This window comes from Burkholderia sp. AU39826 (genome assembly GCF_020419965.1).
Classification (GTDB): domain Bacteria; phylum Pseudomonadota; class Gammaproteobacteria; order Burkholderiales; family Burkholderiaceae; genus Burkholderia; species Burkholderia semiarida.
Window position 1 is genome coordinate 1 of sequence record NZ_JAIZQG010000010.1, and the last position, 198,760, is coordinate 198,760.

Annotated in this window: 176 protein-coding genes, 1 tRNA gene, 1 pseudogene and 1 riboswitch; of the genes and pseudogenes, 108 read left to right on the plus strand and 70 right to left on the minus strand. The window is 66.6% G+C overall.

What is annotated here, in order from left to right; all coding sequences use genetic code 11:
• Positions 1–741 precede the first annotated feature (741 nt).
• Together LGM42_RS18360 and LGM42_RS18365 are read left to right on the plus strand one after the other, a co-directional pair.
• Complete coding sequence (locus LGM42_RS18360; RefSeq protein ID WP_081066527.1) at positions 742–1,674, plus strand: hypothetical protein; 933 nt, start codon at positions 742–744, stop codon at positions 1,672–1,674.
• Between the two features lie 90 nt (positions 1,675–1,764).
• The gene (locus LGM42_RS18365) at positions 1,765–2,577 is read left to right on the plus strand and encodes a hypothetical protein (RefSeq protein WP_226232829.1); all 813 of its coding nucleotides are present in this window, start codon (positions 1,765–1,767) and stop codon (positions 2,575–2,577) included.
• 127 nt (positions 2,578–2,704) lie between these two features.
• Here the strand turns inward: LGM42_RS18365 and argG are convergent, their stop codons facing one another.
• From argG to LGM42_RS18380, 3 genes are all read right to left on the minus strand, one after another.
• Positions 2,705–4,042, minus strand: a complete 1,338-nt coding sequence (gene argG, locus LGM42_RS18370; RefSeq protein WP_006496064.1) for an argininosuccinate synthase — start codon at positions 4,040–4,042, stop codon at positions 2,705–2,707.
• A 328-nt stretch (positions 4,043–4,370) separates the two neighbouring features.
• Entirely contained in the window at positions 4,371–5,441 is a 1,071-nt protein-coding gene (locus LGM42_RS18375; RefSeq protein ID WP_104012966.1) for an FUSC family protein, read from the minus strand.
• A 171-nt stretch (positions 5,442–5,612) separates the two neighbouring features.
• On the minus strand, positions 5,613–7,145 hold the full coding sequence (locus LGM42_RS18380; protein ID WP_226232830.1) for a sensor domain-containing diguanylate cyclase: 1,533 nt from the start codon (positions 7,143–7,145) through the stop codon (positions 5,613–5,615).
• A gap of 585 nt (positions 7,146–7,730) precedes the next feature.
• On the opposite strand from LGM42_RS18380, the gene LGM42_RS18385 reads away from it, so the two are divergent.
• From LGM42_RS18385 to LGM42_RS18400, 4 genes are all read left to right on the plus strand, one after another.
• Entirely contained in the window at positions 7,731–9,266 is a 1,536-nt protein-coding gene (locus LGM42_RS18385) for an amino acid permease (protein ID WP_059575253.1), read from the plus strand.
• 262 nt (positions 9,267–9,528) lie between these two features.
• A complete protein-coding gene (locus tag LGM42_RS18390; RefSeq protein ID WP_059575255.1) occupies positions 9,529–9,774 on the plus strand; it encodes a DUF3717 domain-containing protein in 246 nt (81 codons plus the stop codon).
• 265 nt (positions 9,775–10,039) lie between these two features.
• Positions 10,040–10,957, plus strand: coding sequence for a LysR family transcriptional regulator (locus tag LGM42_RS18395; protein ID WP_059237452.1), 918 nt, complete (start codon positions 10,040–10,042; stop codon positions 10,955–10,957).
• A 115-nt stretch (positions 10,958–11,072) separates the two neighbouring features.
• Positions 11,073–11,900: an alpha/beta fold hydrolase gene (locus LGM42_RS18400; RefSeq protein WP_226232831.1), complete on the plus strand. Its 828-nt coding sequence runs from the start codon at positions 11,073–11,075 to the stop codon at positions 11,898–11,900.
• Between the two features lie 40 nt (positions 11,901–11,940).
• On the opposite strand, the gene LGM42_RS18405 is transcribed toward LGM42_RS18400, so the two are convergent.
• On the minus strand, positions 11,941–12,294 hold the full coding sequence (locus LGM42_RS18405) for a hypothetical protein (RefSeq protein ID WP_060311510.1): 354 nt from the start codon (positions 12,292–12,294) through the stop codon (positions 11,941–11,943).
• Between the two features lie 207 nt (positions 12,295–12,501).
• Positions 12,502–13,122 (minus strand): TetR/AcrR family transcriptional regulator, encoded by a 621-nt coding sequence (locus LGM42_RS18410; RefSeq protein WP_226232832.1) that lies wholly within the window; start codon positions 13,120–13,122, stop codon positions 12,502–12,504.
• 101 nt (positions 13,123–13,223) lie between these two features.
• On the opposite strand from LGM42_RS18410, the gene LGM42_RS18415 reads away from it, so the two are divergent.
• Positions 13,224–14,465: a glycosyltransferase gene (locus tag LGM42_RS18415; protein WP_226232833.1), complete on the plus strand. Its 1,242-nt coding sequence runs from the start codon at positions 13,224–13,226 to the stop codon at positions 14,463–14,465.
• Between the two features lie 15 nt (positions 14,466–14,480).
• Here the strand turns inward: LGM42_RS18415 and hutC are convergent, their stop codons facing one another.
• From hutC to LGM42_RS18430, 3 genes are all read right to left on the minus strand, one after another.
• Positions 14,481–15,176, minus strand: a complete 696-nt coding sequence (gene hutC / locus LGM42_RS18420; RefSeq protein WP_059575266.1) for a histidine utilization repressor — start codon at positions 15,174–15,176, stop codon at positions 14,481–14,483.
• A 182-nt stretch (positions 15,177–15,358) separates the two neighbouring features.
• Positions 15,359–16,486: a porin gene (locus LGM42_RS18425; protein ID WP_226232834.1), complete on the minus strand. Its 1,128-nt coding sequence runs from the start codon at positions 16,484–16,486 to the stop codon at positions 15,359–15,361.
• A 132-nt stretch (positions 16,487–16,618) separates the two neighbouring features.
• Complete coding sequence (locus LGM42_RS18430; RefSeq protein ID WP_226232835.1) at positions 16,619–16,849, minus strand: hypothetical protein; 231 nt, start codon at positions 16,847–16,849, stop codon at positions 16,619–16,621.
• 743 nt (positions 16,850–17,592) lie between these two features.
• Between LGM42_RS18430 and LGM42_RS18435 the strand changes: the two genes are divergently transcribed.
• The 7 genes from LGM42_RS18435 (at position 17,593) to LGM42_RS18465 (ending at position 21,504) form a co-directional block, all read left to right on the plus strand.
• Complete coding sequence (locus LGM42_RS18435; protein ID WP_226094222.1) at positions 17,593–17,739, plus strand: hypothetical protein; 147 nt, start codon at positions 17,593–17,595, stop codon at positions 17,737–17,739.
• Between the two features lie 90 nt (positions 17,740–17,829).
• Positions 17,830–18,519 carry an ABC transporter permease gene (locus tag LGM42_RS18440; protein ID WP_226232836.1) on the plus strand — a complete coding sequence of 230 codons (690 nt, stop codon included), beginning with the start codon at positions 17,830–17,832 and terminating at the stop codon, positions 18,517–18,519.
• On the plus strand, positions 18,516–19,229 hold the full coding sequence (locus LGM42_RS18445; protein ID WP_059575275.1) for an ABC transporter permease: 714 nt from the start codon (positions 18,516–18,518) through the stop codon (positions 19,227–19,229). Before LGM42_RS18440 ends, LGM42_RS18445 begins: the two co-directional genes overlap by 4 nt.
• Before the next feature lie 33 nt (positions 19,230–19,262).
• A complete protein-coding gene (locus LGM42_RS18450) occupies positions 19,263–20,030 on the plus strand; it encodes an ABC transporter ATP-binding protein (protein ID WP_060311811.1) in 768 nt (255 codons plus the stop codon).
• Between the two features lie 81 nt (positions 20,031–20,111).
• Positions 20,112–20,546 carry a cupin domain-containing protein gene (locus tag LGM42_RS18455; RefSeq protein WP_226232837.1) on the plus strand — a complete coding sequence of 145 codons (435 nt, stop codon included), beginning with the start codon at positions 20,112–20,114 and terminating at the stop codon, positions 20,544–20,546.
• A 290-nt stretch (positions 20,547–20,836) separates the two neighbouring features.
• Positions 20,837–20,974 carry an HHHH-motif protein gene (locus tag LGM42_RS18460; protein WP_164728222.1) on the plus strand — a complete coding sequence of 46 codons (138 nt, stop codon included), beginning with the start codon at positions 20,837–20,839 and terminating at the stop codon, positions 20,972–20,974.
• 62 nt (positions 20,975–21,036) lie between these two features.
• Positions 21,037–21,504 carry a DUF3761 domain-containing protein gene (locus LGM42_RS18465; RefSeq protein WP_060311496.1) on the plus strand — a complete coding sequence of 156 codons (468 nt, stop codon included), beginning with the start codon at positions 21,037–21,039 and terminating at the stop codon, positions 21,502–21,504.
• Positions 21,505–21,610: 106 nt separating this feature from the next.
• Here LGM42_RS18465 and LGM42_RS18470 read toward each other — a convergent pair whose 3' ends face one another.
• Positions 21,611–22,966, minus strand: a complete 1,356-nt coding sequence (locus tag LGM42_RS18470) for a polyhydroxyalkanoate depolymerase (RefSeq protein WP_226232838.1) — start codon at positions 22,964–22,966, stop codon at positions 21,611–21,613.
• 288 nt (positions 22,967–23,254) lie between these two features.
• Between LGM42_RS18470 and LGM42_RS18475 the strand changes: the two genes are divergently transcribed.
• Positions 23,255–23,917: a glutathione S-transferase family protein gene (locus LGM42_RS18475; protein WP_060311492.1), complete on the plus strand. Its 663-nt coding sequence runs from the start codon at positions 23,255–23,257 to the stop codon at positions 23,915–23,917.
• A 272-nt stretch (positions 23,918–24,189) separates the two neighbouring features.
• On the plus strand, positions 24,190–26,052 hold the full coding sequence (locus tag LGM42_RS18480; protein WP_060311491.1) for a methyl-accepting chemotaxis protein: 1,863 nt from the start codon (positions 24,190–24,192) through the stop codon (positions 26,050–26,052).
• 572 nt (positions 26,053–26,624) lie between these two features.
• Here LGM42_RS18480 and LGM42_RS18485 read toward each other — a convergent pair.
• Positions 26,625–28,220 carry a TIGR04141 family sporadically distributed protein gene (locus LGM42_RS18485; RefSeq protein ID WP_226232839.1) on the minus strand — a complete coding sequence of 532 codons (1,596 nt, stop codon included), beginning with the start codon at positions 28,218–28,220 and terminating at the stop codon, positions 26,625–26,627.
• A 465-nt stretch (positions 28,221–28,685) separates the two neighbouring features.
• On the opposite strand from LGM42_RS18485, the gene LGM42_RS18490 reads away from it, so the two are divergent.
• Positions 28,686–28,982 carry a hypothetical protein gene (locus tag LGM42_RS18490; RefSeq protein WP_059575284.1) on the plus strand — a complete coding sequence of 99 codons (297 nt, stop codon included), beginning with the start codon at positions 28,686–28,688 and terminating at the stop codon, positions 28,980–28,982.
• A 200-nt stretch (positions 28,983–29,182) separates the two neighbouring features.
• Here LGM42_RS18490 and LGM42_RS18495 read toward each other — a convergent pair whose 3' ends face one another.
• The 3 genes from LGM42_RS18495 to LGM42_RS18505 all read right to left on the minus strand — a co-directional run bounded on the left by LGM42_RS18495 (position 29,183) and on the right by LGM42_RS18505 (position 32,805).
• Positions 29,183–30,424 (minus strand): metal-dependent hydrolase family protein, encoded by a 1,242-nt coding sequence (locus LGM42_RS18495; RefSeq protein ID WP_226232840.1) that lies wholly within the window; start codon positions 30,422–30,424, stop codon positions 29,183–29,185.
• A gap of 12 nt (positions 30,425–30,436) precedes the next feature.
• Positions 30,437–31,753 (minus strand): MFS transporter, encoded by a 1,317-nt coding sequence (locus LGM42_RS18500; protein WP_059575287.1) that lies wholly within the window; start codon positions 31,751–31,753, stop codon positions 30,437–30,439.
• Between the two features lie 140 nt (positions 31,754–31,893).
• The gene (locus tag LGM42_RS18505; protein WP_226232841.1) at positions 31,894–32,805 is read right to left on the minus strand and encodes a LysR substrate-binding domain-containing protein; all 912 of its coding nucleotides are present in this window, start codon (positions 32,803–32,805) and stop codon (positions 31,894–31,896) included.
• A 189-nt stretch (positions 32,806–32,994) separates the two neighbouring features.
• On the opposite strand from LGM42_RS18505, the gene LGM42_RS18510 reads away from it, so the two are divergent.
• Entirely contained in the window at positions 32,995–33,426 is a 432-nt protein-coding gene (locus LGM42_RS18510) for a TIGR02594 family protein (protein WP_226232893.1), read from the plus strand.
• 46 nt (positions 33,427–33,472) lie between these two features.
• Here LGM42_RS18510 and LGM42_RS18515 read toward each other — a convergent pair whose 3' ends face one another.
• From LGM42_RS18515 to LGM42_RS18535, 5 genes are all read right to left on the minus strand, one after another.
• A complete protein-coding gene (locus LGM42_RS18515) occupies positions 33,473–34,909 on the minus strand; it encodes an efflux transporter outer membrane subunit (RefSeq protein WP_226232842.1) in 1,437 nt (478 codons plus the stop codon).
• A gap of 17 nt (positions 34,910–34,926) precedes the next feature.
• Entirely contained in the window at positions 34,927–36,501 is a 1,575-nt protein-coding gene (locus tag LGM42_RS18520; RefSeq protein ID WP_059575295.1) for a DHA2 family efflux MFS transporter permease subunit, read from the minus strand.
• A gap of 13 nt (positions 36,502–36,514) precedes the next feature.
• Entirely contained in the window at positions 36,515–37,609 is a 1,095-nt protein-coding gene (locus LGM42_RS18525) for an HlyD family secretion protein (RefSeq protein WP_059575297.1), read from the minus strand.
• 64 nt (positions 37,610–37,673) lie between these two features.
• Positions 37,674–38,105 (minus strand): MarR family winged helix-turn-helix transcriptional regulator, encoded by a 432-nt coding sequence (locus tag LGM42_RS18530; RefSeq protein WP_059639051.1) that lies wholly within the window; start codon positions 38,103–38,105, stop codon positions 37,674–37,676.
• A 107-nt stretch (positions 38,106–38,212) separates the two neighbouring features.
• Positions 38,213–39,133, minus strand: coding sequence for a LysR family transcriptional regulator (locus tag LGM42_RS18535; RefSeq protein WP_059575302.1), 921 nt, complete (start codon positions 39,131–39,133; stop codon positions 38,213–38,215).
• Between the two features lie 113 nt (positions 39,134–39,246).
• On the opposite strand from LGM42_RS18535, the gene LGM42_RS18540 reads away from it, so the two are divergent.
• The 3 genes from LGM42_RS18540 to LGM42_RS18550 all read left to right on the plus strand — a co-directional run bounded on the left by LGM42_RS18540 (position 39,247) and on the right by LGM42_RS18550 (position 41,542).
• A complete protein-coding gene (locus LGM42_RS18540; RefSeq protein ID WP_226232843.1) occupies positions 39,247–39,675 on the plus strand; it encodes a MarR family winged helix-turn-helix transcriptional regulator in 429 nt (142 codons plus the stop codon).
• A gap of 177 nt (positions 39,676–39,852) precedes the next feature.
• Positions 39,853–41,100: an aconitase X gene (locus LGM42_RS18545; protein ID WP_226232844.1), complete on the plus strand. Its 1,248-nt coding sequence runs from the start codon at positions 39,853–39,855 to the stop codon at positions 41,098–41,100.
• Complete coding sequence (locus tag LGM42_RS18550; protein ID WP_226232845.1) at positions 41,093–41,542, plus strand: aconitase X swivel domain-containing protein; 450 nt, start codon at positions 41,093–41,095, stop codon at positions 41,540–41,542. The genes LGM42_RS18545 and LGM42_RS18550 overlap by 8 nt, the downstream gene beginning before the upstream one ends.
• A gap of 112 nt (positions 41,543–41,654) precedes the next feature.
• Here the strand turns inward: LGM42_RS18550 and LGM42_RS18555 are convergent, their stop codons facing one another.
• On the minus strand, positions 41,655–42,731 hold the full coding sequence (locus LGM42_RS18555) for an AraC family transcriptional regulator (RefSeq protein ID WP_226232846.1): 1,077 nt from the start codon (positions 42,729–42,731) through the stop codon (positions 41,655–41,657).
• Between the two features lie 75 nt (positions 42,732–42,806).
• On the opposite strand from LGM42_RS18555, the gene LGM42_RS18560 reads away from it, so the two are divergent.
• Positions 42,807–44,840 carry an NADPH-dependent 2,4-dienoyl-CoA reductase gene (locus LGM42_RS18560; protein ID WP_226232847.1) on the plus strand — a complete coding sequence of 678 codons (2,034 nt, stop codon included), beginning with the start codon at positions 42,807–42,809 and terminating at the stop codon, positions 44,838–44,840.
• Between the two features lie 179 nt (positions 44,841–45,019).
• Here LGM42_RS18560 and LGM42_RS18565 read toward each other — a convergent pair whose 3' ends face one another.
• Positions 45,020–45,424 (minus strand): DUF2471 family protein, encoded by a 405-nt coding sequence (locus LGM42_RS18565; protein WP_059575323.1) that lies wholly within the window; start codon positions 45,422–45,424, stop codon positions 45,020–45,022.
• 137 nt (positions 45,425–45,561) lie between these two features.
• Positions 45,562–46,455, minus strand: coding sequence for a LysR family transcriptional regulator (locus LGM42_RS18570; protein WP_226232848.1), 894 nt, complete (start codon positions 46,453–46,455; stop codon positions 45,562–45,564).
• Between the two features lie 86 nt (positions 46,456–46,541).
• Between LGM42_RS18570 and LGM42_RS18575 the strand changes: the two genes are divergently transcribed.
• Positions 46,542–47,327, plus strand: coding sequence for an NAD(P)H-dependent oxidoreductase (locus tag LGM42_RS18575; RefSeq protein ID WP_226232849.1), 786 nt, complete (start codon positions 46,542–46,544; stop codon positions 47,325–47,327).
• A 10-nt stretch (positions 47,328–47,337) separates the two neighbouring features.
• On the opposite strand, the gene tssE is transcribed toward LGM42_RS18575, so the two are convergent.
• The 6 genes from tssE to tssK all read right to left on the minus strand — a co-directional run bounded on the left by tssE (position 47,338) and on the right by tssK (position 55,052).
• A complete protein-coding gene (gene tssE / locus LGM42_RS18580) occupies positions 47,338–47,760 on the minus strand; it encodes a type VI secretion system baseplate subunit TssE (protein WP_059575349.1) in 423 nt (140 codons plus the stop codon).
• Positions 47,757–50,483, minus strand: coding sequence for a type VI secretion system ATPase TssH (tssH, locus tag LGM42_RS18585; RefSeq protein ID WP_226232850.1), 2,727 nt, complete (start codon positions 50,481–50,483; stop codon positions 47,757–47,759). The genes tssE and tssH overlap by 4 nt, the downstream gene beginning before the upstream one ends.
• Positions 50,484–50,590: 107 nt before the next feature.
• Positions 50,591–51,076 carry an Hcp family type VI secretion system effector gene (locus LGM42_RS18590; RefSeq protein WP_059575329.1) on the minus strand — a complete coding sequence of 162 codons (486 nt, stop codon included), beginning with the start codon at positions 51,074–51,076 and terminating at the stop codon, positions 50,591–50,593.
• 96 nt (positions 51,077–51,172) lie between these two features.
• Positions 51,173–53,017 carry an OmpA family protein gene (locus LGM42_RS18595; protein WP_413227420.1) on the minus strand — a complete coding sequence of 615 codons (1,845 nt, stop codon included), beginning with the start codon at positions 53,015–53,017 and terminating at the stop codon, positions 51,173–51,175.
• Complete coding sequence (locus LGM42_RS18600) at positions 52,948–53,703, minus strand: DotU family type IV/VI secretion system protein (RefSeq protein ID WP_060311452.1); 756 nt, start codon at positions 53,701–53,703, stop codon at positions 52,948–52,950. The genes LGM42_RS18595 and LGM42_RS18600 overlap by 70 nt, the downstream gene beginning before the upstream one ends.
• Complete coding sequence (tssK, locus tag LGM42_RS18605; protein ID WP_060311450.1) at positions 53,703–55,052, minus strand: type VI secretion system baseplate subunit TssK; 1,350 nt, start codon at positions 55,050–55,052, stop codon at positions 53,703–53,705. The genes LGM42_RS18600 and tssK overlap by 1 nt, the downstream gene beginning before the upstream one ends.
• A gap of 562 nt (positions 55,053–55,614) precedes the next feature.
• Between tssK and tssB the strand changes: the two genes are divergently transcribed.
• From tssB to tssJ, 13 genes are all read left to right on the plus strand, one after another.
• Positions 55,615–56,127 (plus strand): type VI secretion system contractile sheath small subunit, encoded by a 513-nt coding sequence (gene tssB / locus LGM42_RS18610; protein WP_226232852.1) that lies wholly within the window; start codon positions 55,615–55,617, stop codon positions 56,125–56,127.
• A gap of 73 nt (positions 56,128–56,200) precedes the next feature.
• Positions 56,201–57,751: a type VI secretion system contractile sheath large subunit gene (gene tssC, locus LGM42_RS18615; RefSeq protein WP_226232853.1), complete on the plus strand. Its 1,551-nt coding sequence runs from the start codon at positions 56,201–56,203 to the stop codon at positions 57,749–57,751.
• Between the two features lie 79 nt (positions 57,752–57,830).
• A complete protein-coding gene (locus LGM42_RS18620) occupies positions 57,831–60,299 on the plus strand; it encodes a type VI secretion system Vgr family protein (protein WP_226232854.1) in 2,469 nt (822 codons plus the stop codon).
• Positions 60,300–60,332: 33 nt separating this feature from the next.
• Positions 60,333–62,123, plus strand: a complete 1,791-nt coding sequence (locus LGM42_RS18625; protein ID WP_226232855.1) for a GPI inositol-deacylase — start codon at positions 60,333–60,335, stop codon at positions 62,121–62,123.
• Positions 62,120–63,019, plus strand: a complete 900-nt coding sequence (locus tag LGM42_RS18630) for a T6SS immunity protein Tli4 family protein (RefSeq protein WP_226232856.1) — start codon at positions 62,120–62,122, stop codon at positions 63,017–63,019. Before LGM42_RS18625 ends, LGM42_RS18630 begins: the two co-directional genes overlap by 4 nt.
• Positions 63,020–63,218: 199 nt before the next feature.
• On the plus strand, positions 63,219–63,347 hold the full coding sequence (locus tag LGM42_RS33355; RefSeq protein ID WP_226232894.1) for a T6SS immunity protein Tli4 family protein: 129 nt from the start codon (positions 63,219–63,221) through the stop codon (positions 63,345–63,347).
• A 77-nt stretch (positions 63,348–63,424) separates the two neighbouring features.
• Positions 63,425–64,678 (plus strand): hypothetical protein, encoded by a 1,254-nt coding sequence (locus LGM42_RS18640; protein ID WP_060311435.1) that lies wholly within the window; start codon positions 63,425–63,427, stop codon positions 64,676–64,678.
• A gap of 76 nt (positions 64,679–64,754) precedes the next feature.
• Positions 64,755–65,045, plus strand: a complete 291-nt coding sequence (locus LGM42_RS18645) for a PAAR domain-containing protein (protein ID WP_264168289.1) — start codon at positions 64,755–64,757, stop codon at positions 65,043–65,045.
• A gap of 110 nt (positions 65,046–65,155) precedes the next feature.
• Positions 65,156–68,932, plus strand: a complete 3,777-nt coding sequence (locus tag LGM42_RS18650) for an ImcF-related family protein (protein WP_226232857.1) — start codon at positions 65,156–65,158, stop codon at positions 68,930–68,932.
• 8 nt (positions 68,933–68,940) lie between these two features.
• Positions 68,941–70,524, plus strand: a complete 1,584-nt coding sequence (gene tssA, locus LGM42_RS18655; protein ID WP_226232858.1) for a type VI secretion system protein TssA — start codon at positions 68,941–68,943, stop codon at positions 70,522–70,524.
• A 10-nt stretch (positions 70,525–70,534) separates the two neighbouring features.
• Positions 70,535–72,349, plus strand: a complete 1,815-nt coding sequence (gene tssF / locus LGM42_RS18660) for a type VI secretion system baseplate subunit TssF (RefSeq protein ID WP_226232859.1) — start codon at positions 70,535–70,537, stop codon at positions 72,347–72,349.
• The gene (tssG, locus tag LGM42_RS18665; RefSeq protein WP_413227421.1) at positions 72,346–73,470 is read left to right on the plus strand and encodes a type VI secretion system baseplate subunit TssG; all 1,125 of its coding nucleotides are present in this window, start codon (positions 72,346–72,348) and stop codon (positions 73,468–73,470) included. Before tssF ends, tssG begins: the two co-directional genes overlap by 4 nt.
• A 13-nt stretch (positions 73,471–73,483) precedes the next feature.
• Positions 73,484–74,002, plus strand: a complete 519-nt coding sequence (gene tssJ, locus LGM42_RS18670; protein ID WP_226232860.1) for a type VI secretion system lipoprotein TssJ — start codon at positions 73,484–73,486, stop codon at positions 74,000–74,002.
• Positions 74,003–74,108: 106 nt separating this feature from the next.
• On the opposite strand, the gene catC is transcribed toward tssJ, so the two are convergent.
• The 3 genes from catC to LGM42_RS18685 are packed head-to-tail and all read right to left on the minus strand — an operon-like array spanning position 74,109 to position 76,510.
• Positions 74,109–74,399: a muconolactone Delta-isomerase gene (catC, locus tag LGM42_RS18675; protein WP_226232861.1), complete on the minus strand. Its 291-nt coding sequence runs from the start codon at positions 74,397–74,399 to the stop codon at positions 74,109–74,111.
• Between the two features lie 43 nt (positions 74,400–74,442).
• Positions 74,443–75,345 (minus strand): catechol 1,2-dioxygenase, encoded by a 903-nt coding sequence (gene catA, locus LGM42_RS18680; protein ID WP_060311418.1) that lies wholly within the window; start codon positions 75,343–75,345, stop codon positions 74,443–74,445.
• 31 nt (positions 75,346–75,376) lie between these two features.
• A complete protein-coding gene (locus LGM42_RS18685; RefSeq protein WP_060311413.1) occupies positions 75,377–76,510 on the minus strand; it encodes a muconate/chloromuconate family cycloisomerase in 1,134 nt (377 codons plus the stop codon).
• Positions 76,511–76,601: 91 nt separating this feature from the next.
• On the opposite strand from LGM42_RS18685, the gene LGM42_RS18690 reads away from it, so the two are divergent.
• From LGM42_RS18690 to LGM42_RS18700, 3 genes are all read left to right on the plus strand, one after another.
• Entirely contained in the window at positions 76,602–77,492 is an 891-nt protein-coding gene (locus tag LGM42_RS18690) for a LysR family transcriptional regulator (RefSeq protein ID WP_059573741.1), read from the plus strand.
• Between the two features lie 347 nt (positions 77,493–77,839).
• Positions 77,840–79,513, plus strand: a complete 1,674-nt coding sequence (locus LGM42_RS18695) for a methyl-accepting chemotaxis protein (RefSeq protein ID WP_060311410.1) — start codon at positions 77,840–77,842, stop codon at positions 79,511–79,513.
• Positions 79,514–79,541: 28 nt separating this feature from the next.
• On the plus strand, positions 79,542–79,928 hold the full coding sequence (locus LGM42_RS18700) for a hypothetical protein (protein ID WP_226232862.1): 387 nt from the start codon (positions 79,542–79,544) through the stop codon (positions 79,926–79,928).
• 243 nt (positions 79,929–80,171) lie between these two features.
• On the opposite strand, the gene andR is transcribed toward LGM42_RS18700, so the two are convergent.
• On the minus strand, positions 80,172–81,134 hold the full coding sequence (gene andR / locus LGM42_RS18705) for an anthranilate 1,2-dioxygenase regulatory protein AndR (RefSeq protein WP_226232863.1): 963 nt from the start codon (positions 81,132–81,134) through the stop codon (positions 80,172–80,174).
• A 213-nt stretch (positions 81,135–81,347) separates the two neighbouring features.
• Between andR and andAc the strand changes: the two genes are divergently transcribed.
• The 5 genes from andAc (at position 81,348) to LGM42_RS18730 (ending at position 86,352) form a co-directional block, all read left to right on the plus strand.
• On the plus strand, positions 81,348–82,619 hold the full coding sequence (gene andAc / locus LGM42_RS18710; protein WP_034174903.1) for an anthranilate 1,2-dioxygenase large subunit AndAc: 1,272 nt from the start codon (positions 81,348–81,350) through the stop codon (positions 82,617–82,619).
• A gap of 14 nt (positions 82,620–82,633) precedes the next feature.
• Positions 82,634–83,110 carry an anthranilate 1,2-dioxygenase small subunit AndAd gene (andAd, locus tag LGM42_RS18715; protein WP_006479528.1) on the plus strand — a complete coding sequence of 159 codons (477 nt, stop codon included), beginning with the start codon at positions 82,634–82,636 and terminating at the stop codon, positions 83,108–83,110.
• Between the two features lie 26 nt (positions 83,111–83,136).
• Positions 83,137–83,463 (plus strand): anthranilate 1,2-dioxygenase ferredoxin subunit AndAb, encoded by a 327-nt coding sequence (gene andAb, locus LGM42_RS18720; protein ID WP_039344765.1) that lies wholly within the window; start codon positions 83,137–83,139, stop codon positions 83,461–83,463.
• Entirely contained in the window at positions 83,453–84,673 is a 1,221-nt protein-coding gene (gene andAa / locus LGM42_RS18725; RefSeq protein WP_226232864.1) for an anthranilate 1,2-dioxygenase system ferredoxin--NAD(+) reductase, read from the plus strand. Before andAb ends, andAa begins: the two co-directional genes overlap by 11 nt.
• A gap of 392 nt (positions 84,674–85,065) precedes the next feature.
• Positions 85,066–86,352, plus strand: coding sequence for a DUF445 domain-containing protein (locus LGM42_RS18730; protein ID WP_089465445.1), 1,287 nt, complete (start codon positions 85,066–85,068; stop codon positions 86,350–86,352).
• A 48-nt stretch (positions 86,353–86,400) separates the two neighbouring features.
• On the opposite strand, the gene LGM42_RS18735 is transcribed toward LGM42_RS18730, so the two are convergent.
• The gene (locus LGM42_RS18735; protein ID WP_226232865.1) at positions 86,401–86,700 is read right to left on the minus strand and encodes an addiction module antidote protein; all 300 of its coding nucleotides are present in this window, start codon (positions 86,698–86,700) and stop codon (positions 86,401–86,403) included.
• A 3-nt stretch (positions 86,701–86,703) separates the two neighbouring features.
• Positions 86,704–87,020: pseudogene (locus LGM42_RS18740) on the minus strand (type II toxin-antitoxin system RelE/ParE family toxin).
• 399 nt (positions 87,021–87,419) lie between these two features.
• Here LGM42_RS18740 and LGM42_RS18745 point away from each other — a divergent pair.
• From LGM42_RS18745 to LGM42_RS18795, 11 genes are all read left to right on the plus strand, one after another.
• Entirely contained in the window at positions 87,420–89,060 is a 1,641-nt protein-coding gene (locus tag LGM42_RS18745; RefSeq protein ID WP_226232866.1) for an acetolactate synthase large subunit, read from the plus strand.
• Between the two features lie 29 nt (positions 89,061–89,089).
• Positions 89,090–90,523 (plus strand): aldehyde dehydrogenase family protein, encoded by a 1,434-nt coding sequence (locus tag LGM42_RS18750; protein ID WP_226232867.1) that lies wholly within the window; start codon positions 89,090–89,092, stop codon positions 90,521–90,523.
• Positions 90,524–90,756: 233 nt separating this feature from the next.
• Positions 90,757–92,340 carry a Na+/H+ antiporter gene (locus LGM42_RS18755; protein WP_060311393.1) on the plus strand — a complete coding sequence of 528 codons (1,584 nt, stop codon included), beginning with the start codon at positions 90,757–90,759 and terminating at the stop codon, positions 92,338–92,340.
• Between the two features lie 490 nt (positions 92,341–92,830).
• The gene (locus LGM42_RS18760; RefSeq protein WP_059573751.1) at positions 92,831–93,964 is read left to right on the plus strand and encodes a hybrid sensor histidine kinase/response regulator; all 1,134 of its coding nucleotides are present in this window, start codon (positions 92,831–92,833) and stop codon (positions 93,962–93,964) included.
• 133 nt (positions 93,965–94,097) lie between these two features.
• Complete coding sequence (locus tag LGM42_RS18765) at positions 94,098–95,774, plus strand: methyl-accepting chemotaxis protein (protein ID WP_059573752.1); 1,677 nt, start codon at positions 94,098–94,100, stop codon at positions 95,772–95,774.
• The gene (locus tag LGM42_RS18770; RefSeq protein ID WP_226232868.1) at positions 95,771–96,283 is read left to right on the plus strand and encodes a chemotaxis protein CheW; all 513 of its coding nucleotides are present in this window, start codon (positions 95,771–95,773) and stop codon (positions 96,281–96,283) included. Before LGM42_RS18765 ends, LGM42_RS18770 begins: the two co-directional genes overlap by 4 nt.
• Entirely contained in the window at positions 96,280–97,695 is a 1,416-nt protein-coding gene (locus tag LGM42_RS18775) for a CheR family methyltransferase (RefSeq protein WP_099317197.1), read from the plus strand. Before LGM42_RS18770 ends, LGM42_RS18775 begins: the two co-directional genes overlap by 4 nt.
• 46 nt (positions 97,696–97,741) lie before the next feature.
• Positions 97,742–98,458, plus strand: coding sequence for a chemotaxis protein CheW (locus LGM42_RS18780; RefSeq protein WP_226232869.1), 717 nt, complete (start codon positions 97,742–97,744; stop codon positions 98,456–98,458).
• On the plus strand, positions 98,455–100,764 hold the full coding sequence (locus tag LGM42_RS18785; RefSeq protein ID WP_060311387.1) for a hybrid sensor histidine kinase/response regulator: 2,310 nt from the start codon (positions 98,455–98,457) through the stop codon (positions 100,762–100,764). Before LGM42_RS18780 ends, LGM42_RS18785 begins: the two co-directional genes overlap by 4 nt.
• A complete protein-coding gene (locus LGM42_RS18790) occupies positions 100,761–101,780 on the plus strand; it encodes a chemotaxis response regulator protein-glutamate methylesterase (RefSeq protein WP_060311385.1) in 1,020 nt (339 codons plus the stop codon). The genes LGM42_RS18785 and LGM42_RS18790 overlap by 4 nt, the downstream gene beginning before the upstream one ends.
• Positions 101,781–101,862: 82 nt before the next feature.
• Positions 101,863–101,968: riboswitch (Fluoride riboswitch) on the plus strand.
• An 80-nt stretch (positions 101,969–102,048) separates the two neighbouring features.
• Positions 102,049–103,290 carry a voltage-gated chloride channel family protein gene (locus LGM42_RS18795; RefSeq protein ID WP_226232870.1) on the plus strand — a complete coding sequence of 414 codons (1,242 nt, stop codon included), beginning with the start codon at positions 102,049–102,051 and terminating at the stop codon, positions 103,288–103,290.
• A gap of 96 nt (positions 103,291–103,386) precedes the next feature.
• On the opposite strand, the gene LGM42_RS18800 is transcribed toward LGM42_RS18795, so the two are convergent.
• On the minus strand, positions 103,387–104,100 hold the full coding sequence (locus tag LGM42_RS18800) for a riboflavin synthase subunit alpha (RefSeq protein WP_226232871.1): 714 nt from the start codon (positions 104,098–104,100) through the stop codon (positions 103,387–103,389).
• Positions 104,101–104,305: 205 nt separating this feature from the next.
• Positions 104,306–106,168 (minus strand): ABC transporter ATP-binding protein, encoded by a 1,863-nt coding sequence (locus LGM42_RS18805; protein WP_226232872.1) that lies wholly within the window; start codon positions 106,166–106,168, stop codon positions 104,306–104,308.
• Between the two features lie 485 nt (positions 106,169–106,653).
• Between LGM42_RS18805 and LGM42_RS18810 the strand changes: the two genes are divergently transcribed.
• Complete coding sequence (locus LGM42_RS18810) at positions 106,654–107,535, plus strand: Dyp-type peroxidase (protein ID WP_226232873.1); 882 nt, start codon at positions 106,654–106,656, stop codon at positions 107,533–107,535.
• A gap of 120 nt (positions 107,536–107,655) precedes the next feature.
• On the opposite strand, the gene LGM42_RS18815 is transcribed toward LGM42_RS18810, so the two are convergent.
• Positions 107,656–108,057 (minus strand): OsmC family protein, encoded by a 402-nt coding sequence (locus LGM42_RS18815; RefSeq protein WP_226232874.1) that lies wholly within the window; start codon positions 108,055–108,057, stop codon positions 107,656–107,658.
• Positions 108,058–108,065: 8 nt separating this feature from the next.
• Positions 108,066–108,602 carry a hypothetical protein gene (locus LGM42_RS33360; RefSeq protein WP_226232875.1) on the minus strand — a complete coding sequence of 179 codons (537 nt, stop codon included), beginning with the start codon at positions 108,600–108,602 and terminating at the stop codon, positions 108,066–108,068.
• Between the two features lie 217 nt (positions 108,603–108,819).
• Here LGM42_RS33360 and LGM42_RS18825 point away from each other — a divergent pair, with 217 nt between their 5' ends.
• The 6 genes from LGM42_RS18825 to LGM42_RS18850 all read left to right on the plus strand — a co-directional run bounded on the left by LGM42_RS18825 (position 108,820) and on the right by LGM42_RS18850 (position 114,844).
• The gene (locus LGM42_RS18825; protein WP_226232876.1) at positions 108,820–109,884 is read left to right on the plus strand and encodes a helix-turn-helix domain-containing protein; all 1,065 of its coding nucleotides are present in this window, start codon (positions 108,820–108,822) and stop codon (positions 109,882–109,884) included.
• Entirely contained in the window at positions 109,833–111,149 is a 1,317-nt protein-coding gene (locus LGM42_RS18830) for an Nramp family divalent metal transporter (protein ID WP_059573764.1), read from the plus strand. Before LGM42_RS18825 ends, LGM42_RS18830 begins: the two co-directional genes overlap by 52 nt.
• An 80-nt stretch (positions 111,150–111,229) precedes the next feature.
• The gene (locus LGM42_RS18835) at positions 111,230–111,820 is read left to right on the plus strand and encodes a phosphatase PAP2 family protein (protein ID WP_226232877.1); all 591 of its coding nucleotides are present in this window, start codon (positions 111,230–111,232) and stop codon (positions 111,818–111,820) included.
• Positions 111,821–112,292: 472 nt separating this feature from the next.
• Positions 112,293–113,081 carry an SDR family oxidoreductase gene (locus tag LGM42_RS18840; protein WP_124657237.1) on the plus strand — a complete coding sequence of 263 codons (789 nt, stop codon included), beginning with the start codon at positions 112,293–112,295 and terminating at the stop codon, positions 113,079–113,081.
• Positions 113,082–113,118: 37 nt separating this feature from the next.
• Positions 113,119–114,135 carry an NADP-dependent oxidoreductase gene (locus LGM42_RS18845; RefSeq protein WP_226232878.1) on the plus strand — a complete coding sequence of 339 codons (1,017 nt, stop codon included), beginning with the start codon at positions 113,119–113,121 and terminating at the stop codon, positions 114,133–114,135.
• 196 nt (positions 114,136–114,331) lie between these two features.
• Entirely contained in the window at positions 114,332–114,844 is a 513-nt protein-coding gene (locus LGM42_RS18850) for a thioesterase (RefSeq protein ID WP_226232879.1), read from the plus strand.
• 46 nt (positions 114,845–114,890) lie between these two features.
• On the opposite strand, the gene LGM42_RS18855 is transcribed toward LGM42_RS18850, so the two are convergent.
• The 4 genes from LGM42_RS18855 to LGM42_RS18870 form a co-directional block, all read right to left on the minus strand.
• On the minus strand, positions 114,891–115,943 hold the full coding sequence (locus LGM42_RS18855; RefSeq protein WP_050017367.1) for an AI-2E family transporter: 1,053 nt from the start codon (positions 115,941–115,943) through the stop codon (positions 114,891–114,893).
• Between the two features lie 244 nt (positions 115,944–116,187).
• A complete protein-coding gene (locus LGM42_RS18860) occupies positions 116,188–116,772 on the minus strand; it encodes a YSC84-related protein (RefSeq protein ID WP_059573769.1) in 585 nt (194 codons plus the stop codon).
• 64 nt (positions 116,773–116,836) lie between these two features.
• Positions 116,837–117,223: a DUF883 family protein gene (locus LGM42_RS18865; RefSeq protein ID WP_059573770.1), complete on the minus strand. Its 387-nt coding sequence runs from the start codon at positions 117,221–117,223 to the stop codon at positions 116,837–116,839.
• Between the two features lie 287 nt (positions 117,224–117,510).
• Entirely contained in the window at positions 117,511–119,382 is a 1,872-nt protein-coding gene (locus LGM42_RS18870; protein ID WP_226232880.1) for an ExeM/NucH family extracellular endonuclease, read from the minus strand.
• Positions 119,383–119,589: 207 nt separating this feature from the next.
• On the opposite strand from LGM42_RS18870, the gene LGM42_RS18875 reads away from it, so the two are divergent.
• The 8 genes from LGM42_RS18875 (at position 119,590) to LGM42_RS18910 (ending at position 126,593) form a co-directional block, all read left to right on the plus strand.
• Positions 119,590–119,943, plus strand: a complete 354-nt coding sequence (locus LGM42_RS18875) for a YciI family protein (protein ID WP_059573772.1) — start codon at positions 119,590–119,592, stop codon at positions 119,941–119,943.
• 125 nt (positions 119,944–120,068) lie between these two features.
• Complete coding sequence (locus LGM42_RS18880) at positions 120,069–120,488, plus strand: YciI family protein (protein WP_060311354.1); 420 nt, start codon at positions 120,069–120,071, stop codon at positions 120,486–120,488.
• Positions 120,489–120,514: 26 nt separating this feature from the next.
• On the plus strand, positions 120,515–120,931 hold the full coding sequence (locus tag LGM42_RS18885) for a VOC family protein (RefSeq protein ID WP_059573774.1): 417 nt from the start codon (positions 120,515–120,517) through the stop codon (positions 120,929–120,931).
• Entirely contained in the window at positions 120,928–122,196 is a 1,269-nt protein-coding gene (locus LGM42_RS18890; protein WP_060967792.1) for an RNA polymerase sigma factor, read from the plus strand. The genes LGM42_RS18885 and LGM42_RS18890 overlap by 4 nt, the downstream gene beginning before the upstream one ends.
• Before the next feature lie 223 nt (positions 122,197–122,419).
• Positions 122,420–122,842: a rubrerythrin family protein gene (locus LGM42_RS18895; RefSeq protein WP_059583052.1), complete on the plus strand. Its 423-nt coding sequence runs from the start codon at positions 122,420–122,422 to the stop codon at positions 122,840–122,842.
• 126 nt (positions 122,843–122,968) lie between these two features.
• On the plus strand, positions 122,969–124,306 hold the full coding sequence (locus tag LGM42_RS18900; protein ID WP_124860728.1) for a heterodisulfide reductase-related iron-sulfur binding cluster: 1,338 nt from the start codon (positions 122,969–122,971) through the stop codon (positions 124,304–124,306).
• 26 nt (positions 124,307–124,332) lie between these two features.
• Entirely contained in the window at positions 124,333–124,914 is a 582-nt protein-coding gene (locus LGM42_RS18905) for a DUF3501 family protein (protein ID WP_060311347.1), read from the plus strand.
• A gap of 734 nt (positions 124,915–125,648) precedes the next feature.
• Positions 125,649–126,593 carry a transposase gene (locus LGM42_RS18910; protein WP_059583044.1) on the plus strand — a complete coding sequence of 315 codons (945 nt, stop codon included), beginning with the start codon at positions 125,649–125,651 and terminating at the stop codon, positions 126,591–126,593.
• A gap of 123 nt (positions 126,594–126,716) precedes the next feature.
• Here the strand turns inward: LGM42_RS18910 and LGM42_RS18915 are convergent, their stop codons facing one another.
• Positions 126,717–128,273, minus strand: coding sequence for a mannose-1-phosphate guanylyltransferase/mannose-6-phosphate isomerase (locus tag LGM42_RS18915; RefSeq protein WP_226232881.1), 1,557 nt, complete (start codon positions 128,271–128,273; stop codon positions 126,717–126,719).
• A gap of 428 nt (positions 128,274–128,701) precedes the next feature.
• Here LGM42_RS18915 and LGM42_RS18920 point away from each other — a divergent pair, with 428 nt between their 5' ends.
• The 10 genes from LGM42_RS18920 (at position 128,702) to LGM42_RS18965 (ending at position 141,519) form a co-directional block, all read left to right on the plus strand.
• Positions 128,702–130,075 (plus strand): undecaprenyl-phosphate glucose phosphotransferase, encoded by a 1,374-nt coding sequence (locus LGM42_RS18920; RefSeq protein ID WP_060311804.1) that lies wholly within the window; start codon positions 128,702–128,704, stop codon positions 130,073–130,075.
• Positions 130,076–130,149: 74 nt separating this feature from the next.
• Positions 130,150–131,562, plus strand: coding sequence for a UDP-glucose dehydrogenase family protein (locus LGM42_RS18925; protein ID WP_059639103.1), 1,413 nt, complete (start codon positions 130,150–130,152; stop codon positions 131,560–131,562).
• Between the two features lie 30 nt (positions 131,563–131,592).
• Positions 131,593–132,036 (plus strand): low molecular weight protein-tyrosine-phosphatase, encoded by a 444-nt coding sequence (locus LGM42_RS18930; RefSeq protein ID WP_059583036.1) that lies wholly within the window; start codon positions 131,593–131,595, stop codon positions 132,034–132,036.
• Positions 132,030–133,208 carry a polysaccharide biosynthesis/export family protein gene (locus LGM42_RS18935; protein WP_059583033.1) on the plus strand — a complete coding sequence of 393 codons (1,179 nt, stop codon included), beginning with the start codon at positions 132,030–132,032 and terminating at the stop codon, positions 133,206–133,208. Before LGM42_RS18930 ends, LGM42_RS18935 begins: the two co-directional genes overlap by 7 nt.
• Before the next feature lie 50 nt (positions 133,209–133,258).
• Positions 133,259–135,484 carry a polysaccharide biosynthesis tyrosine autokinase gene (locus LGM42_RS18940; protein ID WP_059639105.1) on the plus strand — a complete coding sequence of 742 codons (2,226 nt, stop codon included), beginning with the start codon at positions 133,259–133,261 and terminating at the stop codon, positions 135,482–135,484.
• A gap of 62 nt (positions 135,485–135,546) precedes the next feature.
• Positions 135,547–136,506 (plus strand): glycosyltransferase family 2 protein, encoded by a 960-nt coding sequence (locus LGM42_RS18945; RefSeq protein ID WP_059583028.1) that lies wholly within the window; start codon positions 135,547–135,549, stop codon positions 136,504–136,506.
• 43 nt (positions 136,507–136,549) lie between these two features.
• A complete protein-coding gene (locus LGM42_RS18950) occupies positions 136,550–137,695 on the plus strand; it encodes a glycosyltransferase family 4 protein (protein WP_060311345.1) in 1,146 nt (381 codons plus the stop codon).
• Between the two features lie 10 nt (positions 137,696–137,705).
• Positions 137,706–139,172, plus strand: a complete 1,467-nt coding sequence (locus LGM42_RS18955) for an O-antigen ligase family protein (RefSeq protein WP_060311343.1) — start codon at positions 137,706–137,708, stop codon at positions 139,170–139,172.
• Entirely contained in the window at positions 139,169–140,353 is a 1,185-nt protein-coding gene (locus LGM42_RS18960) for a glycosyltransferase family 4 protein (RefSeq protein ID WP_099317215.1), read from the plus strand. Before LGM42_RS18955 ends, LGM42_RS18960 begins: the two co-directional genes overlap by 4 nt.
• Positions 140,353–141,519, plus strand: a complete 1,167-nt coding sequence (locus tag LGM42_RS18965) for a glycosyltransferase family 4 protein (RefSeq protein ID WP_059583017.1) — start codon at positions 140,353–140,355, stop codon at positions 141,517–141,519. The genes LGM42_RS18960 and LGM42_RS18965 overlap by 1 nt, the downstream gene beginning before the upstream one ends.
• Positions 141,520–141,669: 150 nt before the next feature.
• Here LGM42_RS18965 and LGM42_RS18970 read toward each other — a convergent pair whose 3' ends face one another.
• The gene (locus LGM42_RS18970; protein ID WP_060311341.1) at positions 141,670–142,905 is read right to left on the minus strand and encodes an MFS transporter; all 1,236 of its coding nucleotides are present in this window, start codon (positions 142,903–142,905) and stop codon (positions 141,670–141,672) included.
• 153 nt (positions 142,906–143,058) lie between these two features.
• Between LGM42_RS18970 and LGM42_RS18975 the strand changes: the two genes are divergently transcribed.
• Entirely contained in the window at positions 143,059–143,529 is a 471-nt protein-coding gene (locus LGM42_RS18975; protein ID WP_181035465.1) for a winged helix-turn-helix transcriptional regulator, read from the plus strand.
• A gap of 175 nt (positions 143,530–143,704) precedes the next feature.
• Positions 143,705–144,148: a GNAT family N-acetyltransferase gene (locus LGM42_RS18980; protein WP_089465452.1), complete on the plus strand. Its 444-nt coding sequence runs from the start codon at positions 143,705–143,707 to the stop codon at positions 144,146–144,148.
• A gap of 61 nt (positions 144,149–144,209) precedes the next feature.
• Here LGM42_RS18980 and LGM42_RS18985 read toward each other — a convergent pair whose 3' ends face one another.
• Both LGM42_RS18985 and LGM42_RS18990 read right to left on the minus strand, forming a co-directional pair.
• Positions 144,210–144,983, minus strand: a complete 774-nt coding sequence (locus tag LGM42_RS18985; protein WP_059583011.1) for an AraC family transcriptional regulator — start codon at positions 144,981–144,983, stop codon at positions 144,210–144,212.
• 35 nt (positions 144,984–145,018) lie between these two features.
• On the minus strand, positions 145,019–145,360 hold the full coding sequence (locus LGM42_RS18990) for an FKBP-type peptidyl-prolyl cis-trans isomerase (protein WP_006479474.1): 342 nt from the start codon (positions 145,358–145,360) through the stop codon (positions 145,019–145,021).
• Positions 145,361–145,939: 579 nt separating this feature from the next.
• Between LGM42_RS18990 and LGM42_RS18995 the strand changes: the two genes are divergently transcribed.
• Together LGM42_RS18995 and LGM42_RS19000 are read left to right on the plus strand one after the other, a co-directional pair.
• Positions 145,940–146,857, plus strand: a complete 918-nt coding sequence (locus LGM42_RS18995) for a metal-dependent hydrolase (RefSeq protein WP_060311802.1) — start codon at positions 145,940–145,942, stop codon at positions 146,855–146,857.
• A gap of 389 nt (positions 146,858–147,246) precedes the next feature.
• Complete coding sequence (locus LGM42_RS19000) at positions 147,247–148,728, plus strand: sigma-54 dependent transcriptional regulator (RefSeq protein ID WP_059583008.1); 1,482 nt, start codon at positions 147,247–147,249, stop codon at positions 148,726–148,728.
• A 37-nt stretch (positions 148,729–148,765) separates the two neighbouring features.
• Here the strand turns inward: LGM42_RS19000 and LGM42_RS19005 are convergent, their stop codons facing one another.
• On the minus strand, positions 148,766–149,152 hold the full coding sequence (locus LGM42_RS19005; RefSeq protein ID WP_060311335.1) for a GtrA family protein: 387 nt from the start codon (positions 149,150–149,152) through the stop codon (positions 148,766–148,768).
• Positions 149,153–149,770: 618 nt separating this feature from the next.
• Here LGM42_RS19005 and LGM42_RS19010 point away from each other — a divergent pair.
• Positions 149,771–150,019, plus strand: a complete 249-nt coding sequence (locus LGM42_RS19010) for a hypothetical protein (protein WP_226232882.1) — start codon at positions 149,771–149,773, stop codon at positions 150,017–150,019.
• A 220-nt stretch (positions 150,020–150,239) separates the two neighbouring features.
• Here the strand turns inward: LGM42_RS19010 and LGM42_RS19015 are convergent, their stop codons facing one another.
• Complete coding sequence (locus LGM42_RS19015; RefSeq protein WP_226232883.1) at positions 150,240–151,022, minus strand: ABC transporter substrate-binding protein; 783 nt, start codon at positions 151,020–151,022, stop codon at positions 150,240–150,242.
• 234 nt (positions 151,023–151,256) lie between these two features.
• Here LGM42_RS19015 and LGM42_RS19020 point away from each other — a divergent pair, with 234 nt between their 5' ends.
• Entirely contained in the window at positions 151,257–151,676 is a 420-nt protein-coding gene (locus LGM42_RS19020; RefSeq protein WP_059583003.1) for an MbcA/ParS/Xre antitoxin family protein, read from the plus strand.
• Positions 151,673–152,374, plus strand: coding sequence for an RES family NAD+ phosphorylase (locus tag LGM42_RS19025; protein ID WP_060311330.1), 702 nt, complete (start codon positions 151,673–151,675; stop codon positions 152,372–152,374). The genes LGM42_RS19020 and LGM42_RS19025 overlap by 4 nt, the downstream gene beginning before the upstream one ends.
• Before the next feature lie 55 nt (positions 152,375–152,429).
• Here the strand turns inward: LGM42_RS19025 and LGM42_RS19030 are convergent, their stop codons facing one another.
• Positions 152,430–153,161 carry a metallophosphoesterase gene (locus tag LGM42_RS19030; protein ID WP_099317217.1) on the minus strand — a complete coding sequence of 244 codons (732 nt, stop codon included), beginning with the start codon at positions 153,159–153,161 and terminating at the stop codon, positions 152,430–152,432.
• A gap of 133 nt (positions 153,162–153,294) precedes the next feature.
• Between LGM42_RS19030 and LGM42_RS19035 the strand changes: the two genes are divergently transcribed.
• Positions 153,295–153,948 carry a DUF1345 domain-containing protein gene (locus LGM42_RS19035; protein WP_060311326.1) on the plus strand — a complete coding sequence of 218 codons (654 nt, stop codon included), beginning with the start codon at positions 153,295–153,297 and terminating at the stop codon, positions 153,946–153,948.
• A 6-nt stretch (positions 153,949–153,954) separates the two neighbouring features.
• Here LGM42_RS19035 and LGM42_RS19040 read toward each other — a convergent pair whose 3' ends face one another.
• Together LGM42_RS19040 and LGM42_RS19045 are read right to left on the minus strand one after the other, a co-directional pair.
• Positions 153,955–154,623, minus strand: a complete 669-nt coding sequence (locus tag LGM42_RS19040; protein WP_226232896.1) for a glutathione S-transferase — start codon at positions 154,621–154,623, stop codon at positions 153,955–153,957.
• Positions 154,624–154,720: 97 nt separating this feature from the next.
• The gene (locus LGM42_RS19045) at positions 154,721–155,428 is read right to left on the minus strand and encodes a class I SAM-dependent methyltransferase (RefSeq protein ID WP_226232884.1); all 708 of its coding nucleotides are present in this window, start codon (positions 155,426–155,428) and stop codon (positions 154,721–154,723) included.
• 315 nt (positions 155,429–155,743) lie between these two features.
• Between LGM42_RS19045 and LGM42_RS19050 the strand changes: the two genes are divergently transcribed.
• Positions 155,744–157,396, plus strand: coding sequence for a DUF3459 domain-containing protein (locus LGM42_RS19050; RefSeq protein ID WP_226232897.1), 1,653 nt, complete (start codon positions 155,744–155,746; stop codon positions 157,394–157,396).
• Between the two features lie 62 nt (positions 157,397–157,458).
• Here LGM42_RS19050 and LGM42_RS19055 read toward each other — a convergent pair whose 3' ends face one another.
• The 5 genes from LGM42_RS19055 to LGM42_RS19075 form a co-directional block, all read right to left on the minus strand.
• Positions 157,459–158,043, minus strand: a complete 585-nt coding sequence (locus tag LGM42_RS19055) for a thiamine phosphate synthase (RefSeq protein WP_060311322.1) — start codon at positions 158,041–158,043, stop codon at positions 157,459–157,461.
• 22 nt (positions 158,044–158,065) lie between these two features.
• Entirely contained in the window at positions 158,066–159,409 is a 1,344-nt protein-coding gene (locus LGM42_RS19060; RefSeq protein ID WP_060311320.1) for a hemolysin family protein, read from the minus strand.
• A gap of 77 nt (positions 159,410–159,486) precedes the next feature.
• Entirely contained in the window at positions 159,487–160,266 is a 780-nt protein-coding gene (locus LGM42_RS19065; protein ID WP_059582985.1) for a sensor histidine kinase, read from the minus strand.
• Between the two features lie 67 nt (positions 160,267–160,333).
• Positions 160,334–161,257 (minus strand): DMT family transporter, encoded by a 924-nt coding sequence (locus LGM42_RS19070; RefSeq protein WP_226232885.1) that lies wholly within the window; start codon positions 161,255–161,257, stop codon positions 160,334–160,336.
• Between the two features lie 40 nt (positions 161,258–161,297).
• Positions 161,298–162,155: a LysR family transcriptional regulator gene (locus LGM42_RS19075; RefSeq protein WP_226232886.1), complete on the minus strand. Its 858-nt coding sequence runs from the start codon at positions 162,153–162,155 to the stop codon at positions 161,298–161,300.
• 113 nt (positions 162,156–162,268) lie between these two features.
• On the opposite strand from LGM42_RS19075, the gene LGM42_RS19080 reads away from it, so the two are divergent.
• The 3 genes from LGM42_RS19080 (at position 162,269) to LGM42_RS19090 (ending at position 165,307) form a co-directional block, all read left to right on the plus strand.
• Positions 162,269–162,652, plus strand: a complete 384-nt coding sequence (locus LGM42_RS19080; RefSeq protein ID WP_413227422.1) for a tautomerase family protein — start codon at positions 162,269–162,271, stop codon at positions 162,650–162,652.
• Between the two features lie 152 nt (positions 162,653–162,804).
• Complete coding sequence (locus LGM42_RS19085) at positions 162,805–164,424, plus strand: CHAD domain-containing protein (RefSeq protein ID WP_226232887.1); 1,620 nt, start codon at positions 162,805–162,807, stop codon at positions 164,422–164,424.
• 46 nt (positions 164,425–164,470) lie between these two features.
• Positions 164,471–165,307 carry a TOBE domain-containing protein gene (locus tag LGM42_RS19090; RefSeq protein WP_226232899.1) on the plus strand — a complete coding sequence of 279 codons (837 nt, stop codon included), beginning with the start codon at positions 164,471–164,473 and terminating at the stop codon, positions 165,305–165,307.
• Positions 165,308–165,495: 188 nt separating this feature from the next.
• On the opposite strand, the gene LGM42_RS19095 is transcribed toward LGM42_RS19090, so the two are convergent.
• From LGM42_RS19095 to LGM42_RS19110, 4 genes are all read right to left on the minus strand, one after another.
• A complete protein-coding gene (locus LGM42_RS19095) occupies positions 165,496–166,197 on the minus strand; it encodes a sulfate/molybdate ABC transporter ATP-binding protein (RefSeq protein WP_226232888.1) in 702 nt (233 codons plus the stop codon).
• Positions 166,198–166,261: 64 nt separating this feature from the next.
• Positions 166,262–166,939: a molybdate ABC transporter permease subunit gene (gene modB / locus LGM42_RS19100; protein WP_059582975.1), complete on the minus strand. Its 678-nt coding sequence runs from the start codon at positions 166,937–166,939 to the stop codon at positions 166,262–166,264.
• A 10-nt stretch (positions 166,940–166,949) separates the two neighbouring features.
• Positions 166,950–167,744, minus strand: a complete 795-nt coding sequence (modA, locus tag LGM42_RS19105) for a molybdate ABC transporter substrate-binding protein (RefSeq protein ID WP_060311310.1) — start codon at positions 167,742–167,744, stop codon at positions 166,950–166,952.
• Between the two features lie 128 nt (positions 167,745–167,872).
• Positions 167,873–168,571, minus strand: a complete 699-nt coding sequence (locus LGM42_RS19110; protein WP_060311308.1) for a phosphatase PAP2 family protein — start codon at positions 168,569–168,571, stop codon at positions 167,873–167,875.
• A gap of 259 nt (positions 168,572–168,830) precedes the next feature.
• On the opposite strand from LGM42_RS19110, the gene LGM42_RS19115 reads away from it, so the two are divergent.
• Together LGM42_RS19115 and LGM42_RS19120 are read left to right on the plus strand one after the other, a co-directional pair.
• Positions 168,831–169,937 (plus strand): PHB depolymerase family esterase, encoded by a 1,107-nt coding sequence (locus LGM42_RS19115; RefSeq protein ID WP_226232889.1) that lies wholly within the window; start codon positions 168,831–168,833, stop codon positions 169,935–169,937.
• 80 nt (positions 169,938–170,017) lie between these two features.
• Positions 170,018–170,194: a DUF3563 family protein gene (locus tag LGM42_RS19120; protein ID WP_069618521.1), complete on the plus strand. Its 177-nt coding sequence runs from the start codon at positions 170,018–170,020 to the stop codon at positions 170,192–170,194.
• A 110-nt stretch (positions 170,195–170,304) separates the two neighbouring features.
• Here LGM42_RS19120 and LGM42_RS19125 read toward each other — a convergent pair whose 3' ends face one another.
• The 5 genes from LGM42_RS19125 to LGM42_RS19145 all read right to left on the minus strand — a co-directional run bounded on the left by LGM42_RS19125 (position 170,305) and on the right by LGM42_RS19145 (position 173,824).
• A complete protein-coding gene (locus LGM42_RS19125; RefSeq protein WP_059582963.1) occupies positions 170,305–170,724 on the minus strand; it encodes an organic hydroperoxide resistance protein in 420 nt (139 codons plus the stop codon).
• 154 nt (positions 170,725–170,878) lie between these two features.
• Complete coding sequence (locus tag LGM42_RS19130) at positions 170,879–171,331, minus strand: MarR family winged helix-turn-helix transcriptional regulator (RefSeq protein WP_060311303.1); 453 nt, start codon at positions 171,329–171,331, stop codon at positions 170,879–170,881.
• Positions 171,332–171,515: 184 nt separating this feature from the next.
• Positions 171,516–172,325 (minus strand): BPSS1780 family membrane protein, encoded by an 810-nt coding sequence (locus tag LGM42_RS19135; RefSeq protein WP_060311300.1) that lies wholly within the window; start codon positions 172,323–172,325, stop codon positions 171,516–171,518.
• The gene (locus LGM42_RS19140; RefSeq protein ID WP_059582956.1) at positions 172,316–173,314 is read right to left on the minus strand and encodes a homoserine kinase; all 999 of its coding nucleotides are present in this window, start codon (positions 173,312–173,314) and stop codon (positions 172,316–172,318) included. Before LGM42_RS19140 ends, LGM42_RS19135 begins: the two co-directional genes overlap by 10 nt.
• A gap of 99 nt (positions 173,315–173,413) precedes the next feature.
• Entirely contained in the window at positions 173,414–173,824 is a 411-nt protein-coding gene (locus tag LGM42_RS19145) for a hypothetical protein (RefSeq protein WP_059582953.1), read from the minus strand.
• A gap of 129 nt (positions 173,825–173,953) precedes the next feature.
• Between LGM42_RS19145 and LGM42_RS19150 the strand changes: the two genes are divergently transcribed.
• Positions 173,954–175,480, plus strand: a complete 1,527-nt coding sequence (locus LGM42_RS19150) for an AMP nucleosidase (RefSeq protein ID WP_011548157.1) — start codon at positions 173,954–173,956, stop codon at positions 175,478–175,480.
• A 114-nt stretch (positions 175,481–175,594) separates the two neighbouring features.
• On the opposite strand, the gene LGM42_RS19155 is transcribed toward LGM42_RS19150, so the two are convergent.
• Positions 175,595–175,885: a hypothetical protein gene (locus LGM42_RS19155; protein ID WP_059582944.1), complete on the minus strand. Its 291-nt coding sequence runs from the start codon at positions 175,883–175,885 to the stop codon at positions 175,595–175,597.
• Between the two features lie 381 nt (positions 175,886–176,266).
• The gene (locus tag LGM42_RS19160; RefSeq protein ID WP_059582942.1) at positions 176,267–177,028 is read right to left on the minus strand and encodes a TIGR00730 family Rossman fold protein; all 762 of its coding nucleotides are present in this window, start codon (positions 177,026–177,028) and stop codon (positions 176,267–176,269) included.
• A gap of 1 nt (position 177,029) precedes the next feature.
• On the opposite strand from LGM42_RS19160, the gene polA reads away from it, so the two are divergent.
• From polA to LGM42_RS19175, 3 genes are all read left to right on the plus strand, one after another.
• Positions 177,030–179,783: a DNA polymerase I gene (polA, locus tag LGM42_RS19165; RefSeq protein ID WP_226232890.1), complete on the plus strand. Its 2,754-nt coding sequence runs from the start codon at positions 177,030–177,032 to the stop codon at positions 179,781–179,783.
• Positions 179,784–180,060: 277 nt separating this feature from the next.
• Entirely contained in the window at positions 180,061–181,395 is a 1,335-nt protein-coding gene (locus LGM42_RS19170) for an NAD(P)/FAD-dependent oxidoreductase (RefSeq protein ID WP_059639129.1), read from the plus strand.
• Between the two features lie 359 nt (positions 181,396–181,754).
• Positions 181,755–182,630 carry a dienelactone hydrolase family protein gene (locus LGM42_RS19175; protein WP_059582935.1) on the plus strand — a complete coding sequence of 292 codons (876 nt, stop codon included), beginning with the start codon at positions 181,755–181,757 and terminating at the stop codon, positions 182,628–182,630.
• Positions 182,631–182,714: 84 nt separating this feature from the next.
• On the opposite strand, the gene LGM42_RS19180 is transcribed toward LGM42_RS19175, so the two are convergent.
• A complete protein-coding gene (locus LGM42_RS19180) occupies positions 182,715–183,584 on the minus strand; it encodes a sulfurtransferase (protein WP_059582932.1) in 870 nt (289 codons plus the stop codon).
• Between the two features lie 116 nt (positions 183,585–183,700).
• Positions 183,701–184,807, minus strand: a complete 1,107-nt coding sequence (locus LGM42_RS19185; protein ID WP_059582927.1) for an aromatic ring-hydroxylating oxygenase subunit alpha — start codon at positions 184,805–184,807, stop codon at positions 183,701–183,703.
• A gap of 269 nt (positions 184,808–185,076) precedes the next feature.
• Here LGM42_RS19185 and LGM42_RS19190 point away from each other — a divergent pair, with 269 nt between their 5' ends.
• From LGM42_RS19190 to folE2, 4 genes are all read left to right on the plus strand, one after another.
• On the plus strand, positions 185,077–185,370 hold the full coding sequence (locus LGM42_RS19190; protein WP_006479428.1) for an exodeoxyribonuclease VII small subunit: 294 nt from the start codon (positions 185,077–185,079) through the stop codon (positions 185,368–185,370).
• Positions 185,367–186,251 (plus strand): polyprenyl synthetase family protein, encoded by an 885-nt coding sequence (locus tag LGM42_RS19195; RefSeq protein WP_050011336.1) that lies wholly within the window; start codon positions 185,367–185,369, stop codon positions 186,249–186,251. Before LGM42_RS19190 ends, LGM42_RS19195 begins: the two co-directional genes overlap by 4 nt.
• Before the next feature lie 81 nt (positions 186,252–186,332).
• Entirely contained in the window at positions 186,333–188,237 is a 1,905-nt protein-coding gene (gene dxs / locus LGM42_RS19200; protein WP_059582921.1) for a 1-deoxy-D-xylulose-5-phosphate synthase, read from the plus strand.
• A gap of 154 nt (positions 188,238–188,391) precedes the next feature.
• Positions 188,392–189,201 carry a GTP cyclohydrolase FolE2 gene (gene folE2 / locus LGM42_RS19205; protein ID WP_059583149.1) on the plus strand — a complete coding sequence of 270 codons (810 nt, stop codon included), beginning with the start codon at positions 188,392–188,394 and terminating at the stop codon, positions 189,199–189,201.
• Between the two features lie 87 nt (positions 189,202–189,288).
• On the opposite strand, the gene tsaD is transcribed toward folE2, so the two are convergent.
• Positions 189,289–190,329 carry a tRNA (adenosine(37)-N6)-threonylcarbamoyltransferase complex transferase subunit TsaD gene (tsaD, locus tag LGM42_RS19210; protein ID WP_059582919.1) on the minus strand — a complete coding sequence of 347 codons (1,041 nt, stop codon included), beginning with the start codon at positions 190,327–190,329 and terminating at the stop codon, positions 189,289–189,291.
• Between the two features lie 121 nt (positions 190,330–190,450).
• On the opposite strand from tsaD, the gene LGM42_RS19215 reads away from it, so the two are divergent.
• From LGM42_RS19215 to LGM42_RS19240, 6 genes are all read left to right on the plus strand, one after another.
• Positions 190,451–191,680, plus strand: a complete 1,230-nt coding sequence (locus tag LGM42_RS19215) for an NAD(P)/FAD-dependent oxidoreductase (RefSeq protein WP_269135827.1) — start codon at positions 190,451–190,453, stop codon at positions 191,678–191,680.
• Positions 191,681–191,785: 105 nt separating this feature from the next.
• Positions 191,786–191,998 (plus strand): 30S ribosomal protein S21, encoded by a 213-nt coding sequence (gene rpsU / locus LGM42_RS19220; protein WP_006479415.1) that lies wholly within the window; start codon positions 191,786–191,788, stop codon positions 191,996–191,998.
• 194 nt (positions 191,999–192,192) lie between these two features.
• A complete protein-coding gene (locus tag LGM42_RS19225) occupies positions 192,193–192,639 on the plus strand; it encodes a GatB/YqeY domain-containing protein (RefSeq protein ID WP_006479409.1) in 447 nt (148 codons plus the stop codon).
• 70 nt (positions 192,640–192,709) lie between these two features.
• Positions 192,710–194,587, plus strand: coding sequence for a DNA primase (gene dnaG / locus LGM42_RS19230; RefSeq protein WP_060311290.1), 1,878 nt, complete (start codon positions 192,710–192,712; stop codon positions 194,585–194,587).
• Positions 194,588–194,675: 88 nt separating this feature from the next.
• Entirely contained in the window at positions 194,676–197,093 is a 2,418-nt protein-coding gene (gene rpoD, locus LGM42_RS19235; RefSeq protein WP_226232891.1) for an RNA polymerase sigma factor RpoD, read from the plus strand.
• A 138-nt stretch (positions 197,094–197,231) separates the two neighbouring features.
• Positions 197,232–197,310: transfer RNA gene (locus LGM42_RS19240), tRNA-Ile, on the plus strand.
• Positions 197,311–197,718: 408 nt separating this feature from the next.
• On the opposite strand, the gene LGM42_RS19245 is transcribed toward LGM42_RS19240, so the two are convergent.
• Positions 197,719–198,297: a hypothetical protein gene (locus tag LGM42_RS19245; RefSeq protein WP_226232892.1), complete on the minus strand. Its 579-nt coding sequence runs from the start codon at positions 198,295–198,297 to the stop codon at positions 197,719–197,721.
• Positions 198,298–198,760: the final 463 nt, after the last annotated feature.

Consider the following 198,760-nt stretch of genomic DNA (forward strand, 5'->3'; position numbering starts at 1 on the left):
TCAGTTCCGGGTCCAGGTTCAAGCCCTTGCCCGGTTCTACGGTCGCTTCTTCCTTACGTTTGCGTGGCATAACGTGGCTCCTTGGCCATCAGTTTATGCCTCACACACAAAGGTTCGGATAGGCTCGTAGCCTGGGATGTTCTTGTGCCGCTGCGTCGCGACTGAAGCGTTTCCCCGATCGACAGATTGAATTCAAACGTGGGTTCGACTTCATCGCTCGATCCAACGGCCGGGCAAGGGGCCTTACGGAGCCCCGGAACAAATCCCTTAGAAAATTCCCTCGATAAAGCGCCCTAAAGAAATCCCCCCCACCGCCGTTACCTTCTTCGGTAGCTCAAAAAAAGTATTACCAAAGCCATACAACCAAACCACACGACCAGATAACCGAGGGGGCGCCCGGCCGTCGAAGCCGTGCGCAGTATCAGAAGATGGGATGCACCGATTCGATGGTGCGCGCAGGCACCGGGGGCTGGCGCGCGCTGTGCCTTTGCCTTGCCGCGACATGCCTGCTGCTGCATGCGGTTCTCACCGCTGCGTGCGCGTTCCCGCACGACCACACCTCCACGCTCGTATCCGTCGTGCCGAATATCCGGCAACCGACGCCCCCCGCATCGTCCTTCCCCATCACATCACACCACGCACCCAACATCGCTCGAGGAGGCCCACACACCACACCCGAAAAGTAACCCGATTCGAATCTGAACCATTAAAAAAAACGCATCAAAAAAATCGAGGATTGAATTGAACAAGCATTCCCTTTGTCTGCTGACCGCAGCCGCGATCTCGGTATTCGTCGTCGCTGGTTGCGGCGGCGGTGACGGCTCGTCGAACGCAAGCAGCGGCACGCCCGCCAACACCGGCGGCGCCAACAACGCAGCCAGCGCACCGTCCGTCGCGTCCACGCCGCTCGCGGCGCCCCCCGCAAGCGCGCCCGTCGCATCGTCGCAGCCGGTGACGGTTGGCGAGGCACTGCCCAGCCTGACGACCCCGCAAGACGGTTCGACGGCCGCAACGGCAACCGGCCCGGTCGGGATCTGGTCGGCATCCGGCAACCTCGGCTACTCGACCATCGCCCTGGTCGACCCGCACAACAACCTGAGCACGCTCAATCTGCTCGGATCGTTCGTGATGTCCGACGATTTCACGAATCTGACCGTCAACGGTTCGACGTGGTCGCTTGCACCGGGTATCAACTTCGCGGGAACGAGCGGCATCGTCACGAAGATCGATTCGGGCTCGGGCGCATACAGCCCGAAGCAGACGTTGTCCGGCACGATCACCCGCAACGGTACGGCCTCGAATTTCACGTGGACCTACAACGCCGCGAACGCACTTGCCGTCACGCAGGACAGCGTGGTGGGCACGTGGGCGACGACCAACGCATCGTTCGCGATTGCATCGGGCGGTACGCTGACCGGCACGCTGAGCGGTTGCAACCTGAGCGGCACGTTGCTGCTTTCCACGCCCGGCTCGAGCCAGAACATGTACGACATGACGGTGACGGCCTCCGCATCGACGGGCTGCAAGCTGCCGGCCGGCGTTCCGCTGTCGGGCAATGCCGCGATCATGTTCGTGCCGATCACGGGAACCAACGGTTTCAAGCGTTCGATCCTCTACGTGCTGCGCGCGGCTGATTACAGCTTCATCGCGTACGGTCAGGTGATCAAACAATAAACGCACGGTCGCACCGCACACGGCGCGTCGACGCGCCGCGTGCGGCGGCCCGATGAACACGTTCCGTCAACAACGAAAGCCACCCATCCAATGAAGAACTCTTCCAAAGCTACCCTGGTCGGTTGCGGCCTGCTCGTGACGCTGCTGTCCGGCTGCACCACGGTGCCGAACACGGACATGAAGCCCGAGGCGCGTCAGAAGCTGCATTCGATCGCGATGCTCGACGTCACCGAGCCGAAGCGTGTCTCGGTCGTCAATTTCGGCGGCGCGGCGGCCGGGTTCGGGTTGATCGGCGCGCTCGCACAAGGCGCCGTCAACGCAAGCCATACGAGCACCTACACGGACCACGTGGCCGCCGGCAAGATCCTCTTCGCACCGGACATCGCGGACGGCGTGGCGGGCCGCCTCACCGGCAACGGCTATCAGGTCGTGAAGCTGGACGGGCAGAAGGTGAAGCTTGCCGATGACGGCAAGTCGGACGACTACTCGGCGATCCAGACCGACGCGGATGCGATCATGAACGTGTGGTTCACGTCGTTCGGCTATATCTCGCCGCCTCAGCAGCTCGACTACATCCCGTGGGTCGTCATCCGCGCGCGCATTCTCGACGCGAAGACGAAGCAGGACCTCTATTACAAGACGTTCGCGTGCGGCTACGACATCAAGGCGAACAGCGTCCACATCGACAGCGATTTCGCGTACACGTACGGCAGCTTCAGCGATCTCGAGAAGAATTTCGACAAGTCGGTGGAAGGGATCAAGTCGTGCGAGAAGTCGGTCGCGGACATGATCGGTCAGGATCTGGCGCGCACGCCCGCGTCGGCGCCGGCCAATGCCACCGCTTCCACGACGATGACGAGGCCTGCAGCCACTGCGACGGCCACGGTGTCGAAAAAACTCTGACGCGCCTGCAGGATCGTCGCGATACGCGTTCCGAATCCGGCAGTGCTTGAAGAAAAAGCGGGAAGGGAAGTACTGCACGCAGCCGGGCGGTTGTCACGCCGCCCGGCCGCTGGCGAAAGCGACTGGCTTACTTGTCGCCGTCGCCCTTGATCTGCGGCAGCGCCGACGCTTCACCCGGCGTCAGCAGCCCGACTTGCGAATACACGCGCAGTTTGTCGCGCGTATCGGTGATGTCGAGGTTGCGCATCGTCAGTTGGCCGATCCGGTCGCGCGGCGAGAACGTCGACGCCACCTTCTCCATCGACAGGCGTTCCGGCTGATACGTGAGGTTCGGCGACTTCGTGCTCAGGATCGAGTAGTCGTTGCCGCGGCGCAGTTCGATCTTCACTTCGCCGGTGATCGCGCGCGCGACCCAGCGCTGGGCGGTTTCGCGCAGCATGATCGCCTGCGGGTCGAACCAGCGGCCCTGGTACAGCAGGCGGCCGAGGCGGCGGCCGTTCTCGCGGTACTGCTCGATCGTGTCTTCGTTGTGGATGCCGGTGACGAGACGCTCGTACGCGATGTACAGCAGCGCGAGGCCCGGGGCTTCGTAGATGCCGCGGCTCTTCGCCTCGATGATGCGGTTCTCGATCTGGTCGCTCATACCGAGGCCGTGGCGGCCGCCGATGCGGTTCGCTTCCAGCAGCAGCTCGACCTGATCCTTGAACTCGACGCCGTTCAGCGCGACCGGCTGGCCGGCTTCGAAGCGCACCGTCACTTCCTCGGCGGCGATCTTCACGTCGTCGCGCCAGAACGCGACGCCCATGATCGGGTTCACGATCTTGATGCCGCTTTCGAGGCTTTCCAGATCCTTCGCTTCGTGCGTCGCGCCGAGCAGGTTCGAGTCGGTCGAATACGCCTTCTCGGCCGACATCTTGTACGCGAAGCCGGCCTGGTTCATGAATTCGGACATTTCGGCGCGGCCGCCGAGCTCGTCGATGAACGTCTGGTCGAGCCACGGCTTGTAGATCTTCAGATCCGGGTTCACGAGCAGGCCGTAGCGGTAGAAGCGCTCGATGTCGTTGCCCTTGTACGTGCTGCCGTCGCCCCAGATGTTGACGCCGTCTTCCTTCATCGCGGCGACGAGCATCGTGCCCGTCACGGCGCGGCCGATCGGCGTCGTGTTGAAGTACGTGACGCCGGCGGTCGTGATGTGGAACGCGCCGCTTTGCAGCGCCGCGATGCCTTCGGCGACGAGCTGCGCGCGGCAGTCGATCAGGCGGGCGCCGGCTGCGCCGTATTCGATCGCGCGTTTCGGGATCGCGTCGTAATCGTCTTCGTCGGGCTGGCCGAGGTTTGCCGTGTATGCGTACGGGACGGCGCCCTTCAGTTTCATCCAGTGCAGCGCGGCGCTGGTGTCCAGGCCGCCGGAGAAGGCGATGCCGACCTTCTGGCCGGTCGGGAGGCTTTCGAGAATCGTGCTCATAGGAATTACCGTGGATTGAAGCCGGTGGGATCGTATTTCGCGGAATATGCGAGTATCGGCTGTCCGGGAAGTTGGGGCAAGGGCTGATTTTGGTGCGGAACCGGCGTCGGGCCTGTCGCGGCGGGCCTGACGGGCAGTTAACCGGGTGGAGAACGCCGTGCTGGATGGCGTTGCATCGCCGCCGAAACACGCACGCCCGCGCCGGGGCGGCAGCGGGATTTCCGGGGCCGGATCGGACGAAGGCCCCGATCGTCGCCGCCGGCGTGTCGTCGCGCCGCACAGAAAGGTATATGAAAGATTGACGCGTGAAGCCCGGATTCCCGGAACGTCAGATATTCCACGACCGCGCGGTATCGAGCAGCCGCTCGCGCAGCTGGTCCACTTCGCCGGCCAGCTTGGCGGTGATCGACACGTAGCCGGACAACTGCGGCGGCGGCGCGTCGTGCAGCGGGTCGACCGGCCGGCGGCGCGGGGCGAGCCGGCTCGGCGTGCCGAACTTGAGCGCGCGGCTCGCGCCGACCAGCGTGTCGCGGATGCGCCGGTTCAACGGCTTCATCTCGACGCGCATGTATTCGCGGGCCGCCGCGTCGTCGCGGGCCGGCAGCGCGCTCGACAGGATCTCCAGATAACCGATGCACAGGCGCAGGCTGCGCTGGATCGCCTCGAGCTGCGTCATCGACGTCTCGCATTCCTTCGACACCGACGGCATCAGCGAGCGCAACTGCACGAGCAGCGCGCTCAGCGCGGCCATTTCCTTCAGGTGCGCGTCGTCGCCGACCGGGCGGTCGCCCGCGAGCCGCGCATGCACGGCCGCGCACGCGCGCAGCGCGTCGGCGAGCTTGTAGCGCCACGAGTAGGTCGCATAGAGCGGCAGCGCGAACGAGAACGCCAGCGCGATCGCGATGCCGACCAGCACGTTCACCGCGCGCCACAGGCCGTCGACGATCTCGTTGTCGCCGTGCCCGGCGACGATCACCATCGTGATCGCCGACAGCAGCGCGATGTAGCCGGCCTTGCCGATCGCGTGATACGCGCAGACGCCGCATCCGACGGCCATCAGCAGGTAGATGACGAACGGCGCATGCAAAGCGGAATAGAGAAGGATCAGCGCGAGGCCCGCGAGCGCGCCGATCGACGTGCCGAGCGCGCGCTCGGCCGCCTTCTTGCGGATGTTGCCGTGGTGCTGCAGCCCGCCGACGACGATCAGCACGGTGATCGTCGACCATTCGCCGTGCGGTACGTTCAGCCCCGTGGATAGCGCGATCGACACCAGAATCGCGAGCGCGACGCGCGCCGCATGGATCAGCTTCGCGTGGCGGTAGCGGCGGTACGGATCGAGCAGCGGGCGAAGCGCGTGGCGCACGAGCGGCGGCAATCGGGTCGGGAGCGGGGCGGTCATGACGGAGCAGGAGTGGCCGGAACGAGCACGGCGGCCCGCGCGGGCCGGCGCCGCGCCGCATGCGCAGCAGACGTAACGCTAGCCGAACGCGCGCGGGCTGTCCACGGCGGGGCCGGGCGGCAGCCGGCCGCCGGCCGCATCAGATCACGCGCCACGTTCCATCATCGCGCGTCAAGCGTCGGCCGCGCTCGACTGCGCATCCAGCACGCGGTTGCGGCCGCCGGACTTCGCGCGGTACAGCGCTTCGTCGGCGCGCCGCAGCAGCGTCGCGGCGTTCATCCGGCCGTCGGCGGCGGTGGCCGTGCCGATGCTGGCCGTGACGCGCCCGTACGGGCTCTTCACGTGCTCGATCTCGAGCCCCGCGATCGTACGCCGGATGCTTTCGGCGACGGTCGCCGCGCCTTGCGCGTCGGTGTCGGGGAGCGTGACGACGAATTCCTCGCCGCCGTAGCGCGCGACGTGATCGCTGTCGCGGCGCAGGCAGCGCGACAGCGATTGCGCGACCTGGCGCAGCACGTCGTCGCCGGCCGGGTGGCCGTAGTAGTCGTTGAACGCCTTGAAGTGATCGACGTCGACGAACAGCACGGACAACGGGCGCCCGCTGCGCGACGCGCGCTGGGCCTCCTTCGCGAGCACCGCATCGAACGTGCCGCGGTTGTCGAGGCCCGTCAGCGAATCGGTGTGCGCGAGCCGGTACAGCTTGGATTCGGCGACCTGCCGGCGCTTCAGCTCGCGCGACAGCGCGAGCGAGCCCCACGCGATGAACGCCGTGAACAGGCTCATCAGCACGACGGTCCAGACCGCGCGGTGGCGCCATGACGCGTAGATGTCGATTTCGGCGGGCGCGACGTCGACGATCAGCGGCAGCCCGGCGAGATGCTTGTAAACATAGACGCGCCGCACGCCGTCGATGGCGCCGACGCCCGTCAGCTCGCCGGCGCGTCCGCGCTGCGCGTCGATGAACAGCGGCGAGTCGTGCAGGTCGAGGCCGACCACCCGCGTGTCGTACGGCAGGCGCGACACGAGCGTGCCGTTGTCCTCGACGATCGCCGCGCTGCCGTGCCGGCCGACCGCGATGCCGTCGAGCAGCGCGCGGAAGTAGTCGATGCTGAGCGTGCCGACGACGATCCCGCCGAACGTGCCGTCGGGCCGGTTGATCCGGCGGCTCAGCGCGATCGTCAGCGCGCCGCCGCGCAGCCGCGACGCGTACGGCCGGCTGATGTAGAGGCCGGGGGCAAGCCGGTCGCGGTGCACGGCGAAATAGTCGCGGTCGGCGAAATTGCCTTGCCGCGCCGGCGACGCGCTGGAGTCGATCGCGATATTGCCGTGCGCATCCATCACGAAAATCGAGCCGAGATAGGCGCCGGTCGCCGCGCGGTCGAACAGCAGCCGGTGGCGCTGGCGCGGCGGCAATGTCATCAGTTCCGGATCGGCCACGCCGTCGACGACGTTTTGCAGCGACAAATCGTAGAGTTCGATATTGCGCGCGATGTCACGTTCGATCAGCAGCATCAGGTTGCGCGCATTTTCGACCGCATGGTCATGCGCGTCGCGTCGCGCCTCGATTAATAGCGACGTGGAAAGTCCCCAACTGAACATCAGCAGGACGATGCCCGCCACGAGTACGCCGCGGGGCGACAGAATGCGTGCCACGATCGACGCGGTTTGGCGGCGCAGCGTGGCGGGCAGCGGGAATGACTTCATCCTCGGGGGCTGGGGCGGCGGCGGCTCGCATCGTTGGCGGTTCCGCGCGCGGATTATTTCGAATTAAACGTCATTATCCCGCGAATTCCCGAATTTCGCGCGTACATGCAAAACATGCATGTAGACAGCGTGACGCGCGACGGTTACGCATCATTACCGCATGGCGTACGGGCAACTTGATTTGAATCAATTAACAGTGTCGGTCTTTTTGTCTGATTAATCGCATAATCATCAGTCGATTTTGCCTATTGCCGCGGTATTTGGCGGATAGAGACAGGATTACCTGCCGACCGTGACAAACGAAAATCGAATGACCCGGTCGCAATCGTGGTTTTTGCAACGTATGAGGAAATCGCGGCGGCCGACGCGGCCAACCCGTTGATTCCGCGAAATCTCCGGCGCGGCAGCGGGCGCGCCGACCTCGGCTGTCCCCCTGTCGAATCAGGTAGAATCCGCGCTTCGCCGCAGGCGCCCGCCGCGCAACGCGTATCGGGGCCGCATCGAATGCATCGCAGGACGCGCGCCGCGCTCCGATTCCGCATGCGCCGGCTACGGATGCCGGCTCGCTCAACGTTCGTCTCGTTTATGTCCGCAATTCCGAATTCCGACCCACCCGGTTCGCCCGCGAACCCACCCAAGCTTCATCGCGCGCTGAAGGCGCGCCACCTGACGATGATCGCCATCGGCGGCTCGATCGGCACGGGCCTGTTCGTCGCGTCCGGCGCGTCGATCTCGCAGGCCGGCCCCGGCGGCGCGATGGTCGCGTACATGCTGATCGGCCTGATGGTCTACTTCCTGATGACGAGCCTCGGCGAGATGGCCGCGTTCATGCCGGTGTCGGGCTCGTTCGCGACCTACGGCGCGAAATACGTCGACGAAGGCTTCGGCTTCGCGCTCGGCTGGAACTACTGGTACAACTGGGCGGTGACGATCGCGGTGGAGCTCGTCGCCGCGCAGCTCGTGATGCACTACTGGTTTCCGGACGTGCCGGGCGTGTGGTGGAGCGCGGCGTTCCTCGCCGTGATGTTCCTGCTCAACGCGCTCACCGTGCGCGGTTTCGGCGAGGCCGAATACTGGTTCGCGCTGATCAAGGTCGTCACCGTGGTCGCGTTCATCGGCGTCGGCCTGTTGATGATCTTCGGCATTCTGAAGGGCGCACCGGCCAACGGCTGGGGCAACCTGACGATCGGCGACGCACCGTTCGCGGGCGGCCTGCCGGCGCTGATGGGCGTCGCGATGATCGCGGGCTTCTCGTTCCAGGGCACCGAGCTGATCGGCGTCGCGGCCGGCGAATCGGAGCACCCGCGCACGACGATTCCGCGTGCGGTGCGCCAGGTGTTCTGGCGCATCCTGCTGTTCTACGTGTTCGCGATCTTCGTGATCGGCGTGCTGATTCCATACACCGACCCGAACCTGCTGAAGACGGACGTGACCGACATCGGCGTGAGCCCGTTCACGCTCGTGTTCCGCCACGCGGGCCTGGCCTTCGCGGCCGGCGTGATGAACGCGGTGATCCTGACGGCCGTGCTGTCGGCCGGCAATTCGGGCATGTATGCATCCACGCGGATGCTGTACAACCTCGCCACCGAAGGCCGCGCGCCGAAGGTATTCGCGAAGCTGTCGCCGGGCGGCGTGCCGCGCAACGCGCTGTACGCGACCACCGCCGTCGGCGCGCTGTGCTTCTTCACGTCGCTGTACGGCGACAAGACCGTGTACCTGTGGCTGCTGAACACGTCGGGGATGACGGGCTTCATCGCGTGGCTCGGCATCGCCATCAGCCATTACCGGTTCCGCAAGGGTTACGTGAAGCAGGGTTACGCGCTCGATCAACTGCCGTACCAGTCGAAGTGGTTCCCGTTCGGCCCGCTGTTCGCGTTCGTGCTGTGCCTCGTGATCGCGCTCGGCCAGGACTATCAGGCGTTCCTCGCGAACCGGATCGACTGGGCCGGCGTGGCCGCCACCTATGTCGGCATTCCGCTGTTCATCGTCGTGTGGCTCGGCTTCCGGTTCCTGAAGAAGAGCCGGTTCGTGCGCTACGAGGACATGGAGATCGCGCCGTGGGTCGCCGCCAATCGCGGCGCGCAGCGGCCGCCGGTGGCGAACCGCGAAACCGCGGGCTGACGCCGGCACGGCAGGCGGCCGCGCGACGGGACGAAACGGGAAGCCGCGCGCTTCCCGTTTTTTTTGCCCGGCTTTTGCCTGCACGGGGTCAAAGCCGGTTATATTGCCCGACCCTACCGGGCCACGGCCCGGCCGGCGCGACAGGCGCGGCGCGGATCGGCATCCGGCGCGCGCCGCGTGCGGCGGCCGGCGAGTGGCCCGGCGTTTTCATCGTTCCATCCGGGCCGGCACGGCCCGCGGAGCGCGCAACTTAGAGGAATCCATGAGCGCATCACCCGCCGAGCGGAAGGCCGGACCCGTTTCCATCGTGCGAATCGAAGCCGCGATCAACGCGTGGCGCGAAGTCTACCCGCCGGCGCCGAACGGCGAGGACGGCTACGCGCTCGACGCGGGCAGCAACTGCCTCGCCGAGCTGTACGGCAAGATGATCTGCTACCAGTTGCCGGACGTGCCGCTCGACTCGTTGAGCCACGAGCAGCGCGACGCGCTGTACGCGACCGAGGTGTGATGCGCGGTCGCGCCGCCGCGGCCGCCGCGGCGATGAAACGACGGGAAGCTTGCGGGCTTCCCGTTTTGCTTGGGGCGGCCCCCGGACGTCGCCGCGGGCACGACGCTGCTTGCGCCGGGATCGGCGCCGGCTGAGGTATCGTGACGGGATCGGGAAGCAGGCGATCGAGGAAGCCGGTACGGATGGCCGGCGACGGTGACCGGTGCGGGCGCTGTCCGTGCGGTGCCGAAGGAGCGTCCGGCGCCTGTCCCGGGAGGATTCGAACATGGAGTTGAGACACCTCCGCTACTTCGTCGCGGTGGCCGAAGAGCGGAATTTCACGCGGGCGGCGGAACGGCTGCATATCGCGCAGCCGCCGCTGAGCCGGCAGATCCAGCAGCTCGAGGAAGCGCTCGGCGTGCCGCTGTTCGAGCGCAACGCGCGGCCGCTGAAGCTGACCGACGCGGGGCGCTTCTTCTATTCGCACGCGGTGCAGTTGCTCGCGCAGACGACCGAGCTCGAATCGATGACGAAGCGGGTCGGCAAGATCGAGCGCAGCATGTCGGTCGGTTTCGTCGGCTCGACGCTGTACGGGATGCTGCCGAAGATCATCCGGCGCTTTCGCAGCGAATATCCGGCCGTCGAGCTGAGCCTGCACGAGATGTCGACGATGGATCAGATCAAGGCGCTGAAGGAAGGGCGTATCGACGTCGGGTTCGGCCGCATCCGCCACGAGGACCCGAGCGTGCGGCGCGTCGTGCTGCGCGAGGAGCGGATGATCGTCGCGCTGCCGGTCGGTCACGTGCTCGACAGCGCGAAGCCCGTGCTGTCGCTGCACGATCTCGTGAACGACACGCTGATCATCTTTCCGAAGGCGCCGCGTCCGAGCTACGCGGACCAGGTGCTCGCGGCCTTCCACGATCGCGCGCTGCAACCGCGCCGGATCTACGAGACGCGCGAATTGCAGATCGCGCTCGGCCTCGTCGCGATGGGCGAGGGCGTGTCGGTCGTGCCGCATAGCGTGTACGGGCTGAAGCGCGACGACATCAGCTACAAGCCGCTCGACGATCCGAACCTCGTATCGCCGATCATCATGAGCATGCGCATGCTCGACGAATCGGAGGACATCCGCGCGATGCAGGCGCTGATCTACCGGCTGTACGACGAAGCCCAGATGGAGTATCTGCCGCCGCAGCCCGAATGAGCACGTAGGCAAAAGAGGCTTGGGCTTGCTTGACGCCGCGCGCGCCGGCAGGCCACCATGTTCCGATTCGATGCGGCCGCCGACGCGCGGCCGCTTTCATGCAGACGACCGACACATGACCGATATCGTGACCAAGGAGATGACCGTCGAGACGCCGCAAGGGCGTCTCTTTGCGAAACGCTGGCGTGCGGAGCCGGCGCACCACGCGGCCGCGCCTGGGCCGGCCGCGCCTAAGCCGGCCGCGCCGATCGTGCTGCTGCACGATTCACTCGGCTGCGTCGACCTGTGGCGCGACTTCCCCGCGCAGCTTGCACGCGCCACGCAACGCGACGTGATCGCATACGACCGCCTCGGTTTCGGCCGTTCGGATCGTCATCCGGGCCAGCTCGGCACGACATTCGTGCGCGACGAGGCCGATCATGCGTTCGTCGCGGTACTGGAACAGCTCGGCGTCGATGCGTTCGTCGCGTTCGGGCACAGCGTCGGCGGCGGGATGGCGGTCGGCTGTGCGGCCGCGCATCCGGCGCGTTGCCGCGCCCTCGTGACGGTCGCCGCGCAGGCGTTCGTCGAGGATCGCACGCTGGCCGGCATTCGCGACGCGGGGCGGCAGTTCGACGAGCCGGGGCAGCTCGACCGGCTCGCGCGCTATCACGGCGACAAGGCCGAATGGGTGCTGCGCGCGTGGGTCGACACGTGGCTGTCGCCGGCGTTCCGCGACTGGAATCTCGACGGCGACTTGCCGCACGTGCAGTGCGCGACGCTCGCGATTCACGGCGAGGACGACGAATACGGCTCCGACGCGCATCCGAAGCGGATCGCCGCGCGCGTCGCGGGGCCGTCGTCGTTTCTGTTGCTCGCCCGCTGCGGGCACATGCCGCACCGCGAGCGAACGGACGACGTGCTGACCGCCGTCGCGACGTTGCTGCGCGACGCGAGCGCCTGAGCGCGCTCGCCATCGTCGGCGGGCGTCCGCCCGCCGGCCGTCAGAACGAAAGCTGGATCGCGAGATCGATCGCGAGCAACGCGATCGACAGGCCGATGCCGAGAACCACGTTCGGCAACCGGTGCTCGAAATCGCGATGATCCTTGCGCATCGCGGCGCCGAGCAGGAAGATCGCCTCGACGACGATCTGCAGTCCGACGAACAGCAGCATCAGCAGATACTCGTAGCCCATCTGCTTGAACGCGACGAATTGCATCCCGTGATCGCGGATCCACTGGCCGACGCGCAGCAGTTCGTAGACGAACAGCAACGCGGGGAACAGGTAACTGATGAAGTAGGTCGGCGCGGTGGCGTGCCGTAGTTCGAGGTGGAAGTGCTGATGCGTGGTAGCCATCACAACCCTCCTTGCAACGCATGATTGCGGTCGCGACGGCGGCGCGATTGCGTGCGAACCAGGGGATTGCCCGATGCACAGTGCGCAGCCGTACGTCATCAGCATACTGCTGCGCGCGGAATTTGGCATGCAATGCGTGTGTTCGTTGTAACAGTGTGTATGCGCCGCGCGACGCGTTGGCTGCGTCCCGCTGCCGGTCGCGCTGCGTCACCGTTTCGCTTCCGCGCCTTCGATGAACAGCTTCGCGACCGCCTGAAACTCCCGTTTCAGCGATAGCCCCGGCACGGTCAGCCAGCGCAGCATCGCCGCGAGATACAGATGATGGAACCAGGTCGCGAGCTGATCGGCCCGCAGCGTGCGATTCAGTTCGCCGGCCTGCTGGCCGGCTGCGATCAGTTGCTGCCACACCAGCGCGATATCGCTGCCGTTCTCTCGCGTACGCTCCGGTTCGGCTGCGCCGATGCTCAGGAAACGGTGCCGCAGGTACGCGAGCAGGTACACCGGATGGTGTTCGCACCAGGCGGCCGACGCGTCGAGCACGCAGCCGATGCGCGACGCAAAGGTCTTGCGCCGCGCGACGTCGTGCTGCAGGTGCGCGAGATCGCGCGCGAGTTCGCCTTCGAGCCAGTGCGCGAGCACGGCTTCCTTCGTCGGAAAGTGGTTGTACAGCGTGCGCTTCGCGACGTCGGCCTCGGCGGCGATCTGCTCCATCGTGACGGCTTCGTAGCCGTGCGCGTCGAACAGGCGCGCGGCGGTGGCGGCAAGATGCGCGAGCATCTGAATGCGTTTGCGCGCGCGGCGGCCCGGATCGTCGGTCGGAATCGTCATGGCAGGGGTTGACTGAAAGTGTACGGATTGCATTAGTATACGACGTGCACTTTTTGTGAATCCAACCTTTTCGGCTTTTCCGCCGTGTACGAGGCGCCCCCATGAAACTCGTCATCGCCACCTACGGCACTGAAGGCGACACGCGTCCGCTCGCGGCGCTCGGCCGCGCGCTGATGGACGCCGGCCACGACGTCCGCCTGCTGGCCGATGCCGCGACGCTCGGGTCCGCCGCCGCGCTCGGCGTGCCGTCGGCGCCGCTGTCCGGCGACATCCGTCGCGCGATTGCGCCGGAAGGCGTGTTGGCCGATGCGGTGCGCGGGCGCGGCGGTTTCCACGATACGTCGAAGGCGCTTGCCGCGATCGCGAATGCGAACACGGCCGCGTGGATGCGCGAAGTCGCGGACGCGTCGGCCGGGTGCGACGCGCTTCTCGTGTCGGGGCTTGCATCGTTCGTCGGGTTGTCGGTCGCAGAATATCGCGGCATACCTGCGATCGGCACGGGCATGATCCCGATCACGCCGACCGCCGAATTCGCGTCTCCGTTCCTGCCGCCGGGGAAGTTGCCGCGCGGGCTGAATCGCGCGAGCCATCGGCTCGTGAACGCGTTGCTGTGGCAGGCGTTCAGGAAGTCGACGAATGCGGCGCGCGCCAGCGTGTGCGGATTGCCGCCGCGCAAGCACGTGTGGGCCGACCATCCGATGCTGTACGGCGTGTCGCCGGCGCTGTTGTCCGGCCCGGCCGACTGGCCGGCGAACGTGCACGCATGCGGCCAGTGGCGAATCGATGCGCATGCATGGGCGCCGCCGCCCGACCTGTCGGCGTTTCTCGACGCGGGCGAGCCGCCCGTGTACGTCGGTTTCGGCAGCATGGCCGGCTTCGATCGTGCGGCGCTGGCCGCCGCGCTGACGCATGCACTGGCCGGCCGGCGCGCGCTGTTTTATCCGGGCTGGAGCGGCATCGATGCGTCGCTGCTGCCCGCGCACATCCGCGTGATCGACGACACGCCGCACGACTGGCTGTTCCCGCGCGTCGCGATGGCGGTGCATCACGGCGGGTCGGGCACCACGCATTCGGCCGCGCGGGCCGGCATTCCGTCGGTGGTCGTGCCGTTCGCGGGCGATCAGTTCTTCTGGGCGAACCGGCTGCAGCGGCTCGGTGTCGCCGATGCGCCGATCGCCGGCAGGCACATGGACGCTGCCGCGCTGGCGCGGGCGATCGCGTTTGCCGAACGCAGCGACACGAAGGCGCGTGCGACGGAGCTCGGTGCGCGCCTCGCGCGGGAGGATGGCTTGAAGCTGGCCGTCAGCGCGATCGGACGATGCGCGCAACCGCGCGCGAGGTGAGCGCGCGCATCGGCATCAGAAATGCCCGGTGAACCGGTAACGGCTGCCCGGGTGCCACAGATTGGCGACCGACGCGACCATCCCTTGCGACCACGTGCGCCGGTGCAGCAGCAGGCACGGCTCGCGATCGTCCATCGTCAGGTGGTGGCGCGTTTCGGCGTCGGGCATCGCGGCCTCGATCCGGTATTCGACGCGCTGCAGCGGCGCGACGCGCGTCAGGTACTGGTTCGGCGTCGTCGTCGTGAAGTCCTGCAACGCGTATTCGGGTGCGCAGGCCGGATTGACCCAGCGTTCCTCGAGTTGTACGGGCGTGTCGTTCTCGAAATGCAGCACGCGCGAATGGAAGATCGGGCTGCCGGCGTCGAGCCGCAGTTCGTCGGCGAGCTTCGCGTCGGCGACGGCCGCGCCGACCTGCAGCACCTGCGCGCGATAGCCGTGGCCGCGCGCGGCGACTTCGTCGGAGATGCTGCGGATCGCGACGAGCGTGGATTCGTATTTCGGCGACGCCACGTAAGTGCCCGAGCCGCGCGTGCGCGTGAGCACCTGTTCGGCGGTCAGTTCGCGCAGCGCGCGGTTGACGGTCATCCGCGCGACGTTGAATTCGCGCGCGAGCTCGTTCTCCGACGGCACCTGGTCGCCTTCCGCCCATTCGCCGGCATGAATGCGCGCGAGGATGAAGTCCTTGATTTCCTGATAGATCGGTGTGGTCATGGGATCACGATTTCAGAGTCGGCGGCGGGCCGCCGCCGAATGCCGATCCGGCGCGCGCCCGGCGCCGAGTGTACCGGTTTCGCGGGCGCGCCGGCCCGGATTCCCCGAATGATCCCTGTTCGGCCGGCGCGCGTCCATGCGGGATTGCACAGAGCGGCAGGCCTGCGGCGGCTCGCGCGCGATCAGAACCGATGCCGGATGCCGACCGTTGCGACCACCTGCGTGCGCGTCGACGAAGCCGCGAGCCCCGTGACGTTCGCGAACCCGAGCGTCGCGCCCGACGGCACGCCGAACGCGTGCTGGTACACGGTTTCCGCGTACACGTCGGTGCGCTTGCTCAGCGCGTAGTCGGCCATCAGCGTCGCCTGGTGCCACTTCGGCCGGTGGCTGCCGGTTGCGTCGTCGTAGCGGCCGTCGGTGAACGTATAGGCGAGCGCGAACGAGACGGCCGGCGTCAGCGCGTAGCGCGCGTTGACCTCGTAGTTGTCGAAGCGCAGCGCGTTCAGCGCGCCGGGCAGCGACGACGCGGCCGTCTCGTCGAACATCGAGTGCGTCCACAACGCGCCGATCGTCAGCCGATCGAACGCATAGCTGCCGCCGGCGCCCATCACGCGCTGCCGGACGGCCGGGAAGTTCGGCGCGTCGTTCGTCGACAGTGCGCCGCCGGCCGTCAGGCCGCCGCGATTGAGCTGCAGGTACGCGGCGCCGAGGCTGACCGGCCCGTTCGCGTACGACACGCCTGCGCTGTATGCGCGGTTGTTCGCGAAGCCGCCGCCCGCGTTGCTGAATCCGTACAGGCCGCCGAACTGCCAGCCGGCGAGCGTCGGGCTCGTGTATTTCACGGCGTTGTCGATGTAGAACGAATCGTCGATGTTGTCGTTGTCGAACGGATGCGACGCGAGGTTGTTGCCGTCGCCGTTGTTCGCCATCGCGAGCGGGCCGAGATAGTCGACCACGGCGTCGTATTGACGGCCGAGCGTCAGCGCGCCGTACCGGTCGCTCTGCAGCCCGACGTACGCGCGGCGGCCGAACGTCGTATTTCGATAGGACTGCGTGCCGTTGTTCAGATTGAAGCCGCTTTCGAGACGGAACAGCGCGTGCAGGCCGCCGCCGAGATCCTCGTTGCCGCTCAGCCCGAAGACCGTATTGGACAGCAGCCCGCTGCCTTGCTGCCACGTGCTTTTGCCCGACTGGTTGTTCGTATAGGCGATACCGGCATCCAGCATCCCGTAGAGCGTGACGCTGCTTTGCGCGTGCGCGGCGGCGCTGAAGAGTGCAAGCGAGAGGGTTCCGACAACTGCTTTTTTCATTGCATGTATTTCCTGGAAAGGCCCGTTTCGACGGGAACGGCGATCCGTCACGCGTGCCCGCGCGGGCACACGTGTGCGAATCGATGAAAGCGGGAGCGCGTGACACGTGTCACGCGCGGCGGCGAATGCCGGCTAGTGCTGCAACAGGCGGATCGTGCCGAACTCGGCGGCCGGCAGCACGCGCAGGATCGACAGGATCGCGGGCGACGCCTGCGAGCGCGCGACTTCGAGCTCGATGCACGCGCGCCCGGTGCGGCTGTCGAGCGAGGCCGCGTAGCAGTTGAGCGCGGCGCCGACGGCCTGATGCAACTGGCGCCGCACGAGCGCAAGGTCGGCCGATTCGACGCGGATCGACAGCAGCACGAGCGAGTCCGCGGCACAACGACGCCGAGAACGGGCGGGCGGCAGACCGCGTGAAGCACCGCATTCGGTTCTGGTCGATTTCATGTGTTCATCCCCGGCTCGCATCGTGCTCCGCACTGCAGAGATCGCATATCGGACATGGCGCCCATTCTAGGAAGCGCGGTGACGATGCGGTGTATAGACTCGCGCCCACCCCGAAAAGAACCCGTAAAAACGCGATACCGCCTGGTTCCGCCCCGACGAGTTCGGTCTTCTCGTAAAGGCATTCGCTTGCGCGGCGTGCGCGGGTACACGGCGAACTTGCGCCGCACATGCCAACCGCGGCCGATTCGGCCCGGGCATCCACCAGCGGAATCGCCATTCGCCCGCCCGCTGGTCGGGCCGGGAACGGTCGGCTCGGCGAACGGGAAACTTGGCGATGGCTGGATAAGTATAGACAAGTGAGGGCGCGTCTCTGGTCTGGGTCGATCGTTGGGAGAAGTCCCGTGTTTAGCTTGATGTGATGCGCAATTGATTGAAAAACAAAGGAAAAATTTCATCGGTGCAAGAATCCGCCGACGACTAGAGATAAACCCGGATTGCCGGGCAATCCTCGGAAAAGGCAAAGTTGTATGTACAACTTTGAGCGTCGCCGGAAGGGGCGATCGCCGGGTTGGCAGGGTTCGCGGCGGGGGCGCGGTGCCGGCGGCGCCGGCGCGGGTTGCCCGACAGGGCCCGCCCAGTTCGCCTCTGACAGGAACGCCATGAAGAAACTCGCGCTCAGTATTGCCCCCGCTTGCATCGCGGTCGGTGCCCATGCCAACGATGGGTCGACGATCCGCTTCGGTACTTCGCATTCGACGTCTACGGCGGTTGATCGGCCCGCGCGCCGCGCGCTGCGCCCGGGCTGATGAGCAGGCTGCATCACTCAGTGCGCAGAACTCGTTTGATGCGCGGTTAATGGCTATTGACGATCAGCCACATCGTTCCGGATTCTTCATATGATCTTCCAAGGATTTGGCCCGCTGCTGTGGGCCGGCACGGTCGAGACCGTGAAGCTCGCGGTGCTGTCGCTCGCCGCGTCGCTCGTGCTGGGCCTCGTCGGTGCGAGCGCGAAACTGTCGACCCACCGCATGCTCAAGTCGATCGGCACCTTCTATACGACGCTGATCCGCGCGGTGCCCGATCTCGTCCTGATGCTGCTGCTGTTCTACGGGATGCAGATCCTGCTGAACAACGTCACCGACGCGCTCGGCTGGCGTCAGATCGACATCGATCCGTTCGTCGCCGGCGTCATCACGCTCGGCTTCATCTACGGCGCGTACTTCACCGAAACGTTCCGCGGCGCGTTCCTCGCGGTGCCGCGCGGCCAGCTCGAAGCCGGCTTCGCGTACGGAATGAGCGGCTGGCGCGTGTTTCGCCGCATCCTGTTTCCGCAGATGATGCGCTTCGCGTTGCCGGGCATCGGCAACAACTGGCAGGTGCTCGTGAAGGCCACCGCGCTCGTGTCGATCATCGGCCTCGCCGATGTCGTGAAGGCGTCGCAGGACGCCGGCAAGAGCACGCTCGATTTCTTTTTCTTCACGCTGGCCGCGGGCGCGATCTACCTCGCGATCACGACGGTGTCCAACGTCGTGTTGCATCACCTCGAGAAGCGTTATTCCGTCGGCGTCCGGAGGCTTGCACTGTGATCGAACTCGTCAGCCAGTACTGGCAAAACTTTCTCTATACCGATGGCTACCGCTTCAGCGGCCTCGCGATCACGCTGTGGCTGCTGGTCGTGTCGATCGCGCTCGGTTTCGCACTTGCCGTGCCGCTCGCGATTGCGCGCGCGTCGTCGAACCGCTGGATCTCGGGCCCCGTGTGGCTCTACACGTACGTGTTCCGCGGCACGCCGCTCTACGTGCAACTGCTCATGTGCTACACGGGCATCTACAGCCTGCAGGTCGTGCACGACCACGTGCTCCTCGACACATTCTTTCGCAACGCGATGAACTGCACGCTGCTCGCGTTCGTGCTGAACGAATGCGCGTATGCGACGGAGATCTTCGCGGGCGCGATCAAGGCGACGTCGGCCGGCGAGATCGAGGCAGGGATGGCGTACGGGATGTCGCGCTTCAAGCTCTATACGCGCATCATCCTGCCGTCCGCGCTGCGCCGCTCGCTGCCGAGCTACAGCAACGAAGTGATCCTGATGCTGCACGCGACGACGCTCGCGTTCACCGCGACCGTGCCCGACATCCTGAAGGTCACGCGCGACGTCAATTCGGCGACGTACATGTCGTTCCAGGCCTACGGGATCGCGGCCGTGCTGTACGCCGTCGTCGTGTTCGCGCTCATCTGGGCGTTCCGCAAACTCGAGACGCGCTGGCTCGCGTACCTCGCGCCGCGCAGCCATTAACGCATTCGCATGATCCGCAACGAAGGACTCCGCATGTACAAGCTTACCGTTGACAACCTGCACAAGAAATTCGGCGACAACGAGGTGTTGAAGGGCGTGTCGATGAAGGCGAAGGCCGGCGACGTGATCAGCATCATCGGCTCGAGCGGCTCCGGCAAGAGCACGTTCCTGCGCTGCATCAACTTCCTCGAACAGCCGTGCTCGGGACAGATCACGATCGGCAGCGAGCCGATCCAGACCACGCGCGAGCGCAACGGCTCGCTGCGCGTGGCCGACCAGAAACAGTTGCAGCGGATGCGCACGAAGCTGTCGATGGTGTTCCAGCACTTCAACCTGTGGGCGCACATGACGGTGCTCGAGAACGTGATCGAGGCGCCGATGGCCGTGCTCGGCGTCGGCAAGGACGAGGCGATCGCGCGGGCGCGCAAGTATCTGGAGAAGGTCGGGCTCGCGCCGCGCGTCGAGGGCATGTATCCGTCGCACCTGTCGGGCGGCCAGCAGCAGCGCGTCGCGATTGCACGCGCCCTCGCGATGGAGCCGGAAGTGATGCTGTTCGACGAGCCGACATCCGCGCTCGACCCGGAGCTGGTGGGCGAGGTGCTGAAGGTGATGCAGAAGCTCGCCGAGGAAGGCCGCACGATGGTCGTCGTCACGCACGAGATGGGCTTCGCGCGCAACGTGTCGAACCATGTGATCTTCCTGCATCAGGGGAAGATCGAGGAAGAGGGCGATCCGCAGCAGATTCTCGTGAATCCGAAGAGCGAGCGGCTCAGGCAGTTTCTGTCGGGACGGTTGAAGTAAGCCCGCGCGCGTTTCGCGCCGCCGCAAACTGGAACGCTAAATGCTTGTCTCGCGTGATCCTTTCGATGAAGGAGCACCGCGATGAGCACGCCGACCACCACTGCTTTTTCCCACGTGAAGCCGCAGGACACCGCCTTTCAAGGCGAGGGCCTGCGCGACTTCTTCCTGTACCGCGATCTCGGTATCGCCGCCGCGACGAACGGCAAGGTCGTCGCGCAACTCGTCAGGGCCAATCATGCACCGGAGGCGGGCACCGGCTGGCACCGTCACGAAGCCGAATTCCATATCGTGATCATGCTGAAGGGCTGGGCGCGCTTCATGTACGGCAAACAGGAAACGCTGGTGGCCGCCGGCGACTGCGTGCATCAGGCGCCGGGGATCGTCCACTACCTGTTCGACTACTCGCCGGACATGGAGTACCTGGAGATCGTCGGGCCCGCCGACTTCAAATCGATCGACGTTGAAGGCCCATGCGCGGTGCCGGAGCCGACGCCGTGGGGTGAGGCCAGTGCGTAGCGTGCCGGTTGGGTGTGCGTTTTCGACGAACCGCCTTCGGGCGGTTTTTTATTGCTCCGCCGGCATCCGCGACTTACCTTCCGCTTCGGCCTATTGATTCGAATTCCAAACGGCCCCGAAGCTGAAGAGTCGGAAAGAAAAGAAAGACATTCGTCAGCTTCGGCCGTCGATTGGCGATGCGCTGTCAAAGATCGTCAATTGCACGCCGGTGCGGTGCACGGCCGGTCGATGACCGGCGTTAAGGAGGTACCAGCCGGATCACCGGCTGACCTATCCGGGAGAGTTCCACCATGAACCGCATCGCGAAGATCCTGACGGCAACCGCACTGGCTTGCGCCGTGCTCGTGCCGGCACTGGCCGAGGCACATTCGCACCGCGTGTGCCACGTCGACCATCACCACCACCGCGTGTGCCGCTGGGTGCGGTAACCGTGGCTGTTCCCGGGGAGGTCCCGGACGGTTTCATCATTCAGGCAATTCAGGAGAGGACCATGAAAAAAACGATGTTGATCGCCGCGCTGGTCGCCGGCATGGGTGTGTCGATCGGTGCGTTCGCGCAGGTTCCGGCCAGCGCTCCGGCCGGCACGACCGGGCTGTGCAAGGACGGCTCGTTCTACTCGGGCGCTTCGAAGAAGGGCGCATGTGCAGGCCACAAGGGCGTGAAGACGTGGTACGGCGCCTCGGCCGCTGCCGCGGCGAGCGCACCGGCCGCCGCGCCGGCAACGGCGGCTTCCGCAGCGCCGGCATCGGGCACCGCACCCGCGAAGAGCGCCGCCGCGACGACCGCGGCCGCAGCGCCGGGCGGGGGCGCGGGCAAGGTGTGGGCGAACGATACCTCGAAGGTCTATCACTGCTCGACCGACAAGTACTACGGCAAGACGAAGCACGGCAGCTACATGTCGGAAGCCGACGCGAAGGCGAAGGGCTACCATGCGTCGCACGGCAAGGCTTGCTCGTAACGAGCCGGCCCGGCGCGCGAGTGGTCCGCTCGCGCGTCGTCCGGATGCTGAAGCAAACATCGCCCCGCCGCGCCGGCGGGGCGATTCACTGTGGCGCCAACCGCGTTCAGTGCGCGTGATCCGATTGCGCTTCGATCGCCGTATCGATCCGGGCCGTGCGCGCATCGAGCAGCGCGCGCAGCGTGACGTAATAGGCGCCGCTTGTGTCGCCTTCCGCATCCGCGGTGCGATCGTACGGCTCGTTGTCGTGAATCGTCGCCCGCACGATCGGATAGATCTGCGTTTCCCACCGGCTGCCGTTGAACACGCCGTAGTGCCCCACGCCCGTCTGTACATGGTGCGTTTTCAGGTACGACGGTAACCCCGAACACAGTTCCTGCGCGGCCACCGTCTGGCCCACTGCGCAGATATCGTCTTTCTCGCCTTCGATCGTCAACAGCGCGGTGCGATGAATCGCCGCCGGTTCGACGAGCGTGCCGTCGACGGTCAGCTCGCCGCGTGCGAGCGCGTACTGCTGGAACACCTTCTCGACCGTTTCCAGATAGAACTCCGCGGTGAGGTCGGCCGTCGCGAAATATTCGTCGTAGAAATGCCGCAACGTGTCGGCTTTCGCCGGGTCGCCTTTCGCGCGTTCGTAGTACAGATCGGCGAACGACGACGCATGCCGGTCCGGGTTCATCGACATGAACGCGCCGACCTGCACGAAGCCCGGATACACGCACCGCTGCGCGCCGACGAAACCTATCGGCACCACGCTGATCAGGTTGCGCGCGAACCAGTCGATCGGCTGGCTCGTCGCGAGTTCGTTGACCTTCGTCGGATTCACGCGGCAGTCGATCGGGCCGGCCATCAGCGTGAGGCTCGCGGGTTGTGCCGGATCGCCGCCGGCCGCCATCAGCGAGACCGCCGCGAGCGACGCGACGGTCGGCTGGCAGATCGCGAGCACGTGTGCGTCCGGGCCGATGTGACGGATGAAGTCGATCACGTGTGTGACGTATTCGTCGAAACCGAAACGCCCGGCCGCCAGCGGGATGTCGCGCGGGTTGTGCCAGTCGGTGATGTACACGTCGTGATCGGCCAGCATCGTGCGCACCGTGCCGCGCAGCAGCGTCGCGAAGTGCCCGGACATCGGCGCGACGATCAGCACGCGCGGCTGGCGCGCGACCGGCCGCGCCTTGCGGAAATGCAGCAGCGTCGCGAACGGCGTGGCCGCGGCCGCTTCCTCGACGATCGGCACCGTTTCGCCGTCGACGACGACCGACGCGATCCCGAACGGCGGCCGCCGGTGCGAGAACGCGCAGCATTCGAGCAGTTCGCACAGCGCGTCGACCATGCGGTCCGTCGGTGTCGACGTCGCCGGCGGCCACAGCGACATCGTCGCGCGCGTGGCGGCTGCCCATGCACGCGCCGGGCGCAGGCATTCCGCAGACCATTGATAAAACGGATAGGCAAGCAGATTCATCAGACCGCCGCTCGTGACGCCGCATTGCAGGGAACGAGGCAAGCCGTATGCCAGCATGCGGCTGGCACGCGCGTTGCAGCGGTTCGGGAGCGCGGCGACGCGCGCGGTAGGTGATGAGCGGGCGAAGGCGATGCATTGCCTTGCTGGTCGGGCGCGCGACACCTGTCGCGATGCCGTGTGACGGTGCGCCACTTCGGCGAGCGGATTGCACGGGCGTGGTGCGCGCGGTCATGCGGCGCGTCCGTTTACGGTGCAGGGGTACGAACGACATTCAGCAGGGTGAGCGACATGGAATCCAACGCACGGACGACGCTGACCATCAGCAGCCGCAATTACTCGTCGTGGTCGATGCGCGGCTGGTTGCTCGCGAAGCTGAGCGGGCTCGCGTTCGAGACGATCAGCGTGCCGATCGATGCGGCGTCGCGCGCGGAGCTGCTGCTGCTGTCGCCTTCGATCCTCGTGCCGTGCCTGACGCACGACGGCAACGCGGTGTGGGACACGCTCGCGATCGCCGAATACCTGAACGAGATCCACCCACAGGCGCGGCTGCTGCCCGACGACCGGCATGCACGCGCGCATTGCCGGTCGATCTGCGGCGAAATGCATTCCGGCTTCAGCGCCTTGCGATCCGCGCTGCCGATGAACCTGCGCGGGCATTTCCCCGGCTTCCGGATCTGGTCGCGCGCGCAGCACGACATCGAGCGGATCGTGACGATCTGGCGCGAGTGCCTGGCCGAGTACGGCGGCCCATGGTTGTTCGGGGACGAGATCGGCATCGCCGACGCGATGTATGCGCCGGTCGTCACGCGCTTTTTGACCTATGACGTGAAGCTCGAACCGGACGTCGCCGAGTACTGCATGCAGGTGCTCGCGCACCCGTTCGTCGCCGAGTGGATCGACGCGGCGAAGGCCGAGCACGAAGACATCGACGAACTCGATATGGAGTTCTGACCTGACGCGGGCGATCGTGGCAGGCATTTCAATGCTCGTCGCGGGGGACGATGCGGCATCAAGAGCGGGAAACCGGCGCGTGACGATTTCCGTCGCGTATTGATTGGCGTTCAGGTTTCGCCGTTTCTGCCTATATAGGCGGTCGCATATGCCAGCCCGACAACAACATAACGAATCTCGAATGATCGATATCTGAAATCAGCGATGCGGTTCTGCGCCCGCATGCCGATAACCCAATCTGGCTCAGACCGAGCGGTTATCGAGGGTTCCCCATGCATTTCTGGCGCAAGCTTTCCATTCAGAACAAGCTGATTCTCAGCATGACGAGTTGCCTGCTCGTGTTCGTCGCGATTTCGAGCGGGCTCAGCGTTCGTCTGATCGGCAACGCGGTGCGCGATCGCGTCGTGCGCGAAGAACTGCCGACCGCCGTGAACGGCATTCGCGCCGACGTGCAGCGCCAGATGGCCGGCCCGATCGCCGCGTCGCGCATTCTCGCGCGCGATGCGTTTCTGCTGCAATGGGAAGCCGACGGCGAACCCGATGCCGGCACGCGTAACTGGATTCAGCTTGCGAAGAACGTGAAGGACGAGCAGAAGGCCGCGTCCGTGCAGTGGGTGTCGGTGAAGAGCGGCAACTACTACAACGAAGCTGGCTTGCAACGGAAGGTGACCGACAAGGATCAGTGGCTGACCAGCTTCCTGTCGTCGGGCAAGGCGTACGACGTGAACATGGATCGCGAAGTGACCGTCGGCGGCTACATGATGTTCATCAACAGCCGCGTGGAACTCGACGGCGTGCCGGTTGGCGCGGCAAGCATGAGCCTGTCCGTCGATGCGCTTGCGAAGGGGATCTCGGCTTACCGGATCGGCGACACCGGGTTTGCGTATCTCGTGCGTCCCGACGGCGCGATCATGATGCATCGCGATACGTCGCTGATCGATGGCAAGCATTTCCTGAAAGATGAGCCGGGACTGCCGGGCGATGCGTCGTCGACGCTGCTTGCGGGCAAGCCGTATGCGTACCTCAGCTACGAGGGCGATGGCGGCGCGCGCTTCATCGCGACGTCGTTCATTCCGGAGCTGAATGCGTATGTGGTCGTTCAGGTGCCGCAGGCCGAACTGCTCGGGCCGGTGACGCGTGCGATCCGCAGCGCGGCGCTGGTGGCGGCGGTGGTGGGGCTTGGGGTGGCGTTGCTCGTGATCTGGCTGGTGGGGCGTGCGATCGCCGCGCCGATTCGCCGCGCGGCGACGCTGCTGTCGGAGATTGCCAGCGGTCAGGGCGATTTGACGCGCCGCATGGCGGTGGAGAGTGAGGACGAGATCGGGCAGTTGTCGGATGCGTTCAATCGGTTCGTGTCGTCGCTGTCGACGCTGGTTCATCGGATTCGTGCAGCTTCGGCTTCGATTGCGACCGGGTCGGCGCAGATTGCTTCGGGGAATGCGGATCTCAGCGAGCGCACCGAAGCGCAGTCGAGCAACCTGGAGCGGACGGCTTCGTCGATGGAAGAGATCACGGCCGTGGTGCGCAACAACACAGAGACGGCGACGACGGCCGCGAAGATGATCAACGGCGCGGCGGATACGGCGGCGCGTGGCGGGCAGGTGGTGGGCGAGGTCGTGACGACGATGGAGCAGATCAGTAACGCTTCGCAACGAATTTCCGAGATCATCGTGATGATCGACAGTATTTCGTTTCAGACGAATATTCTGGCGTTGAATGCCGCGGTGGAGGCGGCTCGGGCGGGGGAGCAGGGGCGCGGGTTTGCTGTTGTCGCTTCGGAAGTGCGGAATCTGGCGCAGCGTAGCGCGCAGGCGGCGAAGGAGATCAAATCGCTGATCGAGCACAGCGCGGGGACGGTGGGTGCCGGGTCGCGGCTCGTGAGTGAGGCGGGGAAGGTGATGAGCGATGTTGTCTCGCAGGTTCAGGGCGTTAGCGCGATGATGAGCGAGATTGCGGAGGCTAGCCTGGAGCAGAGTGCCGGGATCGATCAGATCGGGGATGCAGTGCAGTCGCTCGATCAGATGACGCAGCAGAATGCAGCTTTGGTTGAGGAAAGCGCGGCGGCCGCGGAGAGTTTGAAGCAGCAGGCGGCGGAATTGACCAAGCTGGTTTCGGCTTTTAAGGTGGATGAGTAAGGAGGGGCGGGAGTGCGGCTTTAGGTGATTCTAAGAGCGTCTGCCGTGGGGCACGGTAGCCGCTCTTGTTAGTGGCAGGGGAAACTATTCGCCATTTGCGGCACAGATGCTGGTGATCGATGGCTGACGCGGTTGTTCGATAGCACACGCGTGCTCCGATGTCGTTCTACTGGACTAAGAGTTCGGAAAAATGGTGGCTACGAAGCAGTAAGAGGCAGCCGGTCGAGTGTGGCGGCGAATTGAAAGGAGAGATCGGATGCTGCCCAATTCGGCACCATATTGGCCGGCTGCACTAATATCAATGGATAATTATCTATTGATCGCGTCAATTACATTGAGTAGATCGGCGGCGATGCGATTTTCATGACTGTTGCCTTGAAAATTGACAGTTCCGGTATTGAAAATATTCATAACTAGACCGCAAGGAAAATTTACTTTTGTTTGCAAGTGGGTCGGGTTTGAGAACTCTGCTTGAGGATGCTTTTGTTTCACGAAATCGATCAGCATATCGGTGTTGCTGCATTTTAACGCCACTCTGTTTCTCCTTGGTTGAGTGTGGTGGTAAATTTTTTCTAAACAGCTTGAAATTGTACATTGAAGCCCCCTTTTTCAAGTTCGCGAAGAAGGCGAGCTATTCCGCATTTTGCAAAAAATGGAAGTTGGTTAAGATTTTTTCCCATTAGAACTAGACACAAATTCCACTCGTGACGTTTTGGTTGCGTACTCATCCAGTCGACACTCCACCCTTTGCCAACAGCTTTTACTCGGTGAAGCAGTTTTTCTCGATACCCGGGATCCGGCGAGAAGAAGATTTCCGCTGTCCGTCTGACTTGTTCGCATAAGTGACTGACACCGGCAGATCCGGCTGGATGCTTGACAAAATACAGGGTTTTGGTCGGTAGGTGCATAATGTCACAAAATTCAAAGCGTGATGCTCCTCCGCCAAAATTAATCAATTCCTTGTCAAATAACCAGAGATCCGAGTTCACGCTGCACGCGGCGATGTTGTAGTCCCCTTCATGATCGGAAAAATTCCAATTGATGAGGGGAAGAGCTGGAGCGGTGAGGGTCGATAAAGTGATGTTGGTATCTTTAATAAATTTTTGTCCGGTGGAATACCAGATTCCTGATGACAAGACATGCGTTGTCTTGTTCAGGTCGACTTCCGTTCCTATGCATTGATACAGAGAGCAGATTGCGAATTCATTTTTTTCCTCATCAAGGAGATGAACGGCAGTACTCTTTGCGGAATCTACGTTTAAATCATAGCCCTTGGACGACAAGTAACTTTGCCAGCTTGAAAATGTAAGATATGGTGATGTTGCAACGTTTTTGGTCATGCGGCCAATAACGAAGTGATGTGCGTATGGGCTATCGCCATTACGTTCGGTTGGGGCGGATAATGAAATTTTCTGCTCAGGATTTGAGTGAGAGAGGATTTTTTCGAGCTCGGTATTTAAGCGAAGAATCTTATCTTCGTCTTTTACGGGAACCAAGTTGTTAGCTTGAGGCCATCGGCTACGATGTTCATTCGAATCATAGCGCTGAATAATAAGATCAAGTGTGTCATTCAGCTTCGAGATCGAAAGTTCGAATTTGAATGACGTGGCACCACTTACTCGACCGCCAAACGCATCTTTGTAGCAATCTTCAGGAACTCCTTCCATGCCTGCCACGAGATCTCGATCGGCTTCAAAACCAAATTCGCGAATGGCAGCGGCCCGTGGGGCACGTTCGCTCGCTATATGACGTCGCGCAAAGACTTGTTCAGCACGAACCTCTCTAAGTTGACCTTGAGGCACAACCGCCTGGACAACAATTTTTCCAAAATCTGGCTCGATCCACTCGCTTTTTACTTTGGTATGGCCATACCCGAACGTAAACAAAAATGTCTTGCCGCCACGCCATATCCATAGCAAAGCTCCAGGATATTGGCTTTGAAGAGATGGAGTGCTTTTGTCTAAGAGCAGTGACGTGAGCAGATTGCGCCACTTTGGCGTATCGGTGGCAGCGGGCAGCTCATACAATGCTCCTTCGAAGGTTTCGATGTCCAAGGGATACTCAGCAATGCTCATGCTTTTGATTAGTTCAAGCGCCTCGTCCGTCTTGGATTTCTTGAGCAAATAAATACTCGCCGAAAGACGAGTTCCCCCGTTGTCGTTTGTCATCGTGCCCCCGATTAGCCCTAGTGTTGGTATCTGCGCTTTTTGTCTTCAGAGAATTTTACATATTTTTCTGGAACGTGCCATGAGGGGAGGCCGCAAAATGGGTAGTGGTGGTGTATCCAACAGTCCCTTCTACCTCAGTTGAGGTCCGATAATTAGTTAAATGAAACTCATTCGCATGACGGTTTTTTAGCACTCCGGTCCCTATGCCCTTCGGCCAAGCCCCCTCAATTCCCTAATTCTGAGATACCAGCCCGACTACACTAGTCATGAAGCCTTGCTTCTCACCATCGGAAGCCAAACGCGATCCCTCCGCCCCGATGGTCAAAAGAAAGCCGTCTTGCCCAACAAGACCCAGCGAAGAGGGGAGAAAGAAGGGGAAACCCGAGGCAACAAAGAAGCGCGGGCCGCATGGGCGGCAACCCATACGACCCGCTGACCACCACCAACTCGCCACAGGAGTCGGAAATGGCTGACGCCAATACTAAGCCACGTCGTAGAAAGAACAAACCCGTCAACATGCAAAAGACGTTTGAGCTGGTCCTGCGCAATTACCCGGACCTTCCCAAGCGGGGCTGGCCGTACCTGCCGTGGATGCAGGCGATCGACATTGATTTCAAGATCTTCGGATTCAAGCCTGGCGACCGCGTATACCTGGACACCAACTACGTGACCCGGCAGATCACGATCACGCCGGACTACAGCCAGTTGGCGTTGCGAGAGCAGTCGTACCACGATCCTGACCGGGGACCGTCGCCGCTATAACGTCTGCAAGGGCTGCTTGATGCGGCTCTAGCGACTGGGACGCAAGCGTTTCCCGAATGCGCTTGACCGCCGGGGCGACACCGCCCCGGCCATTGTCTCGAACGCCGCGACTCACACCGATAGCCATCGTCAACAACTGTCACGACTGCAAGGCCCGTGAGACCGCACCGCGCCTGCCGAAACTACCGAATGGCGTCACATCACCGCCCGCTGGCCCGCCGCTTCACAACCGTTCCGCGCTGCAATACATACTCGACCCGCGCCTCTTCATCGGCAACGACTCCGATATCCTCGAGCGGATTCCCATCCAGCACGACGAGATCGGCGATTGCCCCCACGGCAACCACCCCAAGCTGCCCCGTCATATTCACAATCTCCGCCGCCACCGTTGTCGCCGACCTGAGCGCTTCCAGATTCCCAAGCACCTCCGCCCGAATCCGGAACTCGCCGGACTGAAACGCATGCATCTCGCCGAGCAGATCCGACCCGAACCCCATCTTCACGCCGGCCTTTGCATAAATCTCGAGCGACTCGCGTCCTTTCTGCTGCACGGAAGCCACCTTCGCGATGGAGTCCGCCGGCATCCCGAACTCCGCTCCATGTTTCGCCAGCGCGTCATAAGTCACAAGCGTCGGCACCACGAACGCCCCCCGCTCATGCATGAGCATCGCGGCCGCTTCATCCACGAGATTCCCGTGCTCGATCGTCCGCACGCCGCATCGCACGGCTCGCGCGATCGCCCGCCCCGTATACGCATGCGCCATCACATAAGTATTCGCGGCTTCAGCCTCATCGACGATCGCCCGAATCTCGTCCTCCGAATACTGCGTGTTCGCGATCGGATCGGTCGGCGAAGCCACGCCGCCTGACGCCATGATCTTGATCTGCGTCGCACCTTTCTGAATCTCCTCGCGCACGGCGAGCCGCACGCCTTCGACGCCATCGACCACTCGCGCAATCGCCCCCGTCCTGAAACAGCAGGAGCAGGGCTCCAGCACATCGCCGCGCGGCCGGAAATCCCCATGCCCGCCGGTCTGCGACAGCGCCTTCCCCGACGGAAAAATCCGCGGCCCCGGAATCAGCCCCGTTTCGACCGCCTGCATCAGGCTCCAATCCGCGCCGCCCGCATCCCGCACACTGGTAAACCCACGCGACAACATCGCATCGAGAATCGGCAGCGATCGAATCGCCGCGAGAATATTCGGCTGCGTCGCATTCGCGCCAAGGTTCGCATTCGACGCCAGCACATGCACATGGCAATCGATGAACCCGGGCATCACGGTTTTGCCGCGCACGTCGATCACCTGCGCATTCGGCAAATCCACCGGCCGATCGGTGACTTCGACGATCCGCTCGCCTTCGATCACGACATGATGATGTTCGAGCAACACGCCTCGTTCGAGGTCGAGCACGTTGCCGCCTTGAAGTACGGTAATGGTCATGAGGAAAAATCCTTATCGAGTCGCGGAAGCCGCACGCTTCGCATCCTTCACGAAGCGCGTGCCGACGAAACTGACGGCCGCCGCGAGCATCACGTAGAACGCGGGCGCCATGTTGCTGCCGGTGCGGGCGATGAGCCACGTGATCAGGAACGGCGCGAACCCGCCGAAGATCGTCACCGCGAAGTTGTACGCCACGGACAACCCGGTCGACAGCACCTTGGTCGGAAACAGCTCCGCGAACGCCGCGAGGATCGGCCCCGTATAGGTCGCGATCAGCACGCCGAACACGGCCTGGAACACGATCAGCGACGCGAACCCGGGCGCATGGTTGATCCACGAGAACATCGGCCACGCGAGCACGAGAATCGCGAGCGCCGAGCCGGACAGGAACACGCGCCGTCCCCACGCGTCGGCGAGTCGCCCGACGATCGGCGAGCAGCACATGATCATCAGCCCGCCGACCATGCCGGCCGTGAAGCCGGTCGATTGCGGCAGATGCAGCGTGCGCACGGAATAGGTCGGCATGTAGAACAGCAGTACGTAGGTGCAGACGGTCCACAGGATGACCATCGAGAAACTCGCGAACGTCTCGCGCGGATACGTGTGCAGCACTTCCTTCAGTGGCGAGCTTTCCTTCGCCTGCGATTCGACGGCGCTGAACGCGGGCGTCTCGTCGATATGGCTGCGAATGAAGTAGCCGACCGGCCCGACGATGATCCCGAGCAGGAACGGCAGCCGCCAGCCCCAGCTATGCAGCGCCTGCGTGTCGAGCGACGTCGTGACGAACGTGCCGGTCGCCGCACCGAGCAGCACCGCGAAGCCGATGCTCGACTGGATCCAGCTCGAGTAATACGCGCGCTTCTCCGGCGGCGCGTATTCGGTGAGGAACGCGGTGGCGCCGCCCATCTCGCCGCCGGCCGAGAAGCCTTGCAGCAGCCGCGCGACGACGATCATCAGCGGCGCGGCGATGCCGGCCTGTTCGTAGGTCGGCGCGATCCCGATCAGCGCGGTGCCGGCCGCCATCAGCAGGATCGTGAGCGACAGCGCGGCCTTGCGCCCGACCTTGTCGGCATAGACGCCGAGCACGATGCCGCCCACCGGCCGCATGAAGAAGCCCACGCCGAACGTCGCGACGGTGAGCAGTACGGATGTCAGTTCGTTGCCGGTCGGGAAGAACAGCTTCGCGATGATCACCGCGAAGAAGCTGTAGACGGTGAAGTCGAACCATTCGAGGCCGTTGCCGATGACGGTCGCGACGATGGCGCGGCGGCGCTGTTGCACCGCCGCATCGACGGAAGGCGCGGCGCGCGGGGAAAGCGTTCCTTGCATGGTCTCTTCCTTGGTCAGAAGGCGGGACGGCTGCCCCGCGTGAATCCCATACTAAGGAGAGCCGGATTTTTTTCTGAAACGAAAGATTCGCATGCAGGCATGCGCTGCACGCATGCGTCGTGTTCGGGCGTTCGGGGCATTCAGGCCCCGGTCTGCTGCTCCGCCTGTTCGAACAGCCAGCGTGTGAACAGACGGGCGGCCTGGTTCTGCGCGCGGTCGTTCGGCGAGATCACGTAATAGCCGCCGCCGTGGCTCGCGGACGCCGCCGTCACGCGCACGAGCAGCCCGGCTTCGATGCATGCGTCGATCATGTAGCGCCAGCCGAGCGACACGCCCTGGCCGAGAATCGTCATCTGCACGATCTGCGGATAGGAGTTGATCGTGATGTCCTGCGGCTGCGCCTTCTGCCGGTCGACGTCGTTCATGTCGAACCATTCGGACCACGACATCCATTGCCGCTGGCCGTCTTCGAGGCGCAGCAGCGTTTCGTTCGCGAGATCGGCCGCGTCGAGCGTGCGGCCGGCCAGATAGCCGGGCGCGCAGACGGGGAACACTTCTTCGTCGAACAGCCGGCGTGCGGTGTATTCGGCCGGCGCCTGCTGGCGCACGTAGTAGACGCCGACGTCGAATTCCGCGGGCGACATCGATGCAAGACTGTCGCGCACGATCAGGCGCAGCTTGATGTTGGGATACGTGGCGCGAAAGTTCGGTAGCCGCGGCGTGAGCCACAGCAGCGCGACGCCGGATGAGCACGCGATCGTCAGTTCGAGATCGCCGTACGGCTTCATCACGTCGTGCGTGGCTTGCGCACATTGCGTGAGCAGATGGTGGACTTGGGCCGCGTATTGTTCGCCGGCGATCGTCAGCCGCAGCGAACGGTGTTCGCGAACGAACAGCGAGCGGCCGAGGAATTCCTCGAGCTGCTGGATCTGGCGGCTGATCGCGCTTTGGGTCAGGTGCAGTTCGGCGGCGGCTTTCGTGAAACTCGCGTGCCGCACGGCGGCTTCGAACGCGATGAGGCACTGAAGAGGCGGCAGGGGCGTGATGCGCATGGCGGGCAGGGAGTCGAGGGCGCTGCCTCCATGATACGGGTGGAGGCGACGGAAATCGTAATCTGTGAAGAGCGTCGTGGATCCGCGATATTCGTGCGAAGATTGAGCGAAACAACACCGACACGTTCCGAGAACGACGTGACCCTATCAAACCCTGAGAGCAAAGTGAAAGCCGTCCACCCACCCTGGATGCCCGTCGCGCTGGCCGAACTCGGCATCCGCCGCCACCCGCCGGGCAGCATCAACGCACGCATCGTCGAATACAACAACCAGACGAACCTGGTCGGCTACGACGACAAGATTTCCTGGTGCTCGTCGTTCGTGAACTGGTGCATGGCGCACGCCGGATTCCGCGGCACCGGCTCCGCGCTCGCACGCTCGTGGCTGGAATGGGGAAAACCGCTGGAGCGTCCGGTGTACGGCTGCATCGCGATCCTGACGCGTGACGACCCGACGAGCTGGAAAGGGCACGTCGGTTTCTACCTGCGTCACGACGCCGAACACGTCCATCTGTTCGGCGGCAATCAGCTGGAAGAGGTTCGCGAACTCGCGTACCCGCTGAACGAAGTGATCGGATACCGCTGGCCGATGCCGGATAACCACGGCGCCGTGCTTGAGTAACGGTGCGAGCCGTCGACGCGGCCTGCATCCGTATCAGGCATCGGCTTCAATTCTTCGCGACGGCCTCCACCTCCGGCCCACCCGCCGCATCATTCCGGCTCCACCCACCCCCAAGCGACCGATACAACGCCACCGCCGCCAGCGCATGCTCGCGCTTGACCTGATTAAGCGAATCCGAATCGCGCAGATACACCTCCTGCGCCGACAGCACATCCAGAAAGTCCGTCGCGCCACCCTTATAAAGCTGATTCGCCAGCCCAAGCGCTTTATCGGAAGCCGCCAATGCACTATCGAGTCGCCGCGTCGCCTCATCGGAACTGACCAGATTGGCGCGCGCATCCTCGACTTCCCGCAACGCTTGCAGCATCGTCTGTCGTAACCCGAGTTCGGACTCGCGCATCCGGCTTTCGCTCTGCGAGATATCGGCGGTAATCCGTCCCGCGTTGAAGATCGGGCTCGTCGCACTCAACGCCGCGCTGAACAGGTTATCGGTCAACGTCGGCAACCCGAGATACGAAGCCGCGAGAATCCCGTCCGTCAGGTTCAACGAAAACTTCGGATACCGTTCGGCCTTCGCCACGCCGACTTGCGCCGCACGCCGCTCGACTTGAGCATAGGCAGTCAGCACATCCGGCCGCCGCAACAACGCTTGCGAAGGCAACGTCCCCGGCGCGCCCGCCGGCGGCGCGGGAATCTCGCCAGCCTGCGCCAGCACGAGCCGATCGACCGATTCCGGCGTGCGCCCGGAATACACGGCAATCAGATTGAGCTGATGCGAAATCTGCGCCTGCGTCGGCGGAATCCGGGCTTCGAGTGCATCGAGCTGGTTCTGCGCCCGCGTCACGTCGAGTTCCGTCGACAGCCCGAACGCCTGCCGCTTGCGCGTGAGTTCAAGTGCATGCTGGCGGATCTTCGCGTTGTCCTGCAGGATCTTCAATTCCTGCTGCGCCCAGCGCAGATCGACATACGCGGATGCCGCATCGGCCGCGAGCGCGAGCCGCATCGCATCTTCCGCATGCTTTTGCCCGACCAACTCCGCTTGAGCAGCAAGCAGATCGAGCCGCTCTCCGCCGAACACATCGGGCGACCAGCTCAGCGCGAGCCCGGCGCCCGCCTGCCGCACGTAGCCGAGCGGCGGCGGCGTGTTCTGCCGCGCATCGGCCGCGTGCGCGGTCGCGTCGAGTTCGGGCAGCAGCACCGCGCGCTTCTGCACGGTCAGCGCCTGCGCCTGCTTCACGCGTTCGGCCGCGGCTTGCAGATCGAGATTGCCGTCGAGCACCGCGGCGATCAGCTTGTCCAGCACGGGATCGTGGAATTGCGCCCACCACGCGGCGGCGTCGATATCCGCGCGCGGCACATTGGTATCCCAACCATCGGGCGCGAGCGTTCGAACCGAATCCTGAAGCGCCGGATGCTGCGCGGGCTGCACCGCGCACCCGGCGGCGAATGCGCTGACGGCCAGCGCGACGAGTAGCTTCTTCATGATGATGATCCTTGGCCTCAGTGCGCGTCCGGCGGCGGCGCGTTCAACGTAATGGGTTTGGAAAACACGACGGCAAGCAGCGCGACGACGAAGCACAGCGACAGCGCGTAGTACGCATCCGCATACGTCAGCGTCAGCGCTTCTCGGTAGATCAGCCGATGCAGGTTCGCGAGCCCGGCCTGCGCGGTATTCAGCGTATTGCCGGCCACCGATCCCCAGTACGCGGCCTGGCGGTCGAGCAGTGACGCGATCTGCGGTTCGCCGGCGCTCACGTGCTCGTTCAGCCGCAGATAGTGAAAATTCAGCCGGTCGTTCAGCATCGTCGCGCTCACCGCGATGCCGATCGCGCCGCCGAGGTTGCGCATCAGGTTGAACAACCCGCTCGCCGATTTCAGCCGCGACTGCGGCAGCGAGCCGAGCGCCATCGTCACGATCGGCGGCACGCTGAATTGCTGGCCGATGCCGCGCAGCGCCTGCGGCAGTAGCAGTTCCCGCCAGCCCCAGTCGTGCGTGATCGGCGTATACAGGTAGCAGCCGAGGCCGAAACAGATCAACCCGAACACGAGCAGCGCACGCATGCTGAAGTAGCGCGCGGCGAACGCATACGCACACAGCGCGATCAACTGGAACGCGCCGACCGACAGCAGCGCGATGCCGATCTGCAACGAGCTGAACGCACGCACCTGCGCGAGAAACAGCGGCGTCAGGAACACGGTCACGAAAATCCCGATGCCGGTCACGAACGACAGCAGGCTGCCGATCCCGAAGTTGCGCACGGCGAGCGCGCGCAGGTCGACGATCGGATCTTTCGCGGTCAGCGCATGCACGATGAACAGGAAGCCGCATATGCCGGCGATCCACGCGCAGATCACGATCGCGTCGTCGCCGAACCAGTTCTTGCGCGGGCCTTCCTCGAGCACGTATTCGAGGCAGCCGAGGAAGCCGGACATCAACGCGATGCCGAGATAGTCGCCGCGCTTGATCAGGCTGAGATCAGGCGCGTCGATATGCACGTAGCGCGGCACGAGCACGGCTACCGCGATGCCCGGCACGAGGTTCAGGTAGAACAGCCAGTGCCACGACCATTGGTCGGTGATCCAGCCGCCGATCACGGGGCCGATCGCCGGCGCGAGCGACGCGAGCGCGCCGATGGTCGTCGACGCGATCAGCCGCTGCTTGCCGGGGAACAGCACGAACGCGGTGGTGAACACGGTCGGGATCATCGCGGCGCCGAGCGCGCCCTGCATGCCGCGAAACAGGATCATCGAGTTGATGTCCCACGCGAGCCCGCACAGCATGCTCGTGATCGTGAAGCCGACGGCCGACGCGGCGAACAGCCAGCGCGTCGACATCACCTTCGACAGCCACCCCGACATCGGGATCACGATGATTTCGGCGATCAGGTAGGCAGTCTGCACCCACGACAATTCGTCCTGGCTCGCGGACAGCCCGCCGCCGATGTCGCGCAGCGACGACGCGACGATCTGGATGTCGAGCGTCGCCATGAAGAAGCCGACGCACATCAGCGCGAATGCGAACACGCGCTGCCTGGTCGGTTGCGACGCGGGGTCGCCGGAAAACGCGGTGGTCATCGTCGGCTCCCGCTCAGTTCTTGTGGTCGGTATGCACGGTCACGACCGCGGAGAGCCCGGGGCGCAGCACGTGCTCGAGGCCTGGCTGCGGATCGAGATGCACGCGCACGGGCACGCGCTGGACGATCTTCGTGAAGTTTCCGGTCGCGTTCTCGGGCGGCAGCACGCTGAAGGTCGCGCCGGTCGCGGGTGCGAGGCTGTCGACGCGGCCGTGCAGGCGCGTGCTCGACGCATCGAGCGCGACGTCGACGCGATCGCCCGCGCGCATCTTGCGAAGCTGGTCTTCCTTGAAGTTCGCATCGATCCACAGGCCGGAGGCCGGCACGACCGTCAGCAGCGGCACGCCGACGTTCGCGAGCATCCCGACGCGGCCCGTGCGGTTGCCGACGTAGCCGTCGACCGGCGAGCGGATCGTCGTGTATTCGACGTTGAGCGCCGCGACGCGCTGCGCGGCGAGCGCGGTGTTCACGCGGGCCCGCGCATCGGCGAGCTGCGCGCCGAGCACGTCGAGCTGCCGCTTCGACGCGAGCAGCGCGGCGTCGCTGCGTTCGACGGCCGCGCCGGCCTTCGAGTAATCGGCGTCCGCGCGTTCGACGATCTGGTTCGATACGGCGTCCGATTTCACGAGCTCGCGGTAGCGCACGCGGTCCGATGCGGCGCGCGTCAGTTCGGCCGACGACGCGTTCTTGTCGGCCGCGTGCTGGCCGATCACCGCGAATTGCAGTTGCTGCTTCGCTTCGAGTTCGGTCACGGCGGAGCGCGCGCTGTCGACTTCGGCGCTGGCCTGTGCGAGCTTCGCGTCGTAGTCGCGCGCATCGAGCTGCACGAGCACGTCGCCGGCCTTCACGCGCTGATTGTCGGTCACGAGGATCTTGTCGACGAAACCGCTGACCTTCGGTGCGAGCACCGTCACGTCACCGCCGACGTACGCATCGTCGGTGCTTTCCTGGAAGCGCAGCACGAACAGCCAGTCGAGCGCGGCGGCCGCGACCACGACGACGACGGCGCCCGCCGCGATGCGCATCCACGGCACGCGGCGTTGTTGCTTCGCGGGCCGCTCGGTTGTGGCTGCTTCGCGTGACGAGGCAGCGTCTTGAGTCGTATCCATCGATTCACCTATGTATATGCACTGATCAAAACGATCGACGTCGTCGTGTCGATCGGGGAAGGGGTTAGCGTTCCGGCAGGTTGTGCGTGATCCGGAACAATTCGTCTCTCAGTCGGGCCGCCTGCGCCGACCCGAAGCGCCGCTCGAACGCTTCCTGCGCGGCGAGCCAGTGCACGTGCGCATCGGCCACCTTGGTTTCGCCGTGCGCGGTCAGCGCGAACGTCTGGCCGCGGCATGGCGGCTCGATCCGCCCCGTCACCAGCGCCGCGCCGACGAGCGGCCTGAGCGCGCGCAGCAACGCGGTGCGTTCGATCACCAGCACGTTCGACAGTGTCGCCATCGTCAGGCCGGGCCGCTCGCGCAGCAGCGCGAGGATGCTGTATTGCGACGGCGTGACGCCCGCCCGCGACAGATAGCGCTCGTAGAACTGCGAGATTCGCCGGGCGGCCTGCCGGACCGCGAAGCAATCGTCATCGGTGAGCGTGGTCTTGTGCATGTGCACATGTTAGGGGGCGGGGCGGCGCGAAGCGAGGGGCGGGACAGGATCAGATTGGTGTCGTGGCTGTACCAATCGGCGTCGCAAAGGCGCGTTCCCGCGCCCGGTCACGCCGCGGCCGGGACGCTCCAGCCTTCGCGGTCGCAATACGCGGCCGTGTAGTCGATGAACGCCTTCACCTTCGCGGGCAGCAGCGAGCGGTTCGCGTACGCGAGCTTGATTTCGACGAACGCATCGACGAGATCGGCGCCTTCCAGCAACTGCACGAGCGCGCCCGACGCGAGTTGCGCCTCGACGAGCGTTTTCGGGACGACGCCGATGCCGAAGTCGTGCATCACCATTTCGCGGTTGAACACGGGGCTGTTCGACGAGATGTCGAAACGGAACGGCACGGTGACCGTGTCGCCGTCGACGCGGAACGACAGCGCCGGGCGGCGCAGCGACGGCGAGATCGGCACGAACGGATGATCGGCGAGGTCGGCCGGGCTTTCGGGGCGCGCATGCGCGTGCAGATACGCAGGCGTGGCGACGATCACGACCGGAATGCGCTCGATCAGCCGCACGACGGTCGATTCGCTCGTCAGCATGTACGGCACGACGATGCCGATGTCGTAGCCTTCGCCGACCAGATCGACCGGGCGCTCGGTCAGCGTGACGTCAAGACGCACGTTCGGGTGCGCGGCCTTGAAGCCGGCGATCAGCGGCACGAGCCGGTTCAGCGCGGCCGTCGTATGCGCGACGAGGCGCAGCAGGCCCTCGGGCTCGCGCGTGTGTGCCTGCGCTTGAACTTCCAGCGCGTCGAGCTCGTCGAGCACGGCCGCGCAACGCTCGTAGATGCGCTCGGCCGTCTCGGTCAGCGACACCTGGCGCGTGGTCCGGTGCAGCAGACGGCTGCCGAAACGCGCCTCCAGATCGGCCACCGCGCGCGAGACGACCGGCCGCGCGAGGCCGTGCATGTCGGCGGCGCGCGTGAAGCTGCGCATCTCCACCACCGACCGGAAGATCCGCAGCTTGTCGATGTAGTCCATGTCCGTCTCCTTGACGCGATCGCCGGCCGCCGGCCGCCGGCCGCCGGCCGCCGGCCGTTGTTACTGCGGAGTGTACATTGACTTTATGCATATGCACATATAGATTCCGGAACATGAACGACATTCCGATTTCCGAGGCGTGCAACTGTCTCGCGCTGCGCCAGGCGGCGCGCTTCGTCACGCAACTGTACGAACGCCATCTGGCCCCGGTTGGCGTCACGCCCGCCCAGTTCTCGATCATGGTGAACCTGAAACGCCGGCCCGGCCTGCTGATGAGCGAACTCGCCGACACGCTCGTGATGGATCGCACGACCTTGCTGCGCGCGCTGAAGCCGTTGCAGCGCGACGGCTTCGTCGCGACGGCTGCATCCGAGCACGATGCGCGTGCGCATGCGCTCCATCTCACGAAGCTCGGCGAGCGCACGTTCGCGCAGGCGAAAGTTGCGTGGCAGGCCGCGCAGGACGAATTCGACACGCAATTCGGCCGCGATCGCGCGAAGGCGCTGCGTGACGAGTTGTTCAGCCTGACTGCGGAGCGTTAGGGGGAACTGGATCGGAATGCGAGCCATTATGTGATTTCTTCGCTGAATTTCGCTGAAAGTGGTTTTTTGGAGGTCCGGATTCGTGAAAATCTGGACAGTTTTTATTTCCAGTTGTAGAGTCCTCTGACGGATTTCACGCAGCCGGCGCCGCCGGCACGCGTCACGAGGAGCAACCGGATGCTGCAGTTGAGTGACCGCGACGACGCCATGTTGCGCGGGGATTTCGGCGACGGCGTCGCCCGTGCGATGCGAATCGTCGCGCGCACCGCGCAAGTGATGTCCGCGCCTCACCTGATCGACATTACGTCCGCGCATATCGACGGCTGCCTGTACCACGGCCAGACCAGCCTCGACTTCGTCGACTATTTCGTCGAAACAGGCGCGAAGGTCGCGGTGCCGACCACGTTGAACGTCGGCTCGCTCGACTTGATCCATCCCGAGCTGTACCACGGCGATCGAACGATCCAACGCGATGCGCGGCGCCTGATGGACGCGCATTTGTTGCTCGGTTGCGAATCGAGCTTCACGTGCGCGCCGTATCAGCTGAAGCATCGCCCCGCGCTGGGCGAGCAGATCGCGTGGGCCGAATCGAATGCGATCGTGTTCGCGAACTCGGTGCTCGGCGCACGCACGAGCCGCTACGGCGATTTCCTCGACCTGGCTGCCGCGATCACGGGGCGCGCGCCGTATGCGGGGTTGCATGTCGACGCGAACCGCGCCGCGCGGATCGTGTTCAATGCGCCGGACTTCAGCGGCCTGCCGTCGCGCGACATCTATTTCGCCGCGCTCGGGCTGGCGGTCGGCAAGATCGCGGGCGCGGTCGTGCCGGCGATCATCGGGCTGCCGGCGGACACCACCGAGGACGAACTCAAGGCGCTCGGCGCGGCCGCCGCGTCGAGCGGGGCAGTCGCGCTGTTCCATGCAGTGGGCGTGACGCCGGAGGCGCCGACGCTCGACGCCGCGTTGCAGGGGCACGCGGCGCAGCGCACGGTCGATATCACGATGGCCGATCTCGACGAGATTCGCCGCACGCTGAACCACGCCGCGGCCGGCGACGCGCTCGTCGCGGTGGCGCTCGGCACGCCGCATTTTTCGCTGGCCGAATTCCGCACGCTCGACACGTTGCTCGACGCCTTCGACGGCAAGCCGGCCTGCGATTTCTACGTGAACACGAGCCGCTTCATTTTGTGGGAACTGGAAGAAGCCGGCCTCGCGGAGAAATTCGCCGCGCGCGGCATCCAGATCGTCGTCGATACCTGCACGTACATCACGCCGGTGATGAAGCAGTTGTCGGGGCTGGTGATGACCAACTCGGGGAAGTGGGCGTCATATGCGCCCGCGAACATCGGCGTGACGGTCGCGTACGGCAGCATGCGCGAATGCGTGCGGTCCGCGTACGAAGGCAAGGTGCGATTCGATGACTGAAGCGACGGGCAAGTTCTTGACGGGCGACACGCTCGTGCCGGGCAGCGCGTGTGCGCGTCCGTTCGTGCTCGACAAGCCGCTGAGCTTCTGGGGCGGCTACGACTCGGGCGCGGGCAGGATCGTCGATCGCGGGCATCCGCAGGCCGGCGCGGGCCTCGCCGGCAAGGTGATGGTGATGCCGCACGCGAAGGGCTCGAGTTCGAGCAGCAGCGTGCTCGCGGAAGCTGTGCGCAACGGCACGGGGCCGGTTGGGATCGTGCTGAAGGAACGCGACCTGATCATCTCGATCGGCGCGATCGTGGCCGCCGAGTTGTATGCGATCGCGGTGCCGGTGGTGTGCGTGGCGGACGACGTGTACGACGCGATCGCCGCCGCGACGGGCGACGTGCGGATCGAGGCTGGGGAGGGGGACGGCGGGGCGCGGATTGATATCGGCTGCTGATGCGTCGCGCGCTCGTCGCGGCATGCATCTCGGGCCACACGATCAAGCTGAACGCGACGCGCAGTACCGGTGAAATCGCGGGCCGGTGTCTCGTGTCGCCAGTGGTTGCGTATCAGTCGTGCGCCGCACCCGCTTCCCGGTATGCGCTCGGCGTTTGCCCGGCCCAGCGCCGGAACGCGCGCGTGAAATTCGCCGGGTCGGTGAATTGCAGCCGCTCGGCGATCGTCTTCAGGTCGAGGTCCGACGCGGCGAGCAACTGCTTCGCGTCGCGAAACCGCGCTTCGTCGAGCAATTGCCGATAGCTCGAACCGGCTTCCTCCAGCCGGCGCCGCAACGTGCGCGTCGACACGAGCAGCGCCTCGGCGAGCATGTCGGGCCCCGGGTATTCGCCGGCGGCGCGCGCCAGCTCCGCGCGAACCCGCTCGACCAGATCGCCTTCCTCCTGCCGCACCTGCGCATATTCGCGCTCCACCTGCACGAGCGCCTGCCGGTGCGCGACTTCATCGGCGAGCGGCAGCGGCCAGTCGAGCACGTCGTGCGCGACCCACAGCGCATTGGCCGCGCAGCCGAATTCGACCGGCGGCAACGTATCGCGGTAGCGCGCGAAATACGCGGGCTCCGGCCACGCGAATTGCAGCCTGATCGGCGGCGACGGGCGACCGGCCCATTGCGCGATGTTCTGCGCGAGCCCCGTCAGCACGAATTCGAACATCACGTGATGCTGCAGCACGGGATTCGCCTGCACGCCGTGCAGTTCGAGCGTCGCGCCGCGTTCGTCTTCCGCATAGGTCAGCCGGTACTGGCGATTGCGCATCCGGAAGTAGCGCTGCGTGACCGACAGTGCTTCGCGGATGTCCCGCGCGGTCAGCGTCGCATAGCCGAGAAAGCCGTGCACGGTCGGCTTCAGCAGCAGCCCGAACGCGAGCCCGATGCCCGGATCGCCGCCGATCTCGATCGCGTTGAGCACGAGCCGCCCCCATTGCGACGGCGCGACGCGTGCATCCGGTTCGGCCAGCACCGCGTCGCGCAGGCCCGTGCCGGCACGCACGGCGGCCAGATCGACGCCGCGTGCGGCCAGCGCCTGCAGCAGCAGGCGCGTATAGGCGACCGGAATCGTCGGCCGGCGCAGCCCGAGGCGGTCCTTGCGAGACGGGGAGGTCATGTCGTTTTGGCCGGAAATGACAAGCATTATGGCTGTTTGCCCCCTCACGTTCAAGGCGCCGCGCGCCTACGATGGCAGGCATCGCTTACTGGCCGAATCATCATGACGACCTCCTTTCCCCACCTGCTCGCTCCGCTCGATCTCGGCTTCACGACGCTGAAGAACCGCGTGCTGATGGGCTCGATGCATACCGGCCTCGAGGACAGCCGCAAGACGCTGCCGCGTCTCGCCGAATATTTCGCCGAGCGCGCGCGCGGCGGCGTCGGCCTGATCGTGACGGGCGGTTTCGCGCCGAACGTGGCCGGCTGGACCAAGCCGTTCGGCGGCACGCTGATGACGTCGGCCGCCGCGCGCCGGCATCGCGAGATCACGGATGCCGTGCATGCGGAGGATGGCAAGATCGCGCTGCAGATCCTGCATACGGGCCGCTACGGTTATCACCCGTTCGCGGTCGCGCCGTCGAAGATCAAGTCGCCGATCTCGCCGTTCGCGCCGCACGAACTGAGCGCGCGCGGCGTCGAGCGGCAGATCCGCGCGTTCGTGCGTTGCGCGAAGCTGGCGCGCGAAGCCGGTTATGACGGCGTCGAGATCATGGGCTCCGAAGGCTACCTGATCAACCAGTTCATCTCGATGCATACGAACAAGCGCACCGACCAGTGGGGCGGGTCGTACGAGAACCGCATCCGCTTGCCGATCGAGATCGTCGAGCGCACGCGCGAAGCGGTCGGCCGCGACTTCATCCTGATCTACCGGCTGTCGATGCTCGACCTGATTCCGGATGGCAGCGACTGGAACGAAACCGTGCAGCTTGCGAAGGCGGTCGAGCGCGCGGGCGCGACCATCATCAACACGGGGATCGGCTGGCACGAGGCGCGCGTGCCGACGATCGCGACGTCGGTGCCGCGCGGCGCGTTCGCGTGGGTGACGAAGAAGATGAAGGGCGAGGTCGGCATTCCGCTCGTGACGACCAACCGGATCAACCGGCCCGAAGTGGCCGAGCAGATTCTCGCGGACGGCTGCGCGGACATGGTGTCGATGGCGCGTCCGCTGCTCGCGGATGCCGAGTTCGTCGTCAAGGCCGCGCAGGGCCGGGCCGACGAAATCAACACGTGCATCGGCTGCAACCAGGCGTGCCTCGATCATGCGTTCAAGAACCGAATCGCGTCGTGCCTGCTGAATCCGCGTGCGTGCCACGAGACGGAGCTGAAATACACGCCCGCGCCGCAGTCGAAGCGCATCGCGGTGGTGGGCGCGGGGCCGGCCGGGCTCGCGTGCTCGACCGTGCTCGCGCAGCGCGGCCATCAGGTCGACCTGTTCGACGCGGCGCCGGAGATCGGCGGCCAGTTCAACATGGCGAAGCGGATCCCGGGCAAGGAGGAGTTTCACGAAGCGTTGCGCTACTTCGGCCGGCAGGTCGAGTTGACCGGCGTGAAGCTGCACCTGAACCGCCGCGTCGACGCGAGCGACCTGATCGAGGGCGGCTACGACGAAATCGTGCTCGCGACCGGCGTCGCGCCGCGCGACCCCAAGATTCCGGGGCAGGACGGGCCGAACGTGCTCAGCTATATCGACGTGCTCGCGGGCGGGCAGCCGGTCGGCCGACGGGTCGCGGTGGTGGGCGCGGGCGGGATCGGCTTCGATGTCGCTGAATATCTTGTACAGGACGGCGAGTCGCCGGCGCTTGATCTGGACGCGTGGAAGGCCGAGTGGGGCGTGACCGACCCGGCCGCGACGCGCGGCGGCGTGACGCGTGCGCGGGTGTCGGCGCCCGCGCGGGAGGTGACGCTGCTGCAGCGCAAGGCCGCGCCGCTCGGCAAGGGCCTCGGCAAGACGACCGGCTGGATTCACCGTGCGACGCTGAAGATGAAGCAGGTGAAGATGATCGGCGGCGTGAATTACGAACTGATCGATGCACGCGGATTGCACGTGTCGTACGGCGAGCAGCGCACCGATCACGAATTGATCGAAGCCGACACGGTCGTGCTCTGCACGGGGCAGGAGCCGCAGGGCGCATTGCTCGCGCCGCTGCAGGCGGCCGGGCGCTCGGTGCACCTGATCGGCGGCGCGGAACTGGCCGCCGAACTCGATGCGAAGCGTGCGATCGATCAGGGGGCGCGGCTGGCGGCGCGGCTGTAACGGGCGTTGCTGCGCCGTTCGCCCGGTGGCAGTCACCGGCGGTGATCCGCGGCGGGCGGGGCTTGTCCCGCGCTGCGCCGATGCGCCGCTTCGCGGAAGCCGAACCGCGATGAGCGGCCGCGTCGATCGCGCTGCCACCCGACGTGCGGCAGAACGCAGCCGCGCAAGGCCCGCGCGGCTCAGGCCGCTTCGGCCCGTTCTTCCTCTTCCGCTTCGAGCATCGCCTTGACGATCAGATAGACGGCCGGCAGGTCGTCGTCGTCGCGGCGCCAGTCGACCGGCTCCTCGACGTCCGCGGCGACCAGCCGACTGTCGCGCAGCCGGATGAATGCATCGACGACGGCCGGCTCGTTGCGGCTCAGGAAACCGGCATTCGAGAATGCCAGCTCCTCGACGTTCAGCAGCGCCTGCCAGCTCATCGTGCGGACGGCGGCCGGGTGGGTGCGGCGCCGCAGGCCGAGCGCCCGCTGGGCAGGGCCGCTGACGACACGCTGCAGATCGACGACCGCCCGCTGCGCGGCGCGCTCGAAATGGACGGGATTGAAGCCGGGTTGCTCGGGATCGAATGCGGATGACTGGAACATGGTCGCCTCACTAAAGACCGTCTCGGGATGATGGAATTCGGGTCAAATGACGCAGAAACACTGTAAATGTATACAGTGATCGACCGACTTTCAAGCCCCGGGTGACAGCAGATGTCAGCCGCGCCATGACCGGCGTGTCAGACCGCCGCCGCGATTGTCTCCCGCAGCCATAGATGCGCCGGATCGCGATGCATGCGCTCGTGCCACAGCATCGACATTTCATAGCCGGGCACCTCGACCGGGGCGTCCACCACGCGCAGCGCGGGTACGTCGCGCACCAGCCGTTCGGGCACCATCGCGACGAGATCGGTACTCGCGACGGCCGACATCACGAACAGAAAGTGCGGCACCGACAGCACGACGCGCCGGGCGGCGCCGACCTTCGCGAGCGCTTCGTCCGTCACGCCGAAGAAGCCGCCGCCGTCGGGCGACACGATCACGTGTTCGAGCGAGCCGAACTGCGCGAGCGTGGGGCGCCGCTTCAGCTTCGGATGGCCGGCACGGCCGATCAGGACGTAACGCTCGACGAACACCGGCAGGCGCCGCATGCCGGGCGGCGAGCCTTCGGTCGTGTGAAAAGCCAGGTCGATGCCGTTTCGTTCGGCGTCCTGCTCGATGCGCGGCGGCACGAGCTCGACGACGGCGAGCCGCGTGGCGGGCGCGGTCGAGCGCAGCGTGTGCAGCGCGGGCAGCACGATCGTCGATTCGCCGTAGTCGGTCGCGGCCACGCGCCACGTGTTCGTCGCGGTTGCAGGGTCGAACGGCGTGGCCGGAACCACGGCCCGCTCGACGGCCTCGAGCGCCTCCCGCAACGGCTCGCGCAGCGCTTCCGCGCGCGCGGTCGGCCGCATCCCGCGGGGCCCCGGCAGCAGCAGCGGATCGCCGAACACGTCGCGCAGTTTTTGCAGCTGGACGCTGACCGACGGTTGCGACATGTTCAGTTTCTCGGCCGCCCGCGTGACGTTGTGCTCGGCGAGCAGCACGTCGAGCGTGACGAGCAGGTTCAGATCGAGCTTTCTGAGATTATTCATCACTATACCTGGGATATCAGGAATTCATTTCCAATATACCGTTGAAGGCGGCATCCTGCAGTCATTCAATCCACGGAGTGACGAACATGAATGTGCTGATCGTGTATGCCCATCCCGAGCCGCGCTCGCTGAACGGCGCGCTGCGCGACTTCGCCGTCGCGCACCTCGAAGCGGCCGGCCACACGGTGCAAGTGACCGACCTGTACGCGATGAACTGGAAGGCGACGCTCGATGCGCACGACATGACCGGCCGTGCACCCGACGATCGCTTCGATCCGGCGCTCGATTCGAAGCGCGCGTTCGAGACGGGCACGCAGCGCGACGACATCGCGCGCGAGCAGGACAAGTTGAAGTGGGCCGACGCGGTGATTCTGCAGTTCCCGCTGTGGTGGTTCTCGATGCCGGCGATCATGAAGGGCTGGTTCGAGCGCGTGTACGCGTACGGGTTTGCTTATGGTGTCGGCGAGCATTCCGACACGCATTGGGGCGATCGCTACGGCGAAGGGTCGCTCGCCGGCAAGCGGGCGATGGTGATCGTCACGACGGGCGGGTGGGAACCGCACTACAGCCGGCGCGGTATCAACGGGCCGATCGACGACCTGCTGTTCCCGATCCAGCACGGCATGCTGTATTACCCGGGGTTCGACGTGCTGCCGCCGTTCGTGATCTATCGGACGGGCAAGATGAACGCGGCGCGCTTCGACGAAACGCGCGCGGCGCTCGGCCGGCGTCTCGACGATCTGTGGACCACGCAGCCGATTCCGTTTCGCCGGCAGAACGCGGGCGATTACGAGATTCCGGCACTGACGCTGAAGGACGGGATCGCGCCGGGGAAGGTTGGATTTAGTGCGCATCTGGCGCACGAGGGTTGATCGTGCGCGATCACGATGGGTCGATGCGCCGGACGACGTGCAGGCGGCCCGGCGGCTCGAAGTAGGTGCCGAAGCGTACGAGCCCGGCGTTCTTCAGATGGCAGGTCATCTCGAAGCTGACGAGGATGCCGGGATCGCGGTTGTCGACGATCGCGACGTCGATCGCGCGAATGCGCGGTTCGTATTTCAACAGCGTCGCTTCCATCTGCTGCTTGAGTAGATGCGCGGACGCGGGCAATGCCTTGTAGATGTTCGTCAGGTCGGGCAGCCCGTAGTCGGGTAGATGCTTGAGCGCGCCGGCTCGCGTATTGAGAATACGGCGGACGTTCTGCTGGACGCTCAGGCATTCAAGCGTGCGGTCGTCGTAGGCGCCGATCGGTTCGCCGCCGATCTGGCCGAGCAGCATGTCGTACAGCGACGGGCCGGCGGTCATTGTCGGCCCCATCGTTCGGTGCCGTCGTCGGCGGCCGTCGGCGCATCGACGAAATCGATCGTCAACGTGCCTTCGGCAGTCGCGGACAACGAGATCTGCCGTGGCGCGATGCCCGATGCCATCCGCGCAAGCAATTCGCGGGACACGACGGGCAGCACGCGCTGGTTCAGGAATGCATCGACGCTGCGTGCGCCCGATTCCCGCGATACGCAGTGCCGCGCGATCGAGTCGATCAGATCGTCCGCGCACGTCAGTGTCACGCCGTGTTGCCGGAGCAGGCGCGCTGCGATCGTGTCCAGTTTGATGCGCACGATCGACGCGAGCGCCACGGCATCGAGCGGCCGATAGACGAGCGTCTGGAACCGCGCGAGCAGTGCCGGCTGGAAATGCGCGACCAGTTGCGCGTGAATGACTTCCCGCAATGCCGCCTGCGTGATCGATGCGTCCTTAGCCGTCGCATCGTCGATTTGCGCACTGCCGAGATTGGACGTCATCACGATCACGCAGTGGCGGAAATCGATCTCGCGCCCTTCGCCGTCGCGCATCGTGCCCCGGTCGAATACCTGATAGAAGATGTCGAGCACCTCGCGATGCGCTTTTTCGACCTCGTCCAGCAGCACCACGCTGTACGGCCGCTGACGCACGGCTTCGGTCAGCACGCCGCCGCGCCCGTAGCCGACGTAGCCGGGCGGCGAGCCCTTGAGTTGCGACACGGTATGCGCTTCCTGGTACTCCGACAGGTTGATGGTCGTCAGCGCGGCGTCGCCGCCGAACAACAGGTCGGCCAGCGCTCGCGCGGTTTCGGTCTTGCCGACGCCGGACGGCCCGGCCAGCAGGAACACGCCGAGCGGCGCGTGTTCGCTCTTCAGGCCGGCCTTGGCGGTGCGCAGGCTCTCGGCCAATGCGGCGATCGCATCGTCTTGTGCGACCACGCGCGTCGCCAGCGTCGCTTCGAGGGCGAGCAGGTTGCGCAGTTCGTCCTCGACGAGGTTGCCGACCGGTACGCCGGTCCATTCGGCGACGACGCGCGCGATGGACGGCGCGTCGACGTCGGCGGCAATCATCGGCGACTTGCGTTGAACGGCCGACAACGCATCGAGCGCATCCGACACGGCTGCCGGATCGACCATCTGATTCGTTGCGTCGCGAAGGGCATGCACGACGCCGACGAGTTCGCGTTCCCGCGTGTACTGATCCAGCAGCCTGTCGGCGGCGCCGCGGGCGGTGTCGTATTCCGTGTCGATCGACGCACGCCGTTCGGCGACAGCGGCGATCCCGGCGTGACGGTCCGCGTCCAGCGCGGCGCGCTCCAGTTCGAGCGCCGCCAGCGTCGCACGCGCCTGCTGCAGTTCCGCGGGCGGCACGTCGAGCGACATGCGCACGCGTGCGGCGGCCGTGTCGATCAGGTCGACTGCCTTGTCCGGCAACTGTCGCGCGGGAATATAGCGGCGCGACAACCGCACGGCCGCGCCGATCGCTTCGTCGCGGATATGCACACCGTGATGCTTCGCGTAGCGGCTCGCGAGCCCGCGCAGCATCAGGCAGGCGGTGTCGTCGTCCGGTTCGTCGACGTTGATGACCTGGAAGCGCCGTTCGAGTGCGGCGTCGCGCTCGAAATACTGCTTGTACTCGGCCCACGTGGTGGCCGCGATCGTGCGCAATTCCCCCCGCGCGAGTGCCGGCTTGAGCAGGTTGGCCGCATCGGCGCCGCCCGCCGCGTTGCCTGCGCCGATCAACGTATGGGCTTCGTCGATGAACAGCAGGATCGGTGTTTCGGACGCGCGCACTTCGTCGATCACGTTCTTCAGGCGTTGCTCGAATTCGCCCTTGACGCCCGCGCCGGCCTGCAACAAGCCGAGATCGAGTGTCAGGATGTGCGTGTCGCGGATCGTTTCCGGCACGCTGCCTTCGGCTACACGCAGCGCGAGCCCTTCGACGAGCGCGGTCTTGCCGACGCCTGGTTCGCCGACCAGGATCGGATTGTTCTTGCGACGGCGCGCGAGTACGTCGATCATCTGCCGGATCTCGCGGTCGCGGCCGAATACCGGGTCGATCTCGCCTGCGCGCGCCTTTTCGGTCAGATCGAGCGCGAAACGGGCGAGCGCATCGCCGTCGATCGCGCGCGCCGGCACGTGCGGCGCATGCGGGGCCGCGTTGCCGGTGGGGGGCGATGCCGCCGTCCCGGCGCCCCGCTGACTGCCGGCCGGGTTGGTCTCCCGCATCGATACCGTTTCGTCGCGCGCGTTTTCACACGAGCGCCGCCCGAGCCGGGGCAGCACACGCCTGATCTGCGTACTCGAAACCGACAGCAGCGGCCATGCCCGCTGGGTGCGCAGCACATGCGGTGCGTCGACGATCGCCTGTAGCAGATGCCCGGAGCGAATGGCGCCGTCGCGGTCGTCGGATACCGCCTGCGCCCATGCGTCCTCGATCACCGTGGCGAGCTGCCGTGACAACGCCGGCACGCCGCGCAGCGTACGCGGCATGCGGTCGATCACGTCGATCATCGCATCCCAGACGGCATCGATGTCGAGATCGTAGTGACGCAGGATCGCCGGAATATCGCCGTCGTCCGCCTCGATCAGCTTCAGCACCCAGTGCTCGACCGCGATTTCGTCGGCGAGCCGGGTCTGGCAAAGGCTTGCAGCGGCTTCGAGCGCACGCGTGCAATGAGGATTGAGACGGCGAATGAGATGGGAAGCGTCCCGGAGCGGCGGCGTCATGTCGGTAGCGGATCAGGAGAGGGAGAAGGCGCGCATCCGTCGATGCGCATGCGAACCGGCGGAATCCGGTGCGCGCGCGCACCGGATTCCGCCGGCCGGTCAACACGTCAGGAACGTTCGTTCCACGTGTCCTTGTGGATGATGTTGCCGTCCTTGTACGACCACGTGATCGTCTCGTAGCGCAGTTCCACGTCTTCGAGATGGTTGTGCTTCTCGTAGTCGGGGTTCTTGATGTCGAGCATCTTCGGCTTCACCGCGACGATCTTCACGTTGTCGAGCTTCGTGTTGAAGTATTCCTTCTCCTTGCCCGCGTCGTCGATCCGATACCATTTGATCTCGACCGACTTCAGCGTCTGGCCGCTCGTCACGGCCTTGTACAGGTACGGCGTCGACGCGTCCGTTTCCTTCGTCAGCATGATCGGCTTGTGCACGCGCGTGCCGGTGAGCTTGCCCGTATTGCCGTCGGTCGGGATGTGCACGCCGTGGTCGAACGCGACCAGTTCGACGCTGCCCTCGCGATCCTGGACGGTTACCGAGCCCTTGATGTCCGCGCCACCGTCGTCCTTGAGCCACATGTAGGCCGGAATTGCCATTTGTTCACTCCTTCTTTTCGTACTGCGAATCGCCGGAACGGCGTTCCGGCGCTGACAAGCCCGAGGCGTCGCCCCGGGACCCAAAAATGTTGCGTATTACCGCGCGGCGCCCGTCGGGAGGGCCGGCGCCGGCGTATCGGGAACGAGCGTGATTTCTACCCGGCGATTCCTCGCTCGCCCCTGCGGTGTCGCGTTGTCCGCGACCGGCCGTGTATCGCCGTAGCCCTGGATCGCGAACTGCGTCGGCGGGATGCCCGACGCATCGACGAGCCAGTCGCGCACGGCCGACGCGCGATCGATCGACAGCTTGAGGTTCCGATCGGGCCGACCCCGATCGTCCGTGTAACCGGCGACGAGCACGCGCTTGTCCGGATGAGCCTTGATGAGGTCGAGTGCATCGACCATCGCGCGCGTGGTGCCGGCCTTGAGCCGCGCGTTGCCGCTGTCGAACAGCGACATGCTGTCCAGCGTGACGACGGCGGGCGGCGGCGGGGGCGGTTCGTAAGAGGCGATCGCGTCGTCGAGAAGCGGCAGCAGCTGCGCGCCGCGATAGGTGCCGAACGACAGCCGCAGCGGAACGCCGACGCGGGCGTATCGGTCGAGTTGATCGCGGTCCGCTGCAAGAGACAGAAGCGCGTCGCGCTTCGCGGCGTCCTGCGTGACGGGGATGCGGTTGTAGCGCTCCAGATGCGCGCCGACGCGGGCCATCAGCGCATCGCTGTTCCGGGCGGCTGCGCAGATGGCGACGACCGCCGCGCACGCGACGATCGCAATCGCATGCGCGACCGCGGCGATGCGCGGCGATCGCCACGCACGGCGCGGCATCGTATCGATCAGCGGTTGCGGAAAGGGCCACGGGAGCGGCGACGCGGGCAATGCGGCCGGCGTGATACCCGTCAGCGCGCGCACTTCGCGTTCCCATGGTTTGCCTGGGCCGGACGCCGGGCCGTGATCGATCCAGCCGGCGCCGAGCAGCGGCCACGGCGACGCGGGCTGACGTCGGTCCGTCAGCGTGTCGAACACGAGACGGCGGGTCCATCCGACGATCGACGCGATTCCGGCGGCGCGGGCCGAGAGGGCCGGATTTGCGTCGGCATGGAGTGCGTCCGACTCGGCCGCCTCGATTGCGGTGTCGAAGCCGTGCAGATTCGCGATGGCCGAGCCGGTCGACATGCCGTACCACTGCGCCGCCGATGCGCCGGCGGCGGCCTTCGTCGCCACGCTCGCAACCGACAGTCGCTGATAGACGGCGACATAGCCCGGCAGCGACGTGCCCAGCATGCGACACGCATCGGCGACGGCCTGCCGGATCACGCGCAGGTTCTGCGACAACGTATCGTCGCTCGCATGGAGGCCAGGCGCGACCGAGAGCACGACGCAATCGGGTGCATGGCCGTCCCGCCACTGACGGACGGCGACGGCAAGCCGGGCGAGATCCTGCGGGCGATCGGCGCGCAGCCAGATTGCGCCGTCGCCCACGTGAACGAAACGTGCGCGCGCCGTATCGCGATCGAACAAGGCGGACAGGCCGTCGCCGGTGACGAGCGCGAGCGGCATTTTCGTGCGGAGTGCGACGGGCAGGTCGGCGGTGGCCGCGCCCAGTTGCGCAAGCGCGTGCACGTTCCGTTCGCGGGCACGCGTCAGCCGGCACGAATGCAGCCAGACGACGAGCGCGGAAAGCACAGCGACGCTCGCCGTCAATCCCCACATGACGCCGCGATCGACGGCCAAAAACCATCCGATGATAGCCAGCGCGAGCGTCGCGGATAGCGTGACGATCGTGCGCAGCGGATAGCCGAGACCCGACAGCGCCGCGTTTGCGGCATCGGATTCGACGTGGGTCGCCACCCGTGGGACAGGGGTATCCGACGTCACGGCCGCTTCACTTTCTGGACGAGTTGCGCCAGTTCCGCGTCGAGAATGCGATCCCACGCGAACCATGCGAGTATCGCGATCACGCAGGCCGTTCCGGCGATCGCCCATGGCGACAGATGCCTGAGCCGGTCGATCAGTCGCGTGTTCGAACGATCGGTGACGAACCCCGGCCGCACAGCCGGCCGCAATCGATCGATTTGCGCGACCAGCGCGGCCAGCAATGCCAGACGCGTTGCCTCGCCCTCTTGGGCTTTCACCGACGAGCCCGCGCGAGCGGCGTAGCGGCCGCGGAATCCCAGACCGAAAATGGCCGCATAGCATTCGAGTAGATCGACGTTCGGCGCGGGTTCGTGCATCCGGTACTCGAGCCGCTCGTAAATGCGCGTGCCTGCGTCGTGCGTGCCGAACCGGTCGACCTGCAGCGGCCTGGACTCCCAGTTTGCCTTGTCGGCGGCGGGCAGATGCCGCAGCGCGGTTTCATCGATCAGCGCGCATTGCGCGACGAGCAAATCGTCCCGTATGTCGGCGGCAACCCCCTGTGCATCGAGTGCCGTCGCCAACTGCGCGACGAGCCGGGCGCACTGCTGACGCAGCCCTTCCGGGTTGTCGACCTCGCCGCCGCTCGACAGCTGCGCGACGAGCAGTGCCGTATCGCGCAGCAGCGCACGCATCGAAGGCCCGGCCGCGTGGCTGGACGATGGCTCCCGCGCCAGCAACGCGGAATCGTGACGTGTGGAGACGATGGCGTTCATCAGCGCAGCACCGCGTAGAGTTCGATCGATGCGTCGGGAACCGACGCCGGCAGATAGATCTGGCAAGCGCGCGCGGCCAGCATTCGCGCATGGGCGGCGTCGTGCGCATCCAGCGCGAAGTAATGGTTGTCCAGCCGCACCGGAATGGCGCCCGGCACGCGCTGCACGGCCTTGAGCGGAATTCCCGCCACCGCGGAATTGACGATGTGCTCGACGTCGTCTGGCGCACCGATCTTGCACAGGCGTGGGAACTGTTCGACGAGCTCGAACGCCGGTAGCGCCGCATTGACGGACAGGTACCAGTCCGCCGCGCCCTCGACGATCCGCTCGTCAAGGAACCGGCCGGCCCAGGTGGTCGGCGTTGTGTGCGAGAGCCCGATCGACACGACCCGCGACGGGATGATCGCGTCGAGCAGATCGCGGATCAACGCCTCGAGCGTCGCGAACACCTCGTGTGCGCCGGCATGATCGTAAGGCGGGATGTCGGTCAGCGACACGTGTGTCGAGAAAGTGATCAACGAGCCTGCCAATTGCGCGAGCACCTGGTACAGGCGATCCGTGGGCTGCGCGGGATGCGACGCGAGGAAGCGCAGTTGCGGCCACGCCTGATGAATGCAGTGCAGGAGCCAGAAGAGCTGGACGTCGGCGACGCCGTATTCGGCGACCTGTTCGATCCGTTCGCTGCGGCGCGCGCCGAGGAGCGCGCTCTTGGCGGCGAGGATATCCGCGAGCCGCCGGATGCGTTCGATATGCAGCGGATGACCCGACAGCGACAGACAGGGCGGTACGTATTCGCGATCGATCTGAAACTGGCCGCTCGTCGTGCGCGTCAGGCGAGCGATTGCGCATGCGGTGTCGTCTGCGTGCGATTCGTGGCCGAACAGCAAGCGGACGGCGTGGCGCTCGGCTGCGATTTCGGCTTCGCCCGCGCCGTTCAGGTCCACCACCTTCACGAACTCCCGATACGCGCGACGCGGACGGGCCAACGCCGTCTCGTCGAAACGGCAGTTGCCGCCGTTCGCATCGGGCAGCGCGAGTGCGGCGAGCACGTCGACGGTCTGGGTATCGGCGGGAATTTCGCGGCCGAGGTCACGCGCGGGCGGCAGTGCGTCGGCGATGGTCGTGTCGATCGGCGTGCCGTCCGGAAAGCGTAGCCGCAGCCGCGTGAGCTTCAGACGGCCGGACGCCAGTGCTTCTTCGTCGACATCGACGTTCAGCGTTCCCCACGGCGACGCGGCGACCGCCGACGCCAGTTGTTGCAGCGCGAACCCGTTCCAGCGGTCCTGCTGCTGGAAATGCTGCTGCGTGAGAATCAGCCCTTCATGCCAGAGCGGCTTTTCGATCCGCATGGTGTAGTCAATATCGATCAGAAGTTATGAGGCGCCGATTCTAACCATCATTTGCCGATTTCGTCACTCCGTCATCGGGTAATTTGTTGAAGAATGTGTCATTTATATCGAGATAAGTGTGAGGTTGATTTTGAGATTTTGGTGTGAATTGTTTTTGTGATCTGACGGAATTTGTGTGCGCTGATTTATCGAGATTTTGGCGAGTGTCGTTTGTGTAATTTAGTTATAAATATCAATGAGTTGTGGTGATCATTCGGTTATTTGAGATTGGTTTTGGTGTAGTTCATGTCTGCCTCGGGTGAGGGGGTGATATAGGACTAGTATTAATTGATACGTTTCTCGTTAGGTCGGATGTGATTTTTGATTTCTGTCTGTTTACTTTTCATGAAATTGCATGATATTTTCTGCCGTCTGAATCGGCATGTCATGCCGCGAATATCCGATTCGGTCGTGCGTCAATACGGGTTGCGATTTTCAAAAAAAGTGACGTGAACGACGGTGCACTCGTGGTCCGGGGTGCATATCGCGGAATCTTCAAGCTTTCTGAGATAAGGAGAACGAATTGGATAGCTTTCAGCGAGAGATCCCGAAGAGCCGGGTGTCGATCACTCTCGACCTGCATACGGGCGGGGCGCAGAAGAAGGTCGAGCTGCCCCTGAAGCTGTTGGTGGCGGGCGACTTCAGCGCCGGCCGCGAGCAGGCGCCGCTTGCCGAGCGCAAGAAGGTGAACATCGACAAGAACAATTTCGATGCCGTGCTGGCCGACTACGCGCCGGATCTCAAGATTGCCGCGAGCAACACGCTGGCCGGCGACGGTTCCGAGTTGCCCGTCAACGTGGCGTTCCGGTCGATCAAGGATTTCGAACCCGAGCAAGTGGCGCGCCAGATTCCCGAGCTTCAGGCGCTCCTCGCGATGCGCAACCTGCTGCGCGATCTGAAATCGAATTTGCTCGACAACGGGACGTTCCGTCGCGAGTTCGAGAAGGTGCTGAAGGACGACCGCCTGTCCGCGAAGCTGCGCGGCGAGCTCGCGCAGATCGCGACCGCCGCGACGCAGCCTGAAGGGCATGCGTGAGCGACGCCGGGCAAAACGCGCGTTCAGCGCATTCCGCAACTTCGTAGCCATTCGACCGCAGACAGGATCCGAGATGAAACCCACTGAAACGCAGCAGGCCGGCGCGACCGAGACCGTCGTGCTGGACGCCCCGCATGCGGATATCGACAGCGTCTACGCGTCGCTGTGCAGCAAGATCAACCTGAAGCCCATTAGCGAGGCGCGCCCGCTCGAGGCGTTCCGCGACAACGACATGCTGTCCGAGGCGTCGGCCGACGAGCGCATCGCGCGCGGGATGAGCGCGTTCCTCGAACTCGTCGCGAACGCGCGCCAGCCGGTGGACCGGCTCGACAAATCGCTGCTCGACTTCCACATTGGCCAGATCGACCGGCAAATCAGCCGCCAGCTCGACGCCGTGATGCACACGCCGGAATTCCAGGCGCTCGAAGCACGCTGGCGGGGCCTGAAGATGCTCGTGAGCCGTACCGATTTCCGCAAGAACGCGCGCATCGAGGTGCTCGACGTATCGAAGGACGCGCTGCAGCGCGACTTCGAGGACACGCCGGAACTGATCCAGAGCGGCCTGTATCGCCTCACCTACATCGAGGAATACGACACGCCGGGCGGCCAGCCGATCAGCGCGATGATCAGCGACTTCGAGTTCGCTAATTCACCGATGGACGTTGCGCTGCTGCGCAATATTTCGAAGGTCGCGGCTGCCGCGCACATGCCGTTCATCGGCTCGGTCGGGCCGGCGTTCTTCGGCAAGCGGTCGATGGAGGAAGTGGCGGCGATCCAGGACATCGGCAACTACTTCGATCGCGCCGAATACATCAAGTGGAAGAGCTTCCGCGATATCGACGATGCGCGTTACGTCGGCCTGACGATGCCGCGCGTACTCGGCCGCTTGCCGTACGGCAAGGACACGGCGCCGGTGCGGGCGTTCAACTATGAGGAGGCCGTCAAGGGCCCCGATCACGACAAGTACCTGTGGATGAACGCGTCGTTCGCGTTTGCGGCGAACATGGTGCGCAGCTTCGTGAACAATGGATGGTGCGTGCAGATCCGCGGGCCGCAGGCGGGCGGCAAGGTCGAGGATCTGCCGGTTCACCTGTACGACCTCGGCACCGGCTACCAGCCGAAGATCCCGACCGAAGTGCTGATCCCGGAGACGCGCGAATTCGAATTCGCGAATCTCGGCTTCATCCCGCTGTCGTTCTACAAGAACCACGACTTCGCGTGCTTCTTCTCCGCGAACTCGGCGCAGAAGCCGGCGCTGTACGAAACCAAGGAAGCGACCGCGAACAGCCGCATCAACGCACGGCTGCCGTACATCTTCCTGTTGTCTCGCATCGCGCACTACCTGAAGCTGATCCAGCGCGAAAACATCGGCACGACCAAGGATCGCCGGCTGCTCGAACTCGAACTGAACAACTGGATCAAGGGGCTCGTCACCGAGATGAAGGATCCGGGCGACGAGTTGCAGGCGTCGCATCCGCTGCGCGAGGCGAAGGTCACGGTCGAGGATATCGAGGACAACCCGGGCTTCTTCCGGATCAAGCTGTTCATCGTCCCGCACTTCCAGGTCGAAGGCATGGACATCGGGCTGTCGCTCGTGTCGCAGATGCCGAAGGCCAAGAACTGATCCGACGTGTGATGGCGAACCGCCGGGGTGACGATGATTGCCCCGGCGGCACCGCCTGTTTGCGCAACCGAGAGAGTCGATGTCGATGATTTTGCCTACGCAGGCTTATGAATTGAAGCTGGCGCCGCATCCGGCGCCGTTCTCGATCCTGAAGTTCACGGGGGTGGACCGCGTGAGCGAGCTTTATCGGTACGAGATCGAATTCACAAGCCCCGTGGCCGGGATTCCGATGGACCAGGTGCTGGGCCGGCCGGCGAAGTTCGTTGCGGATCCGGTCGACCCGGACATGGATTACCTGCGAAAGATGTTCGGGGAGAACGCGGCTCGGTTCAGTACGAAGCCGGCGGCGTATACGGTTCATGGTGTGATCACGCAATTCGACGAGCTCGAGACTTCGGCGGACGAAACGCGTTACCGCGTCGTGCTGGAACCGACGCTCGCGGATCTCGATCGCGGCGTGACCAGCCGCTTGTTTCAGAAGCAGTCGGTCGAGGAGATCGTGACCGACACGCTTCGGCACTACGGTTATCGCGCGGGGGTGGATTTTCAGTTCCAGTTGCGCGGGCAGTACAAGCGCCGTGAATACGTGACGCAGTATCACGAGACTACGTTCGCGTTCATCCGGCGCATGTGTGCGGAAGAGGGGATCTGGTTTCGCTGGGAGCAGAAGAAGGATCGCGCGGTGGTGGTGTTCGGCGACGATCTCGATGCGTATGCGCGCAAGCAGCGCACGGTGCCGTATCGGCGTGATTCGGGGCTGGAGAGTGTCGGTGCGGACGCGATCAAGACGCTCGGGCGCGAGATGAAGCGCGTGCCGGAGGCCGTGCGGCTGCATGACTACAATCATCGACAGGCCGGGGTGTCGCTGCTGGTTGAGGAAAACACGGCGCGCGACGACAAGACGACGAACGCCGTCGATTATCGCTGGGGCGAGCATTACGAGACGCCCGAAGAGGGCAAGCGGGTGGCGCGGTTGCGGCACGAGGCCTATCTGGCCGGGCAGATCACGTTCAAGGGAACGGGTAATCCGTTCTGGCTCGAAGCCGGCGAGGTGATGCGCGTCGAGCCGAAGCCGGCCGATGCGAAACATGGGGTCTTCGTTACGTCGGTCGAGTCGCACGGCGGGCGTAACGAGTCGTACTGGGTGGCGTTCGAAGGGATTCCGTCGGATCGCGTGTGGCGCACGTCGATGGCCTCGATTTCGCGACCGGTGGTCGACGGGATTCTGCCAGCGCGGATTACGTCGCCGGGCAACTACAAGTATGCGTATCTGACCGAACAGGGCTGGTACGTGATCAAGCTGCCGTTCGATCTCGATGAATGGAGCCCCGGTGGGACGAGCCGACCGGTGCGGTTGGCGAAGCCGTACAGCGGTGGCGACTATGGGCATCACTTTCCGCTGATCGACGGGGCGGAGGTGGCGATTGTCCATACGGACGGCGATCCGAACCGGCCGGTGATCATCGGGGCAATGCATGACAGCGTGCATCCGGACCTGGTGAACAACCTGAACCATACGCGGAACCTGATTCGGACGGCTGCGCGCAATGAGTTGCGGATGGAGGATAAGGAGGGCAATGAGCATGTCCACTTGACGACGCCGTTTCAAACCAGTGAGCTGAATCTCGGTCACATGGTCGATGAGAGCCGCAATGAGCGCGGTAAAGGGGCGGAACTACGCACCGACGAGCATGTTGCGGTTCGAGGTGCAAAGGGTGTGCTGGTGACGGCTGAGGCTCAGGTTGGAGGCGTCGGCGAGCAACTCGGGATGCAGGGCGCGCAAGGGTTGCTCGATCTGGCACTGCAGCAGATGCGCGGATTGGGAGAGGCAGCCGGCGCGGCGCAGGCGGTGGCGGCGGATTATGAGCGCCAGCGTGCTTTGCTTGAAGGAACGCTGAAGGAGTTGAAGAAATCGGGTGTGCTCGTGAGCGCGCCCGACGGTATGGGGCTGGTCTCGGGAACCGATCTTCAACTGAGTGCGAAGGACCATTTGATTGCAACGGCGGGTGGGAACGCCGACATCGGTGTGATGAAGCGGTTTACGGTCGCGGCCGGCGAACTGGTATCGATCTTCGCGCAGAAACTGGGAATGAAGCTTTTTGCGGCGTGCGGGAAAGTCGAGATTCAGGCGCAGAGCGACGAGATGCATTTGCTGTCGGACAAGGACATGCGGATGACGAGTGCCAACGGCAGGGTGACGATCGAGGCGAAGAGCGAACTGATTCTCAAATGTGGCGGTTCGTACATTCGAATCTCGTCAACGGGCATCGAGGATGGGACGCAAGGAAACCGGACGATCAAGTCAGCGGCTTTCAGTCGTCAAGGGCCGAGTTCGCTTGCGGAATCGATGAATACGTGGAAGCACGCGAAGTTTGCCGATACCTACGTTGTGAGGAATCCTTCCACCGGCGAACCGCTTGCCAATGTCCAAGCCGAGATCAAACGGGACGATGGCGGTGTGCTCAAGGTGTTGACGGACGAGTCCGGCCAGACGCCGCATCAGAAAAGCCTCTTCACCGAACTGGTTCGTATTCGCCTGCTGGGCTGAACTCACCAATTTCTGTTTTGCAAAAAATAGATCATGACAGACACCACCTCCGTTTTGTATCGCAGCGTAGTTGACGAAAACGGCGACCAATACAGCATCGCGACGCTGACGTCCACAGACGATCAGCGCGAGAAGATCGTGCTGGCGAAGCCTTATGTGATTCCGATAGTCTTTTTGCCCGGCATCATGGGCACGAACCTGCGCAAGAAAAAGGGCAAGGCCGGCGTCTGGCAGCCGCCCAACCTCGATTTACGCGGAGCGGCCGACATGATCGCGCAGTTGTTCGTTTATCTGTTCAAGAGTTCACATGAGCGGGCGGGGGACTTGGTGACGGATACGGTGGAAATCGACCCCAGCGGCCCGATCGACGCCGGAGAGAGCGGCCTGCCGAAGAACGTGCTGGTCGCGCGAGGCTGGGGTGCGGTGATGCGATCAAGCTACCATCCGTTCATGGCCAAGCTTCAGCATTTGCTGAACGACCTGTCTCGATACGACTTCCAGCGCTGCGAAGCCGATCTCCGGAAATGGGCCGCGGAGGCGGGTCAGGACGCCCCCACGGCATGGGGTGCGAAAGAAGGCGATGCCCTGACGCGCGAAGAGATCTTGCATGCCGCGAACTACCAATTCGACGTTTGGGCGGGCGGCTACAACTGGCTACAGAGCAACCGGGACTCTGGAGCGGCGATCAAGGAACTGATCGAGAAGACGATCTTGCCTTTCTACAACGAAGGCAAGGGAGTTTTCGCGCACGACACGCCTGACGGAAAAGGCGGGTCGTATTGCTACAACGAACGTCCGGCACCGAATCGTCCGATGGCGGAAAAGGTGATCGTCGTGACCCATTCGATGGGAGGGATGGTCAGTCGCGCGCTGACGGAACTACACCAATGCGACAAGGTGCTGGGTGTCTCGCATGGCGTGCAGCCGGCTACGGGGGCGCCCGCTACGTATAAGCGCATGCGCTCGGGTTTTGAGGGGCCGGAGCAATTGTTTCTCGGACGCAACGCGGCAGACGTTGTGGCGATACTTTCGCAATCGCCGGGAGGGCTCGAATTGCTGCCTACAGCGGACTACAACGATGGAAAGCCGTGGCTCAAGGTGCGTGACAAGGGGAGTGGCAAAGAGCTGCTTGCGTTGCCGGAGAACGGAGATCCGTATAGCGAGATCTATTGCTCGCCGGCGTGGTATGGGTTGGTGCCGGACGGGAATTTGGGGTTGATGGATCCGGAAGGGAAGAAGGTGGACGCGATATCAGGGGAGCATTCTAAGCCTGAACGTGCGTCCCCGCGCGTTAGGCTTAATGAAACGATCGAGCGAGTCAGGGAGTTCCACTTGGCCATCGAGAAGCGCTACAAAAAACCTACCTATGCCCATTATGGTGCTCAAGGGAAGCGTGTTGCTGACAAAGATCCGGGTGGCTTGCTTGGGACGGGAGCGTTGGCGAGCAAGGACCGCTTTGCTTGGGGTGAGGTGTCGTGGGAAGGACGAGGCCTTGATGGTTTCGATGCCGTCGGGGGCGCCATAGTCAGCGACGATGGAAACGGAAAGCTCAGGACTGCTTCTGGTATCAAGCTAACCATCAGCAATCCAGAATGCGCTGGCGATGGCACGGTACCGGTGTATTCCGGTGAAGCTCCGAATAAAGCTGGCATTTCCTTGAGCTTCGCACATGGGCACGGCAACCCTGGTCGATGCAATGACCATTTCGGATATGACCATCAAGCCAGTTATGGCGACGAGCACGGGCGATCACTGTACGCCACCATGTACGCAATTATCAAGATTGCTCAACAGGCCCGCTGGCATAAAAAGGAGTCGGCATGAAGGAAGGCTGGAGAACGCGCGCAATTGGGCGACATTTGGTAGACCTGCCCAGTGAAGCAGTAACTATTGAAACGTATAAATACAACGAGGTGACGATTGAAATTCTTAGTGAGATAACTACGCGAGAGAGCTTCGATGATTTGATTTCAAAGAGGGAGGAGGAGCTTCGTGGTATTCGGCACGTCAAGCACGGCAGTTTGTTTGTTGAGAGGATACAGCATGCCAATGGTTCGGTGACGCTGATCTCCTGGAATCGCCCGACAGGGAACATACTATACCTCTTCGATACCTACTTCCGAGCGGGTTCAAAAAGCCTCAAATACTCCGGTGAGGTTTCGCCGGACCGTAGGGCCACCGCGCTAGCCACTTGTCAAGAAATGTCCCGAGAATGGCGAGAAATCCCGCTCGGCGAGTTACCGGAAGGCATCGGTTTTGTGGCAGGGGACACTATCTTGGTCGACAAGGATTTCAACCGCGAAAGCTGGGAGTTGAACATCCGGTTGCCGAACAGACCCGATGTATGGTTCCGGCTAACCGCCTATGCGCAGAAGAGGGTACAACCAGGCCTGCGCGCCCGCGCCGGCGGGATTCTGCCGGCATTACTGGGAGCGGTGGCCGGTGTCGGCCAGTTGCGCAACCGAGCGCGACCAGTCGGCCCGATCGAAGCCGACGAGATTCTGGTGGCTGGCACGCAGGACGGCAAGCGGACTTACGGCTTCAAATGGGAAGCACCTGGCAAGGCGTACTCGCTGGCTGAACCCAACCTGAACGCATCGCTGCGGGTAGGCGAGAGCGCGTACCGCACGAACAAAGAGTCGTTCGCTAACGATGGCGAGGCGCTGGAGTTGTGGGATGCCGTGGTGGACTCTATTCGGTTGCGCCCGGGGGCGGTATGAAGACATTGTCTCGTAGGAAGATCTTGATGGCGCTCGTCGTCGCACCGGTAGTCACGTCGACGCCACGTATCTCGTTTTGTACGCCGCGCGTCACGACGGTGGGTGAAGTCATGCGGTATTTGTGCGAGGAGGTATTCCCCTCGCCATGCCAGAAGCGATTCGAATCGCATATGGCGTACAAATCATGATGACGTTGGACATGAACACCGGGGCGCCGAACAATGTATTGCAGGAGAAAATTGACAAGGCTTCCCTAACGGATGGCGAATCTGTCGCCTTGTGGGACTCAGTGTCCCGAAGCCTTCGTCCACGTCAGGATTCTTTCTGAAAAATTTCAGCGTATCTCTTTGGGAGATCACTCCCAGAGCGGTGCTCCCTTATCAAAATGGTTTTTGAGGGTAGCGAATGCCCGTTGACTTCGACAAGCTGCCACCCGAGGAGCCCGTTCCAGACGATCCGCCGTCGCGACTTGTATGGACGATTGTTTTCTTCGTAATCGTGTTCGCCGGTGTATTCCTGGTCCTGTTTCTCTGGCCGAAAGAAGAGCCAACCCGGACCCCGTGGTTCTGGGTCTGCGTCATCGTATATCCGCTCGGCGTTGCTTCCTTCGTCGTGTTGAGGCGCTATAGCGTCTACGAAGGCCGACGTTTGGACGCAATCGTGTGGAACGAAGCCCGCAAAGAATATGTTGACGATGTATTCGAGCAGGCAAGTCAGCCGCTCGCGGTTCTGGCTGCGAGCTACAGGTTCGCAAGCGACGCCAAGGAAGACGCGTTCGCCAAATTGCTGGATGGGTCCGTGATGCTCGAGCCGCGAGTCGCCCCGAAGCCCGATGCGCGTCCAGTGAACGCGCGCTGGTTCGAAAAGCCTGACGCGGATGAGGATGGCGTGCGGTTCGATACTGACGATAAGCGACGGCGCCATGTCATGGCGTGGGCGTTTGGCGCGGTGATCGATGAGGTGGCTGACGCGGTGCGTTCAATGCCGCCGGATTTGAAGCTGACGGCCCAATTGGCCGTGCCGGGTACGGCGAGAACGGAGGAAATCTCGGCGTCATGGCACGCGCAGTGGCAGAAGGTGGATGGTCGAATGCTCGAGGCCGAGGTTTTGCCGGATATTGCCGACCTGATGTACGTCGACACCTGGCTTGATCGCGTCGAACTGAATTCCGATCAGGAAGCGCGACTTCTCGTCATTGTTCAACTGAACGCCGTTCTTCAGGCGATGCCGCCAGATGGAAGCGCCGAAAGCGTCGTCGCGATTCTGTTCGTACCCGAGGCCGTGCGCCGCAAGTTCAATCTCGCATCGGTAGCGCTGGTGCATCGACCCAACGGAACAAGCGACTGTTCGGTAGATGTCGCTCTTGCTCGCGCTGTGCAATGGGGGAAAGTGCAGACGTCGGAAATTAAGGGCGTATGGCGAGGTGGTGTCGATGGCGCTACGGCAAATGCAACGACGGCTGCGCTGGCCAGGACAAGTATAGGTACGAAGCCGGCGGATCTCGATTACATGGTCGGCCATGCAGGTGAGGCCGCGCCGTGGTTGAGCATGGCGTGCGCGGCCAATGCGGCCGCCCGGGACGGCTCGACTCAACTGGTTGTGGCGACTAGCAAGACGAAACCGTGTTTCGCGGTAGTAAGGAATCTCGGTACGCGTTGAACCGTCATCGGTTACCCAACGTTTGTTGGAGAATCTCGCAGCACATTGCATTACTGGGAATTCAGGAGGCCAGATCATGATCAGGCGGTATGACATTCTGAAAGGCGACAAGACAACGTCCGACGGAACCGTATTGGGCGGCGACGCGAATGACAGGATCGGCGATCGCGAACAAGCATACGAGCGCGACGAGGTGTGGTGTCCGACGTGTCAATCGATGGGATTCATTGTGTGCGACGGGCCGCGATTGTCGATGAAAGACCCGAACGGTAGAGAGGGTGCGCTCAGTGACGATTTGTGCGTATGCAAATGCGACCCGCCACCCCGTCTGCTCCCGTCGCAGCGTTTGTCCTGCGTCGATGTTTGAGCGAATCATTTCGGGATCCGGAGCCAAGCACGCTCCAGTCACGCGACGACTAACCAGCAGGACATGTAGCGGAAGTCGTGCCGCCCATACTGCTCCAATCTTGATTGAGTATGCTGAACAAGTTTCGGATCGACATTCTGAGCGTCGTTATAGCGGTCGTCCTGCCCGGACTGGCGGTCTGGCTAAAGGGGGATTCCTGGTTTGGCTTGCGTTCTGCCGAAGGGCGGGCAGGATGGATTGTCGCCCTTTGTATCCTGTTCGTCGTGCTTTTCTTGTGGTACAGCTTCGATTCCTCGGCACGCCCGGCGGTAGCAATGCGGCGAGTCAGGCATTGGGTCGGACGGCAGTTCAAGTCGGAAGCCGAACGGCGCGACAGCGCAACTCCCGGGGGGGCGGTACGTGCCGCTTCGCTGGCCAATAGCCTTCGCGACCGACATGGCTGGCGGTGGCGCTATCGCCAGCAATGGGTACTGGTCGTCGGCGATGAATCGTTCGTCAAGCGCCTGGCCCCGGGGCTCGCCGACACCGGGTATGCGATCACCGGTGATGCGGTTCTCCTGTACGCCAAGCAGACAAGCAACGCGCTCGATACCGGCTGGCTCGACCATGTACGGGGCATGCGCAGGCGTCGCCCTGTCGACGCAATCGTCGCGGTGGAGCGCAACGGCAGTTCGGGCGGTTCCCCATGCGATGCGGACGATCCGTCTCAGCGGCTGATGCGGTACACGCGCGCATTGCGCTGGGCGGCTCCAGTGTATTTGCTGAACGTCACGGATTTCGGCAGCGAGTCGGCGGGGCCGGACGAAGCGATCGGCTTCACATGGACGAGTGCGCATGTCGACGCACAGGAAATCGACGCCTCGTTGCAGAATCTCTCCAGCAATCTCGCGGATGTTGGGGCTGCCCGGCTTGCGAGCGATGCCCGCGATCGGTACCCCGCCGAATTGTCGCAGCATATTTCCGGGGTGAGCGGCGCGCTGGCGGGCTGGATACAGCAGATTACCCGGTCCCGATCGTGGAAGCACGCCGTCCATGGCGTGCTGTTTGCGCCGCTATTCAAGGAGAGAGAGCTGGTACGGCCCACGTCGGGTCTCACGCGTGACAATGCGCTGTCGAACGGCGCCCACCACCGCACCATCTGGCAAACCGTCGCCGACCACAGCCGCAAGGTACACGGTCGCCGCATCGGTTTTTCGCTATCGACCACGGCGGCATGGGTGGCGACCGCGCTGATCGGCTGCTGGTTGGCTGGCACGCTGCTGTCCGGCTTCGCCAACCGCGCGACGATCGGGAGCGCCACGAATACGGTTGCGAAGCTCACCGGAACGCTGAACCCGACGCAATCGCTGCAAACGCTCACCGATCTCGATCGTCAAATCGACACACTCGAAATCCACCAACGCACCGGCGCACCTGTGACCACCCGTTTCGCCCTGAATCGCGACCACGCGCTGCTCGACGCCCTTTGGCCGTACTACGCCTATGCCGCAAACCGCATCCTCATCGGCCCGATCCGCCAGAAACTCGAGGCAAGACTGCATCAACTCGCGTCGCTGTCCGACGCGGAAATCGCGAGCGGCGGCGACGCCCAGGTGCAGGCCGCTTACGATACGCTCAAGACGTACATGATGCTTGCCAAACCCGAGCGGGCGGCAGCCGCATTCCTGACGCCGCAACTTGTCGCGACATCCGCGCCGGAACGCCCGGCCGGTTCGCAACTGTCGCGAGGCAAATGGGAAGACATGCGTCAGCACGCGATCACGTTCCTTGCCAATCACATCGGGCACGAAGCCGGAGCGAGCCGCGCCGCGCCGGTGATTTCCCCGGACAGTGCGCTGATCGCGTCCACCCGGCAGACGATCATCGGCGTGCGCGGCATTCAGCACTCGGGAGATGCGATCTACCAGCAGATCATCGACGAAGCGACACCGAAATACCCGCCGCTGTCGCTCGCGACGCTGCTCGGCGACGCTGCGTCGCAAGCGTCGGTCAGCAGCGCGACGAGCCGTGGCCTGTTCGGCACGACGGCGACCGTACCCGGCGTATTCACGCGTGCAGCATGGGAAGAGCGGATCTCGAAGGCAATCGACGAAGCCGGCGAGCAACGCGATGTGGCGAGCGACTGGGTGCTCTCCGACACCAAGGTTTCCAATGCCTCGCCGTCGACATTGAAGGCCGAACTGCGCCGGCGCTACTTCGACGATTACGCGCGCGCATGGGCGCTCTTCCTCAACAGTTTGCGTTGGCAACCTGCACCGACGCTATCAGCCACGGCTGACCAACTCACGCTACTGGGCGATCCGCAGCGCTCGCCGCTCGTCGCGTTGATGAATGCGATCGTGTATCAGGCGGGAACGGGCGCCAACACCCAGTCGCTGTCCGACACGCTGATCGGCAAGGCACAGCAACTGGTCGGCGCCGACGAGAAAGATCCGTCGAAGCAGGCAAAGCCACAACTTGCGCCGCTCGCGGCCGCATTCGGTCCGATCTTGCGTTTGACCGGTAGCGATCTCGTTGCGGGGGCGCCCTCCGGCGGCAAGGGCGTCACACCGCCGGCAGCAACCGGCGACCTGAGCCTGGCGCGCTATCTGGAGCGGATCACGGCGATGCGCCTGAAGACGTCGCAGATCGTCTCGAGCCCGGATCCGGATGCGATCGCACGGCTGGCCGCGCAATCCGTGCTGCAGGGCAAGACGTCCGATATCGCCGACAGCCGCGATTACGCGAGCCGTGTTGCCGCAAGTCTCGGTGAACAATGGTCCGGATTCGGCGCATTGTTCCGCGCGCCATTCGATCAGTCGTGGCAGGTCATCGTGCAGCCGGCCGCTGCAAGCCTGAACGAAATCTGGCGCACCGCGATCCTCGCCGACTGGAACAAGACCTTCGGCGGCCGCTATCCGTTCGCGGATTCGGACAACGACGCGTCGCTGCCCGAGATGGCGCGCTTCATGCGTCCGGACAGCGGCGTGATCGCGCAGTTCGTGACGTCGCAACTGGCCGGTGTCGTCGAACGGCACGGGGACCGGTGGGTCGCCGCGCAGGGAGCCGATTCCGGTGCATTGACGATCGATCCGGCTTTCCTCAACGGCCTGAACAAGCTCACGCGCACGTCGACGGTGCTGTTCCCGTCAGGCGATGCACGCGTGCGTTACGAACTGCGGGCCGAGCCGACACCGGGCATCACCGACATGCGATTCGTGCTGTCCGGCCGCGAATTGCATTACTTCAACCAGAAGCAGGAATGGACGTCGTTCGAGTGGCCAGGGCAGTCGCTCGAGAACCTGTCGCACATCGAGTGGCAGACGGAGCAGGGCGGTTTGCGTACCGCGCTCGATTCGCAGGGGCGTTTCGGCCTCGTTCGATTGCTGGAGCGCGCGAAGGTCACACAGCAGGACAACGCCCGCTATCTGCTGACCTGGACGCCCGACACGAGCCAGGGCATCCCACTCAGGGTGCAGTTGCGCAGCGAAGCCGGCGGTGGCCCGCTCGACGTTCTCCAGTTGCGCCATTTCGCGTTGCCGGCACGCGTGTTCGTGACGGCAGCAGCGAACGCCGGGGCGCGGGCCTCGGCGAGCGGCCCGCCGCCGTTGCCGATGTCGGCGATCGAGGCCGCGAAGCATGCGGCCGTGCCGCTGCCGCGGGGGCTTCCGGGCAGAAGCCCGTTGCCGGATGAAACGATGTGGGCGGCGCCGGAGAAGGTATCCGGCCGGGATACCGATCTCAAGCCGACTCGAGCGCCGATGCAAACGACCACGGCCGTCTCGACGACACAAACGACGCCGCAGCCTGCGATCTCGCCCGCGGTGACGACGTCGGCGCTTCCGGATTCACCCGCCAGCCCGTTCGGGCATGCCCTCGCGCTGCTGGGCGACGCATTTGTATTGTGAGACATGCGATGACGCTAGCCAATTTTGTAAAGACCCTCGTCGGGGGCCCTCGCGGCGATTCACTTCAGAGGGCACGGACGGATACCTGGGCCGCATGGATCGCGCCGATACCGGGCGACCACGCGTGCGGGCGCGACCCCGGCTACGAGGACGCCTTCTTCGAGCTGAAGGACGAGGCCGGCAAACTATCGGGAATCGACGACGGCCTGATCGTCCGTGCATGCGAACACCTGCTGAAGGAAACCGGCAAGGATTTGCGCGTGGCCGGCTACTACGCGTTCGCACGCCTGCGACAGGACGGCCCGGCCGGTTTCGCCGATGGGCTCGAATTGAGCGCCGCGCTCGTCGACCAGTTCGGCGAGACCGTGCTGCCGGCCCGTCACGAGGCGAAGAAAGCCGCGCTGGAAATGCTCGCGACCGCGCGCCTGATCGAAATGCTGGATCGCCACGGCGATTTCGCGCCGGCCGATCTCGAGCGTGCGCTCGCAGCGCTCGGCGTGCTCGTGACGTGCACGCAGGCGTGGCCCGACGCTGCCCGTCCGAATTTGCAGCCGCTCGTGTCGCGCTTCGATAAAAAGGAAGCACCGGCGCACGGGGCCGATTCCGGCACGGCAGTGCCGCCGGCCAGTGCGCCGGGCAAAATTTCAGCCGGCTCGATCGCGTCGACGCGCGACTTGCTCGATCAGGCACGTGCGATGTCGACGTGGCTGCGGGATCAGGAAAACGGCTACCTGCCTTCGGTACGCGTCGCGCGAAGCATTCGTTGGGACACGCTGCACGACGTGCCGCCGGCGGATGCCGCGTCGCATACGCGTCTGGCGCCCCCACGCGCGGAGTTGCGCCAGCAGATGAAGCGCCTCGTGCTGCAGAAGCACTGGCACGAGTTGCTGGAGCGGGTCGAAGGCGCATTCATGGAGGGCGCGAATCACCTGTGGTTCGATCTGCAGTACTTCCAGCACGTCGCGCTCGATCATGTCGGTACACCATACAGCGAGTGGCGCGAACTGTTGCGCGCCGATTTCGCGCTGTTCCTCGAACGGTTGCCGGGCATCGAACGGCTGGCGTTCAGCGACGGCACGCCGTTCGCCGACGACACGACACTCGAATGGATCGCCCGGCACGCGGTCGTGCGCAACCTGGAAGCGGGCGAGATGGTCGCGCCGCTGCCTGTCGGCGCGGATAGCGAAAGCGATTCAACCGGCGACTGGCCGGAGATCGAAAGCCAGGCCCGTGAACTCGCCGCGCGCGAAGGCGTCGAGATGGCCTTCGCATGGCTCGAAGTGCTGCCCGGCATGAAAACCGATCGGCATCGCTATTTGCAGCGGCTCGTGATGGCGCGCCTGGCGGACCATGCCGGCCGGCCCGATACCTCGCTCGCGTTGCTGGCGGAACTCGACGCGTCGGCCCGGTCGCTGCCGCTGATGCGCTGGGAGCCGGCGCTGACGTTCGAGGTCAAGCAACAACTGGTCAAGGCACTGAAGGCGATGAGCAGCCGCAAGGACGCCGACAAGCCGGCGCTCGCCCGCCGCATCGGCGAATTGCAGGCGGAACTCACGGTACTCGATCCCGCCCGTGCATTGACCCTTTCGTAACGGATTTCTCATGGACAACCACGATCCCATCCTGCGCTACTACGAAGCCGAAATGCGTTACCTGCGCGAATCCGGCAAGGAATTTGCGAAGGCGCACCCCGACCGCGCTCGCCTGCTCAATCTCGACCGCGTCGGCGATCGCGATCCGTACGTCGAACGCCTTTTCGAAGGCTTCGCATTCCTGACGGGCCGGCTACGTCAGAAACTCGACGACGAATTGCCCGAGCTGACAGAAGGACTCGTCAGCCTGTTGTGGCCGCACTATCTGCGGATGATTCCGTCGCTATCGATCGTCGAGCTGACGCCGTTCGCGGAGACGCTTCAGAAAACGATCGTCGTGCCGGCCGGCGTGCCGGTGCGTTCCGCGCCGATCAACGTGCCTGCTGCGGGCGCAGCCCCAGGCGTGGCGCCGCGAACGGTGCAATGCCTGTACCGTACGACGCAGGCGGTTGCATTGCAGCCGGTGTCGATCACGCATGCCGGGCCGGCCGTGCGTCACGACGGCCGCTCGGTGATCCGCGTCGGCTTCGCGTTGCAAGGCTCGGCGCTTCGCAAGGAGACGGATCTGTCGCGGCTGCGGCTGCATCTGAACGCCGATCAGCCGACCGCGTTCGCGATGCATCTTGCGTTGACGCGCCAGGTCGATGCGATTCACTGGCGCGTTCCGGAAATACGCGATGGCGAATCCGTGCCGCTGCCGGGCGTCACGATCGAGCCGGCAGGCTTTTCGACGGAAGAACGGCTGTGGCCCAAAGCCGATGCGGCGTTCTCCGGCTATCAGCTGCTGCTCGAATACTTCACGTTCCGGGAAAAATTCCTGTTCGTCGATCTGTGCGGACTCGACATCACGAAGCTGCCCGAAAAATCGACGCGCTTCGAACTGGAAATCGTTCTGAAGGAAGCCTATCCGTCGGACCAGCGCTTCAACGCGGAAAACGTGCGGCTGTTCTGCTCGCCGGTGATCAATCTGTTCGAACTCGATGCCGAACCGATCGAGATCGATCATCACGAAACCGAATATCGCGTGGTGCCGGCCGGCCATCAGGGCGAGCATGTCGAGACGTATTCGGTCGATGCGGTCGCGACGTTCGATCACGATACGGCCGAACGGTACGAATACGTGCCGTTCGCGACGTTCCGGCATCGCGGCGGCATGCTGCGGCACGAGGCGCCGGAGCGCTATTTCCACACGCGCGTGCGTTCGGGCGTATCGGGGTTGCACGAAATGTGGGTGATCCTCGGCGGGCACGCGTGGGAGTCGATGGACACGCTGCCCGAGGAAAGCCTGTCGCTGCGCGTGACCGGCACGAACGGGCTGCTGCCGCGCAAGGGGCTGCGCGAGGCGAGCCTCGACGAGCTGGCGGCCAGCACGCCAAACGTCGCGGGTGTGCGCAATCTCGTCGCGCCGACGTTGCCGCTGTATCCGCCGACCGAAGACCGCTTCCAGTGGCGCGTGCTGTCGCATCTCGCGCCGAATTTCCTGTCGATGATGAACGCGGAGGTATTGCGCGGCGCGTTGGCGCTGTACGACTGGACGAACGAGGAGCTGAACCGGCGGCGGCTCGCCGGCATCCTGCATGTATCGCAGGACATGCTGGAAGAAGTATCGGGCGGCGCGGTGGAGCGCGGTGTGCTGATCGAGATCACGCTCGATTCGCACGCGTTCTCCGGCGAAGGCGACGTGATGCTGTTCGGCGAGCTGCTGCATCGGTTCTTCGGCGCGTATGCGGAGATCAATCTGTTCACGAAGCTGGCGATCGTCAGCCTGCCGTCCCGGTCGCGGACGGAGTGGCCGCGCAGCAAGGCTCGGCGGGCGCCGCTATGACGGCTTCGATCGATCGGATGGTGGCCGAAGCTGCCGCGTCGAAGGGGCCGCCGACGGTTGCCGGGACGCTGTTCCAGCGAGCGCCGAAGATGACGTTCATGCAGTTCTGTCGGCTGCTGGAGGCGTGTGCGCCCGAACGCGCCGGATTCGGTACGCGCGATACGCCGGAGCACGAGCCGGTGCGGTTCCGGCCGCGTCCGCGGTTGGGGTTTCCGGCGGGCGAGATGGCCGCGGTCGAATTCGACGACGAGCACCCCGAGGCACCGCCGACCGTGCGCACGACGTTCATGGGGCTTTACGGCGTCGATGCGGCGATGCCGTCGCACATGATCGACGAGATTGTACTGCGAGAGGAAGGGCATGAGGCGGTCGAGGCGTTTCTCGATCCGTTCAACCACCGGATGGCGACGCTGCTGTATCGCGTATGGAAGAAATATCGTTATCCGGAGCGTTTCCAGGCCGGCGGAGTCGACGATTATTCGCGCAGCCTGTTGTGTCTCGCCGGATTCGGATGGGGCGACAAGCCCTTGCGTGCGGGTTTGCCGGATTCCCGGATGCTTGCCCTGCTGGGGCTGCTGATCCAGCGGACACGCACGTCGGAAGGGCTGGCCGGCGTGGTGGCGCTCGCCGCGCCGGGAGCCGATGTTCGAGTGGACGAATTCTGGGCGGTGACGACGAGTAGTGGTCGGCCAAAGCCGTTGACGTCGGCGAAGCCGGATGCGGACGTGCTGTCGGACGGGAAGCGCGGCGGGCTCGGCGCCGGTTACGTGCTCGGCAGGCGTCTCGCGTATCGCAGCCGCGCGGTGCGCGTGACATTGCGGCCGGTCGACGAACGGCAGGCTCAGGACCTGTTGCCCGGTGCGTGGCTGCATCGAGAGGTGATGGCATTCATCCAGCTGTATGTCGGCGTCAAGGCCGATGTGCATTTGCGGATGGAAGTGTCGTCAAGGTTCGTTCCGCATCCGACCGTCGGCGTCGAACATGCCGGCCCGGCGCCGCGTCTCGGCTGGACGACGGTGCTGCCGTCGGTCGATGAACGCATGATCGGCATCGCGCTTGGCGTGTACGAGGCGTTCCCCGTACCGCAACCCAATCCGCATCTCGTGCCGCGCACGATCTGATTCCGGAGTTCCCATGTTCTATCGAATGAGTGCGGCTACCGCCGTCGCCGTCTTGCTGCTGTCAGGTTGCGGTGCCTGGCAGTCCGTGTCGGACGCGTCGTCGAATGCGTATCGCGCCGTGTTTTTCAAGCAGGTGAAGGTGCTTGACGTCGATCTGGTCGCCCGTGCCGAACTGAACCCCGACGACGCAGGGCGGCCGACGTCGGTTGCCGTTCGCGTCTACCAGTTGAAGGACCGCAAGATGTTCGACGGAGCATCGTACGACGATCTGTTGAAGAACGACCGGACGGTGCTTGCTCAGGATCTGCAGGCCGATATGTCGGCCGTCGTGAACCCCGGAGCTTCGTCGAGCTTGTCTCAACCGATGCAACGCGAGACGGAGTATGTGGCGATCGTCGCGTTGTATCGCGTCCCGGACGCAGCCGGCGGCTGGAAGCGCGTCATCGAAAAAAAGAAGCTCGATCCGCACAAGCCGCTACGCGTCGGTTTGACGTCGACCGGATTGCAGATGGCGGGGGATAGGCCGAAGTGATCGCACTGCTGTCGGGGTCGCGAAAGAGACCGCGCTGACGCAGGCGACTTGAACTGAAAATGCGGCCCATGCGCCGGTTGCCCGGCGATGATGGGCCGCAAGGGCATCACCGATCGTCGTCCCGTACCGAAGACGGATGCCGGCACAGCGCCCGCACGTCCATCTCCATGTACGGAAACAGCGGCAACTGGCTCAGCACGTCGTGCAGCTGCTGCACGCTCTCGACGTCGAAAATACTGACGTTCGCATACTGCCCTGCGATGCGCCACAGATGGCGCCAGACGCCTTCGTTCATCAGCCGCTGGCACATCGACTTTTCCTCGGCCTTCAGCGTGGCCGCCTTGACCGGGTCCATGTCCGCCGGCAGGCGAACGGTCATTTCCACATGAAACAGCATCCTGCACTCCTTGCGTTGTCGATTCGTCGAACGGGAAGGGCGCTCACGCCTGCGCGCGAGCCCGCTCGACTTCGCTGCCCGGCACGTCCTGCTTTTCCTTGACCAGCGAGAAGTCGAAGTCGATCAGCGCGAACTGCCCGTCGACCCCGTACGGCTTGCCTTCCGCGCCCTCGGCCTGCCTGACCGGCGGGATCAGCCCGTCGCGCGTCGCGAACGCGAAGTCGTCCCACAGATGCGGATCGCCATCGATGTTGATCTGCGTCGTCAGCTTACGATAACCGTCCGCCGAAACGAAGAAGTGAATGTGCGCCGGACGATGGCCGTGGCGGCCGAGCTGGTCGAGCAGTTGCTCGGTCTTGCTGCCCGGCGGCACGCTGTAGCCGACCGGCAGCACGCTGCGGAAGCTGTAGCGGCCTTCGGCATCGGTGCGGATCGAGCGGCGCAGGTTGAACGCGGGCTGCGACGGGTCGAAGTACGAGTAATTGCCCAGATGGTTCGCATGCCACACCTCGACCAGCGCGTTCGCGAGCGGCGCGCCATGCTCGCCGAGCACCTGGCCGCGCATGATCAGCGTCTGGCCGGGATCGGTGCCGTCGTCGAGGCGCGCATGGCCGACCGATTCCGGCGCGCCGGCGACATACAGCGGGCCTTCGATCGTGCGCGGCGTGCCGCCTTGGATGCCGGCCTTTTCCTCGGCTTCGTCCATCCGCACGTCGAGGAAGCGCTCGAGGCCAAGGCCCGCGGCGATCAGCCCGAATTCGCGGCCGGCTTCGTTCAGGAAGTTGAGCGCCGTCCAGAATTCGCTCGGCTGCACGTCGAAGTCCTCGATCGTGTAGCAGATGTCCTTCACGATCCGGTTGACGATCGCGCGCACGCGCGGGTTGCCGGGCTTCTCGGCCGCGTCGTCGAAGGTCTTCAGCAGGGCGTCGATGGCTTGCTTGTTCATCTGTGTCTCCGGTTTCGGTTGTCGTGTGGGGTCAGCGGGCGCCGCGTCGCATCCGTTCGATGCGGGCCCAGTCGAAGGTGATGCCGAGGCCGGGCGCGGCCGGCAGATGCAGCTTGAAATCCTGGTAGCGCAGCGGCTCGACGAGAATCTCCTCGGTGAGCAGCAGCGGGCCGAACAGTTCGGTGCCCCATTTCAGCGAGTCGAACGTGCTGAACAGTTGCGCGGACGCCATCGTGCCGGCCGCGCCTTCGAGCATCGTGCCGCCATACAGTTCGATGCCGGCGGCCGCGGCGATCGACGCGACGCTCGCCGCGCCCTGCAGGCCGCCCGATTGCGCGATCTTCACCGCGAACACGTCGGCCGCGCGATCCTGCGCGAGCGCGAACGCATCGACGGGACCGTGCAGCGCCTCGTCGGCCATGATCGGCACCTGCGCGAGCTGCGTGAGGCGTTTCAGCCCCGCGCGATTGGTCGCGGCGATCGGCTGCTCGACGAGGCTCACGCCGGCGTCCGCCAGCCGCGCACCGGCCCAGATCGCATCGGTTTCGCTCCAGGCCTGGTTCACGTCGACGCGCACGTCGCCGCGCTCGCCTAGCGCGCGCTTGATCGCGACGACGTGCGCCACGTCGTCGGCGACCGCGTTCGAGCCGATCTTCAGCTTGAACGCGCGATGGCGGCGTGCGTCGAGCATCGCTTCGGCTTCCGCGATGTCGCGTTGGGTATCGCCGCTTGCGAGCGTCCACGCGACATCGACCGCATCGGTCCGGCGCCCGCCGAACAGCTCGGACAGCGGCACGCCCAGGCGCCGCGCCTGCGCGTCGAACAGCGCGGTCTCGAGCGCGCATTTCGCGAAGCGGTTGCCCTGGAACAGCTTGCGCGCACGCGCCATCGCGGCGCCCGGGCGCGTCGCGTCCATGCCCCGCAACAGCGGCGCGAAGTAGGTATCGATGTTGACCTTGATACTTTCGGGGCTCTCCTCGCCATAGGCGAGGCCGCCGATGGTCGTCGCCTCGCCGACGCCTTCGATACCGTCCGTGCACCGAACGCGGACGAGCACGAGGGTCTGGCAATTCATCGTCGCGACCGACAACTTGTGGGGCCGGATCGTCGGCACGTCGACCAGCAACGTCTCGATGCGTTCGATGGTGGCGGCAGTTGCTATCATGCGATTCCTCCTGTTGGTGCACATGGTAGGAATTCCCGCCCCGCGTCGTCCAACACTCTTTCCGACTACTTCCATACCTTTGAGGCATGAAATGGAATTGCGTCAGCTCCGTTACTTCATCGCCGTCGCCGAGGAAATGAACATCACGCGGGCCGCGGAGCGGCTGCACATGACGCAGCCGCCGCTGAGCCGCCAGCTCCAGGCGATCGAGGAGGAGATCGGGCTGCCGCTGTTCGAGCGCGGCGCGCGGCCGTTGAAACTGACCGATGCCGGGCGCGTGTTCCATGCGCAGGCGAAACGTCTGGTCGACCAGGCCGACGAATTGGGGCCGCTGACGCGGCGGCTCGCGCAACTGTCGGAGCGGATCGTGATCGGTTTCGTGCCGTCGACGCTGTACGGCGCGCTGCCGGACGTGATCCGCGCGTTTCGCGAGGCGCAGCCGGACGTCGAGCTGTCGCTGATCGAAATGTTCACGCTCGAACAGCTCGGCGCGCTGAAGGGCGGGCGGATCGACGTGGGGTTCGGCCGCTTGCGCTTCGACGACGACCAACTGGTGCGCGAGGCGCTGATCGAGGAAAAGCTGATCGCGGCGCTGCCGCTCGGGCATCGGCTCGCCGATCCGGCCCGGCCGCTGACGCTCGCGGATCTCGCGGACGAGACGATGATCGTCTACCCGAGCACGCCGCGGCCGAGCTTCGCCGATCAGCAGTTGTCGGCGCTGCGCGACGGCGCGGTCGTGCCGGCGGCCGTGCACGAGGTGCGTGAGTTGCAGACGGCGCTTGGGCTCGTAGCCGCGCAGGTGGGCGTGTCGCTGGTGCCGGAAAGCGTGGAGGGCGTGCGCGTGAAGGGGGTGGTTTACCGGCGGCTGCCAGAGCCGGCCGCAACGTCACCGATCATCATGAGCCGCCGGCTGCACGGTGAGAGCGCGGCCACGGCGGCGTTCTGTGCGATTGCACGGCAGATGTTCGTGCCGGTGACGTGACCTGACTCGAGCACGAATCGCAACTAACGGCCTATTTCGACGCGCTCCTCCGAGGGGGAATCGGGCTTGTCGCCGCGGCTTCGTGCCGTCGATCGGGCGCCGGCCGCCCTATTAATGAGATAACTGGCCGGCGAAATAAGCGTCTCTCAGGCTGCGCCCAATTTAATGTATTAAAAAATAAACGTAATAATGAGATAATGGGTGGCGGCACATATTGATTTTTGCTGTGTGTGGTTTTAATTATTGCAATATCGAATCATAAATAATCTGATTTTCTCCCCGTAAACCAGGGTCATGAAGCGGCACTTTTCATTCATTGCCGACCTGGAAAACCGGAGGGGAACGAGGTGAGTCGATTTGCGAAAAGCATAAAGTTCAGGATTTTTGCCACCCTTGCGGTGTGCGTCGCGTTGATGGTCGCAATTGGCACGTTCGGTGTATTCGGTCTGTCCAGACTGAATTCGAATCTCCATCGCGCCTATACGGGCAATACGGTGCCGATCGTCGAATTGACGGAAATCAGTGCGCTCGCGTTCAACATACGGTTGCAAATGCGCCGGCTGCAGGCCGAGCATGACCCCGTGCTCATGCGCAGCGCGGTCGACGACATTCGCACGCAACAAAGCCGTCTCGATACGATCTGGGGCCGTTATTACGGGGAATCGATCACGAGCGACAAGGAACGCATCATCGCCGAGCGCATCCGCAGCGTGCTGCCGCAGTTCCGGGCCGGGGTGAACGACGTGGCCGCGGCGATGAATGGCGGCGATCCCGACGCGGCCAAGGCGGTGATCGAGCGGCTGTCGCCGACCGCGAACCTGCTCAGGCAGGCGCTAGAGGACGACATCGCGCTGAACGTCGAGCAGGCGAAATCGTTCGTCGACGACAGCGAATCGACCTTCCGCAACATTCTGTGGATCGCGATCGGCCTGATCGGTGTCGGTCTGCTGGTCGCGGTGTGGGCGTCGGCGCATCTGCTGCGGCATATCTCGACGCCGCTCGGCAAGGCCGTGCGCGTGGCCGACGAAATCGCGGGCGGCCGGCTGGACAACCGGATCGACATCGACTCGCACGACGAATTCGGCCAGTTGCTCGGCGCGCTGGAGACGATGGACCGGCAGCTCGGCACGACGGTGCGCGGCATCAAGCGCAGCGCGGAGTCGGTCGCGATCGCTTCGCACCAGATCGCGAGCGGCAATGCCGATCTGTCGGCTCGCACGGAAGAGCAGGCCGCGTCGCTCGAGGAAACCGCATCGAGCATGACGCAACTGACGGAGACCGTGAAGCAGAACGCCGACAACGCGCAGCAGGCGAACACGCTCGCGACTCGCGCGACGGACATCGCGGACGCAGGCCACGACGCCGTGCAGCACATGGTCGCGACGATCGAGCAGATCAGCAGCAGCTCCAGCCGGGTGTCCGACATCACGGGCGTCATCGAGGGAATCGCGTTCCAGACCAACATTCTCGCGCTCAATGCGGCGGTGGAAGCGGCGCGCGCGGGCGAACAGGGGCGTGGTTTCGCGGTGGTCGCGAGCGAAGTGCGCAACCTCGCGCAGCGCTCCGCGAGCGCCGCGAAGGAGATCAAGGAACTGATCGGTGCGTCGGTGTCGATGATCCATGACAGCGCGCAGCAGGCCGCGGACGTCGGCGCGACGATGGGGCAGGTGAAGCAGGCGATCAAGCAGGTGTCCGACATCGTCGCCGAAATCGCGGCCGCGTCGCGGGAGCAGAGCCAGGGAATCGAGCAGGTCAATGTGGCGATCGGGCAGATGGAGGGCGTGACGCAGCAGAATGCGGCGCTCGTCGAGCAGGCGGCCGCGGCGTCGCATTCGCTGGAGGAGCAGGCCGGCCATTTGCAGGCGGCGATGTCGGCGTTCCGGCTGGCGGAGGCCTCCCCGGACGAGCCCGCCGCGCCGGCGGTTGCGCCTGCGGCGCGGGTGCAGCCTCCGGCGGCGGCGCGGCCACCGAGCGTGCCGGTAGCGGCAGCGGGTGGGGCCGCCGAGTGGCACGCGTTTTGAACGCCACGCGGTCCGCGCTTGTGGCGACGTGCTTGCCGGTGCGCCAGACACGCTGGCGCGCGCGTTCGCCGTTCACTTTCACGATCCGTCCGCGGCGATGCGGGCGGTGGCTCTGTTCATGACGCTCATGACGAACCCGACTCAGGCAGTACTGACGCTCGACGCGCTCGTCGACACGTGCGCGCGTTTCGATCCGTCCGACGCGGATCAGCGGCTGATCGTGCGCACGATGGTCGTGCCGATGCTGGCGCGGCGGCTGAAATGGCTGGAATTGCTGCTGCGCGCGTGCCCGCATAGCCCCGCCACGCGGGCGATGTTCGAACAGGTGGAACGCGCGCTGGCCTGCGCGTCGTCGCGGCTGGATGGCCCGCGATTGCCGCCCGCGGGCGCTGCCGACACAGCGCAACCGGCATGACCGGCGCAAACGGCGCAGGCATGGGCACCAGCGGCACTAACCGCCGACGCCGCTGACGCCGCTCGCGCGGCGCGCGCCATCGCAGCGACCGGTGCCGGAGACGGCTGCGGCCACCGAAGCGGTCGGCGCCGCGCGGTACCGCAATGATCGTCGGCCCGCTTGTCGCCGTGCGCGCGTGCCATACAACAGGCAACTGCCCGCGCTGCCGCGGGCGCGTCCGCCCGAAAACGCGCGGGCGTGCGTTCAGCGCAGCCCGTCGAGCGTCTCCGACGGCGATTCGCCGAACTTTTCCCGATACGCGATCGCGAACCGCCCGAGATGGGTAAACCCGCAGTCGAGCGCGATATCGGCGATCCGCCGGTTGGATGCCGCGCCGCGCAGCAGTTCGCGCGCGTGCGCGAGCCGCGTCGCGCGCAGGTATTGCATCGGGCTCATGCCGCGGAATTGCAGGAACGCGTCGCGCAGCGTCCGTTCGGGCACGTTGGCGGCCTGGACGATATCGGCGAGCTGCAGCGGCTGCGCGTAATGCGCATCGACGAACTCCTGCGCGCGCCGCACGAAGCCCGGCGCCGGGTCGCGGTGCGACGCGTGCGGCACGGACGACGGCGGATGGCCTTCGATCAGCAGGTCGATCAGCAGATGCTCGAGCTGCGACGCGACCCGCGGGTTCGCGTTCGCGCGTTCGAGCAGCTCGGGCGAGCGCGCGACGAGCATCAACTGCTGGCGCCACGCGGCGAGCGCGGCGTCGCTGACGTGCAGCACGGGATCGAGCGTCGCGCGCGGGTCGCCGGTCAGCGAGCCGACGGTCGCCGTGTCGATGCGCAGCACGAATTGTTCGCAATCGGCCGACAGCACCGCGTCGAAGCGCTCGCCGGGCGCGCACAGCACGCCGGTCTGGCCGTCGACGCCGAGCCGACGCCCCATCGCATGGACTTCCGCGTGCCCGGACAGGCAGAACATCAGCAGGTAATAGCCGTCGACTGCGTCGACCTGCACGCGCATCGCGTCGCCGAACGCGATCGTGCCGATCCCGAGCCCGCCCAGCCTGACGAAATCCATGTGCGAGGCCCCGTGCACGCGGCCGTTCGGCAGCAGCGCGTGCGGCTGCATCACGCGCGAGATCCGCTCGCGCGTCTCGTCGAGATCGCGGGATTCGAACAGCCGGTGCGCGCGCAGCGCGAGCGGCTCGAACGACGTTGGGGACATGGGCTTCAGCCTTGGTATGGGCGGCACGCGCTTCGATCCGGCGAACGGGGGCGCGATCGTGCGTCAGCCGCGTGTGCCGTCATGCTAGCGCAGAAATTCGCCGAAAGTGGATATTGCGCCGCCGCAATCGCACTTTCCGGATAGACGCCGAATATTAGCTTTTCAAAAATCGGCTCCATGCATTCAACGCAACGGATCGACAAGGAGTCCGACATGGAGCAGACAGAATCGCCCGTCGTTTTCGCCGCACGCGGCGACGCATCCGACGTGACCTTCCCGCACGACGACGGCTCGCGCGTGCCGTACAAGGTGTTCAGCTCGCGGGCGGTCTACGATCGCGAGCAGGAACGCATCTTCCGCGGGCCGACGTGGAATTTCGTCGCGCTCGAAGCGGAAATCCCGAACGCCGGCGACTTCAAGAGCACGTTCGTCGGCGACACGCCCGTGGTCGTCACGCGCACCGAGGACGGCGCGCTGTCCGCATGGGTGAACCGCTGCGCGCACCGCGGCGCGCAGGTGTGCCGCAAGTCGCGCGGCAACGCGAGTTCGCACACGTGCGTCTATCACCAGTGGAGCTTCGACAACCAGGGCAACCTGCTCGGCGTGCCGTTCCGGCGCGGCCAGAAGGGGATGACCGGAATGCCGGCCGATTTCGATCCGAAGCAGCACGGGCTGCGCAAGCTGCGCGTCGACAGCTATCGCGGGCTCGTGTTCGCGACCTTCAGCGACGAGGTCGCGCCGCTGCCCGACTATCTCGGCGAGCAGATGCGCCCGTGGATCGACCGGATCTTCCACAAGCCGATCGAGTATCTCGGTTGCACGCGCCAGTATTCGAAGTCGAACTGGAAGCTGTACATGGAGAACGTGAAGGACCCGTATCACGCGAGCATGCTGCACCTGTTCCATACGACCTTCAACATCTTCCGCGTCGGGATGAAGGCGCGCTCGATTCCCGATGCGAACCACGGGCTGCACAGCATCATCACGGTGACGAAGACGGGCGACGATACGTCGGCCGCGTACAAGCAGCAGAACATCCGTTCGTTCGACGAGGGCTTCCATCTGGAAGACGAGTCGATCCTCGATCTCGTGTCGGAATACGACGAGGACTGCACGAACCATATCCAGCCGATCTTCCCGCAGCTCGTGATCCAGCAGATCCACAACACGCTGGTCGCGCGGCAGATCTTGCCGAAGGGGCCGGACAACTTCGAGCTGATCTTCCACTTCTTCGGCTATGCGGACGACACGCCCGAGCTGCGCGCGCTGCGCATCAAGCAGGCGAACCTGGTCGGGCCGGCCGGCTACATCTCGATGGAAGACACGGAGGCGACCGAGCTCGTGCAGCGCGGCACGGTGCGCGATGCCGACGCGACGTCGGTGATCGAGATGTCGCGCGGCAATCCGGACCAGCAGGACACGGTGATCACCGAGAGCCTGATCCGCAAGTTCTGGGTCGGCTATCAGAAGCTGATGGGCTATTGAGGCGGGAGCAAGAAATGACGGAAGACATGAAGACGTGGTTCGAGATTTACATGCTCCAGAACCGCTACATCGGGCACCTCGACAACGACCGGCTCGAACACTGGCCGGAGATGTTCACCGAGGACTGCACGTACGAAATCGTGCCGAAGGAGAACGCCGATCTCGGGCTGCCGGTCGGGATCGTCCACTGCACGAACCAGCGGATGCTGCGCGACCGCGTGGTGTCGCTACGGCACGCGAACATCTACGAGGAGCATACGTACCGGCACATGACGTCGGGCCTGACGATCGTCGCCGAACGCGACGGCGAATTCGATACCGAGAGCAACTACGTGGTCGTGCAGACGCGCAGCAACGGCGAATCGAACGTGTACCAGGCCGGCAAGTACTACGACACGGTGGTCCGCACGCCCGACGGCTTGCGCTACAAGACCAAGCGCGTGATCTACGACACGTCGCGCGTGCAGACGCTGCTCGCGACGCCGATCTGACCGCTCCGACGACGCAAGGAAACGACATGACCGAAGCAACGCTGGCCGAGTGGCATCCGCTCGGCGCTTTCGACGAATTCTCCGAAGACGAACCGGCGGCGCGCGTCGCCGGCCAGAAGCCGATCGCCGTGTTCCGGATCGGCGACGAGCTGTTCGCGATGCACGACCTCTGTTCGCATGGTCACGCGCGCTTGTCCGAAGGCTATGTGGAGGACGGCTGCGTCGAATGCCCGCTGCACCAGGGGCTGATCGACATTCGCACGGGCGCGCCGAAATGCGCACCGATCACCGAGCCGGTGCGGACCTATCCGATCCGGATCGTCGACGGGCAGGTGGAAGTCAATGTCGGCTGATCCGTTCGTGATCGTTGGCGCCGGCCACGCGGCGCGGCGCACCGCCGAAGCCCTGCGCGCACGCGATGCGGCGGCGCGCATCGTGATGATCGGCGCGGAGCGCGAGCTGCCGTACGACCGGCCGGCGCTGTCGAAGGACGCGCTGCTGAGCGATGGCGGCGAACAGCGCGCGTTCATCCGGGATGCGGCGTGGTACGACGCGCAGCGCATCGCGCTGCGGCTCGGCACGCGCGTCGAGGCGATCGAGCGCGATGCACGGCGCGTGCGCCTCGACGACGGGACGACGCTGCCGTATGCGCGACTCGTGCTCGCGACGGGTTCGCGGGTGCGTGCGTTCGGTGGTCCGGTCGACGAGGGCGTCGTGCCGCATTACGTGCGTACCGTTGGCGATGCACGTTCGTTGCGTGCGCAACTTGCTGCGGGGCGTCGCGTGGCGGTGCTCGGCGGCGGCTTCATCGGCCTCGAGGTCGCGGCGGCGGCGCGCCAGCTCGGCTGCGACGTGACGGTGATCGATCCGGCGCCCCGGTTGCTGCAGCGAGCGTTGCCGGAAGTGGTCGGTGCGTTCGCGCATCGGCTGCACGATGGGCGCGGCGTGAGCTTCCGGTTGGCGACGCTGCCGCGCGCGATCCGTCGCGCGCCGGGCGGCGGCGCGATCGTCGAAACCGATCGCGGCGACGTGCCGGCCGATATCGTCGTGGTCGGCATCGGCGTGGTGCCCAACGTCGAGCTCGCACAGGCGGCCGGGCTCGACGTCGACAACGGGATACGCGTCGATGCGGGCTGCCGCACGGCCGATGCGGCGATCTTCGCGGCGGGCGAGGTGACGATGCACTTCAATCCGCTGCTCGGGCGGCATGTGCGGATCGAATCGTGGCAGGTGGCCGAGAACCAGCCGGCCGTCGCGGCCGCGAACCTGCTCGGCGCCGACGAGCGCTATGCCGAGCTGCCGTGGCTGTGGTCCGATCAGTACGACTGCAACCTGCAGATGCTCGGGCTGTTCGGCGGCGAACGCACGATCGTCGTGCGCGGCGATCCGGCGAGCGGGCCGTTCACGGTGTTCGGGCTCGGCGACGACGGCAGGATCGTCGCGGTGGCCGCGGCGAACCTCGGGCGCGACATCGGCGCGTCGCGCCGGCTGATCGCGGCAGGCGCGGTGCCCGATCCGGTGAAGCTGGCCGATCCGGCGGTCAGTCTGAAGGCGTTCATGTAGCGCGGCACACGCGGCGCGCATGCGCCGTGTGTGCGACGCCGGCCGCGGGTTTGTCGGCTGCGGCGAAATCGGGGATATTAGGGTCTGTTTACATACGGAACGCACATGCGAATGCCCGAAATCGCTCGTAGGGCAAGGAGGAAGGAGCGCCGTTTGGCCGAGCCAAACAAGTGACGCGCGACGCCGCCATGCGGGCGATTTCGGGCATTCCCCTGGAATGATTTCTTAATTTGGGGTTGCCACGAGAACGGCCGCTCGCCGCGTTGTGCTCCTTGCGAATACGTCCAGTATTCGCGGCGTCGCACGCCTCGCGAGCGGCCGTTCTCGTGGCAACGCATGTGCGTTCCGTATGTAAACAGACCCTAACGACATCGCCGATCCGCCCGTCCTCCATGACGCCAGACAAAGCCCTCGAACTGAAACGAAGCAAGCGCCGTGCGCTTTGGCTGCTGCTGGCGGCCGTCGCGGTGTTCGTCACGACCATCCTGCTGCCGCGCGGACCGTGGGTCGACGGTTTCAAGGCCGTCGCCGAAGCCGCGATGGTCGGCGCGCTCGCCGACTGGTTCGCGGTCGTCGCGCTGTTCCGCCGCGTGCCGATTCCGTTCGTGTCGCGCCACACCGAGATCATCCCGAAGAACAAGGACAAGATCGCCGACAACCTCGCGGTGTTCGTGCGCGAGAAATTCCTCGGCCCCGACGCGCTCGCCGCGCAGATCCGCCAGCACGACCCGGCGCGGATGCTCGGCGCGTGGCTCGGCGAGCCGGCGAACACCGACGCGCTCGGCGGCTACGTGACGAAGCTGATGAGCTTCGCGCTCGACATGACCGACGACGCGCGGATCCAGTCGTTCGTCCACGATGCGTTCCGCGCGGTGATCGACCGGGTCGACCTGTCGCAATCGGCCGGCGCGATCCTCGACACGCTGACGAAGGACGGCCGCCACCAGGCGCTGCTCGACGACGCGATCGAGCAGGTGGTCGACGTGCTCGGCAAGGAAGAGAACCGCGAGGTGATCGCGGGGTTCATCGTCGAATGGCTGAAGACGCAATACCCGAAGGTCGAGAAGATCATGCCGACGCAGTGGTTCGGCGAGAACGGCGCGCGGATGCTCGCGAGTGCGGTGAGCCGCGTGCTGGAAGGCGTGGCGGCCGACCCCGAGCATGAACTGCGGCAACGCTTCGACCGGACGGTCGTGCGGTTGACCGAACGGCTGAAGCACGACCCCGCATTCATCGCGAAGGGCGACGAGATCAAGCGCTACATCCGCGACGGCGACGCGTTCAACGACTATGTGCGCGACTTGTGGGGCCAGTTGCGGGCCTGGCTGAAGGCCGATCTCGCGCGCGCCGATTCTGCGCTGCACCGGCAGGCCGCGACGCTCGGCGGCTGGCTCGGCGCGCGGCTCGCCGAGAGCCCGGCGCTGCGCGCGTCGCTGAACGAGCATATCGAGAAGGCCGTGCACGAGATGGCGCCCGATTTTGCCGATTTCCTGATGCGTCACATTCGCGACACGGTGCGCAACTGGGATGCGCGCGAGATGTCGCGACAGATCGAACTGAACATCGGCAAGGATCTGCAGTACATCCGCATCAACGGCACGCTGGTCGGCGGGCTGATCGGACTCGGGTTGTATCTCGTGTCGCTGGCGCCGCGCTGGGCGGCCGGCTGGCTGCACTGACGCGGGCACGGGCGTTGCGCGCATGACGCGACGCCGCGCGCCGCCGGATCACGCGGCCGCCTTGGCGCCGCGCAATTGCAGGCCGAGCGCCTTGATGACTTTCAGGATCGTGCCGAAGCTCGGATTGCCGTCGTGCGACAGCGCCTTGTACAGCCCTTCGCGCGACAGGCCCGCATCGCGCGCGACCTGCGACATGCCGCGCGCGCGGGCGATCACGCCGAGCGCGTGCGCGATGAAGGCCGGATCGTCGCCGGCCTCCTGCAGGCAGGCGTCGAAGTAGTCGGCCATGTCGTCTTCGGTTTTCAGGTGTTCGGCCGAATCCCACAGCCGCGTCTTGATCTTGTCCATCGATCACTCCATGTCGAGGTGCGCGAGCATTGCGTGCGCGGCGCGTATGTCGGCCTGTTGCGTCGATTTATCGCCGCCGCAGAGCAGGATCACCCAGATCGTCCCGCGCCTCGCGTAGTAGACGCGATAGCCGGGCCCATGATCGATGCGCATTTCGACGACGGGCGAGCCGGCGGATTTCCGTCGCCCTGATTGCCCATCGACAGGCGGTCGATGCGCGCCTGGATGCGGCGCCTCGCGATGCGATCGGGCAGGCCGGCAAACCAGGCGTCGAAGACGTCGGTGGTCCGGATGCTGAATGCAGGAGGACTGTAGGGCATGAATTGCAGTGTGTCAACCATGGTTCACATGTCTGTTGAATGGAACATCGTTGCCATTACAGCCCGGCCGGCGCGTCGGCGGGTGTTGACTGGCCGTCAGGCCGATCTTTCCGCTGGCGGAGCCGGCCATCCGGTCGAAGCCGGAATTTCAGGAATCCGTCTACAATCGAAAACGTCTTTGCCGTTCGCGCGAGCTGCCGCGCGCGGGCGGATCCGTTCGTCCTCCATCATCCGGAGGCGCCGCCGCGCATCGCGCATCACGCTCCGGCATCGCGTGCCGCGCGGCGAGCAGTGCCGTGGTTTGTGTCCAGCAGGTAAGGCGTCCGCGTGCCGTAGGCCGGCGCGCGTCCTGAACGCCGCGTGTCCGTAGGCCGGGCAGGCGGCATAACCGAGAGTCCCATGAAAGCATCGGATCTGTTCGTGAAGGCGCTGGAAGCCGAAGGCGTCGAGTACGTGTTCGGCATTCCCGGCGAAGAAAACCTCGATCTGCTCGAATCGCTGCGGCGATCGAAGATCAAGCTCGTGCTGACCCGGCACGAGCAGGCGGCCGGGTTCATGGCCGCCACCTACGGCCGCCTCACGGGCCGCACCGGCGTGTGTCTCGCGACGCTCGGGCCGGGTGCGACGAACTTCGTGACGGCCGCCGCGTATGCGCAGCTCGGCGGGATGCCGATGCTGATGATCACCGGGCAGAAGCCGATCAAGTCCAGCAAGCAGGGCCACTTCCAGATCGTCGACGTGGTCGACATGATGCAGCCGCTCACGAAGTTCACGCGGCAGATCGTGTCGATCGGCAACATCCCGTCGGCCGTGCGCGAGGCGTTTCGCCGCGCGGAGGAAGAGCGTCCGGGCGCCGCGCACCTCGAACTGCCCGAGGACATCGCGCACGAGGAGGGCGACGGCAAGCCGATCCCGCGCAGCTACAGCCGGCGGCCGGTGGCCGAGGAGAAGGCGGTCGCGCATGCGGTCGACGCGATCCAGGCCGCGCGTCATCCGCTGTTGATGATCGGCGCGGGCGGCAACCGCAAGACCACCTGCAAGATGCTGCTCGAATTCGTCGACAAGACGGGCATTCCGTTCTTCACGACACAGATGGGCAAGGGCGTGATCGACGAGACGCACCCGCTGTGGCTCGGCAACGCGACGCTGTCCGACGGCGACTTCGTGCATCGCGCGATCGAGCATGCGGACTGCATCATCAACGTCGGCCACGACGTGATCGAGAAGCCGCCGTTCTTCATGCGCACCGACGACAAGACCGTGATCCACGTGAACTTCCTCGGCGCGCAGGTCGACCCCGTCTATTTCCCGCAGATCGAGGTGGTCGGCGACATCGCGAATGCCGTGTGGCAGATGAAGGAGGCGCTGACGCCGCAATCGCACTGGGATTTCGAGCGCTTCAGGATGATCAAGTCGCATTTCGACGCGCATCTGGAAAAGGGCCAGCACGATCCGCGCTTCCCGATGTACCCGGTGCGGATCGTGAACGACCTGTACAACGCGTTGCCGGTGGACGGCATCGTCTGTCTCGACAACGGGATGTACAAGATCTGGTTCGCGCGCTACTGGCGTGCGCACGAGCCGAACTCGCTGCTGCTCGACAACGCGCTCGCGTCGATGGGCGCGGGCCTGCCGTCGGCGATCGCGACGAAGATCGTGCATCCGCGGCGCAAGGTGATCGCCGTGTGCGGCGACGGCGGCTTCATGATGAATTCGCAGGAGCTCGAAACGGCCGTGCGGCTGAAGCTCGACATCGTCGTGATGATCCTGCGCGACGACGCGTTCGGGATGATCCGCTGGAAGCAGGAGAACATGAACTTTCCCGATTTCGCGATGACGCTGCAGAACCCCGATTTCGTGTCGTACGCGCAAAGCTACGGCGCGCACGGGCATCGCGTCGAGTCGGCCGACGATCTCGAGCCGCTGCTGCGCGAATGCTTCGCGTCGCCGGGCGTGCACGTGATCGACGTGCCGATCGACTACTCGGACAACGAGCGCGTGCTGAACCGCGAGATCAAGCGCCTGTCGGCGCAACTCTGAATTCCCCGTTCACAGGAAGGAGTCGTTCCATGTTGAAGGAAACCTATCCGTACTATCTCGCCAACGAAGCCGTCTACGCGAACACCGATCTGGAGGTGACCGACAAGTTCAGCGGCAAGGTCGCCACGCGCGTCGCGCTGGCCGACGCGAAGGCGATCGACGCGGCGATCGCCGCGGCAGTCGACGCCACGAAGCCGATGCGCGAGATGCCGGCCTACAAGCGGCAGGCCGTGCTCGATCATTGCGTCGCGCGGTTTCGCGAACGTTTCGATGAGCTGGCCGAGGCGCTGTGCATCGAGGCCGGCAAGCCGATCAACGATTCGAAGGGCGAAGTCACGCGGCTGATCGACACGTTCCGCGTCGCGTCCGAGGAATCGGTGCGCATCGACGGCGAGATCGTCAATCTCGAGATTTCCGCGCGGGCGCAGGGCTATACGGGCTACACGAAGCGCGTGCCGGTCGGCCCGTGCTCGTTCATCTCGCCGTTCAACTTCCCGTTGAACCTCGCCGCGCACAAGGTCGCGCCCGCGCTCGCGGCCGGCTGCCCGTTCGTGCTGAAGCCGGCGAGCCGCACGCCGATCGGCGCGCTGATCATCGGCGAGGTGCTCGCGGAAACCGACCTGCCGAAGGGTGCATTCTCGGTGCTGCCCGCGCATCGCGACGGCGCCGACCTCTTCACGACCGACGAGCGCGTCAAGCTGCTGTCGTTCACCGGTTCGCCGGCGGTAGGCTGGGCGCTGAAGGAGAAGGCCGGCAAGAAGAAAGTCGTGCTGGAACTCGGCGGCAACGCGGCCGCGATCGTCGATGCCGACCAGCGCGACCGGCTCGACTACGTGGTCGATCGCCTCGCGTTCGGCGCGTACTACCAGTCGGGCCAGAGCTGCATCGGCGTGCAGCGGATTCTCGTGCATGCCGACCTGTACGACGCGCTGCGCGAGAAGCTGATCGCGAAGACGCGTTCGCTGAAGATGGGCGATCCGAAGGATCCGTCGACGTTCGTCGGGCCGATGATCTCCGAATCCGAGTCGCGCCGGCTGTCGGGCTGGATGGACGCGGCTGTCGCGGCGGGCGCGAAGATCGTCGCGGGCGGCAAGGTCGACGGCGCGATGTTCGAGGCGACGCTGCTGGAGAACGTCGGGCGCGAGCAGGACCTCTACCGGAAGGAGGCGTTCGGCCCCGTCGCGATCCTCGAGAAGTTCGACCGCTTCGACGACGCGCTCGCGCGCGTGAACGACAGCGACTTCGGGCTGCAGGCCGGCGTGTTCACCGATTCGCTCACGCATGCGCAGCGCGCCTGGGACGAGCTGGAGGTGGGCGGCGTCGTGATCAACGACGTGCCGTCGTTCCGCGTCGACAACATGCCGTACGGCGGCGTGAAGGATTCGGGCCTCGGCCGCGAAGGCGTCCGCTACGCGATCGAGGACATGACCGAGCCGCGGTTGATGGTCGTGCGGCGCCGGTAACGCGCGGCAGGCGGCGCGGCGCCACGGCGGCACGCGGGCGGGCGATCGGGCCGGCCCGCGTGCCGTTCTTTCATGGCGCGTCGCGAGCGCGGTGCGGCGCCGCGCGTGTCCCGCGCGCCGAACTGCCCGACACGGGCTCGACGATGGGCGTCGCCTCGTGATGTAATCGCGCGAAACTGCCGGCCGGGGTACGACGCCGGAACGCGCGAATTCATTCTTCACGAGGTCGATTCATGTCCCCCGTCTCGGCATTCAAGCTGGTCCTGTTGTCATTCCTCGCGATCGTCGCGCTCGAATGCATCGCCAAGCGGCTGCGGCTGCCGCCCGCGGCCGCGCTGCTGATCGGCGGCATCGGCATCGCGTTCATCCCCGGCCTGCCGCCGATCGATCTCGATCCCGAGCTGGTGCTGCTGGTGTTCCTGCCGCCGCTGCTGATGGACGGTGCGTACTTCTCCGTGTGGGAAGAATTCAAGCGCAACGTCGGCGGCATCCTGATGCTGGCGATCGGCGCGGTCGTATTCACGACGTTCGCGGTCGGCTTCGCCGTGCACTGGGTGGTGCCGACGCTGCCGTGGGCCGCGTGCTTCGCGCTCGGCGCGATCGTGTCGCCGCCCGATGCGGTGGCCGCGAAGGCCGTGCTCGAACGCGTCGCGCTGCCGCGCCGGCTGATGGTGCTGCTCGAAGGCGAGAGCCTGCTGAACGACGCGGCCGGCCTCGTGCTGTTCCGCTTCGCGGTCGCGGCCGCGCTCACCGGCGCGTTCAGCCTCGAGCACGCGGTCGTGCGCTTCGCGGAGCTCGGGCTCGGCGGCGTGGTGGTCGGCTTCGTGGTCGGCAAGCTCGTCGTGTGGTTCCTGAAGCTGCTCGACGACGACTATCTCGTGATCACCGTCGCGGTGATCGCCGGCTGGATCGCGTACATCGCGGGTGAAATGGTCGAGGTGTCGGGCGTGATCTCGACCGTCACGGCCGGCATGATCGTCGGCTGGCATCAGCATGAAGTGTTTTCGGCGGCCGTGCGCACGCGCGGCACCGCGTTCTGGCAGGTCATCGTGTTCCTGCTCGAGGCGCTGGTGTTCGTGCTGATCGGGTTGTCGCTGCGCGGCGCGATCCATCGGCTCGGCGGCTTCGAGCAGGTGCTCGGCACGATGGTGCCGCCGGTGCTCGCGGTGCTGGCGGCGGTGATCGTGTCGCGCTTCGTGTGGATCTACGCGGTCGAGGCGCTGAAGTGGCCGGTGCGCGGCCTCGCGGGTCGCGGCGAGGCGCCCGACTGGAAGGCCGCGACGATCATGAGCTGGGCCGGGATGCGCGGCGTGGTGACGCTGGCGATCGCGCTGTCGCTGCCCGAGGCGCTGCCCGGCCGCGACGTGATCCTGGTCGCATCGTTCGCGGTGATCCTCGTCACCGTGCTGCTGCAGGGCACGACGATCGGGCCGCTGATCCGGCTGCTGCGCCTGCCGCCGCGCGACGAGCGCGCCGCGCACCACCTGACCGAGCCGCAGACGTGGGCGTACGTCGAGGCCGCGCAGCTCGCGGCGATCCAGCCGCTCGTGCGCGACGAGAACGGCGTCGTGATCCATCCGCGCCTGCTCGAGCAGTACACGTATCGCGCCGAGCTGACCGAACGGTCGAAGAACGCGCCCGCGTATCCGGCGGAACTGCGCACCGCGCACTACGACGTGGTGCTGGCCGCGATCCGGGCCGGGCGCGCCGAGCTGTTGCGCCTGCACCGGTCGGGGCGCATTCACGACGAGATGCTGCACGCGCTCGAACGCGACCTCGACCTGCAGGAAGTGTCCGCGCAGCACGCGCGCGGCTGATCGGCCGCGGGCTCACGACTCACACCCACGGGGCCGGCGTCCTGCCGGCTCCCCGCCGGTTCTCATACGCATGCGGATCGAGCGTCGCCCGCCGCGCGATTTCCCCTCGCACTGCCGATTTGACTCGCCACGATCAGGCCCCAATACGACCGATCCCGCAGCCTTGCACGACATGCAAGCCTTATGGCGCGGGTCTCGCAAACGTTATCGTGCGTCGAATCCGGAAATGATCCGATTTATCCGTTGCCGTCTCTTTCTGCATATTTGGCAAAACTAAACCGGAAGGAGATAGATGCTGTGTTCTAATTTCATTTAGAATCAGCCGGTTATGTTTATTGAGAGAAAGAATGCGGAGGTAATGCGGTCGTCGACGGGGAAACAACGGCGCCCGAAGCCCCGCAAGGCAGTGCCGACAGGCCTAATCGGCGGAATCAGGCGGGTTTTTCAACTGCCAATATAAGATGGCGTCCAAGTCGGATAAACAACTCCTATGAAAGAATCGTTTGGAGATTCGGCGTTTGAAACTGGATTTATGAAAGAATCGAGTAGTGATAATGCCTCGGATTGCCTCGAATCGGGGTTATCGGTCCTCCTTGTGGACGACCAGCCATTCGTCGGCGAGGTGATCCGCCGCGCGTTGCGCAGCGAGCACGACATCGACCTGCACGTGTGCACCGACGCACATCGGGCAATGGCGGTCGCGCGCGACGTGAAGCCGACGGTCATCCTGCAGGATCTCGTGATGCCGGAGATCGACGGCCTCGATCTCGTGCGCGCGTGGCGCGCGGACGCCGGCACCGCGCGCGTGCCGATCATCGTGCTGTCGGCGAAGGAAGAGCCGATCGTCAAGCGCGAGGCGTTCATTGCCGGCGCGAACGACTATCTGGTGAAACTTCCCGACGCGATGGAGCTGACCGCGCGCATTCGCTACCACTCGAATTCGTACCTGATGTCGCGGCAGCGCGACGAGGCGCTCGATTTCCTGTCGCACGACATGCGTTCGCCGCAGACGTCGATCCTCGCGCTGCTCGACGTCTACCGGGCCGAACACGGCGACATGCCGGCGATCATGGAGCGCATCGCCGGCCATGCGCGGCGCGCGCTCGCGCTCGCCGACGGCTTCATCCACCTGACCCGCGCGCAGTCCGAGCGCCGCGCGCACGAAGTCGTGAGTCTCAACGAGATCGTGGTCGACGCCGTCGACCAGCTGTGGGAGAAGGCGGCCGGGCTCGGCTGCCGGGTGATCGCGCACGTGCCCGACGGCGAGTGCGTGACGATGGGCGACCGCATGATGCTGACGCGCGCGGTCGCGAACCTGGTCGACAACGGGCTGAAATACGGCCCGGCCGGGATGGACGTACATTGCACGCTGGGCGGCGAGGACGGCGCCTGGCTGATCGGCGTCGAGGATGCCGGCGCCGGCATCGCGCCGGAGCAGCGCACGGCCGCGACCGAGTCGTTCGTGCAGCTCGAATCCGCGCATGGCGCGGCGCGCGGCGGTTTCGGCCTCGGCCTCGCATTCGTCCGCGCAACGGCGGCGCGGCATCGCGGCCAGATCCTGATGCGCAATACGGCGCGCGGTTTCATGGTCGCGCTTCGGCTGCCGGCGCAGGCGGAGCGGTGATGTCGCGGCGCGGCCTGCCGCGGCCTGCCGCCGCCGCGCCGCCCGAGAGACCTCGATGCGCTCGTGGCGCGCCATTCGGCGCGCACGCGGGCGCGGTTTTTTCAACGCTGAATTTAGAAAGCCCATAACGAACATGGCCACCGTGACGCCCCGCGCGACCAATGAAAGCCTGCATCCGACGATCGGCGCCGCCCGGCTGACGCTCGGCAATCGCATCCTGCTCAGCTTCGGCGTGCTGTTCGTGCTGATGCTGGTGACGGCCGGCGTGTCGTACGAGCGACTGCGTGCGATCAACGCCGAAGCCGTCAGCATCGAGCGCGACTCGCTGCCCGGCGTCTACCTCGCGTCGACGCTGCGCGGCGCGGTCAACGAATCGTTCACGCTGCTGCAGCGCGCGATCTTCGTCGAAACCGATCCCGACGCCGCGCAGCGCGATCTCGCGAAGATCGCCGACGCGCTGAAGGAGGTCGAGTCGCTGACGGTGGACTACCAGAACACGACGTTTCGCGACGACGACCGGCAGCGCTTCACGGCGTTCCGCGGCGCCTACGATCACTACGTGCCGTTGCTGAACGAAGCAGTGCAGAAGGGCCGTGCGTCGCGCGAAGACGCGGTCGCCGCGTACGCGAAAACGCTGCCCGCGTGGACCGAGGTCGTGCGCAACGCGAACGTGCTGGTGCAGGAGAACCGCAAGTTCGCCGAGCAGTCCGCGAAGCTGATCCGCGAATCCGTGCAGGACACCGAGATCGTGCTGGCGACCGCGCTGGCGTTCATGCTGCTGTCCGCGCTCGGGCTCGGCTACATGCTGTACCGGTCGGTCACCGTGCCGATGGCGCGGCTCGTCGAGGTGCACGACGTGATGCGCACCGGCAACCTGACACATCGCCTCGACCTGCGCCGCCGCGACGAGTTCGGCACGCTTGAGACGGGCTTCAACCGGATGGCCGACGAGCTGACCGAGCTGGTGTCGCGCGCGCAGCAATCGTCGCTGCAGGTGACGACGTCGGTGGCCGAGATCGCGGCCACCTCGCGCGAGCAGCAGGCGACCGCGAACGAAACGGCCGCGACGACGACCGAGATCGGCGCGACCTCGCGCGAGATCTTCGCGACGTCGCGCGACCTGCTGCGCACGATGAACGAGGTGGCCGGCGTGGCCGAGCAGTCGGCGACGCTCGCGGGCGTGAGCCAGAGCGGGCTCACGCGGATGGGCGAGACGATGCGCAGCGTGATGGACGCGGCCGGCTCGGTGAACGCGAAGCTCGCGATCCTCAACGAGAAGGCGCTGAACATCAACCAGGTGGTCGCGACGATCACCAAGGTGGCCGACCAGACCAACCTGCTGTCGCTGAACGCGGCGATCGAGGCCGAGAAAGCCGGCGAGTACGGCCGCGGCTTCGCGGTCGTCGCGACCGAGATCCGCCGCCTCGCCGACCAGACGGCGGTGGCGACCTACGACATCGAGCAGACGGTGAAGGAAATCCAGTCGGCCGTGTCGGCGGGCGTGATGGGGATGGACAAGTTCTCCGAGGAAGTCCGCCGCGGGATGCTCGACGTGCAGCAGGTCGGCGGGCAACTGTCGCAGATCATCGCCGAGGTGCAGACGCTCGCGCCGCGCTTCCAGATGGTCAACGAAGGCATGCAGACGCAGGCGAACGGCGCCGAGCAGATCACGCAGGCGCTGTCGCAACTGTCGGAGGCCGCGCAGCAGACGGCCGAATCGCTGCGCCAGTCGTCGCAGGCGATCGACGACCTGACGCTCGTCGCGAACCAGTTGCGCACCAGCGTGTCGCGCTTCAAGGTCGACGCGTGACGCGCGCCGATCTGCAGAACGGCGCGCGCGCGCTGTTCCTGATGTTCGAGCTCGACGGCGAGCGTTATGCGCTCGACGCGGCCGGCATCGACAAGGTGCTGCCGCTCGCCGTCATGAAGGCGATGCCCGGCGCGCCCGACTGGATTGCCGGGCTGCTGATGCGCGACGGCCAGCCGGTGCCGGTGATCGACGTGCCGATGCTGGCGCTCGGGCGGCGCGCGCAGGCGCTGCGCTCGACGCGGCTCGTGCTGGTCCGCTATCGCGCCGGTCACGCTGACGGCGAGCGCACGATCGGCCTGATCGTCGAGCGTGCGACGCAGACGATGCGGATCGACCGCGCGGCGTTTCGCGCGAGCGGCATCGCGACCGCGCGCACGCGCTGGCTCGGGCGGGTCGCGAACACGCCCGACGGCGTCGTGCAGCAGGTGTCGGTGCCCGACCTGATCGACGACGTTGCGCGCCTGTATCTGTTCGACGGCCTGTCGGGCCACGGGGAGGAGTCTGCATGAACGTGTCCGAATCGCGATTTCGCGGCTGGTTGCTGCGCGAGACCGGCATCGACCCCGATTCGCTCGGCAACGATTTCCTGATGCGGGCGTTGACCGATCGCGTGCATGCATTGCAGGCCGACGGCGAGCGCGTGCCGTCGGCTGCGCGGGCGCCCGTGACGCCGGAAGCGCTCGATGCGTACTGGCAGCAGCTCAACGCGTCGGCCGACGAACGGCGCGCGCTGATCGAGCTGTTCGTCGTTCCGGAGACGTGGTTCTTCCGCGACCGCGAGGCCTTCGCGACGCTCGCGCGGCTGGCCGCCGAACGGCTCGCCGCAATGCCCGGCCGCGTGATCCGCGTGCTGAGCGCGCCGTGTTCGACGGGCGAGGAGCCGTATTCGGCGGCGATGGCGTTGCTGGATGCGGGGCTCGAGCCGGCTAGCTTCGCGATCGACGCGATCGACCTCAGCGCGCGCGCGATCGAGCAGGCGCGGCTCGGCTGTTACGGGCGCAATGCATTCCGCGGGACGGCGACGGAGTTCCGTACGCGGTATTTCACGCCGACCCGCGACGGCTGGCTGCTCGACGAGCGCGTGCGCGCGTGCGTGCAGTTCAGCCACGCGAACCTCGTCGAGCCGGTGGCCGATACCGGCATTCGCTACGACTTCGTGTTCTGCCGCAACGTGCTGATCTATTTCGACCGCGACGCGCAGGATCGCGTGATCCGCTCGCTCGACGCGCGTCTTGCCGACGACGGCATGCTGTTCGTCGGTCCGGCCGAAACAGGCGTCGCGATGCGGCACGGGATGCGCTCGGCGCGCGTGCCGCTCGCGTTCGCGTTTCATCGCGAGCCGGCCGGCGCGGCGGCCGATGCATGCGCGGCGCGGCCGGTTGCGCCGCTGTCCGCCGCGGTGCCGCACCAGCGCGCGGAGCGCTTCACGGTCGCCCCGCTCGCCGCGCCGCGCCCGGTGGTGGCCGTCGCGCCCCCGGCCTGGTTCGGCGACGTGCGTCAGCCGTTCGCGGCGGCGCCGGCCGTGGAGACGGCCGCAGTCGACGCACGGGCCGACCTGACGGTGGCGACCGCCGCGGCGGCCGTACCGGCCTACGACGGCATTGCGCCGGCAATCGACGATGTCCCGACGCTGGAAGATGCGCAGGCGCTGGCGAACGCGGGCGCGTTCGACGAGGCCGAGCGCGTGCTCGCGCAGTTCTCGGCGCGCGTCGGCCCGCATGCCGATGCGTTCTACCTGAACGGGTTGATCGCGGATGCGCGCGGGCGCGCCGCGGAAGCGAGCGACTTCTACCGGAAGGCGCTGTACCTGCGCCCCACGCATCACGAGGCGCTGACGCATCTCGCGACGCTGCTCGACGTCGGCGGCGATCGCGCGGGCGCGCAATGGCTGCTCGAACGCGCCCGGCGTTCGGCCGGCTGACACGACGACGGGAATGGGACCGACACCGCGATGACCGGAGGAATGCATGAACCGCGACGCCGCTGCCACTGACGACGCGACGCTCGACGTCGACGACTGCTGGAACCGGATCGGCACGCGCGGCGACCGCTCGTGCGAACGGCTGAACGACTGCCAGCGCTGCCTGAACTGCCCGGTCTATGCGTCGAACGCGGCGAGGCTGCTCGAGCGTCCGCTCGACGTGGCCGAGATGGCGGACGTCACGCGCCGGATGAGCGCGTTCGGCACGGCGCGCGCGGGCGACGACGCCGGCGACGCGCGCCATGCGGCGCTCGCGTTCCGGGTGGCCGACGAATGGCTCGCGCTGCCGATCGGCGTGCTGCGTGAGATCGCCGGCACGCGCCCGATCCATTCGCTGCCGCATCGACGCCATTCCGCCGTGCGCGGTGTGGTCAACATCCGCGGCACGCTGCGTATCGCGATCTCGATCGGCGCGCTGCTCGGCCTCGATGCCGGCAAGGCCGGCCGCGGCGGGAGCGGTGGTGGCGACGGCCGTTTCACGCGGTTGCTGGTGGCCGCGCACCAGGGCGAACCGGTCGTGTTTCCGGTGGACGAAGTCGAGGGCGTGCTGCGCTTCGGCGCGTCCGACTGGGTGCCGGTGCCCGCGACGGTCGGGCGTGCGAGCGCCGGCCTGTCGCGCGGCGTGCTGTCGTGGCGCGGCAAGTCGGTGGGGCTGCTCGACGACGACCGTCTGTTCGACGCCGTGACACGGGGCATGCGATGAGCGGCGATGACGACCTGAGCCACCTGTCGCTGCTCGAGCTGTATCGCGAGGAGACGCGCACGCAGACGCAGGCGCTGTCGGAGCGGCTGCTCGCGCTCGAATCGGGCGAGCCCGATTCCGTCGCGCTCGAAGCGTGCATGCGCGCCGCGCATTCGCTGAAGGGCGCCGCCCGCATCGTCGGCGTGCCGATGGGCGTCGAGATCGCGGGGCGGATGGAAGAGTGCTTCGTCGCCGCGCAGGCCGGCACGATCGCGCTGACGGCCACGCACGTCGACGTGCTGCTGGCCGGCGTCGATTTGCTGGTGCGCGTCGGCGATCCGCAGGGGCACCCCGTGTCGCAGACCGAGATCGACGTGTTCGCGGCGGCGCTGACGGGCGCCGACGGCGCGCAGACGATGCAGGCGCCGGCCGCCGCGCCGCCGCCCGCGCCGCCGTCGTTCGTGCCGTATCGCGAGCACGACGGCGCCGCGAACGAGCCGGTCGGGGCTGGTGCCGCGGTGCCGCCGCTCGCCGTGTCGGGCCCGGCGCCCGATCCGGCCCAGGCCGGGCGCGTGGTGGGCGCCGGCGCGATGCGCCGCGTGCGTGCCGATACGCTGAACCGGCTGCTGAGCCTGTCCGGCGAATCGCTGGTCGAATCGCGCTGGCTCAAGCCGTTCGCCGAATCGATGCTGCGCGTGAAGCGCGCGCAGCGCGACGCGGCCCGTTCGCTCGACCTGATGGTCGAGCAGTTCGCCGACGATCTCGACGCCGGCATGCTCGCGTCGATGAACGAAGTTCGGCACATGCTCAACGACCTGCAGCGCTCGCTCGCCGAGCGCATGGACGAATTCGACCGCTTCGAGCGGCGCAGCACGCATATCGCCGAGCAGCTTTACGACGAGGCGCTGCAATGCCGGATGCGGCCGTTCGGCGACGCGACGCGTGCGTATCCGCGCATCGTGCGCGATCTCGCGCGCTCGCTCGGCAAGCAGGTGCGTTTCTCGATCGTCGGCGAAGGCACGCAGGTCGATCGCGACATCCTCGACCTGCTCGACGCGCCGCTCGGCCACCTGCTGCGCAACGCGATCGACCACGGCGTCGATTCGCCCGAAGCGCGGCACGCGCGCGGCAAGCCGGCCGAGGCGAGCGTCACGCTCGAGGCGCGCCACAGCGCCGGCTCGCTGCTCGTCAGCGTGATCGACGACGGGCCGGGCGTCGACATGGACGCGCTGCGCGCGGCCGTCGTGCGCCAGCGCCTGACCGACGACGAGACGGCCGCGCGGCTGTCCGATCCCGAATTGCTCGAATTCCTGCTGCTGCCGGGCTTCTCGATGCGCGACGCGGTGACCGACGTATCGGGGCGCGGCGTCGGCCTCGATGCGGTGCAGGAGATGGTGCGCGGCGTGCGCGGCGCGGTGCGGATCTTCAACGAGCCGGGTGCCGGCATGCGTTTCGTGCTGCAGTTGCCGCTCACGCTATCGGTGATCCGCAGCCTGCTCGTCGAGGTCGGCGGCGAGCCGTACGCGTTCCCGCTCGCGCACGTGCGCCGCACGCTGGAACTCGCGCACGACGACATCGACGTGCTCGAAGGGCAGCCGCATTTTCCGTTCGACGGCCGGCGCGCGGGCCTCGTCGCCGCGCACCAGTTGCTCGACGCGGGCGAGCCCGACGTGGCGCGCGCCAGTACGGCCGTCGTGGTCGTCGGCGGCGAACCCGAGCTGTACGGCGTCGCGGTCGACCGCTTCCTCGGCGAACGGATGCTCGTCGTGCAGCCGCTCGACAGCCGCCTGAACAAGATCCAGAACATCGCGGCCGGCGCGCTGCTCGAGAACGGCGACCCGGTGCTGATCGTCGACGTGGAGGACCTGATCCGCTCGGTCGACAAGCTCGTGCGCGGCGGGCAGCTCGCGCGGGTCTCGCGCGATCCGCAGCTCGCGCTCGCCGACCGGCGCCGCCGCGTGCTCGTCGTCGACGATTCGCTGACGGTGCGTGAGCTCGAACGCAAGCTCCTGGAAAAGCGCGGCTACGACGTGACGGTCGCGGTCGACGGGATGGAAGGCTGGAACGCGGTGCGCAGCGATGCGTTCGATCTCGTCGTGACCGACGTCGACATGCCGCGCATGGACGGGATCGAACTCGTGACGCTGATCAAGAACGACCCGATGCTCAAGCGCGTGCCGGTGATGATCGTGTCGTACAAGGATCGCGACGAGGATCGCCGCCGCGGGCTCGACGCCGGCGCCGACTACTACCTCGCGAAGAGCAGCTTCCACGACGAGGCGCTGCTCGATGCCGTGCACGACCTGATCGGGGACGCGCGAGAATGAACATCGGCATCGTCAACGATCTGCCGCTGGCCGTGGAGGCGCTGCGCCGCGTGATCGCGCTGCGCGCGGACCATCGCGTGCTGTGGGTGGCGACCGATGGCGACGAGGCGGTGGATTTCTGCGTCGCGCACCCGCCCGACGTCGTGCTGATGGATCTCGTGATGCCGAAGGTCGACGGCGTCGCCGCGACGCGCCGGATCATGGCGCGCGCGCCGTGCGCGATCCTGATCGTGACGGCGAGCGTCAGCGCCAATACGTCGTCGGTGTACGAGGCGATGGGCGCGGGCGCGCTCGACGCGGTCGACACGCCGACGCTCGCGCTCGGGCTGTCGACCGACGCGTCGCCGCAGGCGCTGCTCGCGAAGATCGACCAGATCGGCCGGCTGCTCGAAAGCCGCTCCGCGGCGCTCGTGCCGCCGGGGCCCGCGTCCGCGCGCGGCCAGCCGACGCTCGTCGCGATCGGCGCGTCGGCGGGCGGGCCGACCGCGCTCACCGCGCTGCTGCGCGCGCTGCCGGCCGATTTTCCGGCGGCACTCGTGATCGTCCAGCACGTCGACCAGGCATTCGCGTACGGCATGGCCGAATGGCTCGACGGCTATACGCGGCTGCCGGTGCGCGTCGCGCGGGAGGGCAGCGTGCCGGAGGCCGGCGCCGTGCTGCTCGCGGCGACCAACGACCATCTGACGCTGTCGCCGCGCGGCGTGCTCGGCTATACGCGGCATCCGGCCGACACGCCGTACCGGCCGTCGATCGACGTGTTCTTCAACAGCGTCGCGGACGGCTGGCAGGGCGAGGCGCTCGGCGTGCTGCTGACCGGCATGGGACGCGACGGCGCGCTCGGCCTGAAGGCGATGCGTGCGAAGGGCTGGTACACGATCGCGCAGGACGAGGCGACGAGCGCCGTGTACGGGATGCCGAAGGCGGCCGCGGCGATCGGCGCGGCGTCGGCGATCCTGCCGCTCGAGCAGATCGCGCCCCGGCTGATCGCGCGGATCGCGCTCGCGCCGCGCGACTGACGGCGCAGCGGGCAGGCGCCGTCGTTTCGCAGCGGCCCGGCGGCGTCTGCATTGTGTGCGTGGCGCGCCGTCGCGTACAATTGCCGCCTGCGGAGATGGCATGCCTCCCTGCGGTCGTTCCCGGCGCGTGGCGCGCGCGGTGCGGCCCTCAACCGCCGGTTTGCCCGGCTGATGATGCCTGCGTGTTCCTGGGTCGTCAGGAGGTCGCAGGCCGTCCATCCGGTATTCTGCCGCCCAGGTTTTGATGTTCCGTCGAATCTGGGAAATCATGTTTTTCACGACTTCTGCCGATTTTTTCGCGACCGTGCGCTACGTGTGCCGCTGGCTCGCGCTTTCGGCCCTGCTCGGCGCGCTCGCCGGCACGGCTTCCGCGCTGTTCCTGATCGCGCTCGACTGGGCGACCGGTACGCGCGTCGCGCATCCGTGGCTGCTGTGGGGGCTGCCGGCCGCCGGCTTCGCCACCGGCTGGATCTACCATCGATTCGGCCAGTCGGTCGCGCGCGGCAACAACCTGCTGATCGACGAGATTCACGACCCGAAGGCGCTCGTGCCGAAGCGGATGGCGCCGCTCGTGCTCGTCGCGACCGTCGTCACGCACCTGTTCGGCGGCTCGGCCGGCCGCGAGGGCACGGCTGTGCAGATGGGCGGCGCGCTCGCCGATCGCATCACGCACGTATTTCGTCTCGATCGCGAGCATCGCCGCGTGCTGCTGATGGGCGGCATCGCGGCCGGCTTCGCGTCGGTGTTCGGCACGCCGCTCGCGGGCGCCGTGTTCGGGCTCGAGGTGCTCGCGATCGGGCGCCTGCGCTACGACGCGCTGCTGACCTGCGTCGCGTCGGCGATCGTCGCGGACGTCGTGTGCCGCGCGTGGGGCGTCCATCACACGGCCTATGCGATGCCGTTCGTGCCGGCCGTCACCGTGACCGGGCTCGCCGTGACGGTCGTCGCGGGCATCGCGTTCGGCGTGGTCGGGCGGCTGTTCGCGTTTGCGACGCATGCGCTGACCGCGTGGTTTCGCCGCGTGATCCGCCATGCGCCGCTGCAGCCAGTGATCGGCGGCCTGCTGGTCGCGGTGGCCGCGACCGTGCTGAACGTGCCGCAGTATCTCGGCCTCGGCATCCCGACGATCGAGGCCGCGTTTCACGGCCCGCTGCCGCCTTATGATTTCGCGGGCAAGTTCGCGTTCACCGTCGTCACGCTTGCGTCCGGGTTCAAGGGCGGCGAGGTGACGCCGCTGTTCTACATCGGCGCGACGCTCGGCAATGCGCTCGGCCAGGTGCTGGCGCTGCCGGTACCCGTGCTCGCGGGGCTCGGCTTCGTCGCGGTGTTCGCGGGCGCGGCGAACACGCCGATCGCGTCGACGATCATGGCGATCGAACTGTTCGGCGCGGATATCGGCGTGTATGCGATCGTCGCCTGTGTCGTCGCGTATCTGTTTTCCGGGCACGCGGGGATTTATCGCGCGCAGCGCGTGGCGGTGGGGAAGGGGGCGCGGGTGGAGGGGGAGTGACGGGCGGCCGCGGCCGATGTCGTTCGATCGCCGCGGCGCGATGCGATATCCCGTACCCGGTGATCCGGCGGATCACCTGGCACGCGGGCATCGCGCTTACTGCTTCGGCAGCCGCGCGACGTTACGCGCCAGCAGTTCCTCGATATCGATGCCTTTTTCCGCGAGCAGCGCGGTGACGACGCCGTTCAATTCGCCGAGCGTTTCCTTGACCGACTCGCGAATCGTATCCACGACGACCTGCGTGCTGCGCTCGATCTCGATGTTGACCTTGTCGTCGACGCCTTTCGCATCGAACGTGGTCGCGCGGCGCGTTTCCGGAATCAGCCAGACGTCGAACCACCCTTCGTCGCGATTGACGTCCGACACGGTGAGGCTGCAGCCATTGATCGCGATATAGCCCTTCGCGAACACGTAGCGCTTGAATTCGGCCGGCACGCCGATGCGGATCATCCGATTGTGCTCGGACGACGCGATGTGCGCGATGGTCCCCGTGAAATCGACATGACCGGACAGCGGATGCCCGCCGATCTCCGCGCCGTCCTTCGCGGCCCGCTCGACGTTGACGCGTGCGCCGGTCGCGAGGTCGGCCAGCGTGGTGATCCGCAGGCTCGGCAGCATCACGTCGAAGTCGATCAGCGCCGGCGAATGGATGGTCGTCACCGTCAGGCACACGCCATCGACCGACACGCTCGCGCCGATCTCGATGTCGTCGGTGAAGCGCTCGGGGAATTCGATGCTGAACGTCCTCAGCTCGCCGTGATCCTTGATGGCGTTGATGGTGCCAACACCCTGAACAATGCCTGTAAACATGGTCTGCCTTTCGTCGCGAATTGCCTGGCCGACATGATAAGTGATCCTGGCGGCGGACGCGGCGCGCGGCCCGGTGCCGCCGCGCAAGATCCGCGAGCACGAAAAAGGCCGTGCGCGTGGCACGGCCTCGATCCGGAACCGATTGCCGACGACACGGCCCGGCGGCGATGACCGCGCTGCCGGGCCGCATCGCGACGCGCTGGCGTCAAGCCTCCACCGGTTCGCCCAGCGGCCCGGCGTCGCGATCCACCATGCGCCGCGGCGAATCGGCGAGCCCCTTCGCCAGCTCCAGCGCCTGCCGCTCGAACAGCCGCCGGTAGATGCCGCCGTCGATGCGGATCAGCGCATCGTGGTTGCCTTCCTCGATCACCTTGCCGCGATCGAGCACCAGCAGCCGGTCCAGCGCGCGCACGGTCGACAGCCGGTGCGCGACGACGAGCGTCGTGCGGCCGACCATCAGCCGCTCCATCGCCTGCTGGATCAGCAGCTCGCTTTCGCTGTCGAGGCTCGACGTCGCTTCGTCGAGGATCAGGATCGGCGCATCGGCGAGGAACGCGCGCGCGATCGCGACGCGCTGGCGCTCGCCGCCCGACAGCTTGATCCCGCGTTCGCCGACGAGCGTGTCGTAGCCGTCCGGCAGCGCGGCGATGAAGTCGTGCGCGCTGGCCAGCCGCGCGGCGCGCTCGATGTCGGCGCGGCTCGCGCCGGGGCGCGCATACGCGATGTTCTCCGCGAGCGTGCGGTGAAACAGCACGGGCTCCTGCTGGACGATCGCGATCTGGCTGCGCAGCGAATCCTGCCGCACCTGCGCGATGTCCTGGCCGTCGATCGTGATGCGGCCGCCCGACACGTCGTACAGGCGCTGGATCAGCTTGATGAACGTCGTCTTGCCCGACCCCGAATGGCCGACGAGGCCCACGCGTTCGCCGGGTGCGATCCGCATCGAGAAATCGTCGTACAGCGGCACCGGATGGTTGCCGTAGCGGAACGTCACGTGCTCGAAGCGGATCTCGCCCCGATCGATGCGGATGGCCGGCGCGCCGGGGCGATCGTCGATGCCGAGCGGCTGCCGTTCGAGCGCGACGAGTTCTTCCATGTCGTTCACCGAGCGCTGCAGGTTGCGGATGTGCATGCCGACGTCGCGCAGATAGCCCTGCAGCATGAAGAACATCGTCAGCGCGAACGCGATGTCGCCGACGCTCGCTTCATTGTTCATCCACAGCCGCAGCGCGACGCCGATCATTGCGGCCTGCATCGCGACGAGCATCGCACCCTGCAGCCCGCCGTTGAACGTGCCGCGCACCCACGTGCGGCGCGTGCGCTGCCGCCATTTGCCGATCACGCGCGCGAGCCGCGCTTCCTCGCGCGTTTCCGCGCCGAACGCCTTGACGACCGCGTTGCAGCTCACGGCGTCGGCGAGCGCGCCGCCCATGCGCGTATCCCACAGGTTGCCGAGCCGGGCGGCCGGCGCGACGATACCGAGCGACACCGCCACCGTCACCGCGATGTACAGCAGCGACCCCGCGCCGACGACGAGCCCCATCACGGGCCAGTGCGTGCCGAGCAGCACGGTCGCGCCGACCAGCATCGTGACCGACGGCAGCAGCGCGATCAGCACGGTGTCGTTGAGCAGGTCGAGCGCCCAGATTCCGCGCGTGATCTTGCGTACGGTCGAGCCCGCGAAGCTGTTCGCGTGCCAGTCGGTGGAGAAGCGCTGCACGCGGTGGAACGACGCGGCGGCGATCTCGCTCATCATCTTCAGCGTGAGCGTGATGATGTTCAGGTAGACGCCCTGGCGCAGCACGGTCGCGCCGATGCCGAGCGCGGCCAGCGTGCCGAACGCGGCGAGGGCCGAATGCCATGCGGCGGCGCGGTCGGTCAGGCCGGCCGACAGCGCGTCGACGAGGCGGCCGGCGAACAGCGGCGTGAGGACGTCGGCGAGCGCGGCGAGCAGCGCGAGGCTCGCGACCGCGGCAATGCGCGCCGGCTGCTTGCGCCAGTAACGGACGGTGAAGCCGAAGACGGCCTGGAATGCGTGGCCGCCCAGATGGGAGGTTTTTCTGATCATGTATCGTTGCCCGGCGCATCGCGCGACGGGACTTTCCGGTTCGGAGAACGTCGAAAACGCAACAGCCGGGCCGCGCGAAACACGCGGGCGGAACGAAACGGGCTGTCGGGAAAAGCGCGGCTGACGGGTTAGCGGAAAACTCGGGAGCCGGCGCGGACGGCGGGCTGGATCAGCTGCGCCGCGAGACCACGTTCGGGAAGGTTGCTGGCATTCGGAACATCTGCACCTCCCTGAAGTGAACGGTTGAAAGGACGCCGAAAAAAGACGTGTCGCGATTTTATCAGGAGTGTCGCGCGCGCCGCAACGTCTGACGAATGCGGCGTTGCGGCGTCGATACGGTTAGCATTCGGGGTTTTGGCCCCTTTTCGCGTACGTTGCGCGATGGCGGGCACGGGGCCGGCAGACGCATCGATTACACTTGCGCGTCCGCGGCGCGCGACGATGCGGCCCGCACAGATTCACTCCGAACCATTCCCGAGGAAACGATGAGCGACGTTCAGCAAGGCATCCTGGCTCCGATCGATACGGCAGCCCGATACCTCACTTTCACGATGTCGAATGACGGCAATATCGCGGCGGCGCTGGCCGCGCTGCGCGAGATCGCCGACGGACGCGACACGGTCGTCGGCTTCGGGCACGCGCTGGCGGCCTATCTCGGGTACCCGGTGCCGGGACTCACCGAGTACCCCGCGTTCTCCGTGAACGACCGCACGCTGCCGATCACGCCGGCCGACGTGTGGGTGTGGCTGCGCTCGGACGACCGCGGCGAGATCGTGCTGCGCGCGCGGGCGATCGAACGCGCGCTGGCGCCGGCGTTCGTGCTGCAGGACGCCGTCGACGGCTTCCGCTATTCGAACGATCGCGACCTGTCCGGCTACGAGGACGGCACCGAGAATCCGGAAGGTGACGACGCGGTGGCCGCGGCGATCGTGACGGGGCAGGGCGCGGGGCTCGACGGCTCGAGCTTCGTCGCGGTGCAGCAGTGGGTGCACGACTTCGACCAGATGGAGCGCATCCCGTCGGGCGAAATGGACGACATCATCGGGCGCCGCCGTTCGGACAACGAGGAACTCGACGACGCGCCCGAATTCGCGCACGTGAAGCGCACCGCGCAGGAAAGCTTCGCGCCCGAGGCGTTCATGCTGCGCCGTTCGTCGCCGTGGTCGGACACGCGCCGGGCGGGCCTCTACTTCGTCGCGTTCGGCTGCTCGTTCCGCGCATTCGACGTGCAGATGCGCCGGATGAGCGGCGCGGAAGACGGGATCGTCGATGGCCTGTTCCGCTTCACGCGGCCGCTGACGGGCGCGTATTTCTGGTGCCCGCCGATGAAGGATGGCAAGCTGGATCTGTCCGCGCTCGGACTGTAAGCGTCGGGCGGGATCGACGAACGGGCGGGTCGCGCTGGATGCGCGGCCCGCCCGTTCCGTTTTTCAAGCGTTCGGGCGCCGTGCGTGAGTGCCTGCGGCGTGCGTCGGTGCGTCGGTACGTCAGTTCAACGTCGTCTCGATCCGCGTGCCGCGCTTGATGAACTGCGTCACGGGGGTTTTCTCGCAGATCTCCGCGAGACGCTGGCGTTGCGCGTCGTCGAGCGGGCCGTCGAGCGTCACGACGCGGCGCACGTACTGCACGCCTTCGCGATCGGCATGCAGCTCGGTGCGCACCGCGATGCGCGCGGCCGGCCACGTCTTGCGCTGCATGTACATGCGCAGCGTCGCGGCCGTGCATTGCGCGAGCCCGGCCAGGACGAACTCGTACGGCGCCGGCCCGCGATCCTTGCCGCCTTCGCGCGGTGCCTCGTCGCCGGTCAGCGCATGCGTGCCGGCCTGCAACTGGACGACGTAGTCGGGTGCGTCGGCATCGAGGACGGCGGCGGCGTGGATGAGCGACATGGCAAGTCTCAGGTAAGCGGATCAAGGGTAGAAGGCGCCGTGTGGCGGCGTGCAGCCGCCAGCATACCTTCCCGGTCGCGCGCGCGTGCGCAGCGCGCGACGCGTCGGCGATGCCGGCGCTGCCGCCCACGCACGCGACGATGCGTTCGCGCACCCCGCTGATGCGTGCGGTCGGTGTCCCGTGACTCCTGCCAGTACGCGAGCAGCGGGAATGGATCGTCGAAATGCGCGCGCAGCGGGTTGAGCGCATGCGTGACGGCCGGTTGCGCGACGTGCGGCGCGCGGGCGGCGTGGTGAAGGACCGATCGATTCCAACGGATGCGCGGGCAACGGATGCGCCCCGTCGGCGTGCGACGCGATCGCACGCGTTCGATGCACGTCGATGTCGTTCGCGCCGATACGCGAGCGTTCGCTTTGTCGATGCACGGCGCAATCGGACACACTCGCCATTGAACATGGCGGCTGCAATAATCGGCCGCATCGCATACGCGTTTCAGTGTCGGCATACCAGCGGCGTGCGGCAGCCTGTAGTAATCCGCCATCATGCTGTCCCCGTCGGCCATTTCGCGCCAAAGGCGCTACCCGTTCGGCTAAGATGCCGTCGCTTCATATTTCGGGATAGCCGTCCTGTCGCACGCATTCAAACCAAATATAAGCCTGACAGTTCGACGGTATTAGAAGAAGTCGAACAAGTCGGGGGCTTGGCCAGTGAATGCAGCAGATCAGCGGTGGGTCATCATCTATTTGAGCACGGGGTTTTCGTTGGCTCAGGCCGCGCGTCTTGGCGAGGCCTTCAACCTGGCGAATCGCCTGCATGGGTACGGCGTGGATTACCAGCTCAAGTACGTATCCGAAAGCGGGGGACTGTTGCAGTCGTCGTCCGGCGTGAGAATCGCGGCCGATCCGCTCGGCGACGAACACAGCCGCCGTGCGCTCGCGTTCTTTCATCTTCATGGCGAGCGCGCGGCCGTCAACTGGGACGACGCATTGCAGCGGCGCCTGGCCGACATTCGCCAGCAGGCGCGCTGGATCGTCGACGCGATGGATCTGCCCGCGCTCGCCGCCACGCGGCGACCGCCGCCGTCGGTCGACGGGCGGCCGGGCAGGGCCGGGCACCGCGTCGCCACGACGATCGAATCGCCGGCCGGCGAGACCGACGTGTTCGCCGCCGCGCTCGACATGTTCCGCGCCGACCTCGGCGACGGCGCCGCGCAGGAAATCGCCAGCAACATGGCGCGGCCGGTCGAGCAGCGCTACGTGCAGTCGATGTGGGCGTTCCGCGAACTGAGCGCGAGCCCGTCGATCCGGATGTCCGCGCAGCGGTTGCGCGCGCAGAGCGTGAACCGCATCTCGGTCGCGGACGCCGCGCAGGCGGCCGCGATGAGTGAGCGCAATTTCCTGCGGCGCTTCAAGAAGGAAATCGGCGTGACGCCGACCGAGTTCGTCCAGCACGTGCGGCTCGAACGGGCGTGCCACATGCTGATCCATACGACGCTGCCGGCCGACAAGGTCGCGCGGCGCACCGGGTTCGGCAGCGGCGAGCGGCTCGCGAAGCTGTTTCGCCAGCGCCTGCTGATGTCGCCGACCGAATATCGCGTCGCCGAGCGGGAAAAAATCCTCGCGCACCGCGCGGCGCTACCTGATCCGCATGACGGGCACGCCACCGCGTGTTGCGACGGCGACGGGGCGAATTGCGACGCGTGCGCGACCGCGCGCGGGAAAACGGGACGGATACCCGTAGAATCGTCGTGTCGCGACCTCGATTCCCGGTTTCCATGCCCTTCCTCCCCTCTACCGCCACCGCCCCTTTCTGCCCGTCGGAAGTAAAGGGCAGCATCACGATCGACGCCGCCGCGCCGCGCTGGCAGAAGCTCAGGCGTTTCTTCGGCCCGGGCTTGCTGGTCGCGATCGGCTACATGGACCCCGGCAACTGGGCGACCGATATCCAGGCCGGTTCGCAGTTCGGCTATTCGCTGCTGTGGGTCGTCGCGTTCTCGAGCATCGCGGCGATCTTCCTGCAGATGCTCGCGGCGCGGCTCGGCCTCGTCGCGGGCAAGGATCTCGCGCAGGCGAGCTACGACCGCTACGGCCGGTTCGGCCGCGTCGTGCAGTGGATGACCGCCGAAGTGTCGATCATCGCGTGCGACATCGCGGAAGTGCTCGGCTGCGCGCTCGCGTTCAAGCTGCTGCTCGGCGTGCCGCTCGCGTGGGGCGTCGTGCTGACCGCGCTCGACACCGTGATCGTGCTCGGCCTGCAGGGCAAGGGGTTCCGGCAGATCGAGGCGATCGTGCTCGGGCTGATCGCGACGATGGCGTTCTGCTTCGTCGCGCAGGTGGCGATCACGCCGCCCGACTGGCATGCGGTGGTCGGCGGGCTCGTGCCGGGCGATCCCGGCCACGACCGCAAGGATGCGATCGTGCTCGCGCTCGGCATCGTCGGTGCGACGATCATGCCGCACAACCTGTACCTGCATTCGTCGGTCGTGCAGACGCGGCACGTCGTCGGCGGCACGCGCGGCGTGATCCGCGACACGCTCGCGCTCGTGCGCATCGATACCTGCGTGTCGCTGTTCGTCGCGATGCTCGTCAACGCGGCGATCCTCGTCGTCGCGGGCGCGGCATTCCATGCGACGGGCCAGCACAACGTGACCGACATCGAACAGGCATACCGGCTGATCACGCCGATCGCGGGCGGCGCGGCCGCGCTGCTGTTCGGCATCGCGCTGCTCGCGTCGGGGCAGAGCTCGACGCTGACCGGCACGATCGCCGGCCAGGTGATCATGGACGGTTTCCTGCATACGAAGATCCCGTGCTACCAGCGCCGGCTGATCACGCGCGGGCTCGCGCTCGTGCCGGCGCTGATCGGCGTGCTGTGGCTCGGCGACGGCTCGGTCGGGCAACTGCTCGTATGGAGCCAGGTGCTGCTGAGCCTGCAGTTGCCGTTCGCGATGTGGCCGCTGATCCGCTCGGTCAGCGATCGCCGCACGATGGGCGAACACGCGATCGGCCGCGGGATGCAGGTGCTCGCGTGGGCGCTGTTCGGCGTGATCACCGGCACGAACCTGCTGTTGATTACCGGTGTCGCGGGCTGATACAGCCTGTCACAGGCTGACACAGGTGCGCTGCGCGCATGCGGTAAACTGCGGCCTTTCGTTCGTCTCCGAAGTCCGTCATGTGGAGTGAAATCAGCAACATCGGCGATGCCGCGCTGACCTTGCCGATCGCATTGACCTGCGCGGCGTGGCTCGCGCTGACCGACTGGCGCCTCGCCGCCCGCTGGGGCGTGCTGCTGGCCGCCGGCATGGGGCTCGTCGGCGCCACGAAGATCCTGTACGCCGGATGCGGCATCGAGCTCGCGCAGTTCGATTTCCGCGTGATCAGCGGCCACACGATGCTGTCGACGTCCGTGTGGACGGTCGCGCTGTCGATGCTGTGGCAAGCGTTCCGGCCGGGCAAGGCGCTGGGCATCGCGGCCGGGCTGGCCGTCGGCGCGCTCACGGCCGTCGCGCGCGTGTTCGATCACTCGCACACGGTGCCGGAAGTCGTCGTCGGCTGGATGCTCGGCGCGCTGGTCGCGCTGGTGTTCCTGCGCGGCTACGACGGCGCGCGGCAGCGCACGTTCTCGCCGCGCGTCGCGGCGGTCTGCCTGTTGCTCGTGTCGGGTATCGCGTACGGGCACCGTGCGCCGTTCCAGCAGATGATCGACACGCATTCACCGCAACTCTGCGCGTTCGTGCGCGCGCCGTCGGGCGACGGCTTCTGACTTTCGGGCCCTAGCGGGCGCTTCGGCGCCGCTTTCTTGCCGCCGGCGTTCGTCCGGCGCTTTCCGGCGGAGGGCACGATGCCTCGCCGGTTCATCTTCCCGATTGCATTCTCCTCGATGCGCAGCCCAACGCCCGTCATGCCGATAATCGACTGGCACGGCTCGTGCGCGCGTCCGGCCGCGCCCGCCGCTTCGCGCATCGGCGCGGCGACGCGCCAGCCATGAACGGCGCTTATGACCGGGCATCACGAATATTCATTTCATCGATCGGCCGCGTTCGCGTACGCTGGCTGTCGTGCCGGGCCGGTCCGGCGTGCGTCGCGCTTATCTCGATATACTCGCGCAAACGTGCGGTGCGCCGTCATGCCGGCGTACCGGTAACCGACGCACGTCGGCCGGCGGCGGCCCGGCACGCACGAAAACCCCGTCGCGGCAGCGTTCCGCGACGACGATTCACGACAGGAGCAGGCCCATGACAATCGTTTCCCCGCGCCTCGCCGGCAAGTGCGCATACATCACGGGCGCCGCGGGCGGCCTCGGCCGCGCGATCGCGCGCCGGATGGTCGAGCACGGCGCGCGCGTGTTCGTCACCGACATCGCGGAAGCGGCGGTGCTCGATGCGTTCGCGCAGGAACTCAACGCGGGCCATGCGACGCCGGTCGCGTTCGCCGCGACCCAGGACGTGCGCGACGAAGCGCGCTGGCAGGCGCTGCTCACGCAGGCGGTCGATGCGATGGGCGGGCTGTCGGTGCTGGTCAACAACGCGGGCGTCGGCTCGATCGGCTCGCCCGCGCAAATCGAGCTGGACGAATGGCGGCGCGTGATGGCGATCAACGTCGAGAGCATCGTGCTCGGCTGCAAGCATGCGCTGTCGTATCTGGCCGAGAGCCACCCCGCGTCGATCATCAACATCTCGTCGGTCGCCGCGTTCAAGGTCGAACCGGATTTCACCGCGTACAACGCGTCGAAGGCGGCGGTCGCGTCGCTGACGAAATCGGTTGCGATCGACTGCGCGCGCCGCGAGATCGACGTGCGCTGCAATTCGATTCACCCGGCGTTCATCCGCACGGGGATCGTCGAGCCGCTGTTCCAGTCGCTCGGCGAACGCGACGCGACGCGCAAGCTCGCGCGCGGCATTCCGCTGCGCCGGCTCGGCGAGCCGGACGACGTCGCGCATGCGGCCGTCTATCTCGCGTCCGACGAGAGCCGCTTCGTGACGGCCGCCGAACTCGTGATCGACGGCGGCATGTGCGCGGTCTGACGCGCATCCCGAACCACAACGATTGGAGGAGAACAGCATGTCGACACCCGTGAACCGCCAGCTGCTGCTGAAGACGCGCCCGGAAGGGCGGGTCGGCCGCGAACATTTTTCGCTCGTCGAGACGCCGGTGCCGGCGCTTGTCGACGGCGAGGTGCTCGTGCGCGTGCTGTATCTGTCGATGGACCCGACCAACCGCGTGTGGATGAGCGACGTGCCGCAGTACCTGCCGCCCGTCGCGATCGGCGAGGTGATGCGCGCGCTCGGTATCGGCCGCGTGGTCGCGTCGCGCAACGCGGGCTTCGCCGAAGGCGATCTCGTGCAGGGGCTCGTCGGCTGGCAGGATTACGCGGTCGTGCCGGCCGAGCAGGCCGCGCAGCTCGTGAAGCTGCCCGCGCAGTCGGGCCTGCCGCTGCCGACGCTGCTCGGCGCGTGCGGGATGAGCGGGCTGACCGCGTACTACGGGCTGACCGACATCGCGCCGGTGCAGCCGGGCGAAACGCTCGTCGTGTCGGCGGCGGCCGGCTCGGTCGGCTCGATCGCCGGGCAGATCGGCAAGATCCACGGCGCGCGGGTGGTCGGCATCGCGGGCGGCGCGGACAAGTGCCGCTACCTGACCGAGACGCTCGGCTTCGACGCGGCCGTCGACTACAAGGCCGACGATTTCCGCCAGCAACTGAAGGCGGCGACGCCGGACGGCGTGCACGTGAACTTCGAGAACGTCGGCGGCGACGTGATGCGCGCGGTGCTGTCGCGGATGGTGATCGGCGGGCGCGTCGCGCTGTGCGGCGTGATCTCGAACTACAACAGCGGCCGCGCGGCCGACGACGTCGGCGTGCTGATCTCGAAGCGGCTGACGATGCGCGGCTTCCTGATCCTCGACTACCGCAAGAGCCGCGAAGCCGTGCAGACGCTCGCGGGCTGGCTGCGCGACGGCCGGCTCAAGGCCGAGGAAACCGTGGCCGATGGGCTGGAAAACGCGCCCGACGTGTTGAACCGGCTGTTCGACGGCGACCATCGCGGCAAGCTTGTGCTGCGGGTCGACCCGGACGCGTGACGGGCGTGCAACGCCGCTCGCATCGGGCCGCGGGGCGATGTCGATTGCACTGAGTTCGATCAACCCGGCTGCAGTTTAGGACTTGTCCCATATATTGTCCGGGCCGCTCTCCCTAAAGTGATTGCCAGCAGACAGGCGGCGTGACCGACGCGTCACGCCGCCTGTTTTTCTGGTGACGCGGCAGAGGAGAGGAAACATGCGGAACAACGCGAAGCGGTCGGGATCGGCGGCGGCATCGCGCGCCGGGGGCGTACGGAGGACGGTGGTCGGGCTCGGTGTCGTACTCGCGATGTCGACTGCCATGTCGAACGCGATGGCAGCCGGGCAGCCCGCGCCGGATGGCGTCGTGCGGTTCACCGGCTCGCTCGTCGATCTCTACGACGTGACGCTCGATGCCCCGGCGGGCGTGCTCGTCGACGCGCGAGAGGCGACCGACGGCGAGGCAACGGCCACGCTCCGGTTCGATACGCACGGCCGGCGCTTGCCCGGTGCGCAGGTGGCGCTGGTCGGGCCCGACGGCGCGCCGTTCGCGCCGGACGGCGGCGCGGCGGTGCGCGCAACGTGGCGCGATGCGCACACCGGGCAAAGCGTGCGGCTGGCGCCGGGCCAGATTCAGCGCGTCGGCCCGTATGGCGGCGTGATGACGATTGCGGCGGATGAAGCAACGGGCGCCGTGGCGCCCGTCGTGATCCATATCGGTCATCCCTGAGCGGCGATCTCCGCACGCGTGCGGAGTACCGGCGGCCGGACGCGGGTCATTCGCCCTGTTCGGCGCGTGCGTAGATGTCCCAGCTCGCCATGAACAGCGCGGCGACGAGCGGCCCGATCACGAAGCCGTTGATGCCGAACAGCGCCATTCCGCCGAGCGTCGAGATCAGCACGACCCAGTCGGGCATCTTCGTGTCCTTGCCGACGAGGATCGGGCGCAGCAGGTTGTCGACGAGGCCGATCACGCCGACGCAGAACGCGACGAGGATCACGCACTTCCAGACCGCGCCGATCATCAGGAAGTAGAGCGCGGCCGGCACCCACACGAGGCTCGCGCCGATCGCGGGCAACAGCGACAGGAACGCCATCAGCGCGCCCCACAGCACGACGCCCTCGATCCCGAGGATCCAGAAGATCAGGCCGCCGAGCGCGCCCTGCACGAGCGCGACCGCGATGTTGCCCTTCACGGTCGCGCGCACGACGGTCGTGAATTTCGCGAGCAGCAGGTTCTTGTGCTCTTCGTCGAGCGGCAGCGCGCGCCGCACGCGGCGGCCGATCTCGCCGCCGTCGCGCAGCAGGAAGAACACCATGTACAGCATCACGCCGAAGCTCACGACGAACTGGAACGTGTTCTGACCAATGCTGAGCGCCTGGGTGGCCGCGAACTGGCTGATCTGCGCGGCGCCGTCGGTCAGCTTCTTCTGGATGCCCGGGATGTTGGTCAGCCCGTATTTCTGCAGCAGGTTCTGGATCGACGTCGGCAGCGCGTGAATGATGTCGTGGAAGTACTGCGAATAGTTCGGTTGGGCGTCCTTGAGCTCCTGGTACACGTACGCGATTTCCTGCACGAGCGTGGCCGTGACGAACACGAGCGGCAGGATCACGATCAGGATGATCAGCGACATCGTGACGAGCGCGGCCAGATTGCGGCGCTTGCCGAAGCGCGCGGCCAGCCAGCGCTGCACGGGCTGGAACAGGATCGCGAGAATGGTGCCCCAGAAGACGGCGCCGGAGAACGGCGCGAGGATCCAGCAGAGTCCGACGGTAACCGCGAACAGCAGGAAATAGAAGAATTTTTGGTGATCGTGTCCGCTATCCATGGGTGCATTCGCGCAGATTGATGCGTGGTTTGATTGAATCTCGTTGCCCCGCGCGCGATCGGTTCGCGAACGTCACGGGTTCGCGGAGCAACGCGCCGCGGCCATCCGCGGGGCGGCCCATGCGGAGTATGCCCGCAAAGGTGCCGCCATCATAGCCGCTGCGTGACGCACATGCGAAAACGCCGCGGCCGGGGCCGCGGCGCTGCCGGGAAGCGAACGCGGCGCGAGGCCGCGTGCCGCGTCGTCAGATGTTGAGCTTGGTGACCTTCGTGCCGTTCACCGACAGGTCGCCCATCAGGCCTGCATTGGTCAGAATCAGCACTTCCACCGGGGCGGTGGCCGTGTTGGAGTCGACCGCACCGTTCGCGCCGACCTTCACGACCGCGACCGACGCGTCGGCGCCGGCCGACCAGCCGTCGGACTTGCGGAACGAGTCGAGCGCATCCTGCGTCATGAAGAGGAACACGACCGCCTTCGACTGCGCGCCGGCCTGCAGGCCGACCGACAGCGACGACGTGTTGTAGTAGCCGACGGTGCTGCCGCCGACACGCAGCGCGCCGTTGCCGGACTGGGCGCCGACGATGAAGCCGGCCTGCAGCACGTTCGGGAACACGAGGACGCCGCGCGCCTTCGAGACGAGGTCGCGCGAACCCGGCACCGTCGAATACAGACGCGACAGCGTCGCGTTCACGCTGGCGTCGATCGATTGACGCTTGGACGCGCTGGCCGCGGCGGTATCGGGTTTGTCGGACGTGGTCGTGCAGCCGGCGAGGGCGAGGCTGCCGAGCATCACGGCGGCGGCGGCTTTCATGGCGAGAGACTTCTGCATGGCGATTCTCCTTCGTTGTCTGATAGATGACGGGCGGGGCGGGCGGCGGCGCACGCGGCCCCGTTCAACGGCGGGAAAGGAGCAGGCCCGCGACGAAGGCGAGGCCCGCGACGACGCCGGCGGTTTGCCACGGGTTCTCGTGCACGACCTGCGACACGCGCTCGGCCGAATCGCGCAGCCGGGCGGCCGCGCTGCCCGACGCGTAGTCGAGCGCGCCGCGCGCTTCATCGAGCCGGGCTTGCACGCGCTTGCGCAGCGCGGCGATATCGCCATCGCCATCGTTTTTCAGCAGATCTTCCAGTTCATCGACCAGCCCGCGCAGATCGTCGGTCACGTCGGCATGCAGATCGCGGGCAGCCGCGCGCGTCGTGCGGCCCACGCGCCGGCCGGTGCGGCGGATATCGGACAGGCCGCGGTCCAGCTTGTGTTCGATCGAGTCGGTAAGCGCCATGGTGTTTATCCTCCTTTGATTCCAGGCCCATTTTGAAGATAAGACGAATCCCAGCAACCCATGTGATTCACTTCCTCCCATTGAGTTTCGAGACAAATTTTCAATTCGTCGGCAGGATCGCCGGGAAAGCCCGCCGCGCGGGGCCGCGCAGCGGTTGAAAAAATTTCGCGTCTCGGGATGAAGCAGCGTGTCGAGCAGCAGGTCGCAGTGAAGGTCCGGTAAATATGGCGTCGCCACGGGCCTCAGGTAAATAGTGCCATTGCAGGCTGGATGCTGATGCAAATGCACTACTCGACGCCCGAGCGACGCGCACGATTCGTGCCCGCTGCCGGTGGCGCGGCGCCCCGATCCAGTGCGATGTCGATGACGAGGGGATCGTGATCCGACGAGCGGTATGCATCGGGTGCGTAATAAGCCGACCGCCGTGCGGCGGTTTTGTAATCGGGCACGGGTTGCAGCGCAACCGGTTCGTCCGCGTTGATGTGCCAGAACCGTACGGCCTTCACGCGCGCGTCGAGGGGCGGCGTGGCAAGCGCATGGTCGATATTGCCGGCCTCGCCGCGAAATACGTAGCTGTACGCAGCATCGCCGACGAAGCGGGCGACGAGGTTCGTGTAGCCGCGCGCTTCGAGCGTGCGAATCGGGTCTTCCTTCGCATAACTGTTCAGATCGCCGATCAGCAGCACGCCGCCGGCCGCATTGCCCGTTGGCGAGGTGGCGAGCCAGTCGACGAGACGCGCGGCCGCCTGCGTGCGCGCCGCATTCCAGCAACCCTGCCCGTCGGACTGGTCGAGATCGACGCCGCTCGCATGCGGGCAGTTTTTCGACTTCAGGTGATTGACCGCGACCGTGAACGTGCGTGTGCCGTTGATGCGCCTGAACGTCTGCGCGAGCGGTGGGCGGTGGCGGCGGCCGAGCGAGACGGTGGCGGCGCGCCCGATCGGCTCGACCGCGCGGCTGTCGTACAGCAGCGCGACGGCGATCGCATCGCGGCCCAGCCGCGCGGTGCCGGGGGCGACCGCGCGCCAGCCGTCGCCGAGCTGCGCGGCGAGCCGACGGATGGCGCTCGCGTCGCCGTGGCCGTTGTTCGCGATCTCCATCAGCCCGATCACGTCGGCGCGCAGCGCGCGCAACGCCGCGACGATTTTCGCTTCCTGCCGCGCGAACGCGGCGGGCGTTTTCGCGCCGCGGTTGGCCGGCGCGTCGAATCCGCCGCCGTGGCCGTCGCCGTTGAAATAGTTGAAGACGTTGAACGACACGATGCGCACGTCGGCACCGGGATGCCGGGCCGGTGCCGCGGTACGCGGGTTCGTGGCGGCCTCGAATACGGGCGCCGCGCCGGCCACCGGTTGCAGCCGCCATGCGCCGTAGCGCAGCTCGAGCACGCCTTCGACGTCGCGTACCGTGTAGCCCGCCCGCAGCGTGTTGGCGGCGCTCAGCGCGGGCGGCGGATAGCGGACGACCGCCGGGTCGCGGCGGTTCGAACCGTCGTCGAGCACGATGCGGTTGAGCGCGTTGGCCGCGGCGTGCGCGGCGGCGTCGGCCGGCGGCGCGACCTGGGTCGGCGCGCGCAGCCGGCCGTTGCTCAGCACGACGCTGCCGTAGCGGCCGAGTTCGTAGGTATCGCTGACCGTCAGCGTTTGCGGCAGGCGTACGCGCATGGCTTCGTGCGCGGCGAGGACGGCGGGCGACGCGACCGGTAGCGTGAGCACTGCCGGCGTGACCGTCTGCCCGCGCGCGCAGATGGCCACGTCGCCCGACAGCGTGAGTTGCGTCCGGCCGTATTTCTCGTCGAGCTTGCCGGTGATATGCACGAGATCGCCGGGCGCCACGCGCGCGTTCGGTGCGTAGACGAACAGGCCTTCCGGCACGCCCGGCCGATGTTGACGTTGTGCGTCGGCTTGCTGGACGAAGAAGCCGCCCAGGCCGTCGGCGCCGCCGAACGCCGCGGTGACGACCGCTTCGATCGACGCCGTTTGCCCGGCGAGCGGCGACGGGCCGCCCGCGCGCCGGATTTCGGCAATCGCCGTGGCGGCGCCGCCGCAGCCGCTGCTGACGGGCAGCGCGGCGGCGGCCGGCCGGGCGAAGAGCGCCTTGGGCGGCATGACGGACAACACCACGAACAGCACGACGGCAAACAGGGGAATCGGGCGTGACATGAGACGGTCCACAGGATGAAAATCCGACAGTGCGGGACCGCATCTTGAAGGCAAAATGTCGGGCCGCGGCCGAAATGGCCGTCCGGCCAGTGCCGGTTGGCCAACGATGCGGCAAGCCGCTCCGCGGCTGTTACGCTTTCGCACCGCGCGTCGTGTGCCGCTCGCCCGGCGCAGGCCGCCGCGCCCCGTCCCCCACAGGAGAAATCCATGTCTTACATGCTGTTGATTGTCGAACCGACCGAACAGCGCGCCGAGCGCACGCTCGACGAAGGTCAGGCGCTCTATGCGCGGATGGTCGAGTTCGCCGAGTCGCTGAAGGCGCGCGGCGTGCTGCGCGGCGTCGAGTCGCTCGAGCGCTCCGAGCGCGGCACGCGCGTGCAGGTGCGCGACGGCGAGACGCGCCTGCTCGACGGCCCGTTCGCCGAGGCGAAGGAGATGGTCGGCGGCTTCTTCCTCGTCGACGTCGACACGCGCGAGGAAGCGATCGAGATCGCGCGCCAGTGCCCGGCCGCGCAATGGTGCACGGTCGAGGTGCGCGCGGTCGGCCCGTGCTTCCTGTGAGCGTCGCGACTCGGTATTTACCCTGATTTGTCGTGGCGCGTGTCGATCCGGCCGTCGTTCGGCCGTCGTCCGGGTAAGGCGCCGCGGAACGGGCGTCGCCTTCCACCGACGACAAGGAGCAAACGATGCGATTCATGATCATGATCCGGGCGAACGCCGTCAGCGAATCCGACGCGTTGCCGGACAACCGGCTGGTCGAGGCCATGACGGTCTATCACGAGGAACTCGCGAAAGCCGGCGTGCTGCTCGACGCCAACGGCCTGAGGCCGAGCTCCCATGGCTGGCGCGTGCGCTACGCGGGCGGCAAGGGCACGGTGATCGACGGCCCGTTCGCCGAGACGAAGGAGCTGATCGCCGGCTATACGCTGATCCAGGTGCGCTCGCGCGACGAGGCGCTCGAATGGACGCGCCGGTTTCCCGCGCCGTTCGGCGCCGAGCTCGATTGCGAGATCGAGGTGCGGCCGCTGTTCGAGCTCGACGACCTCACGCCGAGCGACGCGGTCGAGCGGTTCCGCGATCTCCACGTCGGCCGCAGCCACGCCTGAGTCCAACCTCACCGGGAGCACCCGTCATGCACAAGATGGTTTTCATCAACCTGCCGGTAGCCGACCTGCCGCGCGCGAAGACGTTCTACCAGGCGCTCGGCTTCGAAGTCGTGCCGGCCTATACCAACGATCAGGCCGCCTGTATCAAGATCAGCGACGCGATCTTCGCGATGCTGCTCGTGCGGCCGTTTTTCCAGACCTTCACCGACAAGACCATCATCGATCCGGCCACGCACATCCAGGTGTTGTCGTGCCTGTCGTGCGACAGCCGTGCCGAAGTCGACGGGCTCGTCGCGAAGGCGCTGGCGGCCGGCGGGGCCGCGCCGCAGGCGCCGCGCGAGTACCCGAACATGTACGGCCACGGGTTCACCGATCCCGACGGCCACACGTGGGAGCTGATGGCCATGCCGCTGGAGGCGTCCGCCCAGGGGCAGGCGTCGTGACGCATGAGGCGACGCATCGTGCGATCGAAGCGGTCTGGCGAATCGAGGCGCCGAAGATCATCGCGCGCGCCGCTCGCGTGGTGCGCGACGTCGGCGTGGCCGAGGAGCTGGCGCAGGACACGCTCGTCGCCGCGCTCGAGCACTGGCCCGTCGACGGCGTGCCCGACAACCCGGCCGCGTGGCTGATGACGGCCGTGAAGCGTCGCGCGCTCGACCGGGTCCGGCAGGAGTCGCTTCATGCGGCGAAGCGCGATCAGCTCGGTCACGAGATGGACGCGCTCGACGCGCATGTCGTCCCCGACATCGCGGACGCGCTCGCCGACGCGCGCGACGACGACATCGGCGACGATCTGCTGCGGCTGATCTTCACGTCGTGCCACCCGGTGCTGTCGACCGACGCGCGCGTCGCGCTGACGCTGCGGCTGCTCGGCGGCCTGACGACGGGCGAGATCGCGCGTGCGTTCCTGACGCCCGAGCCGACGATCGCGCAGCGGATCGTGCGCGCGAAGCGCACGCTCGCGGCGGCGCACGTGCCGTTCGAGGTGCCGGCCGCCGATGCGCGGCCCGCGCGGCTCGCGTCGGTGCTCGAAGTGATCTACCTCGTGTTCAACGAAGGCCATGCGGCGACGGCGGGCGACGACTGGATGCGTCCGGCGCTATGCGACGAGGCGTTGCGGCTCGGCCGCGTGCTGGCCGGGCTCGCGCCGGACGAAAGCGAAGTGCTCGGGCTCGTCGCGCTGATGGAGTTGCAGGCGTCGCGTATGCACGCACGCATCGATGCGCAGGGCCGGCCCGTGCTGCTGCTCGACCAGGACCGCAGCCGCTGGGATCCGTTGCTGATCCGGCGCGGCCTCGCGGCACTGGAGCGGGCGACGAAGCTCGGCGGCGTGCGCGGGCCGTATGCGCTGCAGGCCGCGCTCGCCGCGTGTCACGCGCGTGCGCGGCAGGCGGCGGACACGGACTGGGCGCAGATCGTCGCGCTGTACGACGCGCTTGCCGAAGTCGCGCCGTCGCCGGTCGTCGAGCTGAACCGCGCGGTGGCGGTGGGGATGGCGTTCGGGCCGGCCGCGGCGCTCGAACTCGTCGACGTGCTGCGCGACGATCCGGCGCTCGCGCGCTATCACTGGCTGCCGAGCGTGCGCGGCGATCTGCTCGCGAAGCTCGGCCGCGCTGACGAGGCCAAGCTGGAATTCCGCCGCGCGGCGGAACTGACGCGCAACGAGCGCGAGCGCGAATTGCTGCTCAAGCGCGCGATGGATGCGTGACGCCTGACGAGCGGGCGCGGTGCCACGCGCCGCGCAACACCGTTTTCCTGGGTACGCGCGCTCTGCCGCCATGCTATCGCCTGCATTGAAAAAGCCTATTGGGTGATGCGAACGCGAGCGCCTAGATTGAAGAGCACGATGCGCGCCCGGCGCGGCATCGTTCCCCACATATCTGATCGGCCCGGCGTCGCACGCGGCCGCGCCGACTCGAACGGAGGCGCAAATGGCTCAACTCAAGGGCAGCAAAACCGAAGCCAACCTGAAGGCCGCATTCGCGGGCGAATCGCAGGCGAACCGGCGCTATCTGTATTTCGCTTCGAAGGCCGACGTCGAGGGGCAGAACGACGTCGCCGCGCTGTTCCGCTCGACCGCCGAAGGCGAAACCGGCCATGCGCACGGCCACCTCGAATATCTCGAAGCAGTCGGCGATCCGGCGACGGGCTTGCCGTTCGGTTCGTCGCGGCTGAACCTCGAATCGGCGATCGCCGGCGAAACGCACGAATACACCGACATGTACCCGGGCATGGCGAAGGCGGCGCGCGAAGAAGGCTTCGACGAAATCGCGAACTGGTTCGAGACGCTCGCGAAGGCCGAACGCAGCCACGCGAACCGCTATACGAAGGCGCTGGACGCACTCGTCGACTGACGCGGCCCCCTGCAAGGCCGCACGGCCCGGTCGGACAATTTCGCCGGCCGACGGGCGTGCGCCGCTCGCCGCCCACACCGCGCGGGCGGCGCGTCCGCGCGCATGCGCGCCACGCTGGAGGGCCCCATGCCCCACAAGGAAGGCAGTCTCGAAGCGCCGACCCGGCATCCGCTCGACTGGCAGTCCGAAGCATTCTACGACCAGGCCGCGATCGACGCCGAAATGACGCGCGTATTCGATATCTGCGCCGGCTGCCGGCGCTGCGTGTCGCTGTGCGGCGCGTTTCCGGCGCTGTTCGATCTGGTCGACGACACGCCGGCGGGTGACGTCGAGGAAGTGCCGAAGGCCGCGTTCGGCAAGGTCGTCGACCAGTGCTACCTGTGCGACCTCTGCTACATGACGAAATGCCCGTACGTGCCGCCGCACGCATGGAACGTCGATTTCCCGCACCTGATGCTGCGCGGCAAGGCCGCGCGTTACAAGCGCGGCGAAGCGACGCTGCGCGACAAGGTGCTGTCGAATACCGATGCGCTTGGCCATTTCGCCGGCATTCCGGTCGTCACGCAGGCGGTCAACGCGGTGAACCGCACGCCGCCCGCGCGCCATGCGCTCGAAGCGGCGCTCGGCGTCGATCGTCACGCGTGGCTGCCGGAATTCGCGCCGCGCAAGTTCCGGCGCGCCGCTCGGCGCTCGGACGGCCCGCCGGTGCGCGACGGCGAGCGCACGCCCGGCAAGGTCGCGATCTACGCGACGTGTTACGTGAATTTCAACGAGCCGGGGATCGGCCACGACCTGCTCGCGATCCTCGCGCACAACGAGATCCCGTACGAGCTCGTCACGCGCGAAGCCTGCTGCGGGATGCCGTTGCTCGAGCAGGGCAATCTCGACGGCGTCGCCGCGAAGAAGGCGGTGAACATTCCGGTGCTCGAGCGCTATGCGCGCGAAGGCTATGCGCTGATCGGCGCGATCCCGAGCTGCGTGCTGATGTACAAGAGCGAGCTGCCGCTGATGTTCCCCGGCGACGCAGCCGTGCGCGCGGTGGCCGACGCGTTCTGGGATCCGTTCGAATACGTGATCGCGCGGCATCGCGACGGGCTGCTGAAGACCGATTTCAAGACGGGCCTCGGCACCGTGTCGTATCACGTGCCGTGCCATGCGCGCGTGCAGAACATCGGCCGCAAGACGGCCGATGCACTGTCGCTCGTGCCCGACACGCGCGTGAACGTCGTCGAGCGCTGCTCAGGCCACGCGGGCACGTTCGGCGTGAAGAAGGCATTCCATGCGGACGCGATGCGGATCGGTGCGCCCGTGTTCAAGGCGATGGCCGAACCTCGGCCGGATGTCGTGTCGTCCGACTGCGCGCTCGCCGGCCATCACATCGTGCAGGGCATCGACGAGAACGGGCTGCCGCCGGCGCCGCTCGCGCATCCGCTGACGCTGCTGCGCCGCGCGTACGGCGTCTGAGCCGCCGGCCATCCACGAGGACATCCATGACGCTGACCCGCGACTCCCTGCTGACGCTCGAAGCGTACGCGAAGATCCGCAAGGCCGAACACGCGCGGCTCGTCGCGTACAAGCGCCGCCGCGCGGTGGCGCTCGGCCACCACCTGCGCTTCCTGTTCGAGGACGAGACGACGATCCGCTACCAGATCCAGGAGATGCTGCACATCGAGAAGATCTTCGACGAGGCCGGCATCGAAGCCGAGCTCGACGCGTATCTGCCGCTGGTGCCCGACGGCACCAACCTGAAGGCGACGATGCAGATCGAGTACGAGCACGAGATCGAACGGCGCGCGGCGCTCGCGCGGCTGATCGGGGTCGAGGATCGCGTCTACCTGCGGGTCGACGGGCACGCGAGCGTCTACGCGATCGCCGACGAGGATCTCGAGCGCGACAACGCCGAGAAGACGTCGGCCGTGCACTTCGTGCGCTTCGAGTTCGATGTGCCGATGCGCGCGGCGCTCAAGAGCGGGGCGGCGCTGTCGATCGGCTGCGATCACCCGGCCTATACGATGCCGGCGCAGCGTGTCGACGCGGACGTGGCCGCGTCGCTGGCCGGCGATCTGCGCTAGCGCCACCGCCACTGCCGCGCGCTGTTCACCACGCCGGCTTCCTCCTTTCCGTTCCGGCCTGCAACGGCCGCGCCACATGCCGCGCGGCGCGGCCGCTTGCCGGTCCCCGCGAAGATGTAACAAGCGTGACGGATTTGCATGCGGGGACACATCGGTCGCGCCACGTCAGCGTATTTTCATTACCCGCAGAGAAACAATAAAGAGATTGTGCGGAGAGATAATTTGATTCAACGCAAATTGAATGATTTACCGATCCGTGAATATCCTGTTACGAATTTTTCCCTGATTTACCGATTTCCCGAAGTAATCCCGGAGATTGTTGCCGATCGGGGTCGGATCAGGCGGTAACAGCCGGTCCGACGGCATTCTTCAGACGCTGAAGCGCCCCGCCAGACGGGCCTTTGCAGCGATCGGCATAAAGATCTCGCAAAAAAAATTCAAGCGTAAATGGATTGCTCGCCCATGGCAGGTTGTTTCAGTGCGTAACATTAAGTCATTGTCATATTGAGATAAACCCTAGGGATGGTATGCTTCGTGCACAAAAATTCCCACATTGGAGTGAGACCGCGATTTGTGCGCCATTGCCGGGAATCGCGGCACCGTGAAAGTGCGGTGTCGCCCGGTATGCACAACGCCGGATAACCATAATGTGCAACCTGGCCGCCCCGCGACGCGATGTGTCGCGACGGCGCCGCCAATCGCAGCCCCGGCCTGGCTGCGTGGAGAGATCGACTATGTTCTTCGATGAGCTTAACGATGAAGAGTGGTTTCGCCTTTCAGCGCTGATCGCCGATGAACCCATCCGGCTGAATCGTCGTGGGCGTCCGCGCGCCGAACCGCGCGTCGTCGCCAACGCGGTGCTCTGGATCCTGACGACCGGGGAAGCCTGGTCAAAGCTGCCGGGCCGCTATCCGTCCGGGCCGACGTGCCGCCGCCGTTACGAGGAGTGGCTGGCGAACGGCACGCTGCTGAAGATGATCGACGTGCTGACGCAGTTCAGCGGGCGCACGTTTGCGTATATTCCGCCTCCGCCGGAGGCAGTCGTGCCGGCTCGCCGCGCGGAACCCGTGCCCGACAACGACCGTCTGCGCGGCGTGTTCTGGCAGAACCCCGAGTCCTGGCAATTGCCGGTTGCGCAGGCAAACGTTTGGCAGGGCGAAGGGGCGTCGTCGTTGAGCACGATGCGGGACGACCAGGTGGACGGCCGCGCTCGCGTGTCGTTCACGGTGCCCGGCGCGCCGGCCGCGGAGTTGCGCCATGCGCGGGCGTCGTCGGCGAGTTTCGCCGCGGCCGAGCCGCAGGTCGATGAATATCGCGGCTATACGATCAGCGGCATCGCGCAGCCCGTGCAGAACCTGATGTATCGCGCATGGGCCGAGATCTCGCAGGACGACCGGCGCGTCGAGCGCTCGGGCCTGATCGGCCCGCGCTTCACCGATGCCGAGGCGGCCGAGCAGTACGCGCTCGACTGGGCGCGCCAGTGGATCGATCGACACGGCGCGAGCGACGCACCGGCGCGCGAGCCGCAAGGCGAAGTGCTGGCCGGTTTGTCGGCGCTGGCGCGCGCGGAATCGGACATCAAGCGCTTCATCGCCGAGCGTCGCGCGGGTGCGTTGTCGGAAAGCCGCAACGATCCCGTGCAGTCGGAGCGTCACGAATACGCGTACCGCGTGGGCTGATCGCCGCTGCCGTGCGGCGCGCGGGCCGTCGTGTGCCACGACGCCCGCGCGGAAGTCCGGTGTCTCCATGTCTGCCTTGCCCGGGCGCCGCTGTTACAGCGGCGCCCTGTGGTGCATGACGCGTTACCGTCTGCCGTAGGTATCGTCGAAGCGGACGATGTCGTCCTCGCCGAGATACGCACCCGACTGCACTTCGATCAGTTCGAGCGGCATCTTGCCCGGGTTCTCCAGGCGATGCGAGACGCCGAGCGGAATGTACGTCGATTCGTTCTCGGACAGCAGGAACGTTTCTTCGCCGCGCGTGATGCGCGCGGTGCCGCGCACGACGATCCAGTGTTCGGCGCGGTGGTGGTGCATCTGCAGCGACAGTTGCGCGCCCGGCTTCACGACGATGCGTTTCACCTGGAAGCGCTCGCCGGTGTCGACCGAGTCGTAGTGGCCCCACGGACGATGCACCTTGCGGTGATCGGTCGCTTCGGAGCCTTGTCGCGCCTTGATGTGCCCGACGATCTTCTTCACGTCCTGCACGCGCGACTTGTCCGCGACGAGCACGGCGTCGGGCGTTTCGACGACGACCAGGTTCTGCGTGCCGACGCAGGCGACGAGCCGGCTTTCCGAATGCGCGAACGTCGATTCGGCGCCTTCGAACAGCACGTGGCCGCGGCCGACGTTGCCGGTCTCGTCCTTCGGCGAGATCTGCCAGATCGCGTCCCACGAGCCGACGTCCGACCAGCCCGCGTCGAGCGGCACGACGACGCTTTCGCACAGTTGCGGCAGGCTCGCGAGCGGCTCCATCACCGCGTAGTCGATCGAGTTCGACGGCGACGCGGCGAATGCGTCGCGATCGACGCGGAAGAAATCGCCGTCTTCCTTGCCCTGGGCGACGGCCTGTTCGCAGGCCGCGTAGATCGCGGGCTCGAGCTGCCGGATCGCCTTCAGCCAGACCGACGCGCGCACGATGAAGATCCCGCTGTTCCACCAGTATTCGCCGGACGCGACGTACTGCTGCGCGAGTTCGAGGTGCGGCTTCTCGACGAAGCGGTCGAGGCGGCGCACGTCGAGGGTGCCCGTGCCGGCGTCGCCGAGCGGCGCGCCGACGCGGATGTAGCCGTAGCCGGTTTCCGCGTGCTTGGGCACGATGCCCATCGTCGCGATCTTGCCTTGCGCCGCGCAGTGCACGCCGGCCGCGACGGCCGCGTGAAAGCGCGGCACGTCCGCGACCGCATGGTCGGCCGGCATCACGGTCATCACCGCGTCGTTGCCGTTCGCGACCAGCCGCAGCGCGGCGAGCGTCAGCGCGGGCGCGGTGTCGCGGCCGAGCGGCTCGAGCATGATCGTCGCGCGCTTGGCCGTGAGGCGCAGCTGTTCGGCGGTCGTGAAGCGGTGATCCTCGCCGCACACGATCAGCACGTCGTCGTTCAGCGGGTGATCGGCGCTCAGGCCGTCGAGGCGCAGTGCGGTGGACTGCAGCAGCGAATGATCGCCGAGCAGGCCGATCAGCTGTTTCGGAAAGCGCTCGCGCGACATCGGCCACAGGCGCGTGCCGGAGCCGCCGGCGAGAATCACGGGCTGCACGGCGAGGCGCGTGCCGACGGCGGGCGTACCGGCTGCGGGCGTGCCGACGGCGGGTGCGGCGGAAGAAGAATGGCGCGTTTCGGCGGCCACTGCCGGAGCATTCATGATGACACTCTCCATGGTTGAAGTCGGTGCCTGTCGTTGTAGCATGAAGTAAATCGACAATAAAACCGGACCCAATGCCGGATATCCGCCGCGCATGCGGTCGGGAGAATTTTCCGCGGTAGCACCGGCAGGAAATAAAAAAATAAAAAATAATTCCGGGTGCCGGCCCGGCATGCCCGTCCGCAAAGGGCGAGCGGGAAGCGCAATGCGTCTGAAAAAATCCCCGTTTCAGACCGATTCGGGAAAACCTGCCGATTTAATTAAAAAAGATCGCGGCAAGAATTTCCGATTATTTTTCGAAATACTTGTGCGCTTGAGGCGGAATTTTCTTGTCGCTTCAATAGCGTCATGCAACGTTTGAATCGAAGGTGCGGCACGGGTCGCACGAGGAGCAGTTCGGCAAACGCCTGTTCAAAGAGGAAGCGGACATGTTGAGCGTGCTGGCGAGAGTCATCGATATCGCGATGGTCGTGACGGGGGCGCTGATCGCGGCGGCGCTGCACGACGGCAGCATCGGGCTCAGCGACCTGCAACGTACGACGGTGCTGTTCGATTGCCTGCTCGTCGTCGTGTTCTTTCCGGCCGTCGGCATCTACCAGTCGTGGCGCGGCAAGCGTCTCGTCGGGCTGGTGGTCCGCGTGGCGTTCGCGTGGCTCGCGGTCGAGCTCGCGGGCATCCTGTTGAGTTTCAGCTTTCACCAGTCGGGCGACCTGTCGCGGCTGTGGCTCGGTTACTGGGCGCTCGTGACGATGGCGCTGCTCGCCGGCTCGAAAGCCTGCGTGCACGTCGTGCTGCGGCAGTTGCGCCGCGGCGGCTACAACCTGAAGGCGGTCGCGATCGTCGGCGGCACGCCCGCGGCGCGACGGCTGATCGCGCAGATGCGGGCGCGGCCGGAAGCCGGCTTCAACCCGGTGTGCGTGTACGACGAAAGCGAGGCGCCGGGCGAAGTCGCGCTCGACGACGTGCGCATCGAGCGGCAGTTCGACTCGCTGGTGTGGCTCGTGCGCAGCCGCGCGATCAGCGAGCTGTGGCTCACGCTGCCGATCACGGAGGAGCGCCGGATTCACCATATCGTGACGGTGTTCCGCCACGACTTCGTGAACATCCGCTTCATTCCGGACGTGCGCACGCTGTCGTTCTTCAACCAGGAAGTGGTCGAGGTGCTCGGCGTGCCGGCGATCAACCTCGCGGCGTCGCCGATCACCGACGTGCGGATCCTGCCGAAGTTCGTGTTCGACCGGCTGTTCGCGCTGGCGGCGCTCACGGCGCTCGCGCCGGTGATGGTGCTGATCGCGGCGCTGATCAAGCTGACCTCGCGCGGGCCGGTGTTCTTTCGGCAGAAGCGCAAGGGCATCGACGGGCACGAGTTCGAGATCTACAAGTTTCGCTCGATGAAGGTGCACCAGGAAGTGGCCGGGCAGGTCACGCAGGCGACCAAGAACGACGCGCGCGTGACGCCGGTCGGCCGGTTCCTGCGGCGCACGAGCCTCGACGAGCTGCCGCAGTTCATCAACGTGCTGAAGGGCGAGATGTCGGTGGTGGGGCCGCGCCCGCATGCGCTCGCGCACGACGACATCTACAAGGATCTGGTCAAGGGCTACATGTTTCGCTACCGGATCAAGCCCGGCATCACCGGATGGGCGCAGATCAACGGCTATCGCGGCGAGACCGACCAGATCGAGAAGATGATGGGCCGCGTGAAGCTCGACCTGTACTACATGCAGAACTGGTCGTTCTGGCTCGACATCAAGATCGTCGTGCTGACGCTGTGGAAAGGCTTCACCGGCAGCAACGCGTACTGACGCCGACGCGCCGCGTCACGCAGGCATTCCGGTTTTCCGAATTTCGAATCATTGGTCAAGGGGTCCGACACATCATGAATCTGACTATCATCGGCAGCGGTTACGTAGGGCTTGTCACCGGCGCCTGTCTCGCCGACATCGGGCACGACGTGTTCTGTCTCGACGTCGACCAGGCAAAGATCGACATCCTGAACGACGGCGGCGTGCCGATTCACGAGCCGGGCCTGAAGGAAGTCATCGCGCGCAACCGCTCGGCCGGCCGCCTGCGCTTCTCGACCGACGTCGAGGCCGCGGTCGCGCACGGCGACGTGCAGTTCATCGCGGTCGGCACGCCGCCGGACGAGGACGGCTCGGCCGACCTGCAGTACGTGCTCGCGGCGGCGCGCAACATCGGCCGCTACATGACCGGCTTCAAGGTGATCGTCGACAAGTCGACGGTGCCGGTCGGCACGGCCGAGCGCGTGCGCGCGGCGGTCGCCGAGGAGCTCGCGAAGCGCGGCGGCGACCAGATGTTCTCGGTCGTGTCGAATCCGGAATTCCTGAAGGAAGGCGCGGCCGTCGACGATTTCACGCGGCCGGACCGCATCGTGATCGGCTGCGACGACGACGTGCCGGGCGAGCGCGCCCGCGAGCTGATGAAGAAGCTCTACGCGCCGTTCAACCGCAATCACGAGCGCACGCTGTACATGGACGTGCGCTCGGCCGAGTTCACGAAATACGCGGCGAACGCGATGCTCGCAACGCGTATCTCGTTCATGAACGAGCTCGCGAACCTCGCCGACCGCTTCGGCGCCGACATCGAGGCCGTGCGCCGCGGGATCGGCTCCGACCCGCGCATCGGCTACCACTTCCTGTACGCCGGCTGCGGCTACGGCGGCTCGTGCTTCCCGAAGGACGTCGAGGCGCTGATCCGCACGGCCGACGAGCACGGCCAGTCGCTGCAGATCCTGAAGGCCGTGTCGTCGGTCAACGCGACGCAAAAGCGCGTGCTGGCCGACAAGATCGTCGCGCGCTTCGGCGAGGACCTGAGCGGCCGCACGTTCGCGCTGTGGGGCCTCGCGTTCAAGCCGAACACCGACGACATGCGCGAGGCACCGAGCCGCGAGCTGATCGCCGAGCTGCTGTCGCGCGGCGCGCGCGTCGCCGCGTACGACCCGGTCGCGCAGCAGGAAGCGCGCCGCGTGCTCGCGCTCGATCTCGCCGATCACCCGAGCTGGCTCGAGCGCCTGTCCTTCGTCGACGACGAGGCGCAGGCCGCGCGCGACGCCGACGCGCTCGTGATCGTCACCGAATGGAAGGCGTTCAAGAGCCCCGACTTCGTCGCGCTCGGCCGCCTGTGGAAGGCGCCCGTGATTTTCGACGGCCGCAACCTGTACGAGCCGGAGACGATGAGCGAGCAGGGTATCGAGTACCACCCGATCGGCCGGCCGGGCTCGCGCCAGGCGGTCGCCGCGCGCGTGCCGGGCGCCGCGCGCGCCAGCGCGTAACCCGTTTTCCGTCACTCGTTACGAGACGCCATGTTCCGGAACATCCTGATCGTCTGCCACGCCAACGTCTGCCGCAGTCCGGCGGCGGAAATGCTGTTCAAGTCGCACGCCGCGTCGCGCGGCGGCCCGCGTCCGACGTTCCATTCGGCCGGCGTGCACGCGAACGACGGCGACGGCATCGATCCGGTGATGCGGCAACTGCTCGCCGAGCGGGGCGTCGATGCGACGACCCACCGCTCGCGGCGGCTGTCGCGCCGGATCGTGCGCGACGCCGACCTGATTCTCGTCAGCGAGCGCGGACAGATCGCGGCCGTCGAATCGGTCGATCCGTTCGCACGCGGCAAGGTTCACCTGCTCGGCAAGTGGGAAGGGGCCGAGATCGCGGACCCGCACGGCGGCCCCGAGGCCGACTACCGCGAGAGCTACTCACTGATCGAACGTCTGGTTCAAGGATGGCTACAGAAACTATGCTGAAACGCCCGATGCGCCCGGTGGCGCTTGCCGTCGCGCTGACGACTTTCCTGTCAGCCTGTGCAACCGCGCCCGGCAACTACCTCGACTCGTCGAACCTGAAGGACGACGGCCGGCAGGAAGCGGCCGAAACCTATCCGGTTCATTACATCGACGCCAAAGTGGTGATGGACCAGCTGCAGAAAGCGCAGGTCGATCATCCGCTGCCGCCCGGGCGCTATACCGATCCGTCGCAGTACACGTATCGCGTCGGCCCGCAGGACATCCTCGGCGTCACCGTGTGGGACCACCCGGAGCTGACGACGCCGCAGGGCCAGTCGTTCTCGAGCGGCGGCAACACGACGCAATCGGTCGCGGGCGCGTTGCAGCAGCCGTATACGACCGCGCTGCCGGGCCAGGCCGATCCGTACGGCCAGACGGTCGCCGCCGACGGCACGATCTTTTTCCCGTTCGTCGGCCGGATTCGCGTGGCCGGCAAGACGGTCGCGCAGATCCGCGACGAGATGGCGTCGAGCCTCGCGCGCTACGTGAAGAATCCGCAGCTCGACGTGCGCGTGCTGTCGTTCCGCAGCCAGAAGGTGCAGGTGACGGGCGAGGTGAAGCAACCGGGCCCGCTCGCGGTGAGCGACGTGCCGCTCACGCTCGTCGACGCGATCTCGCGCTCGGGCGGCTCGACCGCGGAGGCCGACCTGCAGCGCGTGCGCCTGACGCGCGACGGCAAGCTGTACACGCTCGACGCGAACGGCGTGCTCGATCGCGGCGAGGTGAAGCAGAACGTGATGCTGCAGCCGGGCGACATCGTCAACGTGCCGGACCGCAGCGACAGCCGCGTGTTCATCATGGGCGAGGTCAAGACGCCGGTCACGGTGCCGATGCTCAAGGGCAAGCTGACGATCGCCGATGCGCTGACCGCGGGCGGCGGGATTCTCGACACCGACGCGAACCCGCGCAAGATCTACGTGATGCGCGGAATGCGCGACAACCCGACGAAGCCCGAAGTGTACCGCCTCGACATGACGCAGCCCGATGCGCTGATGCTGTCGAGCCGCTTCCCGCTTCAGCCGCTCGACGTCGTCTACGTCAGCACGGCCGGTTCGGTGCAGTTCAACCGCGTGCTGCAGCAGGTGCTGCCGACGATCCAGACGATCTTCTACATGCGGCAAATCACGCGCTGATAGCCCGCCGGGGCGGCGTCCGCCCCCCGGCACCACTCAAGCGGGAACGAATGGTGAACACGCAAGCGAAACACTCCTACGCGGACCTGACCGCGAAGACCGAGGAAGAGGACGTCGTCCTCGGCCAGTTGCTCCAGGTCATCCTGGACGACATCTGGCTGCTGCTCGGCATCGCCGTGATGGTCGTCGCGCTCGCCGGCCTCTACTGCTTCGTCGCGAAGCCGGTCTACCAGGCGGACGTGCACGTGCGGGTCGAGGGCAACGACAACACGTCGCAGGCGCTCACGCAGACGCAGACGGGCGCGTCGATCAACAGCGGGCCGCAGCAGGCGCCGACCGATGCGGAAATCGAGATCATCAAGAGCCGCGGCGTCGTCGCGCCGGTGGTCGAGCAGTTCAAGCTGAACTTCTCGATCGCGCCGAAGACGCTGCCGGTGATCGGCAGCCTCGCCGCACGCGTCGCGACGCCCGGCGAGCCGTCGCGGCCGTGGCTCGGCCTGAAATCGTACGCATGGGGCGGCGAAGTCGCCGACGTCGATTCGATCAGCGTCGTGCCGGCGCTCGAAGGCAAGAAGCTCACGCTGACGGCCGGCCCGAACGGCACCTATTCGCTCGTCGACGAGAACGGCACGCGGCTGCTGGCCGGCCGCGTCGGCGAATCGGCGCAGGGCGGCGGCGTGACGCTGCTCGTGAGCAAGCTCGTCGCGCGCCCCGGCACGCAGTTCACGGTGGTGCGCTACAACGACCTCGACGCGATCAGCGGGTTCCAGGCCGGCATCCAGGTGAGCGAGCAGGGCAAGCAGACGGGCGTCGTGCAGATTTCGCTCGAAGGCAAGGACCCGGACCAGACCGCCGCGATCGCGAACGCGCTCGCGCAGTCGTACCTGAACCAGCACGTGATCGCGAAGCAGGCGGAAGCGACCAAGATGCTCGACTTCCTGAAGGGCGAGGAACCGCGCCTGAAGGCCGACCTCGAACGCGCCGAAGCCGCGCTCACGCAATACCAGCGCACGTCGGGCTCGATCAACGCGAGCGACGAGGCGAAGGTCTACCTCCAGGGCAGCGTGCAGTACGAACAGCAGATCGCCGCGCAGCGTCTGCAGCTCGCGTCGCTCGCGCAGCGCTTCACTGATTCGCACCCGATGGTGATCGCTGCGAAGCAGCAGCTCGCGGAGCTGCAGGGCGAGAAGGACAAGTTCAGCAACCGCTTCCGCAGCCTGCCGGCGACCGAAGTGAAGGCCGTCCAGCTCCAGCGCGACGCGAAGGTCGCCGAGGACATCTACGTGCTGCTGCTGAACCGCGTGCAGGAGCTGTCGGTGCAGAAGGCCGGCACGGGCGGCAACATCCACCTCATCGATTCGGCGCTGCGTCCGGGCGCGCCGGTCAAGCCGAAGAAGGTGCTGATCCTGTCGGCCGCCGTGTTCCTCGGGCTGATCCTCGGCACGGGCGTCGTGTTCCTGCGCCGCAACCTGTTCCAGGGCATCGAGGATCCCGACCGCATCGAGCGCACCTTCAACCTGCCGCTGTACGGGCTGGTGCCGCAAAGCGCCGAGCAGGTGAAGCTCGACGCGGCGGCGGAGAAGGGCGGCAGCCGCGCGCGGCCGATCCTCGCGAGCCTGCGTCCGAAGGACCTGAGCGTCGAAAGCATGCGCAGCCTGCGCACCGCGATGCAGTTCGCGATGATGGACGCGAAGAATCGCGTGATCGTGCTGACCGGCCCGACGCCGGGCATCGGCAAGAGCTTCCTGACGGTCAACCTCGCGGTGCTGCTCGCGCATTCGGGCAAGCGCGTGCTGCTGATCGACGCCGACATGCGCCGCGGGATGCTCGACCGCTACTTCGGCCTCACCGTGCAGCCGGGCCTGTCCGAGCTGCTGAGCGATCAGTCGCCGCTCGAGGAAGCGATCCGCGAGACGCCGGTGCAGGGCCTGTCGTTCATCGCGGCCGGCACGCGCCCGCCGAACCCGTCGGAGCTGCTGATGTCGACGCGCCTGCCGCAATACCTCGAAGGGCTCGGCAAGCGCTACGACGTCGTGCTGATCGATTCGCCGCCGGTGCTGGCGGTGACCGACGCGACCATCATCGGCCGCATGGCCGGCTCGACGTTCCTCGTGCTGCGCTCGGGCATGCATACCGAAGGCGAGATCGCCGATGCGATCAAGCGCCTGCGCACCGCGGGCGTCGATCTGGAAGGCGGGATCTTCAATGGCGTGCCGCCGAAGGCGCGCGGCTACGGCCGCGGCTATGCGGCCGTGCACGAATACCTGAGCGCTTGACCGCATTGCACGACACCGGGCCGGCGCGCGCCGCATCGGCCCGGCCGAATGGAGAACCCTCGATGAAAATTTCCGTGCTCGTTCCGACCTACCGGCGTCCCGCCGACCTCGCGCGCTGCCTGCTGGCGCTGCAGCGGCAGCAGCGGCTGCCCGACGAGGTGATCGTCGTCGCGCGCCCGGAGGACGACGCCACGCACGAACGGCTCGCCGACCCGGCGGTCGGCGGCGCGCTGCCGCTGCGCATCGTGCCGGTCGACGTGGCCGGGCAGGTCGCCGCGCTGAACAAGGGGCTCGACTCGGCGGGCGGCGACATCGTCGCGATCACCGACGACGATGCGGCGCCGCACCCCGACTGGCTCGCGCGCATCGAAGCCGCGTTCCTGTCCAACCCGCGCGTGGGCGCGGTCGGCGGGCGCGACTGGGTGCACGAGAAGGGCCGCGTGCTCGACGAATCGCGCGAGCGGGTCGGCCAGCTCACGCTGTCGGGCAAGATCGTCGGCAATCATCACCTCGGCGTCGGCGGCGCGCGTGAAGTCGACATGCTGAAAGGCGCGAACATGAGTTACCGCCGCGCGGCGATCGAACGGCTGCGCTTCGATACGCGGCTGCGCGGCGCCGGCGCGCAGGTGCACAACGACATGGCGTTCAGCATGGCCGTGCAGCGCGCGGGCTGGACGCTGCTGTACGACCCGGCGATCGCCGTCGATCATTTCCCGGCCGAGCGCTTCGACGACGACCGGCGCGATGCGGCGTCGCTGAACGCGATCGGCAACGGCGCGTACAACCTGCAGCTGACGCTGCGCGAGCATCTGCCGCCGCTGCGGCGCGAGATCGCGTGGTGGTGGTGGACGCTGGTCGGCACGCGCGTCTATCCCGGCTTCGCGCACGTGCTGCTGTCGCTGCCGAGCCCGCGGCGCGCCCGCGTGCTCGCGCACTGGCGCGCGGTGCGCCGCGGCGCGCGCGATGCACGCCGCACGAACCTCGCCCCCCACCGTGCGGCGATGCCGCCGGTGACGTCTTGAACGGCCTGCGCGCCTCGCGCGCGGCCATGCCCGGAGGGCTCGCATGACCACCAAGGCTGCAACGAACGTTCACGTCCATTTGTTCTACGGCGCCGATCCGCGTACCTACCGGAAAGGCGACGGCATCGGCTGCCTGTACGGCTATCACCACGCCGAATCCGACGAATTCCGGCTGACCTATTCGCAGGACGTGCGCGAGAACCGCGTCGTGAGCCTCGCGCGCCGCGCGCTGAAGGCGGCGCTCGGCTTCGACGTCGTGCATGCGTGGCGCAACCGCGCGGCGCTGCGCGCCGCCGACGTGATCTGGACGCACACCGAGCAGGAGCATCTGGCCGCCGCGCTGATCCTGAAGCTCGCCGGCGCGCAGGGCAAGCGCCCGCTGCTGCTCGCGCAGAGCGTGTGGCTGTTCGACAAGTGGGCCGGCTTCGGCGGCCCGCGCCGCTGGCTGTACCGCAAGCTGCTCGCGCGCGCCGATGTGCTGACCACGCTCGCCCGCGACAACGCCGAGCTGTGCCGCCGCACCCTCGGGCGCGAAGCCGAGTTCGTCTATTACGGGCTGAACACGCAGGATTTCCCGCCGGTCGAGCCGCGGCAATGGCAGCCGAACCGGCCGCTGCGGATCGCCGCGATCGGCAACGACCGCGACCGCGACTGGCGCACGTTCCTCGCCGCGTTCGGCGGCGACGAACGCTACGACGTGCGGCTCGCGACGCGCCGCCGCGTGCCGCGCGAGTGGCATGCGCCGAACGTGAAGATCGGCTCGGCGTCGGGCCTCGCGAAGCAGCACGAGCTGTACGCGTGGGCCGACGTGATCGTCGTGCCTCTGCGGCCGAATTTCCACGCGTCGGGTATCACCGTGATGCTCGAGGCGGCGGCCGTCGGCAAGCCGATGATCGTGTCCGACGTGGGCGGCCTGAGCGACTACTTCCCGCACGATACGGCCGCCTACGTGCCGGCGTTCGACGCGCAGGCGATGCGCCAGGCCGCCGACCGCTTCGTCGCCGATCCGGCGGCGGCGCTCGACTGCGCACGGGCGGCCGCCGCGTGCCTGCGCGAACGCAACCTGACCACGCAGGCATTCGCCGAGCAGCACGTGCGGATCACGCGCGACATGCTGCGCCGGCGCCGCACGCCCGCGGCGGCGGACGTCGCGATGCCGCTCGCGGATTCGAGCGCGTCGTCGCGGTGAGCGCGGATCGATGAGTACGATTGCCGCCGAACGCGCGCCGTCGCGCGCCCGCAGCTGGTTCGCCGAGCCGAAGCACTGGGCCGGGCAGGCCGGACTGTGGGCGTTCACCGCCGCGCTGATCGCCGTCCACCAGGGCAAGGTGCTGACGCTCGCGTTCCCGGTGCTGGCCATCGCGGTCGGCATCTGGCTGTATTTCAAGAGTCCGGCGCGCTATGTCGGCTTCATGTGGTGGGTGTGGTTCCTGAGCCCGGAAGTGCGGCGCCTGGCCGACTGGTCGAAGGGCGCGTTCACGCCGACGAGCCTGATCCAGGTCGCGCCGCTCGCGGTGACGATGATCGCCGGCCTGGGGCTCGTCAGGCATTACCGCGTGCTCGCGCAGCGGCGCGGGATTCCCGTGCTGCTGATGCTGTTCGGGCTCGTGTACGCGTACCTGGTCGGGATCGTGTCGAGCGGCGTGATGGCCGCGACCTACGACCTCGCGAACTGGCTGTACCCGATCCTGATCGGCTTTCACATCATGGTGAACGCGCGCAACTATCCGGAGTATCGCGACGTGCTGCTGTCCACCTTCATGTGGGGCATGCTCGTGATGGGCATGTACGGCGTCGTGCAGTACTTCGTGATGCCGCAGTGGGACGTGCTGTGGATGGTCGGCTCGCAGATGGGCTCGCAGGGCGAGCCGGTGCCGTACGGCGTGCGCGTGTTCAGCACGATGAATTCGTCGGGGCCGTTCGCGTTCGCGATGATGGGCGCGCTCGTGTTCGTGCTGGTCGCGCCGCAGAAGATCCGCTGGTTCGCGGGCGCGGCCGGCTTCGTGTCGTTCGCGCTGTGTCTCGTGCGTTCGACCTGGGGCGGCTGGGTGATCGCGCTCGCGATCCAGCTCGTGCAATCGAGCAACCGCGTGCGGATGCGGATCCTGATCAGCGGCGTCGTGCTGGTCGGGCTGTGCGTGCCGCTGCTGACCGTCGGGCCGGTGGCCGACCGGCTCGGCCAGCGCCTGCAGTCGATCACGAACCTGAAGGACGATCGCAGCTACGACGACCGCAACAAGTTCTACGCGACCTTCGCGCAGACGGCGTTCACCGACGTCGCCGGCGAGGGGATGGGCGCGACCGGCGCGTCGACGAAGCTGTCGAGCGACAGCGGCGAGCTCGGCAAGTACGGCAGCTTCGACAGCGGCGTGATGAACGTGCCGTTCGTGCTCGGCTGGCCCGGCACGCTGCTGTATCTCGCCGGCGTCGTGATGCTGTTCGGCCGCACGCTGCGCGCGGCGTTCAAGCTGCGCAAGGACAAGTTCGTCGGCGCGTGCCTGAGCCTGTGCCTGTCGACCTTCGCGATGCTCGTGTTCACGAACTCGCTGATCGGCACCGGCGGCCTGCTGATGTTCACAGCCATTTTTTCGATACTTGCCGCGGCGCACTGGCAGAAGGCGCAACGCCTGCTGGCCGCCGCGCGTTCACGGGGAGGCGACCATTGAGAATCGCGATCGTCACGCACGTCGTGCGACATAACGACGGGCAGGGCCGCGTCAATTACGAAATCGCGCGCGCGGCGCTGGCCGAAAACTACGAGGTCACGCTGGTCGCGTCGCATGTCGCGCCCGAGCTGCTGGCCGATCCGCGCGTGCGCTGGGTGCCGGTGAAGGTCGGCGGCTTCTGGCCGTCGAATCTCGTCAAGCAGCAGGTGTTCGCGCTGAAAAGCGCGGCCTGGCTGCGCGCGCACCGCGGCGAATACGACGTGCTGCACGTGAACGGCTTCATCTCGTGGATCAAGGCCGACGTGAATACCGCGCACTTCGTGCACGGCGGCTGGTTCAAGAGTCCGTACTATCCGTTCGGGCCCGCCAAGGGGCTGTGGTCGGCTTACCAGTACGTCTACACGCGCGTGAACACCGTGCTCGAGCGCTGGGCGTACAAGCGCTCGCGCGCGATCACCGCGGTATCGCAGAAGGTGGCCGACGAGATCGCCGGGCTCGGCATCGACAGTCGCAAGATCAGCGTGATCTACAACGGCGTCGACGGCAGCGCGTTCGCGGGCGCGCAGGCCGACCGTGCGGCGTTCAAGCTGCCGGACGACGCGTTCCTGCTGCTGTTCGTCGGCGATCTGCGCACGCCGCGCAAGAACCTCGGCACCGTGCTGAAGGCGCTGACGAAGCTGCCCGCGAACGTGCATCTGGCGGTGGCCGGCTACCTGCCCGGCAGCCCGTATCCGGAAGAAGCGCGCGCGCTCGGCCTCGATTCGCGCGTGCATTTCCTCGGGCTCGTGAAGAACATGCCGACGCTGATGCGCTCGGTCGACGCGTATGTCTTTCCGTCGCGCTACGAAGCGATGAGCCTGTCGCTGCTGGAGGCGATGGCGGCCGGGCTGCCGGTCGTCACCGCGCGCACGGCGGGCGGCGCGGAAATCATCACGCGCGAGTGCGGGATCGTGCTGGAGGACCCGGACGATCCGGCCGCGCTCGCGCAGGCGATCGGCTCGCTCGCGGCGTCGCGCGACACCTGTCGCGCGATGGGCGACGCGGCCCGCGAACTGATGACCCGTTTCGGCTGGGCGCACATGGGCGCCCAGTACGTCGCGCTTTACCGGCGCATCGGCCAACCCACGCAGCCGTCCGCGTTCGAGCGGGTCGAGCATGCAATCACGCAGGAGCAACCGTGATGTCCCAATCCTCCCGGCCGATCAAATCGTTGCAGATCGGCATGCACTGGTTCCCCGAACGCGCGGGCGGCCTCGACCGGATGTACTACTCGCTCGTCGGCGCGCTGCCCGGCGCGGGCGTCGAGGTGCGCGGGCTCGTCGCCGGCTCGCCGAAGGTCGCCGACGACACGGGCGGGGCGATCCAGGGCTTCGGGCCCGCGTCGCAGCCGCTCGCGCGCCGGATGCTCGCCGCGCGGCGCGCGCTGCGCGACGAGATCCGCACCGAGCGGCCCGACGTGATTTCGTCGCACTTCGCGCTGTACACGTTCCCGGGGCTCGACGTGACGCGCGGGATTCCGCAGGTGTCGCACTTCCAGGGGCCGTGGGCCGACGAAAGCCAGGTCGAGGGCGCCGCGTCGCTCGGGCAGCGCGCGAAGCGCTATCTCGAACAGGCCGTCTATACGCGCTCGTCGCGGCTGATCGTGCTGTCGCAGGCGTTCGGCCAGATCCTGACGAACCGCTACGGAATCGATCCGTCGCGCGTGCGCGTGATTCCCGGCTGCGTCGATACCGCGCAGTTCGACACGCCGCTCACGCCCGCCGAGGCGCGGCACAAGCTGCAATTGCCGCAGGACCGGCCGATCGTGCTGGCCGTGCGCCGGCTCGTGCGGCGCATGGGGCTGGAGGACCTGATCGACGCGATCGGCCTCGTCAAGCGCCGTCACCCGGACGTGCTGCTGCTGATCGCCGGCAAGGGCAAGATCGGCGAGGAACTGCAGCAGCGTATCGACGAAGCCGGGCTGCAGGACAACGTGAAGCTGCTCGGCTTCGTGCCCGACCACCATCTCGCGGCGCTGTACCGCGCGGCGACGGTCAGCGTCGTGCCGACGGTCGCGCTGGAAGGCTTCGGGCTGATCACCGTCGAATCGCTCGCGTCCGGCACGCCGGTGCTGGTCACGCCGGTCGGCGGGCTGCCGGAGGCGGTCGCCGGGTTGTCGAACGATCTCGTGCTGCCGTCGACGGGCGCGGACGCGATCGCGGAAGGGCTCGGCGGCGCGCTGTCGGGCGCGATCGCGCTGCCCGACGAGGCCGCATGCAAGCGCTACGCGCGCGAGCATTTCGACAACGCGGTGATCGCGCGGCGCGTCGCCGGCGTGTACGAAGAGGCGATCCAGGCGGCAGGCTGAACGCCCGCGGCGCGCGCCGCGGGCGCCGCATCGAAGCGGGACCGAAGCGGTCCGAAAACCCCACCGGCGCGCGTGCGTGGCCGGTTCGCGTGCCGGCCGTCCGGGAAAGGCGGGCCGGCTTTCCCGTCCGGTCCGCATGGCCGGCGCGCATCACGCGCGCCGGAGCGTCGCGGCCCATACGCCGAGCGCGGCCACGCTCACCCCCGCCCCGAGCACGCACACGCCTGTCCATCCGGCGCGCGCATACATCATCGTCGCCGCGATCGCACCGAGCCCGCTGCCGGCCGAATAGAACAGCATGTAGCAGCCGACGAGACGCGCATGCGCGTCGGGTCGCGCACCGAGAATCATGCTCTGGTTGACGACGTGCACGGCTTGCCCGCCCACGTCGAGCAGCACGATGCCGACGACCAGCAGCGCAATCGACGTATTGCCGAACGCGAGCGGCAGCCACGCGCACGCGAGCAGCGCGAGTGCGGCGCCTGTCGTCGCTTCGCCGCGCCCGCGATCCGCGAGCCGGCCCGCGCGGGCGGCGGCCGCCGCGCCGAGTGCGCCGACGAGGCCGAACGCGCCGATCTGCGTGTGCGACATCGCGTGCGGCGGCGCGCTCAGCGGCAGCACGAGCGCGCTCCAGAAGATGCTGAACGCCGCGAACATCAGCAGCGCGATCGCGCCGCGCACGCGCAGCACGCGTTCGTCGCGCAGCAGCGACCCCATCGAGCGCAGCAGCGCCGCGTAACCGATGCGTTCGCGCGGCGCGCGCATGTCGGGCAGCAGCCGCGACAGCACGACGAGCATCGCGATCGCGAGCGCGCCCGACACGAGATAGACGGCCCGCCATCCCGCGACGTCGGTGACGACGCCCGCCAGCGAGCGCGCGGCCAGCAGCCCGACCACGACGCCGCCTTGCGCGGCCCCCACGACGCGCCCGCGTTCGCCTGCGCCGGCGAGCGCGGCCGAGCACGCGATCAGCCCTTGCGTCATCGCGGTGCCGAGCAGCCCGACCGCGACCATCCCGGCCAGCAACGCGACGCGCGTCGACGCGGCGGCCACGCCGATGCAGGCCGCGGTCAGCAGCAGAAGCTGCACGGCGATCAGGCGCTTGCGGTTCACCAGGTCGCCGAGCGGCACGACGAACAGCAGGGCGAGCGCGCAGCCGAGCTGCGTCGCGGTGATGACGCCGCCGACGGCGGCCTGCGATACACCGAAGTCCCGCGCGATCGAGTCGAGCAGCGGCTGCGCGTAGTAGACGTTCGCGACGCTCGCCGCGCAGCACGCGGCCAGCAGCGCGACGCGCGCCGACGACAGGCGGCCACCCTCGGCAGAATGGATCTCATCGGTTGGCGTGCGAGCGGCAACGGTGCCGGAATGACAGGACGATCCCATGGTTCCCTCGTGCAATGTAGTTGCAATTTGAAACTGGTTTGGAGTGTAGGGAAACAGGTTTTAAAATGCAACCTGTTGAGTGGCGGGCCAAAGGCCCGTGCACGGATGGCCGGCATGCCCGCGAAGGCGGCCGGCACGCTTGCGGAGAGGAACATGGCCAGACAGAAAAGTCTTGCGGATTCGCCGTGCCCGGTGGCGCGCGCGACCGATATCGTCGGCGATCGCTGGGCGTTGCTGATCGTGCGCGATGCGTTCGACGGCGTGCGCCGTTTCGGCGATTTCCGCGCGAGCCTCGGCGTCGCGAGCAACATCCTGTCCGACCGGCTGAAGATGCTGGTGGACGCCGGTGTGTTCGACGTCGTGCCGGCGTCCGACGGCACCGCGTATCAGGAGTACGTGCTGACCAAAAAGGGCGAGGGGCTGTTTCCGGTCATCGTGATGCTGCGGCAGTGGGGCGAGGCGAACCTGTTTGCGCGCGGCGAGCCGCATTCGGTGCTGGTCGACCGCAGCACCGGGCGCGCGATCCGCAAGCTCGCGCTTCGGCACGACGATGGCCGGCCTTTGAAGGCGGCCGATACGGCCGTCAGGAAGATCGGCGACGAAGCCGGCGCGGCACGGCGGTAAGCGTCATGGGCGATGGTTGCGCCGCCGGATGGTCGTCGATCGTAGGCAGCGACGGACATGCGATGTTTCGGCGGGACGTGAAGCGTCGGTACGCGGCCGGTACGTGGCGATTAACATGGCAATACGGCTGATCATGCATGCACCGCACACATCGACTTTCGATAGGCCCATCCGGATGACTCCTTCGAACCTGACGACGCGCGACGCGCAGATCGCCGATCACGCCGACATCGCGAGGCTGATGCACCAGCTCGGCTACGAGGCGCCCCCCGCGATGATCCGCGACAAGCTGGCAACGCTGCTGCCGAGCGCGGTCGACCGCATCCTGGTCGCGACGGTCGCGCATAAGGTGGTCGGCTGCATCAGCCTGCATGCGCTTGCGCTATTTCACGCGCACGGCAATCTCGGACGCATCACCAGTCTGGTCGTTGACGAAGGCTGTCGCGGGCAGGGTGTCGGCGGCGCGCTGATCGCTGCGGCGCACATCTGGTTCGAGTCGACGGGGTGCGTGAAACTGGAGGTGACGAGCGGCGACCATCGGCTCGAGGCGCACCGCTTTTACGCGCGGTACGGCTTCACGCGCGACGGACAGAGGCTGTCGAAGCTCGTCCGGCCGTGATGCCACGGCGCGAGCGTCCGCCGCATCCGCTTTCGGTGGAAAACCGGCGCCGCTTTGCCGTTCAATGCCGTTCACCGCGCCAGCGTCCCGGCGCGATGCCGAAGCGCTTCGTGAACGCATGCGTAAACGTGCTTTGATCCGCGAAGCCGACGCTGCCCGCGATGTCGACGAGCGAATGCCGGCCGTCGGCGAGCAGCACGACCGCTGCGTCGAGCCGCAGCCGCTGCAGATAGCGATGCGGCGTTTCGCCGAATGCGTCGACGAACAGTTGATGAAACCGGCGCATCCCGTAGCCGCAGTGCGCGGCGAGATCGGCGATGCGCAGCGGTTCGGCGAGGTGGGCGCGCAGCCAGCGGTCGATGCGCGCGAAATCGAGGCCCGACGCAGGCGCGGCGATGCCGGCATCGTCGAGCAGCGCGTCGCACAGGCGCGCGGCGGCCTGCCACTGGAAACGGTGCGCGGCCGCCTGCCGTGCGTCGCCGTCCGGCGCATCGTACTGCGCGGCGGCCGCCGCGACCTGCGCAACGAGCGACGTGAGCGCCGGGTCGATCGACACGGCACGTGCATGGTCGAACAACCGCTGCGGCACCGCGAGCGACGCGAGGGGAAGATTGAGCACGAGCTGGCGATTCTCGCCCAGGCCCGCGTAATCGTGGCGCGCACCGGCCGGAACCAGCCACGCGCCGTGCCGGTCGAGACGCTGGCTGACGCCGTCCACCGCCATCACCATCGCACCGTCGATGCCGAGTACGATCTGGTGAAAGTCGTGCACATCCGACGCTTCGAGCGTGTCGTAGCGTTGCAGTGCGACGGTGGGGGACGGAAGGTGCGCCATGGGGCAGCGCGTCAGCCGGCGGCTCGCGTGCCGCGTCAGACGTCGAGCAGTTCGACTTCGAACACGAGCGTCGCGTTCGGCGGAATCACGCCGCCCGCGCCGCGCGGGCCGTAGCCGAGTTGCGGCGGGATCGTCAGGCGACGCACGCCGCCGACCTTCATGCCCTGCACGCCTTCGTCCCAGCCCTTGATGACCATGCCGCCGCCGAGCACGAACGCGAACGGGTCGTTGCGATCCTTGCTCGAATCGAATTTCTGACCGTCGGTCAGCCAGCCCGTGTAGTGGACGCTCACCGTCTTGCCGGCTTGCGCCTCCGCGCCGGTGCCTTCGGTCAGGTCCTCGTACTTGAGGCCCGATTCGGTCGTGATGACGGACATGATTTCTCCTGAAAGAGGTTGCGTGAAACCGCTATTGTAGGCGAGCGGGCAGTGGGCCGGTGCGCACGGATTTCGCGCCGCCGCACGCGTGCCGGCAAGCGTGGCGGGGCGCCGAGCGCACGACCGCCCGAAACGCAATTGGAACGCGCGTTTGAATTTTTCGCGAGCCGCTGGGGCCAAGGTTGCACCATGGCGGTGCGCGGCGCGTATGAATCGATGTGACGGCACGCGTCGCCGCCTGCTGCGCGACTGGGGCTCGATGCGGTGCAAGGCCCGCCGCACGGGGCTCGCGGGCCGACGTGGGGGCGCGGCGCCGCGCCCGGGACCGCGTTCGTCAGTGCACCTCAGCGTTCGAATCGCCACCCGTCGGGGCGTCGTCCGAGCGCCATTTTTTCCGCCTTGCGGACCGCGCGCTGTTTGGAAGCGCGCATCTACCGTGCAGCTTGCGCGTGCCGGCGCGCGCGGCCTATCTTTACATCTGTCGATGTCAGAATTCGGCGGCGCGCGACGCGTCGCCCGGGCTTGCGCCGGCCGCGTCCTACGATGCGCCGGCCGCTCCGCAACAGGAGAACGATGAACATGAAGTCAGCCGCTTGCGCCACCGCAGCCGCGATCATGCCGGTGCGCCGCGACCTGCGCTTCGACCTGCCGGTCGAGCGCGCGAAGGACTGGCATGGCCTCGGATCGCACGTGACCCATTTCTTCAACGCGCTGTCGCTGCTGTTTCCGGCCGGCGAACGCTTCTTCATGGATGCGGTGCGCAACTATCGCGACCGGATCGACGATCCCGTGCTGAAGCAGCAGGTGCTCGGCTTCATCGGCCAGGAGGCAATGCATACGCGCGAGCACGTCGAATACAACGAGCTGATGCAGGCGAACCGGCTGCCCGCGCGCAAGCTCGACCAGCGCGTGTGGAAGGTGCTCGGCTACATGAAGCGCAAGCTGCCGCATTCGGTGCAGCTCGCGCACACGGTCGCGGCCGAGCACTACACGGCGATGCTCGCCGACTGGCTGCTGCGCGACCCGACACGCCTCGACGGTTCGGTCGAAGGCTACCGGCAGATGTGGATCTGGCATGCGCTGGAGGAAACCGAGCACAAGGCCGTGTCGTTCGACGTGTGGAATGCCGTGACGGAGCCGGGGCTGCGCCGCTACCTGATCCGCATCGGCGTGTATCTGCTGACGACGCTGACGTTCTGGCCGACCGTGTTTCTGATCCATGTAACGCTGTTGTGGCGCGATCGCGGCGCCGGGCATCACGCGCGCGGCATGCTGCGCACGATCGCGTTCCTGTACGGGCCGCGCCGCGGGCTGTTCCCGCGCATCGCGGGCGAATGGCTGAGCTTTTTCCGGCCGGGCTTCCACCCGTGGGATCACGACAATCGCCACCATCTCGCGCGGGTCGACGTACTGGCCGCCCGCTACGGCCAACACGGCGGCACGCCGGCCGGCCGCGGCCGCGCGAACGCCCCGGCACCGCTCGCATCGGGCCGCTGACCCGGCCCCGCCGCGCGGCGGGGCGACGCGCATGTTGCGTTCGTGCATCAACCGGCTTCTTTCGGCGATTGACGAAAATCAACCGGAATCGATCTCCCGGGCGCCCGCATGCCCGGTCGACCGGCTGCGCGCGCCGGCGCCGGCGCGGCTTTGCGCGTGCAGGGCCGGGCCTTTCCGGTCGCGCGCGGTGCCTGCCACAGGGATAACACCCATCTAGCCGCAGGCCGGCCGCATCGATATACCGTTCATGACAACGTCCACCTCACGCGCGATTCATGCGCAGGGGGATTTTATTCGGACGGAAATACGGCCAATATGTCGGTTCGATCGTGTCCGTCGGATGCGACGGCGAGCCGGCGCGCGATACCAACGCCAAGCGGGGAATAACGATGGTTGCAAGGTCACCCGACGCAAACGGGCAGGCGGCGCCCGAGATGACGGACGTGTCCGTCACCGCTCCCGAGGCCGGACGCAAGCTTTTCGTGATCATGCGCACGCCCGACGAGCCGTTGCTCGCGCAACTGCGCGGGCTCGGCTGGGAGATCTCGGTCGCGAAGACGGCCGGCGCCGCGCAGAACATGACCTCCGGCGTGAGCGTGGCTGCCGGCCTGGTCGATTTCACCGGGTTCACGTCGCGCGACTATCCCGCGCTGAAGATGTGCCTGAGCCAGCCGGCGATCGGCTGGATTTCCATCGCGCAGGCCGGCATCACGATCGGCCCCGCCGTGCGCGAGCTGATCCGCAGCTATTGCTTCGATTACGTGACGCTGCCGCTGCCGTACGAATGGATTTCGCACGTGCTCGGCCATGCACGCGGGATGGCCGCACTCGATCGCGTCGATGGCGCCGCTTATGCGGCGTCGATCGGCGAACACGGGATGATCGGCAACTGCGAGGCGATGCAGCAGTTGTTCAGCACGATCCGCAAGGTCGCGAAGACGGACGCGAGCGTATTCATCTCGGGCGAGTCGGGCACCGGCAAGGAATTGACGGCGCTCGCGATTCACGAGCGCTCCAGCCGCGGCAAGGGGCCGTTCGTCGCGATCAATTGCGGCGCGATTCCGCATCACCTGCTGCAGTCGGAGCTGTTCGGCTACGAGCGCGGCGCGTTCACCGGCGCGAACCAGCGGCGCGCGGGCCGGATCGAATCGGCGAACGGCGGTACGCTGTTTCTCGACGAAATCGGCGACATGCCGGTCGAAAGCCAGGCGAGCCTGCTGCGCTTCCTGCAGGAGGGCAAGATCGAGCGGCTCGGCGGACAGGAATCGATCCCCGTCGACGTGCGGATCATCTCGGCCACGCACGTCGATCTCGACGGCGCGGTCGAGGCCGGGCGCTTCCGCGCGGATCTCTATCACCGGCTGTGCGTGCTGCGCATCCACGAGCCGCCGCTGCGCGCCCGCGGCAAGGACATCGACATCCTCGCGCACTACGTGCTGCAGAAATTCAAGGCCGACAGCGGCCGCAAGATCAGCGGTTTCACGTCGGCCGCGCTCGACGCGATGCGGCGCTACGAGTGGCCCGGCAACGTGCGCGAGCTGATCAATCGCGTGCGGCGCGCGATCGTGATGGCCGAGAGCCGGCTGCTGACGCCGCACGATCTCGGGCTCGACACGCCCGGCGAAACCGAACCGGTGACGCTCGAACAGGCGCGGGCGCTGGCCGAACGCACCGCGATCGAGAACGCGCTGCTGCGCAACGACCACCGGATCAACAAGGCCGCCGCCGAGCTCGGCATTTCACGCGTGACGCTCTACCGGATGATGATCGAACACGGGTTGAACGATCACGACGGCAACGGCGGCAATGGCGACAGCGGCGGGCACGACGGCGCGCCATCGGGCGACGCGGGGCATCAGCGGGTCGGCTGAGCGGCAGGCCCGATGCCTGCGATGCGTGCGGACCGGCTCAACGATAGGTCCACAGCCGGTGCAGCGCGAACGTGACGGGCGGCACGCACAGCACGACCGCGACGATGCTCCATGCGCGGGCGAGGCCGAGCGCGCCGGTGCCGTGCGCCAGCAGCATCGTCACGGCGAGGCCGGCCGTCGCGACCACGAGAAAGCGCGCGAAGTTGCCCCACGTCACCGGCGACGCAAAACTCCACAGCGTGTTGGCGAGATACGAGAACGCGGTCGAGCAGACGAACGCGGTCGCGTTCGCGATGACGGGCGTCGCGTCGAACAGCGCGAACATCGCGGCCGCGATCAGCGCATGCAGCGCGGTCGAGCCCAGGCCCGACACGCCGAAGCGGATCAGTCGGGTGCGCTCGGCGGCGTGAAAGGTTCGGATCATCGTGGGCGCTCGTTTGCGTGAAGTCGCTTGAGGTCGCGTGAGCTCGCGTGAAGCGGTGTCGCAGTATAGCCATGCGATCGGCCGCTGCGTCCAGCGGCGACGTCCGGTGCGTCTAATTGCCGGCGTGGGCATGTAAAGCGCATGAAACATTTCGCGTCGGCCGCCCGGCGAATTTCCGCGTCGAACCGGTCCGATCGGCCAGCCTGCCGCCGGTAAAAATTCCGCGCCCCATTGTTCAGCCTTATTCCGCAAGGCCCCGCCGTTGCCGGGCCGGCGCATGCCCGCGCCCCGACGTTTCAGTTTCGTAACTTCCGGCAGGCCGCGCCCGTTGCGGCGGGCGGCCGGCCCGATCATCGCCTTGTCCGGCCGGGCTTGCGCAGCGCTGGCCCGGTCCTTGCGAAGAAGAGTGTGCGAGAGTCGACGACGCGAGGTCCGTCCGGTCAGGCAGCGAAAGCCTCCCGTACCGGCCAGGACGCAGTCCGCGGGGATGCGGCGGCCGAGCGCGGTGCAGCGCAGCAGCCGCGCCGCGGCGAGCACGGAACGTCGTCGCCCGATCGCCGGGGCATCGGCATCGTCCGGTTGCCGGAACAAACATCAGACAGCAAACGGGGTAGAAAAATGATCGATCATCACACGCCGCGGTCCGCAGGCCGCGATCGCAGTGATTCGGGACATCGCCGCTCGAACGTCGCGCTTGCGGCCGGCAGGCATGCCTCGACAGGCCATCTCTCCGCGCCCGGTGCGAGGCGGATCCGGCTGGTTGCCGGTCATCCGCGCCGGGTCGGCACTTTCCTGCACGCGAACCCGATCCGCATGGGCATGTGCGCACGGGCGCCGATGCCGCGACGCCCGGTCTTCGCCTATTGACCCGAGCGGCACGAGGTCCGTTCGCATGGCCATCTTTTCCGCGAACGATTGATCTGTCATCCGAACGATGGCCGACGCATCGTGCTGCGCGCGATGCAAGACGACAGGCATTCGATGCAACGGCGAACCACGCGCCGCCGTTGCCATCCGGTTGAAGGGGAGGGGCGGTCGGACGCGCGCGACGGAAAAGCGGTATCCGTACGCGCGCGACGCCGTTTTTTCAACCGCCGTAGATGTCGAAGTCGAAGTACTTCGACGCGAGCCGCTTGTAGGTGCCGTCCTTCACCATGTCGGCGATCGCGCGATCGATTTTCGCCTTCAGGTCGGTGTCCTCCTGGCGCAGCCCGATGCCGGCGCCGATGCCGAGCACCTTTTCGTCGACGAGCTCGAGCCCGACGAACGTGTAGTTCGCGCCGCGCGGCGACTTCAGGAACCCGATCGCGGCCTGCACTTCATCCTGGAGCGCCGCGTCGAGGCGGCCGGCGATCAGGTCGGCATACACGCCGTCCTGGTTCTGGTACGACACGACGTTCGCGCCGTGCTTGCCCCAGTACGCCTTCGCGTACGTCTCCTGCGTCGTGCCCTGCTCGACGCCGATCGACTTGCCCTTCAGCGATTCGGCGGTCGGCAGCAGCGACGAGCCTTTCTTCACGACGAGCCGCGTCGGCTGGTTGTAGATCTTCGTCGTGAAGCCGATCTGCTGCGCGCGCTGCGGCGTGATCGACATCGACGACAGCACCGCGTCGAACTTCTTCGCCTTCAGCGCCGGAATCATTCCGTCGAAATCGTTCTCGAGCCACACGCATTTCGCCTTCAGGCGCGCGCAGATCTCGTTGCCAAGGTCGATGTCGAAGCCGACGAGCTTGCCGTCGGGCGCCTTCGATTCGAACGGCGCGTAGCTGGCATCGGTGCCGAAGCGGATCGTGGTCCAGTCCTTCGCGACGGCGGGGCCTGCGGATACCGCGAGCAGGGCGATCGAAACAGCGGCAATCAGTCTCTTCATCGTGCGTTCCTTGGCGTCATGCATCCGTTTTCGTGCGACACGGTCTCCCCGGACACGACTCGCGCCGGGACGCGGTGTCCGCACGGCCATTAACGCAGAAAATAAAATAAGAGTCCAGAATGGACAAAAAATATCTATTCGCCGAATGCACAAGCACGATCGATGGGTGCGACCCTTGCAAAAATGCAGGAATGGACTAATCTTGTTAGTAAATTCGTTTCGAGACTAACGATCATGTCACAGCCTGCCTACGAATCGCATTCCGCCGTGCCGCGCGCTTCGGTCGCGCAGATGTCGGCGGCCGGCCTGCGTGCGTTTTTCAACATCGCGCGCGACTGGGAGCTGACGATCGACGAGCAGATCGTGCTGCTCGGCTCGCCCGGCCGCTCGACGTTCTTCAAGTGGAAGGCCGCGCCGGAATCGGCGCGCCTGCCGCGCGATACGCTCGAGCGGCTATCGCTCGTGCTCGGCATCTACAAGGGGTTGCAGATCCTGCTGCCGCAACCCGCCGCGGCCGATGCATGGATCAAGCGGCCCAACGATGCCGCGCCGTTCGGCGGCAAGCGCGCGCTCGACCGGATGCTGGCCGGCAACGTCGGCGATCTGGTGGCTGTCCGGCAATATCTCGATGCGATGCGGGGCGGCTGGGCGTGACGATACCGACCGAAGTGACCCGGTGGCCCACGACCACCGTCGACTGGGCGCCCGCCTATCGTGTGATTCCCACCCGTTTTCCGGCCATCAACCTGTTCGATCGCGTCGCGTCGGCGGACGATTTCGACGCGCTCTACGCGCTCGAATCGCTGACCAACGACCGCATCCGCAACGAAGTCGGCACGCTCGACCTCGTGCCGCCCGCCGAGCGCCGCTACGGGCAAGGCTGGGGGCCGATCATGGCCGCGTTCACGCACCTGAATCCACTGGGCAGCCGCTTTTCCGACGGCAGCTACGGCGTGTTCTACTGCACCCGCTCGCGCGACACGGCGATCGCCGAAACGCGCTATCACAGCGGGCTGTTCCTCGCCGCGACGAAGGAGCCGCCGATGCGCCAGCAGATGCGGCTCTATACCGTGTTCGCGCACGGCGACGTCGCCGACGTGCGCACGTGGCCGCAGCGCGATCCAGCGCTGCTGGATCCGGCCGACTACAGCGTCGGGCAGGCATTCGGCCGCGCGGTGCGCAATGCAGGCGGCGCGGGGATCCTCTATCCGTCGGTGCGCGACCCGCGCGGCGAGTGTCTCGCCGCGTTCCGCACGACGCTGCTGCGCGACTGCCAGCATGCGGCCTATCTCGAATACAACTGGAACGGCTCGGCCATCGATGCGGTGTTCGAACTGAATCAGGTCGGCTAGCGTTCGCCCGGCTTGGCCGAGCCTGGCGCGGTGTGCCGTTGCGCGGCCCGGCGCGTCAGGGCAGCGGCCAGTCGCCCGCGTGGCGTTCGCGCGCTTCGGCCTGCGTCATCGACCACGTGCGGCCGGTGCGCGGCTCGGCGAGCGTCAGCCGCCCGGCCGGCGCGAACGCACCCGTGTCGATGAACCATTGCGCGCCGATCCGCTGCGGCGCACGCACGGGCGTGTGCCCGGTGCACGTCAGCGACAGTCCGGCCTGCCACCCGGGATCCGCGAGCCCCTGCACGAGATCGCGGCCCCAGATCAGCCGCTCGCGCACGTCGTGCGCATAACTGCCCGTATCGAGATCCGCATCCGAGCCGAAGAATTCGGCATGCAGCACGTTGAAGCGCGCCGGGCCGTCGCCGATCACGCGCACGAGCGGCAGCGCGTCGACGCGCGCCGCATGCGCGCGCAGCCGCTCCGGCGGCAGCTCGGCCCCCCAGTCGCCGCCGATGCCGCGCCACGCGTCGAGTGGCAGCTTGCCGTGCGCGACGAGGCTCAGCACTGCCTCGTGATTGCCGCGCACGACGTGGCACCACGGCCGGTCGAGCAGGTCGAGCGCGGTTTCGGAGGCCGGGCCGCGGTCGACGAGATCGCCGACCGAGAATAGCCGGTCGCGGGCCGGATCGAAGCGGACGTCGTGCAGCAGCGCGCGCAGCACGTCGACGCAGCCGTGCAGGTCGCCGACGACGAAGTCGCGGCCGGCCGTGTTCGCGGGATGGCGGCAGAGCAGGGCGGTGGCGGTCATCCCCTTATCTTAGGCGCTCGCGCCAATCGCCACGCCACGATGGAATGAGGATAATCGGGGCGCGTTACGTGTCGGCGCCGGGGCTCTCCCGCGCACCGGCCGAATCCTTTCCATCCGCTTTCGGAATCACACGATGACGTTTTATCCGCAGGTATTACGCAACCGGCCGCGCATGGTCGCGGCATTCGTCGCCGGCGTGCTGTGCGCGGTGGTGCTGCCGTTTCCGCTGCGTCCGACCGCGCGCGCGCTGATCGGCTGGGATTGCGCGGTCTGGCTGTATCTGGTGCTGATGTGGGTGCGCATGGTCACCGCGCATCATCACAAGGTGCGCGAAGTCGCGATCCGCGAGGACGAAAACGCGACGACCGTGCTGACCGTCGTGTGCCTCGCCACCGTCGCGAGCGTGGCGGCGATCGCGATCGAACTCGCGACGGCCAAGAGCGTCGGCTTCAGGGCGGGGCTCAGCCACTACGCGATCACGGGCGCGACGCTGTTCGGCGCTTGGTTCCTGATCCCGACGATTTTCACGCTGCACTACGCGCGCCTCTATTACGGCTCGCCGAGCGGCGATCGCGCGCTCCGTTTCCCGGACCAGCACCCCGAGCCCGATTATTGGGATTTCCTGTATTTCGCGTTTACGCTCGCGGTCGCGTCGCAGACTGCCGACGTGTCCCTCGCGAACCGTTCCGCGCGCCGATCGGTGCTCGCGCAGTCGATCCTGTCGTTCTACTTCAACATGGCCGTGCTCGGCTTGTCGATCAATGTCGCGGCGGGGCTGCTGAGTTGACGCCGGTTACTTGAGCAGGTCGTACCGGCCGCCGCGTTCCAGCGCACGCCGGTACGCGGGCCGTGCATGGATCGCGTCGAGAAAGCGCGCGATCGCGGGATACCGGCTACCGCCGCCGCGTGCGGTCGCGGCTTCGAGCGGAAAGCTCATCTGGATGTCGGCCGCGCTGAAGCGGTTGCCGACGAACCAGCCGGTGCGCGCCAGCGCGCCGTCGACGTGGCCGAGATGCAGGTCGATCTGCGGATCGACGAAACCCGACTGCAGCGTCGCGGCGATCTTGCGCGCGATCGGCCGCGCGAAGAACGGCATCGGCGCATGCGCGATCCGCAGCGCGACGAGCTTGAGCAGCAGCGGCGGCATCGCCGACCCTTCCGCGTAGTGCAGCCAGTATGTGTAGTCGTGCCGCTCCGGCGAGCCGGGCGGCGGCGCGAGGCGCTCGTCGCCGTAGCGTTCGACCAGGTATTCGATGATCGCGCCCGATTCGGCGAAGGTGCGACCGTCGTCGGTCACGACGGGCGACTTGCCGAGCGGATGGATCGCGCGCAATTCGGCCGGCGCGAGCATCGTCTTCGGATCGCGTTCGTAGCGCACGATCTCGTACGGCACATCCAGTTCTTCGAGCAGCCAGAGCACGCGCTGCGAACGCGAGTTGTTCAGGTGATGGACGGTAAGCATGTCGAGGCCGGAAGGGGGCGGGAACGACATCATACCGAGCGCCGGCGGCGCGTTCGCGAATGGCGTGATGCGTGCCGTCGCACGTCGCGTCGAACCGTCACGCGCGCCGCACCGCGATCCACGCGCCCCAGAACAGGCTCGCGAAAAAACGCAGCGGCGCATCGAAGCCCGCGTCGCGCAGCAGCGCGAACACGGCTTCCTCGGACGCGGGCGGATCGGCGCCCTGCAGGATCTTCGCGAGTTGCGCGCGCACGGCGTCGGGCGTGGCGCCCTTCATGCGCCAGCGTTGCTGCCACGCATCGAGCAGGCGCGGGTGATCCGCGTAGCGGCGATGGTTGCCGGCGAGCACGAGCGGCGCGCCGGGCTTCAGGCGTCGCGCGATCGCGCGCAGCATCGCGGCTTTCGCGTCGTCGCCCGGTACGTGATGCAGCACGCCGATCAGCGTCGCGCCGTCGAACGCGGGTGCGTCGGGCAACGCGTCGATGGCATCCTCGACGAACGTCGTCCGCGCGCCGAAACCCGCGGCTTCGACGTTCGAGCGCGCGAGCGCGAGCATCGGCGCGGACGGGTCGACGGCCGTGAATTGCCAGCCCGGTTCCAGCGCGGCCGCGACGCAGATTTCCTGGCCCGTGCCGCCCGCGCCCGCGACGAGCATCCGTGCATCGGCCGCACCGATCGCCGACGCGAGCATGCAGGCGGCGAGTTCGTGGCAGGCATCGTAGCCGGCGAGCGCGATGCGCGATTGCTCGGCATATTCGTGTGCGCGTGACGGATCGAATTTCGCGGCGCTGGCGGGAAGCGACATGGCGGAGTCCTCGGGTCGGGGCGGACGACGTGTCCGCGAACGTGACGCAAAGCGTAGGTGCGCGAGGCCGGCGCAACAAGGCGAGCGGTCATTCCGGTATGCCGACTACCCGACTCGCTGGCGCGTGCCGGCCGGCGGTTACTATGGCTGATTTGCCGGGGTCGATTCGCATTTAAAAATGTCTGACCACGCTGCATCGCGGCGGCGAATCCGGCGCATACTCGTTTCTCCCCCCGCCTGGCCTTCGCATGCCGGGCCCCGATGCGCTGCGCCATTGGCGCGGCCATGCCGCTCGGTACGCACGAGGAGCGCATGATGTCCGATTGTCCGCACGATCCGTACGCGCAGCACTACATCCACTGCTTGCCGTTTGGCGCGCAGCCCTGCGGCGCGCTCTGCACGACGCCGCGCACGCATTTCCGCGTGTGGGCGCCCGGCAGCACGCACGTCGAGCTCGAACTCGATACCGGCTACGGCCCGACGCTCATCCCGATGACGAGTGCCGGCCCGAACTGGTTCGAAGTCTTCGTCGATTGCGGCGCGGGTGCGCGATACCGCTATCGTCTCGACGATACCGTGTCGATTCCCGATCCCGCGTCGCGCTCGCAGCCCGACGGGCTCAACGGCCCGAGCGAGGTCGTCGATCCGCGCGCGTTCACGTGGCGCAATACGTTCTGGCACGGGCGCGCGTGGGAGGACATCGCGCTCTATGCGATCCGCCCGCACGCGGTGGGCGGCTTCGACGGCGTGCGCCGCCGCCTGCCGCGGCTCGCGCGCCTCGGCGTGACCGCGCTGGAGCTGCTCGCGTCGCCGCACGACAGCCTGCCGTTCGCGCCGCTCGCGGCCGAAGGCGGGCCGGCCGCGCTGAAGGCGCTGATCGACGACGCGCACGGCTACGGTCTCGCGGTGCTGCTCGAGCTGGACTACGCGCGCTTCGGCAGCGGCACCGATGCGCTGCGCCACTACGCGGGGCCGTTCTTCCATACGCGCGACGATCCGTTGCAGGCCGCGCCGCTCGCGCTCGATCATCCGGAAGTGTGCGATTTCTTTTGCGACAACGCGCTGTACTGGATCGACGAATACCGCTGCGACGGGCTGCGCCTGCGCGAAGCCGACCGGATCGGCGTGTCGTGGCTGCGCGAGATCGCGGATCGCGTGCGCGCCGCCGTGCCGGCCGACCGGCTGATCCACCTCGTGCTCGGCAGCGAGCGGCATCCGGCGCATCTCGCCGATACCCATTTCGATGCGCAGTGGAACGGCTGCGGCGAACGCGCGCTGCACCGGCTCACGGGGCGCGACACGTCGGCGCATGAAGGCATTTCCACGCATCAGTCGATTCACACGCTCGCCCGCGCGCTGACCGCGGCCGGCGCGGCGTACCAGCCGGCCGCATCTGCGGACGGAATGGCCCCCGATGCCGGCCTGTCGCTGACGTCGCTCGTGCTGTCCGATGGCGCCTGGCGCGACACCGGCCCGGGCGACGGCGGGCAGGCGGCCGGCCTGGCCGCGCTCGCGCTGTCGCTGCTCACGCCGCAGATCCCGCTGATCTTCGACGAGACCGCGCGCGACATCGATCGTGCGCATTTCGTGCAGTCGGCGCTCGCGGTGCGCGCGAAGCTGATCGCGCCCAGGCTGTCCGATTGCCGGCCGCAGGAAGCCCATGCGCTGAAGGCGAACGGCGACGGCGATGCCGACGCGCTGTGCGCATCGTGGCGGCTTGCCGACGACGAGACGTTGACGATCGCGTTGAACCTGTCGCCCGATGCGGTGCCGTTCGACGCGCCGGGCGGGCGGGTGGTGTTCGAGACGCCGGCGCGCGCGCGCGACCGGGTCGATGAAGGGGCGTTGCCGCCGTATTCGCTGGTCGCGTGGCTGACCGGCGACGTCAATCGCTATGCGCTGACGCACGACGTGCGTCGCATCGACGGCGGTTCATGGCGCGCGATGCGTCCGCACCTGAACGCATGAGCGCATGAACGCGTGAAGCGCCGGAGCCGGGCGCAGTCGTGCCCGGCCGCAAGGCCCCCCAATTACCAGAACCCGCGAATGCCCGCGATCCCGTACGCGCCGTGACGGCGCGCGTCGTCGAGGTGTGCGTGCGTCAGGCCGCCGAGCGCGAACACGGGCATCGCGGCCTGTGCGGCCAGCATGCCGAATCGCGCCCAGCCGAGCGTCGGCGCGCCGGGATGACTCAACGTGGGCAGCACCGGCGACAGCGTGACGAAATCCGCGCCGGCGCGCGCGGCCAGCAGCAGATCTTCCGGTGAGTGGCACGCGGCGGACACCCATCGTCCGGCCGGCAGCGGCCGTTGCGCGACAGCGCGCAACGCGGCGCCGTCGAGATGCCAGCCGGCGCCGTCGAGCCGCATCACGCCGGCGGCATCGATCGGGCCGTTCAGCATCAGGTGCGCGCCGGCCGCGTCGCAGCGCGCGAGCGCCGCGGCGGCCAGCGACGCGAACGCGGCCGCGTCGAGCGATTTCACGCGCAGTTGCACGAGCGTTTCTCCGCGCGCGAGCACGGCCGACAGCCGGTCGAGGAACGCGGCCCGATCGGCCGCCGACGCGGACGGCGGTTCCGGCGTGATCACGCAGCAGCGCGGCAGCGGCGCGTTCATCGCGCGATGCGACGCGCGGCCGTCATTCGTCGGCCTCCTTCGCGATCTTCGGATAGACGCGCACGAGCACGATGCGCGGCCCGTTCATCTTCTTCACGACGATGTCGAAGCGGTCGAACGACACGCGCTGCCCTTCGGTCGGCAGGTCGCTGAGCGCCTGGATCACGAGGCCGCCGACCGACTCCGCGCGGCCTTCGTCGATGTCGATGCCGAGCGCCTGCTCGAGCGACACGACGGGCAGGCTGCCCTTGCCCATCAGCGTGCCGTCGTCGAGGCGGCTCCAGTCGGCGTCGCCCTGGCGGAATTCGTCGTGGATCTGGCCGACCAGCGCGCCGAGCAGGTTGTCGAGCGTCAGGAAGCCGATCGGCTTCTCGCCCTTGTTGCCGACCAGCGCGAAGTGCGGGGCACCCTTGCGGAAGCGGCGGAACAGCTCCAGCGCTGGCGTATCGGGCTTCACGTACTGGACCGGGCGCACGTAGTCGGAGAGATCCTCGAGCGCGGCGCCCGCGTGACGCGCGAGCAGCAGGTCCTTCAGGTGAATCAGCCCGCTCACCTGTTCGCGCGACGCATCCTCGAACAGCGGATAACGGCTGAAGCGGTGCCGCGCGACGATCTCCATGTTGTCGGGCAGCGGCAGGTCGCGCCGCAGGCCGATCATTTCATGGGCCGGCCGCATCAGGTCCGACACGGTCATCGACGAAAAATCGAGCGAATGCGCGAGCGTGTTCCACTCGTCGTTGCTGTACGTGCCGCGCGCCGGCTGCGCCGCATTGCCGGCCGCGCTGCGGCGGCTGCGCAGGATCAGCTTCAGCTCGTCGGTCGAATAGTGCGCGTCGCCGCCGTGGTCGGCCGACAGCCCCGCGAGCCGCAGCACCGCGTTGGCGCTGGTGTTGAGCACCCAGATCGCCGGATACATCGCCCAGTAGAACGCATAGAGCGGCAGCGCGACCCACAGGCCGACCTTCTCCGACTGGCGGATCGCCATCGATTTCGGCGCCAGTTCGCCGACGACGATGTGCAAAAACGAGATCAGCGAGAACGCGAACACGAGCGAGATCAGGTGCACGACGCGTTCGGACTCGACGCCGATCAGGTCGAGCAGCGGGCCGATCAGTTGCGCGAACGCAGGTTCGCCGACCCAGCCGAGGCCGAGCGACGCGAGCGTGATGCCGAGCTGGCACGCGGAAAGATATGCGTCGAGCCGGCCGTGCACGAGGCCGAGGATGCGCCCGCGCAGGCCGTGCTTGCGGGCGAGGGTCTTGACGCGCGTTGCGCGGAGTTTGACGAGGCCGAATTCGGCCGCAACGAAGAACCCGTTCAGGGCCACCAGGAACAACGCGCCGATGAGCGCGAAGATCTGTAACAAAGAATCGCTCCGGTTATGACAGGCCCGTCAGTATAGGGCGCGGAAAGGAAGTTGTAATGTATCGGGCGGCCGATCGCTTACACCGGCGCCTCGCACGGAATCGAGAACGTGATGGTGGCGGGCGCGCCGTCGGCGAACGCGTCGTGCGCGAACGTGCCGCCGTGCGCGAGTGCGACGCGCTGGCACAGCGCCAGCGTCCACGCGCTGCGTTTCGCGTCGCGCTCGCGCAGCATTTCGCGCCGCGCGAACGATTCGAATACGTGCGGCCGCGCGGGATCGACGAGCACGTCGGCGTTCACGGTGCACGTGGCGCGCGCGGTGAACTGCGCGCCGTCGCGCGTGCAGGCGAACGCGACGCGGCTGCCCGCGGCGCTGGCCTCGACGGCTGTCGTCAGCAGGGTCCAGAGCGCCTGCGCGACGCGTTCGCGATCGACGGCGAGCGACGGCTCGCCGTCCGGCAGCGTCGCGTCGAGCGCGACCTCGCGTGCGTCGGCGAGCGCGAAGCGCACGAGCGCCAGCGTGTCGTCGAGCAGCGCGCGCAGCGCGAACCGCTGCGGCGCGAGCGCGAGCGTGCGCGTTTGCGCGCGCGGCGCGTCGAGCACGTCGTCGATCAGCGCGACCTGCTGGTCGATGCCGGTGCGGATGCCCGCGAGCGCGCGCTGCAGGTTCGGATCGGCGTTGGCGAGCTGGCGTTCGAGCACGTAGGCCCAGCTGTGCATCGCATTCAGCGGGCTGCGGAGGTCGTGCGACGCGGTGGAGAGCGCCTGGTCGCGCAGGAACAGCGCCGCCTGGGCGGCGTAGTGCGCTGCGCGTTCGCGCAGCAGGTCGGCGGCGGGATCGACGGAATGGGGCGTCACGGAGCTGGCCTGTCGGAAACGGTTGGCGTAAGGGTCACGCGAATCGTCATTATAGGGACGGTGGCGATCACGCCGGCAGCGCGTCCTCGTCCTTTTTCGGCGCGTCGCCGTTCGGCAGCAACTGGCACGCGAGCAGGCCGGCCAGCATCAGCGCGCAGCCGACGAGCGCGCGCAACGTCAGCGTTTCGCCGAGCGCGGCCCAGCCGGCGATCGCCGCGAACACGCCTTCCATGCTGAAGATCACGGCCGCGTGCGCGGGCGCCGCGTCGCGTTGCGCGACGACCTGGAGCGTATAGCCGACCCCGACCGACAGCAGCCCGCCGTACAGCAGCGTCGGCAGCGCGCCGCGCAGCATCGCGACGCTGACCGGCTCGACCGCCAGGCCGACGGCGAGGCACGCCACGCCGCACACGGCGAACTGCAGGAACGCGAGCACGAGCGGATCGTGGCGTTTCGCGAGATGGCCGACCGCCATCACGTGCGCGGCGATGATGACGGCGCCCGCGAGCTGGAACCAGTCGCCGTAGAGCACCGAGAAGTGCTCGTCGATGCTCAGGAAATACAGGCCGATCGCGGCCAGCAACGCGCCGAACCAGGTGCCCGCGCCGATCCGGTGCCGCGCGAACACGCCCATCAGCGGCACGATCACGACGTACAGCGAGCTGATGAAGCCGGCGTTGGCGATCCGCGTGTATTGCAGGCCGACCTGCTGCAGCGAGATCGACACGGCGAGCAGCCCGCCGAGCGCGAGGCCCGGCAGCAGCCGCGCCGGGCCGCGGCGGATCGCCGCGAGCTGCGCGCGCGACGCCGGATTCAGCATCAGCAGCGGCGCCAGCACGAGCGCGCCCAGCAGGAAGCGCAGCCCGGTGAACAGGAACGGCCCGATCACGTCGAGGCTCAGGCGTTGCGCGACGAACGCGGAGCCCCAGATCGCGGCGGCGCCGAGCATCAGCAGGTTGGCGCGGAGGTGCTTGCGGGCGTCGGGCTTCATCGGCATTCGTCTGGAGATTACGGGCGGCGGGGCCGCTAGTTTACGCCGAGATTGCAAGACTGTCGGCAAACCTGCGCAGCGCGGCGGCGGCGCGGGCGTCGCGGACGCGCGAATACAGCACGACCTGCGATTGCGGCAGCGCCGGCAGCCCGAATTTCGCGCCGACGTCGACCAGCGTGCGCGGGGCGACGCGCCGCGCGAGCGGGCAGACGGCCAGCCCCGCCGCGGCGGCGGCCGAGACCGCCGCGACTCCGCCGCCCGTGAAGCGCTCGCGCCACGGCAGCCCAGCGCGGTCGAGCGCGCGCAGCGCGGCGGCCCGCACGCCGCAGGGGCCGGCCAGCACCGCGAGCGGCAGCGGCTCGCCCGCGCGCGGCGCCCAGTCGGGCGCGGCGAGCCACGCCAGCGGCTCGGTGAACAGCGGCGTGCCGTCGTCGCGCGGCGGATCCTCGCCGGGCTCGTGCCGGGCGATCACCGCGTCGAACCGCCGTTCGTCGTATTGCGGGAGCAGGCTCGTCGACGCCCCGAGATGCATTTCCAGCGACAGCCCCGGATCCTGCCGGTGCAGGCTCGTGAGCACGGCCGGCAGGTCGGGCACCGCGACGTGCTCGCTGACGCCGAGCGACAGGCGCACCGTGCCGGTCGAGATCGCGCCGAGCGCATGCTCGTGCGCGTCGAGCAGCGCACGGGCGGGCGGCAGGAAATGCTCGCCGTCGGCGGTCAGTTTGACGATGCGCGGCGTGCGCGCGAGCAGCGGCTTGCCGAGGTGGGCTTCCAATCGTTTCAGCTTCAGGCTGACGGCCGATTGCGTGGTGCCGAGCGCATCGGCGGCGCGCGTGAAGCTGGCGAGGTCGGCGACCAGCACGAACGCGCGAACAGCATCGAGATCGAGTACTTTCATTTCAAATGAAAATGAATGAAATATTCATCAATGACTGTTCATTATAGATTGACGAGCCTAACCTGACGCTGTGTTTTCGTTCTTCAACGTTACTCACCAACAGGAGCAGGACCATGCCATTCACTCGTATCGCCGTACGCGAAGGTAAACCGGCCGCCTACCGCAGGGCCCTCGTCGACGGCGTGCAGCGCGCGCTGATGCAGACGTTCAACGTGCCCGAGGACGACATCTTCATGGTCGTGACCGAGCATGCGGCCGAGAACTTCGTGTTCGGCCGCCATTACCTCGATATCGAACGCAGCGACGATCTCGTGATGATCCAGATCACCGCGAACAACACGCGCACGCTCGAGCAGAAGCGGGCGCTGTACCGGACGATCGCCGAGAACCTCGCGCAACAGCCGGGCGTGCGGCAGGAAGACGTCTTCATCAGTCTTGTCGAGGTACTCAAGGAGAACTGGTCGTTCGGCAACGGCATCGCGCAATATGCCGTCTGACGTACCGGCTTGACCTGCCGGTTTGACGTGCCACACGGAGACAGGGCCGGATCGTCGCCTGCGCCCTTTTGGGGCGTGTACTATGGAAGCTGCTTCACGAGCGACGCCGGCGCGGTCAATGCGCCGGCGATCCTTGATGTGCGGGAGCCTCCATGTCGCGTGCGCTGGAAATCGTGTTGTCGTTGTCGCTGGAAGGATGGCCGGGAAAGGGCGCGGGCCGCACCCGTGGCGCGCAGCGCGACTTCGGCGCCGAACTCGTGCGTGCGTGGCGGATCTGCCCGCAGGTCCGGATGCGGCGTGGCCACGAGCGCGTGACGATCGAGCCGTGCCAGATCGAAGAGGCCGAGCGCAGCCCGGGCGCGAGCTGGTGGACCTGGGTCGAATCGAACGCGCATGGCACGCGGGTCGTCGCGTCGCGCACCGAGGCGTTCGCACCCGGCGTCACGCAGCGCGAGCTGTTCGACGCGGAGCACGCGGGCATCGTCGTCGCGGCGCCGCTGCCGATACCCGCGACGCGTGCCGCAGCCGATGCCGACGCGCCGGCTGCCGACGTGAACGGCGTTGCACCGGACACCGACGAAGCGCGATCCCAGGCATCGGCGCCGCGCATCGTCAGCGAACGGCGGCGCGGGCGCTGGGCCGACGACAGCGGCGTCGTGGTCGAAATGACGCTCGACGACATCACGCTGCACGGCGGCGGCGAGCCGCCGCGCCGCTACGTCGAGCTGCGCCTGGCCGCGCCCGACTGGGACACCGTTGCCGCGCGCACGGCCGCGCTGCACGCGCTGTTCGCCGCGGCGCGCGAACTGAGCGGCGCGTGGCCCGCGTTCGTGCAACTGACGAGCGTGATCGACCGCGCCTGTGCGGGCGGCCCGGTGGCCGCCATGCTGGTCAAGGCGCGGCCCGTCGACCTGACCGGCATCCGCACGCAGCGCGCCGCGCTGTTCGCGCTGTCCGGCGACATCACCGCGCAGTGGCTCGGCAACGAGCGTGGCGTGCTCGATCGCGACGATCCCGAATTCGTCCACCAGATGCGCGTCGCGCTGCGCCGCCTGCGCACGCTGATGCGCTTCTTCCCGCGCTTCACCGATCGTCGATGGAAGGACACGCTCGGCGTCGACCTGCGCTGGCTCGCCGCGCTGCTCGGCACGGTGCGCGACTGGGACGTGTTCGCGACCGAGAGCCTGCCTGCGCTGATCGCGGCCGACGGCGGCGGCGGCGACTGGGACGGCACGCTCGACGCCGCCCGCGCGCAGTCGATGGCCGCGCGCGTCGAGCTGCGGCAGGCGCTGCATTCGGCTCGCTATGCGCGGCTGACGCTCGGCTGGCTCGAATGGCTGAGCGCGCTCGCGCTGCCGGCCGCCGACGGCGACGACGCGCCGTCGCTGCGGCGTCATGCGACCAAGCGCGTGCGGCGGCTGTTCGGTCATCTCTACGGCTCGCCGTCGCTCACGTCGCTCGACACGGCGGCACGCCATCAGGTGCGGATCGATGCGAAGCGGCTGCGTTACGCGCTCGAGTTCTTCGCGTCGCTGGCGTCGCGCCGCACGCGCAACGAGACGGTCAAGACGCTGGCGCGCGTGCAGGGCGTCCTTGGCGAGGCGAACGACGCGGTGGTCGCGCTTCACCATCTCGAGCAACTGGGGGCGCCGCCGTATCAGCTCGGTTTCGTGCGCGGCTACGGCGCCGCGCTCGAACAGCGCGCGGCGCGCGACGCCGAAGCGCTGCTGGCCAGCCTGCGGCCGCCGAAGCTCGACGGCAAGCCGGGCTGAGCGCCGCCTCTATAATGGCCGCCCGTTTTCCATACGCATGCCGATGATGACTGACGCCCCGCCTTCTTCCTCGTCCGCCGGACCGCTCGAACTGGGCGGCGAGCTGTGGTTGCGCGCCGGCGAACAGACGCTCGGCGGCGCGACGCGCATCGCGCTGCTCGCGGCGATCGGCGACACCGGTTCGATCACGCGCGCGGCCAAGGCCGTCGGCCTCAGCTACAAGGCCGCGTGGGACGCGGTCGACACGATGAACAATCTCGCCGGCGAGCCGCTCGTCGCGCGTGCGACGGGCGGCAAGGGCGGCGGCGGCACGACGCTGACGCCGCGCGCGACGTCGCTGATCGCCGCGTTCCGCACGATCGAGCGCGAGCATCGCCGCTTCATCGAGGCCGCGAGCGCGGCCGTTGCCGGCTTCGACGTCGACTGGGCGCTGATCGGCCGGATCGGGATGAAGACGAGCGCGCGCAACCAGTGGTTCGGCAAGGTCGCGTCGATCGTGCGCGGCACCGTCAACGACGAGGTGACGCTTGCGCTGCCTGGCGGGCAAGCCGTCGTCGCCGTGCTGACGCACGAAAGCGCCGACGCGCTCGGGCTGCGGGAAGGCGAGCACGCGTGCGCGCTGGTGAAGGCGTCGTGGGTCGTGCTCGCGGTCGACGATGGCGGGCCCGACCTGAAAGTTTCCGCGCGCAACCGGCTGCACGGCAGCGTGGAAGCCGTCGCGGCGGGCGCGGTGAACAGCGAGGTGACGCTGGCGCTCGACGGCGGCGGAACGCTGACGGCCGTCGTGACCAACGACAGCGTCGATGCGTTGCAGCTCGACGCGGGCCGGCGGGCCATCGCGCTGTTCAAGGCGTCGAGCGTGATTCTGGCGGTGACGGGCTGACCCGGCGGGCAGCGCGAGCGCGGCACTCGCTTGCCGGTGCCCGTCGTGCGAGGAACGGGGCGAAGCCGCTACCGCCCGCGTGCGCATCGCACCGGCTTCGTTTTCCGCTATCGGCATGTGTCGCGACGCGGCTTCTCCCGGGCTCCAACGTGGCGGCAAACGCCACGATCACGACCACGGCCGCGTGCTCACGAGACGCGCGTCGGCCACTCCGCGTGCGGCGAGTTCGCCTGTACGCGTCCTTCGCTCAACTGCACGACCTGGTCGCCGAACGCGGCGACGTCGTCGGGGTCGTGCGAGATCAGCACCATCGGGATGTCGAGCCGCGCCTGCAGTTCGGCGAGCTCGTGACGCATGCGCTGGCGCATCGCGCCGTCGAGCGCCGCGAACGGTTCGTCGAGCAGCAGGATGCGCGGCTGCGCGACCAGCGCGCGCGCGAGCGCGACGCGCTGCTTCTGCCCGCCCGATAGCTGCGACGGATACTGCCCCGCGAGCGATTCGAGGTCGAACGCGCGCAGCCAGTACGCGACCTCCGGCGGCGCCGTCCTCGCGCGCGGGTTGCGCAGCCCGGACGTGAGCCCGAACGCGATGTTCTGCCGCACGTTCAGATGCGGAAACAGCGCGTAGTCCTGGAACAGGTACGCGACACGGCGTTCGCGGGTCGGCACGTCGATGCGGCGCGCGGCGTCGAACAGCGGCTCGCCGTTCAGCGTGATCGTGCCTGCGTCGGGCGTCAGCAGCCCGGCGATCGCCTGCAGCGTCATGCTCTTGCCCGCGCCGGACGGCCCGAACAGCACGACGCGCTGCATCGCCGCCGTGAACGACACATCGAGCGCGAAGCGGCGCTCGGCGTTCGCGTAGGTCTTGCGGATGTCGACGACGAGGCTCATGCGGGCCTCCGCCGAAGCGGGCCGGCTGCCGGGCGGCACCGGCGATGCGGACAGGGCACGCGCTTCATGTCGGTTGGCTCCGCCGTGCGCCCGACGGTACGAGCCAGCCGGTCGCGAGCAGCACCAGCACGCAGGTGATCGACGTCACCAGCACGAGGAAATTGGCCGTGTTGTCGTCGCCGGCCTGCACGGCCGCGTAGATGGCGACCGACAGCGTCTGCGTGCGGCCGGGCAGGTTGCCGGCGATCATCAGCGTCGCGCCGAATTCGCCGAGCGCGCGCGCGAACGCGAGCAACGCCCCCGCCAGGATCCCGCGCGCGGCGAGCGGCAGCGTCACGCGGAAGAACACCGCGGCTTCGCCGAGCCCGAGCGTGCGCGCGGCGCGCTCGAGATGCGGATCGACGCCCTCGAACGCCGCGCGCGCCGATTTCAGGATCAGCGGAAACGCGACGACCATCGACGCGATCACCGCGCCTTGCCACGTAAACACCAGCTCGATGCCGAGCGTGTCGAGCCACGCGCCGAATACGCCGCGCCGGCCGAGCAGCACGAGCAGGTAATAGCCGAGCACCGTCGGCGGCAGCACGAGCGGCAGCGTCAGCACGGAATCGACGACGTCGCGCAGCGGCGAGCGCCAGCGCGCGAGCACGAACGCGGCCGCGACGCCGAGCACGACGTCGAGCGCGGTCGCCCAGCCGGCAACCTTCAGCGACAGCAGCAGCGGGACCCAGGCGTCTTGCATCGCGAGTTGCTCACTGGGCGGGCTTGAAGCCGAACGTCGACAGCACGGCCTGGCCCTGCGGCGACGCGACGAAATCGATGAACGACTGCGCCTGTGCGGCGTGGCGGCTGTCCTTGACCACCGCGATCGGGTAGGTGATGGCCGTCCGGGTCGGCACCGTCAGCGCGACTTTCACGCGGCCCGGCATGATCGCGGCGTCGGTACCGAACACGAAGCCCGCGTCGACCTCGCCGCGCGCGACGTAGTCGAGGCTCTGGCGCACGTTGGCGGCCAGCACGCCTTTCGCGCTGACCGCCTCCCACACACCGGCCGCGCGCAGCGCGCCCTCGGTGTAGCGGCCGACCGGCACCGACGCCGGGTCGCCGTATGCGATGCGTTTCACGCCGGGCGCGGCCAGGTCGTTCAGCGACGTCGGCGCGGCCGCGTGGCTGTCGGCCGGCACGATCAGCACCAGCGAGTTCGCCGCGAAATCGCGGCGTGTGCCGGGCGCGATCACCTTTTCGTTCACCGCGCGATCCATCGCCTTCTGGTCGGCCGATGCGAACACGTCGGCCGGCGCGCCCTTGGCGATCTGCTGCATCAGCACGTCCGATGCGCCGAAGTTGAGCAGCACCCTGGTGCCAGGATGCTGCTTCTCGTACGCGTCGCCGACGGCCTTGAACGCGTTCGTCAGGCTGGCGGCGGCCGACACGACCAGTTCGTCGGCGGCCGAAGCGGGCGCGCTGAACGCGAACCCGGCGGCAAGCGCGGCGAGCGGCAGCAGGCGAAGCAGGGTGCGGCGAAGCGGACGGACGGTTGAGCGCATGGCGGATTCGTTTTGAACGGGAGGAAACCGTAATCGTAATATAGGGCGGGTTATAACGCTCGGCATACTGCTCATGCGGCGGTGTGCATGAAATGGTCGGACGTGAAAAGGAGCGGCCCGGCAGCCGGTCACGCGTGAAGCGTATGCGGCGCCGATTCGGTGCGCTGCAGCGACGACGGCTGCGACGCGGGATGGTAGTTCGGGTTGGCCTTCCAGCGCGCGCGGACGAACGGGCGCTCGTGCCCCGACAGTTCCAGCGCGACCTTGGTGACCCAGCGGTGTGACGGCACCGCGATGCCGTGCAGCGCCACGGTGACGAGCGCGAGGCTCGCGACGACCGCGGGCACCGACCACCGGTGCGGCACCGCGCGCCACGAGCCGGCGATGAACGTGAGCGCGGCGAGCGCGCCGACGATGCAGCCGGTGATCGATTCGGACGGCGAATGCGCGTCGAGCGCGACGCGCGACACGCCGACCGCGATCCCGGCCGCCAGTCCGAGCGCGATGCCGGCGATCCGCAGCGGCGTGCGCGTGCGGATCAGCGCGAGGAAAATCGCAACCGGATACACCGACGTCGACAGCATCGCATGGCCGCTGAACCCGGTGAAATCCCATGCGCGGATGCCGATGCCCCAGCCGAGGAACGCGATCTTCGTGAGCGCCACCACGCCGATCGCGGCCGCGAGCACGCCGAGCCATGCGGCCGCGCGTTGCCACGAATAGCCGAGCGCGAGCCACACGGCAATCGTGATCGCGAGCGGCAAGGTCAGGCCGGCGCCGCCGAACGCGGTGATCATGATCCACAGGTGAGAGGGCAGGTCGAACATCGGGAAGGGGACGGACGAAGGCGGGGAGAATGCTTAAATCAACGCGCGAGCCGGGCAGAACGACTACAACGGATACAAGCGGCGAAACCCCAGTATAGCGCCGCGTCCGCATGAGGCCCGTTTTTTGCGCCGCCGGGAACTATCGGCGCGCAGGAAAAATCCCAGAAACAATGCTATGGTGCATTGCACAAAGCTGAACGCTGCACCCATGGCGGCGCTTTCATGGCGCCCCTATTTTTCCTGACTGCGAGCCCGATCGATGACCAAAAGTCTGACCAAGGTGTGGCTGGGCGGTATGAAACGCATGCTGTCTCCGGCCGCCAAGCGCGGCGCGCGCGATGCGCAACGCATCGCACGCGACGCACTCGAGGCCGCCTCTCCTGCCGTGTCCGATCTGTCCCCGCCACGCGAATCGCGCGTACGGCCGCGCGCGGCCGCGTGGGCGGCGGGCGAGTGGACACGCGGCGAACATCCGATGACGCCCGCGCTCGGGCGGCTGGTCCAGAACCTCGCATACGGGCTCTACGTACCGCCCGGCCGGCGGCGCGGCGCGATGCCGCTCGTCGTGATGCTGCACGGATGTCAGCAGTCGGCGGACGAATTCGCGCAGGGCACGCGGATGAACCTGCTGGCCGACAAGCACGGCTTCGCGGTGCTGTATCCGGAACAGTCGCTGCGCGCGCACGCGCACGGGTGCTGGCACTGGTATGAAGACACCGACCGCGCAGGGCGCGGCGAGGCGGACACGGTGGCGTCGCTGGTCGACGCGCTGGTCGACGAGCACGGTTTCGACGCGTCGCGCGTCTACGTCGCCGGGCTGTCGGCCGGCGCGGGGCTCGCGTCGCTTCTTGCACTGCACCATCCGGAGCGCTTCGCGGCGATCGCGTTGCACTCGGGCCCCGCGCTCGGCGAGGCGAACTCCGGCATTACCGCGATGGACGTGATGCGGCGCGGCCTGCGCCAGAACCCGGCTGCGGCGGTCGATGCGCTGATCGACGCCGGCGCGTATCCCGGCATGCCCGTGCTGATCATCCAGGGCGACGGCGATCATGTCGTCGCGCCGAAGAATGCCGATCAACTGACCGTGCAGTTCATGCGCCTGAACGGGCTTGCCGACAGCCGCGGTGCGTTGCGCGGCGGCGAGCGCGTCGAGACGCGCGAAACGGGCGCGCAGATCACCGATGTGTGTCGCGACGGCGAGCCGGTCGTGCGGCTGTGTCACGTGAAAGGGCTCGCTCACGCGTGGGCCGGCGGTGACGAAGCCGTGCCGTTTCACGCGGCGGTCGGCCCGGACGCAAGCGCGATGATCTGGACCTTTTTCGAAACCTATCGTCGCACTGTGGCGACGGAACGACGCACCGTCTGATCGATGCTGGTCAAAGCCTAGGGTTTTCCCTATAATTCGGGAAAACCCTAGTCCAGAACCTTTGAACAGCGAGATCGACCATGTACCTGCTGAGCCACCTCTTCCTGATGCTGACCAAGAACGCCGAAAAGGCCGCGAAAGAGCGCGCCGACGCGTACCTGGCCGAAGCCACCGACATCTACGATCTCGAATTCCGCATGCGCAAGATCGATCGCGACGCGGCAATGAACCGCCCGTATTCGATCGGCGCGCGCTAAGCAGCGCACGCGGGCCTTGCCGGCCCGCCAGTTCGACGAATCGCGCAAAAGGGCGCGTGCGGCACGATGCCGCACGCGCCCTTTTTGCATCCTGCCGGAACGCGCGGCCGTCAGACGAGCGTCAGCCGCACCGGCACGTTGTTGCGCGTGGCGTTCGAATACGGGCACACGTGGTGCGCCTTATCGACCAGCGCCTGCGCGTCGGCCTTGTCGAGCCCCGGCAGCGACACGCGCAGCTCGATGTCGAGCCCGAAGCCGCCTGCGTCGTTCGGGCCGATGCCCACTTCCGCCGTGACTTGCGTATCGGCCGGCAGCGTCTGCTTGTTCTGGCCCGCGACGAATTTCATCGCGCTCAGGAAACAGGCCGAGTAACCTGCGGCAAACAGCTGCTCCGGATTCGTGCCTTCCGCACCCGTGCCGCCGAGTTCGCGCGGCGCGGCCAGTTTCACTTCCAGCTTGTGGTCGGCGGAAACCGCACGGCCGTCGCGGCCGCCCGTGCTCGTGGCGCTGGTCTTGTACAGAATGTTCATCGTGCTGCTCCTGTCGGAAAGAGAGGGAGAAAGCGGTCCGGTCGGAAGGGGTGTCGCCGGCCACGAAGCAAATATAGAGTACAAATCATTAGTGTGCAAATTAAATTTTGAAGAAAAAGCCCGGCACGCCGGGCGGTCGATCCGAGGTCGAGCGTCAGCGTTCGTTGGCCGCCGACAACGCGTCGCGCAGCTGCTGCAGATCGGCGCGCAGCCTGATCAGGAATTCGGGCGTTTGCTGCATCGCGCAAAACAGGTCGGCGGGCACCGAGCGCGCGCGGTCCTTCAGCGCACGGCCTTCCGGCGTCACGCGCACGTTGACGACGCGTTCGTCGGTCGCGCTTCGCACGCGCTCGACGTAGCCGAGCGCCTCCAGCCGCTTGAGCAGCGGCGTGACCGTGGCCGGATCGAGGTCGAGCCGCGCGGCGATGTCCTTCACGGCCATGTCGTCGCGCTCCCACAGCACGAGCATCGCGAGATATTGCGGATAGGTCAGCGACAGCTTGTCGAGCAGCGGCTTGTACGCCTTCGTCATCGCGTGCGAAGTCGAATAAAGCGCGAAGCAGAGTTGCTCGTCGAGCGTCTGGGGTAGCGCGGGCAGGCGATCCATGATTCGGGAAGCGCATCGGATGCGCGAACGATTTGCACACGAATTATTTTGCGCGCAAAAGGTTCGGCTGAACAGGGGGCCGGAGAGCAGTCGATATGGAAAAAGGGGAGACTAGAAGCGCGCCGGCGACGACCGGGGGCCGAACAGCGGAGCGGCCGGCGACATGCACCGGCCGGAAGAAGGATCAGCGGCCCGACATCGTCGTCGTCGCGCCCGGTTCCTGCACGCCGAAGCAGCCGCGATAGGTCGCGTAGAACGAGCAGTACAGCATCGTGACGATGATGATCGTCACCGGCATCATGATCGTCAGCGCATACGCGCCCGCGCCGAGCGCCTGCAGCAGCAGCGACAGCGCGAGCGACGTGCCGAGCGCGACGGCGAACCACAGCACGCCGTACACGACGAACGCGCCGCGATTGCGCCAGCAGCTGACGACGCTGAAGAACAGCGCCTTCGCGGGCGGGACGTCATGCCATGCGACCAGCACCGGCGCGAACCAGAACAGCATCGCGACCGGCAGATAGAGCAGCGTCGCGAAGAACAGCGCGCCGAGCGCGCCTTGCGCGGCGAGCGTCTCGGGCGTCGTGTTCGCTTCGTCGGCCGCGCCCATCATCATGTGGAACAGCGCGCCGCCGTCCACGAACGACGAAGCGGCGAACACCAGCACCATCGACGCGACGTAGATCACGCCGAGCGCGAGCAGCCGCTGGGTCGCGATGGCGCCATACGAGCGAAAGCCGTCCACGAGGATCGTCGGCATCACGGTCTTGCCGGCCACCGTGTCGCGGCATGCGGCCATGAAGCCGACCGCGATGCCGGGAATGAACACCAACGGCAGCGTCGAGCCGATCACGGGCACCCTCGACACCAGCGTGATCGCGAGCAGGTACGTGAAGAACAGCGTGATGAACGCGAGCGGATTCCGGCGGAACAGCCAGATGCCTTGACGGAACCAGACATAGCCCGTTTTGGCGGGCACTTCGATCAGTTGCATGCGGTTTGGATCTCGGGAAGCGCGGGCGTATGCGCGATACGCTCACGCAGAATGCGTTCGAAATGGCCGGGGTCGTGCGGCTTGAGCATCTCGGCCGCGCGCGGCAGGTAGAAGTCGTACAGGCGCGACACCCAGAAGCGGTACGCGCCGGCGCGCAGCATGTCGCTCCAGTGGCGGCGCTCCTCGGCCGTGAACGGCCGAACCGTCTGGTACGCGCGCAGCAGCGCATCGGCGCGTGCGACGTCGAGCGCGCCGGTCGCGAGGTCGACGCACCAGTCGTTGACGGTGACCGCGACGTCGAACAGCCACTTGTCGCAGCCCGCGAAATAGAAATCGAAGAAACCGCCGAGCCGGACGTCGTGGCCGGTGCCGGGCGCCGCGTGCGCGAACAGCACGTTGTCGCGGAACAGGTCGCAATGGCATGGGCCGGCCGGTAGCGCCGCATAGTCGTCCGACGCGAAGAAGCCTGCCTGGTGCGCGAGCTCGCCTTCGAGCAGCGTGCGTTGCGCGTCCGTGATGAACGGCACGATGGCCGGCACGTTCTCCTGCCACCACGGCAGGCTGCGCAGGTTCGGCTGGCTGCGCGGATAGTCGCGCCCCGCGAGATGCAGGCGCGCGAGCATCTGCCCGACCTCGATGCAGTGTTCGACCCGGGGCGCGAGTTCGGCCGCGCCGTCGAGCTTCGTGACGATCGCGGCCGGCTTGCCGTGCAGCTCGCCGAACAGCGCGCCGTCGTCACGCGGGACCGGGTCCGGCACCGGCACGCCGTGGGCGGCCAGATGGCGCATCAGGTCGAGGTAGAACGGCAACTGCTGCGCCGTGAGCTTTTCGAAGATCGTGAGGACGTATTCGCCGCGCGTCGTCGTCAGGAAGAAATTGCTGTTTTCGATACCGGACGGAATGCCGCGGAACGCCAGCACGTCGCCCAGTTCGTAGTGGCGCATCCATTGCGCGAGATCGGAGTCGGAAACAGCGGTGAAAACGGCCATGCGGGATGCGTCAGGTCAGGGTGTCGGCACGCGGGCGGCGTGCAGCGCGACAGCAGGTGAAGGGGCGGCGCGGCGCGATCGACGCGCCGCGCCACGGAATCAGTAGCGCAGGTTCAGCGACGGCAGGCGCGTGATCGGGATGCCGGCGTCGTGCGGCTTCGGCGACGTGTCGGGCGTCGAGCTCATCTGGTAGCGCGTGCCGAAGTTCGACTTCACGTCGATCTCGACCGGCTTGCCGCGGTCGCGGTACTCGGTGACTTCGGTGCCGTTCTTGCTCTTTTCGTGGAAGCTCGGCGTGCGGCGGATGTCGGCGAAATCCACTTTCGACGTGACTTCGGCGCCGGGCCGGTTGATCTTGCGGAGATCGGGCAGGCCGGCGGCTTCGTTGGCCTCGGCCCGGGCCTGCGCGTCGGCGCCCGGCGCGTCGGCCTCAGGCGTGCCGCCGGCGGCGTGAGCGACGCTGGCGGCGGCAAACGCGACGGCAGCGGCGACGAAAATGAGCGGCTTCATGATGAGTCTCCAGTGAACCCACCGATTTTAGCAAATACTGCGCGCCATCCGGCCCCTGCGTGCGCGGGGGCGGCCATAAAGGCGCCCGGGTTCCGTGGTAATGTCGTCGGATCAGACGAGGTGATGAAAATGAAGAACGATTTGAGCCGCCGGCACCGTGTGCTGTCGCCCGAAAGCCCGTCGGTCGAGGCTTTCGACGATCCGATCGCCGCGGTCGCGCGGCTGTCCGCCATCTACGACACGAACACGGGCTTCCTGCGCGATGCGTTCGCGCGCTATCGCCGCCACGAAGCGATTACCGAGCACGTGCGCGCATGCTATCCGTTCGTGCGGATCCGCACCGACGTCAACACGCACGTCGATTCGCGCCGCTCGTACGGCTTCGTCGCGGGCCCCGGCGTATTCGAGACGACGGTCACGCGCCCCGATCTCTTCGCGAACTACTACCGCGAGCAACTGCGCCTGTTGGCGAAGAACCACCATGTCAAGATCGAGATCGGCGTGTCGTCGCAGCCGATTCCGATCCATTTCGCGTTTCCGGAAGGCATTCATCTCGAGGGCGAACTCGATCGCGACCGGCTGCTCGCGATGCGGGACATCTTCGACACGCCCGACCTGTCGTATCTCGACGACCGCATCGTCAACGGCACGTTCGAGCCGGCGCCCGGCGAGCCGCATCCGCTCGCGCTGTTCACGGCCGCGCGCGTCGACTTCTCGCTGCACCGGCTGCGCCACTACACGGCGACGTCGCCCACGCACTTCCAGAATTACGTGCTCTACACGAACTACCAGTTCTACATCGACGAGTTCGTGAAGCTTGGCCGCACGATGATGACGGAAAGCGACGATCCCGAGGTGCGCGCGTACCGCAGCGAGTACAGCGCGTTCGTCGAGCCGGGCGACGTCGTCACGTACAACGCGAACCTCGGCGGCGAGCCGGCCGAGGGCACCGCGCCGCCGCGCCTGCCGCAGATGCCCGCGTATCACCTGAAGCGCGCGGACGGCAGCGGGATCACGATGGTCAACATCGGGGTCGGCCCGTCGAACGCGAAGACGATTACCGACCACATCGCGGTGCTGCGTCCGCACGCGTGGGTGATGCTCGGCCACTGCGCAGGGCTGCGCAACACGCAGCGTCTCGGCGACTACGTGCTCGCGCACGGTTACGTGCGGGAAGATCACGTGCTCGACGCCGACCTGCCGCTGTGGGTGCCGATCCCGGCGCTGGCCGAAGTGCAGCTCGCGCTCGAGCGCGGCGTGGCCGAGGTCACACGGCTGGAGGGCGTGGAACTGAAGCGCGTGATGCGCACGGGCACGGTCGCGAGCGTCGACAACCGCAACTGGGAGCTGCGCGACCATCGCGAGCCCGTGCAGCGGCTGTCGCAGAGCCGCGCGATCGCGCTCGACATGGAAAGCGCGACGATCGCCGCGAACGGCTTCCGCTTCCGGGTGCCGTACGGCACGTTGCTGTGCGTGTCGGACAAGCCGCTGCACGGCGAGCTGAAGTTGCCGGGCATGGCCGACACGTTCTATCGCGGGCAGGTCGACCAGCATCTGCAGATCGGCGTGAAGGCGATGGAGATCCTGCGCACGAACGGGCTCGACAAGCTGCATAGTCGGAAGCTGCGGAGCTTTGCGGAAGTGGCGTTCCAGTAACGGCACGGCGCAACGGCATCCATCACGACAAAGGCCGCATGCGAACTTGCGTTCACGTGCGGCCTTGTTCTTTTCGTTTCGGTGCGAAGGCCGGGCGGCCCCGCGGTCAGGCGCTCAGCATTCGCCCTTTTTCGCGTGTCCCGGCGGGCAATGATAGCCGCCACGCCCGCGATAGTGCTGGTGCTCTTCCCATTCGCGGCGTTCCCAGTAGCGGCGGCCGTCCCAGTAGCGATCGCCGTGCCAGCCGACGATGACGGCCGGCGCCGGGGCGACCACGACGGGGGCGGGCGCGACGACGACCGGCGCGGGCGTGCCGATGTTGACGTCGACGTTGACGGCGTGAGCGAGGCCGGACAGCGAAAGGCCGAGGCCGGCGAAAGCGAGGGCGATCAGCGAGCGTTGCATGTTCTTTTCCGTGGTGTCGTGATGAATAGGCCGACGCGACGCGATGGAAGCGAGGGGGGCCGCTCCACCGGGGGAACGCCGCGCCGACACAATGCAGTGTGCTGCCGCGCGACGGAAAAGGCGAGTCGTGATTATTACGGAGGATTGGCGGTGCACAGGCGCGCGAAGGGCCATCCGTTTGACATTGGCGGGCCGCCGGTGCGGCTGATCCCGCCGCATGACGCAGCGCCGACTGCGGGATTTGACATTCGACCGCGCGCGGCGGCGAACGGGCATTAACAGCGCGTTACAAAGTCACGCCTGGCGGGCCACCGGATCGCGCTGCCCTTTGCGTGAAAAGCACGACAGCCGGCCGTCGGGCCGGTTGTCGTCACTGACCGATTACAGATAGAACATCCGGTCTTCTTCAGGCCGCGGCGGTTGATCGTCGCCGTCCGAACCTTCTTCTTCCTCGCCGCTGTCCTCGTAGAACGCGAGCACCGCGTCGAGCACCTGGTCGGGATCGTCGATCACCTGCATCAGGTTCATGTCTTCCGGATTGATCAGGCCCATCGGAATCAGTTGATCGCGGAACCATTGCAGCAGCCCCTGCCAGAATTCGCTGCCGACCAGGATGATCGGCACGAGGCGCGACTTCTTCGTCTGGATCAGCGTGAGCACTTCGGACAGTTCGTCGAGCGTGCCGAAGCCGCCCGGCATCACGATCACGGCATCCGAGTTCTTCACGAACGTGACCTTGCGCGTGAAGAAATGGCGGAAGCGCAGCGAGATGTCCTGATAGTGGTTGCCGGCCTGCTCGTGCGGCAGCTCGATGTTCAGGCCGACCGACGGCGCCTTGCCGGCGTGCGCACCCTTGTTCGCGGCTTCCATGATGCCGGGGCCGCCGCCGGAGATCACCGCGAAGCCGGCGTCCGACAGCTTGCGCGCGATCTGCGCGGCAAGCTTGTAGTGCGGATTGTCGGGTTTGAGGCGGGCAGAACCGTAGATGCTGACAGCCGGGCGGATCTCCGACAGGTACTCGGTCGCCTCGATAAACTCTGCCATAATCGTGAACATCTGCCACGATGCGCGCGCCTTCTTGGCCGTCGCGCGTTCTTGATCTGCGAGCGAACGCAGACTCGGAATCACTTTTCTCTTGTTCATAATGCCTGAAGAACGAAATCTGGAAGGTAAGACCCTGCTATTGGTTGACGGTTCGAGCTATCTGTATCGGGCTTACCATGCGATGCCTGATTTGCGTGGCCCTGGCGGGGAGCCGACCGGAGCGCTCTACGGAATCATCAACATGCTGCGCCGTATGCGCAAGGAAGTTAGTGCAGAGTATAGCGCTTGCGTGTTCGATGCAAAGGGCAAGACGTTCCGCGACGACCTTTATGCCGACTATAAGGCAAACCGCCCGTCGATGCCGCCCGATCTCGCGTTGCAGGTCGAGCCGATCCACGGCGCGGTGCGCGCGCTCGGCTGGCCGCTGCTGATGGTCGAAGGCGTCGAGGCCGACGACGTGATCGGCACGCTCGCGCGCGAGGCCGAACGGCACGGGATGAACGTGATCGTATCGACCGGCGACAAGGATCTCGCGCAGCTCGTCACCGATCGCGTCACGCTCGTCAACACGATGACCAACGAAACGCTCGATCGCGACGGCGTGATCGCGAAGTTCGGCGTGCCGCCCGAGCGGATCATCGACTACCTCGCGCTGATCGGCGACACCGTCGACAACGTGCCGGGCGTCGAGAAGTGCGGGCCGAAGACGGCCGTGAAGTGGCTGTCGCAATACGACAGCCTCGACGGCGTGATCGAACACGCGGGCGAGATCAAGGGCGTGGTCGGCGACAACCTGCGCCGCGCGCTCGATTTCCTGCCGCTCGGCCGCAAGCTCGTGACCGTCGACACGTCGTGCGATCTCGCGCCGCATCTCGAATCGATCGAGGCGTCGCTGAAGACGGACGGCGAAGCACGCGAGCTGCTGCGCGACATCTTCGCGCGCTACGGCTTCAAGACCTGGCTGCGCGAAGTCGACAGCGCACCCGCGGAAGGCGGCGGCGCCGATGCGCCGGAAGGCGATCCCGCACCGGTCGTCGCAGCGGACATCGCGCGCGAATACGACACGATCCAGACCTGGGCGCAATTCGACGCGTGGTTCGCGAAGATCGACGCGGCCGCGCTGACCGCGTTCGACACCGAGACGACCGCGCTCGATCCGATGCTCGCGCGGCTCGTCGGGCTGTCGTTCTCGGTCGAGCCGGGCAAGGCGGCCTATCTGCCCGTCGCGCACCGCGGCCCCGACATGCCCGAGCAGCTTCCGCTCGACGAAGTGCTCGCGCGCCTGAAGCCGTGGCTCGAATCGGCCGATCGCAAGAAGGTCGGCCAGCACCTGAAGTACGACGCGCAGGTGCTCGCGAACTACGACATCGCGCTGAACGGCATCGAGCACGACACGCTGCTCGAATCGTACGTGCTCGAATCGCACCGCACGCACGACATGGACAGCCTCGCGCTGCGTCATCTTGGCGTCAAGACGATCAAGTACGAGGACGTGGCGGGCAAGGGCGCGAAGCAGATCGGTTTCGACGAAGTGGCGCTCGACCAGGCCGCTGCGTACGCGGCCGAGGATGCGGACATCACGCTGCAGCTCCATCACGCGATGTATCCGCAGGTCGCGCGCGAACCGGGCCTCGAGCGCGTGTACCGCGACATCGAGATGCCGGTGTCGCTCGTGCTGCGCAAGATGGAGCGCACCGGCGTGCTGATCGACGATGCGCTGTTGCAGGCGCAAAGCAGCGAGATCGCGACGCGCCTCATCGAGCTCGAGGGGCAGGCGTACGAGCTGGCCGGCGGCGAATTCAATCTCGGGTCGCCAAAGCAGATCGGGCAGATCTTCTTCGAGAAGCTGCAGTTGCCGGTCGTGAAGAAAACGCCGAGCGGCGCGCCGTCGACCGACGAGGAAGTGCTGCAGAAGCTGGCCGAGGACTACCCGCTGCCGAAGGTGCTGCTCGAGCATCGCGGGCTGTCGAAGCTGAAGTCGACCTATACCGACAAGCTGCCGCGCATGGTGAATCCCGCCACCGGCCGCGTGCACACGAACTATGCGCAAGCGGTCGCGGTCACGGGCCGGCTTGCGTCGAACGACCCCAATCTTCAGAACATTCCGGTGCGCACGGCCGAAGGTCGGCGCATCCGCGAGGCGTTCATCGCATCGCCGGGCCACCGGATCGTGTCGGCCGACTACTCGCAGATCGAGCTGCGGATCATGGCGCACATCTCCGGCGACGCGTCGCTGCTGCGCGCGTTCTCGCAGGGCGAGGACATCCATCGAGCGACGGCCGCCGAAGTGTTCGGCGTGACGCCGCTGGAGGTCAATTCCGACCAGCGCCGGATCGCGAAGGTGATCAACTTCGGGCTCATCTATGGGATGAGCGCGTTCGGGCTTGCATCGAACCTCGGCATCACGCGCGACGCGGCGAAGCTCTATATTGACCGCTATTTCACCCGCTATCCGGGTGTCGCGCAGTACATGGAAGACACGCGCGCGACCGCGAAGGAGAAGGGCTACGTCGAAACCGTTTTCGGTCGCCGCCTGTGGCTGCCCGAGATCAACGGCGGCAACGGCCCGCGCCGCCAGGCGGCCGAGCGCGCGGCGATCAATGCACCGATGCAGGGCACGGCGGCCGACCTGATCAAGCTGTCGATGATCGCGGTGGACGACTGGCTGACGCGCGACAAGCTCGCGTCGCGGATGATCATGCAGGTGCACGATGAACTGGTGCTCGAGGTGCCGGAAGGCGAGCTGCCGCTCGTGCGCGAGAAACTACCGGAAATGATGTGCGGCGTCGCGAAGCTGAAGGTGCCGCTGGTCGCCGAGGTGGGCGCCGGCGCGAACTGGGAAGAGGCACACTGACGCACCCCCGCGCGGTTCCCGTTTCCCGCGGCATATTGTTGCAGGGATGCCAAATATCGAGATGGTTTGCTTGTGGTCAACGCGCAAGCTCCCGGACAATGCATGTGAGTCATGTCATTGACGCGGGGCGGCGCGCCCTGCGTTCCGGATCGGACGCATCGAAGTGCTTCGAACTGCACATCGACGATGTCCGAACCGGTTAATCCACCGGGCGGCGCGCGTATAGGCGTTTGCTTCATCCGGCGGCAGCAGTTTCGAATCGCAAAGGGGGAATCAGATGCATCGGATCATCATCGTAGGCGGAGGCGCCGGCGGCCTGGAACTGGCGACGCGGCTCGGCGACCGTTACGGCGCGCGCGGCAATCGTCCCGCGCGTGCGCTTGTCACGCTCGTCGACCGCAATCCGACGCACATCTGGAAACCGTTGCTGCACGAGGTCGCGGCAGGCAGCATGGACCCGTTCACGCAGGAGCTCGAGTATGCGGCGCAGGCGCGCTGGCACGGCTTCGAGTTCCAGCAGGGCGAGCTGACCGGGCTCGATCGCGCGGCGAAGCGCGTCACGCTGTCGCCCCTCAACGACAGCGACGGCGCGGAGCTGTTGCCGGCGCGCGAGCTGGAATACGACACGCTCGTGATCGCGATCGGCAGCACGACCCACTTCTTCGGCGTGCAGGGCGCACCGGAAAACGCGATCGCGCTCGACACGGTCGGGGAGGCCGAACGCTTCCGCAAGCGGCTGATCGCGGCGTGCATGCGCGCCGAGCACCAGGCGCCGGCGCCGAGCGCGCCGGGCGAGTCGGCCGAACCGCGCATCCAGGTCGTGATCGTCGGCGGCGGCGCGACGGGCGTCGAGTTGTCCGCGGAACTGCGCAATACCGCGCAGGTGCTGTCCGCGTACGGGCTGCACAAGCTCGATCCGCGCCATGACGTCGGCATCGTGCTGATCGAATCGGGGCCGCGGATCCTGCCGGCACTGCAGGAGCGCGTGTCGGCGGCGACGGCCGAACTGCTCGAGAAGCTCGGCGTGCGGCTGATGCTCGCCGAGCGCGTGACCGAGGTGGCGCCCGGGTTCGTGCATACCGCGAGCGGCAAGGCGGTGCGCGCGGACCTGACGGTCTGGGCGGCGGGCATCAAGGCGCCGTCCGTGCTTTCGCACCTCGACGGCCTCCAGGTCAACAAGCTCGGGCAGCTCGACGTGCGCCGCACGCTGCAGACCTTCACCGACGACAACGTGTTCGCGCTCGGCGATTGCGCGGCCTGCGCATGGCCCGGCAACGAACGCAACGTCCCGCCGCGCGCGCAGGCGGCGCACCAGCAGGCGAGTTTCCTGCTCAAGGCGATCGGCTGCCGGCTCGAGGGGCGCCCGCTGCCCGAGTTCACGTATCGCGATTTCGGTTCGCTCGTGTCGCTCGGCCACTTCAGTGCGGTCGGCAACCTGATGGGCGGGCTGATCGGCGGCAACATGCTGATCGAAGGGCTGTTCGCGCGCTTCATGTACATGTCGCTGTATCGGCTGCACATCGCGGCGCTGCACGGTTATCCGCGGATGATGCTCGACACGGTCGCGCACTGGTTGCGGCGCACGACGCTGCCGCGCGTCAAGCTGCACTGATCGCGCGCTTGCGCGCGGAGCGGGCGGGGATGCGCCTGTCGAGTGTGTTCGCCGCCCGTTTTTCGTTTCGATTCGCCACGATTCGGCCGCGCGACGAACCGCGTACGGGCCGCCGCACGGTGACCCGGCGGCCCGTCGGCAGGCCGCCGTGCGATGATCGATTCGATCGCCGCGGCGCGTCGTAATCGAGTCTTACACATCCGACAGTTGACGCGACAACGGATTATTGGGCATCTTGTCCGGGTTTTCGTTTGCGGCGGGGTGCCAACCGCCGCGACATCCGCGCCGTGCGCCGGTGCGATGGCCCGTCATGCCGTATCCGCGATCGTGACGGCGGCGCCCAATCGAGGAGTGCATTCATGTTGAAACCCGAAGTCGACAGCCTGGTCCCCCATGTCCCGTTCTCGCGCCGCAAGTTCATGCAGGCTGCGCTGGGCGGCACCTTCGCGGCGGCCGTGCTGCCCGTGTCGGCGCAGACGGTCACGACCGACAGCGCCGGGCTGGACGTCGACACCATCGAGATCCGCTCGGGCGATGCGAGCGTGCCGGCATATCGCGCGCAGCCGGTCGACAAGACGAATCTGCCGGTCGTCATCGTGATTCACGAGATCTTCGGCGTGCACGCGCATATCGCCGATGTGTGCCGGCGCTTCGCGAAGCTCGGCTATCTCGCGATCGCGCCCGACCTGTTCGCCCGGCAGGGCAACGCGGCGAAGTATCCGACGATCCAGGCGCTGGTCGACAACATCGTCAGCAAGGTGCCGGACCGGCAGGTGACGGAGGATCTCGACGCGACGGTCGCGTGGGCCGGCAAGAACGGCGGCGACCTGACGCGCCTCGGTGTGACCGGCTTCTGCTGGGGCGGCCGCCAGGCGTGGCTGTATGCGGAACACAATCCGCACGTGCGGGCCGCGGTGGCGTGGTACGGGTTCGTCGAGGGCAAGACCGACGAGATGACGCCGTTCAACCCGGTCGATCACGCATCGTTGTTGAAGGTGCCGGTACTCGGCCTGTACGGCGAGAAGGACCAGAACATCACGCAGGCGTCGCTCGCGGACATGCGCAAGGCGATCCAGGCGAGCGATTCGAAGCTCGCGCGCGAATCGGAGATCGTCGTGTATCCGGATGCCGGCCACGCGTTCTTCGCCGATTACCGGCCGAGCTATGTGAAGGCCGATGCCGAGGATGGCTGGAAGCGCGCCATCGAGTGGTTCCACAAGTACGGCGTGATGTAAACGACGAGCGGCGGCATCGGCCGCCGCGGCACCGGCCGCCGCGGCATCGGCCGCCGCATCATCCTCATCGCGTCGCGTGGGTGCTCAAGGGTTCGGGCCGGTCGCGATCGGCCGCGACGGATCGGCGCTCCATTCGCTCCACGAGCCCGGGTACAGCGACGCGCCGTGCAGGCCGGCCACTTCCAGCGCCAGCGCGTTGTGGCATGCGGTGACGCCGGAGCCGCATTGCAGGATCACGCGGTTCGGCTCGGTGCCGGCCAGCACGGCGGTGAATGCCTCGCGCAATTCATGGCCGGTCTTGAAGCGGCCGTCGGCGGTCAGGTTGTCCTTGAAGAAGCGGTTGCGCGCACCGGGAATGTGGCCGCCTACCCGATCGATCGTTTCATTTTCGCCGCGATAGCGGTCCGGTGCGCGTGCATCGATCACGACGCGCGCGGGCGACGACACGTTCGCGAGCACGGCAGCTGCATCGACCGTCGATTCGAGTGGCGTTGCCGTGCGGAAATCGCCGGCGGCCGGTTGCGGCACGTCGGTCGTCAGCGGCTGGCCGGCCGCTTCCCACGCCTGCAGCCCGCCGTCGAGCACGGCAACCGAATCGTGGCCGAGCCAGCGCAGCAGCCACCACAGGCGCGCCGCATAGGCGCCGCCTTGCGCGTCGTACGCGACGACCTGCTGACCCTGCTTGAGGCCGCGGCTCGCGAGCAGCGTGGCGAGCGCGTCGCGGGTCGGCAGCGGATGGCGGCCGTTGGTGCCCGTCTTGCGGCCGGACAGGTCGCGATCGAGATGAAGATATTGCGCGCCGGGGAGGTGGCCGGCCGCGTAGGCGGCCTCGCCGGCGCCGGGATCGGCGAGATCGAAGCGGCAGTCGAACAGCGCGACGCTGCCGGGCGCCGCGGCCAGGCGCTCGGCGAGATTGGCGGCGGAGATGAGCGTGGTGTAATGAGTGTGTGGCATGACGGCTCCCTGGAGTGCGAATGGCCTGACACTCCAAGTCTAAACAAAAAAGACGGGCCGAAGCCCGTCTTTTCGCTTGCCGGCGGCCGGGCGGCGTCGAGGCGCCGCGGCCGCTGTCAGAGGTCGCCGAGGTGGCGGCGCAGGAACTCGTGGAAGTGCTGCATCCCGTCTTCCATCGGGCTCTGGTACGGGCCGACCTGCGACTCGCCGCGGGCCATCAGCGCTCGGCGGCCTGCGTCCATCCGCATCGCGATCTCGTCGTCCTCGACGGCCGTTTCCATATAGGCGGCGCGCTCGGCCTCGACGAATTCGCGTTCGAACAGCGCGATTTCCTCGGGGTAATAAAACTCGACGATGTTGGTGGTTTTCTGCGGCCCGCGCGGGATCAGCCACGACACGACCAGCACGTGCGGATACCACTCGATCATCAGGCCCGGGTAGTAGACCATCCAGATCGCGCCGAACTCCGGCGGCACGCCGTTGCGGAACTTCAGCACCTGCTCGTGCCATTTCTGGTATGTCGCGCTGCCCGGCTTCGCGAGGGCGTTGTGCACGCCGACCGTCTGCACGCTGTACCAGTCGCCGAACTCCCACTTGAGATCGTCGCACGACACGAAGCTGCCGAGGCCCGGGTGGAACGGGACGACGTGATAATCCTCGAGGTAGACCTCGATGAACGTCTTCCAGTTGTAATCGCACTCGTGCACTTCGACGTGATCGAACAGGTACTCGGAGAAGTCGAAGTGATGCTTGGTGCCGAGGTTTGCGAGGTCGCGCGCGACGTTGCGGCCCTCGGCCTCGAACAGCAGCCCCTGCCAGTTCTGCAGCGGGCTCTTGCCGAGGTTCAGGCACGGCTTGTCGGGGAAGTGCGGCGCGCCGAGCAGCTCGCCTTCGAGGTCGTACGTCCAGCGGTGCAGCGGGCACACGATGTTCTGCGTGTGGCCGCGCCCGTTGAGCATGATCGCCTGCCGGTGGCGGCACACGTTCGACAGCAGTTCGATCCGGTTCGTCTGGTTACGGACCAGCACGCGGCCTTCCTTCTCGGACGGCAGCGCAAAATAATCCCCCGCCTCGGGCACCATCAACTCGTGCCCGACGTAACGAGGTCCTTTCTTGAAGAGGGTTTCGATCTCGCGCTCGAGTAGCGCCTCATCGAAATATGCAGTGACTGGAAGCTGGCTGTGGGCCGACTTCAACTGAAGCGCATCGCTCAGATTGGACATTCCCACTCCCGGTGTTAGCGTGAAAGCAGTGAACAACCCAACCATCGAAAAATCGATTTAGGGAAACGGAGAATTATACCCGGTTCGCCTCGCAAGGCTAGGATTAAGTGCCTGATTTGTGTCAATTTTTTGTCGGGCCACCCTCGAAAGGCGCACACTGTGCGTCGAAGATGGGGCCGGAATTGTGCGCGGGCGCCCAAGACGGCAGGTCGGAAAATTCTCTTTTGCCGTAGAATGTCCGACTTGTTTTGAAATTTGACACCTCGTCCATGGCGAAAACCGCATCCCCAGGCGCCACGCCGCCCGGCAATGGCACCGAACCGTTGCCGGACAATTACGAGATGGCGCTCGCGGAACTCGAGACGCTGGTTGCCCGGATGGAAGGCGGCGCGTTGAGCCTCGAGGATTCACTGGCGGCGTATCGTCGCGGTGCGACCCTCGTTGCGTTTTGCCAACAGCAGCTCGAGAAAGTGGAGCAGCAGGTCCGCGTGCTCGACGGCGCGACGCTGAAGCCGCTTTCGTCCGGAACGGCCGCCACGGACGGCGAAGACGACGATCTATGACATTCGAACAATGGATGCGGTCCGTGCTTGACCGTGTCGAGGACGCACTCGGTCACTATCTGCCGGCCGAAACCGCGACGCCCGCGAAACTTCACGAGGCGATGCGCTACGCGGTCCTCGGTGGCGGCAAACGCGTTCGCCCGCTGCTGTGCCATGCGGCAGGCGAGCTGACCGGTGCGACGGAGGCGGCCCGCAACGCCGCGGCGGCGGCGCTGGAGATGATCCACGTCTACTCGCTCGTGCATGACGACATGCCGTGCATGGACGACGATGCGCTGCGTCGCGGCAAGCCGACCGTGCACGTGCAGTACGACGAGCCGACGGCCCTGCTGGTCGGCGACGCGCTGCAATCGCAGGCGTTCGTGGCGCTGACCGACGCCGATGCGCTGTCGCCGGTGCAGCAGGCGGCGCTCGTGCGCGAGCTGGCGCTCGCGAGCGGCTCGATCGGCATGGCCGGCGGGCAGGCGATCGACCTGGCGAGCGTCGGCCTGAAGCTGACGCGCGAGCAGCTCGAAACGATGCACCGGATGAAGACGGGCGCATTGCTGCGCGCGGCCGTGCGAATGGGCGCGCTGGCGGGCGAGACGCCTTCGGCGGAAACGATGGCTGCGCTGGACGTGTACGCGGGGGCCGTGGGTCTGGCCTTCCAGGTCGTCGACGACATTCTCGACGTCACGACCGATTCGGCGACGCTCGGCAAGACGGCCGGCAAGGACGCGGCGAACGACAAGCCGACCTATGTATCGATCCTCGGTCTCGAGGCGTCGCGCGAGCTGGCAGCGCAGCTGCGCGCCGAAGCGCACGACGCGCTGAAACCGTTCGGCGCACGCGCACAGCGTCTCGCCGAACTTGCCGACCTGGTGGTGAACCGGGTCAGCTGACGCGAAAGCCCGCCGCCGCGCACACGCTACGGTGCGTGCAAAAGAATGCGGGCGCGTTTGATTTCCTACAATGGAACGACGATGTACGACTTGCTGAAAACCATCGACGACCCGGCGGATTTGCGCCGCCTCGATCGTCGCCAACTGCAACCGCTCGCGGATGAACTGCGCGCGTTCGTGCTCGACAGCGTGTCGAAGACGGGCGGCCATTTGTCGTCCAACCTCGGGACGGTCGAGCTGACGATCGCGTTGCACTACGTGTTCAACACGCCGAACGATCGCATCGTCTGGGACGTGGGTCACCAGACCTACCCGCACAAGATCCTGACGGGCCGCCGCGACCAGATGCATTCGCTGCGTCAGTACGACGGCATCTCGGGCTTCCCGCGCCGCAGCGAATCCCAATACGACACGTTCGGCACCGCGCACTCGAGCACGTCAATCTCGGCCGCGCTCGGCATGGCGATCGGCAGCCAGCTGAACGGCGACGACCGCTTCTCGATCGCCGTGATCGGCGACGGCGCGATGACGGCCGGCATGGCGTTCGAGGCGATGAACAACGCGGGCGTGTCGGAGGATGCGAAGCTGCTCGTGATCCTGAACGACAACGACATGTCGATCTCGCCGCCGGTCGGCGCGCTGAATCGCCATCTCGCCCGCCTGATGTCGGGCCGCTTCTACGCGGCCGCACGCGCGGGCGTCGAGCGTGTGCTGAGCGTCGCGCCGCCGGTGCTCGAACTCGCGCGCAAGCTCGAGGAGCACGCGAAGGGCATGGTCGTGCCGGCCACGCTGTTCGAGGAGTTCGGCTTCAACTACATCGGCCCGATCGACGGTCACGATCTCGATTCGCTGATCCCGACGCTGCAGAACATCCGCGAACTGCGCGGCCCGCAGTTCCTGCATGTGGTGACGAAGAAAGGCCAGGGCTACAAGCTCGCCGAAGCCGATCCCGTGCTCTATCACGGCCCCGGCAAGTTCAATCCGGCCGAAGGCATCAAGCCGTCGACCACGCCTGCGAAGAAGACGTACACCCAGGTGTTCGGCGAGTGGCTGTGCGACGAAGCCGAGCGCGATACGCGCGTGGTCGGCATCACGCCCGCGATGCGCGAAGGCTCGGGCATGGTCGAATTCGAGAAGCGCTTCAAGGATCGCTACTACGATGTCGGCATCGCCGAGCAGCACGCGGTGACGTTCGCGGGCGGTCTCGCGACCGAAGGGCTGAAGCCCGTCGTCGCGATCTACTCGACGTTCCTGCAGCGTGCGTACGACCAGCTGATCCACGACGTCGCGCTGCAGAACCTGCCGGTCGTGTTCGCGATCGACCGCGCGGGCCTCGTCGGCGCGGACGGCGCGACGCATGCGGGCGCGTACGATCTCGCGTTCATGCGCTGCATCCCGAACATGACGATCATGGCCGCATCCGACGAGAACGAATGCCGCCAGATGCTGCACACGGCGCTCCAGCAGCCGAACCCGACCGCGGTGCGCTATCCGCGCGGCGCGGGCACGGGCGTGGCGACGGTGAAGGAATTCACCGAGATCCCGCTCGGCAAGGGCGAAGTGCGTCGCCGCACGTCGCAGCCGGAAGGCAAGCGCGTCGCGATCCTCGCGTTCGGCACGATGGTCGCGCCGTCGCTCGCGGCGGCCGACGAACTCGACGCAACGGTCGCGAACATGCGCTTCGTGAAGCCGATCGATGCGGCGCTCGTGCGCGAGCTCGCCGAAACGCACGACTACGTCGTCACGGTCGAGGAAGGCTGCGTGATGGGTGGCGCGGGCTCGGCCTGCGTGGAAGCCCTGATGGAGAGTGGGGTTATCCGACCCGTACTACAATTGGGCCTCCCTGACCAGTTCATCGATCACGGCGACCCCGCGAAGCTGCTGTCGCAATGCGGCCTCGACGGCGCGGGCATCGCGAAATCGATTCGCGAACGCTTCCTGAACCCGGCGGCCGACGTCGCCGGTCAGGCGAAGCGCGTCGCATAAGCTGACGCCGCCCGCGGGCGGCGTCGGTGCGACTGGCGCAACCGGTCTACATTGATGCGGAAAACATGGGCCTGCGGGCCCATGTTGCTTTTCCGGCTGCCGCATGACGCGGCGTGCGCGTCGTCGAACGCGCGGCTTACAAGGATTGAACAAGATGAACCAGATGAATCCCGCCTTCGTGATGCCCGACGTGCAGAGCACGGTGGATACCCGTCAGATTCCGATTCAGCGCGTGGGCGTGAAGGCGGTCCGGCATCCGTTGACGGTGTGTACCGAAAGCGGCGACGTGCAACCGACGGTCGGCGTCTGGAACCTCGATGTCCGTTTGCCGGCCGATCAGAAGGGCACGCACATGTCGCGCTTCGTCGCGCTGCTCGAAGAGAATCGTGCGCCGCTGACGGTCGAGCGTTTTCGCGCGATGCTCGCGTCGATGCTCGAAAAGCTCGAAGCCGAAGCCGGCCGCATCGAAGTCACGTTCCCGTATTTCGTCAACAAGACGGCGCCGGTGTCCGGCGTGCAAAGCCTGCTCGACTATGAAGTGACGCTCGCGGGCGAAAGCCGCAACGGCGATACGCGCCTGTTCCTGAAGGTGCTCGTGCCGGTAACGAGCCTGTGCCCGTGCTCGAAGAAGATCTCGCAATACGGTGCGCACAACCAGCGCTCGCACGTGACGATCGATGCGGAGCTGGCTGCCGATCTGCCGGTCGAGGCGCTGATCCGCATCGCGGAAGAAGAGGCGTCGTGCGAGCTGTGGGGGCTGCTGAAGCGTCCGGACGAGAAGTTCGTCACCGAGCGTGCATACGAGAACCCGAAGTTCGTCGAGGATCTCGTGCGCGATATCGCGCAGCGCCTCGATGCGGACGAGCGCGTGGCCGCTTACGTGCTCGAAGCCGAGAACTTCGAGTCGATCCACAATCACAGCGCGTATGCGTTGATCGAGCGCGACAAGCGGCTGGCTGCATAACGCCGCGGTGTCTTGTCGCACCCATGAGAAAGGCCGCTCGTTCGAGCGGCCTTCTGTTTTCCGGCTGACGGTGTCGCGTGGTGCGATTCAGCGTGCGAGCGACGCGAGATCCCAGCGCGGCTTCACCGTGAACGCGTAGTCGGCATTCGCCTGTTCCGGCCAGCGGCCGAGCCGCAGTGCGCCCGCGAGCGCGATCATCGCGCCGTTGTCGGTGCAGAGCGCGAGATCGGGGTAGTGCACGTCGAAGCCGCGCTTGGCCGCGGCCGCCGACAGTGCCGCGCGCAACTGGCGGTTCGCGCCGACGCCGCCCGCGACCACGAGGCGCTTGAGCTTCGTCTTCTTCAGCGCGGCGAGCGACTTCGCGACGAGCACGTCGACGGCCGCATCGACGAAGCCGCGCGCGAGGTCGGCCTTCGCGCGTTCGAGCGCTTCGCCTTCCAGCTTCGCCGCTTCGAATTTCTTCATCTGCGTGAGCACGGCCGTCTTCAGGCCGCTGAAGCTGAAGTCGAGATCGCCCGAGTGCAGCATCGGGCGCGGCAGCACGACCGCGCCTGGCGTGCCCGTTTCGGCCAGCTTCGATACTTCGGGGCCGCCCGGGTAGCCGAGGCCGATCAGTTTCGCCGTCTTGTCGAACGCTTCGCCGGCCGCGTCGTCGAGCGTTTCGCCGAGCGTCTCGTACACGCCGACGTCGGTCACGCGCATCAGCTGCGTGTGGCCGCCGGACACCAGCAGCGCGACGAACGGGAACGGCGGCGGCTCGTCGACCAGCAACGGCGACAGCAGGTGCCCTTCGAGGTGATGGATGCCGACGGTCGGCTTGTTCCATGCGAGCGCGAGCGCATTCGCGATGCTCGCGCCGACGAGCAGCGCGCCGGCGAGGCCGGGGCCTTGCGTGAATGCGATTGCGTCGATGTCGTCGCGGCGCGTGCCGCTTTGCGCCATCACTTCCTCGAGCAGCGGCAGCGCGCGCCGGATGTGGTCGCGCGACGCGAGCTCCGGCACGACGCCGCCGTAGTCGCGGTGCATCGCGATCTGCGAATGGAGCGCGTGCGCGAGCAGGCCGCGCTGCGTGTCGTAGAGCGCGAGGCCGGTTTCGTCGCAGGAGCTTTCGATGCCGAGAACGAGCATGGGTGAGGGCAGGACGCGCCGTTTCGGACGCGCCTCGGATAGGTCAACGTAACCGGAAAGTATAGCAGGCGACGGCGGGCCGCCGCTGGCGGCGGCCCGGGCCCGATGCCGGGCAGGTACAATCCGCGCCATGGAAACTTATGACATCGCCGTGATCGGCGCGGGCGCCGCCGGCATGATGAGCGCCGCGGTCGCCGGGCAGCTCGGCCGTCGCGTCGTGCTGATCGATCACGCGCCGCGGCTCGCCGAGAAAATCCGCATCTCGGGCGGCGGCCGCTGCAACTTCACGAACCTGTATGCCGGGCCCGACAACTACCTGTCGTCGAATCCGCATTTCGCGCGCTCGGCGCTGGCGCGCTATACGCCGCGCGACTTCCTCGGGCTGCTCAAGCGCCATCGTGTGACCTGGCACGAAAAACACAAGGGCCAGCTCTTTTGCGACCATGGCAGCGACGCGATCATCGACGTGCTGAAACACGAGTGCGACGCGGGCGGCGTCGCATGGCGCCGGCCCGTCGTCGTCGACGCGGTGCGCCATGCGCCGTCCGACGGCTTCGTGCTCGATACGCAGCAGGCCGGGCCGATCGGCGCGCGCGCGCTGATCATTGCGACCGGCGGCCTGTCGATCCCGAAGATCGGCGCGACCGACTTCGGCTACCGGCTCGCGAAGCAGTTCGGTCACAAGCTCGTCGATACGCGGCCCGCGCTCGTGCCGCTGACGTTCGCGCCGCAGGACTGGGCGCCGTTCGCGCCGCTGTCCGGCGTGTCGCTCGAAGTGCGCGTATCGACCGGCGACAGGAAGCGCGGCGGCGAATTCGTCGAGGACCTGCTGTTGACCCATCGCGGCCTGTCCGGCCCCGGCATCCTGCAGATATCGAGCTACTGGCAGCCCGGAGACCCGATTCGCATCGACCTGCTGCCGCAGCGCGACACGGTGGCCGACCTGCTCGAGGCGAAACGCACGTCGAAGCGCCAGATCGGTTCGCTGCTCGCCGACTGGGTGCCGGCGCGCCTCGCGCATGCGTGGCTCGACACGCATCGCGTCGCGGCCGACGCGCGGCTCGCCGATCTGCCCGACAAGACGCTGCGCCAGATCGGCGACGCGCTGTCGGGCTGGACGCTGACGCCGAACGGTACCGAAGGCTACAGGAAGGCCGAAGTGACGAAGGGCGGGGTCGACACGCGGGAGCTGTCGTCCGCGACGATGATGAGCGCGCGCGTGCCGGGGCTGTTCTTCGTCGGCGAGGCGGTGGACGTGACGGGCTGGCTCGGCGGGTACAACTTCCAGTGGGCGTGGGCGTCCGGCACGGCGGCCGGGCAGGCCGCGGCCGAGTATGCGCGCGGCGCGTGACGCGCCGGCCGGCGCCGTTCCGGCGGGGCCCGGCCCCGTGCCTTTGGGCAATCGCTCTGCTATACTCGGTAGTCTTTCCCTGCAAACCTTTATTCGTGTCGGATCATGACGATCATTCGCGTTAAAGAGAACGAGCCGTTCGAAGTTGCAATGCGTCGCTTCAAGCGCACGATCGAAAAGAACGGTCTGCTGACCGAGCTTCGTGCGCGCGAGTTTTACGAGAAGCCGACCGCAGAACGCAAACGTAAGAAGGCTGCTGCGGTGAAGCGTCATTACAAGCGTATCCGCAGCCAGACGTTGCCGAAGAAGCTGTACTGAACGATTGGGCGCCGCGCGGTTCACTGAGCGGCGCACCGGCGATTCCGTGCGATCGGGTGCGATCGTGCAGCCGATCAGGCGGCGAGTCGCCGATGCCGGATTCGAGCAACCCGCTTGAGACAATGTCCCAAGCGGGTTTTTGTGTTGACGCCCGTTTGCGGGCGTCGGATTCACGTTTCCATCCCGGGTGAAAGATGAGTTTGAAAGAGCAGATCAGCGAAGACATGAAGGCCGCGATGCGCGCGAAGGAAAGCGAGCGCTTGGCAACGATTCGCCTGCTGATGGCCGCGATCAAGCAGCGCGAGGTCGATGATCGGGTCACGCTCGACGACGCCGGCATCACGGCCGTGATCGACAAGATGATCAAGCAGCGCAAGGATTCGATCAGCCAGTTCCAGGCGGCTGGCCGCGACGATCTCGTCGCGAAGGAGCAGGCCGAGCTGACCGTGCTGGGCGGCTACATGCCCGCGCAACTGTCGGACGCCGAAGTGGCGGCCGAAGTCCAGGCGGCGGTCGCGCAAACGGGCGCGGCGGGCCCGCAGGACATGGGCAAGGTAATGGGCGTGCTGAAGGGCAAGCTCGCCGGCCGTGCCGACATGACGGCCGTTTCCGCGCAGGTCAAGGCCGCGCTCACGAAGTAAAACCCGTTCCCGGCGCGCCCAGCGATGCGTGCGCCGGGCGTCGTATCGTCCTTTTTCGCTCGATCCCACGGTGATTCCGCATTCGTTCCTGCAGGATTTGCTGAACCGCGTCGATATCGTCGACGTGGTGGGCCGGTACGTGCAGCTCAAGAAGGGCGGCGCCAACTTCATGGGGCTGTGCCCGTTCCATAACGAGAAGAGCCCGTCGTTTACCGTCAGCCCGACCAAGCAGTTCTATCACTGCTTCGGTTGCGGCGCGCACGGCACGGCGATCGGCTTCCTGATGGAACATGCGGGGCTCACGTTCCCGGAAGCCGTGCAGGAACTCGCGCAATCCGTCGGGCTGACCGTGCCGCACGAGCCGTCGATGCGCGGCGGCGGTGGGGGCGGAGGCGGTGGCGGCGACTATCCGGCGCCCGTGTCGAAATCGGTGGCGACCGCGCTGTCCGACGCGATGACGACGGCGTGCGACTACTACCGCAAGCAGTTGCGCGGCGCGACCGTCGCGATCCAGTATCTGAAGAACCGGGGCCTGACCGGCGAGATCGCCGCGCGCTTCGGTCTCGGCTATGCGCCGGACGGCTGGCAGAACCTCGAGGCCGCGTTCCCGGATTATCGCGACGAGTCGCTCGTCGAAGCGGGGCTCGTGATCGTCAGCGAGAAAACCGACGCGCAGGGCGTCGCGCGCCGTTACGACCGGTTCCGCGAGCGGATCATGTTCCCGATCCGCAACGTGAAGGGGCAGGTGATCGGTTTCGGCGGCCGCGTGCTCGGCAGCGGCGAACCGAAGTACCTGAACTCGCCGGAAACGCCGCTGTTCAACAAGGGCAGCGAGCTGTACGGGCTGTTCGAGGCGCGGCTCGCGATTCGCGAGCGCAAGTACGTGCTGGTCGTCGAGGGCTACATGGACGTCGTCGCGCTCGCGCAGCTCGGCTTTCCGAACGCGGTCGCGACGCTCGGCACCGCGTGCACGCCGATTCACGTGCAGAAGCTGCTGCGCCAGACCGACACGGTCATTTTCAGTTTCGACGGCGATTCGGCCGGGCGGCGCGCGGCCCGGCGCGCGCTCGAGGCCTGCCTGCCGCATGCGGGCGACAACCGGACGATCCGGTTCCTTTTTCTCCCGCCCGAGCACGATCCGGACAGCTATGTGCGCGAGTTCGGCGCGGACGCGTTCTCCGAGCAGGTCGAACGCGCGATGCCGCTGTCGCAATTTCTGTTGAACGAAGCAATTGCCGGCAAGGCGCTCGATCAGCCGGAAGGCCGCGCGAAGGCGCTGTTCGATGCGAAGCCGCTGTTGCAGGCGCTGCCCGCGAATGCATTGCGCGCGCAGATCATGCACATGTTCGCCGACCGCCTCGATATCCCGTTCGAGGAAGTCGCGGGGCTGTCGGAAGTCGATACGCGCATCGCGGCGGCGCCGCGCCAGGCGCCCGCGCGCAGCGAGCGGCGACGCGTGACGGACAGCGAAAAGCGCGCGTTGCGCACGCTGGTGATGCATCCGCGCATCGCATCGCAGCTCGACGACGAACAGATCGCGACCCTGCGCGCGCTGCCGCGCATCGGCGAATTGTTCGCGGAAGTCGTCGATCATGCGCGTGCGCTGGGCGACGGCGCGGAGTTCCGGCTGCTGTCGGATGTCCTGAGGGCGTCCTCGAACGGGGCGACTTACGAGGAAATCTTCCGCGAAATTCTGGACTATGATGAAAACGTCCGCGATCTGCTGTTACAGAATCCGGAAGACGAGACGGTGCTCGAGCGGCAACGCGAGCAGGAGCGGATCGCGGGGGAGGAGCTGCAGGCAGCGGTGCTCAAGATGCGTTATGACGCCTGCTGCGACCGGCTGGACAGGCTGGCGCGGCAATCCACCTTCACCCCCGAGGAGTTGGCTGAATTGACGGAATTGAACCAGCAGCGAACCGACATGAAGCGTCGGCTCGGGCTGTAGGCGGCCGGGGCGCTTAGAGAGGGCTCCCCAGCGTGCTATAATATAAGGTTTCCAGCGGTTTGTTTTCCAAGCAGAGGCGAGAATCGCGATGGCAAAGACGACAGGCGGAAAGAAAGCAACAGGCAAGGGCTCGACGGAGCCGACCAAGAAGGTCACAGCGGCCAAGTCTGCTTCTTCCACCAGGACAACGTCTTCAGCCACGTCAGCCCCTGAAGGAAAGAAAACCGCGGCCGGCACCGCTCAGGCTGCGCCGGCACCGGCAGCCAGAACACGGGCTGCCGCCAGACCCGACTCCGGGCCGGCCAAGCCGGCGGCGAAGCGGGCAAGTGCGAAAAGCGCAAGGGACACGACTGCCGACGCGGACGAAACGGCAGTACGTACTACTCATGCACCCACGGTTCAACCGGCTGTCGTCCAGCAGCCGCGAGTCGATATAGCCGGTACGGCGAACTCCATGACCAAAAAGCTGAACGAAGTATCCGTCGAAGACGACGCAAATCAGAGCGACGAGCAGCCCGCAGCCGCGGCTGCACCGGGCAAGTCCAAGGTGCGTGATCGTCGCGCCAAGGAAAAGGCGCTGCTGAAGGAAGCGTTCGCGACGAGCACGCCGGGCACGGCCGAGGAGCTCGAAGAGCGCCGCGTGAAACTGCGCGCGCTGATCAAGCTCGGCAAGGAGCGCGGCTTCCTCACGTACGCCGAAATCAACGACCACCTGCCGGACAACTTCACCGAGACCGAAGCCCTCGAGGGCATCATCGGCACGTTCAACGACATGGGCGTGGCGGTTTACGAGCAGGCGCCGGACGCGGAAACGCTGCTCCTGAACGACAACGCGCCGGCCGCGTCGTCGGACGATGAAGTCGAGGAGGAAGCGGAAGTCGCGCTGTCCACCGTCGATTCGGAATTCGGCCGCACGACCGATCCGGTCCGGATGTACATGCGCGAGATGGGCACGGTCGAGCTGCTCACGCGCGAAGGCGAAATCGAGATCGCGAAGCGAATCGAGGACGGCCTGCGCCACATGGTGATGGCGATCTCCGCATGCCCGACGACGATCGCCGACATCCTCGCGATGGCCGAACGCGTCGCGAACGAAGAGATCCGCGTCGACGAGCTCGTCGACGGCCTGCTCGATCCGAACGCCGCGGATGCCGCCGATACGGACGGCTTCTCCGCGAAGGAAGCGGAAGCCATCGAGAACGAGGACGAGGAAGCCGAAGAGGAAGAGGAAGAAGAGGAAGAGGAGGAAGACGACGGCGCCGCGCAGGCGTCGGCGAACGCCGCCCAACTCGAAGCCCTCAAGCGTGCGTCGCTCGAGAAGTTCTCGCAGATCAGCGAGTGGTTCGACAAGATGCGCCGCGCGTTCGAAAAGGAAGGCTACAAGTCGAAGGCCTACCTGAAGGCGCAGGAAACGATCCAGAGCGAGCTGATGACGATCCGCTTCACCGCGCGTACCGTCGAACGCCTGTGCGACACGCTGCGTGCGCAGGTGGACGAAGTGCGTCAGGTCGAGCGCCAGATCCTGCACATCGTCGTCGACAAGTGCGGCATGCCGCGCTCGGAATTCATCGCACGCTTCCCGGGCAACGAGACGGATCTCGACTGGGCCGAGAAGATCACTGCGGAAGGCCATCCGTACAGCGCGGTGCTGTCGCGTAACGTCCCGGCGATCCGCGAACAGCAGCAGCGTCTGCTCGACCTGCAGGCGCGCGTCGTGCTGCCGCTGAAGGACCTGAAGGAAACCAACCGTCAGATGGCGGCCGGCGAACTGAAGGCGCGCCAGGCGAAGCGCGAAATGACCGAGGCCAACCTGCGTCTCGTGATCTCGATCGCGAAGAAGTACACGAACCGCGGCCTGCAGTTCCTCGACCTGATCCAGGAAGGCAACATCGGCCTGATGAAGGCGGTGGACAAGTTCGAATACCGTCGCGGCTACAAGTTCTCGACCTATGCGACGTGGTGGATCCGTCAGGCCATCACGCGCTCGATCGCGGACCAGGCGCGCACGATCCGGATTCCGGTTCACATGATCGAAACGATCAACAAGATGAACCGCATCTCGCGGCAGATCCTGCAGGAAACCGGTCTCGAGCCGGATCCGGCAACGCTCGCCGAGAAGATGGAGATGCCGGAAGACAAGATCCGCAAGATCATGAAGATCGCGAAGGAGCCGATCTCGATGGAAACGCCGATCGGTGACGACGACGATTCCCATCTCGGCGACTTCATCGAGGACACCAACACGGTCGCGCCGGCGGATGCCGCGCTGCATGCCAGCATGCGCGACGTCGTGAAGGACGTGCTCGATTCGCTGACGCCGCGCGAGGCGAAGGTGCTGCGGATGCGTTTCGGTATCGAGATGAGCACCGATCACACGCTCGAGGAAGTCGGCAAGCAGTTCGACGTCACGCGCGAGCGGATCCGTCAGATCGAGGCCAAGGCGCTGCGCAAGCTGCGTCACCCGAGCCGTTCCGACAAGCTGAAGTCGTTCCTCGAAGGGAACTGATTTCCGGCGTTTCTCTTGCGAACGCCGCCGGTATCCGCATGATGCCGGTGGCGTTCGTTCCCTTTGTCGTCTTTGTTGTTACAATGCCGGCCCGGCTTCGTTGCCGGGGTGGCGTGTAGCACGCCATGCTTCTCGTCTGGGCCCCTAGCTCATGCTTGGTTAGAGCAGCGAACTCATAATTCGTTGGTGCCGGGTTCGACTCCCGGGGGGCCCACCAGATTTCATGCCGCGCCGCGCTGTGCCGCGGTGTGCCGTTAAGCATAAGGTGTCCACCTGGACACGTTATGCTTTATTTCCCGATCGGCCACGTTTTGCTTTATCGGGAATCGGCTGTACGTTTGAAGGTTTGTTTCGCGGTGGCAATCGACCGCGATTCGACGCGAAAAAGCCGACCCGGTGGGTCGGCTTTTTCGTTTCTGATATCGGCATGTCCAGTTCAGTCCGGGCACTTCCTAGCCCCTCTGACGTCTGTCTATGACGCCTCGGATGCCGGTCATGGCCTCACGGGGCATCAGGGTTGAACGACTGCGCCGGTGACTGATCGACCGGCACGCAGCAGTTGCTCGACGATGGCCGTCTGCGCGCGTCGACTTTCGGAGGGCGGTGGCCCGGCCGTCGTCTGCGCTCAAAAAGGCACGCGCCTATCCATAACAGAGTCGCGATATACACGAGCGACGAGAGTCCCAGTTCTGTCGACGGTGCGTCCCTGCGCGGCTTCCTCAAGACAGTGCAGAACCTCGAGTGCATGACTACCGCAGGCATCGCGGTCTCGCTTCGCGAACTCGAGCTCCGTGTTTAACCCGTTGCTGGCCAATTGAGCGGAAATCCAATCGAACTCGCAGGCAGCGTCTGATGGACGTGCGTGACCCGGTAGCGTCAGCATCATTTCGGCGTTTGCTTCGTCGAACGCGTTGACGCGCAAGTAATCCCCGACATCCGTGAGCATCTTGTCCGCGCTTTCTGCGGGGCGATTGGCTCGATTGAGGGGAGCTCGCCAATCGGGGGCGCAGAGAGTTATCGCTTGGACGAGATATGCCAAGTCGAAGTCCCGCCAGAAGCGTGGATGAGGTTGGTATACGTATTCAAGTGCCAACGAAAGAGTGAAGGCGGTAAGGTTGGATGCGGTGAACCCGCAGTCGCTCATGTAAGTGACCAATGCATCGACTGGTCCGGCGTGAACTGCTTGAGTTGTTTCGAGTTGCATGTTGGGTCTCTGTGGATGAGGGCGCCTGGGCAGTATAGGTACGTGGACCTGGCATGACGTTGTTTGGGTTCGCCTACACTTGAACTGCTTCGTGCGTCTATAGAACACCACTAGCTTTCGCCCATCGGCGTAATCCATAGCCGCGTGGATCGTCTGAGTGACGACGGTGCAGCTGAAACGGCTACCGCGGCTCTGGACGCTGCGACGCTGGCTCGTGGGGTCCGGCCACCCTGGCAGCGAGCCCGCGGGCGGCGAGTCCGTTTTCCTTGCGTAGGTTCATCAGGGTTGACCGCTGGTAGCGCTGTAACCTGTTCGGTTAGCCTTTGCGAAGCAGCAGGAGGTATCCGGAATTTAGTGTGTGAGGCGGGTTGAGATTCAGACTCCAATGTTGAATCGTTCTGGGTAAAGCAGTGCGAACTGAGTCATGGCGCTCTTCCAATCGTGCCGGGAACCCGTCCACTTG

Bases quoted from the DNA above. Each gene is read 5' to 3' on its own strand.
- LGM42_RS18365 (WP_226232829.1), top strand. From the start codon at position 1,765: ATGAAGAACTCTTCCAAAGCTACCCTGGTCGGTTGCGGCCTGCTCGTG.
- argG (WP_006496064.1), bottom strand. From the start codon at position 4,042: ATGAGCACGATTCTCGAAAGCCTCCCGACCGGCCAGAAGGTCGGCATC.
- LGM42_RS18375 (WP_104012966.1), bottom strand. From the start codon at position 5,441: ATGACCGCCCCGCTCCCGACCCGATTGCCGCCGCTCGTGCGCCACGCG.
- LGM42_RS18380 (WP_226232830.1), bottom strand. From the start codon at position 7,145: ATGAAGTCATTCCCGCTGCCCGCCACGCTGCGCCGCCAAACCGCGTCG.
- LGM42_RS18385 (WP_059575253.1), top strand. From the start codon at position 7,731: ATGTCCGCAATTCCGAATTCCGACCCACCCGGTTCGCCCGCGAACCCA.
- LGM42_RS18390 (WP_059575255.1), top strand. From the start codon at position 9,529: ATGAGCGCATCACCCGCCGAGCGGAAGGCCGGACCCGTTTCCATCGTG.
- LGM42_RS18395 (WP_059237452.1), top strand. From the start codon at position 10,040: ATGGAGTTGAGACACCTCCGCTACTTCGTCGCGGTGGCCGAAGAGCGG.
- LGM42_RS18400 (WP_226232831.1), top strand. From the start codon at position 11,073: ATGACCGATATCGTGACCAAGGAGATGACCGTCGAGACGCCGCAAGGG.
- LGM42_RS18405 (WP_060311510.1), bottom strand. From the start codon at position 12,294: ATGGCTACCACGCATCAGCACTTCCACCTCGAACTACGGCACGCCACC.
- LGM42_RS18410 (WP_226232832.1), bottom strand. From the start codon at position 13,122: ATGACGATTCCGACCGACGATCCGGGCCGCCGCGCGCGCAAACGCATT.
- LGM42_RS18415 (WP_226232833.1), top strand. From the start codon at position 13,224: ATGAAACTCGTCATCGCCACCTACGGCACTGAAGGCGACACGCGTCCG.
- hutC (WP_059575266.1), bottom strand. From the start codon at position 15,176: ATGACCACACCGATCTATCAGGAAATCAAGGACTTCATCCTCGCGCGC.
- LGM42_RS18425 (WP_226232834.1), bottom strand. From the start codon at position 16,486: ATGAAAAAAGCAGTTGTCGGAACCCTCTCGCTTGCACTCTTCAGCGCC.
- LGM42_RS18435 (WP_226094222.1), top strand. From the start codon at position 17,593: ATGAAGAAACTCGCGCTCAGTATTGCCCCCGCTTGCATCGCGGTCGGT.
- LGM42_RS18440 (WP_226232836.1), top strand. From the start codon at position 17,830: ATGATCTTCCAAGGATTTGGCCCGCTGCTGTGGGCCGGCACGGTCGAG.
- LGM42_RS18450 (WP_060311811.1), top strand. From the start codon at position 19,263: ATGTACAAGCTTACCGTTGACAACCTGCACAAGAAATTCGGCGACAAC.
- LGM42_RS18455 (WP_226232837.1), top strand. From the start codon at position 20,112: ATGAGCACGCCGACCACCACTGCTTTTTCCCACGTGAAGCCGCAGGAC.
- LGM42_RS18460 (WP_164728222.1), top strand. From the start codon at position 20,837: ATGAACCGCATCGCGAAGATCCTGACGGCAACCGCACTGGCTTGCGCC.
- LGM42_RS18465 (WP_060311496.1), top strand. From the start codon at position 21,037: ATGAAAAAAACGATGTTGATCGCCGCGCTGGTCGCCGGCATGGGTGTG.
- LGM42_RS18470 (WP_226232838.1), bottom strand. From the start codon at position 22,966: ATGAATCTGCTTGCCTATCCGTTTTATCAATGGTCTGCGGAATGCCTG.
- LGM42_RS18475 (WP_060311492.1), top strand. From the start codon at position 23,255: ATGGAATCCAACGCACGGACGACGCTGACCATCAGCAGCCGCAATTAC.
- LGM42_RS18480 (WP_060311491.1), top strand. From the start codon at position 24,190: ATGCATTTCTGGCGCAAGCTTTCCATTCAGAACAAGCTGATTCTCAGC.
- LGM42_RS18485 (WP_226232839.1), bottom strand. From the start codon at position 28,220: ATGACAAACGACAACGGGGGAACTCGTCTTTCGGCGAGTATTTATTTG.
- LGM42_RS18490 (WP_059575284.1), top strand. From the start codon at position 28,686: ATGGCTGACGCCAATACTAAGCCACGTCGTAGAAAGAACAAACCCGTC.
- LGM42_RS18495 (WP_226232840.1), bottom strand. From the start codon at position 30,424: ATGACCATTACCGTACTTCAAGGCGGCAACGTGCTCGACCTCGAACGA.
- LGM42_RS18500 (WP_059575287.1), bottom strand. From the start codon at position 31,753: ATGCAAGGAACGCTTTCCCCGCGCGCCGCGCCTTCCGTCGATGCGGCG.
- LGM42_RS18505 (WP_226232841.1), bottom strand. From the start codon at position 32,805: ATGCGCATCACGCCCCTGCCGCCTCTTCAGTGCCTCATCGCGTTCGAA.
- LGM42_RS18510 (WP_226232893.1), top strand. From the start codon at position 32,995: ATGCCCGTCGCGCTGGCCGAACTCGGCATCCGCCGCCACCCGCCGGGC.
- LGM42_RS18515 (WP_226232842.1), bottom strand. From the start codon at position 34,909: ATGAAGAAGCTACTCGTCGCGCTGGCCGTCAGCGCATTCGCCGCCGGG.
- LGM42_RS18520 (WP_059575295.1), bottom strand. From the start codon at position 36,501: ATGACCACCGCGTTTTCCGGCGACCCCGCGTCGCAACCGACCAGGCAG.
- LGM42_RS18525 (WP_059575297.1), bottom strand. From the start codon at position 37,609: ATGGATACGACTCAAGACGCTGCCTCGTCACGCGAAGCAGCCACAACC.
- LGM42_RS18530 (WP_059639051.1), bottom strand. From the start codon at position 38,105: ATGCACAAGACCACGCTCACCGATGACGATTGCTTCGCGGTCCGGCAG.
- LGM42_RS18535 (WP_059575302.1), bottom strand. From the start codon at position 39,133: ATGGACTACATCGACAAGCTGCGGATCTTCCGGTCGGTGGTGGAGATG.
- LGM42_RS18540 (WP_226232843.1), top strand. From the start codon at position 39,247: ATGAACGACATTCCGATTTCCGAGGCGTGCAACTGTCTCGCGCTGCGC.
- LGM42_RS18545 (WP_226232844.1), top strand. From the start codon at position 39,853: ATGCTGCAGTTGAGTGACCGCGACGACGCCATGTTGCGCGGGGATTTC.
- LGM42_RS18550 (WP_226232845.1), top strand. From the start codon at position 41,093: ATGACTGAAGCGACGGGCAAGTTCTTGACGGGCGACACGCTCGTGCCG.
- LGM42_RS18555 (WP_226232846.1), bottom strand. From the start codon at position 42,731: ATGCTTGTCATTTCCGGCCAAAACGACATGACCTCCCCGTCTCGCAAG.
- LGM42_RS18560 (WP_226232847.1), top strand. From the start codon at position 42,807: ATGACGACCTCCTTTCCCCACCTGCTCGCTCCGCTCGATCTCGGCTTC.
- LGM42_RS18565 (WP_059575323.1), bottom strand. From the start codon at position 45,424: ATGTTCCAGTCATCCGCATTCGATCCCGAGCAACCCGGCTTCAATCCC.
- LGM42_RS18570 (WP_226232848.1), bottom strand. From the start codon at position 46,455: ATGAATAATCTCAGAAAGCTCGATCTGAACCTGCTCGTCACGCTCGAC.
- LGM42_RS18575 (WP_226232849.1), top strand. From the start codon at position 46,542: ATGAATGTGCTGATCGTGTATGCCCATCCCGAGCCGCGCTCGCTGAAC.
- tssE (WP_059575349.1), bottom strand. From the start codon at position 47,760: ATGACCGCCGGCCCGTCGCTGTACGACATGCTGCTCGGCCAGATCGGC.
- tssH (WP_226232850.1), bottom strand. From the start codon at position 50,483: ATGACGCCGCCGCTCCGGGACGCTTCCCATCTCATTCGCCGTCTCAAT.
- LGM42_RS18590 (WP_059575329.1), bottom strand. From the start codon at position 51,076: ATGGCAATTCCGGCCTACATGTGGCTCAAGGACGACGGTGGCGCGGAC.
- LGM42_RS18595 (WP_413227420.1), bottom strand. From the start codon at position 53,017: ATGGTTCGCGTGGGATCGCATTCTCGACGCGGAACTGGCGCAACTCGT.
- LGM42_RS18600 (WP_060311452.1), bottom strand. From the start codon at position 53,703: ATGAACGCCATCGTCTCCACACGTCACGATTCCGCGTTGCTGGCGCGG.
- tssK (WP_060311450.1), bottom strand. From the start codon at position 55,052: ATGCGGATCGAAAAGCCGCTCTGGCATGAAGGGCTGATTCTCACGCAG.
- tssC (WP_226232853.1), top strand. From the start codon at position 56,201: ATGAAACCCACTGAAACGCAGCAGGCCGGCGCGACCGAGACCGTCGTG.
- LGM42_RS18620 (WP_226232854.1), top strand. From the start codon at position 57,831: ATGTCGATGATTTTGCCTACGCAGGCTTATGAATTGAAGCTGGCGCCG.
- LGM42_RS18625 (WP_226232855.1), top strand. From the start codon at position 60,333: ATGACAGACACCACCTCCGTTTTGTATCGCAGCGTAGTTGACGAAAAC.
- LGM42_RS18630 (WP_226232856.1), top strand. From the start codon at position 62,120: ATGAAGGAAGGCTGGAGAACGCGCGCAATTGGGCGACATTTGGTAGAC.
- LGM42_RS33355 (WP_226232894.1), top strand. From the start codon at position 63,219: ATGAACACCGGGGCGCCGAACAATGTATTGCAGGAGAAAATTGACAAG.
- LGM42_RS18640 (WP_060311435.1), top strand. From the start codon at position 63,425: ATGCCCGTTGACTTCGACAAGCTGCCACCCGAGGAGCCCGTTCCAGAC.
- LGM42_RS18645 (WP_264168289.1), top strand. From the start codon at position 64,755: ATGATCAGGCGGTATGACATTCTGAAAGGCGACAAGACAACGTCCGAC.
- LGM42_RS18650 (WP_226232857.1), top strand. From the start codon at position 65,156: ATGCTGAACAAGTTTCGGATCGACATTCTGAGCGTCGTTATAGCGGTC.
- tssA (WP_226232858.1), top strand. From the start codon at position 68,941: ATGACGCTAGCCAATTTTGTAAAGACCCTCGTCGGGGGCCCTCGCGGC.
- tssF (WP_226232859.1), top strand. From the start codon at position 70,535: ATGGACAACCACGATCCCATCCTGCGCTACTACGAAGCCGAAATGCGT.
- tssG (WP_413227421.1), top strand. From the start codon at position 72,346: ATGACGGCTTCGATCGATCGGATGGTGGCCGAAGCTGCCGCGTCGAAG.
- tssJ (WP_226232860.1), top strand. From the start codon at position 73,484: ATGTTCTATCGAATGAGTGCGGCTACCGCCGTCGCCGTCTTGCTGCTG.
- catC (WP_226232861.1), bottom strand. From the start codon at position 74,399: ATGCTGTTTCATGTGGAAATGACCGTTCGCCTGCCGGCGGACATGGAC.
- catA (WP_060311418.1), bottom strand. From the start codon at position 75,345: ATGAACAAGCAAGCCATCGACGCCCTGCTGAAGACCTTCGACGACGCG.
- LGM42_RS18685 (WP_060311413.1), bottom strand. From the start codon at position 76,510: ATGATAGCAACTGCCGCCACCATCGAACGCATCGAGACGTTGCTGGTC.
- LGM42_RS18690 (WP_059573741.1), top strand. From the start codon at position 76,602: ATGGAATTGCGTCAGCTCCGTTACTTCATCGCCGTCGCCGAGGAAATG.
- andR (WP_226232863.1), bottom strand. From the start codon at position 81,134: ATGTCCCCAACGTCGTTCGAGCCGCTCGCGCTGCGCGCGCACCGGCTG.
- andAc (WP_034174903.1), top strand. From the start codon at position 81,348: ATGGAGCAGACAGAATCGCCCGTCGTTTTCGCCGCACGCGGCGACGCA.
- andAd (WP_006479528.1), top strand. From the start codon at position 82,634: ATGACGGAAGACATGAAGACGTGGTTCGAGATTTACATGCTCCAGAAC.
- andAb (WP_039344765.1), top strand. From the start codon at position 83,137: ATGACCGAAGCAACGCTGGCCGAGTGGCATCCGCTCGGCGCTTTCGAC.
- andAa (WP_226232864.1), top strand. From the start codon at position 83,453: ATGTCGGCTGATCCGTTCGTGATCGTTGGCGCCGGCCACGCGGCGCGG.
- LGM42_RS18730 (WP_089465445.1), top strand. From the start codon at position 85,066: ATGACGCCAGACAAAGCCCTCGAACTGAAACGAAGCAAGCGCCGTGCG.
- LGM42_RS18735 (WP_226232865.1), bottom strand. From the start codon at position 86,700: ATGGACAAGATCAAGACGCGGCTGTGGGATTCGGCCGAACACCTGAAA.
- LGM42_RS18745 (WP_226232866.1), top strand. From the start codon at position 87,420: ATGAAAGCATCGGATCTGTTCGTGAAGGCGCTGGAAGCCGAAGGCGTC.
- LGM42_RS18750 (WP_226232867.1), top strand. From the start codon at position 89,090: ATGTTGAAGGAAACCTATCCGTACTATCTCGCCAACGAAGCCGTCTAC.
- LGM42_RS18755 (WP_060311393.1), top strand. From the start codon at position 90,757: ATGTCCCCCGTCTCGGCATTCAAGCTGGTCCTGTTGTCATTCCTCGCG.
- LGM42_RS18760 (WP_059573751.1), top strand. From the start codon at position 92,831: ATGAAAGAATCGTTTGGAGATTCGGCGTTTGAAACTGGATTTATGAAA.
- LGM42_RS18765 (WP_059573752.1), top strand. From the start codon at position 94,098: ATGGCCACCGTGACGCCCCGCGCGACCAATGAAAGCCTGCATCCGACG.
- LGM42_RS18775 (WP_099317197.1), top strand. From the start codon at position 96,280: ATGAACGTGTCCGAATCGCGATTTCGCGGCTGGTTGCTGCGCGAGACC.
- LGM42_RS18780 (WP_226232869.1), top strand. From the start codon at position 97,742: ATGAACCGCGACGCCGCTGCCACTGACGACGCGACGCTCGACGTCGAC.
- LGM42_RS18785 (WP_060311387.1), top strand. From the start codon at position 98,455: ATGAGCGGCGATGACGACCTGAGCCACCTGTCGCTGCTCGAGCTGTAT.
- LGM42_RS18790 (WP_060311385.1), top strand. From the start codon at position 100,761: ATGAACATCGGCATCGTCAACGATCTGCCGCTGGCCGTGGAGGCGCTG.
- LGM42_RS18795 (WP_226232870.1), top strand. From the start codon at position 102,049: ATGTTTTTCACGACTTCTGCCGATTTTTTCGCGACCGTGCGCTACGTG.
- LGM42_RS18800 (WP_226232871.1), bottom strand. From the start codon at position 104,100: ATGTTTACAGGCATTGTTCAGGGTGTTGGCACCATCAACGCCATCAAG.
- LGM42_RS18805 (WP_226232872.1), bottom strand. From the start codon at position 106,168: ATGATCAGAAAAACCTCCCATCTGGGCGGCCACGCATTCCAGGCCGTC.
- LGM42_RS18810 (WP_226232873.1), top strand. From the start codon at position 106,654: ATGAGCGACGTTCAGCAAGGCATCCTGGCTCCGATCGATACGGCAGCC.
- LGM42_RS18815 (WP_226232874.1), bottom strand. From the start codon at position 108,057: ATGTCGCTCATCCACGCCGCCGCCGTCCTCGATGCCGACGCACCCGAC.
- LGM42_RS33360 (WP_226232875.1), bottom strand. From the start codon at position 108,602: ATGATGGCGGATTACTACAGGCTGCCGCACGCCGCTGGTATGCCGACA.
- LGM42_RS18830 (WP_059573764.1), top strand. From the start codon at position 109,833: ATGCCCTTCCTCCCCTCTACCGCCACCGCCCCTTTCTGCCCGTCGGAA.
- LGM42_RS18835 (WP_226232877.1), top strand. From the start codon at position 111,230: ATGTGGAGTGAAATCAGCAACATCGGCGATGCCGCGCTGACCTTGCCG.
- LGM42_RS18840 (WP_124657237.1), top strand. From the start codon at position 112,293: ATGACAATCGTTTCCCCGCGCCTCGCCGGCAAGTGCGCATACATCACG.
- LGM42_RS18845 (WP_226232878.1), top strand. From the start codon at position 113,119: ATGTCGACACCCGTGAACCGCCAGCTGCTGCTGAAGACGCGCCCGGAA.
- LGM42_RS18850 (WP_226232879.1), top strand. From the start codon at position 114,332: ATGCGGAACAACGCGAAGCGGTCGGGATCGGCGGCGGCATCGCGCGCC.
- LGM42_RS18855 (WP_050017367.1), bottom strand. From the start codon at position 115,943: ATGGATAGCGGACACGATCACCAAAAATTCTTCTATTTCCTGCTGTTC.
- LGM42_RS18860 (WP_059573769.1), bottom strand. From the start codon at position 116,772: ATGCAGAAGTCTCTCGCCATGAAAGCCGCCGCCGCCGTGATGCTCGGC.
- LGM42_RS18865 (WP_059573770.1), bottom strand. From the start codon at position 117,223: ATGGCGCTTACCGACTCGATCGAACACAAGCTGGACCGCGGCCTGTCC.
- LGM42_RS18870 (WP_226232880.1), bottom strand. From the start codon at position 119,382: ATGTCACGCCCGATTCCCCTGTTTGCCGTCGTGCTGTTCGTGGTGTTG.
- LGM42_RS18875 (WP_059573772.1), top strand. From the start codon at position 119,590: ATGTCTTACATGCTGTTGATTGTCGAACCGACCGAACAGCGCGCCGAG.
- LGM42_RS18880 (WP_060311354.1), top strand. From the start codon at position 120,069: ATGCGATTCATGATCATGATCCGGGCGAACGCCGTCAGCGAATCCGAC.
- LGM42_RS18885 (WP_059573774.1), top strand. From the start codon at position 120,515: ATGCACAAGATGGTTTTCATCAACCTGCCGGTAGCCGACCTGCCGCGC.
- LGM42_RS18895 (WP_059583052.1), top strand. From the start codon at position 122,420: ATGGCTCAACTCAAGGGCAGCAAAACCGAAGCCAACCTGAAGGCCGCA.
- LGM42_RS18900 (WP_124860728.1), top strand. From the start codon at position 122,969: ATGCCCCACAAGGAAGGCAGTCTCGAAGCGCCGACCCGGCATCCGCTC.
- LGM42_RS18905 (WP_060311347.1), top strand. From the start codon at position 124,333: ATGACGCTGACCCGCGACTCCCTGCTGACGCTCGAAGCGTACGCGAAG.
- LGM42_RS18910 (WP_059583044.1), top strand. From the start codon at position 125,649: ATGTTCTTCGATGAGCTTAACGATGAAGAGTGGTTTCGCCTTTCAGCG.
- LGM42_RS18915 (WP_226232881.1), bottom strand. From the start codon at position 128,273: ATGAATGCTCCGGCAGTGGCCGCCGAAACGCGCCATTCTTCTTCCGCC.
- LGM42_RS18920 (WP_060311804.1), top strand. From the start codon at position 128,702: ATGTTGAGCGTGCTGGCGAGAGTCATCGATATCGCGATGGTCGTGACG.
- LGM42_RS18925 (WP_059639103.1), top strand. From the start codon at position 130,150: ATGAATCTGACTATCATCGGCAGCGGTTACGTAGGGCTTGTCACCGGC.
- LGM42_RS18930 (WP_059583036.1), top strand. From the start codon at position 131,593: ATGTTCCGGAACATCCTGATCGTCTGCCACGCCAACGTCTGCCGCAGT.
- LGM42_RS18935 (WP_059583033.1), top strand. From the start codon at position 132,030: ATGCTGAAACGCCCGATGCGCCCGGTGGCGCTTGCCGTCGCGCTGACG.
- LGM42_RS18940 (WP_059639105.1), top strand. From the start codon at position 133,259: ATGGTGAACACGCAAGCGAAACACTCCTACGCGGACCTGACCGCGAAG.
- LGM42_RS18945 (WP_059583028.1), top strand. From the start codon at position 135,547: ATGAAAATTTCCGTGCTCGTTCCGACCTACCGGCGTCCCGCCGACCTC.
- LGM42_RS18950 (WP_060311345.1), top strand. From the start codon at position 136,550: ATGACCACCAAGGCTGCAACGAACGTTCACGTCCATTTGTTCTACGGC.
- LGM42_RS18955 (WP_060311343.1), top strand. From the start codon at position 137,706: ATGAGTACGATTGCCGCCGAACGCGCGCCGTCGCGCGCCCGCAGCTGG.
- LGM42_RS18965 (WP_059583017.1), top strand. From the start codon at position 140,353: ATGTCCCAATCCTCCCGGCCGATCAAATCGTTGCAGATCGGCATGCAC.
- LGM42_RS18970 (WP_060311341.1), bottom strand. From the start codon at position 142,905: ATGGGATCGTCCTGTCATTCCGGCACCGTTGCCGCTCGCACGCCAACC.
- LGM42_RS18975 (WP_181035465.1), top strand. From the start codon at position 143,059: ATGGCCAGACAGAAAAGTCTTGCGGATTCGCCGTGCCCGGTGGCGCGC.
- LGM42_RS18980 (WP_089465452.1), top strand. From the start codon at position 143,705: ATGACTCCTTCGAACCTGACGACGCGCGACGCGCAGATCGCCGATCAC.
- LGM42_RS18985 (WP_059583011.1), bottom strand. From the start codon at position 144,983: ATGGCGCACCTTCCGTCCCCCACCGTCGCACTGCAACGCTACGACACG.
- LGM42_RS18990 (WP_006479474.1), bottom strand. From the start codon at position 145,360: ATGTCCGTCATCACGACCGAATCGGGCCTCAAGTACGAGGACCTGACC.
- LGM42_RS18995 (WP_060311802.1), top strand. From the start codon at position 145,940: ATGAAGTCAGCCGCTTGCGCCACCGCAGCCGCGATCATGCCGGTGCGC.
- LGM42_RS19000 (WP_059583008.1), top strand. From the start codon at position 147,247: ATGGTTGCAAGGTCACCCGACGCAAACGGGCAGGCGGCGCCCGAGATG.
- LGM42_RS19005 (WP_060311335.1), bottom strand. From the start codon at position 149,152: ATGATCCGAACCTTTCACGCCGCCGAGCGCACCCGACTGATCCGCTTC.
- LGM42_RS19010 (WP_226232882.1), top strand. From the start codon at position 149,771: ATGATCGATCATCACACGCCGCGGTCCGCAGGCCGCGATCGCAGTGAT.
- LGM42_RS19015 (WP_226232883.1), bottom strand. From the start codon at position 151,022: ATGAAGAGACTGATTGCCGCTGTTTCGATCGCCCTGCTCGCGGTATCC.
- LGM42_RS19020 (WP_059583003.1), top strand. From the start codon at position 151,257: ATGTCACAGCCTGCCTACGAATCGCATTCCGCCGTGCCGCGCGCTTCG.
- LGM42_RS19030 (WP_099317217.1), bottom strand. From the start codon at position 153,161: ATGACCGCCACCGCCCTGCTCTGCCGCCATCCCGCGAACACGGCCGGC.
- LGM42_RS19035 (WP_060311326.1), top strand. From the start codon at position 153,295: ATGACGTTTTATCCGCAGGTATTACGCAACCGGCCGCGCATGGTCGCG.
- LGM42_RS19040 (WP_226232896.1), bottom strand. From the start codon at position 154,623: ATGCTTACCGTCCATCACCTGAACAACTCGCGTTCGCAGCGCGTGCTC.
- LGM42_RS19045 (WP_226232884.1), bottom strand. From the start codon at position 155,428: ATGTCGCTTCCCGCCAGCGCCGCGAAATTCGATCCGTCACGCGCACAC.
- LGM42_RS19050 (WP_226232897.1), top strand. From the start codon at position 155,744: ATGTCCGATTGTCCGCACGATCCGTACGCGCAGCACTACATCCACTGC.
- LGM42_RS19055 (WP_060311322.1), bottom strand. From the start codon at position 158,043: ATGAACGCGCCGCTGCCGCGCTGCTGCGTGATCACGCCGGAACCGCCG.
- LGM42_RS19070 (WP_226232885.1), bottom strand. From the start codon at position 161,257: ATGAAGCCCGACGCCCGCAAGCACCTCCGCGCCAACCTGCTGATGCTC.
- LGM42_RS19075 (WP_226232886.1), bottom strand. From the start codon at position 162,155: ATGAAAGTACTCGATCTCGATGCTGTTCGCGCGTTCGTGCTGGTCGCC.
- LGM42_RS19080 (WP_413227422.1), top strand. From the start codon at position 162,269: ATGCCATTCACTCGTATCGCCGTACGCGAAGGTAAACCGGCCGCCTAC.
- LGM42_RS19085 (WP_226232887.1), top strand. From the start codon at position 162,805: ATGTCGCGTGCGCTGGAAATCGTGTTGTCGTTGTCGCTGGAAGGATGG.
- LGM42_RS19090 (WP_226232899.1), top strand. From the start codon at position 164,471: ATGACTGACGCCCCGCCTTCTTCCTCGTCCGCCGGACCGCTCGAACTG.
- LGM42_RS19095 (WP_226232888.1), bottom strand. From the start codon at position 166,197: ATGAGCCTCGTCGTCGACATCCGCAAGACCTACGCGAACGCCGAGCGC.
- modB (WP_059582975.1), bottom strand. From the start codon at position 166,939: ATGCAAGACGCCTGGGTCCCGCTGCTGCTGTCGCTGAAGGTTGCCGGC.
- modA (WP_060311310.1), bottom strand. From the start codon at position 167,744: ATGCGCTCAACCGTCCGTCCGCTTCGCCGCACCCTGCTTCGCCTGCTG.
- LGM42_RS19110 (WP_060311308.1), bottom strand. From the start codon at position 168,571: ATGTTCGACCTGCCCTCTCACCTGTGGATCATGATCACCGCGTTCGGC.
- LGM42_RS19115 (WP_226232889.1), top strand. From the start codon at position 168,831: ATGACCAAAAGTCTGACCAAGGTGTGGCTGGGCGGTATGAAACGCATG.
- LGM42_RS19120 (WP_069618521.1), top strand. From the start codon at position 170,018: ATGTACCTGCTGAGCCACCTCTTCCTGATGCTGACCAAGAACGCCGAA.
- LGM42_RS19125 (WP_059582963.1), bottom strand. From the start codon at position 170,724: ATGAACATTCTGTACAAGACCAGCGCCACGAGCACGGGCGGCCGCGAC.
- LGM42_RS19130 (WP_060311303.1), bottom strand. From the start codon at position 171,331: ATGGATCGCCTGCCCGCGCTACCCCAGACGCTCGACGAGCAACTCTGC.
- LGM42_RS19135 (WP_060311300.1), bottom strand. From the start codon at position 172,325: ATGCAACTGATCGAAGTGCCCGCCAAAACGGGCTATGTCTGGTTCCGT.
- LGM42_RS19140 (WP_059582956.1), bottom strand. From the start codon at position 173,314: ATGGCCGTTTTCACCGCTGTTTCCGACTCCGATCTCGCGCAATGGATG.
- LGM42_RS19145 (WP_059582953.1), bottom strand. From the start codon at position 173,824: ATGAAGCCGCTCATTTTCGTCGCCGCTGCCGTCGCGTTTGCCGCCGCC.
- LGM42_RS19150 (WP_011548157.1), top strand. From the start codon at position 173,954: ATGAAGAACGATTTGAGCCGCCGGCACCGTGTGCTGTCGCCCGAAAGC.
- LGM42_RS19155 (WP_059582944.1), bottom strand. From the start codon at position 175,885: ATGCAACGCTCGCTGATCGCCCTCGCTTTCGCCGGCCTCGGCCTTTCG.
- LGM42_RS19160 (WP_059582942.1), bottom strand. From the start codon at position 177,028: ATGAACAAGAGAAAAGTGATTCCGAGTCTGCGTTCGCTCGCAGATCAA.
- polA (WP_226232890.1), top strand. From the start codon at position 177,030: ATGCCTGAAGAACGAAATCTGGAAGGTAAGACCCTGCTATTGGTTGAC.
- LGM42_RS19170 (WP_059639129.1), top strand. From the start codon at position 180,061: ATGCATCGGATCATCATCGTAGGCGGAGGCGCCGGCGGCCTGGAACTG.
- LGM42_RS19175 (WP_059582935.1), top strand. From the start codon at position 181,755: ATGTTGAAACCCGAAGTCGACAGCCTGGTCCCCCATGTCCCGTTCTCG.
- LGM42_RS19180 (WP_059582932.1), bottom strand. From the start codon at position 183,584: ATGCCACACACTCATTACACCACGCTCATCTCCGCCGCCAATCTCGCC.
- LGM42_RS19185 (WP_059582927.1), bottom strand. From the start codon at position 184,807: ATGTCCAATCTGAGCGATGCGCTTCAGTTGAAGTCGGCCCACAGCCAG.
- LGM42_RS19190 (WP_006479428.1), top strand. From the start codon at position 185,077: ATGGCGAAAACCGCATCCCCAGGCGCCACGCCGCCCGGCAATGGCACC.
- LGM42_RS19195 (WP_050011336.1), top strand. From the start codon at position 185,367: ATGACATTCGAACAATGGATGCGGTCCGTGCTTGACCGTGTCGAGGAC.
- dxs (WP_059582921.1), top strand. From the start codon at position 186,333: ATGTACGACTTGCTGAAAACCATCGACGACCCGGCGGATTTGCGCCGC.
- folE2 (WP_059583149.1), top strand. From the start codon at position 188,392: ATGAACCAGATGAATCCCGCCTTCGTGATGCCCGACGTGCAGAGCACG.
- tsaD (WP_059582919.1), bottom strand. From the start codon at position 190,329: ATGCTCGTTCTCGGCATCGAAAGCTCCTGCGACGAAACCGGCCTCGCG.
- rpsU (WP_006479415.1), top strand. From the start codon at position 191,786: ATGACGATCATTCGCGTTAAAGAGAACGAGCCGTTCGAAGTTGCAATG.
- LGM42_RS19225 (WP_006479409.1), top strand. From the start codon at position 192,193: ATGAGTTTGAAAGAGCAGATCAGCGAAGACATGAAGGCCGCGATGCGC.
- rpoD (WP_226232891.1), top strand. From the start codon at position 194,676: ATGGCAAAGACGACAGGCGGAAAGAAAGCAACAGGCAAGGGCTCGACG.
- LGM42_RS19245 (WP_226232892.1), bottom strand. From the start codon at position 198,297: ATGCAACTCGAAACAACTCAAGCAGTTCACGCCGGACCAGTCGATGCA.